At 63.9% G+C, this 183,969-nt stretch carries 168 protein-coding genes and 2 pseudogenes (1 of these 170 cut by a window edge); 116 read left to right on the top strand and 54 right to left on the bottom strand.

The genetic code is table 11. The features are described 5' to 3' along the window. Positions 1-13: 13 nt before the first annotated feature. Positions 14-643, bottom strand: coding sequence for a 16S rRNA (guanine(527)-N(7))-methyltransferase RsmG (gene rsmG / locus HB634_RS15065; RefSeq protein ID WP_213949117.1), 630 nt, complete (start codon positions 641-643; stop codon positions 14-16). Between the two features lie 70 nt (positions 644-713). Further along, positions 714-1,148, bottom strand: a complete 435-nt coding sequence (locus HB634_RS15060) for a hypothetical protein (RefSeq protein ID WP_157504693.1) — start codon at positions 1,146-1,148, stop codon at positions 714-716. Positions 1,149-1,453: 305 nt separating this feature from the next. On the opposite strand from HB634_RS15060, the gene HB634_RS15055 reads away from it, so the two are divergent. From HB634_RS15055 to HB634_RS15010, 10 genes are all read left to right on the top strand, one after another. Beyond that, complete coding sequence (locus HB634_RS15055; RefSeq protein WP_213949116.1) at positions 1,454-1,723, top strand: hypothetical protein; 270 nt, start codon at positions 1,454-1,456, stop codon at positions 1,721-1,723. Further along, positions 1,723-1,986: a hypothetical protein gene (locus tag HB634_RS15050; RefSeq protein WP_255548606.1), complete on the top strand. Its 264-nt coding sequence runs from the start codon at positions 1,723-1,725 to the stop codon at positions 1,984-1,986. The genes HB634_RS15055 and HB634_RS15050 overlap by 1 nt, the downstream gene beginning before the upstream one ends. Before the next feature lie 4 nt (positions 1,987-1,990). Next, positions 1,991-3,595 (top strand): PepSY-associated TM helix domain-containing protein, encoded by a 1,605-nt coding sequence (locus HB634_RS15045; protein ID WP_213949115.1) that lies wholly within the window; start codon positions 1,991-1,993, stop codon positions 3,593-3,595. A 407-nt stretch (positions 3,596-4,002) separates the two neighbouring features. Further along, positions 4,003-5,022 carry a LacI family DNA-binding transcriptional regulator gene (locus HB634_RS15040; protein WP_345777504.1) on the top strand — a complete coding sequence of 340 codons (1,020 nt, stop codon included), beginning with the start codon at positions 4,003-4,005 and terminating at the stop codon, positions 5,020-5,022. A 236-nt stretch (positions 5,023-5,258) separates the two neighbouring features. Then, the gene (locus HB634_RS15035) at positions 5,259-8,282 is read left to right on the top strand and encodes a TonB-dependent receptor (RefSeq protein ID WP_213949113.1); all 3,024 of its coding nucleotides are present in this window, start codon (positions 5,259-5,261) and stop codon (positions 8,280-8,282) included. Between the two features lie 182 nt (positions 8,283-8,464). Beyond that, positions 8,465-9,931 carry a glucoamylase family protein gene (locus HB634_RS15030; RefSeq protein ID WP_213949112.1) on the top strand — a complete coding sequence of 489 codons (1,467 nt, stop codon included), beginning with the start codon at positions 8,465-8,467 and terminating at the stop codon, positions 9,929-9,931. Beyond that, positions 9,928-11,217: an extracellular solute-binding protein gene (locus tag HB634_RS15025; RefSeq protein WP_213949111.1), complete on the top strand. Its 1,290-nt coding sequence runs from the start codon at positions 9,928-9,930 to the stop codon at positions 11,215-11,217. Before HB634_RS15030 ends, HB634_RS15025 begins: the two co-directional genes overlap by 4 nt. Beyond that, on the top strand, positions 11,214-12,092 hold the full coding sequence (locus HB634_RS15020; RefSeq protein WP_213949110.1) for a sugar ABC transporter permease: 879 nt from the start codon (positions 11,214-11,216) through the stop codon (positions 12,090-12,092). Before HB634_RS15025 ends, HB634_RS15020 begins: the two co-directional genes overlap by 4 nt. Continuing rightward, positions 12,089-12,910 carry a carbohydrate ABC transporter permease gene (locus HB634_RS15015; protein WP_213949109.1) on the top strand — a complete coding sequence of 274 codons (822 nt, stop codon included), beginning with the start codon at positions 12,089-12,091 and terminating at the stop codon, positions 12,908-12,910. The genes HB634_RS15020 and HB634_RS15015 overlap by 4 nt, the downstream gene beginning before the upstream one ends. Positions 12,911-12,915: 5 nt before the next feature. Further along, complete coding sequence (locus tag HB634_RS15010; RefSeq protein ID WP_213949108.1) at positions 12,916-15,660, top strand: discoidin domain-containing protein; 2,745 nt, start codon at positions 12,916-12,918, stop codon at positions 15,658-15,660. A gap of 57 nt (positions 15,661-15,717) precedes the next feature. Here HB634_RS15010 and HB634_RS15005 read toward each other — a convergent pair whose 3' ends face one another. The 10 genes from HB634_RS15005 to HB634_RS14960 all read right to left on the bottom strand — a co-directional run bounded on the left by HB634_RS15005 (position 15,718) and on the right by HB634_RS14960 (position 23,310). Then, on the bottom strand, positions 15,718-16,077 hold the full coding sequence (locus HB634_RS15005; RefSeq protein WP_213949107.1) for a hypothetical protein: 360 nt from the start codon (positions 16,075-16,077) through the stop codon (positions 15,718-15,720). 218 nt (positions 16,078-16,295) lie between these two features. Then, a complete protein-coding gene (locus HB634_RS15000) occupies positions 16,296-17,126 on the bottom strand; it encodes a pirin family protein (RefSeq protein WP_213949106.1) in 831 nt (276 codons plus the stop codon). A gap of 182 nt (positions 17,127-17,308) precedes the next feature. Further along, the gene (locus tag HB634_RS14995; RefSeq protein ID WP_063572242.1) at positions 17,309-17,980 is read right to left on the bottom strand and encodes a YecA family protein; all 672 of its coding nucleotides are present in this window, start codon (positions 17,978-17,980) and stop codon (positions 17,309-17,311) included. Beyond that, on the bottom strand, positions 17,977-18,744 hold the full coding sequence (gene xth, locus HB634_RS14990; RefSeq protein ID WP_213949105.1) for an exodeoxyribonuclease III: 768 nt from the start codon (positions 18,742-18,744) through the stop codon (positions 17,977-17,979). The genes HB634_RS14995 and xth overlap by 4 nt, the downstream gene beginning before the upstream one ends. 22 nt (positions 18,745-18,766) lie before the next feature. Further along, a complete protein-coding gene (locus HB634_RS14985; protein WP_213949104.1) occupies positions 18,767-20,815 on the bottom strand; it encodes a M3 family metallopeptidase in 2,049 nt (682 codons plus the stop codon). Positions 20,816-20,863: 48 nt separating this feature from the next. Next, a complete protein-coding gene (locus tag HB634_RS14980; RefSeq protein ID WP_063573590.1) occupies positions 20,864-21,397 on the bottom strand; it encodes a gamma carbonic anhydrase family protein in 534 nt (177 codons plus the stop codon). A 40-nt stretch (positions 21,398-21,437) separates the two neighbouring features. Beyond that, on the bottom strand, positions 21,438-21,746 hold the full coding sequence (locus HB634_RS14975) for a hypothetical protein (protein WP_213949103.1): 309 nt from the start codon (positions 21,744-21,746) through the stop codon (positions 21,438-21,440). 134 nt (positions 21,747-21,880) lie between these two features. Beyond that, positions 21,881-22,168 carry a hypothetical protein gene (locus HB634_RS14970; RefSeq protein ID WP_063573592.1) on the bottom strand — a complete coding sequence of 96 codons (288 nt, stop codon included), beginning with the start codon at positions 22,166-22,168 and terminating at the stop codon, positions 21,881-21,883. Between the two features lie 96 nt (positions 22,169-22,264). Further along, positions 22,265-22,798 carry a hypothetical protein gene (locus tag HB634_RS14965; RefSeq protein WP_063573593.1) on the bottom strand — a complete coding sequence of 178 codons (534 nt, stop codon included), beginning with the start codon at positions 22,796-22,798 and terminating at the stop codon, positions 22,265-22,267. Positions 22,799-22,953: 155 nt separating this feature from the next. After that, entirely contained in the window at positions 22,954-23,310 is a 357-nt protein-coding gene (locus HB634_RS14960; protein WP_213949102.1) for a darcynin family protein, read from the bottom strand. A 73-nt stretch (positions 23,311-23,383) separates the two neighbouring features. Here HB634_RS14960 and HB634_RS14955 point away from each other — a divergent pair, with 73 nt between their 5' ends. Continuing rightward, on the top strand, positions 23,384-23,959 hold the full coding sequence (locus HB634_RS14955; protein ID WP_213949101.1) for a TetR/AcrR family transcriptional regulator: 576 nt from the start codon (positions 23,384-23,386) through the stop codon (positions 23,957-23,959). Between the two features lie 96 nt (positions 23,960-24,055). Then, positions 24,056-24,514, top strand: a complete 459-nt coding sequence (locus HB634_RS14950; protein WP_213949100.1) for a DUF4126 domain-containing protein — start codon at positions 24,056-24,058, stop codon at positions 24,512-24,514. 20 nt (positions 24,515-24,534) lie between these two features. Here HB634_RS14950 and HB634_RS14945 read toward each other — a convergent pair whose 3' ends face one another. Then, entirely contained in the window at positions 24,535-26,841 is a 2,307-nt protein-coding gene (locus tag HB634_RS14945) for a TonB-dependent receptor (RefSeq protein WP_213949099.1), read from the bottom strand. 238 nt (positions 26,842-27,079) lie between these two features. On the opposite strand from HB634_RS14945, the gene HB634_RS14940 reads away from it, so the two are divergent. Then, on the top strand, positions 27,080-27,694 hold the full coding sequence (locus HB634_RS14940) for a LysE family transporter (RefSeq protein WP_063572506.1): 615 nt from the start codon (positions 27,080-27,082) through the stop codon (positions 27,692-27,694). A 52-nt stretch (positions 27,695-27,746) separates the two neighbouring features. After that, a complete protein-coding gene (locus tag HB634_RS14935) occupies positions 27,747-28,064 on the top strand; it encodes a hypothetical protein (protein WP_063572507.1) in 318 nt (105 codons plus the stop codon). A 43-nt stretch (positions 28,065-28,107) separates the two neighbouring features. On the opposite strand, the gene HB634_RS14930 is transcribed toward HB634_RS14935, so the two are convergent. From HB634_RS14930 to HB634_RS14920, 3 genes are read right to left on the bottom strand one after another with little or no spacing between them, the layout of a single operon-like run. Further along, positions 28,108-28,377, bottom strand: a complete 270-nt coding sequence (locus HB634_RS14930) for a YkgJ family cysteine cluster protein (RefSeq protein WP_063572508.1) — start codon at positions 28,375-28,377, stop codon at positions 28,108-28,110. A 13-nt stretch (positions 28,378-28,390) separates the two neighbouring features. Next, the gene (gene aroE, locus HB634_RS14925) at positions 28,391-29,221 is read right to left on the bottom strand and encodes a shikimate dehydrogenase (RefSeq protein ID WP_063572509.1); all 831 of its coding nucleotides are present in this window, start codon (positions 29,219-29,221) and stop codon (positions 28,391-28,393) included. A gap of 58 nt (positions 29,222-29,279) precedes the next feature. Then, complete coding sequence (locus tag HB634_RS14920) at positions 29,280-29,828, bottom strand: lipocalin family protein (RefSeq protein WP_082879142.1); 549 nt, start codon at positions 29,826-29,828, stop codon at positions 29,280-29,282. Between the two features lie 131 nt (positions 29,829-29,959). On the opposite strand from HB634_RS14920, the gene HB634_RS14915 reads away from it, so the two are divergent. Then, a complete protein-coding gene (locus HB634_RS14915) occupies positions 29,960-30,235 on the top strand; it encodes a hypothetical protein (protein WP_213949098.1) in 276 nt (91 codons plus the stop codon). A 25-nt stretch (positions 30,236-30,260) separates the two neighbouring features. Here the strand turns inward: HB634_RS14915 and HB634_RS14910 are convergent, their stop codons facing one another. Continuing rightward, positions 30,261-31,745 (bottom strand): RimK family protein, encoded by a 1,485-nt coding sequence (locus HB634_RS14910; RefSeq protein ID WP_063572511.1) that lies wholly within the window; start codon positions 31,743-31,745, stop codon positions 30,261-30,263. A gap of 242 nt (positions 31,746-31,987) precedes the next feature. On the opposite strand from HB634_RS14910, the gene HB634_RS14905 reads away from it, so the two are divergent. The 14 genes from HB634_RS14905 (at position 31,988) to rbsB (ending at position 43,236) form a co-directional block, all read left to right on the top strand. Continuing rightward, on the top strand, positions 31,988-32,458 hold the full coding sequence (locus HB634_RS14905; protein WP_063572512.1) for a GNAT family N-acetyltransferase: 471 nt from the start codon (positions 31,988-31,990) through the stop codon (positions 32,456-32,458). Positions 32,459-32,501: 43 nt separating this feature from the next. Then, positions 32,502-32,711 (top strand): lipoprotein, encoded by a 210-nt coding sequence (locus tag HB634_RS14900; protein ID WP_213949097.1) that lies wholly within the window; start codon positions 32,502-32,504, stop codon positions 32,709-32,711. A 5-nt stretch (positions 32,712-32,716) separates the two neighbouring features. Further along, complete coding sequence (gene dapF, locus HB634_RS14895) at positions 32,717-33,547, top strand: diaminopimelate epimerase (protein ID WP_213949096.1); 831 nt, start codon at positions 32,717-32,719, stop codon at positions 33,545-33,547. Positions 33,548-33,596: 49 nt separating this feature from the next. Continuing rightward, entirely contained in the window at positions 33,597-34,283 is a 687-nt protein-coding gene (locus HB634_RS14890) for a DUF484 family protein (RefSeq protein ID WP_063574262.1), read from the top strand. Continuing rightward, positions 34,280-35,158, top strand: a complete 879-nt coding sequence (locus HB634_RS14885; RefSeq protein ID WP_213949095.1) for a tyrosine-type recombinase/integrase — start codon at positions 34,280-34,282, stop codon at positions 35,156-35,158. The genes HB634_RS14890 and HB634_RS14885 overlap by 4 nt, the downstream gene beginning before the upstream one ends. Positions 35,159-35,357: 199 nt before the next feature. Further along, on the top strand, positions 35,358-35,891 hold the full coding sequence (hslV, locus tag HB634_RS14880; protein WP_063572655.1) for an ATP-dependent protease subunit HslV: 534 nt from the start codon (positions 35,358-35,360) through the stop codon (positions 35,889-35,891). Positions 35,892-35,895: 4 nt separating this feature from the next. Beyond that, on the top strand, positions 35,896-37,236 hold the full coding sequence (gene hslU, locus HB634_RS14875; RefSeq protein ID WP_213949094.1) for an ATP-dependent protease ATPase subunit HslU: 1,341 nt from the start codon (positions 35,896-35,898) through the stop codon (positions 37,234-37,236). Between the two features lie 39 nt (positions 37,237-37,275). Further along, positions 37,276-37,896 carry a hypothetical protein gene (locus HB634_RS14870; RefSeq protein WP_063572653.1) on the top strand — a complete coding sequence of 207 codons (621 nt, stop codon included), beginning with the start codon at positions 37,276-37,278 and terminating at the stop codon, positions 37,894-37,896. A gap of 192 nt (positions 37,897-38,088) precedes the next feature. After that, on the top strand, positions 38,089-38,442 hold the full coding sequence (locus HB634_RS14865; protein ID WP_046968103.1) for a DUF971 domain-containing protein: 354 nt from the start codon (positions 38,089-38,091) through the stop codon (positions 38,440-38,442). Positions 38,443-38,558: 116 nt separating this feature from the next. After that, entirely contained in the window at positions 38,559-39,452 is an 894-nt protein-coding gene (gene rbsK / locus HB634_RS14860; protein WP_213949093.1) for a ribokinase, read from the top strand. Beyond that, positions 39,452-39,850 carry a D-ribose pyranase gene (rbsD, locus tag HB634_RS14855; protein ID WP_213949092.1) on the top strand — a complete coding sequence of 133 codons (399 nt, stop codon included), beginning with the start codon at positions 39,452-39,454 and terminating at the stop codon, positions 39,848-39,850. Before rbsK ends, rbsD begins: the two co-directional genes overlap by 1 nt. Next, the gene (locus HB634_RS14850) at positions 39,850-41,331 is read left to right on the top strand and encodes a sugar ABC transporter ATP-binding protein (protein WP_213949091.1); all 1,482 of its coding nucleotides are present in this window, start codon (positions 39,850-39,852) and stop codon (positions 41,329-41,331) included. Before rbsD ends, HB634_RS14850 begins: the two co-directional genes overlap by 1 nt. 1 nt (position 41,332) lies before the next feature. After that, on the top strand, positions 41,333-42,277 hold the full coding sequence (locus HB634_RS14845) for a ribose ABC transporter permease (RefSeq protein ID WP_063573114.1): 945 nt from the start codon (positions 41,333-41,335) through the stop codon (positions 42,275-42,277). A gap of 23 nt (positions 42,278-42,300) precedes the next feature. Beyond that, positions 42,301-43,236, top strand: coding sequence for a ribose ABC transporter substrate-binding protein RbsB (gene rbsB, locus HB634_RS14840; protein WP_213949090.1), 936 nt, complete (start codon positions 42,301-42,303; stop codon positions 43,234-43,236). Positions 43,237-43,394: 158 nt separating this feature from the next. Here the strand turns inward: rbsB and HB634_RS22910 are convergent. The 3 genes and pseudogenes from HB634_RS22910 to HB634_RS14830 all read right to left on the bottom strand — a co-directional run. Beyond that, positions 43,395-44,891: pseudogene (locus HB634_RS22910) on the bottom strand (DNA translocase FtsK); the annotation flags it as partial. Positions 44,892-45,620: 729 nt separating this feature from the next. Continuing rightward, positions 45,621-45,959 (bottom strand): annotated as a pseudogene (locus HB634_RS22905) (DNA translocase FtsK 4TM domain-containing protein); the annotation flags it as partial. Between the two features lie 165 nt (positions 45,960-46,124). Further along, on the bottom strand, positions 46,125-46,919 hold the full coding sequence (locus HB634_RS14830) for an SDR family oxidoreductase (protein ID WP_063571949.1): 795 nt from the start codon (positions 46,917-46,919) through the stop codon (positions 46,125-46,127). Positions 46,920-46,998: 79 nt separating this feature from the next. Between HB634_RS14830 and HB634_RS14825 the strand changes: the two genes are divergently transcribed. Then, positions 46,999-47,439 carry a helix-turn-helix domain-containing protein gene (locus HB634_RS14825; RefSeq protein ID WP_063571950.1) on the top strand — a complete coding sequence of 147 codons (441 nt, stop codon included), beginning with the start codon at positions 46,999-47,001 and terminating at the stop codon, positions 47,437-47,439. A gap of 33 nt (positions 47,440-47,472) precedes the next feature. Here the strand turns inward: HB634_RS14825 and HB634_RS22900 are convergent, their stop codons facing one another. From HB634_RS22900 to HB634_RS14810, 3 genes are all read right to left on the bottom strand, one after another. Further along, a complete protein-coding gene (locus HB634_RS22900; protein ID WP_063571951.1) occupies positions 47,473-48,201 on the bottom strand; it encodes a DUF6624 domain-containing protein in 729 nt (242 codons plus the stop codon). A gap of 21 nt (positions 48,202-48,222) precedes the next feature. Then, positions 48,223-49,404, bottom strand: coding sequence for an MBL fold metallo-hydrolase (locus HB634_RS14815; protein WP_213949088.1), 1,182 nt, complete (start codon positions 49,402-49,404; stop codon positions 48,223-48,225). 196 nt (positions 49,405-49,600) lie between these two features. Continuing rightward, positions 49,601-50,650 carry an NAD(P)-dependent alcohol dehydrogenase gene (locus HB634_RS14810; protein WP_063571952.1) on the bottom strand — a complete coding sequence of 350 codons (1,050 nt, stop codon included), beginning with the start codon at positions 50,648-50,650 and terminating at the stop codon, positions 49,601-49,603. 113 nt (positions 50,651-50,763) lie between these two features. Between HB634_RS14810 and HB634_RS14805 the strand changes: the two genes are divergently transcribed. The 4 genes from HB634_RS14805 to HB634_RS14790 all read left to right on the top strand — a co-directional run bounded on the left by HB634_RS14805 (position 50,764) and on the right by HB634_RS14790 (position 54,551). Then, entirely contained in the window at positions 50,764-51,660 is an 897-nt protein-coding gene (locus HB634_RS14805) for a LysR family transcriptional regulator (protein WP_213949087.1), read from the top strand. Positions 51,661-51,759: 99 nt separating this feature from the next. Continuing rightward, a complete protein-coding gene (locus HB634_RS14800) occupies positions 51,760-52,986 on the top strand; it encodes an MFS transporter (RefSeq protein WP_063574120.1) in 1,227 nt (408 codons plus the stop codon). 27 nt (positions 52,987-53,013) lie between these two features. Continuing rightward, positions 53,014-53,532 carry a GNAT family N-acetyltransferase gene (locus HB634_RS14795; RefSeq protein ID WP_213949086.1) on the top strand — a complete coding sequence of 173 codons (519 nt, stop codon included), beginning with the start codon at positions 53,014-53,016 and terminating at the stop codon, positions 53,530-53,532. Between the two features lie 110 nt (positions 53,533-53,642). Beyond that, the gene (locus HB634_RS14790; protein ID WP_063571922.1) at positions 53,643-54,551 is read left to right on the top strand and encodes a LysR family transcriptional regulator; all 909 of its coding nucleotides are present in this window, start codon (positions 53,643-53,645) and stop codon (positions 54,549-54,551) included. Positions 54,552-54,568: 17 nt separating this feature from the next. On the opposite strand, the gene HB634_RS14785 is transcribed toward HB634_RS14790, so the two are convergent. From HB634_RS14785 to HB634_RS14775, 3 genes are all read right to left on the bottom strand, one after another. After that, positions 54,569-55,327, bottom strand: a complete 759-nt coding sequence (locus tag HB634_RS14785) for an SDR family NAD(P)-dependent oxidoreductase (protein WP_213949085.1) — start codon at positions 55,325-55,327, stop codon at positions 54,569-54,571. A gap of 251 nt (positions 55,328-55,578) precedes the next feature. Beyond that, positions 55,579-56,274 carry a glutathione S-transferase N-terminal domain-containing protein gene (locus tag HB634_RS23065; RefSeq protein WP_213949084.1) on the bottom strand — a complete coding sequence of 232 codons (696 nt, stop codon included), beginning with the start codon at positions 56,272-56,274 and terminating at the stop codon, positions 55,579-55,581. After that, the gene (locus HB634_RS14775) at positions 56,258-57,016 is read right to left on the bottom strand and encodes an SDR family oxidoreductase (RefSeq protein WP_213949083.1); all 759 of its coding nucleotides are present in this window, start codon (positions 57,014-57,016) and stop codon (positions 56,258-56,260) included. The genes HB634_RS23065 and HB634_RS14775 overlap by 17 nt, the downstream gene beginning before the upstream one ends. A 156-nt stretch (positions 57,017-57,172) precedes the next feature. Between HB634_RS14775 and HB634_RS14770 the strand changes: the two genes are divergently transcribed. Beyond that, the gene (locus HB634_RS14770) at positions 57,173-58,069 is read left to right on the top strand and encodes a LysR family transcriptional regulator (protein ID WP_213949082.1); all 897 of its coding nucleotides are present in this window, start codon (positions 57,173-57,175) and stop codon (positions 58,067-58,069) included. A 13-nt stretch (positions 58,070-58,082) separates the two neighbouring features. On the opposite strand, the gene HB634_RS14765 is transcribed toward HB634_RS14770, so the two are convergent. From HB634_RS14765 to rpmH, 5 genes are all read right to left on the bottom strand, one after another. Beyond that, complete coding sequence (locus HB634_RS14765) at positions 58,083-58,436, bottom strand: hypothetical protein (RefSeq protein ID WP_213949081.1); 354 nt, start codon at positions 58,434-58,436, stop codon at positions 58,083-58,085. A gap of 172 nt (positions 58,437-58,608) precedes the next feature. Next, entirely contained in the window at positions 58,609-59,952 is a 1,344-nt protein-coding gene (gene mnmE, locus HB634_RS14760; protein WP_063571927.1) for a tRNA uridine-5-carboxymethylaminomethyl(34) synthesis GTPase MnmE, read from the bottom strand. Positions 59,953-60,004: 52 nt separating this feature from the next. After that, the gene (gene yidC, locus HB634_RS14755; protein WP_213949080.1) at positions 60,005-61,699 is read right to left on the bottom strand and encodes a membrane protein insertase YidC; all 1,695 of its coding nucleotides are present in this window, start codon (positions 61,697-61,699) and stop codon (positions 60,005-60,007) included. A gap of 70 nt (positions 61,700-61,769) precedes the next feature. Further along, positions 61,770-62,135: a ribonuclease P protein component gene (gene rnpA, locus HB634_RS14750; RefSeq protein WP_063571929.1), complete on the bottom strand. Its 366-nt coding sequence runs from the start codon at positions 62,133-62,135 to the stop codon at positions 61,770-61,772. A gap of 29 nt (positions 62,136-62,164) precedes the next feature. After that, a complete protein-coding gene (gene rpmH / locus HB634_RS14745; RefSeq protein ID WP_007082494.1) occupies positions 62,165-62,299 on the bottom strand; it encodes a 50S ribosomal protein L34 in 135 nt (44 codons plus the stop codon). 189 nt (positions 62,300-62,488) lie between these two features. Between rpmH and dnaA the strand changes: the two genes are divergently transcribed. The 9 genes from dnaA to HB634_RS14700 all read left to right on the top strand — a co-directional run bounded on the left by dnaA (position 62,489) and on the right by HB634_RS14700 (position 72,987). Continuing rightward, positions 62,489-63,838, top strand: a complete 1,350-nt coding sequence (gene dnaA, locus HB634_RS14740) for a chromosomal replication initiator protein DnaA (RefSeq protein ID WP_213949079.1) — start codon at positions 62,489-62,491, stop codon at positions 63,836-63,838. Between the two features lie 210 nt (positions 63,839-64,048). Beyond that, complete coding sequence (dnaN, locus tag HB634_RS14735; protein ID WP_213949078.1) at positions 64,049-65,149, top strand: DNA polymerase III subunit beta; 1,101 nt, start codon at positions 64,049-64,051, stop codon at positions 65,147-65,149. Between the two features lie 88 nt (positions 65,150-65,237). Beyond that, complete coding sequence (recF, locus tag HB634_RS14730) at positions 65,238-66,320, top strand: DNA replication/repair protein RecF (RefSeq protein ID WP_063572687.1); 1,083 nt, start codon at positions 65,238-65,240, stop codon at positions 66,318-66,320. A gap of 67 nt (positions 66,321-66,387) precedes the next feature. Next, the gene (gyrB, locus tag HB634_RS14725; protein WP_213949077.1) at positions 66,388-68,829 is read left to right on the top strand and encodes a DNA topoisomerase (ATP-hydrolyzing) subunit B; all 2,442 of its coding nucleotides are present in this window, start codon (positions 66,388-66,390) and stop codon (positions 68,827-68,829) included. 322 nt (positions 68,830-69,151) lie between these two features. Next, the gene (locus HB634_RS14720) at positions 69,152-70,465 is read left to right on the top strand and encodes a tetratricopeptide repeat protein (protein WP_231873957.1); all 1,314 of its coding nucleotides are present in this window, start codon (positions 69,152-69,154) and stop codon (positions 70,463-70,465) included. Between the two features lie 196 nt (positions 70,466-70,661). Continuing rightward, complete coding sequence (locus HB634_RS14715) at positions 70,662-71,324, top strand: energy transducer TonB (protein ID WP_071924901.1); 663 nt, start codon at positions 70,662-70,664, stop codon at positions 71,322-71,324. A gap of 54 nt (positions 71,325-71,378) precedes the next feature. Beyond that, positions 71,379-72,149 carry a MotA/TolQ/ExbB proton channel family protein gene (locus tag HB634_RS14710; RefSeq protein WP_063571453.1) on the top strand — a complete coding sequence of 257 codons (771 nt, stop codon included), beginning with the start codon at positions 71,379-71,381 and terminating at the stop codon, positions 72,147-72,149. An 11-nt stretch (positions 72,150-72,160) separates the two neighbouring features. Further along, positions 72,161-72,574 (top strand): biopolymer transporter ExbD, encoded by a 414-nt coding sequence (locus HB634_RS14705; RefSeq protein ID WP_063571454.1) that lies wholly within the window; start codon positions 72,161-72,163, stop codon positions 72,572-72,574. Positions 72,575-72,579: 5 nt separating this feature from the next. Continuing rightward, the gene (locus HB634_RS14700; RefSeq protein ID WP_046969084.1) at positions 72,580-72,987 is read left to right on the top strand and encodes a biopolymer transporter ExbD; all 408 of its coding nucleotides are present in this window, start codon (positions 72,580-72,582) and stop codon (positions 72,985-72,987) included. Positions 72,988-73,146: 159 nt separating this feature from the next. Here HB634_RS14700 and HB634_RS14695 read toward each other — a convergent pair whose 3' ends face one another. After that, positions 73,147-73,890, bottom strand: coding sequence for a pyridoxine 5'-phosphate synthase (locus HB634_RS14695; RefSeq protein ID WP_063571455.1), 744 nt, complete (start codon positions 73,888-73,890; stop codon positions 73,147-73,149). Positions 73,891-74,032: 142 nt separating this feature from the next. After that, the gene (locus tag HB634_RS14690; RefSeq protein ID WP_213949076.1) at positions 74,033-74,662 is read right to left on the bottom strand and encodes a 4'-phosphopantetheinyl transferase superfamily protein; all 630 of its coding nucleotides are present in this window, start codon (positions 74,660-74,662) and stop codon (positions 74,033-74,035) included. 89 nt (positions 74,663-74,751) lie between these two features. Here HB634_RS14690 and HB634_RS14685 point away from each other — a divergent pair, with 89 nt between their 5' ends. Continuing rightward, complete coding sequence (locus HB634_RS14685) at positions 74,752-78,237, top strand: PAS domain-containing hybrid sensor histidine kinase/response regulator (protein WP_063571457.1); 3,486 nt, start codon at positions 74,752-74,754, stop codon at positions 78,235-78,237. A 36-nt stretch (positions 78,238-78,273) separates the two neighbouring features. Here the strand turns inward: HB634_RS14685 and HB634_RS14680 are convergent, their stop codons facing one another. Together HB634_RS14680 and acs are read right to left on the bottom strand one after the other, a co-directional pair. After that, positions 78,274-78,942: a response regulator transcription factor gene (locus tag HB634_RS14680; protein ID WP_063571458.1), complete on the bottom strand. Its 669-nt coding sequence runs from the start codon at positions 78,940-78,942 to the stop codon at positions 78,274-78,276. A 6-nt stretch (positions 78,943-78,948) separates the two neighbouring features. Further along, the gene (gene acs / locus HB634_RS14675; RefSeq protein WP_213949075.1) at positions 78,949-80,889 is read right to left on the bottom strand and encodes an acetate--CoA ligase; all 1,941 of its coding nucleotides are present in this window, start codon (positions 80,887-80,889) and stop codon (positions 78,949-78,951) included. 164 nt (positions 80,890-81,053) lie between these two features. Between acs and HB634_RS14670 the strand changes: the two genes are divergently transcribed. After that, positions 81,054-82,553, top strand: a complete 1,500-nt coding sequence (locus tag HB634_RS14670) for a hypothetical protein (protein ID WP_255548601.1) — start codon at positions 81,054-81,056, stop codon at positions 82,551-82,553. A 12-nt stretch (positions 82,554-82,565) separates the two neighbouring features. Then, positions 82,566-84,230, top strand: coding sequence for an MFS transporter (locus tag HB634_RS14665; protein WP_213949074.1), 1,665 nt, complete (start codon positions 82,566-82,568; stop codon positions 84,228-84,230). A gap of 146 nt (positions 84,231-84,376) precedes the next feature. Here the strand turns inward: HB634_RS14665 and mug are convergent, their stop codons facing one another. Both mug and HB634_RS14655 read right to left on the bottom strand, forming a co-directional pair. Next, positions 84,377-84,883 carry a G/U mismatch-specific DNA glycosylase gene (mug, locus tag HB634_RS14660; protein WP_255548600.1) on the bottom strand — a complete coding sequence of 169 codons (507 nt, stop codon included), beginning with the start codon at positions 84,881-84,883 and terminating at the stop codon, positions 84,377-84,379. An 8-nt stretch (positions 84,884-84,891) separates the two neighbouring features. Next, positions 84,892-85,503 carry a TetR/AcrR family transcriptional regulator gene (locus HB634_RS14655; protein ID WP_213949072.1) on the bottom strand — a complete coding sequence of 204 codons (612 nt, stop codon included), beginning with the start codon at positions 85,501-85,503 and terminating at the stop codon, positions 84,892-84,894. 106 nt (positions 85,504-85,609) lie between these two features. Here HB634_RS14655 and HB634_RS14650 point away from each other — a divergent pair, with 106 nt between their 5' ends. The 8 genes from HB634_RS14650 (at position 85,610) to HB634_RS14620 (ending at position 93,449) form a co-directional block, all read left to right on the top strand. Beyond that, on the top strand, positions 85,610-86,626 hold the full coding sequence (locus HB634_RS14650) for an HlyD family secretion protein (RefSeq protein WP_255548599.1): 1,017 nt from the start codon (positions 85,610-85,612) through the stop codon (positions 86,624-86,626). After that, a complete protein-coding gene (locus HB634_RS14645) occupies positions 86,623-88,119 on the top strand; it encodes an MDR family MFS transporter (protein WP_213949071.1) in 1,497 nt (498 codons plus the stop codon). The genes HB634_RS14650 and HB634_RS14645 overlap by 4 nt, the downstream gene beginning before the upstream one ends. Positions 88,120-88,134: 15 nt before the next feature. Continuing rightward, complete coding sequence (locus HB634_RS14640; protein ID WP_213949070.1) at positions 88,135-89,604, top strand: efflux transporter outer membrane subunit; 1,470 nt, start codon at positions 88,135-88,137, stop codon at positions 89,602-89,604. After that, positions 89,601-90,551, top strand: coding sequence for an aldo/keto reductase (locus tag HB634_RS14635; protein WP_213949069.1), 951 nt, complete (start codon positions 89,601-89,603; stop codon positions 90,549-90,551). The genes HB634_RS14640 and HB634_RS14635 overlap by 4 nt, the downstream gene beginning before the upstream one ends. A 242-nt stretch (positions 90,552-90,793) precedes the next feature. Next, entirely contained in the window at positions 90,794-90,919 is a 126-nt protein-coding gene (locus HB634_RS22885) for a hypothetical protein (RefSeq protein WP_255548598.1), read from the top strand. Then, positions 90,916-92,418, top strand: coding sequence for a PepSY-associated TM helix domain-containing protein (locus HB634_RS14630; RefSeq protein ID WP_213949068.1), 1,503 nt, complete (start codon positions 90,916-90,918; stop codon positions 92,416-92,418). Before HB634_RS22885 ends, HB634_RS14630 begins: the two co-directional genes overlap by 4 nt. Further along, entirely contained in the window at positions 92,415-92,687 is a 273-nt protein-coding gene (locus tag HB634_RS14625) for a DUF3325 domain-containing protein (RefSeq protein ID WP_063571918.1), read from the top strand. The genes HB634_RS14630 and HB634_RS14625 overlap by 4 nt, the downstream gene beginning before the upstream one ends. Before the next feature lie 57 nt (positions 92,688-92,744). Continuing rightward, positions 92,745-93,449, top strand: a complete 705-nt coding sequence (locus tag HB634_RS14620) for an MgtC/SapB family protein (protein ID WP_213949067.1) — start codon at positions 92,745-92,747, stop codon at positions 93,447-93,449. Between the two features lie 9 nt (positions 93,450-93,458). On the opposite strand, the gene HB634_RS14615 is transcribed toward HB634_RS14620, so the two are convergent. After that, positions 93,459-94,232, bottom strand: a complete 774-nt coding sequence (locus tag HB634_RS14615) for an alpha/beta hydrolase (RefSeq protein ID WP_213949066.1) — start codon at positions 94,230-94,232, stop codon at positions 93,459-93,461. Between the two features lie 71 nt (positions 94,233-94,303). Here HB634_RS14615 and HB634_RS14610 point away from each other — a divergent pair, with 71 nt between their 5' ends. The 11 genes from HB634_RS14610 (at position 94,304) to HB634_RS14560 (ending at position 109,282) form a co-directional block, all read left to right on the top strand. Beyond that, entirely contained in the window at positions 94,304-94,528 is a 225-nt protein-coding gene (locus HB634_RS14610) for a hypothetical protein (RefSeq protein WP_213949065.1), read from the top strand. Between the two features lie 53 nt (positions 94,529-94,581). Next, complete coding sequence (pilV, locus tag HB634_RS14605; protein WP_213949064.1) at positions 94,582-95,073, top strand: type IV pilus modification protein PilV; 492 nt, start codon at positions 94,582-94,584, stop codon at positions 95,071-95,073. Then, positions 95,070-96,383 (top strand): PilW family protein, encoded by a 1,314-nt coding sequence (locus tag HB634_RS14600; RefSeq protein WP_213949063.1) that lies wholly within the window; start codon positions 95,070-95,072, stop codon positions 96,381-96,383. Before pilV ends, HB634_RS14600 begins: the two co-directional genes overlap by 4 nt. Next, complete coding sequence (locus HB634_RS14595; protein ID WP_213949062.1) at positions 96,380-96,967, top strand: PilX N-terminal domain-containing pilus assembly protein; 588 nt, start codon at positions 96,380-96,382, stop codon at positions 96,965-96,967. The genes HB634_RS14600 and HB634_RS14595 overlap by 4 nt, the downstream gene beginning before the upstream one ends. 11 nt (positions 96,968-96,978) lie before the next feature. Continuing rightward, on the top strand, positions 96,979-100,899 hold the full coding sequence (locus HB634_RS14590) for a PilC/PilY family type IV pilus protein (RefSeq protein ID WP_213949061.1): 3,921 nt from the start codon (positions 96,979-96,981) through the stop codon (positions 100,897-100,899). A 1-nt stretch (position 100,900) separates the two neighbouring features. Then, a complete protein-coding gene (locus HB634_RS14585; RefSeq protein WP_063572969.1) occupies positions 100,901-101,332 on the top strand; it encodes a type IV pilin protein in 432 nt (143 codons plus the stop codon). Then, positions 101,329-101,949, top strand: coding sequence for a GspH/FimT family pseudopilin (locus HB634_RS14580; protein WP_269448001.1), 621 nt, complete (start codon positions 101,329-101,331; stop codon positions 101,947-101,949). Before HB634_RS14585 ends, HB634_RS14580 begins: the two co-directional genes overlap by 4 nt. Positions 101,950-102,043: 94 nt before the next feature. Continuing rightward, complete coding sequence (locus HB634_RS14575; RefSeq protein WP_197478390.1) at positions 102,044-102,838, top strand: alpha/beta fold hydrolase; 795 nt, start codon at positions 102,044-102,046, stop codon at positions 102,836-102,838. A gap of 142 nt (positions 102,839-102,980) precedes the next feature. Continuing rightward, entirely contained in the window at positions 102,981-104,045 is a 1,065-nt protein-coding gene (locus HB634_RS14570; RefSeq protein ID WP_063572966.1) for a PA0069 family radical SAM protein, read from the top strand. A 1,120-nt stretch (positions 104,046-105,165) separates the two neighbouring features. Beyond that, positions 105,166-108,225 (top strand): TonB-dependent receptor, encoded by a 3,060-nt coding sequence (locus tag HB634_RS14565; RefSeq protein ID WP_255548596.1) that lies wholly within the window; start codon positions 105,166-105,168, stop codon positions 108,223-108,225. A 223-nt stretch (positions 108,226-108,448) separates the two neighbouring features. Further along, positions 108,449-109,282 carry a hypothetical protein gene (locus HB634_RS14560; RefSeq protein ID WP_213949060.1) on the top strand — a complete coding sequence of 278 codons (834 nt, stop codon included), beginning with the start codon at positions 108,449-108,451 and terminating at the stop codon, positions 109,280-109,282. 57 nt (positions 109,283-109,339) lie between these two features. Here the strand turns inward: HB634_RS14560 and HB634_RS14555 are convergent, their stop codons facing one another. Continuing rightward, complete coding sequence (locus tag HB634_RS14555; RefSeq protein WP_255548624.1) at positions 109,340-110,227, bottom strand: alpha/beta hydrolase; 888 nt, start codon at positions 110,225-110,227, stop codon at positions 109,340-109,342. A 288-nt stretch (positions 110,228-110,515) separates the two neighbouring features. Here HB634_RS14555 and HB634_RS14550 point away from each other — a divergent pair, with 288 nt between their 5' ends. Further along, positions 110,516-111,124, top strand: a complete 609-nt coding sequence (locus HB634_RS14550) for a TetR/AcrR family transcriptional regulator (protein WP_213949058.1) — start codon at positions 110,516-110,518, stop codon at positions 111,122-111,124. Between the two features lie 78 nt (positions 111,125-111,202). After that, entirely contained in the window at positions 111,203-111,883 is a 681-nt protein-coding gene (locus HB634_RS14545) for a type 1 glutamine amidotransferase domain-containing protein (RefSeq protein ID WP_213949057.1), read from the top strand. 40 nt (positions 111,884-111,923) lie between these two features. Here HB634_RS14545 and ubiG read toward each other — a convergent pair whose 3' ends face one another. Both ubiG and HB634_RS14535 read right to left on the bottom strand, forming a co-directional pair. Next, positions 111,924-112,712 carry a bifunctional 2-polyprenyl-6-hydroxyphenol methylase/3-demethylubiquinol 3-O-methyltransferase UbiG gene (gene ubiG / locus HB634_RS14540; RefSeq protein ID WP_213949056.1) on the bottom strand — a complete coding sequence of 263 codons (789 nt, stop codon included), beginning with the start codon at positions 112,710-112,712 and terminating at the stop codon, positions 111,924-111,926. A 14-nt stretch (positions 112,713-112,726) separates the two neighbouring features. Then, the gene (locus HB634_RS14535; RefSeq protein WP_213949055.1) at positions 112,727-113,050 is read right to left on the bottom strand and encodes a metalloregulator ArsR/SmtB family transcription factor; all 324 of its coding nucleotides are present in this window, start codon (positions 113,048-113,050) and stop codon (positions 112,727-112,729) included. Between the two features lie 82 nt (positions 113,051-113,132). On the opposite strand from HB634_RS14535, the gene HB634_RS14530 reads away from it, so the two are divergent. Genes HB634_RS14530 through HB634_RS14520 form a run of 3 tightly spaced genes read left to right on the top strand, consistent with a single transcriptional unit; the run spans position 113,133 to position 115,218 of the window. Then, complete coding sequence (locus tag HB634_RS14530; protein WP_213949054.1) at positions 113,133-113,711, top strand: DUF4166 domain-containing protein; 579 nt, start codon at positions 113,133-113,135, stop codon at positions 113,709-113,711. After that, positions 113,704-114,183, top strand: coding sequence for a hypothetical protein (locus HB634_RS14525; RefSeq protein ID WP_213949053.1), 480 nt, complete (start codon positions 113,704-113,706; stop codon positions 114,181-114,183). The genes HB634_RS14530 and HB634_RS14525 overlap by 8 nt, the downstream gene beginning before the upstream one ends. 48 nt (positions 114,184-114,231) lie before the next feature. After that, positions 114,232-115,218: an acyl-CoA desaturase gene (locus HB634_RS14520; protein WP_213949052.1), complete on the top strand. Its 987-nt coding sequence runs from the start codon at positions 114,232-114,234 to the stop codon at positions 115,216-115,218. Between the two features lie 10 nt (positions 115,219-115,228). Here the strand turns inward: HB634_RS14520 and HB634_RS14515 are convergent, their stop codons facing one another. Next, positions 115,229-115,603 carry a TonB C-terminal domain-containing protein gene (locus HB634_RS14515; RefSeq protein WP_213949051.1) on the bottom strand — a complete coding sequence of 125 codons (375 nt, stop codon included), beginning with the start codon at positions 115,601-115,603 and terminating at the stop codon, positions 115,229-115,231. A gap of 154 nt (positions 115,604-115,757) precedes the next feature. On the opposite strand from HB634_RS14515, the gene HB634_RS14510 reads away from it, so the two are divergent. Next, positions 115,758-116,492, top strand: coding sequence for an SDR family oxidoreductase (locus HB634_RS14510; protein WP_213949050.1), 735 nt, complete (start codon positions 115,758-115,760; stop codon positions 116,490-116,492). 69 nt (positions 116,493-116,561) lie between these two features. Beyond that, entirely contained in the window at positions 116,562-116,849 is a 288-nt protein-coding gene (locus HB634_RS14505; protein WP_063572972.1) for a DUF1330 domain-containing protein, read from the top strand. On the opposite strand, the gene HB634_RS14500 is transcribed toward HB634_RS14505, so the two are convergent. Next, positions 116,819-117,448, bottom strand: coding sequence for an ATP-dependent Clp protease proteolytic subunit (locus tag HB634_RS14500; RefSeq protein ID WP_213949049.1), 630 nt, complete (start codon positions 117,446-117,448; stop codon positions 116,819-116,821). The genes HB634_RS14505 and HB634_RS14500 overlap by 31 nt on opposite strands. 41 nt (positions 117,449-117,489) lie before the next feature. On the opposite strand from HB634_RS14500, the gene HB634_RS14495 reads away from it, so the two are divergent. The 6 genes from HB634_RS14495 to HB634_RS14470 all read left to right on the top strand — a co-directional run bounded on the left by HB634_RS14495 (position 117,490) and on the right by HB634_RS14470 (position 133,051). Next, positions 117,490-118,275, top strand: coding sequence for an RNA polymerase sigma factor (locus HB634_RS14495; RefSeq protein ID WP_345777503.1), 786 nt, complete (start codon positions 117,490-117,492; stop codon positions 118,273-118,275). Positions 118,276-118,365: 90 nt separating this feature from the next. Beyond that, positions 118,366-118,677 (top strand): hypothetical protein, encoded by a 312-nt coding sequence (locus HB634_RS14490; RefSeq protein WP_213949047.1) that lies wholly within the window; start codon positions 118,366-118,368, stop codon positions 118,675-118,677. A gap of 584 nt (positions 118,678-119,261) precedes the next feature. Then, the gene (locus tag HB634_RS14485) at positions 119,262-120,638 is read left to right on the top strand and encodes a Fic family protein (protein WP_213949046.1); all 1,377 of its coding nucleotides are present in this window, start codon (positions 119,262-119,264) and stop codon (positions 120,636-120,638) included. A 750-nt stretch (positions 120,639-121,388) separates the two neighbouring features. Then, on the top strand, positions 121,389-121,682 hold the full coding sequence (locus HB634_RS14480) for a hypothetical protein (RefSeq protein WP_213949045.1): 294 nt from the start codon (positions 121,389-121,391) through the stop codon (positions 121,680-121,682). Between the two features lie 177 nt (positions 121,683-121,859). Next, positions 121,860-123,221, top strand: a complete 1,362-nt coding sequence (locus HB634_RS14475) for a TolC family outer membrane protein (protein WP_213949044.1) — start codon at positions 121,860-121,862, stop codon at positions 123,219-123,221. Positions 123,222-123,799: 578 nt separating this feature from the next. Further along, positions 123,800-133,051, top strand: coding sequence for an autotransporter-associated beta strand repeat-containing protein (locus HB634_RS14470; protein WP_213949043.1), 9,252 nt, complete (start codon positions 123,800-123,802; stop codon positions 133,049-133,051). A gap of 152 nt (positions 133,052-133,203) precedes the next feature. Here the strand turns inward: HB634_RS14470 and HB634_RS14465 are convergent, their stop codons facing one another. Beyond that, the gene (locus tag HB634_RS14465; RefSeq protein WP_255548594.1) at positions 133,204-134,517 is read right to left on the bottom strand and encodes an epoxide hydrolase family protein; all 1,314 of its coding nucleotides are present in this window, start codon (positions 134,515-134,517) and stop codon (positions 133,204-133,206) included. 270 nt (positions 134,518-134,787) lie between these two features. Here HB634_RS14465 and HB634_RS14460 point away from each other — a divergent pair, with 270 nt between their 5' ends. Both HB634_RS14460 and HB634_RS14455 read left to right on the top strand, forming a co-directional pair. Further along, a complete protein-coding gene (locus HB634_RS14460) occupies positions 134,788-135,153 on the top strand; it encodes a hypothetical protein (RefSeq protein WP_213949041.1) in 366 nt (121 codons plus the stop codon). A 203-nt stretch (positions 135,154-135,356) separates the two neighbouring features. Next, positions 135,357-135,821, top strand: coding sequence for a helix-turn-helix transcriptional regulator (locus HB634_RS14455; protein ID WP_213949040.1), 465 nt, complete (start codon positions 135,357-135,359; stop codon positions 135,819-135,821). Positions 135,822-135,871: 50 nt separating this feature from the next. Here HB634_RS14455 and HB634_RS14450 read toward each other — a convergent pair whose 3' ends face one another. The 4 genes from HB634_RS14450 to HB634_RS14435 all read right to left on the bottom strand — a co-directional run bounded on the left by HB634_RS14450 (position 135,872) and on the right by HB634_RS14435 (position 142,747). After that, positions 135,872-138,118, bottom strand: a complete 2,247-nt coding sequence (locus HB634_RS14450; RefSeq protein ID WP_255548593.1) for an alpha-galactosidase — start codon at positions 138,116-138,118, stop codon at positions 135,872-135,874. Between the two features lie 33 nt (positions 138,119-138,151). Then, positions 138,152-139,015 (bottom strand): aldose 1-epimerase, encoded by an 864-nt coding sequence (locus HB634_RS14445; RefSeq protein ID WP_213949039.1) that lies wholly within the window; start codon positions 139,013-139,015, stop codon positions 138,152-138,154. A 26-nt stretch (positions 139,016-139,041) separates the two neighbouring features. Continuing rightward, positions 139,042-141,837: a TonB-dependent receptor gene (locus tag HB634_RS14440; protein ID WP_082879236.1), complete on the bottom strand. Its 2,796-nt coding sequence runs from the start codon at positions 141,835-141,837 to the stop codon at positions 139,042-139,044. 199 nt (positions 141,838-142,036) lie between these two features. Then, positions 142,037-142,747, bottom strand: coding sequence for a FadR/GntR family transcriptional regulator (locus HB634_RS14435; protein WP_213949038.1), 711 nt, complete (start codon positions 142,745-142,747; stop codon positions 142,037-142,039). Between the two features lie 182 nt (positions 142,748-142,929). Here HB634_RS14435 and HB634_RS14430 point away from each other — a divergent pair, with 182 nt between their 5' ends. From HB634_RS14430 to HB634_RS14390, 9 genes are all read left to right on the top strand, one after another. Further along, positions 142,930-144,006, top strand: a complete 1,077-nt coding sequence (locus tag HB634_RS14430; protein WP_213949037.1) for a nitronate monooxygenase family protein — start codon at positions 142,930-142,932, stop codon at positions 144,004-144,006. A 145-nt stretch (positions 144,007-144,151) separates the two neighbouring features. Further along, on the top strand, positions 144,152-145,219 hold the full coding sequence (locus HB634_RS14425; protein ID WP_345777502.1) for an HlyD family secretion protein: 1,068 nt from the start codon (positions 144,152-144,154) through the stop codon (positions 145,217-145,219). Next, entirely contained in the window at positions 145,216-146,751 is a 1,536-nt protein-coding gene (locus HB634_RS14420) for a DHA2 family efflux MFS transporter permease subunit (RefSeq protein ID WP_063573016.1), read from the top strand. Before HB634_RS14425 ends, HB634_RS14420 begins: the two co-directional genes overlap by 4 nt. Then, entirely contained in the window at positions 146,741-148,198 is a 1,458-nt protein-coding gene (locus tag HB634_RS14415; protein ID WP_213949036.1) for an efflux transporter outer membrane subunit, read from the top strand. The genes HB634_RS14420 and HB634_RS14415 overlap by 11 nt, the downstream gene beginning before the upstream one ends. Positions 148,199-148,201: 3 nt before the next feature. Further along, entirely contained in the window at positions 148,202-148,783 is a 582-nt protein-coding gene (locus tag HB634_RS14410; protein ID WP_213949035.1) for a TetR/AcrR family transcriptional regulator, read from the top strand. 30 nt (positions 148,784-148,813) lie between these two features. Next, positions 148,814-149,473 (top strand): M24 family metallopeptidase, encoded by a 660-nt coding sequence (locus tag HB634_RS14405; protein WP_255548591.1) that lies wholly within the window; start codon positions 148,814-148,816, stop codon positions 149,471-149,473. 105 nt (positions 149,474-149,578) lie between these two features. After that, positions 149,579-150,487, top strand: a complete 909-nt coding sequence (locus tag HB634_RS14400; RefSeq protein ID WP_157504091.1) for an alpha/beta hydrolase-fold protein — start codon at positions 149,579-149,581, stop codon at positions 150,485-150,487. Positions 150,488-151,632: 1,145 nt separating this feature from the next. Beyond that, positions 151,633-153,753 (top strand): TonB-dependent siderophore receptor, encoded by a 2,121-nt coding sequence (locus tag HB634_RS14395; RefSeq protein ID WP_213949034.1) that lies wholly within the window; start codon positions 151,633-151,635, stop codon positions 153,751-153,753. A 73-nt stretch (positions 153,754-153,826) separates the two neighbouring features. Then, on the top strand, positions 153,827-154,816 hold the full coding sequence (locus HB634_RS14390) for a glycoside hydrolase family 43 protein (RefSeq protein ID WP_213949033.1): 990 nt from the start codon (positions 153,827-153,829) through the stop codon (positions 154,814-154,816). 20 nt (positions 154,817-154,836) lie between these two features. On the opposite strand, the gene HB634_RS14385 is transcribed toward HB634_RS14390, so the two are convergent. Further along, the gene (locus HB634_RS14385; RefSeq protein WP_255548590.1) at positions 154,837-155,838 is read right to left on the bottom strand and encodes a zinc-dependent alcohol dehydrogenase family protein; all 1,002 of its coding nucleotides are present in this window, start codon (positions 155,836-155,838) and stop codon (positions 154,837-154,839) included. Positions 155,839-155,950: 112 nt separating this feature from the next. Between HB634_RS14385 and HB634_RS14380 the strand changes: the two genes are divergently transcribed. The 5 genes from HB634_RS14380 to HB634_RS14360 all read left to right on the top strand — a co-directional run bounded on the left by HB634_RS14380 (position 155,951) and on the right by HB634_RS14360 (position 161,837). Continuing rightward, entirely contained in the window at positions 155,951-156,799 is an 849-nt protein-coding gene (locus HB634_RS14380; protein ID WP_213949032.1) for a LysR family transcriptional regulator, read from the top strand. Between the two features lie 206 nt (positions 156,800-157,005). After that, positions 157,006-157,590 (top strand): TetR/AcrR family transcriptional regulator, encoded by a 585-nt coding sequence (locus HB634_RS14375; protein WP_063572238.1) that lies wholly within the window; start codon positions 157,006-157,008, stop codon positions 157,588-157,590. A gap of 181 nt (positions 157,591-157,771) precedes the next feature. After that, positions 157,772-158,266, top strand: a complete 495-nt coding sequence (locus HB634_RS14370) for a (2Fe-2S)-binding protein (protein WP_063572237.1) — start codon at positions 157,772-157,774, stop codon at positions 158,264-158,266. Next, positions 158,263-160,536: a molybdopterin cofactor-binding domain-containing protein gene (locus HB634_RS14365; RefSeq protein ID WP_063572236.1), complete on the top strand. Its 2,274-nt coding sequence runs from the start codon at positions 158,263-158,265 to the stop codon at positions 160,534-160,536. Before HB634_RS14370 ends, HB634_RS14365 begins: the two co-directional genes overlap by 4 nt. Beyond that, entirely contained in the window at positions 160,533-161,837 is a 1,305-nt protein-coding gene (locus HB634_RS14360) for a c-type cytochrome (RefSeq protein WP_213949031.1), read from the top strand. Before HB634_RS14365 ends, HB634_RS14360 begins: the two co-directional genes overlap by 4 nt. A gap of 11 nt (positions 161,838-161,848) precedes the next feature. On the opposite strand, the gene HB634_RS14355 is transcribed toward HB634_RS14360, so the two are convergent. Further along, positions 161,849-162,775, bottom strand: coding sequence for a patatin-like phospholipase family protein (locus HB634_RS14355; protein ID WP_063572234.1), 927 nt, complete (start codon positions 162,773-162,775; stop codon positions 161,849-161,851). Between the two features lie 106 nt (positions 162,776-162,881). Then, positions 162,882-163,907 (bottom strand): class 1 fructose-bisphosphatase, encoded by a 1,026-nt coding sequence (locus HB634_RS14350; RefSeq protein ID WP_213949030.1) that lies wholly within the window; start codon positions 163,905-163,907, stop codon positions 162,882-162,884. Between the two features lie 135 nt (positions 163,908-164,042). On the opposite strand from HB634_RS14350, the gene HB634_RS14345 reads away from it, so the two are divergent. The 7 genes from HB634_RS14345 (at position 164,043) to HB634_RS14315 (ending at position 170,028) form a co-directional block, all read left to right on the top strand. Next, positions 164,043-164,228 carry a hypothetical protein gene (locus HB634_RS14345; protein ID WP_213949029.1) on the top strand — a complete coding sequence of 62 codons (186 nt, stop codon included), beginning with the start codon at positions 164,043-164,045 and terminating at the stop codon, positions 164,226-164,228. After that, positions 164,225-164,863, top strand: coding sequence for a glutathione S-transferase family protein (locus tag HB634_RS14340; RefSeq protein ID WP_063570502.1), 639 nt, complete (start codon positions 164,225-164,227; stop codon positions 164,861-164,863). Before HB634_RS14345 ends, HB634_RS14340 begins: the two co-directional genes overlap by 4 nt. A 69-nt stretch (positions 164,864-164,932) precedes the next feature. Continuing rightward, positions 164,933-165,637, top strand: coding sequence for a YafY family protein (locus tag HB634_RS14335; RefSeq protein WP_063570501.1), 705 nt, complete (start codon positions 164,933-164,935; stop codon positions 165,635-165,637). A gap of 45 nt (positions 165,638-165,682) precedes the next feature. Next, complete coding sequence (locus HB634_RS14330) at positions 165,683-167,419, top strand: DUF885 family protein (RefSeq protein WP_213949028.1); 1,737 nt, start codon at positions 165,683-165,685, stop codon at positions 167,417-167,419. 777 nt (positions 167,420-168,196) lie between these two features. Continuing rightward, positions 168,197-168,598, top strand: coding sequence for an MbcA/ParS/Xre antitoxin family protein (locus HB634_RS14325; protein ID WP_063570499.1), 402 nt, complete (start codon positions 168,197-168,199; stop codon positions 168,596-168,598). After that, entirely contained in the window at positions 168,595-169,302 is a 708-nt protein-coding gene (locus tag HB634_RS14320; protein WP_213949027.1) for an RES family NAD+ phosphorylase, read from the top strand. Before HB634_RS14325 ends, HB634_RS14320 begins: the two co-directional genes overlap by 4 nt. Before the next feature lie 18 nt (positions 169,303-169,320). Continuing rightward, the gene (locus tag HB634_RS14315; RefSeq protein WP_213949026.1) at positions 169,321-170,028 is read left to right on the top strand and encodes an SGNH/GDSL hydrolase family protein; all 708 of its coding nucleotides are present in this window, start codon (positions 169,321-169,323) and stop codon (positions 170,026-170,028) included. 362 nt (positions 170,029-170,390) lie between these two features. Here HB634_RS14315 and HB634_RS14310 read toward each other — a convergent pair whose 3' ends face one another. After that, the gene (locus HB634_RS14310) at positions 170,391-170,675 is read right to left on the bottom strand and encodes a hypothetical protein (RefSeq protein ID WP_063570496.1); all 285 of its coding nucleotides are present in this window, start codon (positions 170,673-170,675) and stop codon (positions 170,391-170,393) included. Between the two features lie 34 nt (positions 170,676-170,709). Continuing rightward, complete coding sequence (phhA, locus tag HB634_RS14305; RefSeq protein WP_213949025.1) at positions 170,710-171,597, bottom strand: phenylalanine 4-monooxygenase; 888 nt, start codon at positions 171,595-171,597, stop codon at positions 170,710-170,712. Positions 171,598-171,736: 139 nt separating this feature from the next. Here phhA and HB634_RS14300 point away from each other — a divergent pair, with 139 nt between their 5' ends. The 9 genes from HB634_RS14300 (at position 171,737) to HB634_RS14260 (ending at position 177,658) form a co-directional block, all read left to right on the top strand. Next, positions 171,737-172,216 (top strand): Lrp/AsnC family transcriptional regulator, encoded by a 480-nt coding sequence (locus HB634_RS14300; RefSeq protein ID WP_063570494.1) that lies wholly within the window; start codon positions 171,737-171,739, stop codon positions 172,214-172,216. Between the two features lie 83 nt (positions 172,217-172,299). Beyond that, positions 172,300-173,100: a lysophospholipid acyltransferase family protein gene (locus HB634_RS14295; RefSeq protein ID WP_213949024.1), complete on the top strand. Its 801-nt coding sequence runs from the start codon at positions 172,300-172,302 to the stop codon at positions 173,098-173,100. Beyond that, positions 173,097-174,098, top strand: a complete 1,002-nt coding sequence (locus HB634_RS14290) for an alpha/beta fold hydrolase (RefSeq protein WP_063570492.1) — start codon at positions 173,097-173,099, stop codon at positions 174,096-174,098. Before HB634_RS14295 ends, HB634_RS14290 begins: the two co-directional genes overlap by 4 nt. Positions 174,099-174,160: 62 nt before the next feature. Then, positions 174,161-174,784 (top strand): YbhB/YbcL family Raf kinase inhibitor-like protein, encoded by a 624-nt coding sequence (locus tag HB634_RS14285; RefSeq protein WP_213949023.1) that lies wholly within the window; start codon positions 174,161-174,163, stop codon positions 174,782-174,784. 120 nt (positions 174,785-174,904) lie between these two features. Beyond that, on the top strand, positions 174,905-175,063 hold the full coding sequence (locus HB634_RS14280; protein ID WP_082878844.1) for a DUF1328 domain-containing protein: 159 nt from the start codon (positions 174,905-174,907) through the stop codon (positions 175,061-175,063). Between the two features lie 200 nt (positions 175,064-175,263). Continuing rightward, positions 175,264-175,653: a hypothetical protein gene (locus HB634_RS14275; protein ID WP_218625504.1), complete on the top strand. Its 390-nt coding sequence runs from the start codon at positions 175,264-175,266 to the stop codon at positions 175,651-175,653. Between the two features lie 26 nt (positions 175,654-175,679). After that, positions 175,680-176,162, top strand: a complete 483-nt coding sequence (locus tag HB634_RS14270; RefSeq protein WP_231873828.1) for an ABC transporter ATP-binding protein — start codon at positions 175,680-175,682, stop codon at positions 176,160-176,162. A gap of 3 nt (positions 176,163-176,165) precedes the next feature. Continuing rightward, positions 176,166-176,495 carry a hypothetical protein gene (locus HB634_RS14265; RefSeq protein WP_063570490.1) on the top strand — a complete coding sequence of 110 codons (330 nt, stop codon included), beginning with the start codon at positions 176,166-176,168 and terminating at the stop codon, positions 176,493-176,495. A gap of 59 nt (positions 176,496-176,554) precedes the next feature. After that, a complete protein-coding gene (locus HB634_RS14260; RefSeq protein ID WP_345777501.1) occupies positions 176,555-177,658 on the top strand; it encodes an AI-2E family transporter in 1,104 nt (367 codons plus the stop codon). 15 nt (positions 177,659-177,673) lie between these two features. On the opposite strand, the gene HB634_RS14255 is transcribed toward HB634_RS14260, so the two are convergent. Beyond that, positions 177,674-178,696, bottom strand: a complete 1,023-nt coding sequence (locus HB634_RS14255; RefSeq protein WP_063570488.1) for a LacI family DNA-binding transcriptional regulator — start codon at positions 178,694-178,696, stop codon at positions 177,674-177,676. A gap of 223 nt (positions 178,697-178,919) precedes the next feature. On the opposite strand from HB634_RS14255, the gene HB634_RS14250 reads away from it, so the two are divergent. The 5 genes in view from HB634_RS14250 to HB634_RS14230 are tightly spaced (at most 29 nt apart) and all read left to right on the top strand, a layout consistent with a single transcriptional unit that may run on beyond the window. After that, a complete protein-coding gene (locus tag HB634_RS14250; RefSeq protein WP_213949022.1) occupies positions 178,920-180,464 on the top strand; it encodes a sugar ABC transporter ATP-binding protein in 1,545 nt (514 codons plus the stop codon). Further along, entirely contained in the window at positions 180,461-181,453 is a 993-nt protein-coding gene (locus HB634_RS14245) for an ABC transporter permease (RefSeq protein WP_213949021.1), read from the top strand. Before HB634_RS14250 ends, HB634_RS14245 begins: the two co-directional genes overlap by 4 nt. Further along, positions 181,450-182,547: an ABC transporter permease gene (locus tag HB634_RS14240; protein WP_063570486.1), complete on the top strand. Its 1,098-nt coding sequence runs from the start codon at positions 181,450-181,452 to the stop codon at positions 182,545-182,547. The genes HB634_RS14245 and HB634_RS14240 overlap by 4 nt, the downstream gene beginning before the upstream one ends. 29 nt (positions 182,548-182,576) lie before the next feature. After that, a complete protein-coding gene (locus HB634_RS14235; RefSeq protein ID WP_213949020.1) occupies positions 182,577-183,572 on the top strand; it encodes a substrate-binding domain-containing protein in 996 nt (331 codons plus the stop codon). A 21-nt stretch (positions 183,573-183,593) separates the two neighbouring features. Further along, positions 183,594-183,969: the 5' portion of an NAD(P)-dependent oxidoreductase gene (locus tag HB634_RS14230; RefSeq protein ID WP_213949019.1), read on the top strand. It continues 515 nt past the right edge of the window; only the first 376 of its 891 coding nucleotides appear in the window; the start codon lies at positions 183,594-183,596; its stop codon lies off the right edge, out of view.

Below are 183,969 nucleotides of genomic sequence, written 5' to 3'. Positions count from 1 at the left end.
AGCGTGCTGGCGATCACGCCCGCCGAATCACGACCAGATGCCGCTCGCCCTCGACCCCCGGCACCGTCAACACATGAATCCCCTCGACGGTGAACCCTTCCGGCACCCCATCCAGCTCCTCAGCCGGATGCTTGCCCTTCATCGCCAGCCAAACCCCACCCGGCGCCAGCAGATGCCCGCCCCAGCCAAGCATGTCCGCCAGGCTGGCGAAAGCACGGGCGGTAATACAGTCGAACGTGCCCTCCACATCCTCGACCCGGCTCTGCAGGGCGCGTCCGTTGGTCAGCTTCAGCGAGCGGATCGCCTCGCGAAGAAAGCGGACCTTCTTGCCGTTGGAGTCGACCATGAGGACCTCGCGCGCCGGCTCGGCGATCGCCAGGGGAATGCCGGGCAGGCCCGGGCCGGTCCCCAGATCGGCAAGCGTCGTGCCCTCGACGAACGGGACGATGGCCAGCGAATCCAGAAGGTGGCGCGCGACCTGCTCGTCCGCGTTACGGACCGCTGTCAGGTTATAGGCCGAGTTCCAGCGCTCCAGCAGCTCGCGGTAATCGAGCAGGCGCGCCACGGCGCCCTCGGGCAGGACGGTGCCAAGCGTGGCAATGCCGCGTTCGAGCTGGGTTTGCAGGGCTTCGCGCGCAGTCATGCGACACCGGGGAATGGTGATGGGGCGCAAGAGTATGAAAGCGCCGGCGCGAAGGCGCCAGCGCGGGGGATCAGGCCGCGTCGAGCTCGACGCGGGTAACCAGCATGCCGCGCGAACGCAGCGAGCCATTCATCGTGTGCTTGAGCTGGGTACCGACGGCGCGGCGGTCGGCCGAATGGGCGGAGCTGGCGTCGCGCAGGGCAGCAACAACATTGCTACGAATCATCTCAGGCGCTTCGTCGATCACTTCGTCGGCCACTTCCGGCTCGAGCACCTGCCAGTAGACCGTGCCGCCGTCGAAACGCAGCGTCTGGCCACCGAGGTCGATCTTGTGGAAAACGCGGTCGATGATCGGCACGAGCATGTGGGTGCCAGCGGTAAGCAACGAGGGCGAGCCGCCGAGGCGACGCACGCTGTAGACCTGTCCTTCCGGAATGCGTCGCACCGAGGCTGCCGCAAGAGCGAAGGCAACGAAGGTGGTGGCAATGAGGATGGTGGTCAACATGGCTGCTATTTCAACGAGTTACCGTGGTTTCCTGTCGCACTACGTGGCGAGACGCGCCAACGTGGTGATTCGTGTGGTGTTAATTCTAATTTAACGTGAGGGTTAACGCTAGTTTTACTTAACCCCCGTATTCAGTTAACGGTCGGTTTGGTCAAAACTTGAGCAGGTGGTGATTTATTGACCAGCGAGGGCCCCCGAACAGGGACGATCCGGCGCTCCGCGACGGATTCTGGTTGTTGTGTGAAATTGACGCCCCAGTTCCAAATGATAATAATTATCAATCAGTCCTTGCCCCGGTCACGCGAATGAATCTCCTCGGCTGCTTGGCGGCCCTCGTCGCCATGGCCCTCGCTTATCTCTCGGCCCGGAACCAGCGCGTGCTGGCGCGTCCGTTGGGGCGCAGGGGCCGCCTTGCCGCATGGGTTTTCGCCGTCATCGCGTTCGCCGCGTGGATCGCCGGTGAGACGTCGCTTCCCGGGATTGTTGCCGCGCTCGCCGCGCTGATGCTCGGCGCGGTCGCTTGGCCCTATGTGGCATGGCTCTTCCGCCCCGCCGCCGAACGGAAAAACCGCTGATGCTCGCCAAGACCTTCGCCGGCATCCTGCTCGGCCTGCCGCTGGCGCTGGCCCTCATCGCCGTGATGATCTGGATCTGGCCGGGCTCGAGCGAATCGGTGACCCTGCCCTTCCTGGTCGCCTTCTTCCCGGTCTGGACCGGGATCATGGGCGGCACCTATATGTTCCGCAGCGGCGCTCGCGCCTGGGTGTGGCTAGCCGTGGCCAACCTCGCCGCGTTCGGCGCGCTGTTCCTTGCCAAGCACACGATGCCGGGGCTCTGATCCGATGAAAGCCTCGACTGTTCGCACGTTTATCGTCGTCCACACCTGGACCGGATTGCTTGCTGGCTTCGCGCTGTTCATCGCGTTCTACGCGGGCGCGCTGACGATGTTCCACGACGAGATCGACACCTGGGCGTCGCCCCGGGCCGAGATGGCTCGTGCCGACACGATGGATCGCGTGGAGAAGATGCTGGAAGGCATCGTCGCCACGCACCCCGGGGCGCGCGATCAGATCGGCGTGACCTTCCCGGCCGATCACCCGTCGCACGAGGTGGCCGCGTACTGGATGGACAAGAGCGGCGACTGGAAAACGCAGACGCTCAACGAGAGCAGCGCGCGCGACGCGGAAGACCACGAGCATGCACTCGCCGACTTCGTCTACGAGCTGCACTACGACCTCGGCATCCCGGCGATCGGTATCTATCTGATGGGTGTCGTCAGCGTGATCTACGGTCTCGCCTTGCTTACCGGCCTGCTGATTCATCTGCCCAATCTCGTGCGCGAGCTGTTCGCGCTGCGTCCCGGTCATAACCTCAAGCGGCTGTGGCAGGACGCGCACAACGTCATCGGCATTCTCAGCCTGCCCTTCCACATCATCTTCGCCATCACCGGCGCGTTGCTCTGCCTGACCATGGTCATGTTGATGGCGTTCAACACGGCGGCGTTCGACGGCAAGCTGTTGCCGGCGTTCGAGCGCATGACCAGCGCGCTTCCGGAAACGACGGCGAAGGGTGGCAGCGCGGTGATGCTGACCCCGGCGGAACTCGGTGCGCGGGCGCGCCAGGCGGCGCTCGCCTCCGGTGCCGCGAACTTCGAACCCGATTACATGCGTTACGTGCACTACGGGCAGAAGGGCGCGGCTGCGGAAGTGCGCGGCACCTCGACCAAGACCCTCGGCGAGTACGGCATGGTCTCGCTCGATGCCGCCGACGGGCATGTGCTGCAGGTGCAGGTGAGCGGGGCGCGCGATGCCAACCACGCGACCTACGCCGCCATCTTCGGGCTGCACTTCGGTTCGTTCGGCAATGTGTCGCTGCGCTGGTTGTACTTCCTGCTCGGGCTGGCTGGCGCCTTCCTCTTCTATTCCGGCAACCTGCTCTATATCGAGACGCGACGTAAGCGCCGCCAGGCCGAGCAGCCGATGAAGGTGCGCGCGATGGCCACGGCCACCGTGGGCGTGTGCATCGGCTCCTGCTTCGCTATCTCGGTCACCTTCCTTGGCAATCTGATCGGACCCTTGCTCGGTGCCACGCCGGAAGCGATCGTCCAACCGGTCTGCTTCACGGCATTCGCGGCGGCCGTGATCTGGACCTTCTGGCGCCGCCCGGCGAAGGCGGCCGTGGATCTGCTCTGGGCGACGGCGCTGGTAAGCGTGGCCGTTGGCGTGCTCGACATGGCGATCCACGGAGATCGCCTCATGCGTACGCTGGCCGAGGGCCGCTTCGCCGTACTGGGCGTGGACCTCGTCGCCATCGCCATGGGCGTGGGCTTCGCGTGGCTAGGCGTCGCCACCCGCAGGCGTGCCGTCGAGGGCGATCCGTGCAGTGTCTGGTCGTCGAAGCGTGTGGTTGCCACCGCCGCCACGTCGACGACAGCGCAGCAAGCGTGAGATTTGGGCAGCACCGCTCTGTGTAGGAGCCGATTCATCGGCGATCCCTAACGGGTCGCGAGCACCCATCGCCGATGAATCGGCTCCTACAGGGGCGAACGAGCGGCGCTTCAAAGCGCAAGAAGTCACGATTTTTCACGTAACGCCCGTTACTAAACGCGGCAGCCATTCATATCCGTGACGTTTTCGCTGAGACAGCTGCTGCGTCGCCGCAAACGTTTACGTACCAGTCAAGTCGCTGACACCACACACGTTTTTAACAGGTGGGGGCGAGTGGTATCGCTCTTCGTCCAGTATCGTACCGCAGCGCAACAAGGCCTTGTTTTCGAAGACTTTACAAGCTCCCATGAAAACGTTTACGTTCCGCGCCGTCAGCCCTCCGGGGCGGGGGATAAGGGCGAAAACGCGTGAGTGTGACCATCAAAGACGTCGCGAGAATGGCCAACGTTTCCGTGGCCTCGGTTTCCCGTGCCCTGAACGGCCATGGCGGCGTGACGGCCGAAACCCAGAAGCGGATTCGCGAAGTTGCGACCCGCCTCCGCTACGTTCCGCACAATGCTGCGCGCAGCCTGATCACCCGCCGTACCCAGACCATCGGCGCGCTCCTGCCCGATCTGCACGGTTCGTTCTTCTCCGAACTCATTCGCGGTATCGACCTGGCCGCACGGGCGCGTGGGCTCTACCTGCTGGTCTCCAGCTCCCACGGCGATGCCACCGAAGCCGCCATCGCCCTGCGCGCCATGCAGGGCCGCGTAGACGGCCTGCTGGTGATGTCGCCGCATGCGGACGAAGCGTTCCTCGACGAGAACCTGCCGATCGTCCTGCCGACCGTGCTGATCAACAGCCACGTGCGCTCGGAACGGCACGCCTCGCTCGACGTGGACGACTTCGGCGGTGCCCGCGCCATGACCGAACACCTGCTGGGGCTGGGTCGCAAGCGCATCGTTTTCATTGCCGGTCCCGAAGTGAACCACGACGTGCAGGAGCGTATCCGCGGTTACCGCGACGCCCTGTCGACCGCCGGGTTTGGTGGGCGTGCGGCTGTGCTGCACGGCGACTTCACCGAGGAATCCGGTTACCACGCCGGCAAGCAGGCGCTGGCCATGGTGCCGCGCCCCGATGCGATCTTCGCCGCCAACGACATGATGGCGATCGGCTGCCTGTCCGCACTCGCCGAGGCGAAGGTGCGCACGCCCGAAGACATCGCCGTGGTGGGCTTCGACGACATTCCCATGGCGCGCTATGTGTCGCCGCCGTTGACCACGGTGCGCATCCGCATCGCCGAGCTTGGTGAGGCCGCCCTCGAGCGTCTCGCCGCCATGATCGAAGCACCCGACGACGCCGCTCCCGAGCCGCATGTCGTCAGCACCGAAATCGTCGTTCGCGCCTCGTGTGGCGGGAGCGACACGGTAAGACGACGGGCCTGACGCCCGTCGGAATACACGGCTTGCCGGGCCGTGGCTGGAACCTCAGGGACGGCGTCAATCACAGGACATCCGAACGAACTTCCGGTCCGCAACCGCGGAACGGGCGGGAAAGCACGGGGGCATAACGCTCTCGAAAAAGTGGCACGACCACCGCGGACGACACCAATGTCGACCTCCGTGTTTCACGCTCCGCCGGGCCGGACAGCACAGCAAGAACCATTTGGGAGAGGGGATTCATGAAGGTTTCGTCGCACTTGAAGAAAAAGCTTCTGGTCAGTGTCATCGCTGCCGCCGTCGCCACCGCGATCGCACCGGGCGCCGCGTTCGCACAGACCGCCAATGCCACGCTCCGTGGCAAGGCCACGCCGGGCGCCAATGTCACCGTGTTCAACCCGCAGACCGGCCTGACCCGTCATGCGACGGCCGGTGCCGACGGCTCCTATGTGATCAATGGCCTGCCGCCGGCGACGTATCGCGTGGACGCGGGCCCGGCCACGGAGCAGAACATCACGTTGACGGTCGCCTCCACGGCCACCGTGAACCTGATGGCCCCGACCTCCCAGGGCACGACGGCCAACGCGGCCAATGCGACGGCCATGGAAGGCGTGACGGTCGCCGCCACGACGATCCAGGAAGTGAAGACGCCGGAAGTCGGCCAGACGATCTCGCTGCACCAGATCGCGACCATTCCGCAGGCCTCGCGTAACTTCCTCGAGTTCGCTGACACCGTGCCGGGCATGGTCTTCAGCGTCGATGCGAAGGGCAATACGTCGCTTCGCGGCGGCGCACAGAACACCAGCTCGACGAACGTCTACATCGACGGCGTGAGCCAGAAGAGCTACGTGAAGGAAGGCGGCGTCTCCGGCCAGAGTGGTAGCCAGGGCAACCCGTTCCCGCAGCTTGCCATCGGCGAATACAAGGTCATCACCTCGAACTACAAGGCCGAGTACGACCAGGTCTCGAGCGCGGCGATCACCGCCGATACGAAGTCGGGCACCAACGAGTTCCACGGTGAGGTGTTCGGCACGTACACCAACGACGCGTTCCGCAACCGTACGCCGATCGAGAAGTTCTCCGGCAAGAAGGTCGAATCCGAATCCAAGGAATACGGTTTCGCGCTCGGCGGTCCGATCATCAAGGACAAGATGCATTTCTTCGTGGCCTACGAAGAGAAGAAGTTCGACACGCCGATTTCAGTCACGCCGAACAACGTCAACAATGCGAATGTCAGTGCGCTGCTTCCCGCATCCGCGCAGGCTGAGATCGGCCCGGCCAATATCCCCTTCAACGAGAAGCTGTACTTCGGCAAGATCGACTGGGAGCTGACCGACCGCGACCGCATCGAGATCAGCACCCAGGTCCGTCGCGAAACGCAGGTCTCGAACGTCGGCAGCGGTGTGACGGCCTCGGCCGGCCTCGACAACAACAACCACGACACGCGCGGCACGTTCAAGTGGGCCCATAGCGCGGACAGCTGGTACAACGAGCTGATCTTCACCTATGAGAACGCTTATCTGCGGGCGGTTCCGACCACGGTCGGCAACGGCGCCACGTATTCGTATCAGCAGGCGCAGGACTCGACGATCCTGACGACGGGCTCGGCCGATCCGCGCGGTATTTCCGACAAGAGCCAGGAAGGTCCGAGCATTTCCGACACGTTCACGTTCAACGACCTCGAATGGCACGGCGACCACGTCGTCAAGTTCGGCTACAAGTTCAAGTCGATCGAGTTGAAGGCTGCCGATGCTGCTGCGTCCAATCCGCAGTTTTTCTACGACGTGAATCCGACCGGCACCTCGGCGCAGCCGTGGAAAGTCTTCTACGCGACGCAGCTGCCGGGCGTGGACGGCGTTGCCGACACCACGTCGCGCCAGTACGGCATGTTCGCGCAGGACGACTGGACCGTTAACGACCACCTCACCCTGAACCTCGGCGTGCGCTGGGACTACGAAGTCACGCCGCAGTACACGAACTACGTGACACCCCAGCGCGTGCTCGATGCCCTCAACTCGCAGGACCCGTACGCGGGTGCACCGGTCGGCCAGACCTATGCGGAATCGCTTGCCAAGGGCGGCGTCAACGTCAACGATTACATCAGCACCGGCAATAACCGCAAAGCCTACAAGGGCGAGTGGCAGCCGCGCCTCGGCTTCTCGTACGACCTGTTCGGCGATGAAGCGCATGTCATCCACGGCGGTGCCGGCCGCGCCTACGACCGCAACCTGTTCGACTACCTTCAGGTCGAGCAGACCAAGCTGACGCTGCCGCAGACCACGCTGAACTTCAATCTTCCGACCCACCCGTGCGACACCGGCGCGTCGAACTGCATCCCCTTCAATCCGGCTTATCTGACGGGCGGCCAGGGTGTGTTGAACAGTCTTCTCTCCGGCGGCAATTCCGGCCAGGAAGTGGACATGCTCAACAACCACCTGAAGGCTCCGTACTCCGACCAGTTCAGCCTCGGTATGTCCAATGCCGTCGGTGACTGGCAGACCGATGCCACGGTGACCCGCGTGTTGTCCAGGGACGGTTTCGTGTTCACCCTCGGCAACCGCTTCCCCAACGGCCAGTTCTTCCAGGGCGGTTCACAGCCCTGGAGCAATGGCGTGCCGAACATGGGCGGCCTGATCATCGGTAACAACGGCATCTCCACACGCACCACGCAGGTCCTGCTGTCGGCGAACAAGCCGTACACGGTGGAATCCGGCTGGAGCACAAGCCTGGCGTACACGTACTCGCATGCCAAGCAGAACCGTGACATCAACGAGCATTACTCGTTCGACGAAGCCACGATCAATGACTACCCGTTCATCACTTCGAATGCGGTGGCGAAGCACCGCTTCGTCGGTACGGGTGCGGTCGACCTGCCGTGGGGCATCAATGCCTCGATCAAGCTGACCGTCGCCACGCCGCTGCCGAAGAACGACAACGCCTGCTACGGCGCGATCCTGCCGACAGGTAGCTCCTGCCAGCCGGTTGCTGGTATTCCCCGCGGCTCCAAGTTCCTGGTCGGTGGTGACATCTGGGGTTACCGCGATATCGACGTGCAGTTCACCAAGGACTTCATCATCAGCGGCGACACCAAGATCTACGCCCGCTTCGATATCCTGAACCTGTTCAACTGGACCAACTACGCCGACTACAACACCGCCTGGGGTTCCGGCGGCGAATTCAATCCGAACGGCGTGTCGTACAACAAGCAGGGCAACATCACCTACCTGCCGCGTACCGCACGCTTCACCGTTGGCCTGAAGTTCTGATCGACGGGTGCATCCGGTACGCCGGATGCACCATACTTTCGGCGCCCGCGAGTCTCCCCGCGGGCGCTGCTTTTGTACGGCAAGCAAAGTCCTCCGGGACTTTTATTTGTCTTGATGGCGTAAACGTTTACATGCGCCACCGCGGGACGTACCAAAGGATTCGCTCAATGAAAGCCACTACGATGAAACGCCTAGCCCTAGCTCTCGGTGTCATGCTCGCCAGTACCGCCCCCCTTGCCCTCGCGCAGAAAGAACCCGCGAAAGCCAAACACGTGTCGGCCGCCACGCTCAAAGACCTCCACGCCGTCCCGCCCATGGTGGTGGAGCTGGAGAAACGTACGTTCCAGTGGTTTTGGGACAGCGGCAACCCGACCAACGGCCTTGTTCCCGATCACTACCCGAGCCCGTCCTTCGCTTCGATCGCCTCGGTCGGCTTCGGCCTGACGGCGTACGGCGTGGGCGTCGAGCGCGGGTATATCACCCGTGACCAGGCGGTCGAGCGCACGCTGGCCACCCTGCGTTTCTTCCACGACGCCCCGCAGAACGACGCCGAAGACGGCGCCACCGGCTACAAAGGCTTCTTCTATCACTTCCTGAACATGCAGACCGGTCAGCGTGAAGCGCGCTGGACCGAAGTCTCTACGGTGGACACGACGCTGCTGCTCGGTGGCATCCTGTTCGCGCAGAGCTATTACGACCACGACAATCCGCAGGAAGCCGAGATTCGCCAGCTTGCCGACGACATTTACCGTCGCGTGGAATGGACCTGGGCGCAGAACCACGGTGCCCTGATCAGCATGGGCTGGACACCCGGCGGCAAGATGATTCCGCACGACTGGGCCGGCTATAACGAAGGCATGCTGGTGTACATCCTGGCCCTCGGTTCGCCCACGCACCCGGTGAACGAGGATGCCTGGCACGCCTGGACGGCTACGTACGACAAGACCTGGGGCGAGTTCCACGGCCAGACCTTCCTCAACTTCGCACCGATGTTCGGTCACCAGTACAGCCATACCTGGGTGGATTTCCGCGGCATCCGCGACGCCTGGGGCCGTGACCACAACATGGACTACTTCGAGAACAGCCGTCGCGCGACGTACTCACAGCAGGCCTATGCGGTAGCCAATCCCGGCGGCTGGAACGGTTACGGCAAGAACATCTGGGGCCTTACCGCCAGTAATGGCCCCGGCGGCCTGATCGTCAAGCAGGGCGACAAAGAGCGCACTTTCGCCGGTTACACCGCACGAGGCGCCGGCCTGGACTACATCTCCGACGACGGCACCATCGTGCCCACGGCAGCCGGCGGCTCGATCGCCTTCGCGCCCGAGATCGTGATTCCCGCGCTCGAGGAGATGAAAAAGAAGTACGGCCAGAACATCTATACGAAGTACGGCTTCGTCGACGCCTTCAACATGACCTTCGACACCAAGACCGAAGTGCGCACCGGCAGGCTGGTACCGGGTTTCGGCTGGGCAGACACCGTGCATCTGGGCATCGACCAGGGCCCCATCGTGTTGATGATCGAGAACTACCGAAGCGATTTCGTCTGGTCGGTGATGAAGAAGAACCCGTATATCCGCAAGGGTCTGCAGCGCGCTGGCTTCACCGGCGGCTGGCTCGATGCCGATACGGCCGCCAACCTGTGGTGAGTCGCGCCACCCGCGCTTGCCGGACCACCCTGGCGCTGGCGCTTGCCGCCGTCGCGGTGGCCGGCTGTGCGAAACCGGACGCGGACGCGCGGACCCTGCAGTTCTGGACCATAGGCCGCGAAGGCGAGGCGGTGGAAAAGCTGCTGCCCGAGTTCGAGCGTGAGCATCCCGGCCTGCACGTGTCCGTGCAGCAGCTGCCGCTTACGGCCGCACACCAGAAGCTGCTGACGGCCTACGCCGGTGACTCCACGCCGGATATCACCCAGCTGGGTAACACCTGGGTGCCGGAACTGGTGGCACTGGACGCGATCGAGCCGCTCGACGCACGCGTCGCCGCGTCGAAGGTCGTCGATCGCAACGACTATTTCCCGGCCATCTGGTCCACCAACGTCATCGACGGCAAGCTGTACGGCGTGCCCTGGTACGTCGACACGCGCCTGTTGTTCTATCGCAAGGATCTTCTCGCGAAGGTCGGTTACGACCATCCGCCGCGCGACTGGAACGAGTGGCAGGCGATGATGGCGAAGCTGTCGCAGCCGCCCGGCAAGACCTATGGCGTGCTGCTACCGACCAACGAATTCGAACAGCTGCTCGCGCTCTCCCTGCAGCAGGATGAGCCCCTGCTGCGCGACGATGGTCGCTACGGCAATTTCCGCAGTGCCGGTTTCAAGAAGGCGCTGACCTTCTACGTCTCGCTGTTCAAGAACAAGCAAGCCCCGATGATGACCAACGTCGGTGTGGGCAACCCGTGGGCGGCTTTCGGCCAGGGCTTTTACACGTTTTATCTGTCGGGTCCGTGGAACATCGGCGAGTTCCGCAAGCGCCTTCCACCCGAGCAGCAGGGCGATTGGGCGACCACGCCGTTGCCGGGGCCCGACGGTCCGGGCGCATCGAACGCGGGCGGCTCCAGTCTTGTCATCTTCCGCGCGTCGAAGCACAAGGACGACGCCTGGGCGCTTGTCGAATTCCTCTCGCGCCCGGCCATCCAGGAGCGCTTCTACCAGATCCTCGGCGACATGCCGCCGCGACGTTCCTCGTGGGAAGCGCCCGCGCTGCGTAACGACGACAAGGCCACGGCCTTCCGCGAGCAGCTCGAGCGCGTGAAGCCCACGCCGCCGGTGGCCGAGTGGGAACGCATCGTCACCGAGATGCAGCTCGTCGCCGCGCAGGCCGCTCACGGCGATCTCTCCATCGACGAAGCCGCCGCCGAGATCGATCGCCGGGCAGACCGCCTGCTGGAGAAACGTCGCTGGATGCTCGACCACGGCCATAAGGCGTCGCCATGAATACCTCCCGCGCCGCCTGGCTGTTCATCACGCCCGCGCTGATCATCCTCGGCCTGTTCTTCCTGCTGCCGGTGGTCGCGGCGCTGATCCTTTCGGTCACCGATTACGATCTTTATGCGCTGGCCGACATCCGCAACCTGCGCTTCGTTGCCCTGCAGAACTACTGGCAGCTGCTGCAGCGCCCGCTGTTCTGGTCGGCACTCGGCCACACGGTGTACTTCGTGGTGGTCGGCGTGCCCTTGTCGCTGATCGCTTCGCTGGGTTCGGCGATGCTGCTCAATTCACCACTCGCCCGGTTCAAGCCCTTCTTCCGCACGGCGCTGTTCGCGCCCGTCGTGACGACCGTCGTCGCCGTCGCGGTGATCTGGCGTTATCTGTTCAACACCAAGTACGGCCTGGTCAACTACGCGCTCGATTCAATCGGCATGCCGACCATCGACTGGCTGGGTGATCCGCACTGGGCGATGCCGACGATCATCCTGTTCGCCGTGTGGAAGAACTTCGGCTACAACATGATCATCTTCATGGCCGGCCTCCAGGCGATACCCGGCGATCTCTACGAGGCTGCGCGCATCGATGGTGCGTCGGCCTTTGCGCAGTTTCGCCACATCACCCTGCCGATGCTGAAACCCACCATGGTGATGGTGAGCATTCTTACCGTGTCCGGTTACTTCCAGTTGTTCGCCGAGCCGTATGTCATGACCGAAGGCGGCCCGCTGCAGAGCACCACCTCGGTGCTGTACCTGATGTACGAAGAGGGCTTCAAGTGGTGGAACCTGGGTTCGGCCTCGGCCGTGGCCTTCATCCTGTTCGTCATCATGTTCGCGGTCACCGCGACGATGCTGCGCCTGTCGCGGCAGGGAGAGAAGGCATGAGCCCACGTCTGGCCAAGGCGCTCATCAACGGCCTGCTGATCGGTGCCGCGGCGATCGCCATTGCACCGCTGCTGTACATGCTGTCCGTGTCGTTCATGCCGCAGGGTGAGGCGAGTGCCTTGCCGCCGCCCATCCTGCCCAAGCATCCGACGCTCGCCAATTACCGGCAGCTATTCCTTAACGCCGGCATGGGGCGTTACCTGGTCAACAGCCTGCTGATCTCGACCGCGATCACCGTGGTCTCGCTCGCCTTCAACCTGATGGCCGGCTACGCCTTTGCCAAGCTGGAATTCAAGGGGCGCCAGCGGATCTTCCAGGTGTTGCTCGGCGCACTGGTGATCCCGGCACAGGTAGCGATGCTGCCGCTGTTCCTGCTGCTGAAGTACATGGGCCTGGTCAACACTTATGGCGCGGTGATCGTGCCGGCGCTGGCGACCATCTTTGGCATCTTCCTCGTACGCCAGTACGCCAGCGGTATTCCGGACGATCTGATGGAAGCGGCGCGCATCGATGGTGCTGGCGAATTCCGTATCTTCGCCACCATCGTGATGCCGCTGCTGAAGCCGATCATGGTGACGCTGGCGATCTTCACCTTCCTGGCCGCGTGGAACGACTTCATGTGGCCGTTGATCGCACTGACCGGACAAGAGCACTACACGCTACCGATCGCGCTGGCGTCGCTGTCGCGCGAGCACGTGCAGGACAGCGAGCTGATGATGGCTGGCTCGGTCGTGACCATCCTTCCGGTACTCGTTCTGTTCCTCGCCCTGCAGCGCTACTACCTCGAAGGTCTGCTCATGGGTAGCGTCAAGGGATAAGCCGTATGTCGCGTTTCGCTTTATTCAAACTGGCCGCGTCTGCGTGCTTCCTCGTCGCCTTGCCGACGTTTGCCACGGACAAGGCACGCACGCTCGACACCTTCGATACGGCGACAGGTTGGGCAGCGATCCACACCGATGATGTGTCGGCTACGCTGCGCCCGATGCCCGGACGCGTGGGACAGGCCATCTGCCTCGCCTACGATTTCAACGGCGTGTCGGGCGCAGCGTCGATACGCAAAACCCTGCCGATCGACTACCCGGATGGCTTCGCGCTGAGTTTCGACGTGCGCGGCCACATGCCGCCAAACACCTTGCAGCTGAAGCTGGTCGACGATAGCGGCGACAACGTCTGGTGGTTCCAGCAACCGCACTTCGTGCCGACCGGCACGTGGACAACCGTCCAGGCGACGAGCCGCCAGGTCGAGTTCGCGTGGGGGCCTGTCAAAGACCGCGCCTTGCGTCATACGCGCGATATCGAGTTCGTCGTCTATGCCGAGGCGCAACCTGGGCAGGCGGCGAATCGTGGCGAGGTCTGCTTCGACAATCTTCGTCTCACACCGCGAAAGCCGGAGGCGGTGGCCGTGCCGCTACCGACGCCGAACGCCGTGTTCGAGTCGCGTGCCAGGCAGGTACGTCGCGGACTTTACCCGCGCGGCTTCTCGGGTGAGCAATCGTACTGGACCATCGTCGGTGTGGACGGCGGCAGTCGTGATTCCGCGCTGCTCTCCGAAGACGGTGCGGTGGAAATCGCACGCGGCGGCTTTTCCATCGAGCCCTTTCTCGTCTCTGGCGGCAAGCTCATCACCTGGGCGGATGTCACGACGACGCAGTCGCTGCGCGACCGCTATCTCCCGATGCCGTCGGTGCGCTGGGCGACAGGTGGACTCACCCTCGATACAACGGTATTCGCACAGGGTCCTGCCGGTGCCTCGCGGTTGCTGCTGAGCTATCGGGTCGCGAACGACAGTGACACCGCGCGCGATGTGACACTGGCGCTCGCCACGCGCCCGTTTCAGGTGAATCCGCCGACGCAGTTCCTCAATGCGCCGGGTGGTACCAGTCCCATCCACGATCTTGCGTGGGATGGTCGGGCATTGACCATCAATGGTGCACGCAAGGTGGTGCCCTTGCAGGCGACGACCGCCTTCGTCGCCAGCGCCAGTGCGCCGAACGCGCTCGGTGAACGACTGGATGCAGGCGAACGCCCGAGCATGAAGGCGATTCACGACGCGGCGGGCTTCGCTCAAGGTGCGTTGCTGTACGACCTGCATGTACCGGCGCATGGTCACGTCGATCTTGGCGTCGTCGTGCCGGTGAAACAGGGCGACGTGGTTGACGTGCCCGCGGACGCTGGCACCTGGCTGGCCGCCCAGGCCGACGCCGTCGCCGCGGTCTGGCACGAAAAGCTCGATCGCGTCGACATGACGGTACCGTCCACGGCGCAACCCATCGTCGACACCATGAAGAGCGGCGTCGCGCAGATGCTCATGTCGCGTGACGGGCCTGCGCTGCAGCCCGGTACGCGCTCGTATGCACGCACCTGGGTGCGCGACGGCGCGATGATGCTCGAAGGGCTGCTCCGCACGGGCCACGAAGATGTCGCCTCTGCCTTCATCCGCTGGTACGCACCGCACCAGTTCTCCAGCGGAAAGGTGCCGTGCTGTGTCGACGCGCGCGGTTCCGATCCGGTACCCGAGAACGATAGCCACGGCGAACTCATCTTCAGCGTGGCCGAACTCTGGCGCTACACGCACGACCGCGGCACCGTTGATGCGCTGTGGCCGCATGTCGAGAAAGCCGTGACGTACATGGACACGCTACGTGCCAGCGAGCGGCAGCCGGCGCGCCTGCGGAATGCCGATCGTCCGCTCTATGGCCTGATGCCTGCCTCGATCAGCCACGAGGGCTATTCGACCAAGCCGATGCATTCGTACTGGGACGACTTCTGGGCACTCAAGGGCTACGACGATGCCGTCGAACTCGCTGCCGCGCTCGGTCGCGCGGACAAGGTCCCGGCATACACGGCTTCGCGCGATCAGTTCCGCGGCGATCTGCATGCGTCCATCGAGGCGGCCGTGAAGGCGCGCGGCATCGACTTCATTCCGGGTTCGGCCGAGCTTGGCGACTTTGACGCTACCTCGACCACGATCGCGTTGTCGCCGGGCGGCGAGCAGGCACGCCTGCCGAAGGCGTTGGTCGAGCGCACCTTCGAGAGGTACTGGCAGGGATTCGTGGCGCGGCGCGACGGCCAGGTGGCGTGGGAGGACTACACGCCCTATGAGGTGCGAACGATCGCCACCTTCGTCCGGCTGGGCTGGCGAGACCGTGTCAACGACCTCATCGCGTTCTTCTTCGCCGATCGCCGGCCGGCCGCGTGGAACCAGTGGGCGGAGGTCGTCGGCCGCGACCCGCGCAAGCCGCGCTTCGTCGGCGACATGCCCCACGCGTGGATTGCCTCGGACTTCGTCCGATCGGCACTCGATCTGTTTGCCTACGACCGCGAGGCGGACGGCAGCATGGTCCTGGCAGCCGGCGTGCAGCCTGGATGGCTGGAAGGCGAGGGCATCGCCATTCGCGACCTGCGCACGCCTTACGGGCGTCTGGGCTACACACTGGTGGCAAAGGGAGCACAAGTCACCCTGACCATCACCCAGCCCATCCATCCGCCGGGCGGCCTGATCCTCTCGCTCCCTTCAGGCGAAACGAAGATCCCCCCGAACGCCAGCACCTTCAAAGCCACCCTGTAGGAGCCGATTCATCGGCGATCCCGCGCCAGCGGGCCAGACAGGGCGAAAGGCCCAGGCTTAGTGCGTAGCGACCCGCGTCCGCAACAGCGCATCCACCGCCTGCTGCCACTCCGCCGATCCCGGCTTCGCCTGCGGAGCCTCTTCGCCCAGCTTGGTATTCACTGCCTGGTCCCAGGCCGGGGTATCCGGTTTCGGACCATGGCCGTCATCGCTGATGGCCAGGGTCTTATCGACCCAGGCGAACCAATCGGGCGATCCCAGCACGGGGTTTGCGGGCGCGGTCTTACCGGGCGCCGGGGCAGACGCCGTCGTCGTCTCAGCCGAGGGTGCAGCCGTTGGCGCGGGCGCTTGCGACGGTGAACACGCCGCAATGATGAGAGCTGCCGTGATGGGCACGGCGGTAAAAAGGAAGCGCATGGGCAATGAAATCCTCGCGAATGCCGATGCGCCGATGCTAAAGGGCCGTTCCCGTCCGGCACTTAAACAGGGTGGGGAACTTCTCGTGCTTGTTCAGGTTTGGGGTTCTTGTTGGAGTCGGCGAATTGGCCCGCTGCGCGGGATCGCCGATGAATCAGCTCCTACAGGGGCCGATTCATCGGATATGGGGGAGCCGATTCGTTGGATACGAGGAACCGTCAGAACTTGCCGGCGCGAAAATCCGCGATCGCTTCGTGAATCTGCACCGGGGTGTTCATGACGAACGGGCCGTAGCGCGCGACAGGTTCAGCGAGCGGACGGCCGGCGACGACCAGGACACGAGCGGACTCGTCGGCCGCGAAGGTCACCGTCTTTCCCTTGGACAACACCGCCAGCTCACTACGCGCCAGCGATTCACCCGCCACCACTGCGGCCTTCCCATCGAACACATAGGCAAACGCGCTGTGTCCTTCGGGCAGATCGAGTTCGAAACGCGCACCTGCGTCGAGGGCGATATCGAGATAGACCGGCTCAGTCGCCACGGCGGACACCGGACCCTTCGCGCCTGCCAGTTCGCCGGCAATGACGCGCACGGCCACGCCTTCCACCGGATGCACCAGCGGAATGTCCGAAGGCGGGATGTCCTGATAGCGCGGCTCGACCATCTTGTCTGTCGCCGGGAGGTTCACCCAGAGCTGGAAGCCCCACATGAGCCCTTCTTCCTGCTGCGGCATTTCCGAATGCAGGATGCCGCGCCCTGCCGTCATCCACTGCACGCTGCCCGGACCGAGATCCCCGCGGTTGCCGTGGTTGTCGCCGTGCTGCATGCGCCCGGCGAGCATGTATGTGACGGTCTCGAACCCGCGGTGGGGATGCTCGGGAAAGCCCTCGATGTAGTCGCCGGGCTGGTCGGAGCGAAACTCGTCGAGCAGCAGGAAGGGATCGAGCATGTCGAGGGCGGGCTGGCCGATCACGCGCTTGAGTTTCACGCCGGCGCCGTCGGCGGTGTCCATGCCGCGAACGCGGCGGACGATGCTTCGTTGGGTCATGACGGGTCTCCGGTAGCTGATGCGACCAAAGATGACGCCAATCGGCGACGGGGCCAAGACGCGTCCGGTGAACGATCTGTCCTGTGGGAGCCGCTTCAGCGGCGAAAGGCCAACGGAGCGGTGACGCGGCAACGCCTATCGCCGCTGAAGCGGCTCCCACATGGAAAACAGTCAGCGCTTTCTTAATGCACCCAGTGGCCCGAGCGCTGCCGCGGCGGGCCTTCTTCTCCGTCCACGCGCGGGCGGGTCATCGCTGCCAGCTCGTCTTCGGTCGGCGCGTTCTGGCGCCAGTACTCGCCGACGGCATTGAGCACCTCGGGCAACTGGCCCAGGCACTCGTCGTACTCCTCGTCGGTGAGCTTCTCGAACTCGGCATCGGCCTGGAGTACGCCTTCATCCACGGCAAGGGCCATGATCGGGCCGAGCAGCTGCATCAGGTTCGGGTCCTCGGCCAGGCGGTTTTCCCACAGCTGTGCGCGCATGTCGATGCCGCGACTGAAGCCTTCACACCAGCCGGCGGCAGAGAGCATGGGACCGTCTTCGGTGTCGATCTCACCGAGGATGGGCTCATAGGCATCGACGTCGAGTTCAGCGCTGATGGAATCGTTGAGCTTGGCTAGCAGGGCGAGCAGCCGGTTCCCTTCGTCCTCGTCCTCGAAGGCGTCGTGCAGGATCTCGTGCAGCCACTCTTCCGGCTTCACTTCGAGCGGCCCGATGGCGATCGCCGAGAGAAGGCCATGCAAGCCGTCGAGCATCAGGTCACCGTCGCCACCGTGCATCCGCAGGTAGGTATCGAGGACTTCGAGCTCGGCGTCATCCAGCGAGCTGGGCCATTCGGACTTGGGTGTGTTCAAAGCATCAACTCCAGCGCGACGGGCGCGTGGTCGGACGGTTGCTCCCACTTGCGCGGGACCTTGTCGATGATCGACGAGGTTACCGACGATTTGAGCGCATCGCTGATCAAGATGAGGTCGATCCGCAGGCCCATGTTGCGGCGGAACCCGGCCTGGCGGTAGTCCCACCAGCTGAAGAGACCGGCTTCGTCGTTGAACATGCGAAAACTGTCGTGAAGGCCGACATCGAACAGCGCCTGCAGTGCCGCGCGCTCGGGCGGGGAGCAGAAGATGTCTTCGCCCCAGGCCACGGGGTCGTATACGTCGCGGTCGTCGCGGCAGATGTTGAAGTCGCCCAGCACGACCAGCTTCGGATACTTCAGGATCTGCTGCTCGAGGAAGTCGCGGACCTTCGCCAGCCAGTGCAGCTTGTAGGTGTACTTCTCGTCACCCAACGCCTTGCCGTTAACCACGTACAGATTCACGACACGGATATCGCCGACGGTGGCAGCGAGGATGCGCCGCTGCGGATCGTCCAGGCCCTCGACATCGGTGACGACATCGGTCAGCTCACCGCGCGCGAGGATAGCCACGCCGTTATAGGTTTTCTGGCCTGAGAACGCGGCGTGGTAACCCATGGCGGCGATCTCATCCACCGGGAACTTGTCATCGGTGAGCTTGGTTTCCTGCAGCGCGATGATGTCCGGCTGCGCCTCGCCCAGCCATTGCTGGAGATGGGGCAGACGGACCTTCAGCGAATTGACGTTCCACGACGCGATCTTCATGGCGATATTGTAAAGGAACGGCTCAGGCCTGCAGACCGTAGCTCTTCAGCAGTGCATCCGGCTGCGGCTCACGGCCCCGGAAGGCCTTGAACGACTCGAGCGCCGGCCGTGTCGCGCCCACGGCGAGAATCTGCTCGCGGAAGCGCTGTCCGGTCGCACGGTCCAGCACCCCGGCTTCCTCGAACGGCTCGAACGCGTCCGCCGACAGGACCTCGGCCCACAGATAGCTGTAGTACCCGGCCGAGTAACCGCCGGCGAAGACGTGGGTGAAGGCGTGCGGGAAGCGCTGCCAGGCCGGCGGGTACATGACGGCTACTTCGTGGCGCACCTGCTCGAGTACGTCGAGCGGACGGGCGCCCTGCGCGGGGTCGTACTCGAGGTGCAGGCGGAAGTCGAACAGGGCGAATTCCAGCTGGCGAACGAGGAATAACCCGGCATGGAAATGCCGCGCATCCAGCATCCGTTGGTAGAGGTCGTCCGGCAGCGGCTCGCCCGTCTCGTAGTGCCTGGCGAACAGGCGGAGCGCCTCGCGATCCCAGGCGAAGTTCTCCATGAACTGGCTCGGCAGCTCCACGGCGTCCCACTCCACGCCATCGATACCGCCGACCGACGGAATATCGACCTCGGTCAGCATGTGATGCAGGCCGTGGCCGAATTCGTGGAAGAGGGTGAGGACGTCGTCGTGCGTCAGCAGCGCGGGAGCCCCATCGGTCGGCGGCGGGAAATTGCAGGTCAGGAAGGCTATCGGCAGTTGTAGGTGGTCGCCGTCACGGAAACGCGACTCACATACGTCCATCCAGGCGCCGCCGCGCTTGCCCGAGCGCGCGTAGAGGTCGAGGTAAGCGCCGGCAAAGATCGAGCCGTCGGCATTCATCACGTCGTAATAGCGCACATCTTTATGCCAGGTGTCGACGTCATCGCGAGGCGCGAAACGCACGCCATACAGGCGCTCGACCACGGCGAACAGGCCGTCGATGGCGCCGGATGCCGGGAAGTAGGGTTTGATCTGCTCTTCGTCCAGCGCGTAACGCTGCTGACGGAGACGCTCGGAGGCGAAGCCGACATCCCAGGGCTCGAGGTTGTCCAGCTTCAGTTCTTCCGAGGCGAAGCGGCGCAGTTCCTCGAGCTCCTTCTTTGCCACGGGCTTCGCCCGGGCGGCAAGGTCGCGAAGGAAGGCGAGCACGACATCGGGCGACGTAGCCATCTTCGTCGCCAGCGATTCCTCGGCGGCATTGGCAAAGCCGAGCAGTTGGGCAGCCTCGTGGCGCAGGGCCACGATCTTCTCGATGCGCTCTGAGTTGTCGAACTTGCCCTTGTCCGGCCCCTGGTCGGAGGCCCGGGTCTGGTACGCGTAGTACACGGCCTCGCGCAGGTCGCGATTCTCCGCGTAGGTCAGCACCGCCTGCACGCTGGGCTGCTTCAGGGTGACCAGGAAGCCGTCGAGCGACTCCTCACGGGCGTATTCGCGCAGCACGGCGCGGCCCGAGGCGGGAATACCCGCCAGGTCACGCTCGTCGGTGATGTGCTTGCGCCACGCTTCGCTGGCGTCGAGCACCGCATTCGAGAACTCCGTGGTCAGCTTCGAAAGCTCCACGCCGATCTCGCGGAAGCGACTGCGGGCCGGCTCCTCCAGCGCGACGCCCGACAGGCGGAAATCGCGCAGGGCATGGTCGACCGCGGCACGCGCCGCGACGGGCAGTCCGGCGAAGTCACCGCGATCCGCCACGGCCTGGACGGCGGCGTAGAGATCGCGGTTCTGGCCAACCTCAATCCCATGATCGGTAAGCTTTTCTTCAGCCGCGCCATGGGCCTTGCGCAGGGCTTCGGAGTCGGCCACCGAATGCAGGTGGCTGACCGGTGACCAGGCACGGGACAGCACCTGGTCCAGGCGTTCCTGGGCCAGCATCACATGGTCGAAATCCCGCACGGCGTCGGCGGCGGCGATCCGGTCGATGGCGGCGCGCTGCTCGGCGATCAGGCTGTCGATGGCCGGCTCGATGTGTTCCGGACGGATCGCCGAGAACGCCGGCAAGCCGTTGGGGTCGAGAAGGGGATTGGTGCTGCTGTCCATCGGTGATCTCCTGTCAGGCGTCCAGCGTGGTGTTGCGGCCCGGTCAAATCAAGCCAGGTAGTCGTCTTTCAGGCGCACGTAGTTGGCCGCCGAGTAGTACAGCTGCGCCACCTGCGCGTCGCTGAGCACCCTGACCATCTTCGCCGGGTTGCCCAGCCAAAGCTCTCGCTCGCCGACCACCTTCCCGGGCGGGACCACCGCGCCGGCGCCGACGAAGCCGTTCTTCCGGATAACGGCGCCATCCAGCACGGTGGCATGCATGCCGATGAGGCAGCCATCCTCGATGGTGCAGGCGTGGATCACCGCGCCGTGGCCGATGGTCACATCCTCGCCGATGATCGTCGGGAAGCCGCCGGGGGTGTACGGCCCGTCGTGGGTCACGTGGATGATCGCGCCGTCCTGCAGGTTGCTGCGGGCGCCAATGCGGATGTGGTGGACATCGCCCCGGGCGACGGCGCCGGGCCAGACAGAGGCGTCGTCGCCGAGCTCCACGTCACCGATGACGGTGGCCGCGGGGTCGACATAGACCCGCGCGCCGAGGCGGGGATGGATGCCCTTGAAGGGCCGGATCGAGGTAGGCATGGCGCCATTCTAATCGGTCGCGCCACGCCCACCGTGGGCATTACATGAACGCGCCGCCCACGATACGGCCGTCGGCGTCCATCTTCGGGAAGTAGCGGCTGTGGTTCTGGCGCATTTCCCGGGTGGTCATCATGTCCGGGGTGACCAGCATGACGTCCGGGTAGGCCGCGTGGAACTGCTCGGGGGTGGGCTTCGTGGCGATAAAGACATCAAAAGCCTTCATGTCAGTGACGAAACCCGCCGTCGGCTTCGGCTGCGCGGCCGGCCCGGTCTGCGGCGCGGTCTGGCAGGCCACGAGGGCCGCGCCACCGAGCACGGCGGTGAAAAAGAGGATAGCGAGACGATGCATGGCGAGGCTCCTTGCCTGGGGAAGCCCGATTATGGCGCGACAAACGGCTCTGGACGATGAACGCCGTTGCGTCTGCCGGGTTTGTGCACCGGTAAATAAGGCGGCCGCGACAACGACGCGGCCGCCGGCCTTACTTAGTGGAAGCTGCCGCCGACAATGCGGCCGTGCGCGTCCAGCTGCGCGAAGTAGCGGCTGTTATCCGTGCGCATTTCCATGGTCGTGACGTCACCCGGGAGGACGAGGCCCACGCACGAGTAGGCCGCGCGGAATTCGACCGGCGTCGGCTTGCCGGCGATGAACTTGTTGAATGCGTTGCTCTCAACGGTGCAGCGCACTTCGTTGCCGCCATGGATCTGGGCCGTAGCCGCGACCGGGGCGGCGACGAGAAGAGCGAGGGCGAGCGGGCGGAGGTACTTGTTCATGATCAGGCTCCTTGCCTTGATGGATAGGTATGGCGTGCCGTCGCTGACACGCGGTACGACTATCACCCGAAAAGCCCTGAAAAAACCTGAATTCGCCTAGCCGTTTCGCCTACGGATTGCGTCAGCTTTCGCCTCGTCTTCGGCCGTGACGACCCGTTGCTGGGCATCGAGCTTCGCGCCCAGGATGATCAGCGTGTAGTTGGTCGGATCGTAGTCGCGCAGCAACGCGATCTCTCGGCGCGCCTCTTCCAGCTCGCGACGATTGATCTGTCGTTCGATCTCCTGCGAAGCGAACGGCAGTGTCTCGCGCAAGGCATCCTGCGCCGTCGCGTTCTTCGGATCGAGCTGGCTGACGCTGAGGTAGTACTCGTAGGCGTTGTTGCCCTGCGGCGCCACGAGGCGGCCTTCCTTCGTGGCATCGCGCGCCAGGCCGAGGAGGATATCGATTTCCGGCGCCGCACCGGACGACGGGCCGGCATCGCTGCTCACCGTGCCCGAGGCGTCGGTGGAGGATGTCGCCTGGTGGCTGCGAAACGCGACGACGCCAACGATGACCGCAAGTGCGGCCACGCCAACGGCAATAGCTAGAACCGTGCGTCGGGGAAACGCCGCGGTGAGTGTCTGGGACATGGGGGTGGTTCCGTGGCGCACCCGCAACCAGGCCGTCCCCCTGTTGGACGACCCCAGCGGGCTTGTCATCTTGGCGGCGAAATGTTGCAGCGACGTTGCGGTCGTGCCGTCAGGCCCGACGACGGATCGGCCCCTGGCCGGCCCGTCACTCATGTTCAGGCCGCCATCGGCTCACGACCGTAGTTCGCCGAATAAGCGTTCTCCACGCCCGGCAGGATTTCCACGATGGAGAACCAGCGGTCCCATATAGGCGTCTCCCGCATGGCCTCGACCAGCAACTCGTAGGCGTGGTGATCGCGCGCCTCCCACATCCATACGTCGGTGACCCGCGTCGCGTAGAACTCCACGTCGAAAAAGCGGAATCGCACGCGCTCGCGATGCGCATCGATGATCGGCTGGAACACGGACTTGAGGTGACCGAAGCGCTCGTCCGGCGACATGCCGAGCCATTCGGGCTCGGTCTTGACCAGCATGAAGACGGTGAGGGGGAAGGTTTCGGCGGTGCTGTTCATGAGCTTTCCTGTGTGATGTCATGCGACGTGAATAGCCTGCGACCAGGCACTCGCCAGGAAAACTCGCCTTCTCATGCCACCGCGCAAGACCCCTCTGGACCCGCGTAAATCCCCGTCGCAGTCGCGTGCGCGGGTGACCGTCGAGGCGATCCTCGAAGGGGCTGCTCACATTCTGGAACGCGACGGCATCGCCGGTTACAACACGAACGCGGTGGCCGAGCGCGCCGGGGTGAGCATCGGTTCGCTCTACCAGTACTTCCCGAACAAGGACGCCCTGACCGCCGCCCTGGTCGATCGCGAGACCCAGCTCCTCATCGATGACATAGGCGTAGCTGCCGGCCATACCGATACGGCGACACGCGTGCGGGCGATGGTCCGCGCAGCCATCGCCCATCAAACCCGCCGCCCGACGCTGGCTCGTGCCCTCGACCTCGAGGAGCGGCGCCTGCCCTTGCATGAGCGCGACCAGCGGGTGATCGATGCGGTAGGCCGGGCACTCCCCGACGACGGCAGCGCGGGCGTCACGGTCGAAGACCTGCTGGCCATCATCCGTGCCGTCGTGGACGCGGCCGGGCAGCGGGGCGATACGGATCCGGAGGCGCTGGAGACGCGGGTCATGAGGGCCGTGAACGGCTATCTCGGCCAATGACTTCCCCTGCCAACCCGCCACCGCGCTAGGTTTGAGCAAGCCACACGCATCCGGCCACGCTTGAATGGGCCCACTACCCAGGAAAGGAATGCCGTAATGATCTTCGTCCTTGCTCTTCTCATCGGCGTCGTCGCCGGCCTGCGCGCCATGATGGCTCCGGCTGCCGTGGCCTTCGCTGCCCGCTTCGGCGGCCTTGCGCTCACCGGAACACCGCTGGCCTTCATGGGCTACGCATGGACACCGTGGATCCTCGGGATCGCCGCCGTTGGCGAACTGATCACCGACCAGCTGCCTTCCACGCCGAGCCGGAAGATTCCGGTCCAGTTCGGTACCCGTGTGGTCACGGGCGCCCTGTCCGGCGCCTGCATCGGCGCCGCACACGATGCGCTGGTCATCGGCCTGGTCGCCGGCGCCATCGGTGCCGTCCTTGGCACGCTGGGTGGTTCGGCATTGCGCACGAAGATGGCCGCCGCGTTCCGCAGCGACCGTCCGGCGGCCATCGTCGAAGACATCGTCGCGATCGCCCTTGCCGCGCTGGTCGTCTTCTTCGCCTGACTTTCGACGGCGCGCCGTCGTCAGAACTTCGCGTTGAGGTTCACGAAGTACTGGCGCGGCGCACCGGCCATCAGGGTCTGGTTGTAACCGTCCGGGTCGGAGGCGACGTAGCCGTTCGTGCCGGTAGACGCGAAGTAGCGCTTGTCGAACAGGTTGGTCACGTTGAAGCCGATGCTCATTTCCTTCAGCACCGAGAGATTGCCGATGTCGTACGCGAGACCGGCATCGACCACCCAGTACGACGGTACGGACGAATCGTCGGTGTAGGTGATATAGCGACGACCGGTGTACTTGCCTTCGACGTTGGCGCGCCAGCCCGCGATCTCGTAGCTTACCGAGCTGGAGAACATCGTCTTCGGTACGCCAACCACGTACTTGCCCGCCGTGTGGACGGTGCCCGAGTTCTGGTAGTCATCCTGGTACTTGGAATTGTTATACGAGAACGAGTTGAGCCAGCTCAGTCCCTGTACCGGCTTCCACAGGAAAGCCACGTCCGCACCGCGGCTCTTCACGTCGCCCACGTTGTTCAGCGACGCGGCGCAGGTCACGACCGCCGGGCAAGGCGTCGTTGCCAGCAGGCGATTCTCGAAGCGCGTGTAGAAGAGGCCCAGCGAGGCCTCGAAGGTTTCGCCGTGCGCGCGATAGCCGGTCTGCCAGGTCTGCGACTCTTCCGGCTTCAGGTGGTCTTTCGCCGCATCGAACGCCGCCTGTGACGTGCTGAAGGGCGTGATGCCAAAAGCGGAGATGTTCTTCGCATACGAGGCGTAGACGTCCTGGTTGGCATCGAGCTTGTAGTCGATACCGGCCTGCGGCAGGAAGCCCTTCTTCGCGCGCATCTGGCCCTGCGCGAACGCGGTGGTCGGCACCAGTGAGGTCGCGTCGGTGGTCACGCGCAGCGACTTCGCGCCGAAGTTGATCGTCAGCTGGTCGTCAAGAAGGTGGATCGTGTCCTCGGCGTAACCCATGCGCGTCTTGGTTTCGTAGTGCTGCAGGAAAGCCCGCAGGAACGGATCCTGGTCGTTATAGACCGTGTACAGCGCCGTGTACTGGCCATTCAGCGTGAAATAGTTGCGCTCCTGGTTGGTGTTCGAATCCTCGCCCCAGATACCGACCTCAATGTCGTTGTTGCCGAGGTTGAACTTCAGCGCCGACGTAATGCCGTAACGATCCAGCCCATAGTCGGTGGTACGCATCGAGATGGGCATGGTCGGCGAGGATGCCTGGTACGGCGTGGCCCACTGACCCTCGCCGCGATCGGCGTGGTAATAGCCCGTGGTGTCGAGCGTGGCGCCGCCGAGATTGAACGAACCCGACAGCCCGGTCAGCGTGTCACGACGAATGCCGCCGCCGGCATAGTAAGTCGCGTCCCCCTTGTCGTAGTTGGCGGGAAGCCCATTGAGCGAGGCCGGGTACTGCCCCTTGCCGTTCAGCGCGTTGGCGATCTGCACGGCCGAGTTCCAGTCCGGCTGCAGGTAGTCCCAGTTCCAGCCAAGCACGCGCTGGCTGGTCAGGGACAGATCCATGTAGTCGTATTCCTTGCGCTTGCTGCTGTCCACGAAGAGGCTGATGCGGTTGCCATCGCCCCACTGGTACAGCGCCTTCAGGTTGGCCTGGTTCGACTTCTGGTCCCCGAAGCCCTTCCACTTGTCCGTATCCGCATTGGCGAACGAGGCGTACACCGAGAAGCCGTGGTAGTCACCGGAGTCGACGCGGACGAAGGTCCGGTGCGTGGAGTCGGAGCCGAGCACCTGGTTGAGGCGCACACCCGGCGTCATGTCCGGATCGGCCGAATAGAACTGCACGGTACCGCCGAGGTTCGTGTTCGACGCGGTACCCAGCGCGCCGGCGCCCTGGGCGAGTTCCACGGTGGCGAGATTCTCGGTGGTGATAGCGCGCGTGACCTGAAGGCCGTCGGTCACGCCGTAGCCCATGGTGCCGAGCGGAATCCCGTCGAGGGTAAAGCCCAGACGGGACTGGTCGAAGCCGTGCAGGGTGATCTGCGTCGACCACTCGTAAGCGCCCCAGGGATCGGCGGACTGGAACTGCACGCCCGGCAGCTTATCGAGTGCTTTCAGCGCGCTGGTTCCCGGCGTCTGCTGCTTGGTGATCTCCTCGACACCGATGCTCTGGATCTGTCGCGTTTCACCCGGCGCAATCACCGACACGGCGTCTAGCTGCTTCGCGTCCTTTGTGGTCGCGGCGGTGTCTGCCGCCGGCGCCGCCTTGTCGTTGTCGTTGTCGGCGGCGTGGACGAAACCGGCATGCAGCGAAAGCGCAAGCGCGGTGGCGAGGGCGGTGCGACGAAGCGAGGCACGTGCGAACGTCATCGGGTCGATCCCCTGGAGGTGTAAAACCAGGGAGAGTCGCGGTTGCGCATGTATCGCCGTTTACTTACAGATGACGGCTAGTTGACGGTGGTTGAAAGCGTGATGCCGGTGCCTTCGCGGCTTTTTTGTCCAACGCGCAGCTTTCGTCCAAAACCACTTCGGACTTCTGGACGTCCGTAAGCTGTAACGTTTTCCGAAACGCGCTACAGTCGAACGTCAGTCTTCCGGCCGCGTTGTCATGATCGATTGGACCGCCATCACCACCGTTCTTTCCGTGTACGTCGTCGGCGTCGTGCTGCCGGGCCCCAACTTCGTGGCCGTCGCGCACAAGGCCGCCTCGACGACAACGCGCGAGGCACTGGCCCTGGTCGCTGGCGTCGTCGTGGTCAACCTGTTCTGGGCGAGCTGTTCCATCCTGGGTATCGGCATCGTCTTCGCGACCTTCCCATGGATCGCCCTGGCCGTGAAGGTCGTTGGCGCCAGCTACCTGATCTGGTTCGGCGGGCGCCTGATCTCCAAGGCCGGCAGCGCCAGCGCCGCACGGATTTCCAGCGGGGGGCGCAGCCTGGGTCAGGCTTTCCGCACCGGCGTCGCGACCAACATCGCCAACCCGAAGTCGATGGCCTTCTATGCGGCCGTCTTCGCCGCCGCCGCGCCGAAGCACGTCTCGAGCCCCACGTTCGTCGGCATGCTCGCCACTGTAGCGATCGTCGCCGCGGCCTGGTACGGCATCGTTGCCCTCGTGTTCGCGACACCGAGCGTGGCCGCGCGTTACCGACGCGGCAAAGCGTGGATGGATCGCGTCTGCGGCGCCATGATCGTCGCGCTCGGGATTCGCCAACTGGTTCGCTGAAAAGACCCGGTCATACCGACAGCCTAGGCTGTGTCATGAGCAGGAGCTTCCGATGAATGTCGCTGTCCGTCTCGTCTGGCCCACCGTCGCGCTGCTGGCGCTGGCGGGCTGTGCCAGCGCACGTACCACGCCCGTGAACGTCGCAGCAGCACCGGTCGCGCCGATCGCCGTGTCCTGCCAGACCGATGCGATTACCGACCAGCCGTGCATCGCGGCCGCCCGCAAGCGCTGTAGCGCACCCACCGTGGACACCATTCGTCTGGTCCTGGCAAAACAGGTACCCGCCGACGCGCAGGACACGCAGAAGACCGTTTACGAGTACCAGGCGACGTACGCGTGCCCGGCGCAGCCCGTGGCCACGGTGCCCTGAGCGACCCCGTCACGCTGGAACGTAGGTCAACCTGCAGAACCTCTCAGTGGGTGGCCGTCGCCCGCTCCAGGCCGGTGATCCAGTCCATTGCGTAATCCCGATCCGGTCCGCACATCTCCGCATCGGGCCGCAGGCCGCCGCAAACCGTCGGCCGTTCCGGCCGACCGAAGATCGCGCAACGGTTGTCGTCGGTCAGCTGCACGCAGCGCACGCCCGCCGGCTTGCCGTGAGGCATGCCGGGGATGGGCGAGCTGATGGAGGGCGCGATGCAGCAAGCACCGCAGCCCATGCGGCAGGACAAGGACATGTTCATGACCGGGTGGGCGTCAGAACCTCTGGCGCAGGAGGTTGTAGACAGGATCCGTATCCGGCCGCGTACCGTGCCAGCGCTCGAACGCATCCGCGGCCTGTTCCACCAGCATGCCGAGCCCGTCGCGGAAGTAGCGCGTACCTGCCGCGGTGGCCCAGCCTTTGAAGTCCGCTGCGGCAGCCCCGTAACAGAGGTCGTAGCAGGTGCTGTGGTCCTGCAGGATCGACATGGGCAGGTCGAACGTGCCGCCGATGACGCCAATCGAGGTGGCGTTGACGACGAGGTCGAAGCACTTTCCCGTCAGGTCGTCCCAATACCGGGTATGGCAGCGGGCGGGCTCGCCGATGGCGTCGGCCAGTTCGTCGGCGCGCTCCGGCGTGCGGTTGACGATGGTCAGCGTCTCGACGCCTGCATCGAGCAGTGCCCAGGCGACGGCGCGTGCGGCGCCGCCGGCGCCGAGGAGGAGGGCATCGTGCCCGCGCAGGTCGAGCGCGTGACGTCCCGTGATATCTCGGACGAAACCGCTGCCGTCGGTGTTGTGTGCCTGGAGCTTGCCCCCGATCAGTGGGGTGAGCGTGTTGGCCGCGCCGGCGCGGACGGCCGCTTCCGAACGCTCCTGCGCCACGTTCAGGGCGGCGAGCTTGTGCGGCATGGTCACGTTGGCCCCGAGGCCGCCTTCGGCGAAGAAGCGGCGTACGGCCGGCTCGAACTGGTCCGGCGCGGCATCGATGGTCTCGTAGCTCAGGCGGATGCCGAGTTGTTCGGCAAAGGCCTGGTGGATCTGCGGGGACAGCGAATGCGCGATCGGATGACCGAACACGGCAAAACGGTGCGCTTCAGCGCTCATGGACACTCCTGGATCGACGCCGGACCGAATCCGCCCGGTAGGCCAATTCTAACGCGGCCTACTGATAACCGGGCTTGCCGACATCGTCGGCAGACTGCGGTACGCGGCGCATCTGCTCGACCGGGAAACCCTGCTGGCGGGCGATGTCGATCAGACGCTGGTAGACGGCATCGTCCATGGTCCGATCCTTCGACATGATCCATAGCAGTTTGCGTGAGGGTAGGCCCACCATGCTGACGCGGTAGTCATCGGACAGGGCGAGGATCATGTAATCGGAGCGGAACGGCCATAGCAGCTGTACCTTCCAGCGGCTGGCGTCTTTCGGATCGGGCAGCCACGCCTTGCCGTGCCAGGTCTTCGCGGGCTGATCGAAGCCTTTCCGGTAGTGGTAGATGTTGTCGATCTGGCCGTCCGGCCGTAGCGAGTACTCGTCCGCCGTGGCCACCTTGCCGCGCTCGGCAAAGTTGGGAATGTTGCCCATGACGTACCAGGTACCCATGTAGCGGGGCAGGTCCACGGGGCCCACGGTCTTCAGCGGGGCATCGGCGGCGCATCCGGCCGTGGTCATGCCGGCGGCGAGGAGGAGGACCAGGGAGAGTCGGTTCATTGAGGCAGCGTGGTCGGCTGGGCGTCACGGTGGGGTCAACGGGTCGCGATCCCTGAGACGGGGGGTGCCTAGCCTGAGTTCACCGACACCGCGCTCCCGCCCACCACGCCGCCGCTTTCCGGAGTTACGCCATGAACGACACGCTCTCGCCCCGCCGCGTTCGCGCCCTGATCGCCATGGCCTGGCTGGCCGTGGGCACCTTGCTACTGTTGGTGACGCCGCTCTCGGCGCATAGCGAGTCGCTGGGCTGGACGCCGGCGTTCTGGCTGATGCTGGCGCCGGCCAGCGTGCTGGTGGCGATGAAACCGGGGCTACCGCTGTCGCTGCTGGCGTCCCTTGTGGGAGCCGCTTCAGCGGCGATGGGGTGGGTGCCTGGGTCCGGCCCGCTGCCGCGGGATCGCCGATGAATCGACTCCTACAAAATCCTGGGCATCAGGTCTTGATGCCCAGGCGCTTGAGTTCGAGGCGGCGGAGGAACTCCTGCATGATGCGCAGGTAGAGGTCCTCGCCCAGGTAACCGTCCTCGACGCCGGCATCGATCGACGGATTGTCGTTTACCTCGATGACCACGGGTCTGTCACCGACCTGCTTGAGGTCGACGCCGTAGAGACCGTCGCCGATGGTCTGCGTTGCCTTCAGCGCCAGCTTGACGACTTCGGCAGGCGCCTCCCGCACGGGCACCGTACGGAATCCGCCGGATTTGGCCGTGCCCTTGGCGCCGTGGTTGTAGATCTGCCAGTGACCGCGCGACATGTAGTACTGACAGGCATAGAGGGGCTCGTGATTGAGCACGCCGATGCGCCAGTCGAACTCGGTGTACAGGTATTCCTGCGCAATCAGCAACGCGCTGTGCGAGAACAACTCCGCCGCGGCCTTCTCCAGCGCTTCGCGCGTCTCCACCTTGACCACGCCCCGAGAGAACGAACCATCCGGAATCTTCAGCACGATGGGCAGGCCCAGGCGATCGGGCAGTTCGCGCACGCGCCTGGCGTCGTCGCGGTAGATGATCTCCGTGATCGGCGTGGCGAGCTTGCGTGCCACCATCAGATCATTAAGGAAGATCTTGTTCGTGCAGCGCAGGATCGAGGTGGGGTCGTCCATCACCACCATGCCTTCCTTTTCCGCGCGGTGCGCGAAGCGATAGGTGTGGTTGTCGCTGGCCGTGGTTTCGCGAATGAACAGGCCGTCGTATTCGGCGAGGCGCTGGTAGTCGTTCTTGCCGATCGGGTCGACCTCGATACCCAGGTGCTTGCCTGCTTCGATGAAGTGCTTCAGCGCCTTCTTGTTCGAAGGCGGCATGCTTTCGTTCGGGTCGACCAGCATGGCGATGTCGTATCGGAAGCGGCGTCGCGCCTTGGGCTTGCGCCAGAGCTTCTTGGAAAACTTGTCCAGCGCCTGGGCGAAGGCGTCTTCCTGGGCGTCGTCCAGCGTGTGCAGGCCCACGGGTTTGATTGACGAGACCTGCCACACACGCTCGCGCTCGAACTCGATGCGCATCAGCGGGCAGGGGAACATCTCGAAGATCTGCCTCGCAAGATCCTGCAGGTCTTCATAAGCGGTCTCGCCGAAGTAGACGAGCACGCCGAAGTCGGTGGTGTCACGACCACCCGCCGGCAGGAAGTTCGCCAGCTTCTGGTTGAGGTCGTCGATGTCCAGGCCGTAGAGGGAACGACGGCGCAGGTCGTTCACCGTGCGCACCGACGGGATCACCTTGTGGCCGCGCGCTTCCGCCAGCAACGACACGTAGTAGCCGGTGCCGAGGTACTTGTAGCTGCGGCACAGGTTGATGACGTGCGTGCGCTCGTCGTCGCCACCCACCGGCTCACGGAGGTAGTCCATGGCGCTGACGACATCGGCGGATGGGTAATAGGAGCCCCAGTCCGAGGCTTTTTCCACGACGATGACGAGCCGGCTCATGAGACCTCGACAGACGACGAATACCTGCGCGGCGACTCCACCTGGAGTCGTTTGTTTCGTCGGTGGCGCAGTGTGGTCCTCCGGTGCCGCGGCGCACAAGCGCCAGCGATGAAGCCTGTTTAAACGAATTCATGAAAAAGTCATTGATCGACCCGGGCCCGAGGTCTACAGTGCCGCGCTTGCCGATTCTCCCCGTCCGGCTCCGCAGCCGTCATCCCCTCGCGCCGGAGTTCCCAAAGCGCATGCGTCCACCCCCGGTTACCGCTGCGGTTCGCGTTCGTCGCGCCGAGGTCAGCGATCTCGACGATCTGGTCGCCCTCGAGGAATCGAGCTTCACCCAGGACCGCCTCAGCCGCGCCCAGTACCGCAAGCATCTGGATAGCGAAAGCGCGTTGGTGCTCGTTGCCAGCGCGAATCATCGACGCTTCCTCGGCACGGCGGTGGTGTTCTTCCGTAAGGGCAGCACCGTCGCGCGCCTGTACTCCCTTGCTACCAAGCCGCAGGCCCAGGGCAAGGGCGTGGGATCGGCGCTGGTCGTTGCCTCGGAGGATACGGCCCGCTCGCGCGGCTGCCGTGCGCTGCGGCTCGAGGTGCGCAAGGACAACGACGTGGCCATTCGTCTCTACGAACACCTCGGCTACCGGATCATCGGCGAGTACGCGCGCTACTACGCCGACGGTGCGGACGCCCTGCGCTTCGAAAAGCCGCTCTGAGGACCGCGGGGCTATACTGGCCGCCGTTTACGGGGAATCGCCCATGCGCCGACTGATCCTGCCGTTCGCCATCGCCGCTACCGCCGCGCTTTCCGGTTGTGGCCAGAAGGGTGACCTGTTCTTGCCCCCGCCGCCGGCGCCGGGTACGACAGCCAATCCACAGGGCGTGCATCCCGCCGCCGCCTCGACGGTGGAGGGCCCCGCACGGGCCACCAGTACCATCACCCCGTTCAACTCCGTCATTCACCAGTAACGACGATGCCCAACCGCTTCACCAAGATGCATGGGATCGGCAACGACTTCGTCATCGTGGACTGGCGCGAGGACGCGGGGCGAACGCCTAACGCGGCCCGCATCGCCGCCCTGGCCGATCGACACACCGGCGTCGGCTTCGACCAGCTGATCAGCATCGAGCCGGCGCGGGATCCCTCCTGCGAGTTCTACTACGGCATCTGGAATGCGGATGGTTCGCCCTCGGGCCAGTGCGGCAACGGCGTGCGCTGTGTCGCCGCGTGGCTGTTCCGCGACGGGGTGATCGAACGCGACACCGATGTTCGCCTGGAAAGTCCCTCCGGACCGGTCACGGTGCGGGTACTGGATGAGGGCCGCGTGGTGGTCGACATGGGCGAGCCGGATTTCGATCCCGCCTCCCTGCCGTTCGATGCACCCGCGCTGGCCGCGACATACACCCTGGAAGTCGTCGGCGAGCGGATCACCTTCGGCGCCGTCTCGATGGGCAATCCGCATGCGGTCGTCTTCGACGATGACCTTGCCGATCCGCGAATCGACCTGCTCGGCCCGGCGCTGACGGCCCACCCGGCGTTCCCGCAGGGCGTGAATGTCGGCTTCGCCCAGCGCCTCGGACCCGATCGCATCCGCCTGCGCGTACATGAACGCGGCAGCGGCTGGACCCGCGCCTGCGGCACCGGCGCCTGCGCCGCGGCGGCGGTGGCCCAGTCGCTGGGCATGGCCGCCCCGGTTGTGCACGTTGAACTCCCCGGCGGCACCCTCACCATCGAATGGCACGGCCCCGGCCACACGCTGTGGATGACCGGCCCTGCCGCCTTCGTTTTCGAAGGCGAAGTGTGACGTTCGCACGCGAACGGGGCACACTCGCTCTAAACAGGAAGCACACCCCATGACCGACACCGCGATCGACGGCGACATCAAGCCAGCCACCGTGGCGTCCTACCTGCGGCGACACCCGGATTTCCTCGCCGATTACCCCGAACTGGCCAACGCGCTCACCCTGCCCAGCAGCAACGGACCGGCGGCATCGCTCGCCGTGCACCAGCTGCGCGGCCTGCGTGACAAGAACGCCGAGCTGGAAACACGGCTGAAGGAGCTGGCCGCCATCGCTGGCGACAACGAGAAACTGATGCGCCGCGTGCACGGTCTGATGCTTGCGCTGCTCAGCGCGAAGGACATCGAAGAGACCGTGCGCAGCGTGGTCCGTCGCCTGACCGAGGACTTCCAGTCCGAGCGGATTCGCCTGGTTTTCTTCGGCGACCTGGCCGGCCTGCCCGATGAGCCGTGGCTGCTTCGCGAGCCTCGCGGCAGCTCGGGCCTGCCGGAGTTCGCCTCGTTCCTGGAGCACGCCGACCCCGTCGCCGGGCGCCTTGCGCCGGACAAGTTGCATCGCCTGTTCGGCAACGAGGCCCCGGATGTTCGTTCGGCCGCGCTGATGCGCGTCGGGCCGGACGCCTTGCTGGCCATCGGCAGCGCCGACGCCGACCGCTTCCACCCGGGCATGGGCACCCTGTTCCTGGACATGATTTCGACCACCGTCGGCTCGGCGATCGAACGGGCGCGGAAGGCGGCGTGAGCCCGCGCGAGGCCGTCGAGGCCTTCCTTCGGCATTTCTCCGCCGAACGCGCGCCGTCTGTCCACACCCTGGCGGCCTACCGCCGCGACCTCGAAAAGCTGCTTCGTTTCATGGAAGCCGAGGGACTGACGAGCTTCGACGCGCTCAGTCCCGATCGACTTCGCGGCATGATCGCCCGTGAACATCGTGGTGGCCTGCAGCCCAACAGCATCCAGCGCCTGCTTTCCGCCTGCCGCACGCTATTCCGTTACCTCACGCGGGAGGGCCAGCTGGCCCACGACCCGGCCGCCGCCGTTCGCGGACCGAAGGTGCGCCGCAAGCTGCCACAGGTGCTGGACGCCGATGAGGCGAAGGAGCTGGTCGAGACGAATCTCGGCGGCACGCTCGCACCGCGCGACTCGGCCATGATGGAGCTGTTCTATTCCAGTGGCTTGCGTCTGTCCGAACTCACCGGCCTGCACTGGGGCGACCTCGATCTCGAGGATGGCCAGGTACGGGTGCTCGGCAAAGGCAGCAAGACGCGCATCCTCCCGGTGGGCCGTTTTGCGATCACCGCCCTGAAAGCGCTCGCCGCCCTGGGCGGGGCCGGGCCCGAGCAGCCGGTGTTCAAGGGGCGCGGCGGGGCGCCGATCAGCGCCCGTGCCGTGCAGATGCGGCTGGCCAAGCTGTCCAGCGGGCAGACCAAGCGAGTCCATCCGCACATGCTCCGGCACACCTTCGCCAGCCACATGCTGGAGTCGTCCGGCGACCTGCGCTCCGTGCAGGAACTGCTCGGCCACGCTGACATCGCCACCACCCAGATCTATACGCACCTGGATTTCCAGCACCTGGCCAAGGTGTACGACGCGGCGCATCCCCGCGCGAAGCGAAAATAGGTAAACGTAGGAGCCGATTCATCGGCGAATAATGAATAACCCCGCGGCGCAGCCGCGCGCCCTAGGTTGCTTGCCTCAGTCTCCACCCGAAGAAAGAGCTCGCCGATGAATCGGCTCCTACCAGGGCACCGCCTACCCCAAGGCTTGCTACCTAAGGCCCCGGCCCCCACGTCTAGCCGACTCCCTAAAGGAACGCGCTATGGAACCGATGCACGCTACGACCATCGTCTGCGTCCGCCGGGGCGACAAGGTCGTCATCGGCAGCGACGGTCAGGTCACCCTTGGCAATACCGTGATGAAGGCCAACGCCCGTAAGGTGCGCCGCCTCGGCAAGGGCGATGTCCTGGCCGGGTTCGCTGGCGCCACGGCTGACGCCTTCACCCTCTTCGAGCTTTTCGAGGAGAAGCTGGTCAAACACGGTGGCAATCTCACCCGTGCCGCCGTGGAAATGGCCAAGGAATGGCGCACCGACCGCCGCCTGGGACGCCTCGAGGCCATGCTCGCCGTGGCTGATAAGGAGGCCTCCCTGCTGATCTCCGGCAATGGCGACGTGCTCGAACCCGACCACGGGCTGATCGCGATCGGCTCCGGTGGTCCGTACGCGCAGTCCGCCGCGCTGGCGCTGATGGAGAACACCGAGCTCGATGCACGCACGATCGTGGAGAAATCCCTGAAGATTGCCGGCGATATCTGCATTTATACCAACCACAACACCTCCATCGAGGAGCTCTGAGCCGATGTCCGAACTCACTCCCCGCGAGATCGTCAACGAACTCGACCGTTACATCATCGGCCAGCAGGACGCCAAGCGCGCCGTGGCCATTGCGCTGCGTAACCGCTGGCGCCGCATGCAGCTGGAGCCGGGCATGCGTGAGGAAGTCACGCCGAAGAACATCCTGATGATCGGCCCGACCGGCGTCGGCAAGACCGAGATCGCCCGGCGGCTGGCCACCCTGGCGAACGCGCCCTTCGTGAAGGTCGAAGCGACCAAGTTCACCGAAGTGGGCTATGTCGGCAAGGACGTGGAGTCGATCATCCGCGATCTCGCCGACGTCTCCTACAAGCTGGTGCGCGACCAGGCCAAGAGCCGGGTTCGTAGCCAGGCCGAGGACGCCGCCGAAGACCGTCTCCTAGACGCGCTTCTCCCGCGCCGCCAGGCCGCCACCGGTTGGGACGACACCGGCGCGCAGGCGCCAGCCATCGACAGCGACACCCGTCAGAAGCTCCGCAAGCAGCTGCGCGAAGGCGCGCTGGACGATCGCGAGATCGAACTGGATTTCGCCACCAACGTCGGCGTCGAGATCATGACCCCGCCGGGCATGGAGGAAATGAGCCAGCAGCTGGGCAAGATGTTCCAGAACCTGGGTGGTTCGAAATCGCAGAAGCGCAAGATGACCATCCGCCAGGCGCGCCCGCTGTTGATCGAGGAGGAGGCCGGCAAGCTGCTCAACGACGACGAGCTGCGCACCCGTGCGGTGGACCTCGCCGAGCAGAACGGCATCGTCTTCATCGACGAAATCGACAAGGTCGCCCAGCGCTCGGAATGGGGTGGTGCGGGCGTGAGCCGCGAGGGCGTGCAGCGCGACCTCTTGCCCCTGGTCGAGGGCTCCACGGTGTCGACGAAGTACGGCGCGATCAAGACGGACCACATCCTGTTCATCGCCTCCGGCGCGTTCTCGCTGGCCAAGCCTTCGGATCTCATTCCCGAATTGCAGGGGCGCCTGCCGATTCGCGTGGAACTGTCGGCGCTCTCCGTCGACGACTTCAAGCGCATCCTGCGCGAACCGCACAACGCGCTGACCAAGCAATATGTTGCACTGCTCAACACCGAGGGCGTCACGCTGGAGTTCACCGAGTCCGGCATCGATCGTCTGGCCGAGGTGGCGTTTCAGGTGAATGAGCGTACCGAGAACATCGGCGCCCGCCGCCTGCACACGGTCATGGAACGCCTGTTGGAGCGCATTTCCTTCGAAGCAGCAGACAAGTCCGGCGAAAAGCATGCGATTGACGCCGAATATGTCGACAAGACGCTGTCTTCGCTCGTCAAGGACGAGGATCTGAGTCGTTACATCCTCTGAACAATGAGGGGCCGCCCCTCTGGTAAACTATTGACGTATATGGGCAAGGTTATTCAACTCAAAACCAACGGCCAGCGTGCGAGCCTGCGTGAAGCGCAGGACAGTCAGCAGCTGGTGCGTCTGTGGCGTGACGAACTCGAACACGGCAGCTTCTGCGGCTACGTGGGCGGAGTCGGCCGCGAATTTTTCCTTCTGTGGGTCATCGGCGACGGCGTCAGCTATGACGGCATGTACATCATGCGGCATCGCGACATCTCCGAATTCGAAGCCCCGGACAAGCACAGCACCTTCCTGGAGAAAGCGCTCGCGCTGAAGGGCATCCGCCCGACACCGCCGGCGGATTTCCCGCTGGACGATATCCAGCAGGTGGTCAAGGCCGCCGCTGCGCACGCGCCGGTCATTGGCGTGCATGTCGACAGCGAAGACGAAGCCGAGGTCTGCTACATCGGCCGGCTTGTCAGCGTGGAGGAAGAAGGCTTCAACATGCAGGAAATCACCCCCGATGCGGAATGGCTCACCGAGCCGTCGTTCTTCTCCTGGGACGAGATTTCCACCATCAGCATGGAAGACGCCTACGCCACCTCGCTGCTCGCCGTTGCCGGCGTCCCGCCACCGATCGAACAGGGCGACACCGGCGGCGGCTTCGGCAGCGCGCACTAAACCAAGGCAGTTCTTTTGCTCTCTTGTAGGAGCCGATTCATCGGCGAAGGGTGCTCGCGGCAACATTCGCGCACACCCCTCGCCGCAGGGATCGCCGATAAATCGGCTCCTACCGAGCAAGGGCAAGGGCAAGGGCAAGAGCATCGCCGATGAATCGGCTCCTACATTTATTTGATTCAAGGCCACCGGCCCATGTCCCGCCCGCGCCCCCTCGATATCGTCCTGCACTCGGCCTCGCGCATCCTCGAGGTCAGTTTCGACAACGACGAACGGTTCCGACTTCCCTGTGAATATCTCCGGGTGAACTCGCCCAGCGCCGAAGTACAGGGCCACGGCCCCGGACAGAAGGTGCTCGTGGCCGGCAAGCGCAACGTCGGCATCACCGCGCTCGAACCGACCGGCCACTACGGCGTCCTGATCCGCTTCGACGACGGCCATGCCAGTGGCATCTTCGGTTGGGACACGCTGTACGACCTCGGTCGCGCCTACGACACGTCGTGGCCCGCTTACCTCGCTGAACTCGAGGCCAAGGGACTCTCCCGGTAAATGGAAAGCACGCGCATCAAAGCATCCTGCGCGTGCAAGGCGTATATTTGCGCGCCATCCCCATCACACCGGCGAACAACGGACGTTCCGAAGTCACCACCGCGGAGCTACATGGCATGACGCGAATCGTCGTCGTCGGAAGCATCAATATGGACCTGGTCACCCTCGCGCCGCGCTTTGCCGGCCCGGGCGAGACACTGACCGGTGACCGTTTCCTAACCATTCCCGGCGGCAAGGGTGCGAATCAGGCCGTCGCCGCCGCTCGCCTTGGCGCCTCGGTATCGATGGTCGGCTGCGTCGGCGACGATGCGTTCGGCAAGCAGCTCTATGAAGGCCTCGTCGCCGAGGGCGTCGACGTGACGCACGTGAGCCGGGTTGACGGTATCGGCAGCGGTACGGCGTCGATCACGGTCGCCGGTGGCGAGAACAGCATCGTCGTGGTGCCTGCCGCCAATGGCCGTGTCACGTCCGCCCAGGTCGAAGCTGCTCGCGACATCATTCGTGGCGCCGACGCGGTGCTGGTCCAGCTGGAAATTCCCCTCGACGCGGTGGACGCCACGCTCCGCATTGCGCAGGAAGAGGGCGTTCCCGTCATCCTCAATCCCGCCCCCGCGCAGTTGCTGCCGGTCGAGTGGCTGTCGCGCGTGCGCTTCCTCACGCCGAACCAGCACGAACTCGCCACCGTGCTCGGCGCGGACGGTGAAACCGATTTCCGCGAGCTCATGCGACGCGCCCCCTGCCCGGTCGTGCTGACCCGTGGCGAGGACGGCGCATGGTTCCGCGACAAGGACGACGAGCCGCGGCACCAGAGCGGTTTCAAGGTCGACGCGGTGGACAGCACCGGCGCCGGTGACACTTTCAACGCCGCGCTCGCGGTGTACCTCGCCGAAGGCCTCGACGTGGCGGTGCGCAAGGCTTGCGCCACCGCGGCGATCGCCGTCTCGCGCCTGGGCGCCCAGGGCGGCATGCCGCGTGCCGACGAGGTCACGGCGTTCCTGGAGACACATTGATGAAACGCAGTGGCCTGCTTCACGCGGAACTCAATCGCGTGATCGCCGCGATGGGGCATACCGATACGCTGATCATCGGCGATGTCGGGCTACCGGTTCCGCACGGTGTTCCGTGCATCGACCTGGCGGTACTGCCCGGTACGCCGGATTTCGCCACCGTGTTCGAGGCCGTGTATGCCGAGCTCGCCGTCGAAAGCGTGACGGTCGCCAGCGAGATCCATGCGCACAATCCGGCAATGGTGGCGCTCGCCGCGCGACTGGGTAAGGACGGTGTGCCCGTGAACGAGGTATCGCACGACGACCTCAAGCGGTTCAGCGCACGCGCCGTCGCCGTGGTGCGCACCGGCGAAACCTCGCCGTACGCCAATGTGATCCTGCATGCCGGCGTGACCTTCTGATGGCCGCGCAGCTGGTCAGCATGCACGACATCCACAAGGCCTTCGGCCCGGTGAAGGTGCTCGAAGGCGTCGACTTCGAACTGGTCGCCGGCGAAATACACGCCTTGATGGGTGAGAACGGCGCGGGCAAATCCACCCTGATGAAGATCCTCACGGGGATCTACGCGCCGGACTCCGGCACGATCCAGGTCGACGGCAAGCCCGTCTCGATCACCACGCCCGCCGACGCCGAGAAGTACGGCATCGCGATCATCCATCAGGAACTCAACCTGATTCCGGCCCTCAGCATCGCGGACAACCTGTTTCTCGGTCGCGAGATCCAGCGCTTCGGCCTGCTGGATCGCAAGGCGATGACGAAGAAGGCGATGGAGTGGCTCGCCCAGGTCGGGATGGAAAAGCTCGACCCCGATACCCGCGTCGAACGCCTTTCCGTCGGCACGCAGCAGATGGTCGAGATTGCTCGCGCGCTCGGCCAGAACGCGCGCGTCCTGATCATGGACGAGCCGACCGCCGCGCTGACCGAACACGAGACGACCACCCTGTTCAAGCTGATCCGTGCGCTTCGCGAGAAGGGCACGGGCATCGTCTACGTTTCCCATCGCATGGAAGAGATCTTCGCGCTCTGCGATCGCATCTCCATCCTGCGCGACGGCAAGTTCGTCGGCACGCGTCCCGTGCCGGGGCTGGCCTTCGACGAAGTCGTGAAGATGATGGTCGGCCGCACGCTCGAAGCGCGCTTCCCGGTCCGCAGCTCCACGCCGGGAAAGGTTCGCCTGCAGGTGGAACACATCAGCGGCGGCATGGTGAAGGACGTGAGCTTCGACCTTCGTTCGGGCGAAGTGCTTGGCGTCGCCGGCCTGCTGGGCGCGGGGCGCACCGAACTGGCGCGTTTGTTGTTCGGCCTCGACAAGCCTTCCGAAGGCCGCGTGCTGCTCGACGGTGACGTGGTGACCGCGACCAACCCCAACCAGGCGATCCACGCCGGCTTCGGTTTTCTCACCGAAGACCGCAAGGCGCAGGGCCTGGTGCTCGACCTCAGCTTGCGCGAGAACATCAGCCTGCCGCGGGTACCTGCGCATGTCGGCCTGGTCGATCGCGGTGGCGAGAAGACACAGACACGGGGCCTGATCGACGCCTTGAAGATCCGCACGCGCGACATGGAGCTCAATGTCAGCGCGCTTTCGGGCGGCAACCAACAGAAAGTCGTGCTGGCCAAGTGGCTGGCACTCAAACCGCGCGTACTCATCCTCGACGAACCCACGCGCGGCGTCGACGTCGGCGGCAAGGCCGAGATTTATCACATCATCAATCAACTCGCGGAGCAGGGCGTGGCCATTCTCATGATTTCCTCGGAACTGCCGGAGGTGCTCGCCATGAGCGACCGCATCCTGGTGATGCACGAGGGCCATGCAACGGCCCTGCTCGACGCCCACGGTGCCACCCAGGAAACCGTGATGACTGCCGCGACCGGAGGCCACTGACATGACGCTTCAACTCAACTGGAGCCAGGCCAAGACGCTGTTCCAGCGCCTCGGCTCGGTCATCGGGCTGCTCCTTCTCTTCATCGTGCTGTCGGTGCTGAGTCCGGACTTCCTTACCACGGGCAACCTGCTCACCGTGCTGCGCCAGGTGTCGATCAACGCGCTGATCGCGTTCGGCATGACGTTCGTGATCCTGTCCGGTGGTATCGATCTGTCGGTGGGTGCGATCCTCGCCTTCACCGGTGCGATTACCGCCGGCCTCATGGCGGCCGGCCACGGCATGGTGCTCTCGGTAGGCGCAGGCCTCGCGCTCGGCGCGGTGCTCGGCATGGTCAACGGTGCGCTGGTTTCGTGGGGCAGGGTGGCGCCATTCATCGCCACGCTGGGCACGGTTACCCTGCTGCGCGGCCTCACGCTGTCGTATACGCAGGGCAGCCCGATCCCCGTCACCAACCCCGGCTTCGCCATGCTCGGTGGCGGCTATATCGCCAACCTGATCCCGCTGCCGGTGATCTGGATGGCCGTCGCCTTCATCCTCTGTGGCTTCCTGCTGCGCGGCACGGTGTTCGGCCGCCATGTCGTGGCGATTGGCGGTAACGAAGAAGCGGCCCGTCTCTCGGGCGTGCGTATTTCGCCGATGAAGCTCGCCATCTACGGTCTTTCCGGTCTTCTCTCCGCGTTCGCGGGCGTCGTGCTTACCTCGCGTCTGTACTCCGCGCAGGCGACGGCTGGTGCAGGCTACGAGCTGGACGCGATCGCCGCAGTGGTGCTTGGCGGTACCAGCCTGGCCGGTGGCCGCGGCTGGCTCTTCGGCACCCTGATCGGCGCCTTGCTGATCGGCTTCCTGAACAATGGTCTCAACCTGCTCGGCGTAAGCTCTTTCTACCAGCAGGTGGTGAAGGGCATCGTCATCCTGATCGCCGTCCTGCTCGACAGGCGGCAGTAAAAAACAAAACGAGGGAATACACCATGCGTAAAGTCACCTTTCTCGCCGCGGCAGCGGCAACGCTGCTCGCGGCCTGCTCGCAGCAGGGTCCGGGCGAATCCACGCCCGCCGCTTCATCGACCGCGGGTGGCGCTGCCGCTTCCGGTACGCCGGTGATCGGCCTGGCCTTGTCGACGCAGAACAACCCGTTCTTCGTCGAACTCAAGGACGGCGCCCAGAAGGCCGCCAAAGACGCCGGCGTGCAGCTGGTGGTGGTCGATGCACAGGACGATCCGGCTCGCCAGATCTCCAGCGTCGAAGACCTGATCCAGAAGCGCGTCTCGGTAATCCTGCTTAACCCGACCGACTCGTCGGCGCTGGCGGGTGCCGTGCAGTCCGCGCAGCGCGCGAACATCCCGGTGATCACGCTCGATCGCGGCGTCGACGGTGCCGAGGTCGCGTCGCACATCGCGTCGGACAACATCGCCGGCGGCAAGATGGCGGCGGACTTCCTCGCCAAGCAGCTTGGCGGCAAGGGCAACATCATCGAACTGCAGGGTGTCGCCGGTACCTCGGCGGCGCGTGAACGCGGCAAGGGCTTCGACGACCAGATCGCCACCACCGGCATGAAGGTCGTTGCGCAGCAGCCGGCGAACTTCGACCGTGCGCAGGGCCTTTCGGTCAGCGAGAACCTGCTCCAGGGCAACACCGACGTCCAGGCGATCTTCGCCCAGAACGACGAAATGGCCCTCGGTGCGGTGCAGGCCCTTGCTGGCAAGAACAAGAAGATCCTCGTCGTCGGCTTCGACGGCACGCCCGACGGCAAGACTGCCGTGCAGAGCGGCGCCATGGCCGCCACGGTCGCCCAGCAGCCGGAAGAGATCGGCAAGCTCGGCGTCGAGACGGCAAAGAAGCTGATCGACAAGCAGACGGTCGACAAGTCGATCGCCGTGCCGCTGAAGCTCCTCACGAAGGAATAAGCGTCGCGTGTGAAAAGGCCGGTCACCTCACGGTGGCCGGCCTTTTTCTTGCGTGCTGTGTTCTTTGTAGGAGCCGATTCATCGGCGATCCCTAACGGTGTCGCAACACCCATCGCCGATGAATCGGCTCCTACAAGAGCAGGGCATGCAGGGTGTCGCTAGTCGGAAGGACCCGGCGCGATGACTTCGCGCTGACCATTGATGCCCATCGACGAAACGAGTCCCGCGGCTTCCATCGCCTCGACCAGACGCGCCGCGCGGTTGTAACCAATGCGGAACTGGCGCTGCACGAACGAGATGGACGCACGGCGAGAGCGCAGCACGAAGGCCGCCGCTTCGTCGTAGAGGGGATCGAGCTCGGCATCGATGCCGTCTTCGCCCGCCTCACCGTCCATGGCTTCACTCGGCGGACCGGCAAGGATCTCGTCCTTGTAATCCGGCTCACCGAACTGCTTCAGCCACGCGACGATACGATGCACTTCTTCATCGGCAACGAAGGCACCGTGGATACGCTGCGGATAGCCCGTACCCGGCGGCAGGAACAACATGTCGCCCTGGCCGAGCAGACTCTCCGCGCCCATCTGGTCGAGGATGGTGCGCGAGTCGATCTTCGACGACACCTGGAAAGCGACGCGCGTGGGAATGTTCGCCTTGATCAGGCCGGTGATCACGTCCACCGACGGACGCTGCGTCGCAAGGATCAGATGAATACCCGCGGCACGTGCCTTTTGCGCCAGCCGCGCAATCAGCTCTTCAATCTTCTTGCCGGCCACCATCATGAGGTCGGCCAGCTCGTCGATGATCACGACGATCATCGGCAAGGTGTCGAGATGCTCCGGCACTTCCGGATGCGCGGGGAAGGGATTGAACAAGGGCTTGCCCGCCGCGCGTGCCTCGCGCACCTTCTGGTTGAAGCCGGCGAGATTGCGTACACGCAGGTCCGACATGACGCGGTAGCGGTTTTCCATCTCGGCCACGCACCAGTTCAGCGCGTTGGCGGCGAGCTTCATGTCGGTGACCACGGGCGCCAGCAGATGCGGGATACCTTCGTAAACAGAAAGCTCCAGCATCTTCGGATCGATCATGATCATGCGGACGTCTTCAGGCGTGGCCTTGTAGAGCATCGACAGGATCATCGCGTTCACCGCAACCGACTTGCCCGAACCCGTGGTGCCGGCAACCAGCATGTGCGGTGCCTTTGCCAGGTCGGCAACCACCGGTTCGCCGGTGATGCCCTTGCCCATGGCCAGCGTCAGCAGCGAATCGGACTCGCGGTACTCCGCGGAATCGAGAATCTCCGACAGCGCGATCATCTGTCGCTGTTCGTTCGGCAGCTCCAGACCCATGCATGTCTTGCCCGGAATCGTCTCGACCACGCGGATCGTGGTGCGCCCAAGGCCGCGCGCGAGGTCCTTCATCAGCGCGACGATCTGGTTACCGCGAACACCGACGGCTGGCTCGACTTCGTAGCGCGTGATGACAGGGCCCGCCGAGGCGCCGACGACCTGCACCGGAACCTTGAACTCGCGCAGGCGTTGCTCGATCAACTCGCCGGTATCGCGGAGATCTTGCTCGGAAATGGCAAGCGCGGCATTCGAGCTGGGTGAGGCCGGAGCGAGCAGGGTCAACGGAGGGATACCGACGGCGCTGACACCGCCGCCGTTACGCAGTGGCCTCACGGGCGTCAGCGTGACGGTGCGGAGCGGCTCGACGTGCGGTGCATCGTTGGCTGCCACGGCGAAGCGCGAGACGGGGGCGATCGCCGGAATGGTCCGCTCGACGACGGGCGCTATGGGTTCCGCAGGCACGACAGGCTCTGCAACCGACGTCACGAGCGACTCGTAAGGCAAGCGCTCTTCCTCGGCGCGACGCAAAGCGGTGAACGAGTGTTCTTCCGCGCGTGCCGGTCCGGAGTTTGCGATGACCGGTCGCTCTGGCGTGCGGTATGACGTGGCGACCCGTGCCGGCTCGCGATGGATCTCGAGGTCGCGCTCCTCGGTGTCGTTTTCGGGGGACGCCGAAGCCAGCGCGCGCGGTGCGAGCCATGGCTCACGAATGACGGTGTCGGGTTTGACGCGATGGCGCGGCAGCACCGGTGTCGATACCGACGGACGCACAGGATCGTTGTTCTTCGGCTCGGCGCGCGGGACGTCGCGTCGGGTGGATGTCGCATGGGCCGGCTTGGCAATCGGCGCTGGGTTGGCAGGCTTCGCAGGCACCTTGGTGCGACGACGCGCGGCTGGCGCTCGGTCGGCACGGCGCACGGCGGATGCAGGGCGACGGCCCGTGGCGCGGGAGGCCGTGCGCGTCATGAGGCGGCGCGTGCCTTCGATGGCCAACGCACCCATCGGCTCGAGAAGCCCGTTCAGACGCACGATGGCCGCAGACCACGACACGCCCAGGTACCAGGGCAGTGCGACGACGAAGGTCGCGAGTGCGATCAGCGAGGTGATGGCGGCGCCGGGGAAACTACCGAACGCGGTGCCAAGCCAGCGGCATACAACGCCACCGACGGAAGGATCGTCGGTGTAATGCGAAATCACGATGCCCTCGAGCGCGGTGCTCGCCAGCAGGACCAGAGCAAACCCCGACCAGAAGCGAATCGCACCGGGCCCGACCGTGGGCGGACGACGCCGACGGAACAGCGCGGCGCCGATGCGCCAGAGCAGGGGGAGTAGCCAGAGCGTGGACAGCCCGAAGGCGCCAAAAACAAAAGAGGGCATGCCGAACCGCAAGAGAATCGAGCGAGCCCCGTAGTTTAGCGCGCATTCGTGCGCGTCGATGTGTAAAGGTGGGATAAGCCGCTGTTCACACTCGGAAGCATGCTGATCGGGCCAGCTTGGCTGGCCCGATCAGCGGATGGCGCCCGGTGCGAACGGCGTTCGCTGTTACACGCGGTAGCGCGGAGCCACGTCCTTGCGCGAGAGGTTCGGGCCCATCGCGAGGCGGGCAGCGTCGTAGGCCAGGTACTGACCTTCGTCCGCGAGCGGCGGAATGGTGACGACTTCGCCGCGATCGAAGCCCAGGAGGCCCGCGTCGACCAGGTCGGCCGTTTCCATGACCATGCCCGGCAGCAGGGCGTCGACGTCCTTGCCCGACTTCTCCCAGATCTCCGAGCGGGTGGCACCCGGCAGCACGGCCTGGGCGTGCACGTTCGTGCCCTTCAGCTGCGCGGCGAGGCCAAGGGTGACGTTGAGCACGTGGGCCTTCGAGCCGCTATAGATGCCGTCGAACAGGTCCGGCACGAATGCCAGAACAGAAGCGATGTTGATGATGCCGCCCTTGTCGCGGGCCTTGAACACCTTGGCAGCGGCGGCGGAGAGGACCGTCGGCGCGGTGATGTTGATGGCGATGAGCTGCTCGATGGCAGCGGTGTCGTTATCGAGGATGCTGCCTTCGAGGGAGATGCCGGCGTTGTTTACCAGCAAAGTGATCGAGGCGTCCTCCTTCAGGCGCTTCTCAACGAGGGCGACATCCGCCTTCTGGGTCAGGTCGGCCTTGAGGGCTTCGACCTTGCGGCCGGTCTTCTCGCCGATGGATGTGACCAGGGCCTCCAGGCGGTCGAGACGGCGGGCGACCAGGATCAGGTCGTAACCGCGGGCGGCGAGGCGCTCCGCGTAGACCTGGCCGATGCCCGAGGAAGCGCCCGTCACGATGGCCGTGCCTTTGTTTTCAATGCTCATGGTGTCTCTCCGGATGGGTTAGTTGCAAAAAGATAGTAACTAGGTTGCCATACGATAGTGACATCGATATCATAATGCAATGGACATCGACAAACTTTCTTCCGGTACCTGCGCGATCTCCCGTGGGCTCGCCTTCGTGGGCGACACCTGGAGCGTGCTCATCCTTCGGGATGCCAGCCGTGGCATGAGCCAGTTCGACCAGTTCAGGACCAGTCTCGGCATCGCGCCGAACATCCTTTCGCGTCGATTGAAGGCCCTCACCGAGGCCGGCGTCTTGGAAAAGCGCCGCTACAGCGAGCGCCCGCCACGCGATGAGTACGTGCTGACGCAGGCGGGGCGCGACTTCATTCCGATCATGGCGGCCATTGGCGAATGGGGCCGCACCTATAACGGCGGCGGCCCGCCCACGAGCCATCTGGCCAGTGACGAGACGGGTGAGCCGATCAAGGCGGTGGTGGTCGACCAGCGCACCGGTACGCCGCTGAGTGCGACACCGATGCATCTGGTGATGCCGGGCTGAGTTCGGCGACTACGGGCGGATTCGGATCGGCCGTCAGAGCGAATATTTCAATCGCTCGCCCACAACGTTCATGACGCAGGTCATGTCGGCGCTCGGCATAAGATCCATCGAGGCCCGACGCGCGTCCAGGTGCGCGAGATCTTCCGTGGGTTCCAATCGCGGGCCCGACTGATCTGCGGGGAACGAATAACGCGTGCCGTACCGCTGTGGCTTTCCCTCGTCTTGAAGGAGCTCGTCGATCAATGTGGCGGCGTCGGCCTTGGGAAGGAGGTTCTGTTTCGTCAGGTCGGTAAGCGCGGGCAACATCGATATGGGAAAGGCGGTGTCCGTGGTGTTCTCTGCAGCATGCTGGACCAGATAGAAGGCTTCGACGACGCCGCGCTCACCCACCTGCGCAACGCTGGGATATCCATTGCGGGTGAACAGTGGCTTGAACCAGGCCTGGTTGTTCGCGTCGACCTTCTTCACGCGCGTCCAGCCTTCCGGCGTCATGCGCGTCGCGGTCCAGGCGTCACGCGCGGCTTTGTCGGCGAGGAATCGCCGATGCAACTCCTCGCGGTACGCGGGCTGGGTGAATGTCTTTCCCGCATCGCGACGCGCACCCGCCTCGGCTGTCTGGTCAGGGTGCGTCTTCTCCATCCGCGTTTTCCATGCCTGCGCGTTCGGGCATGTCGTGGCAATGGCGTCGTCTTGTGTATCGGCCATCGCGACCGTCGAGGTCAGCATCCATGTGGCGACGACGAACCTGCGAACTCGAAACATGCTATCCCCCTGAGTCGTGAGCTACGGGCAGGTCGGAATCTCAAACGTTTGCTTCGGATCACCATGCGTTGAAGCGACGATCGGCTTCTCTCGCGCGGTAGCCACGTGTTGCAGTGGCCACCAGCGAGGGATGACGGGGTGCATCGTGGGTTCCACCGCCTGCCCCGGCTCCGGCACGAGCACGTCCGCGTGGCTGCATGTCGCCGCGGCAAGGATGCGCTCCGGCGGTTCGGTCCACGCATGGTGCGCTAGCTTGATAAGGCCCCAGTGCACGGGGATGAGCACCTTTGCGCGCACCTCCTCGTGCACCTTCATCGCCTGCTCGGGACCGAGGTGCCAGTCCGGCCACTGGGCGTCGTACTGGCCTGATTCGATCAGGCTCACGTCGAACGGCCCGTACTTCGTACCGACGTCGGCGAAGGTATCGTTGAAGCCGGTATCGCCGGAATAGAACACGCGATGTTCCTTGCCGATCAGCGCGTATCCCGTCCAGAGCGTCACATCGCTACGCGCGGACAGACGTCCGGAGGCATGGCGCGATGGCGTGGAGACGATGTCGAGGTTGCCGACTTTCGCGTCCTGCCACCAGTCGAGTTCGGTGATGCGTTCGGCGGGTACGCCCCAGCCACGGAGATGCGAAGCAACGCCGAGCGGCACGATGAAGCGGACGCCAAGGGCATTGAACGCCTGGATGGAAGCGCGATCGAGATGGTCGTAATGATCGTGCGAAACAATGACCGCACCGACATGGGGAAGATGGTCGATGGGAACCGGCGGTTCATACCAACGTTTCGGGCCGAGCCAGGAGAAGGGCGAGGCGCGCTCGCTCCATAGCGGGTCGACGACGATGTTCGTGCCGTCGATCTCGAGCAGCATCGATGAATGGCCGAACCAGGTAACGCGTAGGCCGGATGTCGGCGGCACTTTGTACAGCGCCGAGGAGTCCATCGTCGGAACGGGCGCGTCGGGCTCTTCGCCGGGCGCCGATTTCAACATCTGCAACACGCCGCCTTTCACGTTCGTATACATGGGCAGCGGGTTTTCGAACTTGCCGTTATGCCACTCGGGCGACTTCGCGTCGCGCGCGGTCTGCACGGCGTCGGGCAGGGTGCCGATGTTCGGCCAGGCGCTGATCGCGACGAACGCGAGGAAGGCCGCGATGAGTGCGACCAGGATGAGTGCGTAGCGGAGGAATCGCTTCAAACCGTGTCCTTGGCGGTGGTCGGGTTTGAAGATAGCAGCAAGGGCATCGCCGATGAATCGACTCCTACCGATCGAGAGCATCGCCGGCATAGCCGGCTCCCACAGGGACACTGCAACCTTGTGGGTCGCGACGAACTGGTGGGAGCCGGCTCCGCCGGCGATGGTTGTTACCTCACGCTTTCATGGACAGCTTCGATCACGCCGGCATGGTGGCCATGTCGATGACGAAGCGATAGCGCACGTCGTTCTTCGCAAGGCGCACATAGGTCTCGTTGATCGACGCCATGTCGACGACTTCGATGTCCGAAACGATGTTGTGCTCGGCGCAGAAGTCCATCATTTCCTGGGTCTCGGCCATGCCGCCGATGGCCGAACCGGCGATCGTGCGACGCGGGAGCATCAGGCTGCCACCGACCACGCCGTCGAGGGGCGTGAGCGCGCCAACCAGCACCATGGTGCCGTCGAGCTTGAGCAGGTTGGTGTACGGATTGATGTCGTGGGACACCGGCACCGTGTTGAGCAGGAAGTCGAAGCTGGCACCCGCCGCCTTCATTGCTTCCGCATCCGTGGACAGCAGCACGGCGTCGGCGCCGAGGCGCTTGGCGTCTTCACCCTTCGAAGCGGAGGTGGTGATCATGGTGACGTGCGCACCCATCGCCTTGGCGAACTTCACGCCCATGTGGCCGAGACCGCCGAGGCCGATCACACCGACCTTCTGGCCCTTGCCGACCTTCCAGTGACGCAGCGGCGAGTAGGTGGTGATGCCGGCGCACAGGAGCGGCGCGGTCGCCTTGAGGTCGAGCTTCTCGGAGATCTTCACCACGAAGCGCTCTTCGGTGACGATCTCGGTGGAATAACCGCCCTGGGTCGGCGTGGTCTTGTCCTGCTCGGTGCCGTTGTAGGTGAAGCTGGTGTGGGTCAGGCAGTACTGCTCGAGGTCCTGCTTGCACGATTCACAGGTACGGCAGGAGTCGACCATGCAGCCCACGCCGGCGAAATCGCCGACCTTGAACTTCTTCACGGCCGAACCGACGGCAACGACGCGGCCGACGATCTCGTGGCCCGGGACCATCGGGAAGGTGGAGTTGCCCCAGTCACCCTTGGCCTGGTGCAGGTCGGAGTGACAGACGCCGCTATAGAGGATCTCGATGCGGACGTCGTGCTCGCCCGGCTCGCGGCGCTGGAAGGTGAAGGGGACGAGGGGGGTCGTTGCGCTTTTGGCGGCAAATCCGCGGACGTCGATCATGGCAGTCATCCTTATCGTTGAGAGTTTGATCGGTAGTCCACAACAATACGTCCGCTGGAATGGCGCGGCCAGCGGGGATTCCGGGACGAGCCGTTGAGATATCCTTCACAATCATGCGACCCGACAACCTTTCCCACCTCGCCGCCTTCGCTTCCGTGGCGCGCCATGCCAGCTTCCGCAAGGCAGGGGCCGAATTGACCCTGTCCACGTCCGCGATCAGCTACGCGATCCGCGGGCTCGAGGAGCGGCTCGGGGTCATGCTGTTCCACCGGACCACCCGAAGCGTCTCCCTCACGGAGGCCGGGCAGCGACTCCTCGAGCGCCTGGAGCCAGCCCTTCGCGATGTCGGTGATGCGCTGGAGGAGATGAACGACTTCCGCGCCGCGCCCTCCGGCACGCTCCGGATCAATATGCCGCGGATCACCGCCCAGCTGATCCTGCCGCCGCTGTTGCCACGGTTCCTGGCGGCCTACCCGGATGTGCGCTTCGAGGCGGTGGACAACGATGGCCTGATCGACATCGTGGCCTCGGGCTTCGATGCCGGGATCCGCTTTCTCGAGCAGGTGCCCGAGGACATGATCGCGGTGCCGATCGGTGGCCCCCATCGGAGCGTCTGCGTCGCGACGCCGGGGTATCTGGCGACCCACGGCACGCCGTTGCACCCCAACGACCTGATGCGTCATGAGTGCATACGGTTCCGATTCCCCAGTGGGCGTATCTATAAGTGGGAGTTCGAGCAGGCGGGCCGAAAGCTGGACGTCGATGTGCCGGGCCGGCTGACCTTCGCGGACTTCCGGCTGTCGCTGGACCTAGCCCTGACCGGTGTAGGCCTGACCTTCGTGCTCGAAGACCAACTCACCCAGTTCATCAAGGACGGCCGGCTGGTTCGCGTACTCGAGGACTGGTGCCCGTCGTATCCGGGTTTCATGCTGTATTACCCGCGGCAGCGCAGGGTGACCTCCGCCCTGCGCGCCTTTATCGATCTCATCCGCGATGACGGGGTGGGGTGAGGCGCTTCTGAGATGCGCTTGGTGCAAGCGCATGCAAGGGGTATCCTAGGCGTATGCTGCGGCGCACCACGCGCCGGGCCCCCACGTCCCGAGTCCCCCATGTCTGCTTCCGCACCCGCCCTCGATCCGGGTATCCCGCCCGTCCGCGCGCCGCACGTTGGCCTGGTCATCCTCGCGCTCGCCGTCGGTGGTTTCGCCATCGGGACGACCGAGTTCGCCTCGATGAGCATGCTTCCCCTGTTCGCGCAGGGCCTGGGCATCGACGCGCCAACCGCCGGTCACACCATCAGCGCGTATGCGCTGGGCGTCGTGGTCGGCGCGCCGGTGATGACCGTGCTCGGTGCGCGCGTACCGCGGCGCCGGTTGCTGCTGATCCTCATGACCATGTTCACCGTGTTCAACGGCCTGACCGGGCTGTCGCCGAACTACCACTGGATGCTGGTCTTCCGGTTCCTCGCCGGCTTGCCGCATGGGGCGTATTTCGGCGTGGCCGCGCTGGTCGCGTCTTCGCTGGTGCCTGCAAACCGGCGCACGCGCGCGGTAGGTCAGATGTTCCTCGGGCTCACCGTCGCGACCGTCGTCGGCGTGCCGCTGGCCAGCTGGCTGGGCCAGGCGGTCGGTTGGCGCTGGGCCTTCGCCTTGGTCGCCGTACTCGGTGTGCTGACGATGACCGCCGTCGCGATCTTCGCGCCGAACACGCCGTCCGATGCAAAGGCCAGCCCGCTGCGCGAACTCAGTGCCCTGAAGCGTTCGCAGGTCTGGTACACGCTCGCCATCGGTGCGATTGGTTTCGGCGGCATGTTCGCCGTCTATACGTACCTGGCGGACATCCTGATCAACGTGACGAAGATGCCGCTGTCGTCGGTGCCCTGGGTGATGGGTGTCTTCGGCGTTGGCATGACCATCGGCAATATGGTCGTTCCCGTCTTCGCCGACCGCGCACTCATGCGCACGGCCGGCGTCTTGCTGGTGTGGAGCATGGTGCTCCTTGCCCTCTTCCCATTCACTACCGGCAACATCTGGCTGCTCAGCCTGGACGTGTTCTGCATTGGCATCGGTGGTGCCCTGGGTACGGTGCTGCAGACACGCCTGATGGACGTCGCGGGTGATGCGCAAGGCCTTGCCGCGTCGCTCAATCATTCCGCATTCAACACGGCGAACGCGCTGGGCCCGTTCCTCGGTGGCCTGGCCATCGCAGGCGGCTACGGCTGGACATCGCCCGGCTGGGTCGGCAGCTTGTTGGCACTGGCGGGTCTGGGTATCTGGGCGGCGTCGGTTGCCGCCGAGAAGCGGACGATCTCCGAAGCGGCCGCCGAGCCCTGCTGACCGTCACCGCACGGCGTTGGAGATTCGATGACCACCTTTCGACTTCGCATCGCGACCGCCGACCAGGCGGCGGCGCTCGCTCAGGTGATGGAGCGAACGTTCCGCGCCACCTTCGGCGAATCCACCGCCGAAGAACACATGGCCGAGCATTGCCGGAGCAGCTACCGCGAAGCGATCCAGCGCGCGGAGATTGTCGATCCGGACATCACGACCTTGCTCTGTACCGACGGCGCGTCAATCGCCGGCTTCGCGCAAGTACGCTCCGGCGAACGTCCGGCCTGCGTTCCGGAATCTAGGGCGGTAGAGCTCCATCGTATCTACGTCGATGCGCCCTGGCATGGAAAGGGCGTCGCGGCGCTGCTCATGGATGCTGCGCTCGACGACGCTACGAAGCGTGGTGCTAATGGCGTATGGCTCGGCGTCTGGGAGAACAACCCGCGAGCCGTCCGCTTCTATGCGAAGTTCGGTTTCGTCGAAGTGGGTGAGCATCGTTTCCATGTCGGCAGCGACGCCCAGCGCGACCTGCTCATGTACCGCGCGCTGTAACCGGGAAGCTGGTCCCGAACAGGAATAGGCCGGTGACTGACCGGCAGCGATCGGATTCCGCTATCTTCCATGCAGGCGAGACCTCAATCCGCGGGGTTCGGGATTCCGGCATGAAAGACATCTTCGCGCTCAAGCTGTACACGCGTGTCGCCAGGCTCGGCAGCTTCTCTGCTGCAGCGCGCGAGTGCGGGCTGTCGCAGTCGCAGGCCTCGCGGATCATCGCAGACCTTGAATCGGACCTCGGGGTACGTCTGCTTTCAAGGACGACGCGTGCCGTGGTCCCGACGGAGACCGGTTCGGAATTTCTCGCGCGCATGGAGCCGATCCTGCTCGCGCTCGACGACGCCGAGCACAGTGTGCGCGACGGCGGTGACCTTCGCGGACTCATACGCATGAGCATGTCACTGAGCATCGCCATACGCGAGATCATTCCGCGCCTTGCGTCGTTTTCGACCAGGTACCCCAACGTGGAACTCCAGCTCCTGCTCGAGGACCGTCGGCAGGATCTCGTGCGCGATGCCGTGGATGTCGCGATCCGCGTCGGGTCGAAGCCAGACGCGAGCGGCACGATCAAGCAGTTGGCCGTGATTCCGAGGGTGATCATCGCGTCGCCTGCGTACCTCGCGACAGCGGGAACGCCCACCTCTCCCGACGACCTCGTCAGCCATCGCATTGTTTCCGGACCCGCGTCGATGGTGCCCAGGGGTTGGCGATTCGAGCGCGACGATGACGTCAGGACGATCGAGCTCGGCTCGCACTTCAGCACCAACGAGAGCGAAGGCGCGGTCGCCGCCGTTGTTTCCGGCATGGGCATTACGTCGACGACAGGTTGGGCATGTCGGCGCGAGCTCGCCGATGGCTCACTGGTTCAGCTACTCACCGACTGGCGTACCGAAGAAATTCCTGTCTTTGCGTACTTTCCGCTCGGACGAGCGACACGCGCCGCAGCGCGCGCCGTCGTCGATCATCTCATCGCGGAGTTGGCCATCGATGCCGGTCTTGGTCGCCTGCCCTACTGACGGGCGGCCTTCGGTTATCAACCGCCGCCGAAGATGCTCGACATTTGCGTATTGAAGCCGTCGACGAGCCCGTGCTCCGCGGGGCCCGCGTTGTTGCGAAGGGGGCGTGCGCCTTCAACGAGGATCTCGTCTGCGTCCGTCTCCAGCACGGCCATGGTCTGGGCAATGAACTCATCGAGCGGCATGGCGAGCTCAGCTTCCTGACTATTCATCAGTTCCGTGCGAACCCACGGCGGAGCGATCTCGAGCACTTTGACGCCGTCTTCGCGGAGCAGGAAGCGCTGCGAAAGAACGTAAGAGTGCAGCGCGGCCTTGGTGGCGGAATAGACGGCCGTGAAGGCGAGTGGCACGAAGGCAAGCACCGAGCTGTTGTAGATCACCGTCGCATCGGGCTGTTTCTTGAGATGGTCGATGAGGGCAGAAGTCAGGCGCAGCGGACCCATCAGGTTGGTGGTAATCGTCGACACCATCTGCGCATCGTCCAGGCGACCGACCGCACGGTCGAGTTCCATGATGCCCGCGTTGTTGATCAGCACGTTGAGTGTCGGGAACTCCGCAATGAGCTGCTTTGCGACCCGCTCGATGTCGGCGACATCAGAGACGTCGAGCTGTACGGCGCTCATGCCCGGGTTCGCCGCGACGACGGTATCGAGATGGCCGCGACGACGTCCGCCGATGATGACCTTGTTGCCCTTGGCGTGAAGTGCTTCGGCGAGACCGCGACCGATGCCCGAACCGCCGCCCGTGATGAAGATGGTATTGCCGCTGATTTTCATGGTGTGTCCTCGGTGAGTTAGCCGCCGCCCCGTTAGTCGGGGCCAGCGGCGCATTTCGTTGAAGACAAGTTAGCGATGACCAGGCAGCCGCAGTAGCCATTCATTTCCACTTTGACTTATGTGGGCCCCACATCAATCGGGGACCCACTTCCGGCCATGACCGGCTCCTGCCGTAACCTGGTCCCGGCCTTGACCTGCCCCCCGCCGTAACCTGCTCCCTGTAGGAGCCGATTCATCGGCGAAGCTCTCCCTCAAGCCCCCGCACTCACCCGACCACTCACTTCCGCATACCAGCGCTTCGTCGCAACATGACCTTCCGGCACCGGCATATCGATCGCCTTCGTCGCAAAGTCCACCGTCACCAGCGCCGTGATGTCCGCGACCGAATACCGGTCACCGGCGACAAAGCTCACTTCCGACAACCGCGCTTCAAGATCGATGTAGAAGTTCGCCACGCGCTGCTTGCTACGTTCCACGAGCGCGGGGATCTGCTCGTAATCGTGCGGACCCGCGATAGCGCGGCCCTGCAGACCTGGAAGCACATTGCGAATGGCCTCCATCACCGACGCGAAGCCTTCGAGTTCGACCCGCCGCTCCCACATGGTGATGAGCGCCTTCTCCTTCGCGTTCGTACCGAACAAGGGATGCTGCGGAAAGGCGTCTTCGAGGTAACGCTGGATGGCCGGCACTTCTCCGATCGAGGTGCCGTCGCCCAGTACCAGGGTAGGCACCACACGGCGCGGATTGATCGCCCGGTAGGCCTCTGCGTGCTGCTCGCCCTTGCCGAGATCGACTGCGACGTTAGGGATGGTCAGGTTCTTCTCGGCGATGAAGATGCGCACGCGGCGCGAATTCGGCGAACCGCCGGACTGGTAGAGCTTGAGTGATTCAGTAGTGATGGGTTTTCTTCTAAAGGGGAGATCGGGTCGATCAGAGTTTCGAGCCACCGTCGACGTGCAGCGTCTCGCCGGTCACCCAGCGTGATGCGTCGGAGGCGAGGAAGGCGATCGCGTCAGCGATGTCCTGGGCAGTGGCCATGCGCTTCAGCGCCTGGATGCTCAGCGTGAAGTCACGACCTTCGTCGCTCTTGGCAAAGCTCGACATATCGGTGGGGACCACGCCCGGTGCAACGGCGTTGACGCGAATGCCGCGCTCGCCCAGTGCCGACGCAAAGTGCTTTACAAGCGTGTCGATGGCGCCCTTGGTCGCGGAGTAAGCCGACAACGTGCCGACAGCGGACTTGGCGGCGAGCGATGAAAGCAGCACGACACTGCTGTCCTTGCACATCACCGGAAGGAGCTGCTGCACGAGGAAGTAGGGGGCGCGAACGTTCACGGCGAAGAGGTTGTCGAAGTTTTCGACGGTGGTGTCCTCGATCGTCGCGGAGACAGCGATGCCTGCATTGGCGACCAGGACGTCGAGTCGGCCACCGATGATCTCTCGGACCTTGGCGGCGAGTTCGTGCGGCCCTTGCGCGGCACGGAGGTCCGCACCGACTTTCTCTGCCTTGCCGCCGGCCTGGCGAATTTCGTCGACGACGGCCTGGGCCTCCTGTTCGCCGCGGCTGAAGTGCACGAGCACCTGTGCACCTGCCTTGGCGAGGGCCAGGGCGCTGGCCTTGCCGATACCACGCGAAGCACCGGTCACCAGGGCGGTCTTGCCGGTGAGATCGAAGATTTGGTTGCTCATGACGTATTCCTCAAAGTTATGGCTATTGAACGGATCAGGCTTGCCGTCGGGATCGACAAATAGGTCTACCGGCGGCTTGATGGACAATCTAGGCCGCTCTGGCGCGTCTGAAAAAGACTTTGTAAGCTGGTAGGCATACCTCCGAGGCATGGGCTCATGGAACTGCGGCACCTGCGGTACCTGATCGCCGTGGCTGAAACGGGCAGCCTCACCGAGGCCGCCGAGAAGCGGCTGCATACATCGCAACCCTCGCTCAGCCGGCAGATACGCGACCTGGAAAATCAGGTCGGCGTCGCGTTGCTCACACGTAGCGCGCGAGGTGTCGTCCTCACCGAGTCAGGAAGGGCATTCATCGATCACGCGCGCCTGGCGTTGAGCCAGGTGGATGCCGCCGTCGAAGCTGCGCGTCGAGCAGCGTTACCTTCGAAGCGGCGGTTCGCGCTTGGCTTCCTCACCGGCCTCGAGATGAAGTGGCTGCCTCGTGCGATGCAGTTGCTACATCAGGACATGTCGACCGTCGATGTCACGGTGTCGAGTGACTACTCGCCGGATCTTGCCGATGCCGTCGCACGCGGACGACTCGATCTCGCCTTCATGCGAGCCGAGCCGGATTACGATCTCGAGTATCGCGTTATCGGTCAGGAGGAGTTGGTGATGCTCATGCCGAGCGATCACAGGCTGACGAAGCGGAAAATGGTCGAGCCGAAGGACATGATCGGCGAGCCGTACGTCGCGATGGCGAACAAGGCGAAGGTGCTTCGCGGGGTTATCGATCATTACCTCGAACGATCGGGTGTTGCGATTGAACCGACGCAAGGTGTCGACAATCCTGCCATGGTGATGTCACTCGTGGCATCGACGCGCGGGCTCGCATTGATCCCCGCGTACATCCAGGACCTGATGCCCTGGTCGGTGACCAGTCGCCCGCTGAAGAATCCGCCGATGCTGGATCTCGTCGTGGGGTATAGCAGGAGCAATACGTCGCCGATCCTTGAGGAATTCCTTTCTCGTTTGCGAGAGATCCCCCCAGAGGCAACCGTCGTTCACGCGTAGCTACTTACGTCGTTCACTGCTCACGGCTAACCGACAGAAGAAGCATGCCGAACGGACCGACCGATTGATCGATACGTGCGATATCACCCGAGACCGGTTGAGCGAAGGGCCAGCCGCATTTGTTTACACGGCGCTGAATAGCTGGGTCGAAGAACGAATATCTCATCGGACAACGGCCCGATGTTCGGACCACGTGAATCGGCGCGGTGATCGGCGCGTCAGCTCGCGAGGTCACAAGGACGAAGAGGGACGCTAAGCCGTACACGCAAAGCCAGCACATAAACGCGAGATATCCGCTCAGCATCGTGATGCGGAAGGGAACGACCCAGGGCTTTAATCTCTTGAGCTCGCTTTTGTCCGGAAGCATGAAATTTCTGCATCCGGGGGATCTAGATCGGGATCAACAGAGTACCCAGGACGCAGAGATATATCGTCAGGATCCTCGATCTTGTCCATTTTGATTCGTGCGTCTCCACGGGCGCGGTTTCGAGCTTGGATGACACGACTCAGTACCTTCCCTTGCGTTTAGACGGAACTCGTTACTTCCCGATACAGAACGAACTAAAGATCGCCCCAAGAAGATCATCCGATGAATACGTTCCGGTGATCTCACCCAGTGCTTGCTGCGCCTGACGAAGTTCTTCCGCAGCAAGCTCTCCAGCATGCGATCCATGCAGCGCATCCGCGGTGCGCGACAGATGGTCACGAACCCACTCGAGCGCCACGACATGACGACGTCGCGCGCTGAAGGCACCGTCACCCGCGCCAGCCGTCGCGAGGTCTCTCAATATTGATCGCAGTGCGTCAAGGCCATTGCCGGTCAACGCAGACAGCCACAGCGCGTCGTAGCCTTCGTGGGATTCCCGATGTGCCGATGCTTGGGCCAGATCGATCTTATTGACTATGACTATGCGTGACGCATGCGTCGGTGTGCCTTCAAAGAACGCGAGATCGAAGGCGACGTGCTCGGCGTCAGTGACGAGGAGAGCAACATCGCATCGCTCAAGCTGTGCACGTGCGCGCCGGATCCCTTCCCGTTCGACGACATCCACCGAGTCGCGCAGACCTGCGGTGTCGGCCAGCTCGAGCGTAACGCCATCGATACTGATGGACTCACGGAGCACATCACGCGTCGTACCAGCGATGTCGGTAACGATGGCGCGTTCCTGTCCCGCGAGAGCATTCATCAGACTCGACTTGCCCGCGTTCGGCCGGCCGACGATAGCGACCGTGATGCCGTCATTAAGTCGAACGCCACGGCGCGTCTCCACGAGCAACACATCGAGATTCGCACGCAATGACGTGAGCTGTTCGCCGATAACGGGATCGGCAAGAAAGTCGATTTCCTCTTCAGGAAAATCAATCGCCGCTTCGATATGCACGCGAAGCGCAATCATCTCCGCAAGCAAGGCGTCGACACGTGCCGAGAACACGCCTTCCATCGAACGTAAGGCAGCGCGCGCGCCCGCTTCCGATGTCGCCGCTACGACGTCGGCCACAGCTTCCGCCTGGGCGAGGTCGAGCTTCCCATTGAGGAACGCGCGTTCGGTGAATTCACCCGGTCGCGCCAGACGTGCGCCGAGTTCGATGCAACGACGAAGCAGGGCGTCGAGAAGCACCGCACTGCCATGCCCCTGCAACTCGAGCACATGCTCACCGGTGTACGAGGCGGGCCCCGGAAAGTGCAGCAGAATCCCGCGATCGATCAGCTCACGATGGCCGTCGCGAAACGCAGCGAAGTGCGCGTGCCGCGGTACAGGGTCGCGGCCAAGGAATGCCTTGGCGATGGCGGGAACCAACGGCCCCGAAACGCGAACGGCGCCGACCCCAGCCGCGCCGGCGCCGGTAGCGATGGCCGCGATGGTGTCGTCGCCGTGATTCATTGCCGTACCTTCAATAGCGAAGCGGCGCGTCTTTCGACGCGCCGCTCGGGGGTTATGCGGTCTTGGCCTTGATCTCGGCCCGGTCGACGCTGCGGTTGATGTACCACTGCTGGAGCAGGCTGGTCGCACCGTTGATCGTCCAGTAGAGCACGAGGCCCGAGGGGAAGAAGGCGAAGAAGACACCGAAGATCAGCGGCATGACCTTCATCATCTTGGCCTGGGCCGGATCCATGCCCGCCGTCGGCATCATGCGCTGCGTGAGCAGGGTAACGATGAAGTACAGCACGGGCAGTACGTAAAAGGGATCCGGCGCGGAAAGGTCGTGGATCCAACCGAAGAACGGCGCATGGCGCAGTTCGATGGATTCCGACAACACGCGGAGCAGGCCGATGAAGATCGGGAAGGTGATCAGGATGGGCAGGCAGCCTGCCATCGGATTCACCTTCTCCTTCTTGTACAGCTCCATCATCGCCTGCTGCATCTTCACGCGGTCGTCGCCGTAACGCTCCTTGAGCGCGGCGACGCGCGGCTGCAGCTTGCGCATGCGTGCTCCCGAACGGAACTGCGCATCGGTGAGCTTGTAAAGCGCAGCCTTGATCAGCAACACGAGCAGGATGATCGCCACGCCCCAGTTGCCACTGATCGCATGAAGCTGCGAGAGCAGCCAGTGCAGCGGCTGGGCAATGATGGTGAACCAGCCATAGTTGCTGGTCAGTTCCAGGCCCGGCGCGATGACGTCGAGCGTGCCCTGCAGCTTCGGGCCGATATACAGGCGCGCAACGCTGTCGGCGGATTGACCCGGAGCGACCTGGATCGCCGGACCGAAGGCGCGCACGAGATAACGCGGCGTCGCGGAGTTCGGATCGACGATATTGCTGGTGTAGGTCACGGCCTCGTTGGCCGGCGGAATCCAGGCCACGAAGAAGTAATGCTGCAGCATGCTGACCCAGCCACCGGTGATCTGGTGGTTGAGCGGCTTCTTGGTGAAGTCGGCGAAGGGCAGCGGCTCGAACTTGCTTTCCGGGCTATACCAGGCGGCGCCGAAGAAGCTGTGCTGCGCCGGATCGGTATAAGCCTTGAACCAGTTCACCTTCTCAGCCGGTACGCGCTGCAGCTGATGGTAGGCATTGCCGTTCCACATCGCCGCCGAACCGTTCTCGATGTGCTGGTCGAGGTCGACCACGTAGTCGGTACGCTTCAAGGTATAGCGCTTGACCACCTTCACGCCGGACGGGTCCGTCCAGGTCAGCTCGGCGCTGACCGTCTTCTGGCCATCGGCCAGAATGTTCTCGGTCTTCTCGGCGTGGAACAGCGCGCGATGGTCCGGCGCGGCACCGGTGCTGCTGACCAGACCGTCCTGGGCGGCGAAGAAGTGCGCGCCTTCGTCGTCGAGGAGGCGGACCGGCGGGGAGGTCGGGTTCTTCTTGGTTTCCGGCTCGGTCGGATAAGCGAGCAGTTCCGATCGAACGATGCTGCCACCGCGGGTATCGATGGTCAGGCGGAGCAGATCGTTAGAGAGCGTGACCAACTCGGCCTTGCCTTCCACCGGTGCGCCGGATTCGTTCGGCACGCCGGCGGGGTTCGTCGCGCCGGGTACGGCGGCATCGGCACCGGCCTGTCCGGCCGTGGTCTGGCCCGTCGGAGCGGGGGGAGCCGGCGGGTGGACGTAGTCCTTCTCCCACTCGGTCCACAAGAGATACGCCACGAACATGAGCGCGAAGAAGAGGAGCGTGCGCGTTTGATTCATTGCAGGGCCAGATCCGGATGACGTCTCAGCCAGCTGGCCGGGAGAGACGGGGACGACGGTGAGAAGAAGGTCAACGCGCGATTGTGCCGTCGGCGCCTTCGCGCTTCAACGGCCGGACCTTGCGCAGGAGCATGTCGAGCTCGGCCAACAGGGCTTCGCCGGTCTCTTTGACCGCGCTGTCGCGCGCCATGACCAGAATGTCGACGTGGGGTAGGGCGATGCGCGCGCGGCGAAACGCCTCACGTGCCAGGCGCTTGATCCGGTTACGGTCGACCGCGCGCTTGGAACAGCGCTTGGAGATGGCGAGGCCTAGCCTTGCCGTGTCGACATCGTTGTTTCCGAAGCGCAAAAGAAAACAGCGGCCGCCAAGGCGTCCGCTGACTGTTCGCAAGGCTGCGAAGTCGGCGGCGCGGCGGAGCCGCGCTTCGCGCGGCATGGCTGCGGCTCGCACGACAGACGAACCGATTACGGGATCAGGCGCTTGCGACCCTTCGCGCGGCGGGCATTGATGATCTTGCGACCATCGGCCGTCGCCATGCGGGCGCGGAAGCCGTGGGTGCGGGCGCGCTTGAGCTTGCTGGGCTGGAAAGTCCGCTTCATGACTCTTAATCCGGGTGAAGAATGAATATGGCCGGAAAGTATGGCCGACATTCCGCTGAAGTGTCAACCGCTTGGCCGCGCAAGAACTGCGGCGGTCCGGCCAGGCGAACCCCGAGGCAGGGGCGGAACGCTGGTAGACTTCGTCGTCCACCCCGCGCGCAAGCGCCCTTTCTGTGGCAAGAATACCCGATGAGTGATCTTTGGAGGCGCTGTCTCGAGCGTCTTGAAGGCGAATTGAGCGCCGAGGACGTCCAGACCTGGTTAATGCCGTTGCAGGCCAGGGAAGACGCCAGCGGGCTGCATCTTTACGCCCCGAATCCGTACTCGCTGGACACTGTCCGCGATGAATACCTGAAACAGATCCAGACGATCGCCGAACACCTCCTCGGGCACCCGGTGCCCGTGCGCTTGGAAGTGGGCTCGTCCGGCGGACGACCGGCTCCCCAGCGTCCCGTGGCGTCGTCGCCGGCGGCCGCACCGGCACGGCCTGCTCGCGAGGCGGCGCCGGAAGCGCCCCACGTGCACAACCTGGATCCGCATTACACGTTCGATACGTTCGTGGAAGGCAAGTCGAACCAGCTAGGCAAAGCGGCGGCCATGCAGGTGGCCATGAATCCTGGTCGCGCCTACAACCCGCTGCTGCTCTATGGCGGCACGGGTCTGGGTAAGACACATCTCATGCATGCGGCCGGCAACCTGCTCATGCAGAACAATCCGGACGCCAAGGTGCTTTACCTGCGCTCGGAGCAGTTCGTCAGTGGCATGGTGAAAGCGCTGCAGCAGAAGAACATGGACGAGTTCAAGCGTCGCTTCCGTACCGTGGACGCGCTGCTGATCGACGATATCCAGTTCTTCGCCGGCAAGGACACGACGCAGGAAGAGTTCTTCCACACGTTCAACGCCCTGTTCGAAGCGAAGCAGCAGATCATTCTTACCTGCGACCGTTATCCGAAGGAACTGGACAAGCTGGAGCCGCGGCTGAAGTCGCGCCTGGGCTGGGGCCTGTCGGTGGCGATCGAGCCGCCTGACTTCGAAACGCGCGCTGCCATTCTTCTGTCCAAGGCGGCCGACAAGGGCATGGAAGTGTCGGAGGACGTTGCGATGCTGCTAGCCAAGCGCATCCGCTCCAACGTGCGCGACCTCGAGGGCGCCCTCAACACGCTGGCGGCTCGCGCCAACTTCTACCGTAAGCCGATTACGACGGATTTCGCAGAGGAGACCCTGCGCGATCTGCTGAACACGCATGCCCAGGCCGTGACCGTGCCCAACATCCAAAAGATGGTGGCCGACTACTACCAGGTGCGTCTGTCCGACCTGCTTTCCAAACGCCGTGTGCGCTCCCTGGCGCGTCCCCGGCAGGTAGCCATGGCGCTTTCCAAGGAACTGACCGACCACAGCCTCCCGGAGATCGGTGAAGCCTTTGGTGGTCGCGACCACACGACGGTTCTCCATGCCTGCCGCACCATCCGCGGTTTCTGCGAAAAGGACGTTCGTATGCGTCAGGATTGGGAACAGCTCATCCGCATATTGACGGGCTGAGAACCTGTGGATAATAGGTGGATGGACAGAGGATGGTTTTGACCCTCGAAGTTATCCACAAGCTACACACATGGCACCGCCTCTTAGGCCCAGTCGATATCAACCGATAAGCATCTGAAATATATTGGAAATTCAGGCTTCTCCAGATATCCACCGGCCCTACTACAACCACTATAAAATCTTAAAACTTAAAAGCAGGAGAAGGGGCGCATGCAATTCAGCATCCAGAGGGAAGTTCTGCTCAAACCTCTGCAGCAAGTCGTAGGCGTCGTAGAACGTCGTCAGACCCTGCCTGTACTGGCCAACCTTCTGGTTCGCGCCTCCGGTAGCGAGGTCTCGTTTACCGGTACCGACCTCGAAGTCGAGATGGTCGCCACCACGGCCGCTGACGCGGTCCAGGAAGGCGAGATCACGATTCCGGCCCGCAAGCTCTTCGATATCGTTCGCGCACTGCCTGACGGTGCGAAGATCGATATCAAGCTCAACGGCGAACGCATCGCGCTCAATGCCGGCCGCAGCCGTTTCACGCTGGCTACGCTGCCTGCGACGGAATTTCCGACCGTCGATGAAATCGAACTGGTCGAGCGCGTCTCGTTGCCGGAAGAAGTTCTTCGCGACCTGATGGACCGCACCGCCTTCGCGATGGCGAACCAGGACGTCCGTTATTACCTCAACGGCATGCTGCTGGATCTCCAGGAGCACACGCTGCGCTGCGTCGCCACCGACGGACACCGCTTGGCGCTGAAGGAGACCAAGCTGGAAAGCTCCGTTTCCGCTCGCCGCCAGATCATCATTCCCCGTAAGGGCGTGAATGAGCTGGTGGGCCTGCTCGAGTCCGGTGAAGGCATGGTCGAGCTCGAGTTCGGTCGGAACCATCTGCGCGTCCGTCGCGGTGGTGTCACGTTCACCTCGAAGCTCATCGACGGCCGGTTCCCGGATTACGAGGCAGTGATTCCGCTCGGTGCCGACAAAACGGCCACGATCGAGCGTGATGTGCTGAAAAGCGCGCTGCAGCGCGCCGCCATCCTGTCGAACGAGAAGTATCGCGGCGTAAAGCTCGAGCTGACCCCCGGCCGTATCAAGATCATTGCTCACAACCCTGAGCAGGAAGAGGCCCAGGAGGAAGTCGAAGCGGAAACCGTGGTCGACGATCTCGCCGTGGGCTTCAACGTGGGCTATCTGCTCGACGCGTTGAGCGCACTTCGTGGCGACAAGGTCCGGATCAACCTACGTGACGCCCAGTCCAGCTGCCTGCTCCAGGAAGAGGGCAACGAAGAAGCACGCCATGTGGTGATGCCGCTTCGCCTCTGACGGCAAGGCAAGCTAGAGTTCGGCCCACGACGCCGGGGATGTCTTCGACACCCCGGCGTCGTTCGTTTTGGACGGGAACGTATTTGGCATGAAGTTCGAGTCGCTGAGAATCGCCGGTCTGCGTTGCCTCGAGGGGGTGACGCTGTCACCGGCTGCGGGGATCAACGTGTTCGTCGGGGCCAACGGCGCCGGAAAGACCAGTGTTCTGGAAGCGGCCTATCTGCTTTCGCATGGGCGCTCCTTCCGGGCAGGGTCTCGCGACGTACTGTTGAAGCGGGGTGCTACGGCGCTTTCCGTTTTCGCGGAAGTGCATTCGGACGATGGTCGGATCCGTCGCCTCGGGCTAGGGCGGGAGAGTGGGCGTTGGGTTGCCCGGGTCGACGGTGATACGGCGGCATCGCTGGGCTCCTTGGTCCAGGAGTGCGCCGTGGTGTGTTTTGAACCGGGCTCGCACGACCTGATTGCCGGGGCGTCCGACGAGCGTCGGCGTTACCTGGATTGGGGTCTGTTCCACGTGGAACATTCTTTCGTCGGCCAGTGGCGCCGATACCAGCGTGCGCTCAAGCAGCGCAATGCGCTCCTGAGAAACGGCGGGCCCATAGAGGCCAGTCTCATCGAACCCTGGGAATCGGAGCTAGCGGGAGCAGGGGAGGCCATCACCCTGTTTCGGCGTGACTACATCGCCAGACTTCTCCCACACATCCAGGGCTTCATGGAAAACGTGCTGCCCGAGCTCGGCGAATTCAGCCTCCGCTACAAGCCAGGCTGGGACGAGGCAGCGAATCTGCTGGCTACCCTGTCCGAGCGCCGCTTGCGCGACCTGGGTCGGGGCCACACCACGGTCGGCCCGCATCGCGCCGACTTCACGATCAGTTTCGAGCACGCCCCCTTACGCGAACACCTCTCCCGCGGGCAGGAGAAGTTGTGTGCCCTGGCGTGCCTTCTTGGTCAGGCCTCGCTGCACGCCGAAATCCGCGGAGAGTGGCCTGTCGTCTGCCTTGACGACCTTGCATCCGAGCTCGATCGTACCCATCAAGAGTGGGTAGTCGCGCAGCTTCTCGGCCGCGACGTCCAGGTCTTCGTGACGGGAACCGAGATTCCGTCCGCCCTCATCGAGCAGCCAGTGACTGTGTTCCACGTGGAACAGGGTGTCGTCTCGGCTTTGCTATAATCGATTGACTGTCCCGGGCCCTTCCGCGCCGCCCGGGACCGAAACCTGCGCCATCACCAGGCATCGCATGAACGAACCTCTCGATCCGACCAATTCGAACGCCTACGACTCCGGCAGCATCAAGGTCCTCAAAGGACTGGATGCCGTCCGTAAGCGCCCCGGCATGTACATCGGCGACACCGACGATGGCACCGGTCTGCATCACATGGTCTTCGAAGTCGTCGATAACGCCATCGACGAGGCGCTGGCCGGTTACTGCGACTACGTCACGGTCATCATCCATCAGGACGGTTCGGTCAGCGTGGCCGACAACGGCCGTGGCATTCCCGTGGAAACCCATCCGGAAGAGGGCAGGTCCACGGCGGAAGTCGTCATGACCGTGCTCCACGCCGGCGGCAAGTTCGACGCGAACTCGTACAAAGTCTCAGGCGGCCTGCATGGCGTCGGCGTCTCCGTGGTCAACGCGCTCAGCGAAAAGCTGTGGCTGACGATCTGGCGCGACGGCAAGGAAAACCGCCAGGAATACGCCCACGGCGACCCGGTGGCCCCGATTTCCGTGTTCGGCGACACCAATCGCCGCGGCACGATGGTTCGGTTCCTGCCTAGCCACCTGACGTTCACCAACAACATCGAGTTTCACTACGACATCCTGGCGAAGCGCCTGCGCGAGCTGGCGTTCCTCAACTCCGGCGTCACGATCGAGCTGGTGGATGAGCGCAACGAGCGCAAGGACATCTTCGCGTACGAGGGCGGCATCAAGTCCTTCGTGCAGCACCTGTCCGCGCTGAAGAACCCGCTGCACCCGAACGTGATCAGCTTCAGCTCCGAGAGCGAAGGCATCACGGTCGAAGTCGCCATGCAGTGGACGGACGCGTACCAGGAAACGATGTTCTGCTTCACCAACAACATCCCGCAGCGCGATGGCGGCACCCACCTCACCGGTTTCCGCGCGGCGCTTACCCGTACGCTGCAGAACTACATCGAGAAGGAAGGCCTGGCCAAGAACGCCAAGGTCGCCCTGTCCGGCGACGACATGCGCGAAGGCATGATCGCGGTGCTGTCGGTGAAGGTGCCTGACCCCAAGTTCTCCTCGCAGACCAAGGACAAACTGGTCTCCAGCGAAGTGAAGACCGCGGTCGAGCAGGTCATCAATGACAAGCTGGCCACGTTCCTGCTGGAGCATCCGGGCGAGAGCAAGGCCATTGCCGGCAAGGCCGTGGACGCTGCCCGTGCCCGCGACGCGGCTCGCAAGGCCCGCGAAATGACCCGCCGCAAGGGTGCGCTGGATATCGCCGGCTTGCCCGGCAAGCTCGCCGACTGCCAGGAGAAGGATCCGGCGCTGTCCGAGCTGTTCCTGGTCGAGGGTGACTCCGCAGGTGGCTCGGCCAAGCAGGGCCGTAACCGTCGCACCCAGGCCGTGCTTCCGTTGAAGGGCAAGATCCTCAACGTCGAGAAGGCTCGCTTCGACAAGATGATCTCGTCCGCTGAAGTCGGCACGCTGATCACCGCGCTGGGCACGGGCATCGGCAAGGACGAATACAACCCGGACAAGCTGCGCTACCACCGCATCATCATCATGACCGATGCGGACGTGGACGGATCCCATATCCGCACGCTCCTGCTCACCTTCTTCTACCGCCAGATGCCCGAGCTGATCCAGCGCGGACACGTCTACATCGGCCTGCCGCCGCTGTACAAGGTGAAGCAGGGCAAGCAGGAGATGTACATCAAGGACGACGCCGTCCTCAACGACTACCTGATCTCCAGCGCGGTCGATAACGCGTCGCTGTTCCCGGAAGAGGGCGCGCCGGCCATTGGCGGCGAAGCGCTCGAAAAGCTGCTGCACGACTACCAGACCTCGCTCGACCAGATCGCCCGCCTGAGCCACCGCTTCGACGTGGCGTCGCTCACCGCGATGCTCGAGCACGCGCCAATGGCTGAAGCGGTCTGGACCGACGCTGCCCTGATGCAGGGCTGGCTGGACGGCTTGGCCAAGCGCCTCAGTGCAAGCGGCCTCGGTAAGCCGACCTACACGCTGCGTTTCCGCCCGGCGCTGAACGAGCAGGGCGCGGCAATCGAAGTCGAACGCATGCAGCACGGCCTGAGCCACATCTGGATCATGCCGCAGTCGTTCTTCGGCGGCATCGAGTTCCGGTCCATCCTGGCGATCTCGCAGCAGCTGGCGGAACTGAAGCTGCAGCCGGGTGCCGTGGTTCGCCGCGGAAACGCGTCGCGTGGGGTGCTTAACTTTGCCGACATCCGCACCTGGCTGCTGGACGAGGCGAAGAAGGGTCGTACCATCCAGCGATTCAAGGGTCTGGGCGAAATGAATCCGGAACAGCTGTGGGAAACCACGGTGAATCCGGAAACGCGTCGCATGCTGCAGGTCGGTGTCGAAGACGCCGTGGCCGCCGATCAGATGTTCTCGATGCTCATGGGCGAGGCGGTGGAACCGCGCCGTGACTTCATCGAAGCGAATGCGCTGAAAGTGGCCAACCTCGACGTCTGACGTCGACGCGCTACCGCACGTTAGTGCACAAAAAAGAGCACCCGGTTGCTACCTGCACCGGGTGCTTTTTTGTTCCATACGCCCGCGAATTGAACGGACTGATGCTTCAGCCCAACCTCCGATAAGGTGGGCTGAAAACAGCGTTTTCAAGGGCCAAAAGTTGGCCTAATTTCGTAAGCGCCAACATTCATATAACAAGTCATTGTTTTGACTCCACATTTTTGTGGCACTGCGACTTGTTCTTAGGAATAGAATCAGGTTAACCTCTGTAGTCCCCCGGAGCACGTCACTGTGCGACGACTCCTTCAACCGAGGTCAGTCAATGAAACAGGGTTCCTTGATCAAGATGGTGCTCGCATCCGCGATCGCCCTTTCCCTTGCCAGTGGTGCTGTCGTTGCGAAAGACGCCGCTCCCAAGGATAAGAAAGAAGCGCTGTATCCGAATGCGACCCGGACGGAACCCAAGCTCGACCTGAAGAGCGACAAGGACCAGAAGGCCCTGAACGAAGGTCTCGACGCTGCCAACAACGGCGACAAGGAAAAGGCGCAGCAGATCCTGCAGCCGCTGGCCGACGGTTCGGGCACGAGCAGCAAGTACGCGCAGGCGCTCGCCCTCCAGGGCCTCGCCAACATGAAATACAACGACGGCGACATCAAGGGCGCGATCACCACGCTCAAGCAGGCGCTGGACATCGGCGTGATGCCGAACGACACGTACTTCCAGCTGAAGTACATGTACACCCAGTTCCTCGTTGCCGACGAGCAGTACGCTCCGGCCCTGCAGTCGCTGCATGAGTGGCGCGACCAGGGTAAGAAGGAAACCGCCGACTCCTACGGTCTCGAAGGCAATATCGACTACCGTCTCGAGAAGTATCCGGAAGCGATCGCCGCCATCACCAAGGCGCAGTCGATGCCGGACGCGAAGCCGCAGGCTTCCTGGACCCAGATCCTCGCCGCCAGCTACGCCGAGACCGGCCAGGGCGACAAGGCTGCTGATCTCGCGTCGGCTGAGCTGGCGAAGAACCCGAACGACCCGACCGCCATGCAGAACGCCGCTTCCTCGCTGATCCAGGCGCAGAAGTATCCGGAAGCCATCGCGCTGCTCGAGAAGGGCCGCGCTGCCGGTGCGTTCCACAATGACGAGAACGGCGGCAAGCTCTATGTGAACCTCGCCAAGGTCTACCTGATCGACGGCCAGGAACATACCGAGCGCCAGGACGGTAACGCGAAGAAGGCAGAGGCCGTGCTCGCGGACGGTCTGGCCAAGGGCGCGATCAAGCCCTCCGCCGAGGTCTATAAGCTCCAGGGTGACGCCGCTATCACCGGTGGCGACGAGAGCGGTGCTCTCGCTGCGTACCAGAAGGCCGCCCCGCTCGCGACGGATGGTTCCGTCTCGCTGAGCGTGGCTCGCCTCCAGCTCCAGAAGAATCAATACGCCGCCGCTGAAAAGTCGGCGACGGATGCCATCAGCAAGGGCGTTCAGCATAAAGGCACTGCCTATATGGTGCGCGCGGAAGCCAAGCGTGGTCAGAAGAACAAGCAGGGTGCGATCGCGGACATGAAGCTCGCGGCTCAGGATCCTGAAACGTCTGCCAAGGCCAACGCCTGGTTGAGCAAGGCAGAGAACACTAAGTAAGCCTTTGTAAAGTACCAGAAGGGATGGTTTGGCACTGCCACGATTCTTCCCTTCAGGTGCTATACAAATGCCATATGCTGGTGTAATTTGCTTATCTTTCCGCTTGCAGAAACCAGCGTTTTCGGCATCTCAATCGCCGAACGCCGGAAGAGCAGTGCGGGTTCACTTCCGCTTGATTAGCTCTTGATAGTGACTGATGGCCTCAAGTAACGAATCAACCGGCCAAGCGCCGTTTAGTTGGGGGCGCACCAGCGCGTTGGCAGTCGCCATCGCTCTGCACTCGTTCGCCTTCCTGCTGCTGGTTGCGCCTATGGCGCCACCGAAGTCGCAGGAAAAGCAGAAAGAGAAGGTAGTTCAGGTCGACTTTATTGAACCGCCGCCGCCTCCCCCGCCTCCCCCGCCGCCGCCGCCGGAGCCCCCGAAGCAGCCGCCGCCGAAAATCGTGCAGATATCGAAGCCGCCCCCGACACCTCCGCCGCCGGCTCCGCCGCCGCCGGCAGTTGACGAGGCGAGTTCGAACCCCGTTCCGGCACCGCCGCCGGCGCCTCCCGCGCCGCCTGCACCGCCGGCGGATATCGCGCCGAGTGAAAATCTGTCGTACCGTCAGCGTAACCCGCCGAAGTATCCGCCGCAGGCGGTTCGTCAGCGGCATGAAGGTACTGTGGTACTTCTGGTCCTCGTAGGTGTCGACGGTTCGCCGAAGGACATCAAGGTTGACCAGTCGAGCGGTTTCCGCGAATTGGACAAGGCAGCAGAAGACGCGGCCAGGAATTGGAAATTCAACCCGGGCAAGCGAGGCGGTGCTGCCGTCGAAGGCTATGCACGTGTCCCCGTTACGTTCAACCTAAACCAGCTGTAAGCCCCCACCGCTTACATCTATTAAGTTCACGCTTGACTTCCCAAGGGTAGCGTTATGTTGCAAGACACCTCCGCTCAGCCTGCTAATCCAGGTCAAAACTCCAATGCCGACGCCCTCAAGCAGATGGGCTTCGACCACCTGATTCACAACTTCGACTTCCTCGGTTGGATTGTGTTTGTGGTGCTGGTCGCGATGTCCGTGCTCTCGTGGTACTTCATCGTCGCCAACTTCATCCGTAACAGCATGGTGCGTTCGCGCGCCGACAAGGTTATCCAGGGCTTCTGGAATACCGCGTCGACGCAGGAAGCCATTCGTGTGCTCGAAGAGCAGCCGAAGGGCGAACCGTTCTCGAAGATCGCACTCGACGCCGCTTCGGCCGTCGCGCATCACCAGGCAGCTGCCGGTGGTCGCCTCGCCGAGACCCTGTCGCGTTCGGAATTCATCGATCGCGCCCTGCGCCAGGCCGTTGCTCGCGAGAGCCTGCGTCTGGAAGGCGGCCTGACCCTACTCGCTACGGTCGGTTCGTCGGCACCGTTCATCGGTCTTCTCGGTACGGTGTGGGGTATCTACCACGCACTGATCGGTATCGCCGCCTCCGGTTCCGCGTCGATGGATAAGGTTGCTGGTCCCGTCGGTGAAGCTCTGATCATGACCGCGTTCGGTCTGTTCACCGCTATCCCGGCCGTGCTTGCGTACAACTTCTTCATGCGCTCGAACCGTCTGACCTACGCCCAGTTCGACGAATTCGCGCACGACCTGCACGACTTCTTCGCCACGGGTGCCCGCGTCGAAGGCTCGGGTCCGGTCGTCTCCGTCAAGAAGTGAGGAATTGACCCATGGCTATGAGTAGCGGGGGCAACAGTGGCGGTCCGATGTCGGAAATCAACGTCACGCCGCTCGTCGACGTGATGCTGGTTCTGCTGATCATCTTCATGATCACGGCTCCCCTGATGTCCCATAAGGTCCAGATCGATCTGCCGAAGGCTAATCCGAATGTTAAGGATGACACCCCGGTCGATCCGATGGATCTCGCGATCAAGCCGGACGGTACGTACTTCCTCAATGACGGCGAAGTCAGCGAGGCTGAGCTGAAGGCACAGTTCGCGGTTGCGGCGGCGAAGTCGCCGCAACCGGAGCTCCAGATCCGTGCGGACCGCACCACGGAATACAAAGTGGTGAAGAAGGTCCTTGGCGACGCCAAGGATGCCGGCATGGTCCACGTCGGCTTCATGTCGACTGGTAAGGAGTAAACGAGATGGCTTTCAGCTCAGGTAACTCTGGTGGTCCCATGGCGGACATCAACGTCACGCCGCTCGTCGACGTGATGCTGGTGCTCCTGATCATCTTCATGATCACGGCTCCGATGCTGTCGCATAAGATCAAGATCGATCTTCCGCAGCCGAATCCGAATGTCGTCAACCCAGAGAATCCGCCGGATCCCGTCCGTCTGCAGATTCGCCAGGATGGCTCGCTCTATTGGAACGATACGCCGGTAGACGAACTGGGCCTCAAGGCTCAGATCGCGGTGATCGCCCAGCAGTCGAACCAGCCGGAACTGCAGATCGACGCCGATGACGCGGCTCAGTACGAGGTCGTGGCACGCGTGCTTTCCGACGCCAAGGGCCAGGGCCTGACCAAGATCGGTTTCGTTAACTCGAACTGATCGCGGTCGTCCGGTAAGAACGAAAAACCCCGCTTCGGCGGGGTTTTTTTTGTGCCTTCTGTGGGAGCCGCTTCAGCGGCGATTGGGCACGCGCCAAAACCAGGCCCGCTGCCGCGGGATCGCCGATGAATCGGCTCCTACAGGTAGAGGAGCACCTGGTTACGACAGGATGTTGATGTAGTTCTTGACGGTCTTGGCCAGCCCTTCGTACAGCGCCTCGCCGATGAGCGCATGCCCGATCGACACCTCAGCCAGCCCGGGAATGGCGGACTTGAAGGTACCCAGGTTCGCCTGGCTCAGGTCGTGACCCGCGTTCACCGCGAGGCCGGCCTTCTGCGCCCGCTGTGCGGTATCCACAAACGAAGCGAGTTCCTTCCGCGCGTCACCTTCGGCAAACGCTTCGGCATAAGGTCCGGTGTAAAGCTCGATGCGTTGCACGCCGATCGCGGCGGCCTCGGCGAAACCCTCACCACCGGCGTCGACGAATACGCTGACGCGGCAGCCGAGCTCGCGGAAGGCGGCGACCAGGGGCTTCAGGATCTCGATGTCTTTCGTGAGATCGAAGCCGTGGTCCGAGGTGATCTGACCGTCGCCGTCCGGTACGAGCGTGACCTGGGTCGGTCGCACCTCGCGTGCGAGCTCGATGAGACCAGGGTAGGCACCGCGCGGGCCGGCGAACGGGTTGCCCTCGATGTTGTACTCGACACGGCCGCGCAGCAGGCCAGCCAATGTACGCACATCACCCGGCGTGACGTGACGCATGTCCGGTCGCGGGTGCACGGTGAGTCCGCCACAACCGGCATCGATGCAGGTGTTGGCAGCCGTGGCGATATCCGGTTCATTGCCGCCGCGCGAATTGCGCAGTACGGCGATCTTGTTCAGGTTTACGCTGAGTAGGGTCATCGTTTATCCATAAAAAAACGCACGTCGCCATTGCGACGTGCGTAATGACTGTCGTCCCAGCATAACGCGCCAACTCCGTATGGCGCACGGCTCACCACACACACACTCACAGAACATCAGACACACCTGACTGAGAAAAGGTTCAAAGTGCATATGTGAAGACGCGGACCTTTCGTTCGCTTCCTCGCCAAGCCACCGCGGCGACGCATTCCGCGCCTGCATCCAGCGGTTCGACCCGCCAGGCGGATGCCGGCCCGATCTCACCCTGGAAAGCGACCGGTGTCGCGGCGCCGTTACCGAGTTCAAATGCCACCCGCTCCAGACCATACGAAAGGCCGCCGCCGTTTGCCTTGAGCACCGCCTCCTTGGCGGTCCACAGGCGAAGAAAGCCCTGGAGTTGCCCCTCGACGGGCAGCGCCTCGAGCATGCTGGTTTCATCGGGTGCGAAGAAACGCGCCGCCAGCTCCAGGGCCCTCGCCCGTGGGCGCACGCGCTCGATATCCACACCGAGTTCGAAACCCCCACCACCGCGACCGATCGCGAACAAGGCCCTGTCCCCACTGTGCGACCAGTTGAAGCCGAGGCGGTCGAACGGTGCCGGAAAGCGCGGCTTGCCGTGTTCCCCCCGCTCGATCGCCGGTGCCTCCGTGCCGGCATAGGCGGCCAACAGCGAGACGAAGGGGAGCTCGCCGCTGCCCGATGACCATCGGGTCTGCCACACATGGATCTCGTCGTCGGCAAGCAGCGGAACATCGAAAAGGGTGGAAGTCATTCACGCATGCTGCATCGTCGTCGCCCGAACCTGCAAGTATTCACCGGAGGCCCTAGAATCAGGGCCGTGCCGAACGGGGAGCACTAATCGTGATTGCAGGCTGGCTTCTGCTGCTGGTAGCGCTTGCTTACGTCGGCATGTTGTTCGCTATTGCCTACGCGGGCGACCGTCGTCCGCTCTACCCTCGTCAACCCAGGTTGCGACCGCTCGTCTACAGCCTCGCCCTGGCCGTCTATTGCTCGTCGTGGACCTTCTACGGCGCCGTCGGCACCGCGGCGCGCTCGGGCCTGGCCTACCTACCCATTTACCTGGGCCCCTTGCTGCTGTTCGTTTTTGGCTTCGGCCTGCTCGAGCGCCTGGTGCTCGTCGCACGCCAACGCAACATCACTTCCATCGCCGACTTCATCGCGGCGCGCTTCGGTAAGTCGCACGGCCTCGCCGCCCTGGTCGCGGTGATCGCCGTCGTCGCCATCATTCCGTACATCGCCTTGCAGTTCAAAGCGGTCGCGATGTCCTTCGCCGTCCTCGGCGCCGGCAACTCCGCGTGGTGGTTCGGCGACACCGCGCTGTGGTGCGCCGCCCTGCTCGCTGTCTTCGCCATCCTGTTCGGTACGCGCAACATCGATGCTACCGAGCACCACCACGGGCTGATGCTGGCGGTGGCGGTAGAGTCGTTGGTGAAGCTGATCGCCTTCGTCGCCATCGGCGTCTACGCCTATCTGCACGGCCCGGGTCTCGCGCAGACGTTGCATGCCCCGGTGCTACAACTGGAAAAAGGCAGCATGCCGCCTGGCTTCGTCGCGCAGACCCTGCTGGCGTTCTGCGCCATGTTCTGCCTCCCACGGCAGTTCCAGATCGGCGTGGTGGAGTGCGAGGATCCGCGCGACCTGCGCAAGGCACGCTGGCTGTTCCCTCTTTACATGGTGTTGATCTCCGCGGCTGTCCTGCCCATCGTCAGCGCCGGACTGGGCTTGCCGCAGGTCACCCAGGGTCACGTGGACGCCTGGGTACTCAATCTCCCCATCGCGCTGGGCAACAACGGCATCGCACTCCTCGCCTTCGTCGGCGGATTCTCCGCGGCCACGGGCATGGTCATTGTCGCGGCGGTCGCACTGGCGACGATGATCAGCAACGATCTGGTCATGCCGGCACTGCTGCGCATACGTCGGCTCGATCTCGAACGACGCGGTGATCTTTCGAGCATTGTGCTGCTCGTGCGCCGCGTGTCCATCGTCGCGCTCGCCGCGCTCGCCTACTTCTACTATCGCATCATCGCGAACGCCGAGAATCTCGCCGCCACCGGCCTCCTCTCCTTTGCCGCCGTGGCACAGTTCGCACCTGCCATCGTTTCCGCCTTGTACTGGCGCGGCGCAAGTCGCGTCGGTGTGTATGTCGGATTGCTCGCGGGCTTCATCGTCTGGGCATACACCCTTCTGTTTCCTGCGATGACGCGCGCCGGCTGGATGAACAGCGGCTGGGTCGACAACGGCCCGTTCGGCATGAGTTGGTTGAAGCCGAACGAACTGTTCCATCTCAGTGGATGGGAACCGGTCACCCACGGCACGTTCTGGTCGCTACTTTTCAACGTCTCGTGTTTGATCTTTATCTCGCTGCGTTTCAGGCCCAGCGTGGCAGAGCGACTGCATGCCGCGCTCTTCGTCGACCCCTACGTGCGTAGCGTCACGGGCGCGGGCGACTGGAAGGGCCGTGTGACTGTGCGCGACCTCGGCACCATTGCTGGCCGTATCGTCGGCGAGCGCGTCACGACGCGCGCGTTCAACGAATACGGTGAACGTCACGGCGTGACGCTTACCCCAACGGACTCGGCGGACCGGCCGCTGATCCAGTTTACCGAACGCCTGTTGGCCAGTGCGGTGGGTGCGGCAAGCGCACGGCGCATCCTCATGGGTGCGTTGTCCGGCACGGGGTTGGACATCGCCGAGGCCATGGCCTTGATGGATGAAGCGTCGCAGGAGCTTCGCTTCAATCGCGAGCTCCTGTCGACGACGCTGGAAAACGTATCGCAGGGGATCAGCGTGGTGGATGGCGACATGTGCCTCGTCGCATGGAACCGTCGCTACGTGGAGCTCTTCGACTATCCCGAAGGCATGGTGTACGTCGGCCTGCCCGTTGCCGACCTGATCCGGTGGAATGCGGAGCACGGTGAATGCGGGCCCGGCGAAGTGGATGAGCACGTCGGAAAACGCATTCGCTATATGCGCGCCGGCTCGCCGCACGTGTTCCAGCGTATTCGCCCGGATGGCACCGTGATCGAAATGCGCGGACGTGCGCTTCCTGGTGGCGGCTTCGTCACGACCTTTACCGACGTGACCGCCTACAAATCCGTCGAGCAGGCACTTATCGATGCCAACGAAACACTCGAGCAGCGTGTGGAAGTGCGCACCGCCGAACTGTCCGAAGCATTGACTGCCACGGCCATAGCGCGACGCGAAGCCGAAGCGGCGAATGCATCGAAGACACGGTTTCTCGCCGCGGCCAGCCACGATCTCCTGCAACCACTGAATGCGGCGCGCCTGTTCACTTCAGCCCTGCGTCAGCATCCCGGACTGGACAGCGATGCAGCGCAGCTTGCCGAACGTATCGATGCATCGTTCCGTGCCGCGGAAGATTTGCTCGATGCCCTGCTCGATGTATCGCGACTCGACGCGGGCAGCTACCGTCCGGAAGTCGCGCCATTTGCCCTTGCCGATCTGTTTGACTCGCTGCGCCAGCAGTTCGCCGTTGTCGCCGAACAACGTGGGTTGTCGCTGCATGTCGTGCCGACGACCCTCTCGGTTCGATCGGACGCGCAACTGCTTCGTCGCATCGTCGCCAACTTCCTCTCCAACGCGCTGCGCTATACCCGCGCCGGTGGCGTACTGCTCGGGGCGCGTCGCGACGGTGACGAAATACGCATCGAAGTGTGGGACACGGGTCCGGGCATCGCGAACGAACAACAGGTGCGCGTGTTCGGAGAGTTCCAGCGACTGGAACGTCCGTCGCCCTGGGGTGAGAAGGGGCTCGGACTTGGGTTGTCCATTTGCGACCGTCTTGCCGGCATCCTCCACCATCGCCTGAGCCTGCGATCGCGCGTGGGGCGCGGGAGTTGCTTCAGCATCGCGGTGCCGCGAACGGCGCCCGTGTCGCGCAAGCGCGCGCCAGCCATGGCGCGCCCGGGTGGTGGCGAACAATTGCCGTTGACGGTGCTGTGCATCGACAACGACGAAACGATTCTCGAGGGCATGAAGGCGTTGCTCGGACGTTGGGGCGTCGATTGCCGCGTGGCGATCGATGTCGGCGACGCGCTGCACACGTTGTCGACTACGCATGTCGACCTGATCCTCGCCGACTATCATCTGGGCGACGACATGGACGGACTCGAAGCCTTGCGCTTCCTCGCCGAAAAACTAGGCACGATACCGCCGGCTGCCATGGTCACGGCGGACGGCAGTACGGAACTGAAGCAGCGTGCGCGAGCCCTGGGTTATCCGCTGCTACACAAGCCCGTGCGCCCCGCCGCGTTACGTGCGTTGCTCGTCGCCCTGGCGAAGCGCGCCGGAACGCACGCCGCCTAAGCAGCGGCGACCAGACACAGAAGAACGCGGAGGCGCTCACGGTTCGGGCGAATTTGCGGGAAAGGCCTCTTTGTCCACGTCGAGGTGACTCGCTGCGAGCGCGACCTGGGTTCGGTTGGAAACACCGAGCTTGCGCATGATCGCAGTCATATGCGCTTTGACTGTCGCTTCCGAGACGGTGAGCTCATAGGCGATCTGCTTATTGAGCAAGCCCTCGGCGATCATGTTCAGTACACGAAACTGCTGAGGTGTGAGCGAAGCGACGCGAGCCGCAACATCCGCCTCGTCGGGCTTCAACTCCACATTGCCGCCGACCAGCTTATGCGGTAGCCACACGTCACCATCGAGCACGGCACGCACGGCTTCGACAATGTCGTCCACGGCTGCCGATTTCGGAATGTAGGCGGACGCACCGTGCGCAAGCGCACGCCTGGCTACCTGCGCCTCCTCGTGTCCGGAAACGACGATCGTAGGCAGCCCCGGATACTGGCCGCGAATGTGGGCGAGCGCGGAGTAACCGCGCGCTCCCGGCATGTGCAGGTCCATCAACAGCAGGTCGGCGTCGGGCAGTGACTCGATCAGGGCGAACAAGGCCGGAACGCTGTCCGCGGTGTGTACGGTGGCGTCGGGCAAGGCTGCCAGGACCGCGCGCTGCAAGGCGTCGCGGAACAGCGGATGGTCGTCGGCGATCAGGACATCGGACATGGGGAGCTACTTGATCAGTCGTTCTTCCACCAGGCTCTTCACCACCGAGGGATCGGCGAGTGTCGAGATGTCGCCCAGCTGGTCGGGCTGGTTCTCGGCAATCTTGCGCAGGATGCGGCGCATGATCTTGCCCGAACGTGTCTTCGGTAGTCCCGGCGCCCACTGCAGGAAATCCGGCGCGGCGATCGGACCGATTTCCTTGCGCACGCCGGCGATGAGCTCCTTGCGAAGTTCGTCACTGCCGTTCTCGCCCGCCACGAGAGTCACATACGCGTAAATGCCCTGGCCCTTGATGTCGTGATGGCAGCCGACCACGGCGGCCTCGGCCACCTTGTGGTTGGCTACCAGCGCGCTCTCGACCTCCGCTGTTCCGATACGGTGGCCGGAAACGTTGATGACGTCGTCCACGCGGCCGGTGATCCAGTAGTAGCCGTCTTCGTCGCGGCGAGCGCCGTCGCCGGTGAAGTAGTTACCGGGATAGGTCTTGAAATAGGTGTCGACGAAGCGCTGGTGATCGCCATACACCGTACGCATCTGCCCCGGCCAGGAATTGGTGATGACCAGGTTGCCGCTGCAGGCGCCTTCCTGGGGCTTGCCATCGGTGTCGACGATGGCCGGCGTGATCCCGAAGAACGGCAGTGTGGCCGAACCCGGCTTCAGGTCGGTGGCGCCGGGTAGCGGCGTGATGAGGATGCCGCCGGTCTCGGTCTGCCACCAGGTATCGACGATGGGGCAACGCTCTTCGCCGACGACGCGGTAATACCAGTTCCAGGCCTCGGGATTGATCGGCTCGCCGACCGTACCCAGCAGGCGCAAGGATTTGCGCGAGGTCTTCTTTACCGGTTCCTCGCCCTCGCGCATGAGCGCGCGGATGGCTGTGGGCGCGGTGTAAAACAGGGTGACCTGGTGCTTGTCGACCACCTGCCAGAAGCGGCTGAAATCCGGATAGTTCGGCACGCCGTCGAACATCACCACGGTGGCGCCGTTGGCGAGCGGGCCGTACACCACATAGCTATGGCCGGTGATCCAACCGACGTCCGCCGTGCACCAATAAACGTCATCCTCGCGTACGTCGAAAATCAGCTCGTGGGTCATGCTGGCGTAAACGAGGTAACCACCGCTGGTGTGAAGCACCCCCTTCGGCAGTCCCGTGGATCCGGAGGTGTAGAGGGTGAACAGCGGGTCTTCCGCGTTCATCGGCTCGGGCAGGCAGTCGCTCGATTGCCCTTCCATCAGGGTGTGGTACCAGCGGTCGCGGGGCGACTGCAGATGGATGGCGCCGCCCGTGCGACGGACCACGATGACCGTCTCGACGCTGTGGGTGTGCGGTCGCGTGAGCGACTCGTCCACATTGGCCTTGAGCGGGATCTTCTTGCCGCCACGGCAACCTTCATCGGCGGTGATGACGAGCTTGGCGCCGGAATCGGCAATACGGCCGGCGAGCGAATCGGGCGAGAAGCCGCCGAACACCACCGAATGGATGGCGCCGATGCGCGCGCAGGCCAGCATGGCCACCGCGGCTTCGGGGATCATCGGCAGGTAGATGATGACCCGGTCACCCTTCACCACGCCAAGGTTCTTCAGCGTGTTGGCGAACTTGCACACCTCGGCGTGGAGTTCGCGGTAGGTCAGGCTGCGTGACTCGTTCGGATCGTCGCCTTCGAAGATGATGGCGGTCTTGTCGCCCCGCTTCTCCAGGTGGCGGTCCAGGCAGTTGGCGGCGACGTTGAGCGTGCCGTCCTCGTACCACTTGATGTACAGGTCCTTCGGGTCGTACGAGACGTTCTTGATCGTCGTCGGCGGCGTGACCCAGTCGAGCCGGCCGCTCATGTCCTTCCAGAAGCCCTCGGGATCCGCGATGGACCGGGCATACATGCGCTGGTAGTCGTCCTTGCGGATGTGCGCCCTGGCGGCAAAGGCGGGATCGACCGGGTGGATATCGGACATGCGTTCTTCCTGCGGATGGGCTTGTGGCTATGTCCGGAAGTGTAACGTCGCGGCGCAACATAAGGCTGCGGGGGTGCTACGACTTTGGTCGAGGTTCGACCTTTGGCGAATGGATGCCCGGGCTGGTGTGTCACATGCTCAGCTCGCCAATGGTTGGGGAGACCATGATGAAGACGAACCGTTCCGGTGGCCGCAAGGCCATCGCCCTGAGTGTCGCCTGTGCCTTGATGCTGCCAATGGCCGCATTGCCGGATCTGGCCCACGCCCAGTCGAAAGCGAAGACGAAGAAGACCACAGGCCACGAAGCGGAGCTCGAAGCCCGCGTGAACTCGCTCGAGCAGCAGCTCGCCGAGCTCAAGGCCATGATCCAGGAACAGAAGGCCGAGACCACCCAGGCCACGTCCACGGCCCAGGCCGCGCAGACGCAGGCCCAGGCGACCGACGAGAAGGTGACCAAGGTCGAGAAGGTCGTCGCGACCGTTCCGGCGAAACCGGCCTTTGCCACCGGCACCGCGCCGGGCGTCTCGCTCGCGCTGCACGGCTTCATCGACGTCAGCGCCTTCAGCCAGAACCGGGCTTACACGTACGGTAACGGCCAGAACGCCGAGTACCCCATCCCGTCGGACGGCGCCGGACACGCCAACGGCCGGGTCAGCGGCGTCGACGTGCGCAATACACGCTTCTGGCTCGACTTCGCCGGCGCCAAGTTCAACGAGAACTGGAACGGCAGCGGTCGCATCGAAATGGACTTCTTCGGCGGCTTCAACGGCACGGGTGCCTACGCAGGTTCACAGCCCGAGCAGCGCCTGCGCCAGGCCTACTTCGATATCAGCAATCCGAACTCGGGCACGACGATTCGCGTCGGCCAGATGTGGGACCTCATGTTCCCGCTGGATTACATCCCGCAATCGCTCTCGCATATCGCCTTTCCGCTCGGTTACGGCAGCGGTGTGATCGGCTGGCGTTTCCCGGGCGCGATCTTCATGCAGGATCTCAACCACGGCGCCGAAGGCACCAAGTGGCGGCTGGATGTCGCGGCACTTCAAGGCACCTGGAACGGTCGTGCCGGCGGCACCGATACGAACAACTTCCTCACCCAGGGTAACGCCGGCTTCAGGCCGCAGTTCGAAGCACGCCTGACGGCGAAGGGCGGCAACTGGGCCGCGTTCCTCGCCGGTCACTACAGCAAGATCGACCTGAGTGGCGTCGAGGGCAATAACCCGACCCCGATCAAGAAGAACCTCTCGAGCACGGCTGTCGAACTCGGCGGCATTTGGTCGCCCGGTCAGTTCATCCTCAAGTCCGCGGTTTACTCCGGCAACGCGATCGGCGAAATCTTCGGCAACCTCTCGCAGTTCGGCGACATCAAGGAGAAGGGTGGCTATCTGCAGGCCGGCTACAAGTTCGACACGCACTGGACGCTGTATGGCTTCGCGTCGGTCAGCAAGCCCGATACGGACGACGTGCTGCGCTGGCGTGCCGCGAACACCGTCGGCCTGCTGAAGAACCGCCAGACGGCTGGCAGCCTGCAGTACACCACCGGTCCCTTCGACTTCAGCCTCGAATTGATCCACTCCAACCTCGACTCGACCACCGTCAACGGCCTCGGCCGCGAGAAGACCTCGGGTAACGAACTCACCCTCAACGGTATGTACCGGTTCTGATTGGAGAGCACCATGGCGACTACTGCTAGCGGCCTTCGTGCCGACGGCACCATTGGAACCAGCCACAGACGCGTGATTCTCGCGTCGAGCCTGGGCACGGTTTTCGAATGGTATGACTTCTACCTTTACGGCTCGCTTGCCGCGATCATCGGCAAGCAGTTCTTCACCGGCCTGAACGAGACCAGCCAGTTCATCTTCGCGCTGCTCGCCTTTGCCGCCGGTTTCGCCGTGCGTCCGTTCGGTGCCATTGTGTTCGGGCGCGTGGGCGATCTGATCGGCCGCAAGTACACGTTCCTGATCACCATCATCATCATGGGTACCTCGACCTTCCTGGTCGGCGTCCTACCCGGTTATTCGACGATGGGTGTACTCGCGCCGGTGTTGTTGATCGTGCTTCGCCTGCTACAGGGCCTTGCGCTCGGCGGCGAGTACGGTGGTGCGGCCACGTATGTCGCGGAGCACGCGCCTCCCGGCAAACGCGGCCTCTATACGAGCTTCATCCAGATCACGGCGACCTTCGGCCTCTTCCTGTCGCTACTGGTCATCCTCGGCACGCGCCTGGGCCTGGGTACCGAAAGCTTCGAAGCCTGGGGCTGGCGTATTCCGTTCCTGCTCTCCTCCATCCTGGTCGGCGTGTCGGTGTACATCCGCATGCAGTTGCACGAGTCGCCGGTGTTCCAGCAGATGAAGGCCGAGGGCAAGCAGTCCAAGGCACCGCTGACCGAAGCCTTCGGCCAGTGGAAGAACCTTCGCCTGGTGATCCTCGCCCTGCTAGGCGCGACGGCGGGACAGGCGGTGGTCTGGTACACGGGCCAGTTCTATTCCCTGTACTTCCTGACCCAGAGCCTGAAAATCGATGGCACGACGGCGAACCTGTTGATCGCAGCGGCACTGCTCATCGGAACGCCGTTCTTCGTGTTCTTCGGTTGGCTGTCGGACAAGGTGGGACGCAAGCCCGTCGTGCTCGCCGGTTGCCTGCTCGCGGCGCTGACCATGTTCCCGATCTTCAAGGGTCTGACGCACTTCGGTAACCCGGCGATCGAAACCGCTGCCGCCACGGCACCGGTCGTCGTCACCGCCGACCCGAATGCCTGCTCCTTCCAGTTCGATCCGGTCGGCAAGAAAACCTTCACCAGCTCGTGCGATGTCGCCAAGAGCGTACTGGCCAAGAAGGGCATTCCGTATACCAACGCGGCGGCGCCTGCCGGCACGCTGGCGACGGTGAAGATCGGTGACGAGGTCATCGAGTCGTTCGAAGGCGCTGGCCTGGAGAAGGCGGACTTCACGGCGAAGAGCAAGGATTTCACCGGCAAGGTCACCGCGCAGGTCAAGACGGCGGGTTATCCGGAGAAAGCGGATCCGTCCCAGTCCAACTACCCGATGCTCATCGTGTTGCTTGCCATCCTCGTGCTTTACGTGACCATGGTGTACGGACCGATCGCCGCGTGGCTGGTCGAGATGTTCCCGACGCGTATCCGCTATACCTCGATGAGCCTGCCGTATCACATCGGTAACGGCTGGTTCGGCGGCTTCGTGCCAACCATCGGCTTCATGCTGGTCGCGTGGAAGGGCGATATCTACTACGGCCTCTGGTATCCGGTGGTCGTGGCATTGATGACCGTGGTGATCGGTTTGTTCTTCGTGCGCGAAACGAAGGACGTGCCGCTGGATCATTGAGGACGCAGATACGCTTGTAACGACAACGGCCGGTCCTCAGGATCGGCCGTTGTCGTTACGCCCTGCTCGGTAGGAGCCGATTCATCGGCGATAGGGTGCTCGCCTCACCCTTGCCCGCTGCCGCGGGATCGCCGATGAATCGGCTCCTACGGGGGCGGTCTCGCAGCCGCGAGGCGCAGCTCGGCGTAGGTCTCGACGAGCCGCTCCAGTGAGAACGCAAGGTTCCTGCCGCTGGGATTGGGCAGCACCCAGGCGACGGAGCCCTTCAGCGCGACCGGCTGCCGTCCCCACGAAATCTCTCGCGTCCCGGTGAGCGCGGCGTAGGCCGCCTTGCCCAGGAACGCAACGAAGCGCGGCGCATAGGTCGCGACCTTTGCGTCGAAGCCCGCGGCAGCGTCGACGAAGTCCTGCTTCGAAAGCTCGTCGGCGGCCGCGGTCGGCCGATCGACCACCGTCGTCAGGCCGCAACCGTAGTCGAGGATGCGGCGATCGTCTTCAGGCCTGAGCTCTTCAGGCGTGAACCCTGCCAGGTGGATCACCCGCCAGAACCGGTTCGCACGTCCTTCGAAATGATGGCCGGAAGCGGCGGCGGCCAGCCCGGGGTTGATCCCGCAGAACAGCACCGAGAGCTGCCCGGCGATGATGTCGGGCAAGCCGCTACTCATCCGGCGATCACGCCGACCGCCTTTTGCGCGAGCTTTCGCAGCTCCGCACGGGAGCTGCCTGCGCGGGCGCGAATCGCGATGGTATGCATCGTCGCGGAGACAAGCATGGCGAGTGCCTCGAGATCGGCGTCCTTCTTCAGCTCGCCAGCGTCGCGGGCCTCGCGCAGCCGCGTCTCGAAGTCGGCATCGAGCTTGCGAAAGCCGCCGGTGACCACGTCCTGGATTTCCGGATCGCCCAGCGCCTCGGTAATGGCCGTGCCTACGACGAAGCAACCGCGCACATGCTCGTCACCGGAGAAATAGATGTCCAGCGCGGCGTCGTAAACCCGCATGAGCACCTCGGTCAGGGTGCCAGGGCCGGCCAGCGCCACGCCCATGACGGCGAACTTGATGCCCCAGTAATCGGCCAGGGCGCGCAGGTAAATCGTGTGCTTGTCGCCGAAGGCGGCGCGAAGGCTCGGCCGGTTCATGCCGGTCGCGGCCGAAAGGTCGTCCAGCGAGGTGCCGGCATAGCCGGTTTTCCAGAAGGCGTCGGCGGCGCGGCGCAGGGCCACGTCCGGTTCGTAGGCGCGAGGCCGCCCACGCGGCCGTTTTTCAGTCTTTTCCATTTTTGTACCACCGTGCATAAAAACCCTTGAAGTCGGGCTTGCCCAAACATATTATACGAACCGGTACAAAATTCAATTCTCCTGACCTCACCGGTAGTCGCATCGTATGAACAGCAAGCTGCGCTGGTCCCTCATGGCCGCTCTCCCCCTCCTGATGATCGGGGTGGGCGGCGCCCGGTTCCTCGGCGGACAGGGCGACGTCGAGACCGACGACGCCTTTGTTCGTTCGGCCAGGGACTCGATCAATGCCCGGATCTCCGGCCAGGTGGTCGATATCGCCGTTCACGAGAATGAGCGCGTCCATAAGGGCCAGCTGCTGTTCCGCGTCGACCCGGAGCCCTACCGGATCGCCGTCGAGCAGGCCGAAGCCCGCCTTGGCAGCGCGCGGCTGCAGATCGAGGCGCTCAAGGCCACGTACCGCCAGCAGTTGGCGGAGGTGCAATCGGCCAGGGACTCCGCCGATTTCGACGGGAAGGAATACGAGCGGAAGAAGGCACTGCTCGCCTCCGATTTCGCCTCGCGCGCGTCTTTTGAGCGGGCGGACACGGACGTGAGAGTGGCGCGGCAGCACATCGCCTCGGCCCAGCAGGCGGTGTCCAATACGATCGCCGGCCTGAACGGCGATCCGGACATCGACGTCAACAAGCACCCGACGGTGCTCGAAGCCAGGGCGCAGCTGGACCGCGCAAGGCTGGACCTCTCCTACGCCGATGTCGTCGCGCCCGACGACGGCATCGTGACGCGCGTCGACGACCTCCAGGTGGGCGACTTCGTCAACGGCGGCACGACCGTGTTCTCGATGATGTCGACGCGTGATGTCTGGATCGAAGCGAACTTCCGCGAAACCGGGCTCACCGACATGCGTACCGGCCAGCGAGCCACCGTGGAGGTCGACGCGTATCCAGGGCATTCCTTCAAGGCGCACATCGTCAGCATGAGCCCGGGCACGGGTTCCGAGTTCGCTGTGTTGCCCCCCGAGAACGCCACGGGCAACTGGGTCAAGGTGGTGCAACGTCTGCCGGTGCGGCTCGAACTCGACGCCATCGACCCCAAGTGGCCGCTGTACTCCGGCATCAGTGTCACCGCGAAGGTGGACACGCGCAGCGCCTCGAAAGCCCCATGAACACCCTCGTCGCTCCGCACAGCACGCCGGGCGCGCACCGCATGCTCATTGTGGCGGGCCTCATCGCCACGTTCATGTCGGCGGTCAACATCTCGATGCCGAACGCGGCCCTGCTGCACATCCAGGGCGGCCTTTCCATGACCGACGACGAGGTCGGCTGGATCTTCTCGTCGTACATCGCGGCCAGCGCGATCGTCATGCCGATGACGCATTGGCTGGCGGGACGGTTCGGCCGAAAGAAGATCTTCCAAGTGTCGATGGCGCTCTTCACGGTCGCCCTGCTGCTGGACACGATGGCCACCACGCCCCTGCAGTTCGTCGCGGCCCGCGTCCTTCAAGGCGCGGCCAGCGCCACGCTTGCGCCGCTGTCCATGGCGATCCTGCTGGACGAGCTGCCGCCGCTACGTCACGGCCATATCGGCATCGTCTGGGCGGTGACCGCGCTGCTCGGCATCCTGAGTGGCCCGGCCATCGGCGGGTACCTGAGCGAGTACTACGGATGGCACAGCATTTTCTATGTGAGCTTGCCGGTCGCTGTGCTGATCCTTGCGGCGATGGGCCTGTTCCTGCGTGAGAAGAAAGCCGCGAGCAGCCCGCGCTTCGACTTCTTCGGTTTCGTGACGTTCTCGTCCGGTATCGCCGGCCTACAGATGTTCCTCGATCGCGGCGAGCGGCTCGAATGGTTCTGCTCGCCGGAAATCTGGATCGAGGCGATCGTCGCCGTGCTGGGCTTCTATCTGTACATCGTGCACGTGATGACCCAGGAAGAGCACTTCCTCAACCGGGCCATGTTCAAGGATCGTAACTTCACGGTGTCGGCCGCGTTGTACTTCGTGTTCGGCTTCGTCCTGTTGCCGACGCTGGCGCTCACCTCGCCGATGCTCGAAGAGTTGCTCGGCTACCCAGCTGATACGGCGGGCTTGCTCGCAATACCGCGCGGCGCGGCTCTGATCGGCGCGTTGCTGCTCACCTGGCGCGTACCGAAGCGTCTCGACAACCGCCTGTTCATCGTCGCCGGCATGGCTCTTGTCGTCTACGGCAACTGGCGGATGCTCGGCTACTCGCCGCTGATGGATCGCTGGCCCGTGGTAATCGCCGGCATGTTGCAAGGCGCGGGCCTCGGCGTGCTCATGCCCGCACTCACGCGTGCCGCCTTCAGTACCCTCAGCCCGACGTTGCGCTCGCAGGGCACCGCCTTCTTCAATCTGGCGCGCCTCTACGGAAGCACCATCGGTATCTCGATCGTGCAGACCTACTTCTACAACAATACGCAGGCCGTGCATCTTTCGCTTGCGAAGCACCTGCGGCCTTATGGCCCCGTCGCTGACGCGACCGGCGCGTTGTCGGGTTCCCATCTTGCGCAGATCAACGAGTTGGTGACCGGCCAGGCAGCGATGGTCGCCATGATCGGCCAGTTCAAGCTCCTGATGATCGCCATGCTCGTAGTAAGTCCCCTCGTCCTCTTCCTTCGCAAACCGCGCCCGGCCAACTGACTCTCGGAGTCGCCCATGAAACTCGTCAAAACGGTACTCGCCGCCTCTACGTTCGCGCTGCTCGCCGGCTGTATGGTCGGGCCGGATTTCGAAAAGCCCGCGGCACCCGCCTCGAAGCACTACGACATTCAGGCGGAGCACGCGCTTGCCGGCACCGGCGCGCAGCACATCGACTTCGACAGGAAGATCGACGGTGACTGGTGGTCGTCGCTCGGTTCATCGAAGCTCGACCTGGTGATGCACAAGGCGATCGACGGCAATCTGGGCTTGGAAGCGGCGGATGCCACCATCGCGCAGGCTAACGAGGCCGTGACATCCGTCCGCGGTGCGTTGAGCCCGCAGGTCGATTTCGGTGCGCAGGTTGGACGCGAGCGCGCGGCCGGCGCCAGTGGCTTCGGTACGTCGAATTTCTACGCGGTGGGACCGCGCGTGAGTTTCGACCTCGATCTGTTCGGTGGTACGAAGCGCCGCGTCGAAGAACAGGCTGCGCTCGCAGAATCGCAGAGGCATCGCTTCGACGCGGCCTACCTGACCGTCACCGGGGACGTCGCGACCCAAGCCCTTTCGCTGGCCTCGGCACGCGCGCAGATCGCTGCCGTGGAGAGCCTCCTCGCCAACGACCGCAAAAATCTCGAGCTCGTGCAGACAGCCCATCGCTACGGCAGTGCCACGCAGGTCGACGTCGCGACGGCGACGACGCAACTCGCACAGGACGAAACACTGCTCCCCCCGCTTGCGCAACAACGCGACACGGCGGCACACGCGCTCTCCGTCCTTGCCGGCAAGGGCCCGGCAGACTGGACGCCGCCGGACTTCGATCTCACTGACTTCGCGCTTCCCGCCCAATTGCCTGTGACGTTGCCTTCGGATCTCGCGCATGATCGCCCGGACATTCTCGAGGCCGAGTCGCAGTTGCATGCCGCCAGCGCCGCCATTGGCGTAGCGACCGCCGACCTGTATCCGCATCTGAATCTCTCCGGATCACTCACTCGCGTGGGCCCTGCGCCCGGCATTGGCACGCTGTGGGGTCTCGCTGCCGGCCTGACGGCACCGATCTTCAATGGCGGAACGCTGAAGGCAAACCAGCGTGGTGCGGTCGATGGGTACAAGGCAGCGCTCGCGACGTATCAGCAGACCGTAGTGACGTCGTTGGGGCAGGTGGCCGACGTACTACAGGCCGTCAATCACGACAGCGAGGAATATGCGGCGCAGGATCGTGCGCTCGCGTCTGCCGAACTCAGCCTGCGGTTGAATCGCGAGGGCTACAAGGCCGGCGAGACAGGTGTGCTGCAGGTCATCGACGCCGAGCGCTCCTATCAGCGCGCCCTGATCGGGCAGATCCAGGCGAAGACCGTGCAGTACCAGGACAACGTACAGCTATCCATCGCACTTGGCGGCAATTCCGACGAAGCATTCCAGCGCAGGGCGGCGTACCGTGACGAGCAAGCGATGGCGGGTGAACCCACTAACGGAGGAAAACCATGAGTGCCCTTGATACCTTTCGTCACACCCGTATTCCCCTCGCGCACGGCACGGGGGCCATCCCGGCCGTCGGTTTCGGTACGCTGATTCCCGACCGCGAAAAGGGACGTGCCGCCATCAAGACGGCGCTCGAGGTGGGGTTCCTCCATCTCGACGCCGCCGAGGCGTATCGCAATGAAGACATCGTCGGCGATGTGATCAAGGAAGCGATCGACAACGGTGTCGTTCGTCGCGAAGACCTCTTCGTGACGACGAAGCTGTGGAACAACAATCACAGGCCTGAGCGCGTCAAGCCCGCGCTCGAGGCGAGCCTGCGGCGCTTGCAGGTCGACTACGCCGACGCCTATCTGATCCACACGCCGTTCGCGTTCGCCCCCGGCGACGACCAGTACCCGAAAGATGCCGACGGCGGCCCGCTGTACGACAAAGGCATCACCCTGCTGGATACCTGGCGGGCGATGGAGAACCTCGTCGACGAAGGCTTGGCCAGGGCCATCGGCCTGTCGGATGTGAAGCTCGATGCGGTGAAGGAAATCGTCGCGAACGCGCGCATCAAACCGGCCATCGTGCAGGTCGAGTCGCATCCGTATCTGCCCGAGTGGGAGCTGCTCGAGTTCTGCAAGGCGAACGGCATCGTGCTGCTTGCGTTCGCACCGCTCGGTCACGGCATGGAGCCGAGCCTTCACGACGACCCCGTGCTGAAGGCGATTGGCGAGCGTATCGGCGAAACGCCTGCGCACGTCGCTCTTGCCTGGGCACTGCAACGCGGCACCGCCTTCCTCACCACATCGACCAACCCCGCACACATCCGCGAGAACTTCGAGATCTCCCCTTTGCCCCCCGAAGCACTCCAGGAAATCCGCGACGGCATCACCACCACCAACATCCGGCTCAACGACGTCGTCCACACTGGCCTCCCCGGCTTCATCCCCCGGGAAAACCGTAAATAATCCAGCGCACACCCGCTCGCACACGCGCCCGGTAGGAGCCGATTCATCGGCGAAGCTCTCCTTGACGACCCCGCAGCCTCCCCCTACGATGCGAATCATTCGCATTTAGGGGAGGCCCCATCGCCACGATCGCACGCATCGCCCTCGCCATCGTCGGCGGTTACATCACCGTTTCCCTGTGGACGTTCCTCCTCGGCCGCCTCATTCCCGGTGACCGCCCCGGTGCAGGCTTCACGGCAACGATGCTCTCGTTCCTGCTCTACGCAGGCTGCTTCGTGTGGGTCTTCGGTGCGAAGCGTCTGGGCCGGACCAGCGCGATCATGGCCGCGCTTGCCGTCGCCGCAGCACTCGGCATCGCACTCACATGAGTGTCGGCTTCCGTCAGTCCCAGGCCAGCCTGCACACGTGGTCGGGCCTTATCGTCGGCTGGGTGCTGTACGCGATGTTCCTTGCCGGCACGGTGAGCTTCTGGCGCGAGGAGATCACTCGCTGGGCACAGCCGGAGATCGGTGTGCGCCAGCCTGCCCGGATCGATGTCGCCCATGCGCAACGCTACCTGGCGATCCACGCAGCGCATGCCGCGGAGTGGATCATTGCGCTGCCGGACGAACGTGCGGCGGGCGTCACCGTCGCCTTCCGCGACAAGGGCACGCCGCGCAGCGCAATGATGGCGCCGATCTACCTCGACGCTCATGGCGAACCTGTGGATGTACGGGCCACCGAAGGCGGCGACTTCTTCTATCGCCTGCACTTCGACATGCACTACATGCCGATCCTGTGGGGGCGATGGCTCGCGGGCCTCTGCGCGATGGCGATGCTCATCGCCATCGTCAGCGGTGTCATCACGCACAAGAAGATCTTCGCGGACTTCTTTACCTTCCGCCCACGCAAGGGACAGCGCAGCTGGCTGGACGGACACAACGCGCTCGCCGTGCTGGCGCTTCCATTCCATCTGATGATTACGTACACCGACCTCGTCACCCTCATGACGTTGTATATGCCCTGGGGCGCCGATGGCTCGAACGGCAGCCGCAATGCTTTGTTCGCGGAAATCATTCCCACGTATGCGACACCCGCCGCCGTCGGCGTGCCGACCCCGCTGATCGACCTTCGTCTCGCGCTCGATGCGGCTGGCGAGGCGTGGAACGGCGGCCATGTCGCCACGCTGAGGATTACCCAGCCGGGCGACGCGTCGGCACGCATCGTTGCCGAGCGCGCCGGCTCGGACCGGATCAGCTCCAACCAGGTGACGGTGCAACTGGACGGCAGCACGGGTGCGGTCATCGCCTCGTCGAAGCCGGAAAGCGCCGGCGTCCTCACGCGCGGCGGGATGATCGGCGTACATGCCGGTCGCTTCGCTCCACTGGAAATGCGCTGGTTGTACTTCCTGCTTGGCGTGGTCGGCACCGCGATGGTCGCCACGGGCCTCGTTCTATGGACCGTGAAGCGCCGCGCGCTCTTGCCTGATCCTTCGCGGCCTCACGTCGGCTTCCGTCTGGTCGAGCGTCTCAACGTCGCCTTCGTCGCGGGCATGCCCTTGGCAATGTCCGCCTTCCTCTGGGCGAACCGTCTGCTTCCTCACGCCATGCACGAACGCGCGGAGTGGGAGATCCACACGATGTTCATCGTATGGGCCGTCGCGCTGCTGCATGTGTGTTTCGTCGCACCACGCAAAGGCTGGATCATCCAGTTCGCGCTGGCCGGCGTATCGCTCGTGACTCTTGCGCTGGGTGACGTAGCCTTTGTGCGCGTGGACTTCATGTGGTTCGACGTTGTCATGGCGCTGTTCGGCGTCGCCTGCCTCGCCATCGCCTGGGGTGTCGGACGACACACGCCTGCGCCGAGACGGCGACGGGAGCACGCATGAGCCTGCTCCTCGCCATCGTTGGCTTCGCTTGTCTCGCTGGCGCAATGAATCGCCACCACGCCGAGGTCATCGGTGGAAAGCCGCCGCGGTCGCGTGCTTACCTTCTTCGTCTGGCCGGATCGGTGGCCCTCGGCGCTTTGCTCATTGTCGAGATGACGCACGACGGCGCCGCGTTCGGTGCGCTACTCGCCTTTGGCTATGCAAGCGCTGGCGCAGGTACGGTGTTGCTTACGCTCACGTTACTGTCCCGGCTTCGCGTGCGACGCTGAGCCCGCCACGCACGACGGTCACAGGATCTTTATCGCCGGCTGCTTAGAGTCGGACGAATGATCGGACCCGTCGACCTTCTCCTTCGTCTCCTCGCCGCCGCCGTGCTCAGCGGCGTGATCGGCATCAACCGTGGTCGCCTCGAGTGGACCGCTGGTCTGCGAACCCACATGCTGGTTGCCGTGGGCGCGGCGCTCGCCATCATCGTCTCGGCCTTCGGCTTCGCCGATGTGCTCAATAATCCGCACGTCGTGCTCGATCCCTCGCGCATTGCCGCCCAGGTGGTGACGGGCGTGGGCTTTCTCGGTGCCGGAACGATCCTCTTCGTGGAGCGCGACCAGATCGTGCGTGGCCTGACCACGGCCGCCAGCTTGTGGGCCGTCGCTTCCGTGGGACTGGCTGCCGGTAGCGGCATGTATGCCGGTGCGGTGATGGCAACGGCCATCATCTGGGTGATCCTCGCACTGCTCAAACCACTGGAACGCAGGCTCACCGGCAAGCCCAAGCGCCGTCCGCGTCTCACGGCAAGGCTTACGGGTTCGAGTGCGCTGAGTGTGTTCGAGACCGCCCTGTCCGAACATCATCTTCCCTTCGCGAAGACCATTCTCCGCAGGGAACCGGATGGCGACGACGTGGTGACCGTGCTGTTCACCAGGCCGGTTCGCAAGGATCAACTCGCCGTGCTTGCCGATGCCCTTCGCGATCTCGAGGGATTCAAAAGCGTCAGCTACGACGCGCCCGATGAAAAGGCGCGCCGTAGCTGATCTCGTCGATCAGTCGCCCTTGGCGGCCGCTTCGATCAACTTCGCGACGTCCGTCGGGTGCGACACCATCACGACGTGCGAGGCGCCCTTGATCACGACGGTCTTCTTCGACTTCGCGCGATCGGCCATCCATGCCAACACCTTCGGCGGAATGTTCTTGTCCGCGTCGCCGTAGATGTGCCACGACGGTACGTGCGTCCACGCCGGCGTGGTCTCCGCTTCATTCAGCGCGGCGTCGGTAATCGGACGCTGACCGGCGGCCATGAGCGCGGCGTCTTTCGCCGGTACGTCGGCGGCGAACTGCAACGGGAACTTGTCCTGCTGGATGTAGAGGTCGTTGCCACCCGTCGACAGCGGCACCGGCGGCGCGAGGGTCGGGCCAAGCGTGCTACCGGGGAACTTGCCCGAGAGGCCTGCGGCGGTTTCGCCGGCTTCCGGCGAGAACGCCGAGACATAGACCAGCGCCCTGACGTTGTCATGGCCTTCCGCGGCTTCGCTGATCACCGAGCCACCGTAGGAGTGACCCACGAGGACGACAGGTGTCTTGATGCTGGCGACGAGGGTGGCCACCTCGGCGGCGTCCGTCTTCACGCTGCGCAGTTCGTTGGGTGCGGCGACGACGGTGTAGCCGTCCTTGTGCAGCTGGCCGATCACGCCGTTCCAGCTGGACGAATCAGCGAACGCGCCGTGGACCAGGACGATGGTCGGCTTGTCGGCAGCGAAGGCGGCCGGGCTGACGGCGATGGCCGCGAACAGGGCCGTGCGGATCAGGGAACGGAACATGGTGGAGCTCCTTGTGCGTTGGTAGTGCCCAGTAAACCGGCCGAACCGACATTTCATTTCAGTCGTGCACGGTGAAATATCGTGCTATCCAATTTCAGCACCGGCCGGTTTCGTTGGCTTTGCCCGGAATCGCCACTGTTCGTGGTTCCTTTCGCGTGCTGTCCACAGTCGTGAAATATCCTGCAAAAGCGCATAAACAAAACGATAAAAATCAGGTTATTACGACGTATTTTGCGGGCAATACCTATACCCTGCCGAAACGACGTATAGGCGCGGCGCGCGGCGGCCTAACCTGAGTTGTGTTTATGCATTGAGGATTCTTATGGCTTCGGCGAGACATGTCAGAGGCGTGTCTCTGATCGAGGTCATGATGGCGGTACTGGTGTTCAGTGTCGGTCTCATTGGCCTCGCTGGGCTGCTGATCACCTCGCTGCGCTCGAATCAGGTCGGTTATCAACGTACCCAGGCCGAGTTCATCGCCATGGGCATGGCCGATCGTATGCGTGCGAACCCGCTCGGCGTCTGGTCAGGCGGTTATAACTCCACGACCTATCCGCTGACCGGCACCCAGGCGTGCACGACAGCGAGTGCCTGCACCCCGGCAAAGCTCGCTCTGCGCGACCAGTACCTATGGAGTAGCCAGCTCACGGCTTTCCTGCCCAATGCGACCGCCTCCATTGCCTGCACCAATGGCGCCACGCCCGACCCTACCCAACTGCTCGTCCGGCCGCCTTATGCCGGCAACTGCGTCATGCAGATCAACTGGACCGAGCGCGCCGCCGGCGACAGCACCCATCAGGCGGTGGTGACGCGATCCTACGTATGGAACTTCCAGCCATGACCGTCGCCGACGTCCGCGCCGTCCGTGGCTTCACGCTCGTCGAACTGATGGTCGCCATGGCCCTGGGCGTGATCGTCGCCGGCGGCATCGTCAGCGCTTTCCTTGCGACGTCGACCAGCAGCCTGGTCCAGACCCAACTGGCGAAGCTGCAGGAAGAAGGCCGGTTCGCCATGACGGCATTGACGACCGATCTGCGCATGACCAACGCCCAGTACTGCTCGAACATGGGTGGCCAGTCGTCCACCCTCTCCAACGGGGTCGTGTCACTGGACCGCTACCTGCGCGCACCCAAGGTGCTGGTCTCCGGCGCCGTCTTCCAGGCGGCACTCAACGACAACACGACCGCGTGGGGCGCGACGAGTGGGGGCAACACCTATCCGGCCTCACCCCTGGCGGCCTTCACCATGCCTTCCTTCGTGTCGCTGCGCGGATACGACTGCACCGTGTCGGCATGTACTCCCGTGGATCCCGCCGACCCCAAGGGCGTGGGAATCCCCCAACAAGGAACCACCCTGGGTAACCGCGTGCCAGGCAGCAGCGTGCTCACCCTGCGCTACCTGGACGGCGCACGTGGCTGGGTGCTGGATGGCATCAACAGCACCATCGCACTCAGTGGCACCACGGTCGCCAGCCTCACGGTCGTCCCGCAGCCCGGGGAGCCACCGCTGACGAACGTCGCGAAGGGCGACCTGATGATGCTTGCGGACTGCAACTCGGCGCAGGTGTTCTCGGCGACGGCATCGGGTACGACGTTTACGCCCGGGTCCAACTACAGCGCTGTCGCCAGGCCCTCAGGGGTGACCCCCAAGCTTTTCGACTTCACTCGCGACTTCCAGACGGTGTCGTATTACCTGCAGGTGGTCGACGACAACAACGGTCACAAGACCGGTGCGCTGATTCGCCGGGTCAACGGCGTCAGTGGCGAGGTAGTGCGGGGCATCGAGCGGCTCGACTTTCTCTACGGCGTCATGGACGCGGCGGGCAACACCAGCTATCGCACCGCCGCGGACATCGACAGCGCCACGGTGTGCCCCTCGTCCACGGTTGCCGTCACCGGCACCGACCCAGGTTGCCTGTGGCGTTCGGTAAAGAGCATTGAGGTGCACATACTCATGGATGGCCAGGTACCCCTCTTCGCGCTGCGGGCACCCGAACTTCAATATCAGTACTACCCGGACACCGGCGTCGTCGGCCTGTCCGCGCCTGACAACACCAGCCGTGCCGTGATGCCGAGCCAGCAAGGCTTCGACAATCACATGCTCCGTCGCGAGTTCACGGCGGTGGTCTCCATCCGGAACTACAACCCATGAACGCGCAACGCGGCGTTGTCCTGGTCCTGGCGATGGTCTTCCTGCTGCTGTTGACGATTCTCGCCATCAGTACCTCGGGACGGTCACTCCTGCAGGAACGCATGGCCGGAGCGATGCGCAACGCGCAGCAGGCAGAGTGGTCGGCGGAGAACGCCCTGCGCGGCGTGGAGTGGAATCTTTTCAGCGGAAATGCCGCCATCGGCTGTTACAACTCGAGCAACCCCTCCACGGTCAGCGCCAAGGTCACCGCATTCCGCCGGTCGTCGGTGTGGCTCACCGATGGCGCCACCGAATACAAGGGCTCCGGCGTCGCCATCGACTACACCACCGCTTCCGCGGACGCGGCGCTGTCTACCGCCGTCATGGCACACAACCCGTGGTACATCGTCGAGTTCCTCGGTCAGGACCTGCCGCCGGGAAGCGGCACGAGCGCCGCGACCGAAGCCGGCTCGAGCGGTTCGGGAACGGCCAAGTTCTATCTGTACCGGATCACGGCGCGAGCGTCGGGCGGCAGTCCGAACACGATCCGCGTTGCGGAATCCACCTTCGTCACGCCGAACCTTGTCGCATGTACGCTGACCTGAAGACGCCCCTCATGCAGAAACCCCTCCTCTCGTGGGCTGTCCTTCTCGTCGCAGCGATCGCATGGCTGCTGGCCGCGTCCGCGGTCACGGCCGGCACCGTCACCGTGAGCAAGACGCCGCCCGGCGTCACCTCGAAGGTGGCACCCAACATCGTGGTGACGTTCGACGATTCCGGCTCGATGAACTCCACGTCGATTCCCGATTCGATGGACGACAACACCGCCTCGAAGTACTACTACTCCGCGCAGGGCAACCCGATCTACTTCGATCCGACGATCACCTACGTGATCCCGCCGGATGCGAGTGGCGCTCCCCTGGGCACGCCGACGTTCAAGGCAGCATGGCGCGATGGCTACTGCGCAAACACCTTGACCAAGAAGTGTTGGTCACCCGGCAGCAGCAAGTATCTCAGTCCTATCGTGGTCGACCTCAGCGCCGCGTTCTACGCCGGGTTTCTTGCCAACACCCTGGCGGGTAACTCGCCGTGTTCGCGAAACGCCAATGAGCTCACGACGTGGTACGTGAACGGCAATTGCCCGCAGATGGACATCCCGGCGTCGGTGCGAGGAACCACTTCCACCAGCACGACGACGACGTGTTCAGGGCTCCTCTGCGGGCTCTTCAACGGCGTGCTCGGCACGAAAACGACCACCAACAGCGATGGCAGTGTCACGGTGGCCACCTGCGTGTTGAGCTCGCGGGTGACCACCTGCACGTTGGTCACCACCCAGACAAGCGCCAACACCGGCGGCTTCTACTATGTGTGCACGCAGCCCACTAACGACGCGACCTGTACATTCCACCTTGTCGCCAATGAATCGGCGGCGATCCAGCAGAACTTCGCCATCTGGTACAGCTACTACCGGACGCGAAACCTCAACGCGCGCGCGGCGGTGGGACGTGTTTTCGCCAGCCTTGCGGACGGCTCGGTACGTGTCGCCTGGCAGACGTTACAGACACAGACCGCGAGCGGCAGCTACAACACCGGCGCCGGTAGCTACGCCGGCCAGTACTACGGTCCACTGATAACGACGAGCCAGATTCTCGAGCTGGCGAACGCCACCTCGTGCGTGCCCACGAGCACCGCCGACACATGCTGGCGCAGCCAGTTCATGAACTGGCTCTACGGGGCACCCGCCAGCGGCGGTACGCCAACGCGCGTGGCGACCCAGGTCGCCGGCGACTTCTACAAACGCGCACTGAAGACATCGCCGAATGCGCAGGACCCGTACTGGAACGGCAGCACCAGCACACCGGGTGAGCTCTCGTGCCGCAAGAACTTCAACATGCTGGTCACCGACGGCTACTGGAATGGCGATAGCCCCGCCAAGGGGACATCCCTGGACTCGGTCGGCCTGACGTTACCCGATGGCACGACCTACGCGACGAGTGGCACGCCCTCGAAGATATTCTGGAACCAGGTGGGCACCACCAATCCCTCGCTCGCCGACATCGCTTTCTCATACTGGGCCAACGATCTGCGCACCGACCTGGCCAACAACGTGCCAGCTTATTATCCGGATCTGACCACCGGTGTGACCGGCACTTCGACAACCGTCAACCTGACGACACCCGGCAGCAACAGCGAGGTCTACTTCAACCCGGCGAACGACCCCGCGACGTGGCAGCACATGTCGCAGTACATGGTCACCATGGGTATCTCCGGTACCCTGACCTTCCCGAGCGACTACACCGCGCTGCGCAAGGGAACCAAGGCGTGGCCTACGCCCGACACGGGGGGTGGCGCGACCAACATCGACGATACCTGGCACGCGGCCTTGAACAGTCGCGGTGGATACTTCAGTGCCGCGGATCCGACCTCACTCGTCAGTAGCCTGACCACCATCCTCTCGTCGGTGATCGCAAGCAGCTCGACCTCACTCACGCTCAGCCTCAGCGCGAACGTGCTGACGACGAATGCGCTCGCTTACTACGCGGGCTACAACACGATCGACTGGAGCGGGACGCTGATTGCCAGGGTGGTTGGCTCGAACGGTGCCGTGGGGGCGGCGGTGTGGCTTCCGGCGCCGCCGGGCGACGCCGGTGCCTTCCTCACCAATCGTGCGACCAACGATCCCCGTTTTATCGCCACGAGCACCGGTCCTGGCGCCGGTAAAGCCATCACGTTTGCCTATACCGGCCTGAGTACCACCGAGAAGGCCGCGTTGGACTCGTCCGACGGTACGGGGTCCACAGCGACGACCGACAGCCTGGGCACGAAACGCGTGGACTGGCTGACCGGCGTACGCACACTCGAAGGCACTACGTTCCGTACGCGATCGTCTCTGCTTGGCGCGATCTTCGGATCGCAGCCGGCCTATGTCGGCGCGCCCAACAGCGGCTACGGCGATTCGTTCTCGGCGGGAGCACCGGAAGCGAAGGCCGTCGCCGCCGATCCCACCATGAGCTACTCCACTTTCCTTTCAAAGTGGGCGACACGTCCGGCGGCAGTTTACGTGGGTGCTAACGACGGCATGCTGCATGCGTTCGACGCGCGCCTGGCGTCCGTCTCGGGTGCGCAGCCTGGCCGCGAACTGTGGGCCTACGTGCCGGCTAGCGTTTACGCGAATCTCCCGGCGCAGTCCCGATTGACGAACTTCACCTTCACGCCCACGGTCGATGGCAGCCCGGTCACCGGCGATGTGTTCTTCAACGCAAGTAGCTCGCTGAACAACTCGACCATGGGCTGGCACACGTTGCTTGTTGGCTCGCTGCGCCTGGGCGGCCGTGGTGTCTTTGGCATCGACATCACCGACCCGAGTAAAGCAACGCTCAATACGAGCACGGCTGTAGCGTCCAAGGTGCTCTGGGAATTCAACAGCGACAGCGTTGCCGCCACCGGCACACCCGCAAATCTCGGGTACACCTTCGGCACGCCGGTCATTACCCGGGTCGCTTATGACAATGGCGGTGGCTCCGTGGGCCGCTGGGTGGTTCTCGTCCCCGGCGGTTACTTCCCCGATGGCAACACCTCGGCCGCCGCCAGTAACACGTACAGCTCGCTGTTCGTCCTCGATGCGCAGACCGGGACTCTGTTGAAGGAGATCCGCACGCCGACGGGAACCGGTGCGGTGGTCAGCCATGGCCTGACGACGCCCGCCGTCGGCGACTACGACGGCGACCAGGTGGCCGATGTCGCCTTCGCAGGCGATCTGGACGGCAACGTATGGCGGATCGATCTCTCCACGGCAGCGCTTGCCTCAACGACCCAATCGCAGGGCGTCAGCCTGTTGTTCAAGCCAGCCACCGCTAACGCGCAGTCGATCACGACGTCGCCGCGGTTGCTCGCCGATCCGACGTCGACGTACTTCATGGTGATCTTCGGGACCGGTCGTTACCTGAGTACGGCCGATACCGCGGACACCACGATCCAGGCGCTCTACGGCGTACGCGACCCGGGCACGAACGTGGCTTCCCCGATCACCCTGGCGGGAGGCAACCTGACCAAGCAGACCATGGCGCTGGATGCGGCGACCGGCGCCATCGGCGTCACCAGTAACGTCGTCCCGGCGACGAGTTCGGGCTGGTACCTGCGCCTGGACACGGTGGCCGGGGAACGTGTCGTCGTGACGCCGGCGCTGGACTCGAGCAACAACACCGTCACCTTCAGCACCCTGATCCCGACCGCCAACGATCCCTGCACGACATCGAGTTCCGGTTCGATCATTGCGCTCGACGGCACGACGGGCGGCGCGGCCTTCGGGGTCTCCATCGGTTCGACGGTCAGCTTCGGTAGTGGGTATTCGCTTGCTGGCGCCCACGTACTGGGCGCCGCCAGTTCCGGTTCGCTCTACACCTCGGCCAGTCTCAGCGGGGGCACCTCGTACCTGCCGGGCCAGGTACCTGCGCTGGGTGGTAGTGGCACGCCGGTCGGCGAAAGCATTCCTACTGCGCGCCGCCGCTCGTGGCGCATCCTGAATGGCGAGAACTGACATGCTTGCGATTAAGCGCCGCCGTGGCGGCTTCACCCTGCTCGAATTGATGATTGTCCTTGTCGTGATGGGCATCCTCGCGGCCATTGCGATCACGTCGTACAGCCGCTACGGATTCCGCGCACGACGATCGGACGGACAGAAGTTGCTGATGGCGATCGCCAACGCCGAGGAGCGCTACTTCGCCCTGCACAATGCCTATGCGGATCTAGCCACCATCGGCTACTCGACCACCATCACGGCGACATCGGAGAACAGCTATTACACCGCGTCGGTGACGCCCGCCACGGTCAATGCTGTGGCGGCTCAGGGTTACACCGCTACCGCGACGCCCGTCGGTTCCCAGGCGCGCGATACCTGCGGCGCACTCACCGTGACCGATACGGGCCTGAAGGGCCCCGCGGGCACGACCGCGAACGGCGTTTGCTGGTGACGGTCGGCCGCTCAGGAAGGCGTGCCGCGCGAGGCCTCAGCCTCGTGGAGCTCATGGTCGCGATCATCGTGGCCGCCATCCTCACGGCGATCGCGTTGCCGTCGTTTCGCACGACGCTGCAAAAACACCGGCTGCGTGTTGCCGCCGACAACCTCCAGGCGGCCGTCCAGTACGCCCGCACGGAAGGCGTCCTGCGCGCGACCTATGTGTCGCTGTGTGCGAGTGCCGATGGCGCGACCTGTTCCGGTGCCGCCACGTACGAAACGGGTTGGCTGGTCTACGTCCACCCGGTGGCGACGACCAAGGCGAGCGATGTCTACACGGCCACCGCCTCGGCGGGGATGCAGATTCTTCGCACCTCGCCGGCATTGAATGGCGTGTCCGCCCGCGCGGTGGATGGGGCGGTCGTCACGTTCGGCCAGCAGGGACAACTGGAGGCTGTCGCGTCGCGCACGAATGCCTCCCAGCCCATGGCCTTCGTGCTCTGTGCGCTCAACGCCAGCGCGAGCAGCCTCGGTACGAACACGACCCGGCTCCCGGGATCGCGCATCGGTGTGAGTCCCTATGGCGGCATCGCGTTCACCAAGCTGGCCAGTACGGACATCTGCACGCCCTGAGACGGCCCGCATACACTGCGCAGCTGGGGTGGCAACTGAACGACACGAGGTCAGGACGATGTTGGAAACACGATACACAGCATCAGGCGTCCGAATGCGCCTGCACTCGGCTCGACCGGGCGAACTGAACTGGCTGCTCCTGCCGGGCGGCCCGGGCATTGGCTCCGAAAGCCTGCACGAGCTGGCTGATGCGATGGAGGTGCCTGGCGCGATCTGGTTGGTCGACCTTCCTGGCGATGGATCGAACACAGGACACCTGGCGGATGATCCGTTCCGGTTGTGGCCGCACGTGCTGGTCGAGGCGGCAGAAGCGGTACCGAACGCCATCTTCGCCGGGCACTCCACCGGCGGGATGTATCTGCTCGCGACGCCGGCGGTGCGCAACCACATCTGCGGCCTTGTGCTGCTGGACACCGCACCCGACTACGCGTGGCATGCGGAGTACGTCCAGATGACGCAAGACGATCCGCTGCCGCGGTTCGCCGAGGCCCTTGCCGCCTACGAGCGGGACAAGAGCACGGCGAACCTTACGACACTGGTCGTCGAATCCGCGGAGTGGAATTTCAATCCGGCGGGCGTCGATGCCGGCCGGGAGATGCTCGCCCGTATGCCCTACAACCGGGAAGCGGTCGATTGGTCGGACGCGAACTTTGACCATACTTACGAGGCGCAGTGGTGGCCCACGGACATTCCAGTACTTCGTCTATGGGGTACCGATGATCGTATCGTCAGCCAACGCGGCTGGAGTGCGCCGAAGTACGTCACACCGAACGTCCTTGCGTGCGCCGTGCCAGGTGCAGGTCACTTTCCATGGATCGAGAATTCCCGAGCCGTGACCGAGGCGTTCCGCGACTTTTCCACCAGGCTGGCGTCGCCGAAAGCCGACTAGTGCGCGTCGACCTGCGTCCTGAGCACGCGTCGCCTGGGACGACACATCGTGTGTCGATCGCCGGCTCCCTCCTTCTCCAGGGCGGATCGCTGCTGGTGAGACGGAGAGGTTATACATTTGTACAATGTCGACTGAAATTTCCATGGTCCGCCTGCACAAAGGGCGAGGCGCCGCTTCCAACCCCGAAGGACGGTTCGAAAAGACCCGCTCCGTGCAGGAGGACGACGGCTGGTATCGGGAGGACGACAGCCGTCGTCCGCACACAGAAACTCGGGAGGAGCTCGCTCGCTCGGTGATCAGTCGAAATGACTCTCCCGATGTCGGGTTCGACCAGGCACTGAACCCATTCAGGGGATGTGAGCACGGATGCGTGTACTGCTACGCGCGTCCGTCCCACGGATATCTCAACCTCTCGGCGGGTCTCGACTTCGAGACCAAGCTCTTCGCGAAGACCAACCTCGAGGAAGTGCTGCGCGGCGAGCTGGCGAAGCGGAGCTACGTCTGCAAGCCGATCAACATCGGCAGCAATACGGATCCGTACCAGCCGATCGAAAAGAAGTGGCGACTGACACGTGCGGCGCTGGCGCTGCTCAACGAATGCAACCATCCGTGCACCATCGTCACGAAGAATGCGCTCATCGAGCGTGACCTCGACATACTCGTGCCGATGGCCGAGCGCAATCTCGTCCATGTATTCGTGTCGATCAACGCGCTGGACAACAAGCTGGCGTCGAAGCTCGAGCCGCGGGCCAGTGCGCCGCATCGGCGGATGAAGGCGGTGGAGACGTTGAGCAACGCGGGCGTGCCAGTGGGTGTTTTGGTTGCACCGATTATTCCGGCGCTAAACGAGAAAGATGTAGAGGCGATCATCGAGCAAGCAGGCGTCGCTGGCGCGCGCTCCATTGGTTACACGTGCGTGCGTCTGCCGCATGAGCTCAAGCAGTTATTCCGCGAATGGCTGGAGCTGCACTATCCGGATCGCGCTGCGCACATCATCAGCCTGATTCAGCAGATGAATGGCGGGAAGGATTACGACTCGAACTTTGCGACGCGCATGCGCGGGCAGGGGGTGTTTGCGGACATCATTCGGAAGCGGGTGCAGGTGGCGACGCGTAAGGCGGGGTTGGATCGGGCGTGGGATACGGTGTTGGATGCGTCGCGGTTCGTGCCGCCGAGGATTGTGTCACCGCAGGGGGAGTTGTTCTGATCCAGGCACCGGGCTATGTTGATGGCAACCCAATGAGTTTCGTAGACCCTTATGGGTTCTGGACTTGGGAAGATCCGGTGCCTCGATGGTCGATGGACTATTCAGCTCGCTTTGATGATGCGGCTTCCCTTGGCCTTGCAGGCCTCGAAAGATCAATCGGCTGAGATTCGCCTTGCCTCTATGAGAACGTATCCAATCTACAGTACTGATCGAATTTTATTCGCCTTCGAAATCGATCATGTCTATGTATCGCGCAGAAATACTGCAAAGCTTCTTAAGTCATCTGCATTAGTAGCCGATGTAAATTTACGAGGTCATTTCGGATCTTCGGATGATGTTCGCGTCAAGTTCAATTACTTGGGGCGAGACTTTATCCTGCTGGAACCATACGGCGATAACAGCAGGTATTGGATTGGTCCAGAGGAGCCAGGGGATAGCTTGATCGACGTGGCAGACCTAAAAGAAATCTTTGACGCTCATCGACCATCCCCTTTGCGAAGCATCATTGGCGACATAGCAAATTTGAAGATATTCAGAAGGCCTTAGTTGCACTGAGTCGGTACAGATAGCGACGCCTAAGGCGGGCCGTGCCACCAGAGAACAGACGCTACTCGTCGTTCGGGCTGACATGCGTCTGCTTCGCAGATGCTCATATTCGGCAGACCTCGCCAATGCTGTTTCGATCCGGCCTGGCGCAGCGCAAACGCAACCTGTTCTTCGACGTAGTTGCAAATGCTACCAATGGCGGAAAGCAGGTGAAGGCAAGAGTCCATCTGAGACAGCAATGATCGCGTCGCGCGGTCTATTCGAAATTCCTTGCGGTGAATTGTGAAGACGACGTCACTTCAAAAACGCAACAACGTGTTGACACTTAGCTAACGTCACGCCTATGTTCGAACTCCGACCGCACCGAACTGAACGTTTCGTTAGTTCGGCAGGTTCGGGTTTGTACTTGTCGTGAGTTGACGAGTACACGGCGGGGCTAGCGATCGGCTTCGGAGGAGTCGGTCGCTGTTGGCCTCCCGGACCAAGGGTAAACGTGAAGTCGCTTAGTCCTGGCCATTGGCCGGACTTTCTTGCTTTTTTTGGCCCTTCCAGGGTCGATCAGGGGAGACACGGAATGATTGTTCGCACTATCGGGCAGGCATCGGTCCTGCGTCGTTCGTCTTTGGCCCTCGCGCTCGCGGTGGGCATGGGTCTCACCGGCAACGCTTTCGCCCAGGCCACCACGGGTAGCCTGTTCGGTTCAGCCGAAGCCGGCGACACCGTTCAGATTTCCAGCGGCTCGGGCGTGACTCGTACCACCACGGTCAATGCAGCCGGTCGTTACAGCTTCGCAAACCTGCCGCTGGGCACTTACAAAGTCAGCCTGGTCAAGGGCGGCACCACCGTCGATTCGCGTGACAACGTCGAGCTGCGCGTTAACGCCGGTACCGATGTGTCATTTGCTGCTGCCGCTGCCAGCGCACAGAATGCCGCTAACCTCGAGGGCGTGACCGTTGTCGGCAACGCGCTGCCGCCGATCGACGTTTCCTCGTTCGACTCGCGCACCGTGATCACCCAGTCCCAGCTCAAGCAGTTGCCGCTGGCGCGTTCGGCTGAAGCGATTGCCCTGTTGGCTCCGGGCGTGTCGCAGGGTGCAACCGGCACCGGTTTCCTGAGCCCGACGGGCAAAGCCCTGGTCTCGTTCGGTGGCTCTTCGGTGACCGAGAACGCGTATTACATCAACGGCATGAACACCACCGATCCCATCGCGGGTTACGGCGGCATGACCCTGCCATACGGTGCCATCGACCAGCAGGAAATCCTGACCGGCGGTTACGGTGCACAGTACGGTCGCTCGGACGGTGGCGTGATCAGTATCGTCGGCCGTCGCGGCACCAACGAATTCCATTTCGGCGGTCAGATCCTCTGGACCCCGGACTTCTCTTACGCCGCTCCGATCAACGCCAAATACCCGGGTAGCTCGTCTCTCGATGGACAGACCTACCGCTATCGCAACCTCAACAAGAGCTGGGACGCCATTTACTCGGCCTACGCAGGTGGCCCGCTGATCAAGGACACCTTGTTCGCCTTCATCGCGGTGGAAGGTGAGAAGACCAAGGGCGATAACGTCCAGATCGCCTCCCAGAACAAGAACTACGTGCAGACTTACAAGGATCCGAAGATCTACGCCAAGTTCGACTGGAATATCAACGATAGCAATCTGCTTGAGTTGACCGCTGCCAGCGAAAAGCATGACTACACCGGCCAGGTGTACACGTTCGATAACGACACTCGCCAGGATGGCGATTTCATCGCGCCGGATACCGCGACCAGCACCAAGCAGACGATGTGGATCGCGAAGTACACGAGCTACATCACGGACAGCCTGACCTTGACCGCCCAGTACGGTAAGCAGGACACGAAGCTGTTCACGCAGACCGGTACCACCGATCCGAACCTGATTCCCATTCTCGGTGCCAGAAATCAGGATCCGGCTCTGACGCCAGGCTTCCCGCAAGGCATCACCAATGCGCAGAACCTGACCACCATCACCGATCCGGCCCATGAGAGCAAGGTGTCGAACTACCGCGTCGACCTCTCCTACGTGCTCGGCGACCACACGATCTCGGTCGGTATCGACAACCAGAATAGTCGGGATCTGAACGACGGCGAGAAGGTCTACAACAACGCCGGCTACGAGTGGAGCTACGACACGGTCGCTAGCGGTGGGTCCATCGCCGGCGGCGCCGTCGACGCACCGGTCGGTACGCCGTACTACGTCTCCCAGTACCGTCAGTTGACCGCCGCCTCGGTGCGCGTGCGTCAGCGCGCGCAGTACGTACAGGACCAGTGGCAGGTGTCGGATACCGTCAAGCTGTCACTCGGTATTCGTAACGACCAGTTCACCAACTACAACGGCAATGGCGCGGCCTACATCACCCAGACCAAGCCGCAGTGGGCGCCGCGTCTGGGTGGTACCTGGGATGTCTTCGGCGACAGCACGTTCAAGGTCTACGGCAACGCGGGGCGTTACTTCCTCGCACTGCCGCTGGTTCCCGCGCTTCGCGGTGCGTCGTCTTCCACGCAGACCAATACGTACTTTTCGTACACGGGTATCGATCCGTCCAACGGCTATCCGCTCGGTCTGACGCCGCTCAATACGGTCAACGGCCCAGGTGTGGCGTACTCGCCCAATAACGAGTACGGCCAACCGAAGGACCCTACCATCGTTAGCGCGAAGGGCCTGAAGTCCGAGTACCAGGACGAGTACATCGCGGGCTTCGACAAGACATGGGGCGAGAACTGGGTCTACGGCGCCAAGGCGACCTACCGCAAGCTAGGCAACGCGATCGATGACTATTGCGATACGGGCGACGACCCGGCGGGACGCTTGCAGCAGCTGTTCACCGCCAGCGGTTCCGCCGTTGACCTGAGCCAGGCTGGCGTCAGTTGCTATCTGTTCAACCCGGGTCGTGCCAACACGTTCCTGGCGCCGAACGCGGCCGGTGGTTACGACAGTGTCCGTGCCACCAACGACGAGCTCGGTTTCCCGCAGCTCAAGCGTCACTACTACGCGCTCGAGCTGCATCTGCAGCGCGAAAAGGGCGATGGCAAGTGGTGGGGTAACGTCAGCTACGTCTACTCGAAGCTTTACGGCAACAGCGAAGGCCAGACCGATTCCGATGCAGGTACGCGTAGTGACCCGTCTGTCACGCAGGCGTGGGATAACGCCCCGTTGATGGTGTATTCGAACGGCAAGCTCGCGAACGACCATACGCACGCACTGAAGGCCTACGGTGCCTACGAGATTACGCCGGAATGGCAAGTCTCGGGCAACATCGCCATCGTGTCCGGTGCACCGCGTAATTGCTACGGCGGTTTCGGCCCCGACCAGATCGACGCTGGCTATGGCGTTGAGTCCTACCACTGGTGTGGTGGTGAGCCATCGCCGCCGGGTGCCGTGGGCCGCAATCCGATCACGCACGTCGTCTCGGCTTCGCTCGCCTATCGCCCGGCATTTGCCGACGGCAAGCTCGGCCTCTCGATCGATGTCTTCAATCTGTTCAATGAGCAGAAGAAGACCCAGTCGGATCCTTACCTCGGTACGACGGACGCGCCGGAGCCGACCTACAACGTGCCTATCGCGTTCGAGACGCCTCGCTACTTCCGCTTCGGCGTCACGTACGACTATTGATCGGTCGCACACGGCCCGTTTCACGACAAGTTACGGCTTGAATGGGAACGGGCCCACGCCTATCTACAACAAGAGTCCGGGGCGGATTTACCGCCCCAAAGGCGACGAATAGAGCTCTACCCAGATCGCCCTCGGTTTCGAGGGCTTTTTTTTGTTTCCCTGATGACCCGTAGCCGCCGCGGCACGGCTTTCAGCTGGACTGCCCGTGATGCCGGAAGAAAACATGACGAACGAGCCGCAACCGGATCTGCCACCGGCGTCGCCTTACCCTCCGCCAACGTCACCGCTGGGCGCGCCGACAACCGCGCCGACAACGGTCAGCGGCAGGAAAGACATGCCGTGGCTCGCCTACATCGCGGCGACCGTGGCGCTGATGCTCCTTGCATGGTGGCGGTTCGCCACATTGCTGCCGACGCCTTCCCGCATGCCGCTCGTACTTGCCGCGGCCGCCGGCGTGGTCCTGCTCATACCCGCCGTCGTGACGTTCATCAGCATTCTCGTCGGCTCGCGCTATCGCATCGCCGGCATCGTCACGCTGACCGTGGTCGTGACCCTTCCCAGTGTCATGACGCTGGCCTGGGAAGCAAGCCACGATCCCATGCCTGCACCCAGCCTCACGTGGCCCGCAGGCTGGACGGCGCTTCCTGTGTCACGGGCGGTAGCCGGGAACATGGTAACGAGCAGGGCCGTTTTGACCGTCAACAAGCAATCCGCCGCGAACCTGATCGCCATCAAGGAGGGAAACTCATCCTCCGTGACGCTGGAAGCCGGGATAAACGTGGTCGTCAAGAGTGAGCGTGCGTTTGCCAGCCTGAAGAACATGACGCTCGACGTCTCGCCGCCGGTCGAAGTCACCTGGGACGGCTACCGGGCCCTGGAATACGACATCGTTATGCATACGGACCACGGCCTCGTTCGCCAGCGAAGCATCCGGACAAACGGCACCGGCAAGCTCGCCTGTAGCCTGAGCTATGTCGCGGGCGAGCGGATCTTCGACAACCATCTGGATGCTTACGATGCGATCAAGCACCAGTTCGTTTGCCGGCCGGGCGGCTGATACGGCATCCGACGTCCGGTCGGGGCGTTGCGCCCCGACCGGAAATTGCACCGCAAGTCAGCTCTTGATGAACTCGAGAATGTCGTTGTTAAGCTCATCGGCGTGCACGGTCAGCATGCCGTGCGGGTAACCCGGATAGATCTTCAGCTTCGCGCCCTTGATGAGCTTTGCTGAGAGCACACCGGCATCCTTGTAAGGGACCACCTGGTCGTCATCGCCATGCATGACGAAGGTCGGGACGGTGAACTTCTTGAGGTCTTCCGTCTGGTCGGTTTCGGAAAAAGCCTTGATGCCGTCGTAGTGCGCCTTGGCGGCACCGATCATGCCCTGACGCCACCAGTTCTGGATAATGCCCTGGGACACCTTGGCACCCGGCCGGTTAAAGCCGTAGAAGGGGCCGGAGGCAACGTCGAGGTAAAACTGAGCGCGATTTTCAGCCAGGGCTTTGCGGAATCCATCGAACACGTCGAGCGGTGTGCCACCCGGATTCGCCGCGGTCTTCAGCATCAGCGGAGGCACCGCGCTTACCAGGACGGCCTTGGCCACGCGACCGTTCGGTTGGCCGTAATTGGCCACGTAGCGGGCGACTTCGCCACCACCGGTGGAGTGGCCAATGTGCACGGCGTTCTTAAGGTTCAGGTGCTCGACGACGGCCCATGCATCGGCAGCGTAGTGATCCATGTCATGCCCATCGCTCACCTGCTGCGAACGGCCGTGTCCGCGCCGATCGTGCGCGATGACGCGATAGCCGTGCTGGACGAAAAAGAGCATCTGCGCGTCCCAGTCGTCCGCCGACAACGGCCAGCCGTGGTGGAACACGATGGGCTGTGCGTCCTTCGGGCCCCAGTCTTTAAAGAAGATCTCGACGCCGTCCTTGGTGACAACGGTCGACGACTCGGCCCGGTGCGCTCCGGCAGCGGACTTCGAAGGAGCAGGCGCGGCCATGGCGCCTTGGACGACAGATGCGCCGCCAGCGACGAGGGCGCCGGCCGTCAGGCCCGCCGAGGTGACGAACTTGCGGCGTGGGGCGTCATGTGGCGCGTTAACTTCGGTCTCACTCATGGAATTCCCCTGGAGGTTGGATGACAAAGGCACTATGAAGCGACGCGAGGGGCCAGAATTGCAGAAGATTGCTGTCTTGGTGAATGACCGTTCCAGGGTCGTTCCGTCATCGTCAGCGACTGGGAGAGATTACGGTAGACGACCGGTCTAATTGCGTCTATAGTTCACCCCATGAGCCCCGTTATCGCCCCCACCGAATCGTCCGACGTCCGCGACAAGATCCTGGCCACCGGCCAGCGGATCATGGGCGGCAAGGGCTTTTCTGCCGTCGGTCTCAACGAGATTCTCACCGCCGCCGGCGTGCCGAAGGGCTCGTTCTATCACTACTTCGGTTCGAAAGAAGCCTTCGGCGAAGCGCTGCTGGAGGACTACTTCGAGGATTACCTGGCCGACATGGACCGGACGCTGCGCCAGGCCGGCGGCCCGATGTCGCGTCGGCTCGAGAACTACTTCCAGGCCTGGCAGAACAACCAATCCTTTCAGGACTGCCAGGGCAAATGTCTTGCCGTGAAGCTCGGCGCGGAGGTTGCGGACCTGTCCGAAGCCATGCGCGCGTCGCTCAAGCGCGGCACCTCGGGAATCATCGGGCAGCTTGCCGGTGCGATCGAAGCCGGGTTGGACGACGGCTCGTTAGTGGTCGACGAAGCGCCGGAAGATGTCGCGCAAAGCCTGTACCAGTTGTGGCTCGGCGCGAGCGTCATGGTGAAGATCGTTCGCAACACCGAGCCTTTCCACACGGCGATGAAGACCACGCGCCAGATCCTCAATCTTTCGCCCTGACAGGCGAGCGGCGCTTATTTTTTTACCTGTACTGTAGACGACTGGTCTACTTCAACAATCACCCCCAGGAGAACCACCATGAAAGTCCTCATCGTTCTGACCTCGCACGACGAACTCGGCAACACCGGTCGTAAGACGGGCTTCTGGCTCGAAGAGCTGGCCGCGCCCTATTACACGTTCAAAGACGCTGGCGCCGAGATCGTTCTGGCCTCGCCCAAGGGCGGCCAACCGCCGCTGGATCCGAAGAGCAACGAGCCGTCTTTTCAGACCGACGTCACCCGTCGTTTCGAAGCGGACGCGGCGGCGAACGCCCAGCTCGCCAATACCGTGCGGCTGGACAGCGTGTCGCAGGCCGACTTCGACACCGTGTTCTATCCGGGTGGTCACGGCCCGCTGTGGGATCTTGCCGAAGACAAGCATTCCATCGCGCTGATCGAGTCGTTCATCGAAGCCGGCAAGCCGGTCGCGCTGGTCTGTCACGCGCCGGGCGTGCTTCGCCACGTGAAGGCATCGAGCGGCAGGCCGCTGGTCGAAGGCAAGCAGGTCACCGGCTTCACCAACACGGAGGAAGCCGGCGTGGGCCTCACCGAGATCGTGCCTTTCCTTGTCGAGGACGAACTCAAGGCCAAGGGTGGCATTTACTCGAAGGGGCCGGACTGGGGCTCGTATGTCGTCACCGACGGCCTGCTGATCACCGGCCAGAACCCGGCCTCGTCATCGGAAGCCGCAGCGGTGCTGATGAAACAGCTCTCGGTATGAGTGCATGGCGGGCCAACCGTGGGTGAAGGCCCGCCGATGTTTACGCCGCGGCAGAGCGCACGGCAAAGCCCATATAGGAAATGGAGAGGTCCTTGCTCTGCTTGAGCTTGACCCGCTCACCCAGCTCCGCAAACGTCATCGTTCCCAGCTTGTTCCGGATCAGCGCACCGAGGGCGGTGAATGGATTCATCGCCGGCGAGAGTCCGGCGAGCTCAGACCCCGGCATGCCATGGCGATCGAGGAGCTCAACGAGCTCACTCGGTCGTATGAATTTCTCCCACACGTGCACATCCTGCGGAATGAGCCGGGTCAGACGCCAGTCCTGCGCGAGCTTGATCGCGACGAGCTTGCTCTTGAACGTGCGATTGATCGTGTCGAAGAAGAAAATCCCACCGGGCTTCAACACGCGCGATATCTCGCCAATGACGGCATCGGGGTTGTCCACGTGCTCGAGCACATCGCAGCAGCACACGATGTCGAACGTTCCCGACTCAAACGCCAGCTGTTCGGCACTGCCTTCGAGATAGCGGATGGGTAAACCCGATGCGTCGGCATGCTGCAGAGCGGCGGCCAGTGTCGGCAGGGATTGATCGATGCCGGTCACGTCGCAGCCCATGGCGGCGAACTCTTCCGACAGCAGGCCACCGCCACAACCCACGTCGAGGACACGGAGTCCTCGAGGGTCCCGGCCAAGACGCGAGACCAAAGCCTCGCGAAAGTACGCGAACCGCGGTGGGTTAACCGAGGTACGCAATAACGACATGAAGCCGTCCTGGTCCCACCACGTGGTGGCGACCCGGTCATAGATCGCGTTGTCTATTTCCTGCATGAGCCTTCCTTGTGTCAGTCGGTCTTGCGCTTGTTCCTGGCAATCGCCGCGCTCTCTCGCTTCAGAGGTCCACCCACGGGACAGAAGGTGGTCAGGAAGCTGTGCAGGGTTGCCAGCATGTTCTCGTCGGCCAGACTGTAATGAACGAACTGGCCTTTCTTCTCGCTGCGGACCATGCCCGCGTTCTCGAGAATCTTCAGGTGCTTGGATAACGCCGGCTTGCTCATGTCGAAGCGGTCGGCAATCTCTCCGGCCGTCAGGGTGGCCTCGGACAGATAGGCAAGGATCTTCCGTCGCGTGGTGGAGCCCAAGGCTTCGAAGGCCGCATCAATCTTCATAACTAATTAGCTATTTAGTTAACTAGTGTGTATGGTAGCGCATAGGACGGAGTCTTTCCATCGCCATGAACAGGGGGCGGTCATGAGCACAGCGGTTGGAACAAAGGGCACCCATGCGGTCGCGGACTGGTTTGGCGCCGGATTCGGCGAACTCCATCCGCTGCTCCGGGTCCTGCATGCACAGGACAGCGAACTAAGCGGCACCGTGGATCTGCACTTCGGCGAGGGCGCCTTGGCCAGGGCGTTCGGACGCCATATGGCGCGCAAGCTCGGCATGCCGGATACCGCAGGCCAGCACCGCCTGACCGTTACGATCCGCCACGACGCGAAGACGCTGTCGTGGGATCGGTGCTTCGATGACACCCACGATCTCCGCTCGACCTTCCTTCCCGTCGGCCACTGGCCGGAGGGTCACTGGGTCGAGAAGACCGGTACGCTCGAGCTCGCGTTGGCCGTCGACGTGATCGACGGCGGGTGGTACTGGCGCGTGATACGCGCAAGCCTGCGCGGCATGCGTATCCCCTTGTGGATGATCCCTCGCTCGACGGCCTACAAGCGCATCGAAGATGGCCACTACCGATTCCACGTCGCCTTCGCGGTGCCGGTTCTTGGTGAAGTGATTCGCTACAGCGGCGTCCTGGAACCCCGCCATCATGGATGAGACCTGGTATCTCGGCGACGGCCTGTTGCACGTACGCTTGCCGAACTTCGCCTGGCGCCGCGCCGCGCTTGCCCGGCACGACTTACATCACGCACTCACGGGTTTCCCCCTCACTCCTGCGGGTGAAATGCAGATGGCCGCCTGGGAGTTTGCCGCAGGACGCTTTCCCCATGCTGGCGCGACGGCGTTCTGTCTACCGCTGGTGGGCCTGGGAGCCATCTTTCTGCCCGGACGTACCTTCGCCGCTTTCCTGCGCGGTCGTCACGGCACGTCGCTCTACGGACTGCCGCCGTCGAGCCATGTGTTCACGCTTCCGATTGACGAACTACGCGCTCGATTCGCACCGACAGTCCCGATACGACCGACGGTGGGCCACGTTCTGGCGTACCTGCGCCTCGTCGGCTTGTCGTTCGCGCTGATGTTGGCGCCGATGGTTCCGTTGGTCACCGTAGTGACAATCCTCGTGGTGTAGACGCTGCTTTCAGAAAGACCTTCCTGCCACCTAAGAACGGACGCCGCCATGATCGAAGACATTGCCCAACGCGATCCCTACAAGGTCAACTCGCTTATCCTCGCTCCCGGTGTCAATCCCATACACGGCCACGTGCGTTGGGACCCGATCCGCTCGCTGTGGAACGGAAGCATGCTCACTGCCGCGGTCGTGCTCGCGCCTTTCTACGTCAGCTGGAGTGCCCTGGGGGTTTTCCTGATTCTCTCAGCGGTCACCCTGTGCAGCGGCCATTCGGTAGGTTTTCATCGCCGTCTCGTGCACCGAAGCTTCGCCTGCCCGAAATGGCTGGAGCGCCTGCTGGCGTGGATGGGAGCGCTTGTGGGCATGGGCGGCCCGCTCTGGACCATTCGCACCCATGACATGCGCGACTGGGCGCAGCGTCAGCCGGCGTGCCATGATTTCCTGGCCCACCGGCATGGCCTGCTCAAGGACGGATGGTGGAATCTTCACTGCCGTCTCGTTCTGGACAATCCGCCGGGATTCGATCCCGGTCCGGGCATCGCCGACGATCCCTTCCTCCGGTTTCTCGAGCGGACATGGAAGTTCCACCAGATCCCGCTAGCGCTGGTGTTGTATTACTTCGGTGGCTGGCCGTGGGTGGTTTGGGGCGTCTTCGTCCGGGTCGCGGCCTGCACCACCATGCACTGGTTCATCTCTTACTTTGCCCACACGCGTGGACCGCAGAGCTGGACAGTCGATCATGCCGGCATCCAGGCGCACGACGTTCCCCTTGCCGCTATCCCGACGATGGGCGAGAGCTGGCACAACAACCATCATGCGTTTCCCGGCTCGGCACGTCATGGGCTGTACCCGGGCCAGATCGATCTGGGTTACCGCTTCATCCAGGTGCTGGAATACTTCGGACTGGCGTGGAACGTCCAACTTCCCTCGAACCTTCCGCCGCGCGCCGGCATTACACCGGTTCGCCCCGGTGCCGAGTCAGTCGCCGCGCCCGGACAGGTTGCACTGCGTGCATCGAGCGCAGGCATGCGCTGATATCCGGTTATCAATCCGCGGGCTTCTTGTTGTCGATGCCATTCAGGACGAGGGTCTTCGTCTCGAAGATCCCGGGAACGGACCCTTCGAATTCGTACCTGTCGATCGCACGCCTCGCCGCCAGTTCGAAGGGGGCGTTGCCCGATGTCTCGACAAAACGAAGCCGATACATCGTTCCCCAAGGGGTCAGCGAAAACGTCACCCGAACGCATTCATGCGTTCCTTCCTTTGTGGGGAACTCGCCCACCGTGGCTTCGACAGGCACGGTTCGCCTCACACTCAGCATGGTCTGTGCGATCTCTGCCTTATGCGCAGCAGCACCGCAATCCACCACCGCCGTGTCCGGGCTGGCGAGCAGAAGCAGGGCGAGCAAGGTCTGACTCATCTGGACTTTGACTCCGATTCTGGCCGAGCGTAACGTCCATCGCGTTGCGCTGCCAGTCGACCACCCCCTTTATCTCCAGCTAAGGCATCCCTATGTCGATACCCAGCGCCCGGCCATTCCGGGCTGTATCGCCATTTCTCGATAGGGACACGCCATGAACGCTACACAGAAAGTTGCTCTCGTTACAGGCGCCACGCGCGGCATCGGTCTGGAAACGGCTCGTCAGCTGGCCGAGGCCGGTGTGACCACGCTTCTCGCGGGCCGTGACGCCGGTCGCGCCAAGGCAGCGGCGGACAAGCTCAAGGCCGAGGGTCTGCCCGTCGAGTCGGTCGTGCTCGACGTCACCAGCGGCGACAGCATCGCGAAGGCAGTCGCCGACGTGACCTCGCGTTTCGGCAAACTCGATATCCTGGTGAACAACGCCGGCATCCTCGTCGACGACATGGGCAAGACGCCGTCGGAACAGACGCTGGCCGCCTGGCGCGAAACCTTCGACACCAACCTGTTCGCCGTGGTCGAAGTGACGCAGGCCTTCCTTCCCTTGCTGAAGGCAGCACCGGCGGCGCGCATCGTGAACGTGTCGAGCCAGCTGGGCTCGATCACCCTGCATGTCGATCCGAATTCGCCGATCTACAACTTCAAGCTGCCGGCTTACGACGCTTCCAAAAGCGCGATCAACTCGTGGACCGTGCATCTGGCCTATGAACTGCGTGACACGCCGATCAAGGTCAACGCCATTCATCCGGGCTACGTGCAGACCGACATGAACGGTGGACACGGCGAGATCGACGTGCCGACCGGCGCGAAGAGCAGCGTCGGCATGGCACTGATCGGTGCGGAAGGCCCCACGGGAAGTTTCACCTATCTCGGCAAGACGCTTCCCTGGTAAGGCTATTCCGGCTGGCCGTGCGAGGTGCACGGCCAGCTATCCATCCAACGGTTTTTCAGGAATCGAGTCATGACAACCTACGTCGTCTTTACCCGTGAACGCACCACAGATCCTAAGGAAATGGCGATCTACGCCGAGAAAGCCCACCATGCGGGTGAAGGTCATCCCCTGACGCCACTGGCCTTCTACGGGGACATCCAGACGTTGGAAGGTAGTCCCATCGAAGGTTCGGTGATCCTCAGCTTTCCCAGCAAGGACGAAGCCCTCGCCTGGTACAACAGCCCGTTGTACAGCGAAGCGAAAGAGCACCGGCTCAAGGGTGCCGACTATCGGGTCTTCATGATCGAAGGCGTCTGAGACAGTTCATCGCGCCGCACGATGATGCGTGACACCAGGCCGTACTCGACGGCTTCCTCGGCGGACATCCACTTGTCGCGCTCGATATCCTCACGCACCCGCTCGATGGGTTGCCCGCTCTCTCGCGCGATGACCATGGCGATGCGCTCGCGCGCCTTCAGGATCTCCTTTGCCTGGATGGCGATGTCACTGGCCGGTCCACCGGCGCCGCCGCTGGGTTGATGGATCAGGAAGCGCGTCTGCGGCAGGCAGAAGCGGCGTTCGCGCGGCGCGCCCAGATAGAGATGGTTGGCGGCGCTTCCCACCCAGCCGGTGCCGATCATGTTGACCGGCGAGGAGATGAAACGCACCGCGTCGTGGATCACGTCGCCCGACTCGAGATGGCCGCCAGGCGATGAGACGATCATGTCGATGGGCGCGTTCGATTCGGCATCGAGCGCAAGCAGGCGGCGTACGGTCTCCGAGGCCATCGTGTCGGTGACTGTGCCGAAGACCATTACGGTCCGGGCGCGGAAGGTTTTCTCTTCCAGGAACGCGCTGTTCTGCGGCGGCTGGGAGGTGTTGTCCGTCTCATTCGCAAACATGGGAAATCGCTCCATTGTGGTAGGTTCATCCCATAAACGAACGAGCGGCCACGAACGTGACATCTCCCGTGCATGACCATCCTCTCGCCACAGACGCCGCGCTTCGCCGACGCTTGATGGGTTTGGCCAGACACTGGCTGGGCGATACAGGCGCCGCCGAAGATCTGCTGCACGATGCGTATCTGCGTACGACGGATGGCCCGTTGCCTGCTTCGGAAGCCAGCCAGGAAGCCTGGCTCGTCACGGTGCTGCGTAACCTGTGCATCGATCAACTGCGCCGCCAGGGTCGCTACCAGGCCATCCTTGGACAGCTTGCCGGCGAGTGGACGGCCGAGAGCGACGGCGATCAGCCAGAGCATCTGGCAGCGCAGGCCCAGCGCGTCGACGAAGCCTTGCTCAGCCTCATCCATCACCTGCCGGCCGACGACGTCGCCGCGTGGTTGTTGCATGAGGTTTTCGATGTCAGTCATGCCGAACTGGGCGCCCTGGCCGGGCGCAGTGAGGTGGCTTCGCGTCAGCGGTTCCATCGGCTGATGGCGCGCTTGCCTCGGCCCACCTCCCTGGCGATGCCGGAGGACGAGGACCAGGCTGCCTTGTTCGCCTTGTGCCAGCAGGCACTGGTACGGTGTGAGACAGCTGCGTTGGTCACCCTGGTGCGGACGGCGGCGCCGCAGGCCATGGCCGCGCTCGCAACGAGCGGGAACCGCGATCCAGTCGTTGCGGCAAAGGCACCGAGAGCCGAGGTGGTCCAGGTCGCCGACCAACTGGCCTTGCGGATCCAGGTCGGCGATGGCCCGGTCACCTGGATACCGTTGGGCGAGGCGATGACCGAGGTGGCTTGAGCCCGTTCGCCACAGGACTTAGAAATTTAATCCTAAGGGCCGATTACAACGGTATCTATCGCTCTGTCTTCGTATGTCGGCAGGCGTGAGATGCCGCGCGATCAATTCATCCGGGCTGAGGCTCTGCCACACTTCGACATCGATGCAGTGGCGATCCGTGATGCCAAACAACCGCTGCGTGCTGCGCATGACGGCGCCGACGCCCTGGTCTTGCGGGTCGGTAAGTTGGATGCCGGGTACGGCATTCGCATCGGAACCGGGAACACCTCTGACATCTCGGGCGTGTTGCGCGTTGAGCAGGCGCTGCTGAAAGCCGCCATCTCCCACGGAGGTGTGAATGTTCGCGTCGCTATCGGGCGCCGCGGTCGCGGCAAGTCCAGCCGTTGCTACAGGTGGGGATGATACGTAAGAGGAAGGTGCCTCCAGCTGCGCAGCGATGCGCTGAGGACGTCGGACCCTTGGCGATGCAGGTTCTACCCTGGCTGTCGGTGGCGCGGATGGCATAGGTGTAGTTGATGGCACGGCGATCAATCGAAGTTGAAGTGCCGTGTCGTGATTGTCTATCGGGGGAGTCGTGTTCGCGCGCGGGCACGCGGGCCGCAAGAGAACCATCAATAGCCCGAGATGGCAGCTGATCGCCACGACCATCGCCGCGATTCGCCGGGCCGACCCGAGTGGGTCAGCAGATGTATTCCCCTCGTGTCTCACTGGCCGGTTTCCCCCTGGCAACGCTGCTCCCCTTGTGGACTCTCGGACGCGCGAGGCCCACAACAGCTAATCAGATGTGCCTGGCACGGCAAAGTTCAGTGGCGACAGGTAGACCGGAGCAGCCCGGCGACCAAGAAAATCGCATCGAACTGACGCGATTCGTCATTATCTAGTCAAATTGACGCGAATAGCCTAACTATCGCGCCATTTTGACGCGATTTGCTTATAATCGCGTCAGTTTGACTAGATTTGAAAGACTGCCAAAGGAGTCTGTCCCCGTGACCGCCCTAAACGACATCCTTAAGAACGAGGTTCTCGGGGTAATGAGTCATCTCGCCAGGGCGGGGCTGGCAGCGATAGCCGTATCGGAATTGGCCGAACAGACTGGTATCTCAGCGTCCACGGCAAGGCGCCTCCTGGCTCAGTTGACCCAAAGCGGCGATGTCATCGTTCTGGGTAAGGGCCGCGCGACACGTTACTCCCTGGCAAACGGCACGGTTACGGGAACAGCGGGCGGCGAAGCCGCGCGAACGTCTGCGAGCCGCTGGCAGACGAGGGCCATTCCCTGGTCCCCGGAGTCGGTCGCGCTCTTGCAGAAGCTAGAGGCACCTCTGCACACCCGGCAGCCCATTGCGTACCGCCGTGAACTCCTCGATGACTATAGGCCGGGTGTCGACGCTCTGTTGCCCAAGGTCATCGTGGAAGATCTTCTGGCCCGTGGTCGCCTGCCCGATCAGCAACCCGCGGGCACCTATGCGAGGAAGGTGCTCGAGCAACTGCTTGTAGAGCTCTCCTGGTCATCGTCGAAGCTCGAAGGCAACACCTATTCCTTGCTGGATACCAAGCATCTTTTCCAGCAGGGATCAGAGGGCAGCGACACAGACACGCTGATGTTGCTCAACCACAAGCGTGCCATCGAGTACCTCGTTGCCGAAGCTCCGCTTCGTGGCTTGGTAGTCAGCACGGTGCGGAATATCCATACGCTTCTGATGGGCGAGCTGCTGGACGACGATCAGCTGGGAGCCATCCGCGAAACACCCGTGTACATCGCGGGCACGACCTTTGTCCCACTACAGATCGCCCAACTCGTCGAAGAGTTACTCGTCAAGATCGTCGACAAGGCGCGCGACATACCCAATCCCGTGGAGGCCGCCTTCTTCCTTTGGGTACAGATCGCTTACCTGCAGCCCTTCGTCGACGGCAACAAGAGGACGAGCCGCATCTCGGCGAACATCCCGTTGACGCTGTACAACTGCGCACCGTTGGCTTTCATGGATGTCGATCGCAGTGACTATGCACTAGCCATGATGGGCGTGTACGAGTTCAACGACGTGAGTGCCGCGATCGACTTGTTCGTGTGGACGTACGAACGGTCGATTTTGCGATATAAGGCCGTGATCCAGTCAACGGGTGCGCCCAATCCCCTGGTGATTCGTTTCCGGGATGCACTGACCTCTGCCGTCGGTCGGATCGTTGCCGACGGCCAGTCGTTCGGCGACGCGGTAAAGGCGCAAGGCTTGAATGCCGAAGACGAAGCGCAGTTCGTCAAAATGCTAAGCGAAAGGTTGAACTCGCTGCAGCCTTATAACAATGCACGATATCGCCTGTCCGAAGAGGCGACGGTTCGGTGGATCGCAGCGGGACGTCCCCGATAGCGCTTAGCGGCCGACAGACTCTTGTACTAGACTTACATTGGTCCAAAACACACGGACCCTCGAAGACCTAGGTCAGACCTCTTGAGGTGGCAACCAGGCCGGGAAGAAGGGGATGACATCCCTTCCGAATCTTCCCGCGTAGAGCCCAGGTGCTTCGGCCCTGGGCTCAGTCATTTCTGAGCACGGAGAATCGCGAGCATCTCGTTCGCGCAACTATCCGGCGGCGGCGTGCAACACGATCAGTTGCGCCTACATACAACCCACCGTTGTTTTTGCTACGGTCGTCTCGTCGCCTGCGCTGCCGGTACCAACGTCCCGCAGACGACCACCGCGTTAAGCGGTGAGACGCACGCCAAGGGTGCTAGAACACCCCTGGCGCGCTAACCATAATCAACTTCACGAGAGTCAATGATGGCTAACACCGATCATACGGTAGCCGCTCGCCCGCCGAATCCCTCAGGCGACATCCCCATTGTTTACCGGGCGCTCTGCGAACCTCGCAGACACGGTTGAAGAATTGCGGCGCAAGCCGTTCCTCTGAGCTTTTTCTCGGCCGTTGTATCCGGCACGTCCCCGTGTGCTCTGAACTAACGCGCTGACGCCGCCACATACGTCGTCAATCACACCGCCCGGCGTCCGGTCACGGACAGCCAATGAACCCGCGAATCCGTAGATCCGCGGCACGCCGCGTTGTACTCGGCGTGCCGCACCTGGATGACGGGTCGGTGGTTACGAAAAGGAAAAAACGTGATGCACGGAACCAAGGACAACCACGCGGACCGCAGCATCGGCTACCACGCCGATCCCGACGCATCAGCGCACGACCTGATGAACGAATCCCTCCAGTGGCTTCAGTACGCACGTGGGCTTGCAGGGCTGTTGGCCGACCTCATCCACGAAGCCGATGCGGTGGACTGCCAGCGCATGGCCATCGGCCTGGAGGCGATCGGTGCGCTGACGCATATGGGCGTGCAGTGCACGGCGCAGGCCCACGTGCGCGTGTGCTGGGAGGAGGCGGGCAAGGCGGGTAAGGCTGACCGATAGTGTCCGCCGCCGGGCGTCCGCGGACACCCTCCCGTTCCCGCCGGAGCATCACGGGTAGGCGGCGAATGCCTTGGTCCGGGCGGCCTCGGGCGACGGAGCCTCTCCCTCGGGAACCCCCGGCACGCTACTTGCACTGCCGGTCGCCAAGCTCAATCGGTGCTCAAGGGAACCCCAACCATGCAAACCAGGCTTTTGTCGGCGGCTCTTGCCGGCCTGCTCACGATGACCGGCCTTCCCGCGGTAGCTCACGCGGAAGACCTCATGGACATCTATCGAGAGGCGGTCGCCAACGACCCCGTGCTGGCCAGCGCCGATGCGCGCCGCCTTGTCGTCGCCGAAGGAGTACCGCAGGCGCGTGCTGCGCTGCTGCCCCAGCTCTCGGCCGGACTGAGCCTGCAGCAGTTTCACCCGAGCTATTCGGGGCCGGATAACAATAGCAACGAGAACGTACCGGTGACAGGTACGGGCGACGGCCACAGTCGCGAGCGCGATCTGTCGCTGTCGCTCAACCAGACCGTGCTCGATCTCTCCAAGTTCGCCCGCGAGCGGCAGGCGAAGCAGACCGAGGAAGCACAGGAAGCCACGTACGAAGGCGAGCTGCAGGATCTCTACGTCCGCTCGACGACGGCGTACTTCAACGTGCTGGTCGCGCAGGATCAGGTCGAGATCACCCGCTCCTACGAGGACGCATACAAGCAGTCGTTCGATCAGGCCACCACGCTCTTCGCGCAGGGGCTGGCGCCGGAAGCCGACCTGACGCAGTCACGCGCGTATTACCTGCTCATCAAATCCCAGCGTGTCGATGCGGAAAATACCTTGCGCGACGCACGCCGTGCGCTCCAGCAGCTGACCGGGAAGGAGCCGGGCACGCTGAAGACGCTGCGCGAAGACCTGCCCATGGAGACGCCGACACCGGACACCGCCGCTGCCTGGGTCGACCAGGCGATGCGCCAGAATCCGTCCGTGATCGCCGCCAACCATCTGGTCAGTGCCGACGAGCACTCGATAAACGCGGCACGCAGCGGGCACCTACCCACGCTGAACGCGGCGGTGGGTTACGACAAGAACGGCCAGTGGTCCAACACGGTTCCCGGTCGTTCCAACTACGGCCCCGGAAGCACGACCATTGGTCTGGTGCTGACCGTTCCCTTGTTCAGCGGTGGCCTGACCCAGTCGCAGGTGCGCCAGGCCATTCACCAGCGTGACGAGGACCAGAGCGATCTGGAAAGCGTCCGCCGCCAGACCGCGCGCGATACGACCAACTACTTCAACCTCGTGGTCGCCGGCATTGGCCAGGTCAGCGACTCGCGCGACGCGGTCGACTCGGCGAAGAAGGCCCTGGCATCGATGCGCGCCGGCTACGACATCGGCACGCAGAGCCTGACCAACGTCGTCGTGGCCATTCAGATCCTTGCCGAGATCCGCACGCAGTACACCTCGCTTCGCCACAACTTCATTCTCAATAAGTTGCTGCTCAAGCGTAGCGTCGGCGGGGCGGAACTGAAGGATGTCGAAGAGATCAACCGACTCCTTCAGTAAATACCCGACACACTCTCTGTAGGAGCCGATTCATCGGCGAACGGGCTCGCGACAACCCTGCAACAGGGCCAGACCCTTCGCCGATGAATCGGCTCCTACAGGAAAGCGGGGGGATTCGCGGGGATGCGGGTTGCAATTACCTGCTTATCGACAGCGATATTCGGCAAAGATCGAATCCCCGCTATGGCGTCAAGGTGTCGCCGCGTCCGGGCCTTGAAAGGTCAACACGGCGCGAAAAAGCGCTGGCGAGCGCGTTCTTGCTCAGGTTTGATTCCGATCACCGCCGGAACGTCGCGCCAATAAATGGTCGTCTCCTGCCGTATTTGTAGACAACGCAGGAAAAGGTGCACGCGCTCGCGGCGCCTTGAAAACACGCTAAAAACCCCTCGCCGGATTTGTGCACTCACCCCTGAGAGCGCTCGCATAGGCTGGCCGCGCACGTCGGCCTCATGCACAGGCCAATCCGGCGTCGTTCCTTCAGACGTCTATTTTTTAACGGCCCAGGAAACTGGTGTCGTCGCTGAAGTGCGGCCGGCATTCCCGGAATCCGGGAGTGGGCCGGACTTACCGGGGGTGGTATGAACAAGCGTCAGGTGGAAAGCATTCGTCGTAATTCACTCAGCAGGGGTATTTATCTCGCCCTGGCATCGATGCTGGCGATGCCCTTGTTCAGCGGAACCGCCCACGCCGCATGTACCACGGCCGGTGTGACCATCACCTGCGCCACGGGATCGAATACCAACAACGTTGCTAGCTCGACGAACGCAGTCACGATGACCATTGACACCGGCGCGGTGGTCAGCGTGCCGCCCTTGCTCGGCGGCAGCGCGCTCACCCTCTCCGGCAATGGCATCACCCTCGACAACTCGGGCACGATCGACCCGGCGCTCAACGGCGGTCTGAGTCTGGCCGCATCAGGTGCGGTGCTCGGTAACAACACGGTCGGCGGCAACACGATCAACGTGCACAACCTTGCTGGCGGCAACATCAACGGCCTGGTCAACGTCCTTTCCCTTCTCAGTATCGGTGGCCAGTCACTGACGGTGCAGAACGCGACGGGCGGTGTCACCAACATCACGAACGACGGAACGTTCGGGATGCAGATTCTCGGATTGAATGGGTTCACGACCGCGGATGCACCAACGATCCTGACCTACGGCGGTGGGCAGACGAACTTCATCAACTCCGCGGGCAAGAGCATTACCGGTCGTATTGGCTTCGGTGCGTCGAATACGCCGGGAGCTGGCAACACGTTTATCAATGCCGGCACCATCAATGGCAGCCTCTACATGGGCGACACGTCCACAGGCAACACGTTCACCGCGGTCAGCGGGTCGAGCGTTGTGAATAACGGCATCAGCCTCAACGCTGTCATCCTCACGCTCAACATCAGTCTTGCGGGCGCGGGCATCGTGGACGGCGGGCTCGGCACGAACAATCTCCTCGTTCTGCAGAACTCCGCGACCGGTACAGGCGCAGGTACCGGCGGTGCCGTCTCCACGATCAACGCCGCGAACTACCTCCACTTCCAGCACCTGGTGGTGAACAGCGGTACGTGGAATCTTCAGGGTGCGGCTGTTACGGATGACGCCACGATCAATGACGGCCTGGTCAACTTCGATAACGCGGGCGTCTTCGGCAGCCAGCCGATGACGGCCAAGGGCGGCGCCATCGCCGCATCGACAGCAGGTCTGTCGCTGGCGAATGCCATCAATCTCACGTCGGGTCACCTCGAGCTTGCTGGTACCAACGCATTCGGGCTCGGCGGCGTGATCTCCGGTGCGGGTGGCCTGACGGTCACCGATACCGCGGTCGTCACCCTGGGCGGTGCGAACCTGTTTACTGGCGGCGTGAATCTGAATGCCGGCGGCCTGTTGCTAGGTAACGCGGGTGCGTTGGGTACGGGTGCCCTGACCGTCGGCGGCAACGCCACGCTCGACACCACGGGTGCGTTCAATCTCGCCAACAACGTCGTCGTTAATGGCGGAGGAACGCTCAACCTCCTCGGCAACCAGGCGATGACATTGAACGGCGCGCTCTCGGGCGCCGGCACGCTGGTGAAGCAGGGCGCGAGCACACTGACGCTCGGCGGCGTCGACAGCATGACCGGCGGCTTCTCCCTCACGGGCGGTTCCCTCGCCGTCAGCGCGGGCGGCGTGTTGTCGGCGACGCAGGCCATGTCGCTCGGTGCGGGTACCAGCCTCGATATCTCTGCGGCGGCGGCCAACCAATCCATCGGTTCGCTGGCGGGTTCGGGTACGACGAACCTCGGAGCCAAGTCGCTGACCCTCGGTGGGATCGGCAACACGAGTTACTCAGGAGCGATCGCTGGCACCGGGGGGCTGGTCAAGGTGGGGGCCGGCATACAGACGCTCACCGGCAACAGCAGCTTCACGGGCGGTGTTGCCTTGAACGGCGGTGGTTTGCTGCTCGGCAACGCGAACGCAATCGGTAGCGGTGCGCTCAGCGTCGGCGGCTCGGTCACACTCGATGGCACCGCGCCGTTGTCGCTCGCCAACAACGTCAACCTCGGCAGCACCGGTTCGCTGAACCTCCTCGGCGGCCAGCCGCTGGTCTTCAACGGCATCCTCTCCGGGCAAGGCAACCTGGTGAAGAACGGCGCGACCCTGCTCACCTTGAACGGTGCAAACACGTTCACCGGCGGCGTGACGGCGAACGCGGGCGACCTGCTTCTGGGCAACAGCGGCGCACTCGGCAGCGGTGCCCTGAGTGTCAATGGTGCGGTCACGCTGGATGGTACGACGGCGCTCAACCTCGCCAACAACATGAACCTCGGCGCTGGCGCGTCGTTGAACGTCCTCGGCGGTCAGCCACTGACCTTCGGCGGCGTACTCGCGGGCACGGGTGGCCTGATCAAGTCGGGTACCTCCACGTTGACCCTTAGCGGTGCCAACACGTTTACCGGCGGCCTCAACATCGCCGCGGGCACCGTGCGGCTGGGAGCGGGTGGTCAACTGGCGGCGACCGGCGCGGTCACCCTCAGCGCACCGGGCGCAGGGTTCGATATTTCGGCAGCCGGCAACCAGGCCATCGGCGCCTTGTCCGGTGTGGCAGGCACGACGATCTCCCTGGGTGCGAACACGCTGACGTTCGGCGACGCAACCAACCAGACCTTTGCCGGCATCATCTCCGGCACAGGCGCCATCACGAAGACAGGCGCCGGTACACAGACGCTTGGCGGTGCGAATACCTTCAGCGGCGGCGTGAATCTCAACCAGGGTGGCCTGTTGCTCGCCAATGCGGGTGCGCTCGGTACCGGTACGCTCACCGTGAGCGGCCCGGGTACCCTCGACAGCACGACGGCCCTCAGCCTCGGCAACAACGTCAACCTCGCCGGTGGCGCGCTGAACCTGCTCGGCAGCCAGAACGTGGCGCTCAGCGGTGTGGTGTCGGGCACGGGCAGCCTGACCAAGAACGGCGCGTCGGTACTCACGTTGAACGGCGCAAATACCTTCACCGGTGGCACGACGGTCAACGCGGGCGGATTGCTTCTCGGCAATGCGAATGCACTCGGAACCGGTGCGTTGAATGTCGGCGGCGCGGTGACGTTGGACGGCACGGCCGCCCTTAATCTCGCCAACAGCGTGAATCTCAATGCGGGCAGCGCATTGACCTTGCCGGGCACGCAAGACCTTACCCTCGGCGGCGCGATCGCAGGGACCGGCAGCATCACCAAGAACGGTGCCTCACTGCTGACGTTGAATGGCGCGAACACGTTTACGGGCGGTCTGACCGCGAACGGCGGTGGCCTCCTGCTCGGTAACAGCGGTGCCCTCGGCACCGGTGCGCTGACCGTGGGCGGCGCGGTGACGCTCGACAGCAGCGCGGCGGTCAGCCTGGGTAACGGCGTCATCCTCAGCGGCGGTTCGCTCAACCTGCTGGGGAGCCAGGACGTCGCCCTGGGTGGTGTCGTATCCGGCACCGGAAGCCTCACTAAGAATGGCCCCTCGTTGCTTTCGTTGAACGGCGCCAACACCTTCAGCGGCGGCGTGAACCTCAACGGTGGCGGCCTGCTGCTCGGCAACAACAACGCGCTGGGTACGGGTGCGCTGAATGTGGGCGGCAGCGCCTCGCTGGACACCGGTGCGGTGCTCAGCGTGGCCAACAATATCTCACTCGCGGCGGGCGCGAACCTCACCGAGCTGGGCAGCCATGCGCTGACTCTTGCCGGTGCCCTCACGGGCGCGGGTAGCCTGACCAAGAACGGCACCGAGACACTCACGCTGTCCGGTGCCAACACGTTCACCGGCGGCACGACCATTAACGCTGGCTCGCTGGCGCTCGGCGCCGGCGGAAGCCTGGCCGCGAGCGGCTCGGTGACGCTGGCCGGTGCGGGCGCCGGACTGGATATCTCCGCCGCCGGCACGCAGACCATCGGCGCGCTCTCCGGCGTCGCGGGTAGCACCATCTCGCTGGGTGGCAACACCCTGAACTTCGGCGACGCCACCAACCAGACGTTCGCGGGTGCCATCAGCGGCAACGGCGCGCTAGTGAAAACTGGCGCGGGTGTGCAGACGTTCGGCGGCGCGAGCACCTTCAGCGGCGGCCTTTCGATCAATGCTGGCGGGTTGGTCGCCGGCAACAATGCCGCGTTCGGCACGGGTGCCCTGACGGTCAACGGTGCGGCGACGCTCGACGCCAGCGGCCCCGTCACATTGGCGAACGCCATCGCACTCAACGCGGGCCTGACTGTGCTGGGCAGCAACGCGATGATCCTCAACGGCAACATTGCCGGCACGGGCAGCCTGACCAAGGACGGCGCGGCGACGCTGACGTTGAATGGCGTAAATACCTTTACCGGCGGCACCAATATCAACGCCGGCACACTGGCGTTGGGCGCGGGCGGCAGCCTCACCAATAGCGGCGTCGTGAATCTGCTGGCAGGTGCGACCTTCGACCTCTCCGCGGGTAATGGCGCGCAAACCTTCGGCACCCTCAGCGGCGGCGGCACCGTCAACCTTGGTGCGAACACGCTCACCATCGGTGGTCCCACCAACGGCCTCTTCAGCGGCTCGATCGCCGGGACGGGTGGACTGATCAAGGAAGGTGCCGGCACGGAAACCCTCACCGGCAGCAACACGTTTACCGGTGGCACCGTGATCAGCGCGGGCACGCTGGCGATCGGCGCCGGCGGCAGCCTTGCCGCCAACGGTGCGGTCAACGTCGCGGCTGTGGGTACCGGCTTCGATATCTCGGCGGGCGGTAACCAGGCGATCGGTGTGTTGAACGGCGTGAGCGGAAGCACCGTGACGCTCGGTGCTAACACGCTGACGCTCGGTGGGGTCGGTAACGGAAACTACGATGGCGTGATCGCTGGAACCGGTGGCCTGGTAAAGAATGGCGCCGGCGTCCAGGAACTCGGCGGCGCGAACCTCTTCACCGGCGGTGTGACCCTCAATGCCGGCGGCCTGTTGCTCGGCAACAACGGCGCGCTGGGCACGGGTGCGCTGACCGTCGGCGGCAACGCCACGCTGGATACCAACGCAGCGCTCACGATCGCGAACACCATCAGCCTCACGGGCGGTACCGACCTCGACCTGCTCGGCACCAACGCGCTGACCCTCGGCGGCGCGATATCGGGCGCGGGCGGCCTGACCAAGGACGGCGCCGCGACCGTCACGTTGACCGGTGCGAACACGTACACCGGTGGCACGACGATCAACAGCGGCACGCTGGCGATAGGCGCCGGCGGTAGCCTGGCATCGACGGGCGCAGTGAACTTCACCGGTACGGGCACGCTGGATATATCGGCAGGCGGCAACCAGACCATCGGCTCGCTGGCGGGTGTCGCCGGTAGTGCGGTCGCACTGGGTGGCAACGTGCTCTCGCTGGGTGGCGCTACGGACGCCACCTTCAACGGGTCGATCGGTGGCAGTGGCGGACTGGTGAAAAATGGCACCGGCGTACAGACGCTCGGTGGCGCGAATAGCTTCACCGGCGGCGTCACGCTGAATGCGGGCGGCCTGATCGTCGGCAATAACGCGGCGCTCGGCACGGGCGCCCTGACGGTAGGTGGCGCATCGACGCTGGACTCCGCCAGCGCGATCTCCCTGGCGAACAACATCGTGCTCAACGCCGGCCTGACGGTGGTCGGCACGAACGACCTGACGTTGAACGGTAACCTTTCCGGCGCCGGCGGCCTGACCAAGGAGGGCCTGGCCACGCTGACCTTGAACGGCGCGAATACCTACACCGGTGGGACGAGCATCAACGCGGGCACGCTGGCCCTTGGCGCAGGCGCGAGCCTGTATGCCAATGGCGTCGTGAACGTCGTAGCAGGCGCGACGTTCGATCTGTCGGCCGGCAACGGCACGCAGACGTTCGGCACGCTCACTGGCAATGGCGCGGTGAATCTCGGCGGCAACTCGCTGATCGTCGGCGGTCCGACGGACGGCACCTTCGGCGGATCCATCGCCGGCACGGGTGGCCTGATCAAGGTGGGCACCGGCACGGAAACGCTGACCGGCACGAATACCTACACCGGCGGCACCACCATCAATGTAGGAACGCTGGCAATCGGCGCGGGCGGCAGCCTCGTTTCTACGGGCGCGGTGAACCTGACGGCGGCCGGTACCGGTTTCGACATCTCGGCCGGCGGTAACCAGTCCATCGGCGCACTGAACGGCGTCGCCGGCAGCACAGTGACGCTGGGCGCGAATGCACTGACCCTCGGCGGTGTCGGCAACGCGAACTTCGACGGCATCCTTGCCGGTACCGGCTCCCTGGTGAAGAACGGCCCGGGCACGCAGACGCTTGGTGGTGCGAACACTTTCAGCGGCGGCGTCACACTCAATGCGGGCGGCCTGACCGTCGGCAACAACGCGGCGCTGGGCACGGGTGGCCTGACGGTCGGCGGCACCTCGACCCTCGACACCACCAGCGCGATCACGCTGGCCAACACCGTCGCACTGAACGCGGGTTTGACCGTGCTGGGTAGTAACGACCTGACGCTCGGCGGCACGATCACCGGTGCGGGCAGCCTGACCAAGAACGGCGCGGCCACGCTGACCCTCACCGCAGCGGATACGTACACCGGTGGTACCAACATCAACGGCGGTACGCTGGCGATCGGTGCCGGCGGCAGCCTGGCTTCGACGGGCCCGGTGAACCTGACCGGCACCGGCACATTCGATATCTCGGCGGGCGGCAACCAGACCATCGGTACGCTGGCAGGCGTCACCGGCAGCACGATCGCGCTCGGTGGCAATAACCTCACGCTGGGTGGCGCGGCGAATACGGCGTTCGACGGCAGCATCGGCGGCACCGGTGGCCTGGTGAAGGATGGTGTCGGCACGCTGGCACTGGGCGGCGCAAGCACCTTCAGCGGCGGGGTGACCTTAAATGCCGGCGGCCTGAGTGTCGGCAACAATGCGGCGCTCGGCACGGGTGCACTCGCGGTGGACGGCGCGGCTTCCTTGGATGCGACGGTGGCCACCACACTCGCGAACGACATCGCCCTCAACGCAACGTTGACCCTTCCGGGAAGCAACAACCTCACGCTGGATGGCGTCATCTCCGGCGCCAGTGGCCTGGTAAAGAACGGGGCCGACACGCTCACGTTGAACGGCAGCAATACCTTCACCGGCGGCGCTACCGTCAACGGTGGCACGTTGGTCGTCGGCAGCAACGCGGCACTGGGTACCGGTGACCTCGCCATCAACGGCGCCGCGTTGCAGGCCGGCGCGGCGGTAACGCTCGGTAACAACGTCACCGTTGGCAGCAACGGCGTCACCGTGCAAGGTCCCGACGATCTCACCCTCAATGGAAGCCTCAGCGGCACCGGCGGTCTCGATAAGGAAGGCACGGGCACACTTAACCTGGGGGGGGCACTCGCTGGTTTCAGCGGCGACCTGACGGTCAACGGCGGCATCCTCAATGCAAGCAACCCCTACACCGGTGGCATCTCGGTGGGCGCAAGCGGCACCCTGAACCTCGACGGCAGCGGCAACGCGGTGACCGTGGCCGGACCGATCGGCGGCACGGTGAATCTCGGCGGCGGCAGCAGCATCAATATCGGTTACGGGGATTTGCCAGGTGTGACGGGCACGGTCAACGGTACGGCGCCGGGTTCCACGCTCAACATCACGGGCACGGGTGAAGCCACCCTGCCGGGCGGCTCGTTCAACGACATCACCAATCTCACGGTCGGTGCGGGTACGTTGTCGGTGGACAGTGGAACATCGGTGACCTTCGCCGGTGGCAGCACCATCGGCGGCACGTTGGTGGTGAACGGCAATCTTGGTGGACCGGCAACCATCAACACGGGTGGCGGCCTGGTCGGTAGCGGCACGATTACCGGTCCGGTCACGGTGAACGGCACGGTGGCGCCGAGCGGCGTCAACGGTGCGACAGGTGCGGCGGCGGGTACGGGAACGCCCGGCTCGGTGCTGACCGTCGGCGGACTGACCCTCGGTGCGGGCTCGACCACGGAGATACGCAGCAACAGCGGCGGCACCAGCGACAGCATCAACGTCAACGGCGGCGCGACCCTCGGTGGCCAGCTGGTGTCCACGCCTTCGGCGGGCACGTACGGGCCGACCACCAGCTACACGGTCGTCAATGCGAGCGGCGGCATCACCGGCGCCTACGCCGGCGTCACCCAGAACACGCTGCCCTTCCTCGATGCGAGCGTCACGCAGCAAGGGAACCAGTTGATCCTCACGTTGAGCCAGGCCGGCAGTGGCCAGGGTACCGGCGGTACGCCGTTCGACCAGTTCCCCGGCCTCAACGGAAACCAGCAGAGCGTGGCGGCGGCGCTACAGCAGATTGCTACCTCGGGCGGTAACCCGTTGCCGACCTTGCTGGGTTACGCGCGCGGATTACGTGCCGACCAGGCCATCAAGGCGTTCGATTCGCTCTCCGGTGAAACCTACGCGTCGGCGGCGAATGCGGAACTGAGCGGGCAGGGTCAGTACCAGGACACGCTGTTCTATCGGCTGAAGCTGCAGCGCGATACGGGTGAGCAAGGATCCGCGGTCTGGGCCGAGCCGTATACTTCGAGTAGCGATTTTGACCGCAGCACCGACGCGGCCCACACCGATTACCGCATCCACGGCGTGATCATCGGCGCCGATGCGCCGGTAACGCCTGACCTTCGCCTCGGTGTGCACGCCAACTTTGCCAACTCCCGCACTGAGGTGAACAGCCGCGGCGACTATACCGATGTGGACCAGGCGTCGATCGGCCTGCACGCGCTCTACTTCAATCAGCAACAGTGGTGGGTGGAGGGCCTGGCGTCGTATGGCTGGCAGAATGCCGACAGCAACCGCCGAATCGTTGTCGGTCCCTATGATCCGCAGGCGACCGGCCACTACAACGGCAAGACGACCAACGCCGCGCTGGAAGGCGGCTACCGCTTCGATCTCGGCCACGCCATGCATCTGGAGCCGTTCGCTGGCGCTTACTACACCAAGGTCAAGTACGACTCGTTCACCGAGAAGAACGCCGGTGACGCCGACCTGAGGGTGGGGCGTAGCGATGCGAGCAGCATGCAGTACGGCGTGGGCGCGCGATTGATCGGTGATGTCGACCTGGGCGTGGAAGGGACGCGCCTGCATCCGATCGTTCTGGTGCGTTACCTGCACAACACGAAGAACGACACGGTGTCGGTGAACAACGCCTTCGCCGGCGAGCCGTCGGACAGCTTCGTGGTACAGGGTTCGCGACCGGTGCAGAACCACTGGCAGGCAGGTGTGGGCGTGAGTTTCGACATCACGCCGAAGGCGAGCACGTTCGTGTACTACAACGCGGATGTCGCCTCGCACACCACCAGTAACGCGGTGAACCTCGGCGTCCGCTGGAATTTCTGAGCAAGCGCCAACGGTATCGGAAACCCTTGGATCGGCCCGCTGTTGTAGGAGCCGGTTCATCGGCGAAAGGATCTGGCGTCATTGGCGGGATATCGCGACGCCATTTCGCCGATGAATCGGCTCCTACAAGAGATCGTTTCTATCAGGGTTTATCAGCGAACGGACTTGAACGCGGCGCGCAATTCCTCGGCGAAGAGTTGCGGCTGTTCCCAGGCAGCGAAATGGCCGCCCTTGCTCACCTGGTGGTAGTAGTAAAGGCTCGGGTAGGCGGCCTTGCTCCAGCTTTCCGGTGCCTTGTAGATCTCCTTCGGGAAGACCGTGATCGCGACGGGCACCTTGATCTCGTTGGTGCGCTGCGTGACCGAGCTGAAGTTATTGTTGTTGTTCTCCCAGTAGAAGCGCGACGACGACGCACCGGTGTTGGTCAGCCAGTACAGCGTGATGTCGTTGAGCATCTCGTCACGGGAGAGCGCGTTCTCGGCCACGCCGTTACTGTCACTCCACTGGCCGAACTTCTCGTACATCCAGGCGGCGAGGCCGGAGGGTGAATCCGAGAGCGAATAGCCGATCGTCTGTGGGCGCGTGACCATCATGGCGCCATACGCGGCGTTTCGACCGAAGAAGGTGCTCAATGACTGGTAAGCCTCTTTTTCGTCCGGCTTGAGTTCGGCTGGCGCAGCGTCACCGGCGTTGATGCCCTTGACCAGGTTGCCGGGAATGGTGGCAGGCATGTTGAGGTGGATCGCGAGCAGTCCCTTCGGTGCCTGACGTGCGAGTGCATCGGAAATCACCGAGCCGTGGTCGCCACCCTGGGACACGTAGTGCTTGTAGCCGAGGCGCTTCATCAATACGTCCCAGGCACGCGCAGTGCGCTCAGGGTTCCAGCCAAGTTCCGTGGGCTTGCCGGAGAAGCCATAGCCCGGGATCGAAGGAATAACCACGTCGAAGGCATCTTCCGCGCGGCCACCGTAGGCCACCGGGTCGGTGAGCGGGCCGATGGTCTTGATGAACTCGAAGGTCGAGCCGGGCCAGCCGTGCGTCAGGATGAGGGGCAGGGCATGCGGGTTCTTCGAGCGCACATGGATGAACTGGATGTCGACGCCGTCGATGTTGGTGACGAACTCAGGCAACGCATTGAGCTGCGCCTCGGCCTTGCGCCAGTCGTAGTCGGTGCCCCAGTACTTGACCAGAGCCTGCACGCGGGCGAGCTGCACGCCCTGCGATTCGTCTTTCACCACTTCCTTGTCCGGCCAGCGTGTTTCCGCAATGCGACGACGAAGGTCGTCGAGCTGGTCCTGCGGCACATGGACACGGAAGGGACGGATGCTTTCGTCGACCTTCGTCGTGCCGGTGACAGCCGGTTGTGCGTAAACCGAGGGTGCGAGCATCGCGAAGCCAAGCGCGATGGCGAGCGTGCCTCGGGCGAAGGAGGTGCGGCGGGCGGTGGGGGCGTGTGCGGATGACATCATCGTTCTCCTGTGATCTTCCATAGATAGGGGGGCGTGTTCACAGTCTATGGAGGGCACCCGACGCCCCTCGTGTCCGGAAAGGCGGCTATTTGAAACACTACGTATCCCTCACCGATCCGTATACAAAGCGGTACAAACGCCGGGGAACCAAAAGCACTACTTGTGCAAAGGCCGCCTAAGCAGGCACCCTGCTTCGAGGGCACCCATGCAAGGAACCTGGGTAGGTCAACGCAGCAGGTTCCGGGGGTCAATGGCATGAATGCATCCGTGCGTGCACCACGATGGCTCGGTGCCCTTGCCGCGCTGCTGCTCGCGGGCACGGCCGCCGCCGCCCAGCCCCTGTCGCTGGGCAGCTACCAGCACACGGCCTTCCAGAAGCAGGACGGTGCGCCGGGCGATATCGCCAGCCTCGCGCAGACCGCCGATGGCTTCCTCTGGATGACCGGGACCAAGGGCGTGACACGCTTCGATGGCGTGTCCTTCCAGCCCTTCAGGCCCGTGCCCGGTGAAGCGTTTCGGGCCGCCCAGTTGAACGGGATCTTCCCTGCACAGGGCGGCGGCCTCTGGATCGCCAACTCGGATAGCGGCCCCACCCTGCTCAAGGATGGCCACCTCAGGCACTTCGATTTGTGAAGCACGGCGGCAGCGTTCAATACCCAAATGGATGATTCTTGCTATGGGTACCGGGTCGTGACACGAAAGTGTGAGCGCCGATCCCACGATCGGATGGGCATCTGGCCGAATGAGGATGCCCTTTGCCTAATTTGCATCCTAGTCTGTTGCTGTCGGCGGGATACAGGGGCCGTCTGACGCAAACGACCAGTAAGGCGGGGTCCATGATCTCCACACTCGTGTCGATCGAAAATGCGCTCTCATCGTTCCTTCGGCGTTCCATCGGCGACCAGCAGCCAGCCGATGACCCGGTGTACGAGCACGTGGCGATGGCGTTGCAGGCCTTCAAACAGACGGCCTCGAGGCCGGCGGCGCCGATGTCACGCACAAGCCGCGGCTGCCTCGCTGCCTGGCAGCTACACGTCGCCTGTGACCACCTGACGAATGAGCTGGACCTTGGCACGGCGATTCACCGCGCCGCGGAAGCCTGCAGCGTGTCGCGCAGCCATTTCTCTCGTGCCTTCAAGGCAAGTACCGGTCTGTCGCCGACCCACTGGCGCCTGGAGCAGCGCGTGCGTCGTGCGCAGACCTTACTCGAAGTCGCCGACCGGACCCTGGTCGATATCGCCGCCGAATGCGGCTTCGCCGACCAGAGTCACTTCACCAACGTCTTCTCGCGATTCCGTTGACAGAGCCCGGGCGCCTGGCGGCGCGATGCGGCCAGGCGTTCGGCGCGAGCCTAGTGCTTGCCGTCGCGCTCGAAAACGAATGCTGCCGCCTGGAGATCGCCCCTCATCAGCACATCGATGCCGTGCTCCATCCAGTACGCGCCGCTTGCGACATCCGGTGTACCCGGGGCCGCCATGCCGTGGATGCTGCGATACCGATAGCGGGTCGACGGATCGAGACCGCGAAGGCGCAAGGTCGGGAACGGTCGCGCTTCTTCGCCTTGCCGTTGGAAGGCGAACAGCACGGCCTGGCTGCCATCGCCGGCCACCGATTCCGTCGCGGACCAGGGTGCACGGTCTTGCGGTGACAGCAGGCGATAGAGATCGCCCTTCTGCACCGTACCGCGGATCGCCTTGTACTCGGTGATGTAATGGCGCGCCGTCGTCTCGTCCGCCGGCGTCCACTCGAGCAGGTTCGCGCCGATGCCCAGCCCGCCCTGCATGGATGAGAGGAAGCGGAAATCGAGCGAGCTCGTCCGGTTGTTCACCCAGTTGGGCGAGCCGGTGACCCAGGCCATCATCGTGGCTGGCGCATAGGCCTGGCTGAAGCCGTCCTGGATCGACAGGCGATCCGATGGGTCGGTGTTGTCCGACGGCCAGACTTCATCGGTGAGCGCCATGATGCCGAGATCCACGCGGGCACCACCGCCGGAGCAGGATTCGATCTCGACCTTCGGATGGCGTTTGCGCAGCTCGCGAATGATGTCGTAGAGATTGTTGACGTACGCGACGTAGACCTTCTGCTGCTCGTCGGGCGGCATCTGCGACCAGCCCGGCTCGGACCAGTTGCGGTTGTAATCCCACTTCAGGAACTGGATGTCGTTGTCCTTGAGCAGGCCATCCAGCACCTCGAGCACGTGCGCCTTGACGTCCTCGCGTGCGAGGTTCAGCACCATCTGGTGCCGGCCTTCACTGCGGTCGCGTCCCGGAAAATTCAGCACCCAATCCGGATGCGCGCGGTAAAGGTCGCTGTCCGCATTGATCATCTCCGGCTCCACCCACAGGCCGAAGCTCATGCCGAGCCCGTGCACTTTGTCGACGAGCGGCTTCAATCCGTTCGGAAACTTGTTCCGATTGACCACCCAGTCACCGAGGCCGGCGCGGTCGCTGTTACGCGCGCCGAACCAACCATCGTCCATGACGAAGCGCTCCACGCCGAGCGCGGCAGCCTTCTCGGCAAGGCGTACCTGGCCGGCTTCATCGACTTTGAACTCGGTGGCTTCCCAGGAGTTATAAAGGACCGGACGCAGGGGGGTGCCCGAACCTTCCGGCAGGATGCGGTCGCGTTCGAAGCGATGCAGCAGGCGCGATGCCTCACCCATGCCGTCGCGCGTGTAGCCCGCGTAGAACACCGGTGTATCGAGTGCCTGTCCGGGCTGCAGCTTGTAACCAAAATCGAAGGGGTTGTATCCCCCGACCACGCGCACCTGGCCGAGGATGTCCTCGTCCACGCGGATGCTCCACGAACCGCTCCAGGCAAGGGCGCCGAACCAGACATCGCCGTGGGTCTCGCTCCATGCGTTGCCGCGCCCGATGGCGAACCAGGGATTGTTCTCGTCGCCCGTGCTACCGCGACGGCTCTCGAGCACGGTCGCGCCCGGCGTGATGGCGCGTGTCTGCAGGTGCCATTCGCCAGCCCAGGTGCCGGTGAGGTAACGAAGCGAATAATCGCTGCCGCGCGGCAGGTTCCAGGCGGCGGAGGCGGCGCTGTCGATCACCAGCGACTGTTGTCCGGTGTTCTGGATATGCGCGGAGCGGCCGACGATGCCGGTCGACGCGTCTGCTGTGTAGCGCAGCGTGACAGCGACGCCGGCCTGGGTGTCGCGCAACACGATGGACAGGGCGCCATGGTCGATCGTGTAGCTGTCGTAGCGGAGCACGAGGTCGCGGTTGCCATCGGCAAGGCGAATCTTCAGTGCAGGTGTGGCCGTCATGGCGCCGCCCCAGCCCGCATACTCTTGCGGCGAGAGGCTGCCGGCGGGGTCGAACGACGAACGTTCCGGCGCGGGCGTCGCCGCGCCGAGCGGGTCGCCGGATGCCAGCCGCGCGCCCCAGTAAAGCGTCTGCAGCTTGCCCTGGGGGTCCACACCCATGGCGTAGGTGACACCACCTGCATCGAGGCGGAACACCTTATGTGCGGCGTCGTACGTCGGCGGCGCGGTCGCCGCCGACGTCGTCCGCGTCGCGGAGAAGGCGGGCATGAGAAGGAGACTTCCCGCAACGAGCGTGGCGAACCGGGCGATCCTGGCGTGACGCATCAAGTGTTCAACCTCTTTGTTAATGGAGTGCCATCAGCCCTCGAACACCTCTGCACGAAACACGAAGTGGCGTTCGAGCGTTTCGCCGGCGCCGAGCAGGGTCATGCCGTTTGCTGCCGGGCCCCCCGGAAGATGCACGGCATTGATCGGGTGGTCCACCGGTTCGAAGCAGAAGAAGTCTTCGTCCCCCGGTGTATAGAGTACATAGGCATCGACATCTGCTTCGACATGCAGGCGCAGTGCGTGTTGTGGCCATTCGATAACCGCGCGGCCCGTCCAGCCGGAGAAAGCGTGATTGACACCATCGGCAGGCAGCGGCAGGCCCGTCCGAAAGTCCCAGGGCGCCGGTACCGCGCCATGATGCGTGGGAAGGGGGCCTTGTCCATCGTTGTGCCAGACGCCGGTGGCGGGGGCCAGCAGCGTGGCGCCGCCATGAAGCGGAAAAAAGGGATGCAGCCCGAGTCCGAAAGGTAAGGCGTCGTCGCCGGTGTTGGTGACGCTCAGGCGCACTTTCAGCGCGGCGCCGTCCAGCTGATAGTGCAGGCTGGCGTGGTACGAGTAAGCGTCGCGCGCTGCTTCGATCAGCTCGAGGTGGGCCTCTTCCGCATCGTGCCGGCGTACGGTCCAGCGCCTTTGCCAGCCGCTGCCATGGATCGGATAGGCATCGTCGTCGCGATTAAGCGGCAGGGATACGCGCCGCTCCCCCATAAAAAAGCCGCCGTGGGCAATGCGATTGCTCCACGGCAGGAGGGGGTAACAGGCAAGTCGATTGGGCTCATAGCGGCCGGGGGACCGCTCGGGCTCGCCGAGGCAGGGCCGCATCAGCGGCACCTCCTCGTCGCCACCCAGCCAGTCGAAGCGTGCGATGCCTCCGCCGGCCGACGGAAACAGGCACACGCTCAACCGGTCGTTGCACAGCTGGATCACAGCGACGCGCGCACACCGAGGAAGAAGGTGCGGCCATTGGCCTCGGCATAGCTCTGGCGATCGTCGTACACCTGGTACTGGTAGATGTTCTCGTTGGTCAGGTTGGTCGCATCCACGAACAGCGAGACATGCTCGTTGAGCTTGTAGCTGGCGCTGAGATCGAGCTGGCCATAATCCTTCACCGAGGTCGGCTGGCTCTGGTTGCCCGCGATCGAGGCGAGGTACTTCGCACGCCAGTTGTATGCCACGCGCATCTCCACCGGGCCCTTCTGGTAGTACAGGCTCGCATTGTAGGAGTTGCCGATGCCCGGCACCGCGAACTTGCCCGCATTTGCCAGCTTGTCCTGGCTGATCGTCGCGTCGCTGGTGACGTAGGTGTAGTTGGTCGCCACGCCCAGGCCGTCAAATGGCGAAGGCAGCTTGGTGAACTGGTAGTTGAAGGTGAACTCCGCGCCCTTGATCGTGGCCTCGTTGAGGTTCACCGGCTCGGTCAGCAGGAACGGGAAGCCCAGCAAGGTCGTCTGGGTGGTGATCAGGGTGCTGAAATTGCTGACCTGCTTGCGGAACAGGTTCAACGCCGTGTAGCTGGTCTCGTTGAAGTACCACTCGATGCCGGCATCGTAGTTCTTCGACAGGTACGGCTTAAGCTGTGTGTTGCCGCGCGTAACCGTCTGGTCCTGCGGGCGGAAGCTGTACGACGCCGAGGCGGCCAGATTGCTCAGGTCGGGGCGGGTCAATGTCTTGGATGCCGCGGCGCGGAATACCACGTTGTCGAGCAGGTTGAGCTTGAAGTTCGCCGACGGCAGCCACTCGTGGTAGTTACCGTTCTCCGAGATCGGGCTCAACGCGCCGTACGTCGGAATCGCATTCGTCGGGTCGTTCGGATTCACGGCAATGCCGACGATCGGCACCGAGTACGCGTAAGAGGTGGTGTTCGTCTTCGTATAGCGCATGCCGACGTTGAGGGTCCACGGCATGCTGCCGTCGCCTTCGAGCGTGGCCATGCCGTAAGCGGAACTGATCCGCTCCTTGATCATGCTGTAGGTATTCGGATCCGGAACCGACGTGAAGCCACCGCCGTTGGCGTCGAGCTGTGCCTTGAAGGCCGCCGCGTTGGGCAGCTGGTTATAGGCCGCGGGCGTGGCCAGGTAGGCGAACAATTTGTTCACGTCGTAGCTTACCCAGTCGCGCGGGAATCCCGGCGAGGCACCGTTGACGAGATTTCCCGCATGGAACACCTGGGCGTTGACCGCATCGGCCGGCACATCCACCACGTAGCCGCAGTACTCGGCGCAGCCGAAACTGTTCGGCGTGTTGTACGTCACTTCGGTCTTGGTGCGGTTGGAATTGGACAGGCCGAAGTCGATGCGCGACAAGGTCCCATCAAGGAAGCTCTTGCCGAAGTGCAGCTGGTTTTCGAGGATCTTGTCGCTGACGTTCGGGCTCTGCGTGCCCTGGTTGGTCACGTGGGCATGCAGGTCGTTCACGTCGGTGGACGGAAGCAGGCCGGTGTAGCTGCCCAGATGGTCGTCCCCGTTGTTCGTCCATGTCGGATTCACGCCGACATTGCGCGTACCGAGCACCACGAAGTAGCCGCCTTGCGACTGCTTGTTCCACGCCCCGGATGCGGCGGAATCGAGGTCCAGCTCCATCGACGGATCGATCTGCCAGGTGATATGGCTGCCGAACTGCGTGTTGAAGGCGTCACGCGGGTTGGCCTGTTCCGCGTAGTCGTTCGACATGCCGCCGGACTGGTCCATCACGAAATTCTGCGCGGTGCCGTTCGCGCCGGGCGTGATGTTCTGGATGATGCCGGTATTCGTATAGGAACCGAACGCCTTGTACGTCGAGTCCACCTTGTACTCGGAGAAAAGGCCATCGAGCTTCACGGTCACGTCGTCCAGCGGCTTCCAGTCGATAGCGCCGTTGAACGAGGTGCGCGTGCGGGTCTCATTGATCACCTGGCCCTGCAGTGTCTGCGGCAGCGACAGGTTGGTGTACGACGGATTGATCCGCGAGAAGTCCTGGTTCTGCAGCCAGCCCAGGGTGTCGATGGACTGCTCGATGTGGTCGCGCTTGTAGTAAACGACCGAGGCCAGCCAGCCGAACGTGTGGTCCGCGTTCGTGTTGCCGATGATCCCGGAGACTTTCGGGGTCGTTTTGTTGGCGAAGCCGCCATTGATGCTGTCGTTGACGCCTGCCGCGCTGCCTGCCGCATGCCATCCGTTGAAGTCGAACGGACGCGCCGTGATGATGTTGACCGTGCCGCCGATACCGCCTTCTTCGAGGTCCGGCGTGCTGGTCTTCTGCACCACGGCCTGCTGGATAACTTCCGAAGGCAGTACGTCGAAGTCGAAGGCGCGGTCGCTGGCCGCGGTCGGCATGGTGCGGCCGTTGAGCAGCACGTTGACGAAGTCGGGACCGAAACCGCGCACGGTGATCTGATTGGATTCGCCACCGCTACGATTTACCGACACGCCGGGCACGCGCTGGAGCGCGTCGGCCACGTTCTGATCGGGGAACTTGCCGGCTTCTTCTGCCGACACCGAGTCCACCGTGTTCACCGCGTCGCGCTTGGTCGACTGCGAAAGGAACAACGACTGGAGCTGGCCGGTCACGGAGACGCCGTTGAGGTCGGTGACAGCCTTTCCGTCGGTCGTTCGCTGGGCGTCCTGGGTGGAAGGGGCAGGCGCGTCCTGCGCGTGGACCGGCATGAAACCACCGATGAAACAGATGCCGAGCATGCCCGCCAGTGCGTTGCGCACCGACAGCGCGAGTACCTTCCGCTGCATTCCTTAACTCCCCACTATGGATGAATTTGCGGCGCACGGTTCCCCGGGAAGCAAGTCGCCTTGCCTCCATCACCGTTATCACTCGCCGTTCAAGATTGTCCCGTGGGTCAATTGTAGTATTTTATTATTATATGACCGCAAGCTGCGGCGCAGCATTTGCGTGAAATGGCGCTGCACGGGGCTTCCCGCCGGCCCGCGCTCAGGCCTTGGTCTGGGCCTGGCGGAGAATGTTCGCCCGTGACTCGGCCACCATGGCCAGCATGGCCTTCCTCGCCACCTCGGGCTGGCCGCGACGCACGGCTTCATAGACCTTCTGATGCTGCGGCAGGGCCGCCTTGAAGTTGCTCGCGTTGCGTGCGGAGAGCAGGAAGAACGTACCCAGCGCCGTCTCGATTACCGAAAACAACGACACCATGAGCGAGTTGTTGGTGGCCTTCAGCAGGATCTCGTGAAAGGCCAGATCCGCTTCGGCCCAGGCATCCAGGTCTTCGGATGCCGCCATCGCATCGTAGGCGGCCTTGAGCTCGACGATCTGTGCGTCGGTTCGTCGTTTTGCCGCTGCGGCCGCGGCACCGGGCTCGATCAGCTCACGCATTTCGACCAGCTGTTCGACGAAGCTGTCCGTCGGCATGGAGGCGCAGCGCCAGGCCAGCACCTCGGCATCGAGCTGCTTCCAGTGAATGGCCTCGCGCACGCGGGCACCGGTTCGCTGGCGGGATTCGATCAGTCCCTTCGCCACGAGAACTTTCATCGCTTCGCGCAGCGCGGTGCGGCTGACCTGCAGCTGTTCGGCCAGGAGATCCTCGCGCGGAAGACCCTCGCCCGGCGCAAGCTTGCCGCTGACGATCAGCTGTCCCAGTTCGTGAACGACCTGGTTGTGGAGGCTACGTGCTCCCACGGGCTTCACCATGCAATGCGCTCCTTTGACGATTCGCCCGAGGCATACATCGTACGGGGTGCGAGCGCCGAAAGAGAAGCCACCTGCTCCGACGGTCTTGACCCATGTCTGATTGTGGCAGGCTAGAATCTTCTCATCGCAATGCGTCGACGTACCCTCCTGCGTGCGTCGATGCCTGTTCGTCAGGAATCGCCATGACCGCCTGGATAGATCGCCGCGCCCTCGACCTCTTCGCCATCGAGCACCCCCTGTTACTCGCGCCCATGGCGGGATCGGGTGGGTCAGCACTCGCCATCGCGGTGGCACGTGCCGGTGGCCTCGGAGCCATTCCCTGTGCATCCCTTTCCCTCGACACGATAGACGCGGAAGTGAGGACATTCCGCGCGGCAGCGCCGGGCTCCCGGATCAACCTGAATTTCTTCGCACATACACCTGTCTCGCCGACCGACGACATGACGAGGCGCTGGCTCGACCGACTTGCGCCTTACTTCGCCGAGTTCTGCGTCGATGTCGCTACGCTGCCGAAGGCTGGCGGACGCGCACCCTTCGATGCCGCCATGTGTTCGCTCGTATCGGACCTGCGTCCTGAAGTGGTGAGCTTTCATTTCGGCCTTCCAGACGACGTGCTGCTGGATCGCGTCAAGGCAACCGGCGCTATCGTGATTGCATCGGCGACGACAGTGGCGGAGGGTCGCTGGCTCCAGGATCGCGGTTGCGATGCTGTCATCGCGCAGGGCTACGAAGCGGGGGGGCATCGCGGCAACTTCCTTACCGATGACATGGCCACCCAACCCGGCAGCATCGCGCTCGTGCCGCAGATGGTGGATGCGCTGACCGTGCCGGTCATTGCCGCGGGAGGCATTGTCGACGGCCGGGCCATGGCCGCCGGACTTTGCCTTGGCGCATCGGCGGTACAGCTGGGTACGGCGTTTCTGCTCGCGGACGAGGCGACCAGCGTCACTTCGCATCGCAACGCGCTGCGCACCGCACGCGACGACAACACGGCAGTGACCAACGTGCTTACCGGAAGACCGGCGCGCGGTGTAGTCAACCGGATCATGCGTGAGCTGGGAGTATTGTCGACGGACCCGCTCCCGTTCCCGCTGGCCGGTGGTCCGCTGACTCCTCTGCGCGCCGCCACCGAACCGGACGGGCTGGGCGACTTCCAACCGTTGTGGTCCGGGCAGTCCGGCGCCCTGGCCCGGGAGGCGGGGGCGGCGCAGATCGTCGCCGACGTGGTGGAGCAGGCGGCCCGCCTGCTCCGCCTGTAAAGCGCCGCCACAGGCATACCGAGGCCGCCGCATGGCGGCCTTTTCACATCTGCCTTGAAAAAAAGTCGTGCACGGCCTCTTGAGATTACGCGTATCATCTTCATTAAAAGTACGTTCATAATTTCACTATCCAGCAGGTACCGCCGTGGCCGCCGTCATCGATACTCCTGTCTCCGAAGCTGTGGGACGAAAAAAGAGCTTTAAAATCATCGGCCTCGTTGGCCTCATCGTGGTCGTCGGCCTGTACGGCGCCCATTGGTGGACGACCGGACGGTTCATTGAGGACACCGATGACGCCTATGTCGGCGGCGACATCACCGTGATCGGCTCCAAGGTTCCCGGGTACATCCAGGGCATCGCCGTCACGGACAACCAGGCTGTCCACAAGGGCGATCTTCTGGTGAAGATCGACGACCGCGACTACAAGGCAGCGCTGGAAAAAGCCGAGGCGGCCGTCGCGGCGCAGGAAGCGTCGTTGCGTAACCTCGATGCGGTGGCCCAGTTACAGCACAGCGTGATTGCGCAGGCCCAGGCCGGGCTGTCGGCCGCCCAGGCCGAAGCGAACCGCTCAAAACTCGACGACCAGCGCTACCGCGACCTCGCCGGCCGTTCGGCCGTCTCGGTGGAAAGCGCCCAGCGTGCCCAGGCCGATTTCCAGACGGCCCATGCAGCCACCGACCGCGCTTCGGCGGTGGTCCAGGGCGCGCAGCGACAGCTGGACGTCATCGACACGCAGAAGCATCAGGTCGAGGCCGCACTGAGCCAGGCCCACGCCGAAGCCGACATTGCGAGGCTGAATCTCTCGTACACGGAACTGCGTGCCCCGGTCGATGGCGTCATCGGCAACCGTCGCGCACGCGTCGGCACCTATGCCGCGGCGGGTAGCCAGATGCTCGTCGTCGTGCCCGCCCACGGCCTCTGGGTCGATGCCAACTTCAAGGAAGACCAGCTGGCCCGCATGAGCGTGGGGCAGGTGGTTGATGTTCGCGCCGATGTGTTGCCGGGCAAGACATTCAAAGGCCACGTGACCAGCCTTGCGCCGGCCACCGGTGCGCAATTCAGCGTCCTGCCGCCGGAGAACGCCACCGGCAACTTCACCAAGATCGTCCAGCGCGTACCGGTCCGCGTCACCCTCGACGGTAACGACGGCGACCTCGGTACGTTGCGCCCGGGCCTTTCCGTCACTGCGACGATCGATACCAAAGCGCCATGAACCCGATCGCTCATCTCACCCAGGGCCAGAAGGTCTTCGCTTTCGCGAGCATGTGCCTGGGCATGTTCATCGCGTTGCTGGACATCCAGATCGTTTCCGCGTCCCTGCGCGATATCGGCGGCGGCCTCTCGGCCGGCGCGGACGACACCGCCTGGGTGCAGACGAGCTATCTCATCGCCGAGATCGTGGTGATTCCGCTCTCCGGATGGCTGAGCCGCGTGTTTTCCACGCGCTGGCTGTTCGCCGTTTCGGCGGCCGGCTTCACGCTTACCAGCCTGCTTTGCGGCCTGGCCTGGGACATCCAGAGCATGATCGTGTTCCGCGCCGCCCAGGGCTTTCTCGGCGGCTCGATGATCCCGATGGTCTTCACCACGGCCTTCGTGTTTTTCGAAGGGAAGAACCGCGTCGTGGCGGCGGCGACCATCGGCGCGCTGGCTTCGCTGGCGCCGACGCTCGGGCCAACGCTTGGCGGCTGGATCACCGACCACTATTCCTGGCACTGGCTGTTCTTCGTCAACCTGATTCCCGGTGCGTTCGTGACCATTGCCGTACCGATCCTGGTGAAGATCGACGAAGCCGATTTCTCCCTGCTCAAAGTGGGCGACTGGCTGGGCATCGCGCTGATCGCGACCTTCCTGGGCTGCCTCGAATACACGCTTGAGGAAGGCCCGCGCTGGAACTGGATGCAGGATTCGACCATCCGCACCACGGCATGGATCACCGCGATCTCCGGCGTGCTCTTTGTCTGGCGCGGGCTCACCGCCGAGCATCCGGTGGTGGACCTTCGTGCGCTCAAGGACCGCAACTTCGCACTGGGCTGCTTCTTCTCCTTCGTTACCGGCATCGGCCTGTTCGCGACCATCTACCTGACGCCGCTCTTCCTGGGCCGCGTGGAAGGCTACAGCGCGTTGCAGATCGGCAAAGCGGTGTTCTCCACGGGCGTCTTCCAGATCCTGACCATCCCGATCTACTCGATGCTGGCCAACCGCGTAGACCTGCGCTGGTTGCTGATGGTCGGCCTGGCCTTGTTCGCGGTGTCGATGTTCGAGTTCACCCCGATCACGCATGACTGGAGCGGCACGGAGCTGCTGTTCCCGCAGGCACTTCGTGGCATGGGCCAGCAGCTGGCCATTCCGCCGACCGTCACGCTCACCCTGGGCGGACTGCTGCCCTCGAAACTGAAGCAGGCGTCGGGTCTGTTCAACCTTATGCGCAACCTCGGTGGCGCGATGGGCATCGCCGGATGCGCAACGATCCTCAGCGATCGTACCAATCTGCATTTCTACCGCCTTGCCGAGCACCTGAACCCGACCAACGAAGCGATGAACAACCTCCTGCCCAACCCGGCGGATACCGAGAACTACACCGCCGCGTTGCAATCGCTCTGGCAACTGACCTTCCGTGAGGCGCAGACGCTGACATACAGCGACGCCTTCCTCTCCATCATGGTGTGCTTTGTCATCGCGACGATCATGGTCCCGTTGATGCGCAAGGTGCAGCCGCCGAAAGGGCCTTCCCCCGATGCGCACTAAATTCCTCTTCGCCTTGCTGGCCGTGGGTCTCGCGGGATGCACGGTCGGTCCCGATTACGTCCGGCCCAACATGGCCACCAACCCGACCTGGCATGAGGCCGACGCGCTGGCCGCGCGCCAGGTCGCGGCGCCTGCTCCATCACTGGACGCGTGGTGGAAGGGTTTCAACGATCCCGAGCTGGTTGCCATCGTCGATCGCGTGATGGCGCAAAATCTTGACCTTGCCGCCTCCACGGCCCGCGTTGCACAGGCGCGTGCCGCGGCAGCGCACGCACAGGCCGATCGCATGCCGAGCGGAAGCCTCGACGGCAGCGTCGCCCGGCAGCACCAGTCCACGCGCAGCCCGCTCGGCACGATCGCCAGCGCCTTCCCGGGCTACGAGCGCGACCAGACCATCCAGGACATCGGTGCCGGTGCCAGCTGGGAGACTGATCTTGCCGGTGGCCTCCGCCGCGGTGCCGAAGCCGCCGATGCGGAATACCAGGCGGCAGAGGCCACGCACGTCGGCGTGCGCATCTCGCTGGCTGCCGAAGCGGCCGACGCGTACTTCCGCGTGCGCGGTGCGCAGGAGCGTATCGCCATCGCCGAAGAGCAGATCAAGAACGAATCCGGCCTGGTCGACCTCGTTCGCCTGCGCGCGGAGCACGGTGTAGGCACGGCACGCGAGACGGCCCAGTCCGAAGCGTTGCTCCTGCAGGCCCGGGCGACGATACCTCCGCTGAAGATCGAACTGGAAACACAGCTCAATCGTCTCGACGTGCTCATGGGCGCGGCACCGGGAACCTACGCCGCGGAGATCGGTGGCGCCGGCAAGTCGTACCTCGTGCCCGGCGTGGATGCGGCGGGCGGCCCGGCTGCCCTGCTTCGTCGCCGCCCGGACGTGATCGCCGCCGAGCGCGAGCTCGCCGCCAGCAATGCGCGGATCGGTGTCGCCGTGTCCGAGTACTACCCGTCGGTCTCCTTGTCCGCCTTGCTCGGCTTCAGCACGCTGGGCGCCGGCCACCTGCTTACCGGCGCCGCCTTCCAGCCCCAGGGTGCGCTTGGCCTGCACTGGCGTCTCTTCGACTTCGGCCGCGTGGACGCCGAGGTGCAGCAGGCCAGGGGCGCCAATGCCGAAGCGCTGGCGAAGTACCGCGCGTCGATGCTGCGTGCCACGGAAGACGTGGAGAACGCCATCGTGTCCCTGTCCCAGCTCGAGGCCCAGCACGCGCTGCTGACCGACGAAGTGGATGCGCACATCCGTGCTCGCGACGCAGCGCAGGATGCGTACAAGGGCGGTGCGATCAGCCTTATCGAGGTGCTCGACGAGGATCGCCAGTTGCTCGCATCGCGGGACCTGCTCGCACAGGTCCACGCGAACGACGCGCGCTCCGCCGTGGCCGCCTTCCGCGCCCTCGGCGGCGGTTGGGACGCACCTCGCGACGATGTCGCCACCACGGAGCACTGAGCCATGCGTTACGACAAGGAACACAAGGACCAGACCCGCCAGCGCATCGTCGAGACCGCCGCGTTCCGTTTTCGCGAACACGGCATCGAAGGCGAGGGTGTGAAATCGCTGATGGCAGCGGCGGGTCTCACCAACGGTGCCTTCTACAACCACTTCGAATCCAAGGAAGACCTGACGCGGGAGGCAGTGACGGCGGCGCTCAAGGACCGGGTGGCGCGACTCCGGCATTGGATCGATGGTGGCGAGGGACTCGGCGGGCTCATCCGGAGCTACTTTTCCATTCGCCATCGGGACAATCCCGGACTTGGTTGTCCCTCGTCCGCTGTCGCTGCCGAAGTAGCCCGTCATTCGGACGCCGTGCGAGCGGCCTTCACGGTCGGAGTGAACGAGTTCCTGGAACTGGCAGCCACGCAATGGCCGGCGCTACCACCGGCCCAGGCGCGGTCGCGCGCCATCGCCCTCTACGGCCTGATGGCTGGCACCATGCAGGTCGCCCGCGCCACCAACGATCCAGCCACGTCGGACGAGGTGCTTGCCGCCGGTCGGCACGCGGCGCTCGAACTGGCGGGCATCGAAGAGGGATAATCGGGCCCTGACCCCAAACAGGACCGAGCCATGGCCGTCGCGACCGCCGAACATGTTGGCAAGCGTTTCTCCCTCGAGCAGATGCTCGGTGCCCGCGAGCAGTCATGGACGGCCCTGCGCGATATCGCGTCGCGTGTCGCGCCGGGGATGAGCGAGTCGGAGGCCATCGATCTGGCCGGCGAACGCCTGGCCGCCGCCGGCATGCAGCGCATCTGGCACCCGAGCATCGTCCGCTTCGGTGCCAACACGCTGAAGACGTTCCGTCAGCGTTCCGCCCCCGATACCGTGCTCGCCGCGAACGACATCTTCTTCATCGACCTGGGTCCGGTTTTCGATGGCCACGAGGGCGATGTCGGTGACACCTTCGTGGTCGGTGACGACGCGACGATGCACGCGTGCTCGGAAGCGTCACGTGAGCTCTTCGCCCGCACTGCCGCTCGGTGGCGCGAAGGCGTGACGGGCGTCGCCCTCTACGACTACGCCAGTGCCGAAGCCGAGGCCATGGGCTGGCGCCTCAACCACGCCACCAAGGGGCATCGGGTCGGCGACTATCCGCATGCCGTGCACAAGGCCGGTGCGCTCGGTGGCTTCGACGCAGTCCCCGTTCCGGGGTTGTGGATCCTCGAAATCCAGATCGCGCATCCGACCCTTCCTATCGGGGCGTTCTACGAAGACCTGCTGATGGCGTAGCTGGAGATTTTTCAGGCGTCGTGCGTCAATCGGGTTTTGACCCGACGCGAGGCACCAGGGATGGACCGACGTAGTAGATCGCTTCTCGTGGCGTGTGCCATCTGGATGAGCGCGGCCACTGCCGCGCCGTCAGTGGTCTCTTCAAAGCCGATCGATCCCCAGGTGCCTCCACCCTACGTGCTGGACGACACCGAAGTTCGCACGCTGCATGCCGATGGAACGGATCGCGATTATCAGGTCCTGGTCAGCCTCCCGCCGTCGTACAGGAAGGACCCGAACCGGCGATACCCGGTCATCTTCGTGACCGACGCCAACTACGCTTTCCCTTTGATCCGAAGCATCGGCCGCCGCGTCGGTGACCACGGTGACGGCACCGAAGACTTCATCCTCGTCGGCCTGGCGTATGCGGTGGGCGACACGCCGGAGTACAGCCGGCGACGCGACTACACGCCGACGCCACACGGCACCGCAGACGCGGTGTCCGATATGCCCGGGCGTCCCGTCGTCTATGGCGAAAGCGATCTCTATCGTCGCTTCATCAAGGAGCAGGTCTTCCCCCTGATCGCTGCGAACTATCGCGCCGACATGAGCCGGAAGATCTACACCGGTCACTCGTACGGCGGCTTGCTCGGCCTGGACATGCTCATCGCAGACCCGGGCATGTTCCAGTACTACATCCTCGGCAGTCCGTCCCTGCAGTTCGATCGGCAGGTCGAGTTCACGCGCATGCGCAAGGCCACATCGACGCTGAAGGACATGCCGGCCCATGTGCTGATGGTACTTGGCGCTTACGAAACCCTCGAGCCTTCGTCGCACGATCCACGCTACAACCGCAGCGTCGACATGGTGCGCAACGCGCGGCGTTTCATGGATGAACTCAAGGCGAAGCGGTATCCCGGTTTGCATATCCAGATGACGACCATCCCCGACGAAGATCACCTCACGGTATTTCCTTCGGTCATCACGCGGGGATTGCTGTGGGCGTTGCCGGGGAAGCGGGACTTGCAGAGGTAAGTCCTACATACAGCTGAGAAAAATCGGCATTGCGGTGTTTCGGCGTTAGACGTATCGTTCGTTCTGAACGCACCGCCCGCCTCGGCGTTCATCCGCCCTCCGGGGTCCTCACCAGGAGTGGGATATCCAAGAGATCCGGGCTACGGGGCCCCGCATTCGTGCGGGGCCTTCGCTTTTTTGAGCCGACGCCTAACCCTAGAACTCGATGCAGGAGCACGCGAAAGCGGATTGGTCTTTCCTTTCCCTGGTTACTGGGACGGGTAGCGTAGGCGCTCTGGACAATCAGTCTTACGCAGGGCCGTGGGGAAGCCCCATCTCTTTTCAAACGTCGCAATACGAAGAAGACGCGGTAGTCGCATGGTCTCTCGGCAGTCGATATTCCATCCAGGCTGAGATAGTTCTGATTTCGCGCGTGGTAACACTTGCGTGCCCAGAGATTCTTGACAATCTCGGGAAGTCTGTACGAGAGCGCATAACGCTCCTCGTCGAAGACGCGACACTCGCGCGCGTCCGCGTAGGTCGATTCCGACGAGTCTCCGGCACGGCGCCCACGCGTAAAGGTGTGCATGGAGAATCCTATTTCGATGTCAACATCGATCTCACTCGAGCCTGGCGCTGCGGGCAAGCGCAATGCGAATCTAAAAGGATGCAGGTGATTTAGCGGAAAGGCTTTCCCTGATGATGCAACGTAGGGCCGCCATCTCATAAGCCCCGTAGCCCAGTTCACTCCCATCGAAAAGCCCCACTAGGTAAAGCAAGTAGTGAGGCGTATTCGTTGCGTTGTTCGTTATCGGTCCTTGCGGAAGATCATGTCGGCAATGTGCTTCACGTTCGCTTACCAAGCGCGAGTGTCTACCGACCGTCTCTAAGAAACATCTTCATTGCGGGCTGCGTGTGCTGCACGTATCGTCCTCGGCGAACGTATACCCGGCCCGGCGTTCGTCCGCCCTTCGGGGTCCTCACCAAGAGTGGGATATTCAAGAGATTCCGGCGTACGGCGTCCCGCATTCGTGCGGGGCCTTCGCTTTTCTGCGAATCGCAAGATTGCGCGAGTCAGCGAATTCCTACATCATACAAATGATAGTCATTCGCAATTGAGCTCGTACCGGGGAGAAGGGTCCCCGCGCGACCTACAGGACAACTCCATGATTCTTCGCAGGAATTCGCTGCCGCTCCTGATCGCCGGAGCGTTGCTTCCGTTCGCCGCACACGGCCAAAGTCTCACGCCTAGAGGAGACGCAACCGCTCAGGCTTCCAGCGACAAGGCCGTGCAGCTCGCTCCCGTCGCTGTGCAGGGCCTCAAGCAGGACGAGGGCTACACGCGCTCCGACGCCTCGGGCGCAACGAAGACGGACACGCCACTCATCGAGACGCCGCAAGCGATTTCCGTCATCTCGAACACGCAGATGATCGACCAGGGCGTGCTCACCGTTCAGGACGCGCTGCGCTATTCGGCCGGCGTCCGCGCCGATGCCTATGGCGTCGATAGCCGCGGCGATGACGCGTTCCTGCGCGGCACCTCGTTCACCCAGTACCTCGATGGTCTTCGGCAGTTCTTCGGCAATGCCTATGCACGCACCGAGCCCTACTTCCTCGACCGCCTCGAGATCGTTCGCGGTCCGTCGTCGGTACTTTACGGCCAGGGCACCACGGGTGGCCTCATCGCCCTGACCTCGAAGCGCCCGGAGTTCATGCCGGGTCACGAAGTCGAAGTGCAGCTCGGCAACAATGCGCGCAAGCAGCTTGCTTTCGACTTCACCGGGCCGCTGGATAGCGCTGGGCACTGGGCGTATCGGCTGATCGGCGTGGTCCGCGATGCAGACGCGCAGGTCGCCCATGTTGCCGATGACCGCAAGGCCATCGCACCATCGATTACGTGGCATCCCGATGCCGATACGAACTGGACGCTGCTCGCCAACCTGCAGTTCGACCACAGCGGTTCGACGCTCAACTTCCTGCCGCATGCCGGTACGATCTTTCCGAATCCGAACGGTCGCATCCGTACCGATCGCTTCGTCAGCGAGCCGGGCTTCGATCGCTACAACACCGACCAGCGTTCCATCACGTCGTTGTTCGAACACCGTTTCAACGACACCTGGAAGTTCGTTCAGAACACACGCTACTCGCACGACAATGTCGATTACCGCTCGCTGTATCCCGACGTGTACTCGAATCCGTCGTACCCGTTCCTGGACGACGCGCAGCGCACCGTCGCGCGCTACAGCTATGTATCGATCGATCGGCATAAGCGCCTGACTACCGATTCGCACGCCGAAGCAGACGTCGATGTTGGCGGGATGCATCATCGTGTGCTGATCGGCGTCGACCTTGCGCACTCACACACGGACTCGCGCCAGGGCAATGGCTTCGATGGCGTGCCGTTCGACCTTTACTCGCCTGTCTACGGCAATGGTTTCGTCGCACCGGACATCTTCCCGGTGGCATCGAGCGTGACGCGCCAGACCGGCGTGTACCTGCAGGACCAGATCAACTGGGGCGAGCACTGGATCGGTACCGTGGGCGTGCGCCATGACCGCGCCACGCTGACGACAGGCGATACCCGCTCCGTGGACAACGCCACCACGGCTCGTTACGGGGTGATGTATCGCTTCGATAGCGGCCTGGTGCCCTATGTCAGTTACACGGAGTCCTTCCAGCCGCTGGACAGCCTGGATTTCTACAACCGTCCCTACCAGCCCTTGCGCGGCAAGCAGTACGAAGCTGGCGTGAAGTACCAGCCGGTCGGCAGCGCCACGCTGATCACGGCGACGTACTACGACCTGCGCGAAGAGAATCGGCTGGCGCCCGACCCGACCAATCCGCTCAACCAGATCCAAGCCGGCAGCGCGAAGACCCGCGGCGTCGAACTCGAGGCGTCGACCCGCGTGGCCAGTCACGTCGACCTGATCGGTACCTACACCTGGACCAAGGCACGTCCCGACGACGGCACGATCGTCGCCGGCCTGCCGAAGAACCAGGCGTCGGTATGGGGCGTGTATCACGTCAACGACGCGGATGGCGACGGCTTGAGCTTCGGCATGGGCGCGCGCTACATCGGCGTGAACTACGACGAGACAGGGTCGATTCGCGTCCCGGACAAGACGCTGTTCGACGCGATGGTCGCGTACACGCAGGGCCCGTGGCGTTTCTCCGTCAACGCGGCCAATCTCACCGACCAGGCGTACAGCGCAAGCTGCCTTGCCCGCGGTGACTGTTTCTACGGTCCGCGTCGCAGCATTGTCGGTTCCGCACGCTACCGGTTCTGATAAGCCGTCGTAACCTTTGGACGGCCAGACCCATTAGGATCGAACGTTCGCTAACGTCGAACCGGAGATCGTGATGGGGTTTCGCAAGATGCTTGGGAGCGCGGCACTGGCCGCGCTGCTCTCCACGAATGCGCTGGCCGCGCTGCCTCCGGGCTATTCGGGTAATCCCGTGTTTCCCGGCTGGTACGCCGATCCGGAAGCCGCCATCTTCGGTGGCCAGTACTGGATCTATCCGACCACATCGCTCCCGTACAGCGAGCAGACCCATTTCGACGCGTTCTCCTCGCCCGATCTCGTCCATTGGACGAAACATGCGAACGTGCTCGAGATAAAGGCGATTCCCTGGGCGAAGAAAGCGCTCTGGGCGCCCGCCCTGGTCGAGAAGGATGGCAAGTACTTCTTCTTCTTTGCCGCGAACGATATCCAGAGCGACAAGGAAGTGGGCGGCATTGGCGTGGCGGTGGCCGACAAGCCCGAGGGTCCATTCAAGGACTTGCTGGGCAAGCCACTGGTCGGTGCCTTCCACAACGGCGCGCAGCCGATCGACCAGTTCGTCTTTCATGACGACGACGGCACGTACTACATGATCTACGGCGGCTGGAAGCACGCGAACATCGTCAAGCTGAAGTCGGACTTCACCGGCGTCGAGCCGATGGCCGACGGCACGGTCTTCAAGGAAATCACGCCGGGACCGGAGTACGTCGAGGGCCCGCTGATGTTCAAGCGCAACGGGCACTACTACTTCATGTGGTCGGAAGGCGGCTGGACAGGCCCCAACTATTCCGTCGCCTACGCCATCGGCGATTCACCGATGGGCCCGTTCAAGCGCATGGGCACGATCCTCAAGCAAGATCCGCAGGTCGCCACCGGGGCCGGCCATCACTCGGTGTTCCACAACGCGAAGGACGACAGCTGGTACATCGTTTACCACCGGCATCCCCTGGGCGACACCAACGGTAACGATCGGGTGACGTCCATCGATGTCATGTCGTTCGACAAGGACGGCAGCATCCTCCCGGTCAAGATGACCAACGAAGGTGTCAAGGCGAATCCGTTGCGTTGATCGGCCCTGCACTGATCGGCTCAGGGAAGGGTCACGATCACCTTGCCGGCGGAACGGCCGCTCTCGACCAGATCGAGCGCGGCATCGCCGTCGGCGAGTCTGAAGCGTTGCGCCGATAGCACCGGCACCAGCTTCCCTGCGTCGGCAAGCCGCGTCGCTTCAGCCAGGATGCGCCCATGCTGCTCGCGCCCGTGGCCGGTCAGCAACGGCATCAGGGTGAACACACCGGAGTAGGTCGCCGCGCGGAACGACAGCGGCGCGAGTGAGTGCGTACCCCAGCCGAGGCTGCTGACCACGTGGCCACCGTTACGTCGCGCGGCGACGAAGGATGCGTCGAGCGTCGCGCCGCCGAGAGTGTCGTAAACCACGTCGAAACCCTCGCCGTTGGTGTATTCGCGGACGATCGTCTCGATGTCTTCGACCTGCCGGTCCACGGCGGTCGCGCCCATGGCGGTCATCGTCGCCAGCTGGGAAGCGCTGCCCGTCGCCACGACGCGCGCACCGCGTGCCACCGCCAACCGGACGGCCATGCTACCGACGCCGCCGGCTCCGCCATGGACGAGCACCGACTGCCCGGGCTGCACGTTGGCGCGATCGACCAGGCCTTCCCAGGCGGTGATGAAACCCAGCGGGATGGCGGCGGCATCGGCGAGGGGGATGCGGGAAGGAGCGAGCGCGAGCAACCGTGCGTCGACGGCGGCGAACTCCGCCAGCGAGCCCTGCACGCCACCGACGCCGCCGGTCATGCCGTAAACGGCGTCGCCGGGCGCAAACCCATCAACACCATCGCCCACCGCTTCGACCGTCCCGGACATATCGATGCCGAGCACGGCCGGTGCCGGCTGGCGGGCATGCGCGGCCTGGCCGGCACGGATTTTCGTGTCCAGCGGGTTGAGGCCCGCGGCCAGGATGCGGACAAGGACTTCGCCAACGCCCGCTACCGGGCGTGGAAGGTGGGCAAGGACCAGGGGGGTACCCGGCGCATCGAGGCGCAGGGCGGACATCGGGCGGGGAGAGGTCATGACGGGCTCGGGTGGGCGACGGCGTCGTCCTTGGCGACTACGTTAGTCCTCCGATCACGCATGGAGAACGGCCAGAATTGCACGACGCTCATGCATAAATGCATGATGCGGCATGGAATGGAGCGATCTGCGCATCTTTCTGGCGGTGGCACGGGGCGGCACGCTCGGCGCTGCCGGGCGCGAACTTGGCCGGACCCAGCCGACCATGGGCCGGCGCATCCGCGCGCTTGAAGCGTCCCTGGGCCTGACCCTGTTCCAGCGGACCAGCGAAGGGTTCGTCCTCACCGACGAGGGTGCGGCCGTGCTCGCGCACGCCGAACGGATGGAATCCGAAGCGCTGGGTATCGCTCGTGCCGCCAGCGGTCAGGCGGGCGAACTGGAAGGTGATCTGCGCGTGTCGTCATCGGATTGGTTCGGCGCGCACGTGCTGACTCCCGCGATTGCAGCGATGCATCGTCGCCATCCGGCGGTGACCATCGAACTGATCACGGATGCGCGACGGCTGAGCCTGGCGCGCCGTGAGGCGGATCTCGTCTTCCGCATCGCGCCGTTCGACGAGCCGGACATTGCACAGCGCAGGCTTCTGCATATGCCATACGCGGCCTACATCGCGACGACGCACGACGATACAGTGACGCCCCAACGGATCACGATGGACACCGCCTTCGGCGACATGCCCGACGTGGCATGGCTGCACTCACGCCTGCCCGACACTCGCGTAGCCTTCCGCAGCAACAGCCGCGAGGCGCAGGCACGCGCCTGCGCGCTCGGCGTGGGTATCGCGGTGCTGCCTTGTCCACTGGGTGACGCGACGCCCGGTCTGCGCCGCATCGATCTGGGCGAAACACCTCCCGGTCGCGACGTCTGGCTCGGCTACCACAAGGATCTTCGCCACCTTCCACGCTTGCGCGCCTTCGTCGACGAAGTGCTCCGCGCCACAGGCGATACCGCACCCCCGTAGGAGCCGATTCATCGGCGAACGGGTGCTTGCCTCAACCCCGCCCGCTGCCGCGGGATCGCCGATGAATCGGCTCCTACAGAAAGACTGTTACCGCCCTGTGCCGGCTACGCCGCGGCGCACCATGACGCTCGACATTTCAACCCGCAAGGATTGGTTACAATCCGCTCACGGGCAGGGGACGACGTCCCCAAAGGGAGTAAGTGAGCATGCGTTATGAGAAAGGTCACAAGGAGCAGACTCGGCAGAAGATCGTCGAGGCCGCCTCCGAGCGTTTTCGCGCCGATGGGATCGATGCCGTCGGCGTGGTCAGTCTGATGAACGATGTCGGCCTGACCCAGGGTGGTTTCTACAACCACTTCGGGTCGAAGGAAGACCTCGTTCGGGAGAGCGTCGCCAACGGCGCCACGAGTGCGGCCGAGAGAATGGCCGCGCGCATCGCCGCCTCACGGGGCGAGGGATATCGGACCCTGGTCAACGGCTACCTGTCGGCAGAGCACCGCGACCATCCGGAAACGGGGTGCGTTGCCGCGGCGCTGTCTGCCGAGATGGGCCGCCGGCCGGTCGAGACCCGCGCTGCCTTCACCGAGGGCTTCGGCGAAATGGTGGAGGTCATTGCCGGCACCCTGCCGGACGCCGTGCGTGGCAAACGCCGCCGCACCCTGTCGATGGCCGTGTTCGCCTCGATGGTCGGTTCGCTGTCGCTGTCGCGTGCCGTTGCCGAGCCGGCCTTGTCAGATGAGATTCTGGCACTCGGCCGCCAGTCCGCGCTGGAACTGATCGAAGCCGGTTGATTTGCCGACCGCGGACGGCGGCTTGCCCAGGTGGGCCGTCGTCCTTACCGTCCCTCGCGACGGTTTTATCCAAATAGCGTCCATTTCTACGGACCGCACAACGCCCCATTCGGCGTAACCTGACAGCCTGCTTGTGGATCAGCCAATGGGGCCTCCGGGTTCCACCAGCCGAGGGACGACCATGGTTACGTTGCGCGTGAATGGTGAAGATCGACAGGCTGACGTCCCACCCGATATGCCGTTGCTCTGGGTGCTTCGCGACGTGATCGGATTGACCGGCACCAAGTTCGGTTGCGGTATCGCGCAATGCGGCGCGTGCACAGTGCACATCGATGGCCAGCCGATCCGCTCCTGCCAGATGCCGGTGTCGGCCGTCGGTAATCGCGCCGTGACGACCATCGAAGCGATCGGGCTGACGCCCGAAGGCGCCAAGGTGCAGCAGGCCTGGCTCGCCGTCGACGTCGTGCAGTGCGGCTACTGCCAGTCGGGGCAGATCATGTCCGCGGCAGCGCTGCTGGCGCGCACACCGAACCCGACCGATCGGGATATCGACACCGCCATGGCCGGCAACATCTGTCGCTGCGGCACGTACGTGCGTATTCGCGAGGCCATTAAACAGGCCGCGACGGGGCAACCCCAGGGCCTGCAGGTCGTCGTCGACGGGAGTGCCGCATGAAGACGCGCACACCCCCCGGCGCCGAAGTCGACAGCGGTCGCCGCGCCGCGATGAAGCTTGCGGGTGGCGGCCTCGCCGTCGCCTTCCTGTGGACGGCGGGCCTTGGTCCCGCCGTCGCCCAGATGAATCCCCGTCGGCAGCCGACGGACGAAGCCGCGGCCGCGGCAGACGGCAACCCACCCTTCGCACCCAACGCCTTCATCCGCATCGACGCCGATGGAAGCGTGCGACTGGTGATGCCCAGCGCGGAGATGGGCCAGGCCATCTACACCGGCATCTCGATGATGCTCGCCGAGGAACTCGGTGTCGGGCTCGACCAGATCAAGGTCGAGCATTCGATTCCCAGCGACGCGCTCTATGGCATTGCCCTGCTGGGTGGCGGACAGATCACCGGCGGCTCGACCAGCACGCGCGGCCAATGGCAATCGTTGCGCGAAGCGGGTGCGGTCGCTCGCGAGATGTTGATCGCCGCCGCCGCCGCGCAATGGCACGTCGACCCCGCCAGTTGTTCGGTGTCGCGCGCCACGATCACGCACGTGCCCTCCGGTCGCACGCTCGGCTTCGGTGCCGTGGCTGAAGCGGCAGGCAAGCTGCCACAACCGGCGAAAGTCACGCTGAAGGATCCCAAAGACTTCACCGTCATCGGCAAGCCGCTGCGCCGGGTGGATTCCCCGGACAAGGTCAATGGCGGCACGCAGTTCGGCATCGATGTGAAAGTGCCGGGCATGAAGTATGCGGCGGTGCGTACGAGTCCCGAACTGGCCGGCACGCTCGGCAGCGTCGACGATACGAAGGCGCGCGCGATGGCCGGTGTGGTCGACGTCATCAAGCTCGACAACGCGGTCGCCGTGGTCGGTGAACACTACTGGGCGGCGTACCGCGGCCTGGAGGCTCTGGACATCGAATGGCGTCACGGCGTCAATGAGCATCTCGATACCGCCACGCTGATCGCCGCGCTACAGGAAAGCTCACGCAACGGCCCCGCGCTGATCGGCCGCAAGCCCAAGGGCGAGGCAGCGGCCGGCGGCAAGGCGGTGGAGATGACCTTCGTCACGCCGATGCTGGCGCATGCGCCGATGGAGCCGCTCAACGCCACCGTGCACGTGACACCGGGCAAGTGTGAGATCTGGACAGGCACCCAGGTGCCCACGCGCGCGCAGAAAGAGGCCGCGCGTATCTGTGGCATTCCGCTCGAGGCGGTAACGGTCAACAACCAATACCTGGGCGGCGGTTTCGGCCGCCGCCTGGAAACCGACCAGGTCGAGCAGGCGGTCGCCTTTGCGAAGCAGGTGTCGTATCCGCTGAAGGTGATCTGGAGCCGCGAGGAAGACATCCGTCACGATCGCGTGCGCCCGCTTTATTTCGATCGCATCTCGGCCACCCTGGGCGACGACGGCAAGCCCACTTCGTGGAAACACCGCATCACCAGCGGCACCGTCCTGGGGCGGTGGTTGCCCGCGGCCATGGGCAAGGACGGCATGGATAGCGATGCCATCGAATCGGCCGCTGACCTGCCTTACGACATGGACAACGTGCTGGTCGAGTGGGTACGCCATGAAATGCCTCCCGGCCTCGTCGTTGGTTGGTGGCGCGGCGTCGGACCCACGCACAACCTGTTCATCGTCGAGAGCTTCATCGATCATCTCGCGCAGACGGCCGGGAAGGATCCACTTGCCTACCGTCGGTCGCTGATGAAGGCGGGTTCGCGTCCCCTCGGTGTATTGAACCTTGCCGCGGAAAAGATCGGCTGGGGCAGCCAGCCATTGCCGGCGCGTGTGGGACGTGGCATCGCGGTGGCGTCGCCGTTCGGGAGTCATGTGTGCGCCATCGTCGAGGTCGAGGTGACGGCGCAGGGCGAGGTCCGCCTGCGCCGTGCGGTGGTCGCCGTGGACGTCGGCATCGCCATCAACCCCAGTTCCGTCCAGGCGCAGGTGCAGGGCGGGCTGCTATTTGGATTGAGCGCAGCGCTGTTCAACGGCATCACGCTCAAGGACGGCATGATCGAGCAGAGCAACTTCCACAACTACCGCTCGCTACGCATCAACGAGACGCCGGCTATCGAGGTGTTTACCGTGAACAGCAGCGAGTCACCTGGCGGCCTCGGTGAAGTCGGAACGGCCATCGCTGCGCCCGCGCTCGCCAATGCCATTTTTGCGGCGACCAGCGTGCGCCTGACCGAGCTTCCGGTGACACGTACGTCGCTGGCCGCATCGGCCGAGGCGCTCAAGCACGTCGCGGATAACGGCACCGGTAAGGGGGACGTCGCATGAAACGCTTCCTCGTTGTTGTCGTCCTCCTCCTGGTCATTGGCACCGTGGCGTATTTCGTTCTCAATCGCAAGGATCCGGCTGCCGGTACATCGCCGCTCATCGTCGGCGCGCCGACGAACGCCGATCCGGTCGCGCGCGGCGAATACCTCGCTCGCGCCGCCGACTGCATCGCCTGTCATACCGTGCCGGAGACGGGTAAACCCTTCGCGGGGGGCCTGCCTTTCAAGCTACCGTTCGGCACCATCTACTCCTCCAACATCACCGCAGACGTCGAGACCGGTATCGGTGCATGGAGCGATGATGACTTCGTTCGCGCCGTGCGTGAGGGCGTGCGCAAGGACGGCAAGCACCTGTATCCGGCGTTCCCCTATACCGCTTACACCCAGCTCAGCCGGGCGGACGTGCTGGCGATCAAGGCGTATCTCTTCACCCTGCCGAAGGTGCGCCAGCCGGAACGGCCGAACGACCTGGGCTTCCCGTTCAACCAGCGCTGGGCGATGGGCTTCTGGAATGCGGCGTTCTTCCGCAGCCAGCGCTTCGAGAACGACCCCTCGCGCACGCCGCAATGGAACGCGGGCGCGTATCTGGCCGGGCCGCTGGGTCACTGCGCCGAATGCCACACGCCACGCAATCTCGGCTTCGGTCTGAAACACAGCCAGGCACTGGCCGGCGCGGAGCTGCAGGGCTGGCGTGCCTGGAACATTACGTCCAACGAAACCCACGGCATCGGTAAGTGGAGCGATGAGGCACTGACCCAGTACCTGCGCACCGGTCACGCCGACGGCCATGCTTCGGCCATGGGTCCGATGGGTGAAGCCGTGGCGCATAGCCTGCAGTTCCTCAAGCCCGAAGACACGGCCGCGTTGGTGACCTGGCTACGTACCGTCCCGGCCCGCGAGGGCACGGATCCTGTCGTGGTCGATCCGGCCCCGAAAGCCGTGGTCGCGTCGAACGCCGCCGCGCCGGGAGGCGACGTGGACGGTGAGAACGCAGACGGCAAGCGCTTGTTCGAAGGTGCGTGCGCCAGCTGCCACCAGTGGAATGGCGTGGGACAACAGACCCCATATGCGGGCCTGGCGGGCACGCGCGGCGTGAATGATCCCAAGGGTGCCAACGTCACCCAGGCGATCCTGCACGGCGTGACCATGCGCATCGGCGACACCGATGTCTACATGCCGGCGTTCGGTCACGGCTACAGCGATCCTGAAGTGGCCGCCCTGGCGAACTTCGTGATCGGCCACTTTGGCGGCAAGCAGGGCGAAGTGACGGCGGCGGATGTGGCCAAGCGCCGGGATCTCTAGCGCTGGACCACTCAGTGCGCCGGGACGGGCGGCTTGCCCATGGCAGCCGTCTTCTCGGCGATTTTCGCCTTGATCGAAGGAATCGCGGCAAGCGCCGCGCGCTCGCCCTCGAGGATCGCGACGTTCTTCTGATCGAAGTCGGTCGGGCCGATCTGGCCGACCTTCGGCCTGATCACGATGTCGGCACGGCCGAGCTCCTGCTCGGCCAGCTTGCGTCCCATGATGGTGATCGACTGGCCGACGATGCCGACCATGCCGGCCGGGTTGCTTCCGTCCGGACGTGCGGAGATATCCACGGCGATGACGATGTCGGCACCGAGCTGGCGCGCGGCATCCACAGGGACCGGACTGACCACGCCGCCGTCGACGAAATGCTTGCCGTTGATTTCCACCGGTTCGAACACACCGGGGATGCTGCTCGAGGCGCGCACGGCCTGGCCGGCGTTGCCACGGACGAAAATGGCCCGCTCACCGGTCTCGAGTTCGGTAGCCACCGCCGCGAACGGCGTGTGGAGCTTTTCAATCGGCGTGTTCTTCAGCAGGTCGTTGACGTAGTCCTGCAGCTTCTGCCCCTGAACCATGCCGCCCGAGAAGAAGCGGACATCGCGGATCTTGCCTTCGTCCAGCGAGAAGGCGGTTTCCTGCAACTGGAACGCATCCATGCCGCTGGCGTAAAGGACGCCGACCACGCTGCCGGCGCTGGTTCCCGACACCACGTCCACGTGGATGCCGCTGGCTTCCAGCATCTTGATGACGCCGATATGGGCGAAGCCCTTGGCCGCACCGCCGCCGAGTGCCAGGCCAATCCGCGGCTTGGCCGCCAGCACGGGCACGGCATTGTCCAGTCGGGCATCCGGTTTCGTGCCGCCGAAGCAACCGGAAAGCAGGGCGGTGAAAACCAGCGGAAGCCAGGTGCGGGTGCGGGTGCGAAGCATCATGGAAGCGAACCGAGAGGGGGCTGGCGGATCATCGGGCAGCGGGGCGGCGCACGAATGACGGCTAAGTGGCGGAAGCAGGGCGGCGAGGCGCCGCCCTGCCGGTGGTTCAGTCGCGGGTATCGTCGGCTTCGACGTGGTACCGCGTGGCAATCTCGATCTCGTGCTTCGAACCCAGGAACACCGGCACGCGCTGGTGCAGGGCACTCGGCTGCAGGCTCATGATCGGCTCGCGGCCTGTGGTGGCGGCGCCGCCGGCCTGCTCGACGATGAAGGCCATGGGGTTCGCCTCGTACATGAGGCGCAGCTTCCCGGTGCCACCCTTGGCCGTGATCTTGGCGTCCAGCGGGTAAATGAAGACACCGCCGCGGGTGATGATGCGATGCACGTCGGCCACCATCGAAGCGACCCAGCGCATGTTGAAGTCACGCCCGCGCGGCCCGGACTCACCGGCAAGCAGCTCGCCGATGTAACGCTGCATCGGGGCTTCCCAATGGCGCTGGTTCGACATGTTGATGGCGAACTCGGCTGTCTCTTCGGGAATGGTGATGCCACGGCGCGTCAGCACGAAGCTGCCGTGCTCGCGATCAAGGGTGAACTCGTGCACCCCATGGCCGAACGTGAGCACCAGCACGGTGCTCGGGCCGTAGACCACATAGCCCGCGGCGGCCTGGTCGGTGCCCGGCTGGAGGAAATCCTGCGTTTTCGGTTCGGTGACGCCGTCCGGGCAGCGCAGCACCGAGAAGATCGTACCGACCGACACGTTAACGTCGATGTTCGACGAGCCGTCGAGCGGATCGAACAGGAGCAGGTAGTTTCCCTTGGGATAGGCGTCGGGGATGGGCTGCGGATCTTCCATCTCTTCGGAGGCGCAGGCGGCGAGGTGACCACCCCAGGCGTTGGCCTCGAGCAGGATCTCGTTGGAGATGACGTCCAGCTTCTTCTGCGCCTCGCCCTGCACGTTGTCCGAGCCGGCATTGCCGAGCACGCCGCCCAGGGCGCCCTTGCCGGTAGCCACGGAGATGCGCTTGCAGGCGCGGGCCACCACCTCGATGAGCAGGCTGAGCTGGGCGTTGATATGCCCCTCGCGCTTCTCTTCGATCAGGAACTGGATCAATGAAATCGGTTTCGTCATCGGGACGGACTCAGGCGCTAAACCACGCATTGTCCGGATGCGGGGTGAACGGCGCCAGAGGGCTGCTGACAGAACGCTGTCAGTAGCCCTCCCGCAGACTGTCCTTCCAGTCGAAGCAACGGAGAGGGAAGTCGCATGAATCGCTTTCTCGATCGTCTCGCCGTGCTCTACGCGCCGCTCGGGCGCCGGGGGTTGCTGATGGACGGGCAGTACCGGTTCGCTCCCGACGCGGCGCGTCCGCCGGTATCGCGGACAGGGGCCGTGCCTGCCAGGCCGGCATCGAAGACATCCACGAAGACCACAAGGGAATTGCACGCATGAATGCCAGTCGGATCAAGTTCCACCACGCGCCGAACAGCCGTTCCGGGAGCACGCTGATGCTGCTCGAAGAGCTTGGTGCGCAGTACGACATCCATGTGATGAACCTGGTCGAGGGCGAGCAGCGCCAGCCGGCTTACCTGAAGGTCAATCCGATGGGCAAGGTGCCGGCCATCGAGCACCTGGGCGGCCTGGTCACCGAACGGCCGGCGATCTTCACCTACCTCGCCGACCTGTTCCCGGAAGCCGGCCTCGCGCCCGGCCTCGGCGATCCGCTGCGCGGACCGTACCTGCGCTGGCTGTCGTTCTATGGTTCGTGCTTCGAGCCAGCGGTGATGGATCGCTTCATGAAGCATGAGCCCGCGCCTACGTCGACCTGTCCGTACGGCGACTTCGACACCGTCATGGACATGATCGAAGCACAGCTGGCGGCCGGTCCGTGGATGTTCGGGGACCGCTTCACCGCCGCGGATATCCTCTGGGCCAGTGCCCTGGACTGGACCATGCGCTTCGGTATCGTGCCGCGTCGCACGGTGTTCGAGGACTATGTGGCCCGCCTGATGGCCCGCCCGGCCATCTGCCGTGCCGCCGGGCAGGATGCCGCGCTGGCTCGCGCGCAGACGCTCGCCGTCGCGTGAGGGGTTGGATATGCGTAGCCATGACATTCGTCGCTTCCCGCGCCCCGCGCGGGAGGCGATGATTCGGACATGCGCCGCGCCGACCGCCTGTTCCTCATCATCAACGCCCTGCGCGGGCGGCGTACGGCGCTGCCCGCGCGGCAGCTGGCCAGCACACTCGAAGTCTCCCTGCGCACCGTCTATCGCGATGTCGCCGACCTCCAGCTCTCCGGTGTACCGATCGAAGGCGAGGCCGGCGTCGGGTACGTCCTGCGCAAGGGCTCGGACATCCCACCGCTGATGTTCTCCGCGGACGAACTCGAAGCCCTGGTCGCCGGAACGCGGTTTGTCCGCGCGTTCGCTGGCGAGCGGCTGGCGCGCGAGGCGCAGTCGGCACTGATCAAGATCGAGGCGGTACTGCCGCCCGACCTGCGCGAGCGTTCGGCGCAATCGAAGATCTTCGCGCCGATCTGGCGCGATCCCTTCCAGAACCAGGTTGCCGTGATGCTCGATCGCCTGCACGCGGCCATCGTCGGGCACTGTGTGCTCTGCCTGGACTACCGCGACGCGGAAGGGCGCACCTCCACGCGGGAGGTCGAGCCGCTGTGCCTGTCGTTCTGGGGTGGCGCCTGGACCCTGGGCACGTGGTGTCGCCATCGCCAGGCGTTCCGCAACTTCCGGCCGGACCGCATCGTGGATTGCCGGAACGAAGGCGAGACGTTTGCCGATGCGCCCGGGCGTGACCTGCAGGCTTACCTGGACACGATGCGGGGGCATTACGCGGGACTGGAATGATCCGGGAATGCGATGATCGGGGTTTCCCCGCCAACGGTCTCCTGCATGTCCCCCTGGATCCGCGCCATTGCCTTCGCTGGTGTTTTCGCCGCTACCGCCCACGCCGCCGCGCCGCCCGCGTCGCCGGACGAGGCCTTCAAGGGCATCTATTCGAAGGAATGGACCTGGCGTAACGGACAGGCAGGCATCCTCACCTCCGGCGAGGCCCAGCCCGGTGACGGACGACTGGATACGGTGGATGCCGCCAGCCAGGCCAGGCGACTGGCCTACTGGGACGACGTACTGGCACAACTGGACCGCATCGACCCACATAGCCTGAGCGGCACGGTTCGTGTCGACTACGCCGTGTACCGCGAGCAGATCTTCAACCTCGCGGCCGCACAGCGTTTCGCGCAGTGGCAGATGCCGTTCAACAGCGACTCGGCCTTTTGGTCCGACGTGGGCTATGTGCTGCACGGCGACGACCTGCGCACGCGCGAGGACTACCAGCACTACATCGAGCGCGTGCGGCAGATTCCGGCCTACATGGATCAGGAAATCGCCAACATGCGCCTGGGGCTGGCGCGCGGCTTTACGGTTCCTCGCGAGGTGCTCAACGGGCGCGATGTGTCGATCGCCGCCGTGGCCGAACTGAAGAACCCCGAAGACAGCGCGCTCTACAAGCCGTTCAAGACGCTGCCGAAGTCCATGCCGGCCAAGGACGCCGAGGGGCTCCGCGCCGACGCACGCAAGGCGATCGCACAGGGTGTCATCCCCGCATACGGCAAATTGCTGACCTTCTTTCGCACCGAGTACGTGCCTAAGGCCCGGCCCACGCTGGCCGCCGAATCGCTCCCGGATGGCAAGGCCTACTATCGGCAGCAAATCCGCGAGTACACCACGCTGGAACTGACACCCGACCAGATCCATGCGATCGGCCTGCGCGAGGTGGCGAAAATCCACGAAGCCATGCTGGAGACCATGAAGGACACCGGCTTCAAGGGTGACTTCCCCGCCTTCCTGCAGTTCCTGCGTACGGATCCCCAGTTCTACGCGAAGACGCCCGACGAGCTGCTCATGCGTACGGCATGGGTGGCCAAGCAGGTGGACGGCAAGCTGGGCAAGTATTTCGGCCTGTTGCCGCGCCAGCGTTTTGCGATCGAGCCGGTGCCGGCGGATATCGCGCCGTACTACACCTCCGGCCGCGGCGGCGCGGACGTCTATCTGGTCAATACCTACGACCTGCCGTCGCGTCCGCTGTTCAACATGCCCGCGCTGACCCTGCATGAGTCCATGCCGGGCCATGCCTTGCAGTTGGGGCTTTCCGCGGAACAGGACGGCTTGCCGCCCTTCCGTCGCGACGGCTACATCTCCGCCTACGGCGAGGGCTGGGCGCTGTATTCGGAGTATCTGGGCGAGGAGATGGGCATCTACCACACGCCCTACGAACACTTCGGCTTTCTCACCTACCAGATGTGGCGCGCCTGCCGTCTCGTGGTCGACACCGGCATCCATCATCTGGGCTGGACCCGCCAGCAGGCGATCGATTACCTCACGCAGAACACGGCCCTGAGTCAGCGCGAGATCGCCAACGAAGTGGATCGGTACATCAGCTGGCCCGGCCAGGCGTTGTCCTATGAGCTGGGCTACCTGAAGATCCGCGAGCTGCGCGAGCGTGCCGAAGCCCAGCTGGGCGAGAAATTCGACCTGCGCGCCTTCCACGACACCGTGCTGGCCCTGGGCTCGGTCCCCCTCCCCGTGCTCGAGCAACACGTAGACGCCTGGATCGCCTCCAAAAAATAAGGCTCATCGTGGATTACCGGGGTGAGACGCTCGGCTTTCAGGCCGGGCGTTCTTTCGCCCTCGCCCGCGCGCATGGCTCGCCTTCGGCCTCGCGGGCTCGGCGTTGCCATCGCTCCCTACACTTGGGCGCTTCGTGGGGAGACCTTGGTGTCCACCCTCGCTGCTCAGACACGTCCTCCGCGTTCGAAAAGGACGGCCGCTCACGCGGCCCATGTACCTAACTGGCCTACGGCCGCTCCACTTGTGCGGAACTCGCCTCGAGGGTGGACACCAAGGTCTCTCACGACGATACGGTTGGGTGGGAGGAGAGCCGTTGGGCGTGGGTGTTGCCACCGAAGCCCGCGGTTACGGCGGTCGTGCAGATACGTCATCTCCGGCGCGGCGAGCCCACTGCGCTGCCTTACGCGGACGATCTCGGCGCGCCGGGGGTCGACCGTTTGGCAATGGCGACGAGCCAGCAGCCGCAGCGGCGCTTCTTTGTCGGCTCGACCCGCACGAACCTCAGGGATGGGAAGAGTCTTCGGTGCCCACCCTCGAGGCGAGTTCCGCACAAGTGGAGCGGCCGTAGGCCAATAAGAACATGGTCCGCGCAGCGGACTTTCCGGTACGAAACGCGGAGGACGTGTCTGAGCAGCGAGGGTGGGCACCGAAGGCTCTGCGCCGCTACGTCCACGCGTTCCGCAGCCCGGAATTCCGCGATGAACCAAAATAAAAGATACCGTGACGTGGGTCTATATGTGGGTTATATTGCCAAATAACTCCACAGGTAGAGCAACGATGCACTCAGTCATCCATGCCGAACCCACGCCCACCGGTGATCTCGGTGGTCCCGCGCTCCGGGCCTTCTTCGCCCTGGCCGAACGCTGGAAACTTCGGGTCACCGAGCAACGCACGCTGCTCGGCGACCCGCCCGAATCCACGTACTTCAAGTGGAAGAAGCAGCAGGATGGTGCCCCGTCCCGCGACGTGATCGAGCGCATCAGCTATCTGCTGGGCATCTGGAAGGACCTCCAGATCCTCTTTCCCGATCCTGCCCAGGCAGATGCCTGGCTGCGCAAGCCCAACGACGCCTCGCTCTTCGGCGGTCAACCCGCGTTGGAACGCATGCTGTCGGGCAACGTTGCCGATCTCTACGTCGTGCGTCAGTACCTGGACGCGCAGCGCGGCTGGAACGGATGAGTGCCTCGCAAACGCCGCCGCTCCGGCGCATTCGCTGGACCCATGCCTACCGCATCGTCCCCAGCCGGTTCCCGCCCGTCGGTCTGTTCGACAGGATTACCGAGCCCAGGGACATCGACGCGGTCATGGCGATCGAATCGCTGACCAACCCACGCCTGCGGGACGAAATCGGCGCGTTGCGCCTGGTGCCGCCGGGTCGGCGCGTCTCTGGGCCGGGCACGACGCCGATCATGGCTGCCTTTGCGCACATTCCACCCGAGGGCAGTCGGTTCTCCGACGGGCACTGGGGCGTGTTCTACGCCGCGCACAGCGTGGCCACGGCCATCGAGGAGACGGTATTCCATCGCGAAGCCTTCCTCGCCGCCACGCACGAGCCGCCCACCGACGTGCAGGTGCGTTGTTACAAGACGGCCATCGCGGGCAAGCTGCACGACATTCGCGGCGGCTGGCCGGCCGAGCACGATCCCGACTCCTATGTGGCGAGCGTGAAGCTGGCCCGCGCCCTGCGGGACGACGGCTCCAACGGCATCGTCTACGACAGTGCGCGCCATGAAGGGGGCGAGTGCATCGCGGTGTTCTACCCCGATCTCGTGGCGCCGTGCGTGCAGGCGGAACATCTCATTTATCGCTGGAACGGTATGCGTGTCGAAGCGGTATTGAAGGTCACACCGATAGAGCGCCAGGGTTTACCGCGCAGACCGTAAGCGGTTACGGTGTTTCAGATGAAATGTCTGACGCTTGTTCTCACCCTTTTCGTTATTTCCTTCGGCGCCGTGGCGAAAGATTCCGACCACGGAAAGTGGAACGCGGACATCGAAGCCTTCGAGGCCTCGGACAAGGCCAGCCCGCCGCCCGCCAACGCCGTGCTCTTCATCGGCAGTTCGTCGATTCGCTTCTGGAAGACGCTGGCTACGGATTTTCCGCGCTACCGCGTGATCAACCGTGGCTTCGGCGGCTCCGACCTGGACGATGCGACGGCGTTCGCCGACCGCATCGTGACGCCTTACCACCCCGCGGCGCTGGTGATGTATGCCGGTGACAACGATCTCCAGGGCGGCGACTCGCCGGAGCAGGTCCGCGACGACTTCGCCGCCTTCGTCGGCAAGGTGCGTGAGACGCAACCCGATCTGCCTGTCGCCTTCATCGCGATCAAACCCAGTGTCGCGCGCGTCGCCTTGCTGCCGAACATCCTTCAGGCGGACATGCTGATTCGGCAGTGGGCGATGACTCAGAAGAACGTGGCCTTCCTCGACGTGGTGCCGGCGATGCTCGACGCGAAGGGTCAGCCGATGTCGGATCTGTTCATCGACGATGGGTTACATATGAACGCGAAGGGCTATGCACTGTGGGTTGCACAGGTGAAGCCGTGGCTCGCAGAACACGCGATGGCCGCTGAAGATAAACGTAGGCAAAACGCGCCTACCCCGTAATGCGGGAACTTCACGCGATCGCCCTTATCTAAGTCTGTGATCGCCGAGAGGCGACCTGTTGTCAGACGACCGGCTTCCATTGGTCCCTCTGTCCCGGGTCCCGCTATTTCCCCTGATAGCCTGGACCCGACACCGACCCCGGCAGCTCCTCCCCTGGCTGCCGGGGTTTTATTTTTTGCGGGAGCCGCTTCAGCGGCAATAGGCAAATGTAGGAGCCGCTTCAGCGGCGAAAAACCCACGAAGCGGTGAAGACGCGCCCGCTATCGCCGGCATACCGGCTCCCTCACAAAGCAGCCCCCACAAAGAAACGGGCGGGCAAGTCATAGACCCACCCGCCCATCAGGGAAATCTTCGAAACTGGATCAGATCGTGCGGCTACGGCTCGCGTAGGGCCGGATCGACGTGTCGAACGCCCGCCAGCGACCGTCATTTCCTTCGATGTTCAGAACGATGTCGGATAGCGCGTTGGCCTGCTCAATCCGCCGCGCCTCGCTCACCGCGCATTCCAGGGCGTCGTCCCGCGAGCAAAACTCGCCGTATTCCGTTTCGTTCTTCTGCAATAGCCAGAGACCCGGACCCACGGACTCGAACGGAATATCGAAGACGACCACGATGGACACACCCTGTTCAGCGGAAAGTAAGTCCATCGTAGACGCCGGTTCGTTAGGCGCCCGTTGAGATTCAGTTGTCGGCGCCTGAAGCGAAGCCCTCACGGGTGCCCCGATGGAAGACTTGATCCGTCGAAAGGACATCGCTCGCCGCCACGGACGTGCTCTGGCCGAGCTTCTCGTAGATCGGCGTGAAGTCCGGACGGGTCGCATCGAACAGTTGCGCGAAATCGTCGATGACGAAGTACGTCTGCTGGAACGTATCGATCCTGTAGCGGGTGTTCATCACACGCTCCAGGTCGAAGCCGATGCGGTTCGGCGCCGTGGAGTCGATCGAGTAGATGGACTCGCCCTTGGAGCTGACGATGCCCGCGCCGTAGATGCGCAGGCCCTTCTCCGTACGGATCAGGCCGAATTCCACGGTGTACCAGTAGAGGCGCGTAAGGTTCATCAGCGCTTCGGGTCCGATCGCGTGCGCCTTCATGCCGCCATTGCCGTAAGCCTGCATGTAATCGGCGAACACAGGGTTGAGCAGCAGCGGCACGTGACCGAACAAGTCGTGGAACAGGTCCGGTTCGGACAGGTAATCGAGCTGATCCGGTTTACGAATCCACCAGCTGACCGGAAAACGCCGGTTGGCCAGGTGGTCGAAGAAGACTTCGTCCGGCAACAGTCCTTCCACGGCCACCACTTCCCAGCCGGTGGCCTCACCCAGCACCTTGTTCAGGTCGGAAAAGCGCGGAATACCGCCATCGCCCAGGCCGAAACGCTCCACGCCGTCGAGAAACTCCTGGCAGGCGTAAGCCGGCAGAAGCTCGCGCTGGCGCTTGTACAGGGTGTCCCAGACCTCGTGGTCCGTTGTCGAATAGTTCTCCCACGGCTGCTCCACGGTGCCGGTCGCGTAAACGGGCACATAGCCTCGATCGGTCTGCTGGTGTTCGACGCGACGGGGGGTGTCCATGGCGGGCCTCCTTGGGGCTGCTGCGGGCTGATGAGTGGCCAGCTTAGCGAGGAAGGGCCGCAATAGGCTTGTGTTGTTGCGCAGCAGCGGCCTGATGGTGCAACAATGTGTCTTAAATAGATCAGGTGGCGACAGAATCATGCAAACGGGATTTGACCGCACGGACCGGCGCATCCTCGCCATCCTCCAGTCCAACGGTCGGATGACCAACGCCGAGCTGGCTACCGAGGTGAATCTCTCCCCTTCGGCGTGCCTGCGCCGGGTGCAAAAGCTCGAGGCTGACGGCGTGATCGCCGGCTACGGCGCCCACCTGGAACCGCGCGCGCTGGGGCTCGGGCTCCAGGCCTTCGTCCGCGTGCAACTCTCCCGGCACGAGGCCGAGGCGATCGACCGGTTCACCGAGCAGGTGGCGCAGTGGGACGAGGTGGTGTCCTGCTACGCGCTGACGGGCGACATGGACTATCTGCTCCAGGTCTACGTCGCGGACCTGGAGGGATTCTCTCGTTTTCTGCTCGATCGCCTGCTCAATGCGGCGGGCGTTGCCGACGTGAATACGAGCTTCGTCCTGCGGACCGTCAAGGCTTCAACGGCCTTGCCGCTCGGTAACGTGCCCGGTTAGCACGTCGCAAGCCCGCGTGTCTTAAGAACAAAGACAACTTCCTCTAGCGGCACGGCTCGGCCATCGTTAATCTTGTGTTCTTGATGGAAGCCACCTCCGCCAATCTGAACTCCCGCGACCGCATGCGTCCGCTTCGCTATCTATGGCGAATTCCGCTGGTGCTGCTGCACATCGTGGTCGCCATTCTGATCTGCGCCTTCATCCTGACCTGGGCCAGCGGCGTGATGAAGAACGGCCGCGAGCCGTTCGCCCACCGCGCCATCCGCCTGTGGTCGGTCCTGCTGCTCCGCATATTCGGCTTCCGCAGCCGACGTTTCGGCACGCCGCTTCCGGATCCGGTCCTCTTCGTCGCCAATCACACCTCCTGGCTGGACATCACGGTGGTGCATTCGCAGCGTGCCGCCTGTTTCGTCGCCAAGGCGGAGATCGCAGGCTGGCCACTCGTGGGCTGGATGGCCGCGCGCGGCGGCACGATTTTCCATCGCCGCGGCAGCAACCATTCGCTGGCCTCGGTCATGGCCGTGATGGTCGAGCGCCTCCACGCGGGCCGATCGGTCGCGGTGTTCCCCGAGGGCGGCACCGGGCACAACGGCGTCCTGCGTGTGTTCCACGCGCGGATCTTCCAGGCGGCGCTCGACGCCGACGTGCCCGTCCAGCCGGTCGCGTTGCGCTTTGCGCGCCAGGGCCGCCGGGTGATCGATGCGGGATTTCGCGAAAACGAGACCTTCATGGGTAACGTCATCCGCCTGTTGGGCGAAGCCCCGCTCGACGTCGAAGTGCACTTCCTCGAGCCGGTGCCGGTATCGGCCGATGGCCGCCGGCGCATGGCCGAGGCATCGCGCGAACGTATCGCGCTGGCCCTGGACACCGACACGCCCGCATGAGTCTGCCCAAAGGCTCAGACTTCCTGCCGCCGTGGCCGCTGCGCAGCGGGCACATCCAGACCATGCTTTCTTCCAGCGGCGTTCGTCGCCGGCTGTTGCCTAAACGGGCACAGCAGGTGCAGGTGGGCGCGCGCGAAGTGCTGGTCGACGTGGGGCAGGGCGATCGCCTGAGTGGCCGCTATACGGCGCAGACCACCGGCCGCGAGTCACGCGGTCTGGCCATCCTGTTCCACGGCTGGGAAGGCAGTGTCGACTCAACCTACGTGCTGCAGACGGGCAGCCGCCTGCTCGAAGACGGCTGGGACGTCTTTCGCCTGAATTTCCGCGACCATGGCGATAGCCACGGCCTGAACGAGGCGCTATTCCATTCCTGTCGGATCGACGAGGTGGTTGCCGCCCTCGGTGAGATCGCCCGGATGTTCCCGGCAAAGACCATCGGTGTGGCGGGTTTCTCGCTCGGCGGCAACTTCGCGCTGCGTGCCGCCATGCTGGCGCCCGCGCAAGGCGTGCCGCTGGATTACGTCCTCGCGGTATGCCCTATCGTCGATCCTGCGGAAGGCCTGTTTTCGCTCGAGAAGGAAGCGCCGTGGATCTACCACGCCTACTTCATGCAGAAATGGCGCCGCTCCCTTCGCCTGAAGCAAGAGGCCTTTCCGCAGCAGACCTACTTCGAGCTCAACGAACTCAAGCAGAACATGCGCGAGCTGACGGCCTCCCTGGTGCTTCGCCACACGGATTTCGGTTCGCTCGAGGCCTACCTCGATGGCTACTCGATCGCTGGCGACCGGCTGATGAACATGCATGTTCCGGCCACCATCCTGACCTCGAGCGACGATCCGGTCATTCCAATCGGTGCGTTCCATGCCCTGCGCCTGCCGCCGAATATCGAGCTCGATATCGCCAGCTACGGCGGCCATTGCGGCTTCATCCGCGATTTCGGCATGACCAGTTTCACCGACGACTACATAGCGGCCCGTTTCGACGCGATCGCCCGCTGACCTGGTCTTCGCAGCCGCGGAGCAAGACTGGGCAACCTTTCTTAGAATCCGAGGACATCCCTATGCGCCTGAAGAGCGACAGCATCGAAAACGGCAAGCCGATTCCGGCCACGTACGCCTTCATGGAGATCGGCGAGCCGATCAAGCCGGCGGGCAACGTGACGCCGCACCTGGCCTGGACCGAGGTGCCGGCGACCGCGAAGTCGTTCGCCATCGCCGTGATCGATACGGACGTGCCGTCGAAGCCGGATGATGTGAACGTGGAAGGTCGCGAGGTTCCCCGGCACCTGCCGCGCGTGGAATTCGTGCACTGGCTGATGGCCAACATCCCGCTGGAGTGCCGCGAGCTGGGCGAGGGCGCTTGTGGCGAAGGCGTCGTGGCGCGTGGAAAGAAAGATCCGGTCGGGCCGCCGGGTTCGGTCCAGGGGCTTAACGATTACACGGGCTGGTTCAAGGGCGATCGGGATATGGAAGGTCACTACCACGGGTACGACGGCCCCTGTCCGCCGTGGAACGACTCGATCCCGCACCACTACCACTTCCACGTCTACGCACTGGATGTAGACACCGTGCTGCTCGAAAACGGCTTCTCGCTTGCCGAGTTGCGCGATGTCATCAAGGGACATGTGGTGGACGAGGCGGTAATCACCGGTACCTATTCGCTCAATCCGAAAGTGAAAGCGTGACGACCAAGTGAAGCGCAAGGCTGAACGACTTTTGAGTGAGGTGGCGGGGCTTCACGCGGTATGCGCGGTGGCCGGGACTAAATGGGCTCGCGCCATCCCACCCACTGGAGTACCCCGACCATGCTGCACTACGCCCTCGTCTTCCTCGTCATCGCAATCATCGCGGCGGTATTCGGCTTCGGCGGCATAGCAGGCACGGCCGCAGGTATTGCGAAGATCCTTTTCATCATCTTCCTTATCCTGGCCATCATCTCGTTCTTCCGCGGCCGCAGCGTGTAGCTGCCGTGGGCTGGCGAGGCGTCCTTGTCGCAGCGAGGGGTTCTGCTGCGACAGTCGAGGGCGCCAGGAGCCCGCTCTTTGCGTGGTCCGCCGATCGGGTCGCGAACGGATTGCACCCCGTCGGGCACCGCGGCAATGATGACCTTTACCTCACCCTTCCTGCTTTACCGTGTCCTATCCCGCTTCCGGAGAACTTCGTCATGAACAAACCCGCCGACCATGTCGCCAACGTCGCGACCGCCGCCGCGAACACCGTTTCGGCCGCCGAGCGCATCGACGCCAGTGCCGAGCGAGTGAAGCAGGCCACGTCCGACACCATCGACCGTACGAAGGACGCCGTGGACCGCGCTGCCGACAAGGTTGAGTCGTCGCTGCACAACGCCACCGACAAGGCCGCTTACGGCGCCACTCGCGCTGCCGAGAAGGCCGAAGAGGCAAAGCTCCGCGGCAAGGAAGTGTATGGCGAGGCCGTGGATACGGCGAACGACTGGCTGGACACGGCGCGCGACTACGTTCGCGAGAAGCCGGTACAGTCCATTGCGCTGGCGATCGCTGCCGGCTGGTTGGCCGGTCGCATCCTGCGTAGCTGATCCACTTCTCCCCGGGGGCAAGACGCATGTTGGAAGACGGTCCCTCGGGGCAGAGTGACGTGGAAGAGCCGGTGCCGGGCGCGCAAGCGCCCAAGGGCGCCGGTGTAAAGATTCCCGCCTGGTTCGACGACGTGCGCAGGCTCGGCGTGGGCCTGAAGAGCCTGTTCGGTGCGCAGCTTCGGTTGATCCTCGCCGAATTGAGCCTGGCCCGAAGCGGCATCACGATGATGCTGTTCATGGGGCTGGCGGCTATCGTCTTCGCCGTGGCGCTTGGATTGACGCTGCTTGCCCTGGCGGGCTGGGGGCTCGCGCAGTGGTTCGGCTCCTGGGCCTGGGCGCTCGCTGCGCTCGCCGGTCTGCAGCTGATTCTGCTCGTACTGGCGATTCTGGTCTTCCGTCGGGGCATGCACTGGCTTACCCTTCCGGCCTCTCGCGCCGAACTGGCAACACTTGCCCGGGAAGCGGCGAAGCAGGGTAAGGCCGAAGGCGAGCTCAAGGTTAAGGACTGAACGATGGGCATCTTCAACAATATGGCGAGGGTCACAAAGGCTCGGGCCGAAGTAGCCATCGCACGGGAAAAGACCGTCGAACCGGCCGCGGCGCTTATCGCCCGTGGCTACGAATACCCTCTTACTGTCCTGGGTCTCGCTGCCGGCTCCGGCGTGCTGCTGAGCAGCATCAAGGTCAATCCGCTCGCCATTCCCGGCGTGAGCGGGCTCGTTGCCGGCGGCACCGCCGACATCATTGGCAAAGTGATCTCCATGGCGGCAGGCAGCTTCCTGGGTGACTTCGCCGGTAACGCAGCCGACGCCGCGGCCGACGCTGCCGACGGCACGGCGTGAGCGACTTTCCCAGCCCTTTGCCTGCACCGGTTCCGTCCCCGGCGCCGCCAGGCGTCGCCGTGTCCTCGCTTGCCGTCGCACGGGCGCGCCGGAAACCCGGTAGCAGTCGCAGCACACGACGTATCTCGCGGCACCTGGTCGCTATTCGCATCTCACTGACCGCCATGATCCTGCTGGCCACCGTCTACACGGTGGCGATCGGCAAATCGTTGCTCGTTCCCCTCGTGCTTGCCGCTTTCATCGGGCTGGCACTGAACCCGATCGTCGTGGCCGCGGCGCGCATTCGACTGCCGCGCTGGTTTGCGGCGGTCACCGTCATGCTGCTACTTGGCGTCGGACTGGTCTCCGCCGTCGCAACGCTGTCGACGCCCGCACTGAACTGGTTCCATGAAGCGCCGGCCGCCATGCGCACCTTCGCGCCGAAGATCAAACCGATGACGCAGCAGATCGAAGCGGCGAGTCGGGCCACGCAGACACTGGTCGGCGGCACGGTTGCGCGCAACGCACCGCAGGCCAGCAACGATTTCGCCTTCACCGCCTGGGACATCGTTGCTGGCGCGCCGAAAGTGCTGGCCAGCGTGCTCACCGTGGCGCTACTGGTGTTCTTCTTCCTCGTCTACGGCGACGAAATCCTGCGGCGAGCGGTGGAGATATCGCCAACCTTCGCCTACAAGCGGCACACGGTAAGCATCGTGCGCAGCATCCAGACCGAGGTATCGAGTTATCTGCTGCTTACGGCGGCTATCAATGTGACACTCGGGCTGGTGACGGCCGGCATGCTTTACCTCTACGGCGTGCCCGATCCCCTGCTTTGGGGCTCCGTCGCTGCCATCGCCAACTTCATTCCCTACGTCGGCGCCATCACGACGACGACGATCCTGTCGATCGTCGGCGTGCTGCACTTCCAGGAACTGGGCCCGGCGTTATTGCCTGCGGCCACCTTCGCCGGCATCACGGCGATCGAAGGTAACCTGCTGACGCCGATGCTTCAGGGTCGCCGTTCACGGCTGAGCCCCGTCGCCATCCTGCTATGGCTGCTGGTCTGGGGTTGGATCTGGGGCATTCCCGGGGCGTTGCTCGCCGTACCGATGTTGACCTGCGTGAAGCTCATCACCGCCAAGCTGCGTGGATGGGAGTGGTTTGCGCACATCATCTCGCGCTGAGCCGGCTAAAGCATCTCAGGTGCTTTCGCGTACCTGCATCTCGAATGAAACATCCACACGACGTTTGGTCGGCGTGCGACCGGAAATACGCTCGATCAGTTGCTGCGCTGCGATACGGCCGATTTCATGGCGAGGCGACATGATGGTAGTCAGCGCTGGCGTCACCAGGCTGGCGAAGGGCAGGCCGTTGAAGCCGGCGATGGCGATCCGTTTGGGAACCGCGATACCTTCGCGCTGCGCGCGAAGGATGGCGCCGACGGCGAGGTCGTCGTTGGCGAAGAAAATCGCGTCGGCCTTCGGCTTCATGCTCAGCACTTCCATCAGCGCATCGCCACCGCGCGCGGGATTGCTTGGCTCTTCATACGACAGCGCTTCGCGCCGGGCCAGTCCGTGTTTCGCCAACACGCGATCCATGCCTTTGTATCGCTGCGCGGCGCGATAGTCCGCATCGAGACGGCAGCCGACGAAGACGATCTGCCGGTAGCCACGCGCGACGAGATGTTCGGCCATCGCCTCACCCGCCTTGTAGTGCGACAAGCCGACGTTCATGTCGATCGGCTGCGCGCCGAACTCCATCGTTTCAACGACAGGCTTGCCCCAGCGCTTGAGCAGATGGCGCGTGCGGTCGAGGTGGCGCATGCCGGCAATGATCATGCCGGGCGGTGACCAGCCCAGGAAGGTGGAAACCGCGGTGTACTCGCGTTCGAGGTCGTACTCGGTATTACCCAGCATCAGTTGATACCCGGCAGCTTGCGCCACTTCCTGGATGCCCGCGACGATCTCGACGAAAACGGTGTTCGACAGCGACGGTACGATCACGGGAATGACGTTGGAACCCGCCGAAGCCAGCGCACCGGCCACATGGTTCTGGACATAGCCCAGTGCGTCGATCGCCGCATCGATGCGCGCGCGCAAGGCATCGGAGACCGTCTCGGGCTTGTTCAAGGCGCGCGACACCGTCATCGGCGAGACGCCCGCGTGCTCGGCCACGTCTTTCAGTGTCGCCGTGCGTTCGGCGGGGACTTTGGCGGGACTCATGGGTTGACCGACTCCTTCGATGTTCGCGCTAACACCCTGATTGAAGGGGGATGATGATGCAAACGACGAACGCCTACCAGCCATCGCTGGCGGTGCCTTGTTGTGCACCGCACCATTAAAACCTTTTACATCAATACCCTGAAATGATTGCGCTACCATTTCTACGGGCCTATAGTCCGGCCACACGTGGTACCCGCATTCAAACGCGTTGGTCGGAGGTGTTGTGATTCAGTTGTCCCGCGAACCCGTCGCGCAGGCCCTTCTCGGTGCACGCGGCATCGCAAAGCGCTTCGGCCCCGTTGAAGTCCTGCGCGGCATCGACCTGGAGCTTCGCCCCGGACGCATCCTGACTCTCATGGGTGAGAACGGCGCCGGCAAGTCGACGATGTTCCGCATCCTTGCCGGCCAGCTGCAGCCCAGCGCCGGCGAACTCACGCTCAATGGTGAATCCCTGCGGTTGGCGTCGCCTCACGCCGCTCACGCGCACGGCATTCATCTCGTGCCGCAGGAGCCGCTTTTGCTTCCTGAGTTGACCGTCGCGGAGACGATGTTCCTCGGTCGGCTGCCAATGACCGGCGCGATCTTCCGTCACGTCGACTGGAAGGACGTGCGCCGGCGTGCACAGGCCGTGCTGCGGATGCTCGACCTGGATATCGACATCGACAGCTGCGCAAAGACGCTGAGCCTCGCGCAGCTTCAGCTGGTGGAGTGCGCCAAGGCGCTGTTGCACGACTGTCGCATCATCCTTTTCGACGAACCGACCTCACCGCTCACCTCGCATGAGGTGGACAACCTGTTCGTCATCATGCGCCGCCTCGCGGCCGACGGCTGCACGTTGAGCTTTATCAGTCATCGCACCGAGGAAGTGCTTGAGATCAGCGATGACATCGCCGTCCTGCGCGACGGGCGCCTGGTCGACAGCGCGGAGCGCGGAAGCTTCGACCGGGCCCGCCTGCTTTCGACGATGGTGGGGCGCACCCTGCGCGACATACCGCGGCGAGAATCCAGCTACGTCACCGAACAGACCGTGCTCGAGGTGGACGGCCTGGCCAGCGAGCCCAGCTTCCGTCGCATCGGCTTTCAGCTGCGCCGCGGGGAGATCCTCGGATTAGCCGGCCTGGTCGGCGCGGGCCGCACGGAAATCGCGGAAACGATCTTCGGCGTCCGGCGGCCAACGGCCGGCAGCGTCCGCCTCGCGGGGGAGACCGTCACCAGCAAACCCTGCCACGACCTGATTCGCAAAGGACTGGTGTACGTGCCGGAGGATCGCGCACGCCACGGTGCGGTGCTATCGATGACGATCGCCCAGAACGTCACCTCCGGCCTGCTCGAACGTGTGCGCCAGTCCGCCGGCCTGCTCAGCGACGCGGACGAGACACGCCTGGGTGCGACAGCGGTGCGCGACTTCCGCGTGCGCTGCGCCGGGCTCGACCAACCGCTGCGCGAGCTGTCCGGCGGCAACCAGCAGAAGGTCGTCTTCAGCAAGTGGATCGCTACCGGGCCGAAGGTCGCCATTCTCGATGAGCCGACGCGGGGCGTCGACGTCGGGTCGAAGGAAGAAATCTACGAACTGATCGAAGCCATGGCGCGTGACGGCATGGCCGTGTTGGTGATCTCCTCGGAAACAGAAGAGCTGGTGCGCCTGTGCGACCGCGTGCTTTCGCTCTACGAAGGTGAGCTTGTCGCGGAACTGACCGGGGACCAGATCAATCCTGCCGCAGTCAGCGCGTCGTACCTGGGTAGCGCACATGCGGAGGGGGCGCCATGAGTGCTGTCGCCATGCCTTCGCGCCGGCGCGCCATCGCCCCGCGTTTCACCATGACGCGCGAATTGACCCTGGTCGCCGTGACGGTCGGCCTGACGATAACCGTCGGTCTGCTCAACCATGACTTTGTCGGTGCGCAGAACCTGCGCTTCATGCTGCTCAACTCGGTGGTGCTTTCGCTCGTGGCGCTGGGTCAGACGCTGGTGATCGCGATGCGCGGCATTGACCTGTCGGTGGCACCGATCCTCGGTCTGGCGGCGATGGTCTGCGGATTGCTGGCGCAGACGCACGGTCTGTCCCTCGCCGCCGCGTTACCGCTGGCGCTATGCATCGGGCTGGTCCTGGGGACGATCAATGGCGTTCTCGTGGCGACGATGGACATTCCCCCGATCGTCGTGACCCTGGGTACGTATAGCCTCTACAGCGGACTGACCTTCATCTACTCCGACGGCACGCAGGTCGACGCGGTATCCCCGACGTTCGCGGCGTTTGGTAACGGCCATTTGCTAGACGTCGTTCCCATCCCCACGCCCGTGGTCGTACTTCTCGTGATCCTGGCTTTGTGCTGGTACGTGCTGCGCCACACGGGATTCGGACGCGCGGTGCTGGCCATCGGTAACAACGCTTCCGCCGCGTATGCGGCCGGTCTGCCCGTCACCTGGGTGCGCATTCGCGTTTACGCGCTGTCCGGGATGCTCGCGGCGTTCGCCGGGCTGATGTTCCTCTGCTACACGGGCTCGGCTACGGTCACCGCGGGCACGGGTGATCACATCGAGTTGCAATCCATCGCCGTATCGCTGATCGGCGGCACAGCCATCGCCGGTGGCCGCGGCAATCTCATCGGCACGGTACTCGGCAGCCTTTTTCTTTCCGTGGTACTGACAGCCCTGGTCTTCCTGCATGTGCCGCCGATCTGGTACTCGGCGGGTGAGGGCCTGATGATTCTCGCTGCCGTCCAGGCCGGTTTTGGTCGTCGAGGAGCGCGCGCATGAGCGTCTCGCCCACCGTCGGTGCAACCCCGGGTGACGACCTGACCATGGCGAAGAGGCGACGTCGGCTCTTTTCCCTGGGCGGCTGGGAGCTCTCGCTGCTGGTCCTGCTGATCATCGTGACGACGAGTTTCGGTCTGGGCGTGCCGGGGTTCTTCGACAACCTGTCCGGCTTCCTTGCCATGACCAGCAACTTCCTGCCGTTCGGCATCGTCGCGCTCGGTCTGTCACTGGTGATCTTCACCGGAGGCATCGATCTGTCGGTCGGTGCTACCGCGAGTCTCGCCGCCGTTGTCGCGGCGCAGCTTTGGGCGACGATGGGGCTGAACATCTGGGTGGCGAGCCTGCTCGGTCTGGCCATGGGCGGCTTGCTCGGCGGCATCAATGCGGCCGTCATCGTGCTTCTGCGTATCGAACCGCTGATCGCGACGCTGGCGACGAGTTTCATCTATACGAGCGCAGCGGTGGCCGTCGCTGGCGACTCGCCGCCGTCGGGGTTCCCCGATGCTTTCAACAACATGGGTTCGGGCGCCATGGCGTGGGGCAGTTTCCAGTTCCCGTACCAACTACTTATCTTCATTCCGCTGGCCGTGCTGTTCTGGTTACTGGTCACCCGCAGCGCGTTCGGTCGCAAGCTCGTCACCGTCGGTTACAACAGTGAGGCCGCACGCTATTCCGGCATCCGCGTGCCGCGTGTGCTGGCGGCGGCTTATGTCATCAGCGGCATGATGGCGGCGCTCGCCGGTCTCGTGTTGTCGGCCTATTACAGCGCGGCGCGCGCCGACATGGGCGACGTGCTTCTGCTCACCACTATTGCGATGGTCGTGCTTGGTGGTGTCAGCATCTTCGGCGGCGAAGGCCGCATGGGCGGTGTCATCGTCGCCGTACTCCTGCTCGGCCTGCTTCGTCAGGGCATGCTCATCGCCGGATTCTCGGACATGGTGACCTCCATGCTGACCGGCGCGATCCTGATCGGCTCGATCGCCATCCGCAACATCTTCAGCACGCGGGTCGGCGGCTTCGGTAAGCGCCTGCTCGCACTCATCCGCCGACCCGCCATCGCGGGACCCGACGCCACTCGTCACGACGCGCCCTGAGCGTCGCTATCCATCCACAGGAGGGAGTCATGATCACCGCCCGTCGCATGCTCGTGCTGGCCGCCGCCGCTACCCTGGCCATCGCCTCTGCTGTCTCCGCCCAGACCGTCGATACGTCGAAACGGATCAAGGTGGCCATGGTGCCGAAACTGGTTGGCCTGTCCGTCTTCAAGGCCAACCAGCAGGGCGCCGAGGCGGCGGCAAAAACGCTGAACATCGACTTTCTCTACACCGGCCCGGTCACCGCGTCGGCGCAGGGCCAGGTCGACGTCTTCAACAGTCTCATCGCCCGCAAGTTCGATGTCATCACCACCACGTCGAACAACCCGACCCAGCTTGCACCGGCACTGAAGCGTGCGATGAAGCAGGGCATCAAGGTGGTCTCCTACGACAGTGACGTGTCGCCCGATGCACGTGACTTCTTCATCCAGAATACCGAGTACCCGGCGTTCGGCAAGGCGCTGGTCGACTCGGTCGCCAAGTACATTCCCGCCGATTCGGAAGTGGCGATTCTATCGTCGACCAAGGACGCCACGATCCAGAACGAGTGGATCAATGCGCTGACCGCGTACATGAAGACCGCCTATCCGAAGATGAAGATAGTCACGACCGAATACGGTCAGTCCGATCCGTCGAAGTCGCTGACCGCGGGGCTGAATATCCTGCAGGCGCATCCGAATGTCGCGGCCATCATCGCGCCCGACGGGGCTTCCGAGGTCGGGGCGGCAGCGGCGGTGCAAAAGCTCGGCCGCACCGGCAAGGTTTTCGTTACCGGATGCAGCAATCCCGACGCGATCCGGCAGTACGTGAAGGCCGGCATCATCAAGGCCAGCCCGTTGTGGGACGAGGTGAAGGAGGGCCAGTTGGTGATGCATGTCGCCCGCCTCGCCGCCAACAATGCGCTCAAGCCCAACGACACATTCTCCGTTCCCGGCCTTGGCGACTACACCGTCAAGGACAAGGTGATCATCTTCAGTGAGCCGCTGATCTTCACCGCCGAGAACATCGACCAGTACAAGTTCTGACCCATCCCCCAAGGAGTTTCCATGAAACGCGTCATCTTCACCGGCGGTAGCGGCAAGGCCGGGCGCCATGTCGTGCAGTACCTGGTCGACCAGGGCTATCGCGTACTCAACCTCGACACGAAGCCGCTCGATAACCCGGCAGTCCGCACCCTCATTACGGATATCACGGACTCGGGCCAGGTGTTCAATGCCCTGTCGAGCTACACGGGTCTGCACGAATTCGACCCGAACCTGGCACCCGAGCCCATCGATGCTGTCGTTCACTTCGCTGCAATCCCACGCATCATGATCGTGCCGGACAACGAGGTTTACCGCATCAACGTGATGGGTACCTACAACGTGATCGAAGCCGCCGCGAAGCTGGGCATTCGCAAGGTGATCATCGCCTCCAGCGAGA

This window comes from Luteibacter sp. dw_328 (assembly GCF_018449605.1).
Taxonomy (GTDB): domain Bacteria; phylum Pseudomonadota; class Gammaproteobacteria; order Xanthomonadales; family Rhodanobacteraceae; genus Luteibacter.
This window is presented reverse-complemented; position numbering and strand designations above follow the sequence as displayed.

Coding starts and splice junctions, on each gene's coding strand:
- rnpA (WP_063571929.1), bottom strand. CDS start 62,135: ATGCCGCGCGAAGCGCGGCTCCGCCGCGCCGCCGACTTCGCAGCCTTG.
- HB634_RS14795 (WP_213949086.1), top strand. CDS start 53,014: ATGACCACCTTTCGACTTCGCATCGCGACCGCCGACCAGGCGGCGGCG.
- HB634_RS14630 (WP_213949068.1), top strand. CDS start 90,916: ATGAGTGTCGGCTTCCGTCAGTCCCAGGCCAGCCTGCACACGTGGTCG.
- dnaN (WP_213949078.1), top strand. CDS start 64,049: ATGCAATTCAGCATCCAGAGGGAAGTTCTGCTCAAACCTCTGCAGCAA.
- HB634_RS14715 (WP_071924901.1), top strand. CDS start 70,662: ATGGCCTCAAGTAACGAATCAACCGGCCAAGCGCCGTTTAGTTGGGGG.
- HB634_RS14525 (WP_213949053.1), top strand. CDS start 113,704: ATGGATGAGACCTGGTATCTCGGCGACGGCCTGTTGCACGTACGCTTG.
- HB634_RS14695 (WP_063571455.1), bottom strand. CDS start 73,890: ATGACCCTACTCAGCGTAAACCTGAACAAGATCGCCGTACTGCGCAAT.
- HB634_RS14340 (WP_063570502.1), top strand. CDS start 164,225: ATGAATGCCAGTCGGATCAAGTTCCACCACGCGCCGAACAGCCGTTCC.
- HB634_RS14300 (WP_063570494.1), top strand. CDS start 171,737: ATGCAAACGGGATTTGACCGCACGGACCGGCGCATCCTCGCCATCCTC.
- hslU (WP_213949094.1), top strand. CDS start 35,896: ATGTCCGAACTCACTCCCCGCGAGATCGTCAACGAACTCGACCGTTAC.
- hslV (WP_063572655.1), top strand. CDS start 35,358: ATGGAACCGATGCACGCTACGACCATCGTCTGCGTCCGCCGGGGCGAC.
- xth (WP_213949105.1), bottom strand. CDS start 18,744: ATGAAGATCGCGTCGTGGAACGTCAATTCGCTGAAGGTCCGTCTGCCC.
- HB634_RS14255 (WP_063570488.1), bottom strand. CDS start 178,696: ATGAGTCCCGCCAAAGTCCCCGCCGAACGCACGGCGACACTGAAAGAC.
- HB634_RS14410 (WP_213949035.1), top strand. CDS start 148,202: ATGCGTTACGACAAGGAACACAAGGACCAGACCCGCCAGCGCATCGTC.
- HB634_RS14810 (WP_063571952.1), bottom strand. CDS start 50,650: ATGATCGACGTCCGCGGATTTGCCGCCAAAAGCGCAACGACCCCCCTC.
- HB634_RS14335 (WP_063570501.1), top strand. CDS start 164,933: ATGCGCCGCGCCGACCGCCTGTTCCTCATCATCAACGCCCTGCGCGGG.
- HB634_RS14530 (WP_213949054.1), top strand. CDS start 113,133: ATGAGCACAGCGGTTGGAACAAAGGGCACCCATGCGGTCGCGGACTGG.
- HB634_RS14700 (WP_046969084.1), top strand. CDS start 72,580: ATGGCTTTCAGCTCAGGTAACTCTGGTGGTCCCATGGCGGACATCAAC.
- phhA (WP_213949025.1), bottom strand. CDS start 171,597: ATGGACACCCCCCGTCGCGTCGAACACCAGCAGACCGATCGAGGCTAT.
- ubiG (WP_213949056.1), bottom strand. CDS start 112,712: ATGCAGGAAATAGACAACGCGATCTATGACCGGGTCGCCACCACGTGG.
- HB634_RS14440 (WP_082879236.1), bottom strand. CDS start 141,837: ATGCAGCGGAAGGTACTCGCGCTGTCGGTGCGCAACGCACTGGCGGGC.
- HB634_RS14870 (WP_063572653.1), top strand. CDS start 37,276: ATGGGCAAGGTTATTCAACTCAAAACCAACGGCCAGCGTGCGAGCCTG.
- recF (WP_063572687.1), top strand. CDS start 65,238: ATGAAGTTCGAGTCGCTGAGAATCGCCGGTCTGCGTTGCCTCGAGGGG.
- HB634_RS22900 (WP_063571951.1), bottom strand. CDS start 48,201: ATGTTTCGAGTTCGCAGGTTCGTCGTCGCCACATGGATGCTGACCTCG.
- HB634_RS14625 (WP_063571918.1), top strand. CDS start 92,415: ATGAGCCTGCTCCTCGCCATCGTTGGCTTCGCTTGTCTCGCTGGCGCA.
- HB634_RS14380 (WP_213949032.1), top strand. CDS start 155,951: ATGGAATGGAGCGATCTGCGCATCTTTCTGGCGGTGGCACGGGGCGGC.
- HB634_RS14420 (WP_063573016.1), top strand. CDS start 145,216: ATGAACCCGATCGCTCATCTCACCCAGGGCCAGAAGGTCTTCGCTTTC.
- HB634_RS14560 (WP_213949060.1), top strand. CDS start 108,449: ATGACGAACGAGCCGCAACCGGATCTGCCACCGGCGTCGCCTTACCCT.
- HB634_RS14985 (WP_213949104.1), bottom strand. CDS start 20,815: ATGGACAGCAGCACCAATCCCCTTCTCGACCCCAACGGCTTGCCGGCG.
- HB634_RS14375 (WP_063572238.1), top strand. CDS start 157,006: ATGCGTTATGAGAAAGGTCACAAGGAGCAGACTCGGCAGAAGATCGTC.
- HB634_RS14285 (WP_213949023.1), top strand. CDS start 174,161: ATGCGCCTGAAGAGCGACAGCATCGAAAACGGCAAGCCGATTCCGGCC.
- HB634_RS14245 (WP_213949021.1), top strand. CDS start 180,461: ATGAGTGCTGTCGCCATGCCTTCGCGCCGGCGCGCCATCGCCCCGCGT.
- HB634_RS14365 (WP_063572236.1), top strand. CDS start 158,263: ATGAAGACGCGCACACCCCCCGGCGCCGAAGTCGACAGCGGTCGCCGC.
- HB634_RS14345 (WP_213949029.1), top strand. CDS start 164,043: ATGAATCGCTTTCTCGATCGTCTCGCCGTGCTCTACGCGCCGCTCGGG.
- HB634_RS14350 (WP_213949030.1), bottom strand. CDS start 163,907: ATGACGAAACCGATTTCATTGATCCAGTTCCTGATCGAAGAGAAGCGC.
- HB634_RS15045 (WP_213949115.1), top strand. CDS start 1,991: ATGAAAGCCTCGACTGTTCGCACGTTTATCGTCGTCCACACCTGGACC.
- HB634_RS14360 (WP_213949031.1), top strand. CDS start 160,533: ATGAAACGCTTCCTCGTTGTTGTCGTCCTCCTCCTGGTCATTGGCACC.
- dnaA (WP_213949079.1), top strand. CDS start 62,489: ATGAGTGATCTTTGGAGGCGCTGTCTCGAGCGTCTTGAAGGCGAATTG.
- HB634_RS14865 (WP_046968103.1), top strand. CDS start 38,089: ATGTCCCGCCCGCGCCCCCTCGATATCGTCCTGCACTCGGCCTCGCGC.
- gyrB (WP_213949077.1), top strand. CDS start 66,388: ATGAACGAACCTCTCGATCCGACCAATTCGAACGCCTACGACTCCGGC.
- HB634_RS14900 (WP_213949097.1), top strand. CDS start 32,502: ATGCGCCGACTGATCCTGCCGTTCGCCATCGCCGCTACCGCCGCGCTT.
- HB634_RS14930 (WP_063572508.1), bottom strand. CDS start 28,377: ATGAACATGTCCTTGTCCTGCCGCATGGGCTGCGGTGCTTGCTGCATC.
- HB634_RS15035 (WP_213949113.1), top strand. CDS start 5,259: ATGAAGGTTTCGTCGCACTTGAAGAAAAAGCTTCTGGTCAGTGTCATC.
- HB634_RS14290 (WP_063570492.1), top strand. CDS start 173,097: ATGAGTCTGCCCAAAGGCTCAGACTTCCTGCCGCCGTGGCCGCTGCGC.
- HB634_RS14355 (WP_063572234.1), bottom strand. CDS start 162,775: ATGATGCTTCGCACCCGCACCCGCACCTGGCTTCCGCTGGTTTTCACC.
- HB634_RS14280 (WP_082878844.1), top strand. CDS start 174,905: ATGCTGCACTACGCCCTCGTCTTCCTCGTCATCGCAATCATCGCGGCG.
- rbsB (WP_213949090.1), top strand. CDS start 42,301: ATGCGTAAAGTCACCTTTCTCGCCGCGGCAGCGGCAACGCTGCTCGCG.
- HB634_RS14320 (WP_213949027.1), top strand. CDS start 168,595: ATGAGTGCCTCGCAAACGCCGCCGCTCCGGCGCATTCGCTGGACCCAT.
- HB634_RS14935 (WP_063572507.1), top strand. CDS start 27,747: ATGAATGTCGCTGTCCGTCTCGTCTGGCCCACCGTCGCGCTGCTGGCG.
- HB634_RS14920 (WP_082879142.1), bottom strand. CDS start 29,828: ATGAACCGACTCTCCCTGGTCCTCCTCCTCGCCGCCGGCATGACCACG.
- HB634_RS14570 (WP_063572966.1), top strand. CDS start 102,981: ATGGTCCGCCTGCACAAAGGGCGAGGCGCCGCTTCCAACCCCGAAGGA.
- HB634_RS15015 (WP_213949109.1), top strand. CDS start 12,089: ATGAGCCCACGTCTGGCCAAGGCGCTCATCAACGGCCTGCTGATCGGT.
- HB634_RS14770 (WP_213949082.1), top strand. CDS start 57,173: ATGGAACTGCGGCACCTGCGGTACCTGATCGCCGTGGCTGAAACGGGC.
- HB634_RS15055 (WP_213949116.1), top strand. CDS start 1,454: ATGAATCTCCTCGGCTGCTTGGCGGCCCTCGTCGCCATGGCCCTCGCT.
- rbsK (WP_213949093.1), top strand. CDS start 38,559: ATGACGCGAATCGTCGTCGTCGGAAGCATCAATATGGACCTGGTCACC.
- HB634_RS14785 (WP_213949085.1), bottom strand. CDS start 55,327: ATGAAAATCAGCGGCAATACCATCTTCATCACGGGCGGCGGTTCGGGC.
- HB634_RS14825 (WP_063571950.1), top strand. CDS start 46,999: ATGGACATCGACAAACTTTCTTCCGGTACCTGCGCGATCTCCCGTGGG.
- rpmH (WP_007082494.1), bottom strand. CDS start 62,299: ATGAAGCGGACTTTCCAGCCCAGCAAGCTCAAGCGCGCCCGCACCCAC.
- HB634_RS14800 (WP_063574120.1), top strand. CDS start 51,760: ATGTCTGCTTCCGCACCCGCCCTCGATCCGGGTATCCCGCCCGTCCGC.
- HB634_RS14970 (WP_063573592.1), bottom strand. CDS start 22,168: ATGAACAAGTACCTCCGCCCGCTCGCCCTCGCTCTTCTCGTCGCCGCC.
- yidC (WP_213949080.1), bottom strand. CDS start 61,699: ATGAATCAAACGCGCACGCTCCTCTTCTTCGCGCTCATGTTCGTGGCG.
- HB634_RS14235 (WP_213949020.1), top strand. CDS start 182,577: ATGATCACCGCCCGTCGCATGCTCGTGCTGGCCGCCGCCGCTACCCTG.
- HB634_RS14265 (WP_063570490.1), top strand. CDS start 176,166: ATGGGCATCTTCAACAATATGGCGAGGGTCACAAAGGCTCGGGCCGAA.
- HB634_RS14395 (WP_213949034.1), top strand. CDS start 151,633: ATGATTCTTCGCAGGAATTCGCTGCCGCTCCTGATCGCCGGAGCGTTG.
- HB634_RS14945 (WP_213949099.1), bottom strand. CDS start 26,841: ATGACGTTCGCACGTGCCTCGCTTCGTCGCACCGCCCTCGCCACCGCG.
- HB634_RS14430 (WP_213949037.1), top strand. CDS start 142,930: ATGACCGCCTGGATAGATCGCCGCGCCCTCGACCTCTTCGCCATCGAG.
- HB634_RS14765 (WP_213949081.1), bottom strand. CDS start 58,436: ATGCTTCCGGACAAAAGCGAGCTCAAGAGATTAAAGCCCTGGGTCGTT.
- HB634_RS14655 (WP_213949072.1), bottom strand. CDS start 85,503: ATGGAAAAGACTGAAAAACGGCCGCGTGGGCGGCCTCGCGCCTACGAA.
- HB634_RS14475 (WP_213949044.1), top strand. CDS start 121,860: ATGCAAACCAGGCTTTTGTCGGCGGCTCTTGCCGGCCTGCTCACGATG.
- HB634_RS14955 (WP_213949101.1), top strand. CDS start 23,384: ATGCCACCGCGCAAGACCCCTCTGGACCCGCGTAAATCCCCGTCGCAG.
- HB634_RS14405 (WP_255548591.1), top strand. CDS start 148,814: ATGGCCGTCGCGACCGCCGAACATGTTGGCAAGCGTTTCTCCCTCGAG.
- HB634_RS14510 (WP_213949050.1), top strand. CDS start 115,758: ATGAACGCTACACAGAAAGTTGCTCTCGTTACAGGCGCCACGCGCGGC.
- HB634_RS14470 (WP_213949043.1), top strand. CDS start 123,800: ATGAACAAGCGTCAGGTGGAAAGCATTCGTCGTAATTCACTCAGCAGG.
- HB634_RS14565 (WP_255548596.1), top strand. CDS start 105,166: ATGATTGTTCGCACTATCGGGCAGGCATCGGTCCTGCGTCGTTCGTCT.
- HB634_RS14940 (WP_063572506.1), top strand. CDS start 27,080: ATGATCGATTGGACCGCCATCACCACCGTTCTTTCCGTGTACGTCGTC.
- HB634_RS14390 (WP_213949033.1), top strand. CDS start 153,827: ATGGGGTTTCGCAAGATGCTTGGGAGCGCGGCACTGGCCGCGCTGCTC.
- HB634_RS14960 (WP_213949102.1), bottom strand. CDS start 23,310: ATGAACAGCACCGCCGAAACCTTCCCCCTCACCGTCTTCATGCTGGTC.
- HB634_RS14270 (WP_231873828.1), top strand. CDS start 175,680: ATGTTGGAAGACGGTCCCTCGGGGCAGAGTGACGTGGAAGAGCCGGTG.
- HB634_RS14330 (WP_213949028.1), top strand. CDS start 165,683: ATGTCCCCCTGGATCCGCGCCATTGCCTTCGCTGGTGTTTTCGCCGCT.
- HB634_RS14295 (WP_213949024.1), top strand. CDS start 172,300: ATGGAAGCCACCTCCGCCAATCTGAACTCCCGCGACCGCATGCGTCCG.
- HB634_RS14890 (WP_063574262.1), top strand. CDS start 33,597: ATGACCGACACCGCGATCGACGGCGACATCAAGCCAGCCACCGTGGCG.
- HB634_RS14385 (WP_255548590.1), bottom strand. CDS start 155,838: ATGACCTCTCCCCGCCCGATGTCCGCCCTGCGCCTCGATGCGCCGGGT.
- HB634_RS14845 (WP_063573114.1), top strand. CDS start 41,333: ATGACGCTTCAACTCAACTGGAGCCAGGCCAAGACGCTGTTCCAGCGC.
- HB634_RS15010 (WP_213949108.1), top strand. CDS start 12,916: ATGTCGCGTTTCGCTTTATTCAAACTGGCCGCGTCTGCGTGCTTCCTC.
- HB634_RS14465 (WP_255548594.1), bottom strand. CDS start 134,517: ATGTCATCCGCACACGCCCCCACCGCCCGCCGCACCTCCTTCGCCCGA.
- HB634_RS22885 (WP_255548598.1), top strand. CDS start 90,794: ATGCTCTCGTTCCTGCTCTACGCAGGCTGCTTCGTGTGGGTCTTCGGT.
- HB634_RS14705 (WP_063571454.1), top strand. CDS start 72,161: ATGGCTATGAGTAGCGGGGGCAACAGTGGCGGTCCGATGTCGGAAATC.
- HB634_RS14505 (WP_063572972.1), top strand. CDS start 116,562: ATGACAACCTACGTCGTCTTTACCCGTGAACGCACCACAGATCCTAAG.
- HB634_RS14315 (WP_213949026.1), top strand. CDS start 169,321: ATGAAATGTCTGACGCTTGTTCTCACCCTTTTCGTTATTTCCTTCGGC.
- HB634_RS14585 (WP_063572969.1), top strand. CDS start 100,901: ATGCTTGCGATTAAGCGCCGCCGTGGCGGCTTCACCCTGCTCGAATTG.
- HB634_RS14555 (WP_255548624.1), bottom strand. CDS start 110,227: ATGGCCGCGCCTGCTCCTTCGAAGTCCGCTGCCGGAGCGCACCGGGCC.
- HB634_RS14650 (WP_255548599.1), top strand. CDS start 85,610: ATGAACAGCAAGCTGCGCTGGTCCCTCATGGCCGCTCTCCCCCTCCTG.
- HB634_RS14515 (WP_213949051.1), bottom strand. CDS start 115,603: ATGAGTCAGACCTTGCTCGCCCTGCTTCTGCTCGCCAGCCCGGACACG.
- HB634_RS14690 (WP_213949076.1), bottom strand. CDS start 74,662: ATGACTTCCACCCTTTTCGATGTTCCGCTGCTTGCCGACGACGAGATC.
- HB634_RS15005 (WP_213949107.1), bottom strand. CDS start 16,077: ATGCGCTTCCTTTTTACCGCCGTGCCCATCACGGCAGCTCTCATCATT.
- HB634_RS14620 (WP_213949067.1), top strand. CDS start 92,745: ATGATCGGACCCGTCGACCTTCTCCTTCGTCTCCTCGCCGCCGCCGTG.
- rbsD (WP_213949092.1), top strand. CDS start 39,452: ATGAAACGCAGTGGCCTGCTTCACGCGGAACTCAATCGCGTGATCGCC.
- dapF (WP_213949096.1), top strand. CDS start 32,717: ATGCCCAACCGCTTCACCAAGATGCATGGGATCGGCAACGACTTCGTC.
- HB634_RS14615 (WP_213949066.1), bottom strand. CDS start 94,232: ATGTTCCGTTCCCTGATCCGCACGGCCCTGTTCGCGGCCATCGCCGTC.
- HB634_RS14950 (WP_213949100.1), top strand. CDS start 24,056: ATGATCTTCGTCCTTGCTCTTCTCATCGGCGTCGTCGCCGGCCTGCGC.
- HB634_RS14910 (WP_063572511.1), bottom strand. CDS start 31,745: ATGAGCCGGCTCGTCATCGTCGTGGAAAAAGCCTCGGACTGGGGCTCC.
- HB634_RS14275 (WP_218625504.1), top strand. CDS start 175,264: ATGAACAAACCCGCCGACCATGTCGCCAACGTCGCGACCGCCGCCGCG.
- HB634_RS14450 (WP_255548593.1), bottom strand. CDS start 138,118: ATGCGTCACGCCAGGATCGCCCGGTTCGCCACGCTCGTTGCGGGAAGT.
- HB634_RS15020 (WP_213949110.1), top strand. CDS start 11,214: ATGAATACCTCCCGCGCCGCCTGGCTGTTCATCACGCCCGCGCTGATC.
- HB634_RS14240 (WP_063570486.1), top strand. CDS start 181,450: ATGAGCGTCTCGCCCACCGTCGGTGCAACCCCGGGTGACGACCTGACC.
- HB634_RS14400 (WP_157504091.1), top strand. CDS start 149,579: ATGAGCGCGGCCACTGCCGCGCCGTCAGTGGTCTCTTCAAAGCCGATC.
- HB634_RS14590 (WP_213949061.1), top strand. CDS start 96,979: ATGCAGAAACCCCTCCTCTCGTGGGCTGTCCTTCTCGTCGCAGCGATC.
- HB634_RS14595 (WP_213949062.1), top strand. CDS start 96,380: ATGAACGCGCAACGCGGCGTTGTCCTGGTCCTGGCGATGGTCTTCCTG.
- HB634_RS14535 (WP_213949055.1), bottom strand. CDS start 113,050: ATGAAGATTGATGCGGCCTTCGAAGCCTTGGGCTCCACCACGCGACGG.
- aroE (WP_063572509.1), bottom strand. CDS start 29,221: ATGAGCGCTGAAGCGCACCGTTTTGCCGTGTTCGGTCATCCGATCGCG.
- acs (WP_213949075.1), bottom strand. CDS start 80,889: ATGTCCGATATCCACCCGGTCGATCCCGCCTTTGCCGCCAGGGCGCAC.
- HB634_RS14455 (WP_213949040.1), top strand. CDS start 135,357: ATGATCTCCACACTCGTGTCGATCGAAAATGCGCTCTCATCGTTCCTT.
- HB634_RS14915 (WP_213949098.1), top strand. CDS start 29,960: ATGAACGACACGCTCTCGCCCCGCCGCGTTCGCGCCCTGATCGCCATG.
- HB634_RS14905 (WP_063572512.1), top strand. CDS start 31,988: ATGCGTCCACCCCCGGTTACCGCTGCGGTTCGCGTTCGTCGCGCCGAG.
- HB634_RS14490 (WP_213949047.1), top strand. CDS start 118,366: ATGCCGCGCGATCAATTCATCCGGGCTGAGGCTCTGCCACACTTCGAC.
- HB634_RS14965 (WP_063573593.1), bottom strand. CDS start 22,798: ATGTCCCAGACACTCACCGCGGCGTTTCCCCGACGCACGGTTCTAGCT.
- HB634_RS14830 (WP_063571949.1), bottom strand. CDS start 46,919: ATGAGCATTGAAAACAAAGGCACGGCCATCGTGACGGGCGCTTCCTCG.
- HB634_RS14640 (WP_213949070.1), top strand. CDS start 88,135: ATGAAACTCGTCAAAACGGTACTCGCCGCCTCTACGTTCGCGCTGCTC.
- HB634_RS14550 (WP_213949058.1), top strand. CDS start 110,516: ATGAGCCCCGTTATCGCCCCCACCGAATCGTCCGACGTCCGCGACAAG.
- HB634_RS14980 (WP_063573590.1), bottom strand. CDS start 21,397: ATGCCTACCTCGATCCGGCCCTTCAAGGGCATCCATCCCCGCCTCGGC.
- rsmG (WP_213949117.1), bottom strand. CDS start 643: ATGACTGCGCGCGAAGCCCTGCAAACCCAGCTCGAACGCGGCATTGCC.
- HB634_RS14975 (WP_213949103.1), bottom strand. CDS start 21,746: ATGCATCGTCTCGCTATCCTCTTTTTCACCGCCGTGCTCGGTGGCGCG.
- HB634_RS15060 (WP_157504693.1), bottom strand. CDS start 1,148: ATGTTGACCACCATCCTCATTGCCACCACCTTCGTTGCCTTCGCTCTT.
- HB634_RS14370 (WP_063572237.1), top strand. CDS start 157,772: ATGGTTACGTTGCGCGTGAATGGTGAAGATCGACAGGCTGACGTCCCA.
- HB634_RS14545 (WP_213949057.1), top strand. CDS start 111,203: ATGAAAGTCCTCATCGTTCTGACCTCGCACGACGAACTCGGCAACACC.
- HB634_RS15030 (WP_213949112.1), top strand. CDS start 8,465: ATGAAACGCCTAGCCCTAGCTCTCGGTGTCATGCTCGCCAGTACCGCC.
- HB634_RS14635 (WP_213949069.1), top strand. CDS start 89,601: ATGAGTGCCCTTGATACCTTTCGTCACACCCGTATTCCCCTCGCGCAC.
- HB634_RS14805 (WP_213949087.1), top strand. CDS start 50,764: ATGCGACCCGACAACCTTTCCCACCTCGCCGCCTTCGCTTCCGTGGCG.
- HB634_RS14850 (WP_213949091.1), top strand. CDS start 39,850: ATGGCCGCGCAGCTGGTCAGCATGCACGACATCCACAAGGCCTTCGGC.
- HB634_RS14575 (WP_197478390.1), top strand. CDS start 102,044: ATGCGCCTGCACTCGGCTCGACCGGGCGAACTGAACTGGCTGCTCCTG.
- HB634_RS14600 (WP_213949063.1), top strand. CDS start 95,070: ATGACCGTCGCCGACGTCCGCGCCGTCCGTGGCTTCACGCTCGTCGAA.
- HB634_RS14720 (WP_231873957.1), top strand. CDS start 69,152: ATGAAACAGGGTTCCTTGATCAAGATGGTGCTCGCATCCGCGATCGCC.
- HB634_RS14480 (WP_213949045.1), top strand. CDS start 121,389: ATGCACGGAACCAAGGACAACCACGCGGACCGCAGCATCGGCTACCAC.
- HB634_RS14435 (WP_213949038.1), bottom strand. CDS start 142,747: ATGGTGAAGCCCGTGGGAGCACGTAGCCTCCACAACCAGGTCGTTCAC.
- HB634_RS15000 (WP_213949106.1), bottom strand. CDS start 17,126: ATGACCCAACGAAGCATCGTCCGCCGCGTTCGCGGCATGGACACCGCC.
- HB634_RS15050 (WP_255548606.1), top strand. CDS start 1,723: ATGCTCGCCAAGACCTTCGCCGGCATCCTGCTCGGCCTGCCGCTGGCG.
- HB634_RS14500 (WP_213949049.1), bottom strand. CDS start 117,448: ATGGAGCGATTTCCCATGTTTGCGAATGAGACGGACAACACCTCCCAG.
- HB634_RS14310 (WP_063570496.1), bottom strand. CDS start 170,675: ATGGACTTACTTTCCGCTGAACAGGGTGTGTCCATCGTGGTCGTCTTC.
- HB634_RS14680 (WP_063571458.1), bottom strand. CDS start 78,942: ATGTCCGATGTCCTGATCGCCGACGACCATCCGCTGTTCCGCGACGCC.
- HB634_RS14520 (WP_213949052.1), top strand. CDS start 114,232: ATGATCGAAGACATTGCCCAACGCGATCCCTACAAGGTCAACTCGCTT.
- mnmE (WP_063571927.1), bottom strand. CDS start 59,952: ATGAATCACGGCGACGACACCATCGCGGCCATCGCTACCGGCGCCGGC.
- HB634_RS14790 (WP_063571922.1), top strand. CDS start 53,643: ATGAAAGACATCTTCGCGCTCAAGCTGTACACGCGTGTCGCCAGGCTC.
- HB634_RS14670 (WP_255548601.1), top strand. CDS start 81,054: ATGATGAAGACGAACCGTTCCGGTGGCCGCAAGGCCATCGCCCTGAGT.
- HB634_RS14775 (WP_213949083.1), bottom strand. CDS start 57,016: ATGAGCAACCAAATCTTCGATCTCACCGGCAAGACCGCCCTGGTGACC.
- HB634_RS14325 (WP_063570499.1), top strand. CDS start 168,197: ATGCACTCAGTCATCCATGCCGAACCCACGCCCACCGGTGATCTCGGT.
- HB634_RS14645 (WP_213949071.1), top strand. CDS start 86,623: ATGAACACCCTCGTCGCTCCGCACAGCACGCCGGGCGCGCACCGCATG.
- HB634_RS14710 (WP_063571453.1), top strand. CDS start 71,379: ATGTTGCAAGACACCTCCGCTCAGCCTGCTAATCCAGGTCAAAACTCC.
- HB634_RS14415 (WP_213949036.1), top strand. CDS start 146,741: ATGCGCACTAAATTCCTCTTCGCCTTGCTGGCCGTGGGTCTCGCGGGA.
- HB634_RS14665 (WP_213949074.1), top strand. CDS start 82,566: ATGGCGACTACTGCTAGCGGCCTTCGTGCCGACGGCACCATTGGAACC.